Raw genomic sequence first — 222711 nt, 5'->3', positions numbered from 1 at the left:
CCCAGAGCACCTCGTAGCGGCCGCGGACGACGCTCGTGAAGCTGCCCATGAACCAGGTGCCGAGCAGCTGCAGCGCGTTGTTCGTCGCGGCGAGGTAGGTGGTGACGGCGCTCACGACGGCGCCGAGCATGATGCCGATGAGCGGCACCACGAGGGTCGAGCGGAGCGCGATGCGGCGGAGCACCGCGAGGAAGACGAGGGTGCCGGCGAAGGCCGCGAGGGAGGCGACGAGCATCTGCACGGGCAGCGGGGCGGTCGGCACGACGAGGAGGGTGACGAGCAGGCCGAGCGCGGCCCACTCGGTGGTGCCGGAGGTGGTGGCGTCGACGAACCGGTTCTGCGTGAGCATCTGCATCACGAGGCCGCTGACCGCCATCGCGCAGCCCGAGAGTACGAGCGCGATCGTGCGGGGGACGCGGGTGATCCAGAACATCTCGCCGCCGCCCTCCGCGCCGACGACGTCGTAGACGCCGACGAACAGGGAGGCGGCGAGCAGCGCGATCGCGAGCGCGATCGCGGCGGGCAGGGCGAGCACGCGGAGGCGCGCGCCGCGAACGGCGCGCGCCTCCGGCCGGGCGGCGGGGTCTGCCGCCCGAGCGTGTGACGTGTCGAGGCTCAGGATGCCGCCCCGAACGCCTTCGCGAGCTGCTCGTAGACCCCGGTGTAGGTCTGGATGTCCTCGCGGAGGTAGAACGCCGGGTCGACGTAGACGACCTGCCCGCTCTTCACGGCGGTCACGTTGGCGAGCGCCTCCGAGCCCTCGATGAGCTGCTTGGCGGGCACGTAGCCCTCGGCGTCGGTCATGGCGCCCTCGCGGTCGATCACGACGATCCAGTCGGGGTTCGCGGCCGCGATCGCCTCGACGCTGATGTCGTCGCCGTGCGAGGTGTCGTCGGCGGCCTGCTCGATGCCGGGCTTCAGCCCGAGCGCGGGGTAGAGCATGCCGAGGCCACGGCCGGTGACCGGGGCGATGTAGGAGATCTCGCCGCCCGAGGTCATCAGGCTGACGACCGTCGAACTGCCGTCGTATGCCTGCTTGGCGTCGGCGACGGACTGCTCGAAGTCGGCGACGATCTTCGCCGCCTCGTCCTCGCGGTCGAAGATCTGGCCGAGGATCTCGACCTGGCGCACGAGCTCGGCGGCGGGATCCTCGCCCTCGCGCGGCGCGATCTCGATGACGGCGGCGTCGGGGTTCTGGCTCACGATCTGGTCGTAGGACTCGGCGAAGCGGTAGCCGCCGATGACGAGGTCGGGCTGCGCCGCGACGATCGACTCGAGGTTCGGCTCGAAGTGGGCGCCCACGTCGAGCACCGCCTCGTCGCCGGTGTACTCGGGCCAGATGTCGGTGCCCATGACGCCCTTGGGCGCGGCGGCGAGCGGGATGTCCCAGGCCGAGAGGGTCTCGAAGACGTGGTTGTCGAGGGCGACGACGCGCTTCGGGTTCACCGGGACCTCGACCTCGCCGTGGTTGTCCTCGACCGTGACCGAGGTGGCGGCGGCGGTGCTCGGTTCGGCCTCGGCCGTGCCGCTCGCGCAGCCGGCGAGGAGGAGGCTCGCCGCGGCGAGCGCCCCGGCTGCGGCGAAGATCGACTGACGTCTGGGCATGCTGAAGTCCCCGTTCGTAGGAGTGTGCAAGGAATGCCGACCCCTCGTCGCGTCGACTAAGGTGAGGCTAACCTTAATCAGAAGCGAATTTCAAACCCCGGCGTGCGCCCCGCAGGGGACCGCTGTGCACCCCTCGCACACCACGGACTGCTGCCGGCACGAGGCATCCGGGCAGTTCGCCGTGCGCTTCGTCGCGACGCCGCAGCCCGCGCAGCGACCGATCACCTCGGCGTGATCGCTGAAGTCCACCGAACCGCGCCCGTCGAAGACGTAGAGCGACCCCTGCCACAGCCCGTCGTCGCCGAAGCGCTCGCCGTAGCGGACGATGCCGCCCTCGAGCTGGTACACCTCGCCGAAGCCGCGACTCGCCATGAGCCCCGACAGCACCTCGCAGCGGATGCCGCCCGTGCAGTAGGTGACGACCGGGCGGCCCTTCAGATGGTCGAAGTCGCCGCGGTCGAGCAGCTCGACGAAGTCCCGCGTGGTCTCCGTGTCCGGCACGACCGCCCCGCGGAAGCGGCCGATCTCTGCCTCGAGCGCGTTGCGGCCGTCGAAGAAGACCACCTCGTCGCCGCGCTCGGCGACGAGCTCGTGCAGCGCCTCCGGATCGAGCCGGGTCCCGCCGCCGACCACACCCGCCGCGTCGACGACGAGCTCGCCCGGGGCGCCGAAGGAGACGATCTCCTCGCGCACCCGCACACTGAGCTTCGGGAAGTCGAGGCTGCCGCCCGCCTCGTCGAGGCCGGTGCCCTCGCTCCACTTGAAATCGATGCCGCGGAACGGCGCGTACTCGCGGGTCTTGCGCACGTAGCGCTTCAGCGCGCCGAGCTCGCCGCCGAGCGTGCCGTTCAGCCCGTCGCCCGAGATCAGCAGCCGGCCGCGCAGCCCGAGCGACTCCGCGAGGTCGCGCTGCCAGAGGCGGATCGCCTCGGGGTCGGCGATGGGCGTGAACACGTAGTACAGCAGGATCTTGGCGACGGCCACCCCGAAATCCTACGTGGGGCCGCGACGTAGGCTGGGCGGAGGACCGGATGCCGGGTCCTCCGCGTGGATCGACGGATGGCCCGGCGAACGACGGAAGGACAGAGATGTTCGATTTCGACCCGTACGAGCAGCTGCAGAAGCTGCGGCCGATGGGCTCCTTCGCCCTGACGAGCGACGACCTCGCGCCGGGGCAGCCGCTCGCCGAGGCGCAGCGCGGGGCCGGCCGCGGCGGCGGGGACGTGTCGCCGCAGCTCAGCTGGTCGGGCTTCCCGGCCGAGACGAAGAGTTTCACCGTGACCTGCTTCGACGCCGACGCCCCGACGGGCTCCGGCTGGTGGCACTGGGCGGTCGCGAACATCCCCGCCTCGGTCACGAGCCTCGCCGCTGGGGCCGGGGCGCCCGACGCGCTCGCCACGGGCGCGCTGCCCGAGGGGGCGCTCGTGCTGCAGAACGAGAACCGCGAGCCGCGGTACCGGGGATCCGGGCCGCCCGCGGGCAGCGGCGTGCACCGCTACTTCTTCGCCGTGCACGCGCTCGACGTGGCGCACCTCGACCTCGACCCGGCCGTCACGACGCCCGCCGTGCTCGGCTTCAACTGCTTCTTCCACGGGCTGGCCCGAGGCCTGCTGATCGGCACCGACGTCAACCCCGCCGACGCGGGCTGATCGCGGCGGGCCGGTCGACTAGTGCTTCGCGCCGCTCAGCGCGAGCACGCCGCCGAGGCCGATCATCATGACACCGCCGGTGGAGGCGAGATGCTCCGCCCGCTTCGGCGAGCGGGCGAACCAGTCGCGGGCCGAGCCCGCCGCGAGCGCCCACACCGAGTCGCACGCGAGCGCGAGCACCACGAACACGACGCCGAGCGTCGCGAGCTGCAGCGGGATCGCGCCCGCGCCGAAGTCGACGAACTGCGGCAGCACCGCCACGAAGAACGCGATCGTCTTCGGGTTCGTCACCCCCACGAGGAACCCCTCGCCGAGCAGCCGCCACGGCGAACGCCGCGCCACCCGGCCGGCGATCGCCGCCGAGGCATCCCTCCGGTGCCGGATGGCCTGCACACCGAGGTAGGCGAGGTAGAGCGCGCCGACGATCTTCACGATCGTGAACAGCACGACCGACTGCGCCACGACGACGCCGACCCCGAGCGCGACGGCCGCGACGAGCGGGATCATGCCGAGCGCGTTGCCGACGACGCTCAGCAGCCCGCCGACCCGGCCGAGCGCGAGCGAGCGGCCGATGACGAACAGCACGCTCGGGCCGGGCACGACGATGAGCACGACCGAGGCGGCCACGAAGGCCCAGAGGTTGGCGGCGGGGACCATGCGAGGATGCTACTCCGCTAGCGTGGCGGTGTGAGCCCCCACATCTCCGCCACGGTCGCCGACGGCGTCGGCCATCTGACGCTCGACCGGCCCGAGGCCATCAACGCCCTCTCCTACGAGATGGTGCGCGAGCTCTCGGGCGTGCTCGAGGCGTGGCGGCGCGACACCGAGGTCGGCCTGGTCGTCCTCGACGGCGCGGGGGAGCGCGGCTTCTGCGCCGGCGGCGACATCCGCGAGCTCTACGGCTACGCGACGAGCGACGCGCACGAGGAGGCGCGCGCCTTCTTCCGCACGGAGTACCGGCTGGATGCTGCGATCGCCCGCTACCCGAAGCCGGTCGTCGCCATCATGGACGGCATCACGATGGGCGGCGGCATCGGCCTCGCCGGGCACGCCGCGATCCGCATCGTCACCGAGCGCTCCCGCATCGCGATGCCCGAGACCCGCATCGGCTTCACCCCCGACGTCGGCGGCAGCCTGCTGCTCGCGAAGGCGCCCGGCGAGCTCGGCGTGCACCTCGGCCTGAACGCCCGCACCATGGACGCCGCCGACGCCCTCTACGCCGGCTTCGCCGACGCGTACGTGCCCTCGGAACGCCTCTCCCACCTCGTGCAGGCGCTCGCCGAGCGCGCCGACCCCGGCAGCCCCGCCGAGATCGTCATGCTCTTCGACGAGACGCCGGAGCCCTCGAAGCTCGCGCTCGCGCGCGACTGGGTCGACGCGTGCTTCTCGGCGCCGACGGTCGCCGAGATCGTGCGCCGGCTGCGCGAGCACGGGCACGAGGATGCCGCGGCCGCCGCCGACGAGCTCGAGACCCTGTCGCCGACGGCGCTCGCCGTGACGCTCGCCTCGATCCGCCGGGCGCGCACGCTGCCCGCGCTCGAGGACGTGCTGGAGCAGGAGTTCCGCGCGGTCAGCTGGTTCCTCGACCAGCCCGATCTGCACGAGGGCATCCGCGCCCGGGTCATCGACAAGGACCGCTCCCCGCGCTGGAACCCGCCCGAGATCCGCGACGTGCCGCTCGACCTGCCGGGCCGCGTGCTGGAGACCCCGGTGCCGGGCGGCGGCGTCTTCGCCTAGCCGCCGGCCTGCTCCGATTCGGGGTGCGCCGCTGCGAGTCGCACGACGATCGGCGCGGCGCGCCCGGCGGCAGCGGCGCGCCGCGCGGTTCAGTGTGCAGCTCGCACCGCGCGAGCGGGCAGTCCGAACCGGGCGGCGGGATCAGGCGCGGGCGGCGCGCGCCTCGGTGAGGCAGGCCTCGAGCGCGACCCAGGAGAGCATCGCGCACTTCACCCGCATGACGTACTTCGAGACGCCGTGGAACGCGATCGCGTCCTCGAGCAGCTCCTCGTCGGGCTCCCCGGCGCCCTGCGAGCGCAGCATCGCCCGGAACGCGTCGATGCGCTCGCCCGCCTCCTCGAGGGTGCGGCCGGCCATGAGGTCGACGAGCGCCGACGCCGAGGCCATCGAGATGCTGCAGCCGTCGCCCTGCCAGGCGAGCTGCTCGATGCGCTCGCCCGCGTCGTCGAGGCGGATGCGCATGGTCAGCTCGTCGCCGCAGGTCGGGTTGTACTCGTGGTGCTCCGCCACCGCGTGCTCGAGCGGACCGTCGCCGTGCCTGGCCTTGGAGTGGTCGAGGATGATCTGCTGGTACAGCCCTTCGAGCCCGCTCACGCGACGACCCCCGTCTGCTCGCCGGCGCCCGCGACGCCGAAGAAGCGGCGCACCCCGCCGAGGGCGTCGACGAAGCGGTCGACCTCGTCCTCGGTCGTGTAGACGTGCGCGCTCGCCCGGGTCGTGGCGGTGACGCCGAGCGCCCGGTGCAACGGCTGCGCGCAGTGGTGCCCGACGCGCACGACGACGCCCGCCTCGTCGAGGTACTGGCCGACGTCGTGGGCGTGCACGTCGTCGACGACGACCGAGACGAGGCCCGCGCGCTCCTCGCCGGGCGGCGGGCCGATCAGCCGCACGCCGGGCAGGGCCGCGACCGCCTCGGCCATGCGGGCGGCGAGCGCGGACTCGTGCCGGGCGACCTCGGCCATGCCGAGCTCGTCGAGGTAGCGGGCGGCCTCGGCGAGGGCGACGACCTGGGACACCGGCTGGGTGCCCGCCTCGAAGCGGTGCGGCGCCGGCAGGAACTCGGCGTGCTCGAGCGTCACCCGCGTGATGGTCGAGCCGCCGGTGCGTGCCGGGGGCAGCGCGTCGAGCAGCTCTGCGCGGCCGTACAGGCCGCCGATGCCGTTCGGCCCGAGCATCTTGTGGCCGGAGAACGCGGCGAAGTCGACGCCGGACGCGGCGAGGTCGCTCGGCCGGTGCGGCACGGACTGGCAGGCGTCGAGCACGACGAGCGCCTCGGGCGATCGCTCGCGCACGAGGGCGACGAGCTCGGCGACCGGGGCGAGGAAGCCGGTGACGTTCGACACCTCGGCGAACGCGACGACGCGGGTGCGCGGCGAGAGCACGGCGGCGAGCTCGGCCGGGCCCCAGAGCCCGCGCGCGTCGACCCGGACGGGCCGCAGCACGGCGCCGGTGCGTGCGGCGAGCCGCTGCCAGGGGATGAGGTTGGCGTGGTGCTCGGCCTCGATGACGACGAGCTCGTCACCAGGGCGGAGGGCGAAGCGGGATGCCTCGGCGCCGCCGAGCCCGGCCGAGGCATCCGCCATTCCGAGTGCGACGATGTTCAGCGCGTCGGTGGCGTTCTCGGCCCAGACCAGCTCGCGCTCGCCGGCCCCGACGAAGCGGGCGACGGTGGCCCTGGCGTCCTCGAAGAGCGTGGTGGAACGGCCGACCGCGGCGCTCGCGCCGCGGTGCACCGGGGCGAGGTGGTGTTCGAGGTACTCGCGTTCGGCGTCGAGCACACGGGCGGGGCGTTGGGAGGTCGCGGCGGAGTCGAGGTACGCGGGGGCGTGCTCGCCGGCGTCGCGGAAGGCGGGGAAGTCGAGGCGGAGATCGGCGACGCGCCGGGCCCCGAGGGTGTCGCTGCTCATCCCTTCCATCGTCCCATGCTCAGCGTGGGTGGCACCCGGATGCATGTATACATTGCTGCCGGATATCGAGGTCTGCGCTCTGTGCTAGCGTCGTAATGTATACATCGAGCCGGAGGTGCGGATGCGGGCCAGCGAACGCGCGTACCAGCGGCTCCGCGAGGAGATCCTCGACGGCGAGCTCGCCCCCGGCGCCCCGCTCGGCGAGGTGGAGCAGGCCGCCCGGCTGGGCGTTTCGCGGACCCCCGTCCGCGAGGCGTTCGCCCGACTCGAGGCCGACGGCCTCGCCACCGCCGCCTCGGCGCGCGTGCTCGTCGTCGCCGAGCTCAGCCCCGAGAGCATCGCCGCGCTCTACGAACTGCGCGAGGCGCTCGAGGAGCGCGCGGCACGGCTCGCCGCCGAACGCCGCGACCCGGCCCCGTTCCGCGCCGTGCGCCGGCGCATCGTCGCCGCCACCGAGCGGCTCGACGGCGGCGACGACGGGCTCACCGAGTACTACGCCGCGATCGCCGAGCTCGACGAGGCCGTCGACCGCGCCGCCGGCAACCCGCTGCTCACGGCCGCGCTGCGCGGCGCCCGCCTGCACTCCGCGCGCGTGCGCCGGCTCGCCAGGCATCACCCCGAGCGGCTCCGCCGGGCCGCCGACGAGCACCTGCTCATCGTCGACGCGATCATCGACGGCGACGCCTCGCTCGCCGCGCACGCCACGCACGTCCACCTGCACCTGAGCCTTCGTCACGCCCTCGCCTCCATCGGCGGGCGGAGCGTAGCCTGACACCGACCGAACACCGAAGGGATCCCCCGATGCAGACCCACCACCTGCGCACGCACCGCAGCGACGAGGACCTGCCCCGCGAGGGCCAGCTCGCCTGGCAGCTCGCCGAGCTCGCCGCCGACCCCGTCGAACTCGACGCCGACGTCGTCGACATGGTGGTGAACCGGGTCATCGACAATGCGGCGGTCGCCGCGGCATCCCTCACCCGCCGGCCCGTGGTCTCGGCGCGCAGCCAGGCGTTCGCGCACCCCGTCTCGATCGGCGGCGAGGGCGCGACCGTGTTCGGCGCCGACCCGGCCCGCCGCACGAGCCCCGAGTGGGCCGCGTGGGCGAACGGCGTCGCCGTGCGCGAGCTCGACTACCACGACACCTTCCTCGCGGCCGAGTACTCCCACCCGGGCGACAACATCCCCCCGATCGTCGCCGTCGCGCAGCACCTCGCCGCCGCCCGCGGACTCACCGGGCGCGACGTCGTGCGCGGCATCGCGACCGGCTACGAGATCCAGATCGACCTCGCCAAGGCGATCAGCCTGCACAAGCACAAGATCGACCACGTCGCCCACCTCGGCCCGAGCGCCGCGGCCGGCATCGGCACCCTGCTCGGCCTCGACCGCGAGACCATCTTCCAGTCCATCGGCCAGGCGCTGCACACCACCACGGCGACCCGCCAGTCGCGCAAGGGCGAGATCTCCAGCTGGAAGGCGCACGCCCCCGCCTTCGCCGGCAAGATGGCGATCGAGGCCGTCGACCGGGCCATGCGCGGCGAGACGAGCCCCGTGCCGATCTACGAGGGCGAGGACGGCGTCATCGCCTGGCTCCTCGACGGGCCCGACGGCGCCTACGAGGTGCCCCTGCCCGAGCGCGGCGAGGCCAAGCGGGCCATCCTCGACTCCTACACGAAGGAGCACTCGGCCGAGTACCAGGCCCAGGCCTGGATCGACCTCGCCCGCCGGCTGCACGAGGCGTACCCGCTGATCCTCGACGACCCCGAGCGCATCGAGTCGATCGTGCTGCACACCTCGCACCACACGCACTACGTCATCGGCTCGGGGGCGAACGACCCGCAGAAGTACGACCCGGACGCCTCGCGCGAGACGCTCGACCACTCGATCCCCTACATCTTCGCGGTCGCGCTGCAGGACGGCGCCTGGCACCACGAGCACTCCTACTCCCCGGAGCGCGCCCACCGTCCCGAGACCGTCGCGCTGTGGCGCAAGATCTCGACGGTCGAGGATGCCGAGTGGACCCGCCGCTACCACTCGCTCGACATCGCCGAGAAGGCCTTCGGCGGCCGCGTCGTCATCACGCTCGCCGACGGCGGCGAGATCGTCGACGAGATCGCCGTCGCCGACGCGCATCCGCTCGGCGCCCGGCCGTTCGCCCGCGAGCAGTACGTGCAGAAGTTCCGGCTGCTCGCCGACGGCGTGCTCGAGCCGGGCGAGATCGAGCGCTTCCTCGAGCTCGCCCAGCGCCTGCCCGAGCTCTCGCCCGACGAGCTCGGCGGCCTCACCATCACCGCGGGCCCCGGCGTCCTGGCCGGCCTCGCGATCCCCACGGGACTGTTCTGACGGAGGTCAGCCGATGCTCTACGCCACCACCCCCGCCCATGTGAAGCGCCAGGCGTTCCGCGCCCGGCTCGCCACGGGCGAGCTGCTGCGCTTCCCCGGCGCGTTCAACCCCCTGTCGGCGCGGCTCATCGAGCAGCGCGGCTTCGAGGGCGTCTACATCTCGGGCGCCGTGCTCTCGGCCGATCTCGGCCTGCCCGACATCGGCCTCACGACGCTCAGCGAAGTCGCGGGGCGTGCGAAGCAGATCGCCCGGATGACGGAGCTGCCCGCCATCGTCGATGCGGACACGGGCTTCGGCGAGCCGATGAACGTGGCCCGCACCGTGCAGGAGATGGAGGACGCCGGCCTCGCCGGCCTGCACATCGAGGACCAGGTGAACCCCAAGCGCTGCGGGCACCTCGACGGCAAGCAGGTCGTCGACGAGCATACGGCGCTGCAGCGCATCCGCGCCGCCGTCGACGCCCGTCGCGACCCGAACTTCCTGATCATGGCGCGCACCGACATCGCCGCGGTCGAGGGGCCGCAGGCCGCGGTCGACCGCGCGAAGGCGCTCGTCGACGCGGGGGCCGACGCGATCTTCCCCGAGGCGATGCGCTCGCTCGCCGAGTTCGAGGCGGTGCGCAACGCGGTCGACGTGCCGCTGCTCGCGAATATGACCGAGTTCGGCAAGAGCGAGCTCTTCACCGTCGCGCAGCTGCGCGACGTGGGCATGAACCTCGTGATCTGGCCGGTGTCGCTGCTGCGCCTCGCGATGGGGGCCGCGATGCGCGGGCTCGACGAGCTCGAGGCGGCGGGCGCGCTCACCGGCAAGCTCGGCGAGATGCAGCACCGGGCCGAGCTCTACGAGCTCATCGACTACGAGGGCTACACCCGCTTCGACTCCGGCATCTTCGACTTCACCGTCGGCGACACCCCCGGCGGTCGCGCCGGCTGAACCAGCGGCCGGGCGACCCGCCCGGCCGTCGACCGCGCCGCACCACGGCGACCGATCCCAACGAAGGGCAGCACGAATGACCGAGCAGGAGATCTTCAAGGGACTGGCCGGGGTGCCGGTCGACTACACCGCCATCTCGAAGGTGAACCCCGAGTCGAACTCGCTGCTGTACCGCGGGTATCCCGTGCAGGAGCTCGCCGCGCAGTGCACCTTCGAGGAGGTGGCGTACCTGCTGTGGCACGGCGAGCTGCCGAGCGATGCCGAGCTCGCCGCGTTCGAGGAGTTCGAGCGCCGCCATCGCGGCCTCGACCACCAGACGAAGCGCATCGTCGACGAGCTGCCGCTCGAGGCGCACCCGATGGACGTCGTGCGCACGGCCGTCAGCGTGATCGGCGCGAGCGATCCCGAGACGCCCGTCGACACCCCCGAGGCGAACCTCGACAAGGCGATGCGGCTCTTCGCGAAGCTGCCCTCGATCGTCGCCTACGACCAGCGCCGCCGGCACGGGCTCGAGTTCGTGGAGCCGCGCGACGACCTCGGCTACTCGGCGAACTTCCTCTGGCAGACCTTCGGCGAGGCCCCCGAGCTCGCGGTCGTGAACGCCTTCGACGTGTCGATGATCCTCTACGCCGAGCACTCCTTCAACGCCTCGACGTTCACCGCCCGAGTGATCGCCTCGACCCTGAGCGATCTCTACTCCGCGGTCACCGGCGCCATCGGGGCGCTCAAGGGGCCGCTGCACGGCGGCGCGAACGAGGCCGTCATGCACGCCTTCGCGGAGATCGGCCCTGGCGAGGGCGGTGCCGAGCGCGCGGTCGCCTGGCTCGAGTCGGCGCTCGCCGAGAAGCGCAAGATCATGGGCTTCGGGCACCGCGTCTACAAGAACGGCGACTCCCGCGTGCCGACCATGCGCGACGCGATGGAGCGCATGGTCGAGCACTACGACCGCCCCGAGCTGCTCGAGGTCTACGTGGCGCTCGAGCAGGCGATGGGCGAACGCAAGAACATCAAGCCGAACCTGGACTACCCCGCCGGCCCGACGTACCACCTGATGGGCTTCGACACCCCGACCTTCACCCCGCTGTTCGTCGCGAGCCGCGTCGTCGGCTGGACGGCGCACGTCATGGAGCAGCTCGCCTCGAACGCGCTGATCCGCCCGCTGTCGGTCTACAACGGGGTCGACGAGCGGCACGTGCCCGCGAAGTAGGCGGGCTCGGGGCCGCACTGGCGGATCCGCACAAGCACCGGCCGAGGCATCCGCCGTCGGGCTGTGGCGACCCTCAACGGACCGCGCCATCCGCTCGATGCCGCCTACGCTCGGTGCTCATGCACATGCTCTTCCGGACGCTCCTCCACGTGCTGTTCCTGTCGCGGCGCCGGCCCGACCTCGGGCACTACGACGTGGCCCGCACGCGTTTCATCACGCTGCCGACCGATCTCGACATCAACCGGCACATGAACAACGGCGTCTACTTCTCGATCATGGATGTCGCGCGCTTCGACATGCTCGTGCGCAACGGCGTCTGGGGCATCATGCGCGAGCGCGGCTGGTACCCGGTGGTGGCGAGCGAGACCATCACCTTCCGCAAGTCGCTGCAGCTGTGGGAGCGGTTCACGATCGAGTCGCGCGTGCTCGGCTTCGACGACAAGGCGGTCTACGTCGAGCAGCGCTTCGTGAAGAAGGGCGCCGACGGCCGGCCGGAGATCTACGCGCAGGGGTTCATCCGCGGGCGCTTCCTGAAGAAGTCCGGCGGCACGGTGCCGATGGCCGAGGTCGTCGAGGCGTTCGGCGCCGGACCGGGAGACGGGCTGCCCGAGTGGATCGAGCGCTGGGGCCAGGATGTCGCGCTGCCGGCGACCCGCGCCGAGGCGCCGTCGGTCTGGAGCTGAGCCGGACCGCTGAGCCGGACCGCTCGCGCCGCACGGCTCACGCCGAGCGGGAGAGCCCCTCGAGCACGATGCCCAGCTTGTCGCCGAAGGTGCAGGCGAAGAGCTCGTCGACCCGCTCGTCCTGGTCGATGCGGACGGTGAGGTTCGACGCGATGAGCGTGTTGATGAGCATGCCCTGCGCCATGAAGCGCATCGCCTCGTCGGGGGTCATCACCTCGCGCATGCGGTCGTAGATGCGCAGGAAGCCGCGCCGGGCGACCGGCCCGATGTTCGGGTCGTGGCCGAGGATGAAGCCCTGCATGAGCGCGAGCAGCACCCCGCGGTCGGTCTCGACGAGACTCACGTAGGCCTCGCCGATGCGCGGGCCGACCGGTTTGTCGGATGCCTCGTCGGCGACCGCGCGGTCGAAGGCGGCGACGATGAGCTCGCAGGTGCGCTCGAGCACCTCGATGAAGAGCTGCTCCTTCGTGCCGAACATGCGCACGACGTAGGGCTGGCTGATGCCGGCCGCCTTCGCGACGCGGTCGGTCGTGGCGCCCGCGTAGCCGAGTTCGCCGAACACCCGAGTGGCCGCTTCGAGGATCTGCTCGCGGCGCTCGGTCGCCGGGATCCGGTCCGTCTTCGACACCATGCTTGACATGTTATCAGTCGATTACTACAGTCGCTCCCGTGAAGTAATCAGTCGATTACCACCATCACCGTCCACCGCCTCCCGAGGAGCCCCGAAATGTTCTCCACCGCCCGCCGGACCCCTGTCTGGCTCGCGATCGTCGCGGCATCCCTGCCGATGTTCATGGCGACGCTCGACAACCTCGTCATCACGAACGCGCTCCCCGCGATGGCCGTCGACCTCGGCGCCTCGATCGAGGAGCTGCAGTGGTTCGTGAACGCCTTCACCCTCTCCTTCGCGGCCTTCATCCTGGGCGCCGCGGCGCTCGGCGACCGCATCGGCCGGCGCACCGTCTTCCTCATCGCGCTCGCCGTGTTCACCGCCGCGAGCGCCCTCGTCGCCCTCAGCACCGAGCCGTGGATGGTGATCGCGAGCCGCGCCGTGCAGGGCGTCGGCGCCGCCGGCATCATGCCGCTCTCGCTCACTCTGCTCGCCGGCAGCGTGCCCGAGCGTCGCCGCCCGATGGCCATCGGCATCTGGGGCGGCGTCGCCGGTCTCGGCGTCGCACTCGGGCCGCTCGTCGGCGGCGCCGTCATCGAGGGCTGGAACTGGGAGGCGATCTTCTGGCTGAACGTGCCGGTCGGGGTCATCGCCATCCCGCTCGCCCTCGCCGCCCTGCCGAACGCGCTCGGCGCCCGGGTGCGCATCGATCTGCCCGGCATCCTGCTCGCCGGCCTCGGCGTGCTCGGCGTCGTGTTCGGGATCGTCCGCGGCAACGACGCGGGCTGGGGGAGCGCCGAGGTGCTCGGTTCGCTCGCCGCCGGCGCCGTGCTGCTCGCCGCCTTCATTGCCTGGGAGCTGCGGGCGCCCGCGCCGCTGCTGCCGCTGCGCCTGTTCCGCAACCGAGGGTTCACGGCCGCGAACCTCGTCGGCTTCTGGTTCAGCTTCGGCATGTTCGGCTCGGTGTTCGTGCTCATCCAGTTCCTGCAGGTCGTGCAGGGCGCGACCCCGCTCGAGGCGGGCGTGCAGACCATGCCGTGGACCCTCGCCCCCATGTTCATCGCGCCGATCGCCGGTGCGCTCGCGCCGCGGGTCGGCACCCGCACCCTCATCGTCGCCGGGCTCGCTCTGCAGGCCGCCGCGCTGGCCTGGCTCGCCCTGGAACTCGATCCCGACGTCGCGTACGGAGCCCTGATCGGGCCGTTCCTGATGGCCGGCGTCGGCATGTCGCTCGTCTTCGCGCCGATGTCGACGGCCGTGCTCGCCGGCATGCCGGAGGACGACCACGCCAAGGCCTCCGGCACGAACTCGACCCTCCGCGAGGTCGGGGTCGCGCTCGGCGTCGCCGTGCTCACCGCCGTGTTCACCGGCGCGGGCGGGGAGCTCACGCCGACCGGCTTCGTCGACGCCGCGGTGCCTGCGGTGCTCGTCGGCTCGGCCGGGCTCGTGCTCGCGCTCGTCGCGGCGTTCTTCCTGCCGCTCGGCCGGAGCGGCGGGCGGGACGCCTCGGCCGAGGCATCCGCGAGCGCGTCGTCGGATGACTCCGAGGGCGCCGAGCTCGCGGATGCGGTGCAGCGCTAGCTGCGGGCCTGCCTCGGCACGACGATCTCGCGGATGATGAGCAGGATGCCGGCCGAGATCGGGATCGCGACGAGTGCGCCGAGCAGGCCGAGCAGCGTGCCGCCCGCGAGCGCCGAGATCAGCACGATGGTGCCGGGCACCTGCACGGCCTTGCCCATCACCCTCGGCGTCAGGATGTACGCCTCGATCTGCATGTAGACGAGCATCGCGATGAGCACGATGAGCGCCGCGGTGGGCGAGACGAAGAGCGAGACGATCGTCATCAGGATCGTGGTGAGCACCGTACCGATGAGCGGGATGAGCGTCACGAAGAGGGCGACGACACCGATGACGAGGGCGTACTTCACACCGACGAGGCTCAGCAGGATCGTCGAGAACACCGCGTTGAAGAACGCGAGCACCACCATGCCGCTGAGGTACTTGCCGACCGACTGCATGATGCGCTCGCCGTAGCCCTCGACCTGCTCGCGGTGCGAGGCCTTCACCAGGGAGTAGCAGGCGCGCTTCGTCGCATCGAGGGTGGCGATGAAGTAGATCGAGAGCACGACGACGAAGAAGCCGGTCGACACGGCGTCGAGCACCGCCGCGCCGAAGGCGAGGGCGCCGCCGCCGATCGAGGCCCACACGTTCGGGTCGGAGAGGATGTCCTCGACGGACTGCACCACGGTCGCGAGCACGCCGTTCGTCGTCTCGTTCGCCTGCTCGTACCAGCCGGAGTCCTGCAGCTGCTGCACCTGCGCCGGCAGCGTCGTCACGAGCGAGGTGGCCTGGGAGATCAGCGGCGGGATCAGCACCCAGATGATGCCGACCACGACGAGCACGAACAGCAGGATGACGACGACGATCGCCGGGCCGCGCTTCAGGCCGTGCCGCTGGAACCAGCGGATCAACGGATCGAGGCCGAGCGCCACGAAGGAGGCGATGAAGACCGAGAGCAGCACGCTCTGCAGGTTCACGACGACGATCGCGAGGAGCACCGCGAGCAGCACGCCGAGCGTGACGATGAATCCCCAGCGCAGCGGGTGCTGCGAGAAGAAGGAGCCCCCCGGGCCGCCGGCGGCCGGCTCGCGCCGCCGCAATCGATCTGCCGCTCTCACGGCGTCAGTCTAGGGGCGGGCCGCGTCGGGCACGCGGAGATCTCGATAGTGCGCGGCGAATGCTGGGAAGTAGTCGCTCCACTCCGGCATCGCGAGCCCCTGCCTGGCGGCGATCATCCGGTCGAGGTAGTAGTCCCAGCCGGGGCCGATCTCGCCGACGTCGAGCTTGTCGTCGAGCCGCTGGGCGAAGCTCAGGGTCGTCATGCCGCCGGCCTCGCGCAGGTGGCAGTGCAGCCGCCACGCCTCGGGCTGGGTGTCGACGTCGAGGTGGAAGCGGTGCGGCGCCTCGCAGAGCAGGATGCTGACGTTCTGCCACGGGGCGTCCTCGCTCTCCGCGGTCATCCGGAAGCGGACGCCGCCGGTGGAGGGGCTGCCCGTGTACGTGCCGATCCAGGAGCGGAGGGCGGTCGGATTCGTGAGGCTGTACCAGACGTCCTCGATGGGGGCGCGGAACAGTCGGTCGAACTGCAGGTAGCGGCCGTCGGGCTTCAGCTCGTAGTGACCGGTGGGCTTGGCGCTCATCTCGACCCCCTCGTCGTCCGTTTCCCCAGGCTAACCCTCGGCGCTCGGAACCACTAGCATCGTGGCCATGAGTAGCAAGGGGTCGTCGGCCGCCAAGCGCGAAGCCGCCATGGACATCACCGAGGGCAAGTCCGGGCTGTGGGGGTGGCTCGCGGGTCTCGTCGTGCTCGCTCTCATCGCGGTGCCGCTGTCGGCCGCGTTCGCCTTCGCGACGCACCCGCACTCGCAGCAGCTCTTCGCCGGCCGCCTCGAGGAGGTCGGCACCGGCGCCTATCAGGCGTTCTGGTGGCTCGTGACGGTCTTCCTCGTCGCGCTGCCGATCCTCGTCGGCTACGCCATCGCGAAGCTCTCGGCCCGCTCGCTCGCCATCGTCGGCGCGATCGTCGCGCTCTTCGTCATCGCGATCCTGGTGCTCGGCCAGCTCTTCGTCTTCTGATCCCGATACTTACGCCTTGACTTATATAAGTTGAGGCGTAAGTATTGGAACATGCACGCGTTCGACGTCCTCGGCGATCCGGTCCGGCGACGCATCCTGGAACTCCTCGCCGAGGGCGAGGCGCCCGCCGGCGCGGTCTGCGAGATCGTGTCGGCGGAGTTCGGCATCACGCAGCCCGCAGTGTCGCAACACCTCCGGGTGCTGCGCGAGCAGGGCTTCGCCTCGGTGCGCGCCGACGGCCGGCGCCGGCTCTACGCGGTCGACGCCCGCGGCCTCCAACAGGCCAGCGACTGGCTCAGCCCGTTCGAGCGCTTCTGGCGAGGCCCGCTCGCCGCGCTCGGAACGGAGCTGAAGCGCGGCCAGCGGGCCCGGCGGCTCGACGCCGACGCCGTGCACGACCGGGCGGACGACCCGGCCGATCCGCCACGAGACGAGGAGTGACCATGGTCGACGTGAACGAGCAGATCGACGCCGTGACGCGCGAACTGCGCACGGAAGAACTCGACGGCGAGCCGTCGCGCAGCCAGCTCATCGCGCAGGAGTACCCCGCGGACCTCGCCGACGTGTGGGCCGCGGCGACCGAGCCGGAGCGCATCGCCCGCTGGTTCCTGCCGGTGACGGGTTCGCTCGAGCTCGGCGGGCGGTACCAGCTCGAGGGCAACGCCGGCGGCGAGGTGCTCGCCTGCTCGCCGCCCGCCGACGGGCGCGCGAGCTACCGCGTCACCTGGGAGTACGGCGGGGGGATGTCGTGGGTGACCGTGCGGCTCGCGGCGATCGACGCCGGGCGCACCCGCTTCGAGCTCGAGCACACCGCGCGCGTCGGCGACATCCCCGAGGAGATGTGGCAGACGTTCGGCCCGGGGGCGACCGGGGTCGGCTGGGACCAGGCGCTGCTCGGCCTCGCCCTGTACCTCGGCACGCAGGACGCGAGGATCGCCCCGGAGGACGCCATGGAATGGATGCTCTCGGAGGAGGGGCGCGCGTTCTCCCGCGCCGCCGCCGACGGGTGGGCCGCCGCGCATCGGGCGTCCGGCGCGGATGCCGAAACCGCGGCGCGGGCCGCCGACGCCACGTTCGGCTTCTACACGGGCGCGACGCCCGGCGCCTGAGCGGCGGCCGTGCGTCAGTCGCGAGACTCGAGCACGGCCATCGCCGCGTTCTGGCCGCCCACACCGCTGACCGCCCCGCCGCGCACGGCGCCGGAGCCGCAGAGCAGGATGCGCTCGTGCGCCGTCGCGACGCCCCATCGCTCGGCGGCCGTCGCGAGCGGGCGGCCGGGCTCCGCCCACGGCCACGACAGCGGCCCGTGGAAGATGTGCCCGCCGGGCATCGCGAGCGCCGCCTCCAGGTCGCGCGTCGTCTTCGTCTCGATGCAGGGGCGGCCCGCGGCATCCCTCGCGATCACCTCGGCGATCGGTTCGGCGAGCACCGAGTCGAGCGAGTCGAGCACGGCCTGCTGCAGCCGCTCGCGCAGCTCGTCGGCGCCGAAGCGCTCGCCGAGCCGATCGGCGGCGTGCAGCCCGAAGACGGTGAGCGTGTGCGCGCCGCTCGCGGCGAGCTCGGGCGAGAGGATCGTCGGGTCGCTCAGCGTGTGGCAGTAGATCTCGCAGGGCAGCGGATCGGGGATGGCTCCGCGGGCCGCCGCGCGGAACGCCCCCTCGAGCTGCGACTCGAGCTCGTTGATGTGGAAGGTGCCCGCGAAGGCCTGCTCGGGCACGACCTCCGGGTCGCGGAGCCGGGGCAGGCGGGTGAGCAGCAGGTTCACCTTCACCTGCGCGCCCTCCGGCGTGTCGAGGTGGCGGAGCCGCTCGAGCACGACCGGCGGCACGCCCGGCACGCGGTCCTCGGCGAACGGCGCCTGGACGCGCGGGGCGGATGCCTCGGCGCCGGCGTCCTGCGCGGACTCCTCGGGGGCGGGCGCGCCCACGGCCAGCAGCCGGTCGAGCACCGCCGGCGCCACGTTCGCGAGGATCGTGCCCGCCGCGACGACGTGCTCGCCCGAAGCATCCCGGTACCGCACCCCGCCGGCGGGACTCGCGCCGAGCACCTCGGCTCCCGTCAGCAGGGTCGCGCCCGAGGCGCGGGCGACCCGCTCCAGCTCGCCGGTGACGGCGCCCATGCCGCCGACGGGGACGTCCCAGTCGCCGGTGCCGCCGCCGATCACGTGGTACAGGAAGCAGCGGTTCGCGTCGAGCGCCGGATCGTCGAGCGAGGTGAAGGTGCCGATCAGGCCGTCGGTCGCGACGATCCCGCGCACGAGGTCGCTCGCGAAGCGGCTGTCGACGGTCTCGCCGAGGGGGCGCTCCACGACGTCCCGCCAGACTCGCTCGTCGCCGACGAGCGCGCGGGCCTCCTCGCGGGTCGGCAGCGGCTCGGTCAGGGTGGGGAAGAGCGCCGTCGCGAGCCCGGCGATGTCGGCGCCGAGCTCGCGCCAGGCGGCGACGTCGGCCTCGGCGCCGACCCGGGCGAAGGCGGCGGCGAGGGCCGTCCCGTCGGCGTCGCGGTCGACGAGCAGTCCGCGCGCGGGATTCGCCGGGTCGGGCGTGTAGGAGGAGAAGCGGCGGCGCACGAGCTCGAGCTCGAGGCCCAGCTCCTCGACGATGCGGGCGGGCAGCAGGCTCACGAGGTACGAGTACCGGGAGAGGCGGGCCTCGACGCCCTCGAACGCCTCGGCGGAGACCGCGGCGCCGCCGAGGTGGTCGTCGCGCTCGAGCAGCAGCACGTCGAGCCCGGCGCGGGCGAGATAGGCGGCGGCGGTCAGGCCGTTGTGGCCCCCGCCGAGGATGACGACGTCGTGCGCACGCATGGATCGAGCGTAGCCCGGGGCGGCGCGCGGCGGCGGCGGCCCGGATCCGGCCGCCGCCGCAGCACCGCGAAGGAGGTCAGCGGGCCCGACGCATCGCGCGCACGCCGACGACGAGGCCGATCGCGCAGGTGACGAGCGCCGCGATCGCGCCGCCGAGCACCGCCGGTGCGCCGAAGTCGCCCGCGAGGAGGGCCCGCTCCGCGCCGACGAGATAGCTGAGCGGGTTCACGGCGGCCGCGACCCGCATCCACTCGGGGCCGTCCTCGAGCGGCAGCAGCATGCCCGAGAGGATCATCAGCGGGAACAGCAGGGTCTGGTGCACCATCCAGAACATCCAGTCCCGGTTGCGGCAGCCGAGCGCGAGCGTGTAGCTCAGCGCGCCGAAGCCGATGCCGAAGACGGCGAGCACGACGAGGCCGAGGAGCAGCCCGGGCACGTTCACGCTGAAGCCGAACGGCACGGCGACGAGCACCACGATCGTGCCCTGCACCATGAGCGGCACGACCTCCTTCAGGGCGCGGCCGACGAGCAGCGCGTTCCGCGAGAGCGGGGCGACGAGGGTGCGCTCGTGCGAGCCGGTCTGCATCTCGAAGAGCAGGTTCGCCCCGGTCGAGGCGGTGCCGAACAGCGCCACCATGACCAGGATGCCCGGCACGAACCACTGCAGTGTGCCCGCGACGTCGCCGCCGGCCGCACCGACGAGCAGCGGGCCGAAGAGGCCCAGGAAGACGAGCGGCTGCACGAGCGAGAACAGCACGCTGAACGGGTCGCGCACGAGGGGGCGGGACTCGCGCACGAAGACCGCGGCGGTGTCGCGGGCGAAGCCGGTGCGGCGCGGGGCGGGGCGGGCGGCGAGCGAGGCGGGCGTCTGTGCGCCCGTGGCGGTGGACGGTGCGGGGTCGGCGATGGTGTTCATGGTCGTGCTCCTTCGATCGCGGTGGTGGTGGTGGCGGTGGGACGGATGCCGCTCACGCGGCGGCCTGCTCGGCCGCCTCGTCGCCCCCGGCCCGCGCGGACTCCTCGCGGAGGCTGCGACCGGTGAGGGCGAGGAAGACGTCGTCGAGGGTCGGCGGCCGGTGCGTCGCGGTGAGCAGGTCGAGCCCGGCCTCGGTGAGGTCCCGCACGTGCCGGGGGAGCGCTCGCGCACCGTCGGCCTCGGTCAGCACGAGGCGGGTCGGGTCGGCCGGGTCGAGCTCGCCGCCGAGGCGGGCGGCGGCGGCCGAGGCATCCGCCCGTCCCGCGAAGCCGAGCGTCACCCGATCGCCCGCGAGCGACTCCTTGAGCGCGGCGGCCGTGTCGTCGGCGATGACGCGGCCGTGGTCCATGACCATCACGCGCTCGGCGAGCTGGTCGGCCTCGTCGAGATAGTGCGTGGTCAGGAAGATCGTCGTCCCGGTCGTGCGGCGGAGCTCGACAATGTGCTCCCACAGGTTCGCCCGGCTGTGCGGGTCGAGCCCGGTCGAGGGCTCGTCGAGGAAGAGCAGCTCCGGGCGGTGGATGAGTCCGAGCGCGACGTCGAGCCGGCGCTTCTGCCCGCCGGAGAGCGACTGCACGCTGCGGTTGGCGAAGGCGCCGAGTTCGAGCGAGTCGAGCAGTTCGGCCGCGCGGGCGTGGGTCTCTCGCCGGCCGAGGCCGTAGAACGCGCCCTGGGCGTGCAGCTCGTCGCGGACGCGCTGGGTGTGCCCGCCCGAGCTGCCCTGACCGACGTAGCCGATGCGGCGGCGCACCCCGGCCGGGTCGCGTCGGATGTCGCAGCCGGCGACCGTCGCCTCGCCGCTCGTGGCGGGGAGGAGGGTCGTGAGCATGCGGAGGGTCGTGGACTTGCCGGCGCCGTTCGGCCCGAGGAACGCGACGAGCTCGCCGGCGGCGACGGAGAGGTCGACGGCGCGCACCGCCTCGACCGTCTGCCCCTTCGAGCGGAACGTCTTCGTCAAGCCGCGGGCGGTGATCATCTGGCCGGTTCCGGCATGCGTGTGCTTCGTCATATCCCGAGCTTCTCGAGGCATCCGGTCAGTTCCTGTCCGGTATCGGAGGAGAATCGGCGCATGGCCGCCACGACCTCGCGAACGCTCGAACTGCTCTCGCTGCTGCAGAGCCACCGGCACTGGACCGCGCACGAACTCGTCGACCGCCTCGGCGTCAGCGAGCGCACGCTGCGCCGCGACGTCGAACGGCTGCGCGAGCTCGGCTACGGCGTCGAGTCGCTCCGCGGCGTCGCCGGCGGGTATCGGCTGGAGGCGGGCACCGGCCTGCCGCCGCTGCTGCTCAGCGACGACGAGGGCGTCGCGATCGCGGTCGGCCTGCGCTCCCAGGCGACCGCCGGCCTCCGCGGCGCGGAGCACACCACGCTCAGCGCCCTCGCCAAGATCGAGCAGGTGCTGCCGCCGCCGCTCCGCCGCCGGATCGAGGCGCTGCAGTCGCACGCCGCCGCCGGCGCGCCGCCCCTCGGCGGGCGCGACGGGCGACCGGTGCCCGCCGTCGACCCGGAACTCCTGGGCCTGCTCGCGCTCGCCTGCCGCGACGCCGAGCGGCTGCGCTTCCGCTACACCGACGCGACCGGCGGCGAGTCGGCGCGGAGCGTCGAACCGTACCGCCTCGTGCCAATCGCCCGGCGCTGGTACCTGCTCGCCTGGGATCGGGACCGCGACGACTGGCGCACCTTCCGCGTCGACCGGGTCGACCACGTCTTCCAGACCCGCGTGCGCTTCGAGCCGCGGCCGATCGGCGACGAGGAGGCCCGGGAGCGGGTCGAGCGGGCGACCAGGTACCGGCGGAGCTCGGTCAGGGCGCGTGTGGTCGTCGCGATGCCGCTCGCCGAGCTCGCCGCGCACCTGGGGTGGTGGGGGCGCGAGCTCGAGGCGGTGGATGCCGGGCACTGCGCCTGGCCGATCGAGGCGGACTCGGTCGAGGGACTCGCGATGGGGCTGATGTGGCTGCCGCTCGGCGCCGAGTACCGCATCGAGGGCGAGGAGCTGCGGGCGTTCCTCGCGGTGCAGGCGGCACGGTTCGCCGACGCGGCGAGATAGCGCTTCCGTGGTTGCCCAGGCGCCGCGCACTGTGCCACCGTGGGATACCATCGCCGGGAAACGAGGTCCCATGTCACGCCGCACCGTCGCCCTGTTGAGCGCGCTCGCCGTCGTCGCCCTGCTCGCCGGCTGCGCGCCCGGGCTCTCGCCGCGGCCGCCGGTCGAGCGGGAGGCCCCGCGGCTGAACGAGGACCGGCCGAGCGAGGAGGTGCGCCGCTCGCTCGCCGCGCTCGACCCCTGCGCGCTGCTCGCCATCGATCCGGACGAGGCGGCACTCGCCGGCGTCACGGGCACGCCGAGCGGCGGGCTCTTCGACTGCGAGCTGCCGGGCATCGCCCGGGTCGAGCTGCTGGTCGACTTCGACGCCGACGCGAGGTTCTGGTCCGATCGTACGAGCGTCGGCGGATCGCCCGTCGGCGCGATCACCGCGTACCGGCAGCGCGACGCGGTCGAGGGATGCAGCGTGCTGCTCCCGGTCGACTTCGGCCACGCCATCCGCTTCCGCCAGCTTCGCGAGCCCGGCGACGACTGCACGCTCGCCGAGTCCTCCGCGAGCCGCGCCGCCGTCGCCCTGCGCAGCGACCCGCGCTCGCTCGCGAGAGCGGGGGAGGACGGCCTCCTCGCCTGCGATGCGCTCGCCGCCGTCGCGGGCACGCCCGCCGCCCCCGCGGGGGCGGAGCCCCGGCCGCTCGCCGGCCGCTTCGACTCGCTCGCGAGCTGCGGACTCTGGGATGCCTCGGATGCCTCGGATGCCTCGGATGCCGAGTCGCTCACCGGCCCGGCCGTCGGGTTCACCCTCGACACCTTCGTCCCGTTCGCGGAGTGGGCCAGGGCCGGCGCCCGAGCGGAGCTCGAGGTGGTGACGATCGCCGGCGTCCCCGCCCTCGTGCAGCCCGGCGGGCACGGCGGGTGCACGCTGTCCTGGGACGCGCGTCCGGCGAGCGATCCGCGGCAGGCCGGCCTCGTGCTGCGCGCCGACCTCGTCGTCGATCGCTGCGAGGACGCCGAGCGGCTGGCGACCGAGCTCGTGCCGCTGCTGGCGGTGCAGGAACCGGCCGAGCCCGGCCCCGAACGGCTGCTCTACGCGAAGGGCGACGAGCAGGACACCGCCGCATTCGGCGGCTGCGCCGACGCGCTCGACGCCGTCGCCCGGGAGTGCGCGCCGGTGCGCGAGGGCGTGACGGTGCCGAGCACTCCGACGGAGGTGCTCGCCCGCGGCGAGGCCGACCCTGACGCCCTCTGCGCGGCGGCGCAGGGCCCGGTGTCGACGGTGATGGGCCAGTTCCGCGCCCCGCTGGTCGCGCGTCAGGATACGGTCCGCGAGGACGCGCCGTTCGTCTGCGAGCTGGTCGAGCCGGGTCATTCGCTGGTGCTTCAGCTGCGCGCGTCGACCGATGCGCTGGCCGACCGCCCATCCGCCGCCCGCGGCGAGGCGGTCGAACTGGGCGGGCACCGCGCCGAGCTCGGCGAGATCGAAGGCGGGACGAGCGAGTACCGGCGCACGGCGCGCATCGCCCTCGGCTCGCCTGATGAAGCGGGGTATCTCGAGGTGAAGCTCGTCGTGCGACCCGAGCGCGAGGACGGGGCCGACGGTGAGGCCGATCGTGCGATGATCGCGCAGCTCGAGCCCCTCGCCGCAACGCTCGCGCGGAGCCTGCTCGGGCGCTAGGCGTGGGCCGGGTGCCCGGCGGCGCTCGGGGCGGCCGGGCGGGGTGCGAGCCCGTCGAAGAAGAGCTCGAGCGCGAGGTCGACCTGCGCCTCGATCTCGGCGCGGTCGGGCAGTGCGGCGTCGCCGAGCATCATGGCTCGGTTCAGCGGCTCGCCCATGACCATCCAGTTCAGCTGCGCGGCGGCGCGCTCGGGGTCGGCGGCGCGCAGCACCCCGGCGGACTGCAGTTCGCGGACGATGCCCGTGAGCGTCGCGATGGCGCGCTTGGGGCCGTGCTCGTAGAGGGCTTCGGCGAGCTCGGGGGAACGGGGCAGCTCACCGATGACGAGCCGTCGGAGCCCGACGATGTTCGGCGTCAGCACTGCGGCGAGCTGGCCGACGAGCAGCTCGCGGAGTGCCGAGCGCGGCTCGTCGTGCGGGTCGACGCGTGGCGGCGGCGAGAGCACCGTACGCCGCGTGCCGACCGTCTCGGCCGTCACGAGCTCCAGGAAGAGGGCGCGCTTGCTGCCGAAATGGCTGTAGAGGGTCTGCTTCGCGATGCCGCACTCGGCGGCGATCGAGTCCATCGTGACGGACTCGTAGCCGGTGGCGAGGAACTGTCGTTCGGCCGCGCGCAGGGCGGCCTCGCGCTTCTGCAGCGAGCTCGGACGCATCCGCGTCTCCTCCGATCGGATCGACTGGCGGTCGGCACGGCATCCGCCGGGCCTTGCAGACATCATACTCATGGGTCTATATTCTGGTGAGAATCAAGACTGAGCAGTCTAGAAATGGGGATGCCTCGATGGATACCATCACCACCGCGAGCGGCGACCGCGTCGCCTTCGACCGATACGGCGAGGCCGGCAGGCCCGCCGTGCTCTTCATCCAGGGCGCGGGCCCCACCCGCGCCGACGACCCCGTGACCGCCGAGACCGGGCGCCTGCTCGCCGAGCGCGGGCACCAGGCGATCGTGCACGACCGCGTCGGGCGCGGCGACTCCGCGGCATCCGGCCCGATCGCGCTGGAGCGCGAGCTCGAGGCGATCGCCGAGCTCGCCGAGGCCGCGGGCGCCCCCGTCGTGCTCGTCGGCCACTCCTCGGGGTGCGCCATCGCGCTCCGGGCTGCACCCCGGGTGCCCAGGCTCGCCGGTCTCGTGCTCTGGGAAGCGCCGGTCGGACAGTTCGAGAGCGGTGCGCCCGCGTGGTGGGCGGCGGTCGAGCGGGCCGTCGCCGACGACCGCCTCGAAGACGCCGTCGCCGCGTACATGGTCGGCATGCCGCCCGAGTGGCTGGAGGAGCTGCGCCGCTCGCCCGACTACCCGGAGCTCGTACTGAGCTGGATCCCCGACGGCGAGGCGCTCGCGTCGATCGAGGCCGACGGGCTCCCGGCGCACCTCGGCCGCGTCACCGCGCCCGTGCTCGCCGTGGTCGGCACCGAGACGTTCCCCGGCATGCTCGAGGCGGCCGACGAGCTCGCGGCCGCGGCGCCGGCCGGGGCGTCCGAGCGCGTCGCCGGGGCCTGGCACAGCTGGGAGCCCGAGGCGATGGCCGAGCGGCTCGCCCGCGTGCTCGACGCGCGGCGCTGAACCGGGCCGCGCCTCGCGGCTCAGCCGGCGTGGCGCGGCGCGGGCGCGGCGGCGCGAGCCGCCCGGGCGAGCGCTTCGCGGCACGCGACGACCGCCGGACGGGTCGCCGCCGCGTGCCGGGTCGCCGTGAACACCTCGCGCTGCGGGCGGCCGGGCAGCTCCGCGAGGCGGACGCTCGGCGGCTCGCCCGCCCAGACGAGATCGGGCAGCAGCCCCGCGGCGTGGCCGGCCCGGATGAGCCGGATGTGCGCGATGAGGTCCGCCGTCTCGAAGCGCACGTCGGGTTCGAAGCCGGCCTCGCGGCAGAGCTGCACCGCCCACTCGCGCGAGGCGGTGCCGGCCGGCTCCAGGACCCAGGGCAGGGATGCCGCGTCCGCCAGCGTCGCGACCTCGGGGGCGGCGCCGCCGGGCAGGGCGAGCCGGATGGGGTCGGCGACGAGCGCGACCCGGTCGAGCTCCGGGCGGTGCGCCCGGGTGTGCCCCGGGTACTGCTCGGCGACGACGAGGTCGAAGTCGCGGGCTGCGACCTCGAACAGCCCCGCCTCGGGCTCGCGCTCGGTGACCTCGACCCTCAGCCCGGGGTGCTCCGCCGCGAGGATCGTCAGCGCCTGCGGCACGACGGCGTGCGCGGCCGATTGGAACACCGCGACGCGCACCGTGCCGCCGACGGCGGTGAGGGAGCGGGCGACCTCGGCCTCCGCCTCCTCGAGCTGGTCGAGCACCGCGATCCCGTGCTGGACGAGCACGAGCGCTTGCGGGGTGAGCTGCACCCGGCGGCCCGCCTGCACGAGCAGCGGCACGCCGGCCTCGCGTTCGAGCAGGGCGAGCTGCTGCGAGACCGAGGACGGGCTGTAGGAGAGCGCCTCGGCGACGGCGGCGAGGGTGCCGCGGCGGCTCAGCTCCACGAGCAGGCGCAGGCGGCGCACGTCGAGCATCGCGGCATCCCTCCTTCTTCTCTCTCGACTTGCCCGACTTTCATGAAAGTCGGGCAAGTCGTGAACGCGAACTCAACCATTCGGAAATCATGAACAGTATCCATCGGAATCATTCGCTGTACCGAATGAACGCGCGGCCGCACACTTGAGTCGACGCCCGGCGTTTCCCCCGGCCCCGCTTCCAGTGAAGGACAGTACTGTCGTGACCATGACGAACCTCAGCGCAGCCACCGGCAGCCCGCGCACCGACGACGTCGTCTCCCTCGTTCGCCGCTGGCTCGCCGAGAGCGCGGAGCACCCCGTCGACCCCGCCGCCGAGCGGCTCGCGGGCGTGCTGAAGGACCCGAACGGCCTCGCTTTCACCGTCGGCTTCGTCGACGGCGTCATGCGCCCGGAGGACCTCGGCGTCGCCGGCCGCAACCTCGAGCAGGTCGCGAAGCTCACGCCGAAGTTCCTGCCCTGGTACCTGAAGGCGGCCATCCGGGTCGGCGGCGCCTTCGCCCCGATGCTGCCCTGGGTCGTCATCCCGATCGCCCGCCGCGTGCTCCGCGCCATGGTCGGCCACCTCGTGCTCGACGCCACCCCGGCGAAGCTCGGCCCCGCCATCGCGAAGCTCCGGGAGGGCGGCAACCGGCTCAACCTGAACCTCCTCGGCGAGGCCGTGCTCGGCGAGCAGGAGGCCGACCGCCGGCTCTCCGGCACCTACGAGTTCCTCGCCCGCGACGACGTCGACTACGTCTCGATCAAGGTGTCCTCCGTCGTCAGCCAGCTCTCCATGTGGTCCTTCGACGAGGCCGTCGCGAAGGTCGTCGACAAGCTCACCCCGCTCTACGAGCTCGCCGCCCAGCGCAGCGCCGGGGGCGCGCCGAAGTTCATCAACCTCGACATGGAGGAGTACCGCGACCTCGACCTCACCATCGCGGTCTTCACGGCGCTCCTCGACCAGCCGCAGCTGCAGCAGCTCGAGGCCGGCATCGTGCTGCAGACCTACCTGCCCGATGCGCTCCGCGCCATGCAGGAGCTGCAGGCCTGGGCGAAGACCCGGCGCGCCGATGGCGGCGCCCCGATCAAGGTGCGCGTCGTCAAGGGCGCGAACCTCGCCATGGAGCAGGTGGATGCCGCGATCCACGACTGGCCCGTCGCCACCTACTCGACGAAGCAGGACTCCGACACCAACTACAAGCGGGTGCTCGACTGGTCGATGACCCCCGAGCGGATCGACGCCGTCCGGCTCGGCGTCGCCGGGCACAACCTGTTCGACGTCGCGCACGCCTGGCTCACCGCCAAGGCCCGCGGCGTCGAGGCGGGGGTCGAGTTCGAGATGCTGCTCGGCATGGCGACCGGTCAGGCCGAGGCCGTCCGCGGCGATGTCGGCCAGCTGCTGCTCTACACGCCGGTCGTGAACCCCGCCGAGTTCGACGTCGCGATCGCGTATCTGATCCGCCGGCTCGAGGAGAACGCCAGCCAGGACAACTTCATGTCGGCCGTCTTCGAGCTCGCCGACGACCGCGGGCTGTTCGACCGCGAGCGCGCCCGCTACGAGCGCTCCCTCGCCGCGCTCGAGCCCGTCGTCGCAGCGGCGCCCGAACCCAACCGCACCCAGAACCGCCGCACCGAGTGGGAGGGCGGGGCGCTCGACGCCGCCTTCGCCCGCCTCGACGCCCCCGCGCCGGGCAGCGAGCACGCCGACGAGGGGCTCACCAACGTCGTGCTGGGGATCAGCCGGGGGTCGAGCGGCGGTGCTTCGGCGGGCTTCGCTTCGACGGGCTCAGCGAACCATTCGACGGGCTCAGCGAATCATTCGACGGGCTCAGCGGACCAGGCGGGCTCAGCGGGCCAGGGCCCGGGGCTGACGCCCGGCTTCCGCAACGAGCCCGACACCGACCCCGCGCTCGCCGCCAACCGCGAGTGGGGCCGGCGCATCCTCGAGCGGGTCCCCGACTCCGAGCTCGGCCTCGACACGATTCGCGCCGCGCGCGTCGACGACGCCGACGCGCTCACCGAGCTCATGGCGGGCGTCGCCGCGGCAGGCGAGGGGTGGGGCCGCAAGTCCGGCGCCGAGCGGGCCGCCGTGCTGCACCGGGCCGGCCTCGCGCTCGCCGCGAACCGCGACCGGCTCATCGAGGTCATGGCCGCCGAGGCGGGCAAGACCATCGCCGAGGCCGACCCCGAGATCAGCGAGGCGATCGACTTCGCCCACTACTACGCCGAGCGGGCCCGCGAGCTCGACCACGTGCAGGGCGCCGTCTTCGTGCCCTCGAAGCTCACCGTGGTCACCCCGCCGTGGAACTTCCCGGTCGCCATCCCCGCCGGCGGCGTGCTCGCCGCGCTCGCCGCGGGCTCCGGCGTCGTGATCAAGCCGGCGAGGCTCGCCCAGCGCTCCGGCGCGGTCATGGTCGAGGCGCTGTGGGAGGCCGGCATCCCGAAGGAGCTGCTCGCCCTCGTCGACGTCGGCGAGCGCGAGCTCGGCACGCAGCTCGTCTCGAGCCCGAACGTCGACCGGGTCATCCTGACCGGCGCGTACGAGACGGCCGAGCTCTTCCGCTCGTTCCGCGCCGACCTGCCGCTGCTCGCCGAGACGAGCGGCAAGAACGCGATCATCGTCACGCCCTCGGCCGACCTCGACCTGGCCGCGTCCGACGTCGTGAAGAGCGCCTTCGGTCACGCCGGGCAGAAGTGCTCGGCGGCCTCGCTCGTCATCCTCGTCGGCTCGGTCGCGAAGTCGGAGCGCTTCCGCCGTCAGCTCGTCGACGCCGCCCGCTCGATGCGGGTGGGCTACCCGGCCGATGCCCGCACGCAGATCGGGCCGATCATCGAGCCGGCGCAGGGCAAGCTGCTGCACGCCCTCACCCAGCTCGGCATCGGCGAGGAGTGGCTCGTCGAGCCGAAGCAGCTCGACGACAGCGGGAAGCTCTGGTCGCCGGGCATCAAGACGGGGGTGCAGCCGGGTTCGTACTTCCACCTCACGGAGTTCTTCGGCCCGGTGCTCGGCATCATGCACGCCAAGGACCTTGACGAGGCCATCCGCTTCCAGAACGCCGTCGACTACGGCCTCACCGCTGGACTGCATTCGCTCGACTCGGAGGAGCTCGCGAGCTGGTTCGACCAGGTCGAGGCCGGCAACCTCTACGTGAACCGAGGCATCACCGGCGCGATCGTGCAGCGCCAGCCCTTCGGCGGCTGGAAGCGGTCCGCCGTCGGCGCCGGCGCCAAGGCCGGCGGACCGAACTACCTGTTCGGGCTCGGCAGCTGGGAGGCCGAGCACGGCCGCCAGTCCTCGACGCTGCACCTGCGCGGCCTCGACAAGCGCATCACGGAGGTCATCGAGGCATCCCAGTCCGCCCTCGACTACGAGTCGTTTGACGTGCTGCGCCGCTCCGCGCTGAGCGACGCCGTCGCGTGGGCCGAGGAGTACGGCATCGCCCGCGACGCCTCGCAGCTCGGCGTCGAGCGGAACGTGTTCCGCTACCGACCGCTGCCCGTCACGGTGCGCATCTCCGACGACGCCGAGCTCGCCGAGGGCCTCCGGGTCATCATCGCCGGCCTGCTCTCGAAGTCGCGCTTCGAGGTGTCGACCGCGCTCGAGCTGCCGAAGGGCGTGCGCACCGTGCTCGCCGCCCGCGAGGTGCGGATCACCCGCGAGGACGACGCCGCCTGGCTCGCCCGCCTGGCGAAGCGCGGCGCGAAGGCGCTCGGCGCGAGCCGGGTGCGGCTCGTCGGCGGGGATGCCTCGGCGCTCGCGCAGGCGCTCGGCGGCGCCCCGGACGTCGCGGTGTGGGCGCATCCCGTGACGCCCTCGGGCCGGGTGGAACTGCTGCCGTTCCTGCACGAGCAGGCGATCTCGATCACGAACCACCGCTTCGGCAACCCGACGACCCTGTCCCAGGGCGTGATCTAGGCGCTGCCGCGCGAAAGGGTTGCCCGACTTCCATGAAAGTCGGGCAACCCTGAAGCAGGGGTCAGTCGCGGCCGCGGTTGCGGCGGCGGGTGTGCTTCGGCGCACGGCCGCCGACGAAGGAGCGGCCGGAGTCGACGACGAAACCCTGCCGCAGCGCCTCGCGGCCGACGAGCATACGGAACCCCATCTCGTCGCGGTTCGTGAGCGTGACCTCGGCGGTCACCGTGCGGCCGAGCAGCACGACGTCGAGCAGCACGACGATGCGTTCGGCGGTGTGGCCGGAGGAGCTGCGCACGAGACGCCGGTCGTGCACCGGCAGCTCGACCCGGACGTCGTCCTCGTCGGAGCCCTGCCAGGGGCGCACGCCGAAGCGCACCCAGGGCTCGCCGTCGCGCTCGAACTCCTCGAGATCGAAGGCGTGCAGCGCGGAGCTGCGGGCGCCGGTGTCGAGCTTCACCTTGATCCAGGCCACCCCGAGCCCGGGGAGGCTCGCCCATTCGCGCCATCCGGCGATGGTGCTTGAATGGGAACTCGAATTCACTCGTCCATCTTGGCAGGGCACCCAGCATGAAACTCGCGATCCTCTCGCGCGCGCCGCACGCGTATTCGACCCAGCGCCTCCGGGCCGCAGCCCAGCAGCGCGGTCATCAGGTGAAGGTCCTGAATACGCTGCGCTTCGCGATCGACCTCGCGGGGCCCGAGCCCGACCTGCAGTTCCGCGGCCGGCAGCTGAGCGACTACGACGCGATCCTGCCGCGCATCGGCAACTCGATCACGTACTTCGGCACCGCCGTGGTGCGCCAGTTCGAGCAGATGGACGTGTACACGCCGAACACCGCGAACGGCATCTCGAACGCCCGCGACAAGCTGCGCGCGAACCAGATCCTGTCCCGGCACAACATCGCGCTGCCGCCGACCGCCTTCGTGCGCAACCGCGCCGACGTGCGCCCGGCGATCGAGCGCGTCGGCGGGGCGCCCGTCGTCATCAAGCTGCTCGAGGGCACGCAGGGCATCGGCGTCATCCTCGCCCCGCAGGTGAAGGTCGCCGAGGCGATCATCGAGACGCTGCACTCGACGAAGCAGAACGTGCTCATCCAGAAGTTCATCGCCGAGAGCCGCGGCCGGGACATCCGCGCCCTCGTCGTCGGCGACCGCGTCGTCGCGGCCATGCGCCGCGTCGCGAACGGCGACGAGTTCCGCTCGAACGTGCATCGCGGCGGCACCGTCGAACCCGTCGAGCTCACTCCCGAGTACGAGCAGGCGGCGGTGCGCTCGGCGCAGATCATGGGGCTCAAGGTCGCCGGCGTCGACATGCTCGAGGGCGAGCACGGGCCGCTCGTCATGGAGGTCAACTCCTCGCCGGGCCTGCAGGGCATCGAAGCCGCGACGAACCTCGACGTCGCGGGCGCGATCATCGACTACATCGCGAACCAGGTGGCGTTCCCCGAGATCGACGTGCGCCAGCGGCTCACCGTGTCGACCGGCTACGGCGTCGCCGAGCTGCTCGTGCACACGAACGCCGACCTGGTCGGCAAGACGCTCGGCGAGTCCGGCCTCTGGGAGCGCGACATCACGGTGCTCACCCTGCACCGCGGTGCGAACGTCATCCCGAACCCGCGCAAGGGCGTGCTGCTCGAGTCGGGAGACCGGCTGCTCTGCTTCGGCAAGCTCGAGGAGATGCGCTCGATGATCCCGGAGCGCCGTCGCCGCCGCGCGAAGGTGCGGAAGCTCCCGAAGCAGGCGATGCCGACGAGCGAGTAGCCGCGCAGCGCGGCGGCGCCTGGGCGCTCCCGCGGCCTCGGATCGACTACCCTCGCCTGGTGCGCATCGCGATCGTCGGAGCCGTGCTCACCGCGCTCGGCCTCGTCGCGGTGGCGACCGGCGTGCTGCCGCTCGACGCCGTCGCCGCGCTCGCGGAGCGCTCCGCGCCGATCCTCGGCTTCGTCGTCGCGATGACGGTCGTCGCCGAGCTCGCGGCGGAGGCCGGGGTCTTCCGGGCGCTCGCCGAACGGCTGGCGCGGATGGCGGGTGGTCGGGCCATCCTGCTGTGGCTGCTCGTCGTGGTGCTGGCGACCGCCTCGACCGTCTTCCTCTCGCTCGACACGACGGCCGTGCTGCTCACGCCCGTCGTGGTGTCGCTCGCGGCGCACGTGCGGCTGCCGCCGATCCCGTTCGCCCTGACGACGGTGTGGCTCGCGAACACGGCCTCGCTGCTGCTGCCCGTCTCGAACCTGACGAACCTGCTCGCGGCCGAGCGGCTCGCGCTGCACCCGCTCGAGTTCGCGGCGCTCATGGCAGCGCCCGCGCTCGTCGCCGTGCTCGTGCCGGTCGTCATCGTGCTGCTGCTCCGGCGGCGGGAGCTCGCGGCCCGCTTCGCCCCCGACGAGCCCGCCCCGATCGAGGACCGCCCGCTGTTCTGGACCGCCGTCGGCGTGCTCGCCGCGCTCGTGCCGCTGCTCGTCTCGGGACTCCCGGTATGGCTGCCGGCGTGCGGGGCGGCGCTCGTGCTCGTCGCGGTCTACGCCGTGCGGCGGCGCCGGGTGCTGCGGCCGGGGCTCGTGCCATGGTCGCTGCTCGTGTTCGTGTGCGGGCTGTTCCTCGCGATGCAGGCGGCGCACGAGCTCGGCGCGACCGCCGTGCTGGGCGAGCTCGCGGGGACGGGGGAGGGGCCGCTCGAACTGCTGCGCCTCGCCGGGGCATCCGCCCTCTCGGCGAACGCGATCGACAACCTGCCCGCGTTCCTCGCGCTCGAGCCGTTCGCGGCGTCGCCGCTGCGCACCGCGGCCCTCCTGATCGGAGTGAACGCGGGCGCGATCGTCACGCCGTGGGCGTCGCTCGCGACGCTGCTCTGGCATCAGCGGCTCGTGGCGATGGGCGTCGAGATCTCGTGGTGGCGTTACGTCGCGCTCGGGCTGCTGGTCGCGCCGCTGACGGTCGCCGGGGCGACGCTCGCGCTGGCGCTCGCGGCGGGCTGAGCGCGGCCCGCGCCCGGCTCAGTCGTGCAGGGCGGCGTCCACGATCTCGCGCGCCGCGACGGCGTCGACGCCCACGCGGCGCGCGAGCGCGGCATACTCGGCCGCGGCGTGCTGCAACGCCCGCCGGGCGGGGTCGCCGTGCTCGGCGACGACGGTGCCGTTGCGACCCCGGGTCTCGATCACGCCGTCCGCTTCGAGCGCGCGGTAGGCCTTCGCCACGGTGTTCGCGGCGAGCCCCAGCTGCTCGGCGAGGGCGCGCACGGTCGGCAGCCGGTCGCCGGCGGCGAGCCGCCCGGACTGCACGGCCTCGACGACGGCGGCGCGCAGCTGCTCGAACGGCGCGGCGGCCGCGGACGGGTCGATCGTGAGCGACAGGGCGGCGCCGGGCTTCGACATCGGAGGCCCGCTCAGTCCCGCACCCGGTTCACGAGGCGCGAGAGCACGATCGCGCTGCGGGTGTGGTCGACGTTGGGGGCGATGCGCACTCGTTCGAGGGCGTCCTCGAGGGAGGCGATGTCGCGCGCGCGGATCTGCACGATCGCGTCGGCGGAGCCGGTCACGGTGCCGGCGTAGACGACCTCGGGCACCTCCTGAAGGATGCGCTTCAGCTCGTCGGGGGCGACGGTGCCGCGGCAGAACAGCTCGACGTAGGCCTCGGTGGACATGCCGTCGACGGTCGGGTCGACCTGGATCGTGAACGAGCGGATGACGCCCTCGGCGACGAGCTTGTCGACGCGACGCTTCACGGCGGAGGCGGAGAGGCCCACGGAGGAGCCGATGTCGCCGTAGCCGGCACGGGCGTTCTGCCGCAGAAGATCGAGGATCGCTCGGTCCAGGTTGTCCATGGAACGCGAGTGTACGCGGGACTCTTGCGCACCGTCGTGCGGTCGCGCGCGAATCCTGCGGGTCGTTGCGGAATCGTTCGCAAACGGGGTGCACCACCCCGGGGTTGCCCGACTTTCATGAACGTCGGGCAACCCTCATGCGACCGAACCGACGTGCCCGACGTTCATGAACGTCGGGCACGTCGGGAAGATGGGGGAGGTCAGGTGGGGGCGACCGTGGCGCGGCGGGCGCGGAGGCCGTCGAGGAGGGCGCGGATGCCGAGCTCGAACGCGGCGGCGGCGCTCGTCGACTCCTCGTACTCGGGGTCGAGCGCGGCGTGCACACGGGCGAGCTCGGCCGGCACCGAGGACTGGTCGAGCATGTCGCTCGGCGCCACGAGGTCGAGCGCGGAGCCGAGCACGTGCGCCTCGACGGTGCGCATCACGGCGACAGCGTCGTGCATCGGCCAGCCGGCCTCGATCAGGGCGCCGATCACCACGTCGTAGATCTCGAACGTCGAGACGTCCCGGATGGGGGTCGTCGCAAGGATGCGGATGAGGTTGGGGTGCGCCGCGAAGACCCGCAGGTAGGAGCGGGCCCACGCCTCGAGCGCGACGTCCCAGGGCTCGTCGGCGAAGGGGCTCGTGTCGATGCCCACCACGATGTGCGCGCGCACGAGCTCGATCAGCTCGTCGCGGCTGCCGACGTGGTTGTAGAGCGAGGAGACCTGCCGGTGCACGCGGGCCGCGAGGGAGCGCATGGTGAGCGCCTCGCTGCCCTGCTCGTCGACGATCGCGAGGGCGGCGACGACGAGCTGCTCGCGGTTGACGGTGGCCATCGCGGCATCCCCCCTTCCGTCAGCCCTGCCGAGAGTGTAGCCTCTCAACACCCACACGAACAGTGTTCGTATGAACGCTGTTCGTTCGAGTGAAAGCAACGGTGCATGACGGCGATCCACTTCTCCGGCGGAACGATCTGGCGCGGCGCGGGCGAGCCCACGGCGCACTCCCTGCTCGTCGAAGGCGGGGTGATCGTCGCGCTCGACGACGCGGCCGACGCCGCGGCCGAGAGCGCCGTCGAGCTCGAGCACGTCGAGCTCGACGGCGGATTTCTGATGCCCTCATTCGGCGACGGGCACGCCCATCCGCTCTTCGGCGGGCTCGAGGCGGAGGGCCCCGCCGTGCGCGGCCGCACCTCCGTCGACGACATCGTCGCCGCCGTCGGCGAGTACGCCGCGGCGCACCCCGACGAGGAGTGGATCTTCGGTGCCTCCTACGACCCGAGCCTCGTCGAGGAGGGCCTCTTCGACGCCCGCTGGCTCGACGCCGCGGTGCCCGACCGTCCGGTCGTGCTGCGCGCCTACGACTACCACACCGTGTGGGTGAACTCCCGGGCGCTCGAGCTCGCCGGCATCGACGCGTCGACGCCCGAGCCGGTGCTCGGCGAGATCTGCCGCCGCCCCGACGGCAGCCCGCTCGGCACCCTCCGCGAGTGGGGCGCCGTCGACCTCGTCTTCGACGCCGCCCCCGTGCGGCCGGCCGAGCAGCGCATGCGCGCGCTCGTGCGGGCCGGCGAGTACTACCTCGCGCGCGGGGTCACCTGGGTGCAGGATGCCTGGGTCGAACCCGGCGATGTCGACAGCTACCTCGAGGCGGCGGAGCGCGGCATCCTGCCCGTGCGCTTCAACCTCGCCCTGTACGCCGACCCGCGGCGGTTCCCCGCGCAGCTGCCGGCCATGCTCGACTCGCGCGAGCGGGTGCAGGCGCTCGGCTCGCCCATGCTCACCGCGCACACCGTGAAGTTCTTCGCCGACGGCGTCATCGAGTCCGAGACCGGGGCGCTGCTCGAGCCGTACTGCTCCGCGCTGCACAAGCACGGCATGTCGGTCTGGGAGGGCGACTCGCTCGCCGAGGCCGTGCGCGCGGTCGACGCCGCCGGCTTCCAGGTGCACATCCACGCCATCGGCGACGCCGCCGTGCGCCAGGCGCTCGACGCGATCGAGGGCGCCATCGCCGCGAACGGCCCGCGCGACCGCCGCCCCGTCATCGCCCACGCCCAGCTCGTCGACGACGCCGACCTCGACCGCTTCGCCGAGCTCGGCGTGATCGCGTGCATGCAGCCGCTGTGGGCGCAGCTCGACGGGCTGATGACCGTCCTCACCGTGCCCCGGCTCGGCCAGGAGCGCGCCGACCGCCAGTACCGCATGGCCTCGCTCGAGGCATCCGGCGCGGCGCTGTCCTTCGGCTCCGACTGGCCGGTGAGCTCCGGCGCCCCGCTCGACGGCCTCGCGATCGCCGTGTCTCGGCAGACCGCCGACGGGGTGCCCGCCGGCGGCTGGACTCCCGCCGAGATCCTCGACCCGGCGATCGCCTTCGACGCCTACTCGGCCTCCGTGGCCCACCAGGGCTTCGCCGACCGCGCCGCCGCCCCGTGGGGGCGCATCGATCCCGGCGCGAGCGCCGACTTCGTCGTGCTCGACGCCGACCCGCGGCAGCTCGCCCCCGCCGAGCTGCCCGCCCTCGCCATCCGCTCCACCTACCTCGCAGGAAGCCCCCGATACCGCGGCGCAGCGTAGCGCCGCCCACGAAAGGAAACCCGGCCATGTCCCAGGCTTCGCCCCACGATCCGCTGATCTCGGCGACCACCGCCACCGCGCAAGTCACGGAGGGCCGCTTCAAGCGCGTGCTCGGCGTGCCTTCGCTCGTGCTCTTCGGGCTCGTCTACATGGTGCCGCTCACCGTGTTCACGACCTACGGCATCGTCACGCAGGTCACCGGCGGCCGGGTGCCCGTCGCCTACCTGATCACGCTCGTCGCGATGGTCTTCACGGCGCGCTCCTACGCGAGAATGTCGGTCGCCTACCCGTATGCGGGATCGGCGTACGTGTACACGCAGCGGAGCTTCGGCGGCGCGGTCGGCTTCCTCTCCGGCTGGGCGCTGCTGCTCGATTACCTGTTCCTGCCGATGATCAACTACCTGGTGCTCGGCATCTACCTCTCGGCGTCGTTCCCCGGCATCCCCGCCTGGGTCTTCGTGGTCGCCGCGATCGCGCTCGTGACGATCCTGAACGTCGTCGGCATCGTCTCGGTGAACCGGGCGAACTTCGTCATCATCGCCGTGCAGACGATCTTCATCGTCGTGTTCGTCGCCCTCGGCTACTCGACCGCGGCCGGCAACGGCGTCGACCCGCTGCTGCCGTTCCAGGGCGACGGCACGGTCGACGGCTTCGGGGCGCTGTTCGCGGGCGCCGCCATCCTGTGCCTCTCCTTCCTCGGCTTCGACTCGGTGTCGACGCTCGCCGAGGAGGCGAAGGACTCGAAGCGCACCGTGCCCCGGGCGATCATGATCACGACGATCAGCGCGGGCCTCGTGTTCGTGCTGCTCTCCTACGTAGCCCAACTCGTGTTCCCCTCGAACGACTTCACTTCGGTGGACGCCGCGGGCGTCGACGTCGTCGGCGCCGCGGGCGGGCAGTGGCTGTCGACGCTGTTCATCGCGGGCTACGTCGCCGGAGCCACCGGATCGGCGCTGACCTCGCAGGCCTCGGTCGCGCGCATCCTCTTCGCCATGGGCCGTGACGGGGTGCTGCCGCGCCGGGTGTTCGGCCACCTGAACAAGCGATTCGGCACGCCGGTCGTCGCGATCCTCATCGTCTCGGCCGTCTCGCTGCTCGCGCTCGTGTTCGACCTGACGCTGCTCAGCGAGATGATCAGCTTCGGCGCGCTCATCGCGTTCTCGGTGGTGAACCTCTCGGTCGTGAAGCACTACTTCCTCGACGGCAAGCAGCGCACCGGCCTCGGCGTGCTGAACAACCTCGTGCTGCCGCTCATCGGCTTCGCGCTGACGGTCTGGCTGTGGACGAGCCTCTCGGGCCGCACCTTCATCATCGGCCTGTCGTGGCTCGCGCTCGGCGTCGTCATCCTCGCGATCGTGACCCGCGGCTTCCGCCGGCCGACGCCGATGCTCGACCTGAAGGAGTAGCCGCTTCGCCCCTCGGGGGTTGCCCGACGTTCATGAACGTCGGGCAATCCCGGAGGGGCGGGCGTGCACGCCCGGGCAGACCGTAGGCTGACGAGATGACCCTCGAATCCCGCGCACGCCTGGGCGTGCAGCTCCAGCCGCAGCACGCCGAGTACTCCGCCATCCGCGACGCCGTCCTGCGCGTCGAGGAGCTCGGCGCCGACGTCGTCTTCAACTGGGACCACTTCTACCCGCTCTCGGGCGACCCCGACGGGCTGCACTTCGAGGGCTGGAGCATGCTCGGCGCCTGGGCGGAGCAGACCGAGCGCATCGAGTTCGGCACGCTCGTGAACTGCAACTCGTACCGCAACGCCGACCTGCAGGCCGACATGGCGCGCACGCTCGACCACGTCTCGGCGAAGGGCGGCACGGGCCGCTTCATCTTCGGCACGGGCGCCGGATGGTTCGAGCGCGACTACGACGAGTACGGCTACGAGTTCGGCACCCCGGGCACCCGGCTCGCCGCGCTCGCCGAGGCGCTGCCGCGAATCCGCGCCCGCTGGGCGAAGCTGAACCCGGCGCCGACCCGCGACATCCCGGTGATGATCGGCGGCAAGGGCGAGCGCAAGACGCTGCGCATCGTCGCCGAGCACGCCGACATCTGGCACTCCTTCGTGCAGCCCGACGAGCTCGGCCACAAGCTCGACGTGCTGAAGCGCTGGGGAGACGAGGTCGGCCGCGACGTCTCGACGATCACCGTGTCGAACGAGCTCGACCGGAAGGGCCACGACGTCGAGCACGCCGACGCGCTCTACGATGCCGGCGTGCGCCTCTTCACCATCGGCGTCTCGGGGCCCGACTACGACCTCGCACCGGTGCGGCGCTGGCTCGAGTGGCGCGACGCCAAGAACGCCTGAGCCGGGGCGCTCGGCCCGCATGACGTCACTTTTCGTGGGTCGTGGCGGATTCGCACCCGCAGATACTGACGTCATGCGGGCAGGGGAGGTGAGGGCGGGCGCGCCGCGTCAGAGCAGCGGGATGCCGATCTGCACCGTGCCGTCGGCGAACCACGTCGCGCGCAGCGTGAGGAGCCCGTTCTCGACGGCCGGGTCGTTCGTGCCCATCTGCATGGTGAGCCCGTTCGGCGGGAATTCGCCGCCGCTCGTGCAGGTGGCTCCGCCGCCGCCCATCCGGTCCCAGATCACGGCGAGGCAGAGCTCCCGGCCGTCGGTGCTGCGCGCGCCGTAGGCGGCGACTCCGGTGTCGGCGGAGCCGTCGCTGCTGCCCGCGGCGGCGATCCGACGCAGGCTGTCGCGGTCGATGCCGGACTCCGCGTCGAAGATCGAGGGGCGGTCGTCGAAGTCCGCCGGGCGCTGGAGCATCGCCTCCGCCCCCGAGCCGGCGATCGGGATGCCGATCCCGGACTCGGCGATCGCCGCGCGGGAGAGTTGCCAGCCGGCGAGGCCGCCGAGCAGGAGCCCCAAGGCCGCGGCGGATGCCCCGACGAGCAGGGTGCGCGAGCGGTACCAGCGCCGGGGCACCGGGGCCGGGGCGGGCACGGAACCCGCGGGGGCGGCTGCCGGGTCCGTCGGGGCATCCGATGCCGGCGGGCCATCCGATGCCGTCGGGGCATCCGATGCCGTCGGGGCATCCGATCCCGCCGAGGCATCCGCCCCCGTGTCGCCGTGCCGGAGGGCGGCGAGCTCGCGCTCGGCCGCGGCGCGCTCCTCCTCGCTGGCGTCCGCGCCGTAGACGAGGCGCTCGAGGCGCGCGCGCCGCGAGCTCGCTGCGGATGGGTCGTCGGGCTGCGGCATGCGGACTCCGTTCTCCGGCGCGCGCCGGTGGCCTCAGCTTGCCGCATCCGACGGCGGGGCGCGCGGCGGCGCTACGCTCGGCACAACATCCGCGCTCGAGAAGGAGACGTCATGACCCCTGAGATCAACTACTGGGCCGTCATCCTCGCCACGCTGTCGAGCATGGTCGTCGGCTCGATCTGGTACACGCCCAAGGTCTTCGGCACTCGCTGGGCGAAGCTCGCGAAGGTCGACCTCGACGGGGCCGCCTCGAGCGCCGTCGGCGCGATCCTCGTGACCGTGCTCGTGAGCTTCATCACGGCGTGGGTGCTCGCGGGCGCGACGGCGATCGCGTGGCACTTCTACGGCGGCAACTTCCTGCTCGGCGCGCTGCTGACCGCGGGCGCGCTCTGGGCCGGCTTCACGGCCGCGCGCTTCATCACGCACGACGCCTTCGAGGGGCGGCCGTCCGCGCTCACCACGATGAACATCGCGCACGAGCTCGTGACGGTGCTCGTGATGGCGCTCATCATCGGCGTCTGGCCGCCCGCCGGCACGGTCTAGCCTCGGCGCCCGCCAGCAGACCGAGTTGCCCGACTTTCATGAAAGTCGGGCAACTCGGGTGTTGGGGCGGGCTGCTCAGCGCAGCTCGGAGCCGAACTCCAGGGCCTCGACGAGCGGGCGCACGGCGCGCTCGAACTCGCGGTCCACGAAGTAGTCCTTCAGCCGGTCCCGCTGCAGATCGTTGCCGATCGCGGCCATGATCATCGACTGGTCGAGGCTCAGGTACCGCTCCGCGACCGTGCCGCTGCCGACCGCGACCGCGTCGGAGAAGCCGCCGGGGCCGTAGGCGCCGAGCTCCTGCTCCAGCCCGGCGAGGTCGGCGAGCGCCTCGTCCTTCGCGTACGGCAGTGCGAGGAACACCGCGTGCGGCGTGACCACCCCGTCGCCGAAGTCCGGCGCGGGGTTCGTGGCCTCGCGGCATCCCTCGTAGCCGGCGTCCACATTGGTGCGCTCGACGTCGCTCGCGTAGCCGTCGGCGCTGATGCCGATCGCCTCGACGCCGTACTCGCGGTACTCGCCGAACGGGTCCGAGCTGGGCGAGAAGCCCCAGTAGCCGTAGCCGGCCTCGTCCATGCCGTGCTCGATCTGCGCGCGCACGGTCGCCTGGTGGTTCACCGCCCAGGAGTCCTCGCCCCACTCGGCCTCCGGGACGAACAGGTCGGGCATGAGCGCCTCGAACATGCTGCCGCCCCAGGCCGGCACGAGCTTCATGCCGCGGTACTCGTACACGCCCTCGTAGACGGGCACGCCGAGGTACTCGCGCCACTCGCCCGTCGGCTTCTGCTCCTGCCAGGCGTAGTCGCAGCCGCGCTCGGGCATCGTGCGGAACGTGCCGTAGTACGACTCCGCCGGGATCTGCCCGTTCGCGATGCCGAGGTACGTCGCGATGCGGGCCTCGCTCACGGTCGTGTCGTACCAGTGGCAGGTGTAGTACACGTCGGGGCCGTCGTCGCCGTAGTTGCCGGGCACCGAGCAGCCGGGCGGCGGCTCGACCCAGAAGCCGCCGCGGTTGATGCCCGCCTCGGGGGTGGCCTCGAGGTCGTGGAACCAGCCGAAGTCCATGCTCGCGTAGAGCGCGTCGGCCTGCTTCGCGAGGCGCGGCTCCGCGGAGGCGACGACGCGCAGGGCGGCGGCGAGCCAGCCGTTGTCGACGGTCGAGAGGAAGGGATGCACCGCGCTGCCGTCCGTCGGCCAGCTGGTGAGCTTCGAGCCGTCGGCGGGGGAGTACCAGTTGTAGTACATGCCGCTCGGCTCGTGCCGCTCCATGGCGGCGAGGGTGTCGAGCGTGCGGGCCATCCGCTCGCGCGCCTCTGTGCGGGAGACGAGCTTCAGGTCGCGGGCGACGACGGTGGACCAGAGCGAGCCGCCGATGTTCGTCGGGCTCGTGTACCCGCTCGGGGTGCTCAGCTCGCCGTCGATGTGGTCGGCGACGAGTCCGGTGCCGTCGTCGGTCATCGCCGTCATGGACGTCCAGGTGTCGGCGGCGTAGCGGAGCAGCGTGTCGCGTTCGCCGCCGCGGCCCCCGCCGGCGTTCGCGGCGGTGGCTGGTGCGAGCAGTGCGAGCGCGAGCACCCCGCCGAGCAGGGCGCGCAGTCTCGTTCGCATGGGAACTCCTTCGTTCGTGCGGATGGGACGACGGCAGCCTCTCGTTAAAACCGAACAAGTGCAAGGTATTTGAGACGGATGGCGCGGCCGGTGCGCCTCGCGCGGATCGAGTTGCACGATGGATGCCGCGGCGCGCCGGCGCTGGGCGGCGCGGCGCGGCGGTCGTCGTGCAATTCGTGGGCTCGGGCGGGCGGGCGGGCGGGGCCGGGGTCAGACGGTGGGCGGGGCGAGCAGATAGCCGCGCACGAACTCGTCGAAGAGGGCGGTCATGTCGACCGAGTCGTCGAGCAGCCACTGCTGCTGCAGGCCGTCCATGACGGCCGAGATGAGCCGGGCGGCGCTCGTGGGGTCGATGTCGGCGCGGATCAGCCCGTCGCGCTGCGCGTCGGCGAGCACCCGGCTCGAGGAGGCCTCCGACTCGGCGTAGCGGCGGGCGAACTCCTCGTGCGCGGGATGCTCGCTGTCGGTCGCCTCGGCCGAGATCACCGTGTAGAGCGAGGTGAGCCCGCGAGTGGTCTGGTTGTAGGCGACGACCTTGCGCACCTGCTCGAGCAGCGTCGACTCGGAGACGTCGCCCGCGGCCGCCTGCACGTGCGCGTCGCGCTGGCGGAGCACTTCGGTGAAGAGCTCCTCCTTGCCGGAGAAGTGGTGCATGAGGCCCGCGGGGGTGAGATTCACGCGCTTGGCGATCTCGCGGAGCGAGCCGCTGTGGTACCCGCTGCGGCCGAAGACGACGAGGGCGGCGTCGACGATCTCCTGCCGCTTGGCCTGCCCCTTCGCGTAGCTTCCGCGCGCGCCGCGCGGGCGTGCGGGGGAGCCGGGATGCCCCGGGGTCGCGCCTGCGGCGGGTGCGCGCTGCGTCTCGTCGTCGTGCATGGAGCGAATCTATCGCACCTTCACGCTAAAACCTATCGGATGTAAGGTTTTTGGGTTATGGTGGGCCGGTCGCGGCAGCACGCCCGACCGGATTCGGCGGAGCACACCCCCGTGCCGCGCGGACCACGACCGATGGAGGCCGAACGATGAATCGATGGAGATCACACCGGGTGGCGCGCCGCGCCCTGCTCGCGGGCGCCGTCATGGCGGTCGGCGCGACCGTGCTCGCCGGCTGCGGCCGCAGCGACGGCGCCGCCGACGGCAGCGACTCGAGCAAGGGCGCCATCGACGAGCAGCCCGCGAAGGGCGCCGTCGAGATCTGGGCGATGGGCAACGAGGGCGAGGTCCTCGGCGAGCTCGCCGCGAAGTTCGAGGAGGAGAACCCCGACGTCACGATCGACGTCACCGCCGTGCCCTGGGAGAGCGCGCACGACCGCATCGCCACCGCCATCGCCGGCGGCGAGACCCCCGACATCTCGATGCTCGGCACGACCTGGGTCGGCGAGTTCGCCGCGACCGGCGCCTTCGAGCCCACCCCCGAGGGCCTCGTCGACGAGGACAGCTTCTTCGACGGCTCCTGGGACACCACCGTCGTCGACGGCACCGCCTACGGCGTGCCCTGGTACGTCGACACCCGCGTGCTCTACTACCGCACCGACCTGGCCGAGGCCGCCGGCGTCGAGGCGCCCACCACGTGGGACGAGTACCACGCCTTCGCCAAGGCCCTGCAGGAGCAGGGCGCGGCCTCCGGCGTCTCGCTGCCGCCCGGCGGCTTCGACTCCTGGCAGTACGTCGCCCCGCTCGCCTGGCAGCAGGGCGGCGACATCCTCGCCGAGGACGGCGAGACCTTCACCCTCGACAGCCCCGAGTGGAAGGAGGCGTTCGAGTTCTACGCGAGCTTCTTCGAGGACGGCATCTCCGAGCCCGTCCGCCTCGAGGGCGGCGAGATCGAGCAGAAGTTCATCTCCGGTGAGGTCGGCTCCTTCTTCAGCGGCCCGTTCCACGTGAGCCTCCTGCTCGAACAGGGCGGCGACGCCTTCGCCGAGCAGTTCGCCGTCGCGATGGTGCCCGGCGCCGACAGCCGCACGAGCTTCACCGGCGGTGGCAACCTCGCCGTCTTCGACGACAGCGACAACCGGGATGCCGCGTGGAAGTTCGTGCGCTGGCTGAGCCAGCCCGAGACGCAGATCGCCTGGTACGACGTGTCCACCGACCTGCCGAGCGTCGAGGCCGCCTGGGACGACCCGACCTTCGCCGACGACCCCTACCTGAGCGTCTTCGGCGAGCAGCTCACCGACTCGAAGGCCCCGCCCGCGATCCCGACCTGGGCGCAGGTCTCCGCCGTCATCGACCAGGAGCTCGAGAAGGTCACTCGCGGCGAGACGAGCGTCGACGACGCGCTGACGTCGGTGCAGCAGCAGGCCGAGTCCATCGGCACGGGGCAGTGATCCGGTCGTGACCGCCCTGCCCACGCCGGCCCCGGCCCGCGCCCGTGCGGCGCGGCGCCGGAGCCGGCGCGCCACGCTCGTCGCCTGGGGCTTCGCCGCGCCGTTCGTCGTGCTCTTCCTCGTGTTCATGGCGGGCCCGATCGTGGCCTCGCTCGGGATGAGCTTCACCGACCTCACCACGCGCGACCTGCAGACCCCGTTCAACGTGAACCTCGTCGGCCTCGACAACTACCTGCGCCTCTTCGAGGACCCGCGCTTCGTGCGCTCGCTGCTGAACACCGGCATCTTCGTGCTCGTCGGGGTGCCCGTCACGATGGCGCTCGCGCTCGCCGTGGCACTCGCGCTGAACACCGGGATCGCGAAGTTCCGCACGGTGTTCCGCGTCGGGTACTACGCGCCGGTCGTCACGAGCATCGTCGCGATCGCGATCGTCTGGCGGTTCATCCTGCAGCCCGACGGCCTGCTGAACGCCTTCCTCGGCTGGTTCGGCATCGAGGGCCCGAACTGGCTGCAGTCGACGAGCTGGGCGCTGCCCTCGCTCATCATGATGGCGGTCTGGCGCAACATCGGCACGCTCATGGTGATCTTCCTCGCCGGCCTGCAGGGCGTGCCCAAGGAGCACCACGAGGCGGCCATGGTCGACGGCGCGAACGCCTGGCAGCGCTTCGGCTCGATCACGCTGCCCGCGCTGCGGCCGACCCTGCTGTTCGCCGCCGTCATCACCGGCATCGGCTTCCTGCAGTTCTTCGAGGAGCCCTTCGTGATGACCCGCGGCGGCCCGCTCGACTCGACGCTCTCGACCGCGATGTACACGTATCAGCAGTTCGGCTTCGGCAACTACTCCTACGCCTCGGCCGCGAGCTACGTGCTGTTCCTCGCGATCGTCGCGCTCTCGCTCATCCAGTTCCGCTTCCTCGGACGGAAGGACTGACATGACCCAGCTCACCGACCCGCCCGCCGCCGGCGCGGCGACCGGGGCCGCCGCGGCCGGCGCCGCGGCCGAGGCATCCGCCGTTCCGCCCGTCGGTGCCGCCGCGCCCCGCACGAGCGAGCGGCCGCCCCGGCGACGCCGCGGCCCGCGCCGCTGGTGGCTCTACCTCGTGCTCGCCGCCGGCCTCGTCGCGATGGTCATGCCGTTCGTCTGGATGATCCTCGGCTCGTTCAAGACGAACGCCGAGATCCGGCAGCACCCGACGAACTTCTGGCCGATCGACCCCACCCTCGACAACTACGCGCAGCTGTTCGGCCGCCTCGACTTCGCGAACTACTTCGCGAACAGCCTGATCGTCGCGTTCTTCGTGACCGCGGGCAACATCGTGTTCTCGTCGATGGTGGGCTATGCGCTCGCGAAGCTCGAGTTCCGCGGCAAGCGACTGCTCTTCGGCCTCGTGCTCGCCACCCTCATGGTGCCGGGCGTCGTGACCTTCGTGCCCCTGTTCGTGCTCACCGCGAACCTCGGCCTCGTGAACTCGTACCCGGGGCTCATCCTGCCGTTCCTGATCACCCCGCTCGGCGTGTTCCTGATGCGCCAGTTCATGCTCTCCCTGCCCGACGAGCTGATCGAGGCGGCGCGCATCGACGGGGCGAGCGAGTGGCGCATCTTCCTGCGGGTGATCATGCCGCTCTGCGGGCCCGCGGTCGCGACGCTCACGATCCTCACCTTCCTCGCCAGCTGGAACAACTTCCTCTGGCCGCTCGTCGTCGCCACGAGCGAGGACAAGTACACGCTGCCGGTGGCGCTCGCGCTCTACTCCGTCGGCCAGAACGCCGCGCAGTACGGCCTCATGATGGCCGGCGCCGTCGTGGTCGTCGTGCCCGTGCTCGCCGTCTTCGTGGTGCTGCAGCGCTACTTCGTGCAGGGCATCGCCCTCACCGGCATCAAGTGACCCCCGCCGTCCGATCCGACTCGACCGACTCAGGAGACCAGCACCGTATGACGAACCCCGCCTTCCCCGACGGCTTCCTCTGGGGCGCCGCGACCGCGGCCCACCAGGTGGAGGGCAACAACGTGAACTCGGACTGGTGGCAGCGCGAACACGGGCACCTGCCCGGCCCGCCCGTCGCCGAGCCCTCGGGCGACGCCGCCGACAGCTTCCACCGCTACCCGGAGGACATGGCGCTGCTCGCCGACGCCGGGCTGAACACGTATCGCTTCAGCATCGAGTGGGCCAGGATCGAGCCCGAGCGCGGCTTCGTCTCGCGGGCCATGCTCGACCACTACCGGCGCATGGTCGACACGGCCCGCTCGCTCGGGCTCGAGCCCTCGGTGACGCTGCACCACTTCACGAACCCGATCTGGTTCGCGCGCGAGGGCGGCTGGCTGACGGATGCCTCGGTCGAGCGCTTCGCCCGCTTCGTGGAGGCGGCGCTGCCGATCCTCGACGACGTCGCGCACGTCTGCACGATCAACGAGCCGAACATGGTGTCGGTGCTCGCCGACCCTGCCGTCGGCTTCCCCTCGATCGGACTGCCGCCGGGGGTGCCGGAGGTGACCGAGCGGCTCATCGCGGCGCACCGCCGTGCGGTCGAGCTCGTGCGCGGCGTCGGCGCGAAGGCCGGCTGGACGATCGCGACGCAGGCGTACCAGCCCGAGCCCGGGGCGGAGCAGGTGGCCGCCGACTACGGCCGCTCGCGCGAGGACGTGTTCCTCGACGCGGCCGCGGGGGACGACTGGGTCGGCGTGCAGGCGTACACCCGCACGAAGATCGGGCCGGAGGGGCCGCTGCCGATCGCCGAGGGCGCGGAGCGCACCCTCACGGGGTGGGAGTACTACCCGCCGGCGGTCGGCGACGGCATCCGCAACGCCTGGGCGCGCAGCGGCGTGCCCGTCTACGTGACGGAGAACGGCATCGCGACCGCCGACGACGCGCGCCGCATCGACTACACGCGGGGCGCCCTCGAGGCGGTCGCCGGATGCCTCGCCGACGGCGTCGACGTGCGTGGCTACCTGCACTGGTCGGCGCTCGACAACTACGAGTGGGGCAGCTTCGCGCCCACCTTCGGCCTGATCGGCTGGGACCGCGAGACCTTCGAGCGGCGCCCCAAGCCGAGCCTGGCCTGGCTCGGCGAGGTCGCCCGCACCGGCCGCCTCGCCTGACCCGACGCCCAGCATCGACCCCTCGACTTGCCCGACTTTCATGAAAGTCGGGCAAGTCGAGTTCCCTACCCCTCAGGGTTGCCCGACTTTCATGAAAGTCGGGCAAGTCGGAAACGGGGGCGGGAGTAGGGTGAGCGACATGCGGGACCAGCGAGCGACGAGCGAGCCCGACGCCCGGAACGACCACGGCTTCTTCGGGCAGCCGCGGGCGCTCGCGAACATCTTCGGCGTCGAGATGTGGGAGCGGTTCAGCTTCTACGGCATGCAGGGCATCCTGCTCATCTACCTCTACTACTCGGTCGCCGACGGCGGCCTCGGCCTGCCGGAGGCCTCCGCCGCGGGCATCGTCGGCGCCTACGGCGGCGGCGTCTACCTCTCGACGATCCTCGGCGCCTGGATCGCCGACCGCCTGCTCGGCAGCGAGCGGGTGCTGTTCTTCAGCGCCATCGTCATCATGGCGGGCCACCTCGCGCTCGCCCTGCTGCCGGGCTTCGTCGGCGTCGGCGTCGGACTGGTGCTCGTCGCCTTCGGCTCCGGCGGCCTGAAGGCGAACGCCACGAGCGTCGTCGGCACGCTCTACGCCCCCGACGACGTGCGCCGCGACGCCGGCTTCTCGCTCTTCTACCTCGGCATCAACCTCGGCGGTTTCCTCGGCCCGATCCTCACCGGGCTGCTGCAGTCGACCCTCGGCTTCCACTGGGGCTTCGGGCTCGCCGCGCTCGGCATGGCGATCGGGCTCGTGCAGTACTCCTTCGGCCGCAAGCGACTGCCGGCCGAGGCATCCGCCGTGCCGAACCCGCTTCCCCGCGGGCGCATCGGCCTCGTGATCGGCGTCGCCGTCGCGGGCGTCGTCGTCATCGTGGTGCTCGTCGTGACCGGGCTCATCACCGCTGAGAACCTCGTCGTCTGGGTGATCGGCACCACGATCGTCGCCGCGATCGCCTACTTCGCAGTCATCCTGTCGAGCCGGCGCATCACGGCGGTGGAGCGCAGCCGGGTCGTCGGCTTCATCCCGCTGTTCATCGCGAGCGTCGCGTTCTGGTCGCTGTACCAGCAGCAGTTCACCGTGCTCACGATCTACAGCGACAAGCAGCTGAACCGCGACCTCTTCGGCTGGGAGATGCCCGTGTCGTGGGTGCAGTCGATCAACCCGATCTTCATCATCATCCTCTCCGGCGTCTTCGCCGCGATCTGGACGAAGCTCGGCGCCCGCCAGCCGTCGACGCCCGTGAAGTTCGCGCTCGGCACGGCGATCATGGGCGTCGGGTTCCTGCTGTTCATCCCGTTCGCGGGCGGCGGCCCGAACTCGACCCCGCTGCTCGCGATCATCGGCATCCTGTTCGTGTTCACCGTCGCCGAGCTGCTGCTCTCGCCGGTCGGGCTGTCGGTCACGACGAAGCTCGCGCCCGAGGTGTTCCACACTCAGATGGTCGCGCTGTTCTTCCTCTCCGTCGCGCTCGGCACGGCGATCTCGGGCCGGCTCGCGGAGTTCTACTCCGCCGAGACCGAGGTGGGCTACTTCGGCGTGCTCGGCGGCATCGCGATCGTGCTGGGGCTCGCGCTCGCGGTCGGCAGCCGGGGCGTGCTGCGGCTCATGCGCGGCGTGCGCTGAGCGGGCATCGAGCGGTTACGATTCGAGGGATGCCCAGCCCGCTCGTGGTGATCCCCACGTACAACGAACGTGAGAACCTCGCCGCGATCGTCGGCCGGGTGCTCGCGGCGGAGCCCGCCGCCGCGGTGCTCGTCGTCGACGACGCCTCGCCCGACGGCACCGGGGCGCTCGCCGACGAGCTCGCCGCCGCCGACGAGCGGGTGCTCGTGCGGCACCGCGCCGGCAAGGAGGGCCTCGGCGCCGCGTATCTCGACGCCTTCGCCTGGGCGCTCGAGGCGGGATACGACCCGATCGTGCAGATGGATGCCGACGGCTCGCACCTGCCCGAGCAGCTCGACGGCCTGCTCGCGCCGCTCGCCGAGGGCGCCGACCTCGTGATCGGCTCGCGCTGGATCCCGGGCGGACGGATCGAGAACTGGCCCAGGTACCGCGAACTGCTCTCCCGCGGCGGCAGCGCCTACGCGCGCTGGGTGCTGCGGCTGCCGACCCGCGACGCGACGGCGGGGTACCGGGCGTTCCGGGCGGAGGGGCTCCGCCGCATGCGCCTCGACGAGGTGCACACCAAGGGCTACGGCTTCCAGGTCGACATGCTGTGGCACGCGCACGAGGCCGGGCTCGACGTCGTCGAGGTGCCCGTGACCTTCGTCGAGCGCGAGCTCGGGCGCTCGAAGATGAGCGTCGGGATCGTGCTCGAGGCGATGCTGCGGGTCACCGGCTGGGGTCTCGCCGCGCGCTTCCGCCGGCGCTGAGGGTCAGCGGAGTGGGCCGACGGAGGCGTAGGCGTCGGGCTGCACACGTGAGGGCACGTCCCACACCTTCGCCGCCGGGGCCGGGCCGTGCGCCGTCGGCCAGCCCGGGTCTCCCGTGCCGATGAAGGCGACGGCCGCCGTGTGCAGCTCGTCGGCCAGGGCCTGCGGCGGGTTCGGGCCCGCGAGCGGCTCCATCGCCGGGCCGTCGAGGCAGTCGAAGAAGAACGGCACGTCGAGGCAGTGCTCGGCGAAGCCGAAGGCGCCGGAGGGCCACGAGAAGCGGTACAGCCAGGTGCCGGCCGAGGCATCCGCGCCCGCCGAAGCCGAGGCGGCGCCGGCCTCGCGCGCCTCGACGACGCGCAGCGCGGCGGTGCGGAACATCCGGTCGCTGAGGAAGCGCCCGCCGATCCGCGCGGTCCCCTTCGCGGCGACGTCGGCGTTCGCCCGCAGGTAGGGCTTCAGCCGGTCCTTCGGCATGCCGAGCTTCTTCAGCAGCAGCGACTTCGGCACCCAGCGCAGCTTCTTCTCGGCCTCCGCGAAGGCCATCGTGAACTCGTCGTCGGTCGCGCCGAGCACGAGCGGGATGCCGCGGCCGACGCCCGCGGCCAGCGACTCCAGCGTCGGGCGCTCGATGAGCTCGCCGTCGATCGTCGGGCCGAGCGGCAGCCCCTCGTCGATGATCGAGCCGAGCGTGTCCGGCCCGAGCTCGGTCGCCTGCTTCTGCAGCTCGAGCACGCGCTCCTCGGGCAGACCGCCGAAGCCCGCCCGGGTCGGCTCGGCCCCGGCCTCGGCGGCGAGGGCCCGGCCGAAGGCCTCGCTCCGCGCCGGGGCGACGTCGGCGAGTGCCGCCGACAGGGCGTAGACGCCGTGGAACAGGTGCTGCGCCGCCGGCATGCCGAGCAGAGTGAGCACCGCGCCGCCGCCGGCCGATTGCCCGGCGATCGTCACCCGGCCGGGGTCGCCGCCGAACGCGGCGATGTTCCGCTGCACCCACTCGAGGGCGAGCAGCCAGTCGCGCACGCCGCGGTTCGACGGGGCGTCCGCGATCCAGCCGAAGCCGTCGAAGCCGAGCCGGTAGGAGATCGTGACGGTGACGACGCCGTCGCGGTTGAAGCTGCGGCCGTCGTACCAGGGGCTCGCGGGGGAGCCGGCGAAGTAGCCGCCGCCGTGGATCCACACGAGCACGGGCAGCCCGGACCCACCCGAGGCGGGTGCCGTCGGCGAGGGGGTGAAGACGTTCACGTTCAGGGTGGACTCGCCGGGCACGCTCGGCTCGGGGATGAGGGTCACGCCGGGGTCGCCGCGCTGCGCGGTCGGCGCGAACTCCAGGGCGTCGAGCGTGCCGGTCCACGGCGACTTCGGCACGGGCGCGGCGAAGCGCAGCTCGCCCACGGGCGGTTCGGCGAAGGGGATGCCGAGGAACGCCGCCGAACGCTCGGCGCCCCCGCCGCCGCTCGCGTCGCCCGCGCGGCGCACCGTCGGTCGCCACCGCCCGCGGACGCGCCCGGCGAGGGTGTCGACCTCGACGAACTCGGCGGGGCCGTCGGGCTCGCGTTCACCGCTCGATGCGGCGGCGGGGGCGGATGACTCGGTGCCGGGGGTGTGCGACATGCAGTGCTCCTAACGCACGCTCTTGATCGGGGCGGTGGCGATCGCGGCGATGATGACGAATACGATGCCGAAGACGAAGAGCATCGGGTAGCCCCCGAGCACGCCGATGATGGTGCCGGCGACCGCGGCGCTCATCGCCTGGGGGATGTTCGTCGCGATGTTCAGGATGCCGAGGTCCTTGCCGGCGGCTGCGCCGTCGCCGGGCAGCACCTCGCTCATGAGGGCCGCGTCGACCGACATGTAGAGGCCGAAGCCGATGCCGTTGATGACGGCCATCGCGATCATGCCGGTCATGTTCGGCATCAGCAGCGGCATCGTGAAGCCGGCGACCATGATCACCGAGGCGACGTAGATGAACACTTTGCGCCGGCCGATCCGGTCGCTCCACCAGCCGGAGAGCGCGATGGCGACGAGGGTCGGCACGAGCGAGACGAGGGTCAGGGTGACCGTGGCCCCGGCCGCCCCCTCGAGGGACATGCCGATGTAGTCGGTGAGGATGTACAGCTGGAACGCCGCGACCACGAAGTAGCCGAGCATCAGCAGGAAGCGTGCGGCGAACGCCCACGCGAAGTCGGGGTGCCGCCTCGGGCTCACCCAGAAGCCGCCGAGGAAGCGCTTCCAGCTCCAGGGCTCGATCGCGGCCTCCTTCGAGGACCAGTCGCGGTCGATGAGCACGTAGACGACGGTCACGACGATGATCGCGACGCCGAAGGCCGAGTAGCCGACCCCGAAGTTCGTCGCGAACTGCCCGGCGATCATGACGCCGATCGTCATGCCGAGCTGGGTGCCGATGCCGAACATCGCGCTCGCCGCGCCGCGCTTGTCGCGGGGGAAGCGGTCGGGCGTGATCGCCGAGAGCGGGCCCTGCAGCGCGTTCAGCGAGACCTGTATCAGCACCCAGAAGACCGTCACCCAGAGGATCGAGTCGAGCAGGCCGAGGCCGAACAGCAGGATGCCGCCGATGAGCGCGCCGCCGACCATCCACGGGGCGCGCCGGCCGAAGCGGGTGCGGGTGCGGTCGCTGATGGCGCCGACGATGGGCTGGGCGAAGAGGGTGAAGACGAAGGAGACGGTGGACACGATCGCGAGGTTCGCGACCTTGTTCGCCTCGTCGATCATGGCCACCTGGATCGGCAGCAGGATGGCGATGAGTCCGCCGTAGGTGGCGAACAGGGTGAGGGCGACGAGCAGGATGCCGGGAAGGGTCCGACGCGTCGGGGGCGGGCTCGCCGGGGGGTCGCCGGGGCCCGGCTCGGTCGAGGAGATCGCGCCCGTGGGGGCGAGTTCGGTGCTGGGATCCAGCGGGGGCTGCATGGACATGGGGCTCCTCATCGTCGAGTGGGCCGTGCGTGGGGTGGGGCGAGCGCAGGCTCGCGAGTGGCGGCGGCGCTCCGCGAATTCCGAGTGACATTCGGTATCTGAGGCACCAGTGTGGCGCGGACTCCCTAAAAATTCAAGTCTCGAACTATATCGATGTCGCCGGCCCGGCCCGGCCGGCCGGCCGGGCCGGCTACGGCACCCGCAGTTCGGCGATCGGTTCGCGGCGCGCGGCGGAGACGGCCGGGAGCACCGCGGCCAGCGTGGCGACGAGCACCGCGAGCGTGCCGACGCCGAGGAGGTAACGCGGCCCCGGCAGGGGGTCGCCGGCCGCAGCCAGGGCGCCGATCGCGAGCGCCGAGCCGGCCGTGGCGCCGACCCCGGCGACGATCGCCGTCTGGATGGTGACGAGAGCCACCACGAGGCGCTGCGAGGCGCCGAGCGCACGGCGTCGACCGAAGTCCTTTCGGCGGAGGGTGACCATGCCGTACTGCAGCACTCCCACGAGCACGGCGCTCACCCCGAGGATGCCGAGGGTGAGCGCCCGGCCGAATGCGCCGAGCTGCCCCTCGACGAGCCCGCGGAGCGCTGCGAGCGTCTCGCTGGTGCGCAGCTCGACCCGTGTCGGGTCCGCGACATCGAGCACCGAGCGGACGACGCCGGTGAGCGGTGCGACGAGCTCGGGCCGCGACGCGATGACGACGAGCGCGCCGACGGGGGCCGCACGTTCGGCGGGCGGCTGGGGCGCGACGACGAGAGGCTCGAGGAACGCGAGATGCTCGGGCGTCTCGATCCGGCCGCCCACGGCGTAGCCCCGACCATCGTCGAGCGCCAGCTCGCCCACGGCGCCGTCGATGCCGAGTCGGTCGAGCGCGGTCGCGGAGGCGAAGGCGACGGCCCCGTCGGCCGATGCACCGGCCGGGAGGCCGAGCTCTCGCCAGTCCTCGCTCCACGCCTGGCGCAGCGGCACCGGTGCGCCGCCCGCGAACGCGGCGTTGCGGGCGTCCTCGGCGAGGCTGAACGCGCCGGCCCATTCCACCCCGTCGACCCCGGTGAGGCGGTCGAGCACCGAGGTGTCGAGCCCCGCATCGGCCTCGGCCCGCACCACGATCGCGCGCGTGCCGGCGGAGTCGATCGATGCCACGACCTGCTGTTCCGCGGCCACGGTGCGGCCGGAGGTGAGGAGGACGGCCGCGCACATTCCGGCGACCACGACGAGACCGATCGCCGAGCCGACGGGCTGGGCGATGGTGGAGGCGAACGCCTCTCGGACGACGGCGAGAAGTGCGCGCGCCCCGCTCACAGCACGAGCTCCCGGTCGCAGCGGGCGACGAGCGCCGGATCGTGGGTGACGACGACGACGGCCGCACCGCGCTGGGCCTGTTCGTGCAGGGCTTCGAGGACGACCTCGGCCGAGGTCGGGTCGAGGTTGCCGGTCGGCTCGTCGGCGAGCAGGACGCGTGGATCGCCGAGCAGTGCGCGGCACAGGGCGATGCGTTGCGCCTGCCCGCCGGACACCTGACCGGGTCTCGCCTCGGCTCGGAGCGCGACGCCGAAGCGCTCCAGCAGCGCGTGCGCCCGCCGTGCCGACGTGCGGCGGTCGTCGCCGCGGTACAGCGCCGTTTCGAGCACGTTGTCGAGCACGGTGCGCGAACTGTCGAGCGCGGCATCCTGAAACACGAAACCGAAGGTGGCGGCCCGGCGGGCGGCGCGTTCGCGATCGGGCCTCGCGTGCATCGGCTCGCCGTCGAGCAGCACCTCGCCGGAGACGGGGCGCAGCATGAGACCGAGCAGGTAGAGCAGCGTCGATTTGCCACGCCCCGACGGCCCGGTGACCGCGGCCACCTCGCCGGCGTCGAATCCCGCCGACCATCCTTCGAGGAGCGGTCTGCCCGGTTCGTACCGGAACGACAGCCCGTCTGCGCGGAGCAGCGCCGGGCCCGGCCGCGTCATCGTCCCGCCGCCGGCTGCTGCGGTGCGCGGGGTTCGGTCGAGGCCGCTTCGCCAGGCGCGTCGGCGGGCACGCGCACGCGCAGGCCGGCCCGGACGCCGTCGACGACTGCCATGCCGCGGGCCGAGGCGAGGACCGTGACGGGGTGGCTTCGGCCTTCGCGGTCGATCACGGCGACCGCGCCGTCGGCCGACGAACGAAGGGCGGCCGCGGGCACGACGAGGCCGCTCGTCGGGGCTTGGGTGATGACGGTCGAGGAGAGGCGGGCGTCGCCGAGCACCGGGATCTTGGTGCACGCGTCGACGCAGATCGGCGTGCCGCCGGCGGCGCCGAGCCGAAGCCCGACCTGGTCATCGGCCTCGGCGGACGGCTCTTGCGCGACGATCACGGCAGACCACGCTCCACCGTCGGGTGCCTCGATCTCGACTGCCGTGCCGACCGGCATCGTCGCGGCCTGGGCCCGGCTGACGGGGATGGTGAACTCCGGCTGCCTCGGCAGCATCGACACGAGCTGTTCGCCGCCGGACAGGCTCGCTCCGGGCCGGACGAGCTCGTCGTCGAGCGTCACGCGACCGGGGAGCTCCGGGAGGAAGACGAGGTCGCCCGCTTGGACGACGCCGTCGGCGGGCAGCCCGAGCGAGTCCTGCCACGCCTTCACGGCGGCTTCGGTGCGGGGCCCGAAGCCGCCGTCGACGAGGCCGTCGTAGTGGCCCAGGTCGGTGAGCAGCTGCTGCAGCTGGCGCACGTCGGGCCCCTGGGCGTCACGCCCGATCGGACGGAAGGCGGGCACCGTGCCGACGGCCGCGACCACTGGCCGCAGTTCGACCGAGTACAGCACCGAGCCGGTGCGCACCTCGTCGCCGGCGGCGAGCTCGACGGAGGTGACCGTGCCGGCCGCGCGGTTGGTGCCCGCCGGAACCTGGCGCCAGGCCGCCATCGTGGTGAGGCGGACCGAGGAGCCCACCTCTCCGTCGACGACGTCGACGTAGGTGTAGGTGGAGGCGGTCACCTCGTCGGGCGGCGCGAACACGGAGGTCGCCGCCCAGCCCGCCCCGGCGCCCACTCCCAGCAGCACGGTCGCCGCGATGAGCCGAGGCGTTCGTCGGGGCGCGGTGCGTTCCGTCGCCGTCAGGACCTGCACGAGCATCGACCTCCTTGGCATCCCGGACGGGTCGAGCCTACTCGAAGCCGCCGACACGGATCCAGAAGAGTCCAGAGCGAATAGGCCTCATACCCCGTCCGCCGATGCTGGACGAGGCATCCCGTTCCGGAACTCAGCGCGCGAGCGCCGCCGGCTCCGCGAGCGCCTTCGCGAGCGCGGTGCGTTCCGCGCCGAGCAGCGCGGCGTCCCCGCCGAGTCGGCTGCCGCGCACCGGCGGCGGCACGAGGCGCCGGCCGTCGATGCCCGGCTGGATGGCTGCGAGCTCCGCCGCGATGTCCTCGGCGAGTCCGGCGAGGTAGCCGCCGAGCACGATGACCGCGGGGTCGATCGCCATGATCAGGATCTGCAGAGCCCGGGCGAGCTCGGCCCGGCCGCCGTGCCATCCGGCGACCGCACGCGGCTCGCCCGCCCGGATCCGGGCGACGAAGGTCTCGAGTGCGACCGTGAGGCCCGCCTCGCGGGCGAGCCCGTCGAGACCGGCCGCGGCGAGCAGGGCGTCTGGGCCGGCGACGGTGACGAGGCATCCGCGCTGGCCGCAGCCGCAGCGCGCTCCGTCGGGAACGACGGGGAGATGCCCGAGCGCCCCCGCCAGGTGGTGGCTGCCGTCGAGCGGGGTCTCGTCGACGACGATCGCGCCGCCGATGCCCGAGTCGCTCTTCAGATACAGCAGCTCGGACGGCCGCCCGGCGTCGAGGTGCTCGGCCACCGCGGCGACGGCGGTGTCGGCGAGCAGCTGCAGTCGACCCGCCCGGCCGAGCGCGTCGAGCTCGGGCGAGCGCTCGCGCAGGAGTGCGAGCAGGTCGACCACGCCCCAGTCGAGATCGGTGTCGGCGAGGACGACGGTCGGTTCTCCGCCGACGGGGGCCCAGACGACGACGGATGCCTCGGCGATCCGGCGGCCCCCGGCGCGGAGCTCGCCGAGCAGCTCCTCGACGACTGCGGCGGCGACGTCGGCCACCCGGGCGGGATCGCCCATCGGCCGGCCGTGCCGCCGCGCCCGGCGGGCGAGCCGGGTGCCGTTCAGGGCGGAGGCGACGGCGGTCGCGCGGTCAGCGTCCACGAGCAGGGTCAGGATCGCGAGGTGGTCGCCGCTGAGCTCGAGCATCGTGCGCGGTCGGCCCTTGCCGCTCGGGGCCACCGACGTCGTCTCGCGCACGAGTCCGTCGCCCTGCAGCCGGCGGACGAGTGCCGTCACGGACCCGCGGGCGAGCCCGGTCGCCTCGGCGAGCTCGCTGCGGCTCGCGCTGCCGAGGGCGGCGAGGCGTCCGGCGACGAGCGCCAGGTTGTGCCGGCCGACGTCGGCGCTCGCGAGCGATCCGGTCACGCGGCGGCCGGCGGCTTCAGCAGGGTCAGGAGGTACTCGATGTGCTCGGCCATGTCGATCGTGGGGTCCATCAGCCACTGCGTCTGGAGGCCGTCTGCGGCGGCGAGCATGAGGCTCGCGATCCGCTCGGCATCGAGGTCGGCCCGGATGGTGCCGTCCTGCTGCCCCTCGCGGATGCTCTCCACGGAGAGCTCGCGGAACAACCGGAAGCGCTCGGTGAAGAAGGGTCGCGCGGCGTGGTCGGCCTCGGTCGCCTCGGCCGAGAGGCGGGCGTAGAGCTGCACGAGTCCGGGGACGTCGGCGTTGTGCCGCATGACCTCGACGAAGCCGTCCATCATGCTGAGCCGCTCGTCGGCGTGCGCGGCGTCGAGGGTCTCCCGGTCGACCTCGTCGCGCTTGCGCAGGATCTCGGCGAAGAGCTCCTCCTTCGAGGCGAAGTAGTGCAGCAGGCCGGCCTGGCTCAGGCCGACGGCGTCGGCGAGCTCGCGCACCGAGGCGCGACCGTAGCCGTTGCGGGCGATGACCTCGAGCGCGGCGCTCAGGATCTCCTCCCGCTTGGCGATGCCCTTCGCGTACGAACCCCTGCGTGCCATACGTGCATGGTAGTGCTTGCGGACCAAAACCGAGTGCCGTATGGTTTTCGCACCGCCTCGACGATGAGGCCTCCCGGAAGGATTTGCCCCCCGATGACGATGTCGTCCGCCCCGCAGCCCGCAGCAGAATCCCGACCCGATGAACCCGAGACCCCGGAGTCGCTCGAAGCCACCGCCGCCTTCGTCGAAGACGCGGCCGGGAACGAGGATCCGCCCGCGCCGATCAAGGGCGTCGGTCGCCTGCTCGGCTGGATCATCCCCGCGAACCTCGGCATCTTCCTGATCTGGGGCGCGGTCCCCGGCATCCTTCTGCCGCGTCAGGTCGAGCTCGCATTCGGCGAGGCCGACAAGGTCGCGAACCTCGCGATCGTCGCGACCATCGGCGCGTTCTGCGCGATGATCGCGCAGCCCATCGCCGGGCAGATCTCCGACCGCACCCGCTCGCGCTTCGGCCGCCGCGCCCCGTGGATGTTCCTCGGCGCCCTCGCGGGCGGCCTGTCGCTCGTCGGCCTCGCCTTCGCGGACTCCCTCATCGGCGTCGTCATCGCCTGGACCCTCGTCCAGATCACCTACAACTTCGCGCAGGGCCCGCTCAGCGCGGTCATGCCCGACCGCGTGCCGCTGAAGCGCCGCGGCACCTTCGCGGCGCTCTCCGGCATCGGCCTCATGGTCGGCGCCCTCGGCGGTCAGATCGTCGGTTCGCTCTTCTTCGACAGCATCACGGCCGGCTACTTCACCTTCGCCGCCATCGCGATCGTGGTGCTCACGCTCTTCATCGTGTTCAACCCCGACTACTCCTCGAAGGAGCTGCCCGTCGAGCCGTTCAAGCTCGGCGACTTCCTGCGCACCTTCTGGGTGAACCCGATCAAGCACCCCGACTTCTTCTGGGCCTTCACCGGGCGGCTGCTGCTCTACACGGGCTACTTCGCCGTGACCGGCTACCAGCTCTATCTGCTCACCGACTACTTCGGCGTCGAGCGCCCGCAGGACGTCATCCCGGTGCTCGGCCTGATCAGCCTCGCCGGCATCCTCATCGCCACGATCGTCTCGGGGCCGCTCTCCGACAAGCTCGGCCGCCGCAAGATCTTCGTCTTCGCCTCCTCGGTCGTGACCGGGCTCGCCTTCCTGCTGCCGTGGGTGTGGCCCGACGTCACCGCCTGGATGATCATGACCTTCATCTCGGGTCTCGGCTTCGGCATGTTCCAGGCCGTCGACACCGCGCTCATGAGCGAGGTGCTGCCCTCGGCGAAGTCCTTCGCGAAGGACCTCGGCGTCGTGAACATCGCCGCCACCCTGCCGCAGACGCTCGCCCCCGGCGTCGCCGGCGCGATCGTGCTCGCCTTCGGCTTCGCGGGGCTGTTCCCGGTCGCGATCGTCCTCTCCGTGCTCGGCGCCTTCGCCGTCTGGCCGATCAAGGCCGTGCGATGACGGCGGATGCCTCGCGGCCCCGCCGCCCGCGGGCGCTGCTCGTCCTCGGGCTGTCGGGCCTCGCCGTGTTCGTCGCCTTCGCGTTCGCGGTGGCCGCGAACGTCGAGCAGCCCTTCACCCAGCCCTTCGACGACGCCTGGCGGGCGTTCGTCGGCCTCGCCCCCGGCACGGGCGGCGAGAGCTGGGCGCTGCCGATGTTCTTCCAGTACCTCGGCGAGCTGCCGGGCGCGGTGCTCACGATCCTGCTCATCCCGATCTGGCTCTTCGTCGTGCGGCGCTGGCGCTCGGCGCTGTTCTTCCTCGCGGCCGAGTTCGGCGGCACCCTCCTCGTGTCGCAGCTCGTGAAGAACCTCGTCGACCGGCCCCGCCCGGCCGACGACGTGGCCGCGAACCTCTTCGGACCGCTCTTCCAGGTCGACCACGGCTCGTTCCCCTCCGGCCACTCGGTGAGCGCCGGCATCCTGCTCGTCGGCGTCGCCGCCCTGCTGCCCGTCGCGAAGCGGCGCTGGTGGTGGCTCGTCGGCGGCCTGATCGCGGTCGGCATGGTCTGGCAGCGCACGCTCATCAACGCGCACTGGTTCTCGGACGCCGTCGTCGGCGTCATCGGCGGCGCCTCCGCGACGCTCGTGCTCTGGTGGGCCTTCGCGACGCTGCTGCAGCGCGACTACGGCAAGCCCCTCTTCCGCCGGACGACCCCGGCACCGCTCGACGCCCGGCCGGCGTCGCCCTACGAAGGAGCCTCGGTATGACCGACACCATCGACCAGGCCGCCGAGTTCACCGCGCGCGACGCGGCGGAGCTCGTGGCGGGACTCACGCTCGAGGAGAAGGCGTCGCTCACGAGCGGCGCGAGCTTCTGGAGCACGAAAGCGGTCGAGCGGGCCGGCATCCCGTCCATCGTGCTCACCGACGGGCCGCACGGCGTGCGCCTGCAGCGCGGCTCGAGCGACCATCTCGGCCTCGCCGACAGCGTGCCGGCGACCTGCTTCCCGCCGGCCGTCGCCCTCGGCTCCGCGTGGGACCCCGAGCTCGCCGAACGCGTCGGCCGCGCCCTCGGCGAGGAGGCCCGCGCCGAAGGGGTCGGCGTGCTGCTCGGTCCCGGCATCAACATCAAGCGCTCGCCGCTCTGCGGACGCAACTTCGAGTACCTCTCCGAGGATCCGATCGTCTCGGGCGTGCTCGGCGCGGCGCTCGTGCGCGGCCTGCAGTCGCAGGGCGTCGGCGCCTCGCTGAAGCACTTCGCGGCGAACAACCAGGAGTTCGACCGCATGCGCGCGTCGAGCGACGTCGACCCGCGTCCGCTGCGCGAGCTCTACCTGCGCGGCTTCCAGCGGGTCGTCGAGGATGCCCAGCCGTGGACCGTGATGTGCTCGTACAACCGCATCAACGGCGTGTTCGCGAGCGAGGACCCGTGGCTGCTCACGAAGGTGCTGCGCGAGGAGTGGGGCTTCGAGGGGCTCGTCGTCAGCGACTGGGGCGCCGTGAACGACCGGGTCGCGGGCCTGCCCGCCGGGCTCGACCTCGAGATGCCGTCCTCCGACGGCCGCACCGATGCGCAGCTCGTCGAGGCCGTGCGGGCCGGCCGGCTCGCCGAGTCGGCGCTCGATCTCGCGGCCGAGCGCGCCGTGCGGCTCGCGCAGCAGGCGGTCGCCGGGGCGGACGCGGATGCCTCGTACGACGTCGACGCCCACCACGCCCTCGCCCGCGAGGCTGCGTCCCGCGGGGTCGTGCTGCTGAAGAACGAGGGCGTGCTGCCGCTCGCGGCCGGCGCCCGGGTCGCCGTCGTCGGCGAGTTCGCCCGCACCCCCCGCTACCAGGGCGCCGGCTCCTCGCTGATCAACCCGACCCGGCTCGACACCGCGCTCGAGGAGATCGGCCGGCTCGCCGGCGCGGCACCCGTCTTCGCTCCGGGTTTCACGCTCGACGCGAAGGCCGCCGCCGACCCCGCGCTCCTCGCCGAGGCCGTCGCCGCGGCCGAGGGCGCCGACGTCGTGCTCACCTTCCTCGGCCTGCCGGCCGCGGCCGAGTCGGAGGGCTTCGACCGCGAGCACCTGCGTCTCCCCGAGGCGCAGCTCGAGCTGCTCGCGGCCGTGCGCGCCGCCAACCCGAACGTCGTCGTCGTGCTCGCGAACGGCGGCGTCGTCGAGCTGCCCTTCGCCGAGCAGGTCCCGGCCGTCGTCGAGGGCTGGCTCGGCGGACAGGCGGGCGGCGGCGGGGTCGCCGATGTGCTCTACGGGGTGGTGAACCCCTCGGGCCGGCTCGCCGAGACGATCCCGCTGCGGCTCGCGGACACCCCCGCCTATCTCGACTTCCCGGGCGAGTTCGGGCACGTCCGCTACGGCGAGGGACTCTTCGTCGGCTATCGCTGGTACGACGCGCGCGACGCGGCCGTCCACTTCCCCTTCGGGCACGGGCTCTCCTACACCTCCTTCGCGTACTCGGCGCTCGAGGTGTCGGCCGATGCGAACGGCATCGCCGCCCGCGTCACGGTGACGAACACGGGCGAGCGCGACGGCCGCGAGGTGGTGCAGCTCTACACCGGGCTCGCCGGCTCGGCCGTGCAGCGGGCGCCGCGCGAGCTCAAGGCCTTCGCCTCGGTCGAGCTCGCGGCCGGGGAGTCCCGGACGGTCGAGCTCGCGGTGCGGCGCGACGACCTCGCCTACTGGGACCTGCGCGTCGACCGCTGGGTCGTCGAGGGCGGCGAGTACCTGGTGTCGGTCGGCGCCTCGAGCCGCGACCTCCGGGTCGAGGCCGGCGTCGTCGTCGAGGGCGACGCCGTGCGGCTGCCGCTCACGATGGAGTCCTCGATCGGCGACCTGATGGGCGATCCGGTCGCCGGTCCGATCGTCGCGCAGGCGCTCGGAGGCCTCTTCGGCGGGGACGCATCGATGGCGGCCATGGCCGACGACGAGGGCATGGCGAAGATGATGGCCTCGTTCCCGATCGGCCGGCTCGTCGGCTTCCCGGGCATCCCGGTGACGCGCGAGCAGATCGAGCAGCTGCTGCACGCCGCGAACGCCGGGCGCTGATCCGGTCGCACGGCGGGCGGATGCCTCGGGCGCGGGCCGCCCGAGGCATCCGCCGTGCCGGGGGCGTCGCGGCCGCTCGCGGCGCGGAGACTGGCCCGCCGTCACCGAGTGGCGCTACCATCGGCGGGTCGGGGGGCGACACTCCCCGGACCATGTCCGCGACTCGGAGGAGCCCATCATGACCGACCCCAACACCCCGCAGGGCGAGCCGCAGCAGCCGGTCGAGCCCGCCGTCCCGGTCGAGCCCGCCGCCGCGCCCGCCGAGCCCGCGGCGCCCGCCGAGCCTGCCGCGCCGGCGTACGAAGCGCCCGCCGAGCCCGCGCCGCCCGCCGCTCCCGCGTACGAGGCGCCCGCCGCTCCGGCTGCCGAGCCGGCTGCTCCGGCCTACGCCGCACCGCCCGCACCGCCGGCCTACGGCGCCCCGCAGGCGCAGCCCGGCTACGGCGCGGCCCCGGGTCAGCCGGCCTACGCGCCCGCTCCGGCCGGCGACACCTTCCCGGGCAAGGGCCTCGGCATCGCCGGTCTCATCCTCGCGATCTTCATGCCGCTCATCGGCCTCATCCTGAGCATCGTGGCGAACTCGCAGTCGAAGAAGGCGGGCCACAAGAACGGCCCGGCGAAGGCCGGCATCATCGTCGGTTCGATCCTGCTGGCGCTCGGCATCATCGTGACGGTCATCGCCATCGTCATCGCCATCGCGGCCGCGGGCAGCCTCGGCGCCGCGTGCGCCGAGCTCGGCTCGGGCGTGTGGCAGCTCGACGACGGCACCGTCATCACCTGCAACTGATCGCGCGGCAGCGCTCGCACGCGGATGCCCCGGGGCCGATCGGCCCCGGGGCATCCGTCGTCTCCGGTGCGGAGCCCGCTCAGGGCACGACGACCGCGCGGCCCCGGAGCGTGCCCTCGTGCAGTCGGCGGTACGCCTCCGGCGCCTCGTCGAGCGAGAAGCGCTCCGTCTCGATCTTCACGAGGCCGGCCCGCGCGAGCTCGAAGACCTCGAACAGCTCTGCCCGCGAGCCCCAGTAGGGCGCCCGCACGGTCGAGTCGTAGGGGGCGGCGAGGAGGCCCGCCGGCACCGCGCCGGCGCCGACGCCGACGAGCACCTGGTCGCCCTCGACGGCGAGCATCGCGTGTCCGGCGTCGATGGTCGGCTGGATCGCGACGAAGTCGAAGACGGCCGCCGCGCCCGTGCCGCCCGTGAGCTCCTTCACGCGCTCGGCCGCTTCGGCGTCCGAGGGGAACACGTGGTGCGCGCCGACCTCCGTGGCCAGCCGCAGCTTGTCCTGGCTCACGTCGAGCGCCACCACCGTCGCCGGCGAGAGCGCGCGGAGCAGCTGGATCGCGACGTGGCCGAGACCGCCCGCGCCGATGACGACGGCGGTCGTGCCGGGCACGAGCTTCGGCAGCGACATCTTGATCGCGTGGTAGGGGGTGAGGCCCGCGTCGGTCAGCGCGACGTGCTCGACGGGGTCGAGATCGCCGAGCGGCAGCAGGAAGCGCGCGTCCGGCACCACGAGGTACTCGGCCATCGCGCCGGGCGCACCGAGCCCGGGCGGGCGGATGCCGAGCTCGGCGGCGCGCTCGCAGTAGTTCTCCTTGCCCTGCGCGCACTGCACGCAGCGGCCGCAGCCCTGCGGCCCGTAGACGGCGACGGCCTCGCCCACCTCGACGCCGGTGACGCCCTCGCCGAGCTTGTCGACGATGCCCGCGCCCTCGTGGCCGAGGGTGAGCGGCAGGCCGTAGATGTACTGCTCCTCGTTCAGCCCCATGATGAAGCTGTCCGAGTGGCAGGCGCCGGCGGCCGTGACCCGGATCCGCACCTCGCCCGGACCCGGCTCCGGCGTCTCGATCTCGACGATTTCGGGGGCGGCCCCGATCGTGCGGTATTGCAGCGCTTTCATGTGCACGGACTCCTCGGCTCGATTCCGGCCCGCCCAGCTGCGGGCTCACCGCCAGTCTGCTCCCCGATGCTGAACGCCAGTCGAGCAAGAATCGGGCAGGAATCGAGAAGCCCGGGGCATCCGCTCGCTCGTAGCGTGGCCGACATGGACACGAAGACGAACCCCATCACCGCCCCGGCGATCGACTCGATCGCCATCCAGGCCGACGACGTCGCCGCCGCCGAGCGCTTCCACGCCGAGGCTTTCGGCCTCGGCGACCGCCTGCGGGTGCAGCCGGCGGAAGCCGCGTCGAGCGGCTTCCGCGGCTTCACGCTCTCGCTCATCGCCGCGCAGCCCGGCGACGTCGACGCCCTCGTGCGCTCGGCGCTCGACGCCGGCGCCGTCGTCGTCAAGCCGCTCGCGAAGTCCCTCTGGGGCTACGGCGGCACGGTGCAGGCGCCCGACGGCACCATCTGGAAGGTCGCGACCTCGGCGAAGAAGGATTCCCGTCCCGCCGCGGCCGTCTTCGACCGGATGGTCCTGCTGCTCGGCGCCGAGGACGTCGCGGCGAGCAAGCGCTTCTACACCGAGCGCGGGGTCGCCGTCGGCAAGAGCTTCGGCAGCTACGTCGAGTTCGAGACGCCCGGCAGCCGGATCGGGCTCGGCCTGTACAAGCGGCGCGCGCTCGCGAAGGACGCCGGCGTGCCCGCCGAGGGCTCGGGCTCGCACCGGCTCGTCATCGCCGGCGCGCTCGGCCCGGTCGCCGACCCGGACGGCTTCGCGTGGGAGGCATCCGCCCGCTGACCCGGCTCGCCGCACCCCGCCCACCCACGCCGAGTTGCCCGACTTTCATGAAAGTCGGGCAACTCGGGGTGGGCGCGAGTTCAGTCGCGGGGGAGGAGCCCCGCGACGAGGGCGTCGACGACTTCGTCGGTCGAGGTGCCGGGGTCGATCGGGTTCGTGAGCCGGTCGAGGAGGAGCCCGTCGATCGCGTAGTGGAACAGCGCGATCTCGCGGGCGCCGCCTGGCAGGCCCGCGCCCGTGTTGAACGCCACGTCGGCCTCGAAGCCCGCGCGCTGCCAGGCGCCGAGCACCGCGGCGAGCTCCGGGCGCCGGCTCGACTCGAGGCGCAGCTCGAACAGCGCGAGGGTCACCTCCCGCTCGGCGGTCAGCCGGCGCACGATGTCGCGGAGATAGTCGGCGAAGAGCTCGGGGCTCGGCTCGGCCCCGGCGCGCGCCGCGAGGTCGGTCTCGCTCGGAGCCAGGCGCTCGCCGATGCGATCGACGAGGCCGGCGATGAGGGCCTCACGGCTGCGGAAGTAGTTCGAGGTGGTGCCGGCGGGCACGGAGGCCGCCTCGTCGACCGCCCGGTGCGTAAGTCCGCGGGAGCCTTCGCGGGCCAGGACTTCGAGCCCGGCATCCGCGAGCGCCCGTCGGCGCGCCTCGTTCTTCGCCATGCTCCGACCCTAGCGCAACCACAACATCTGTTGTAGTCTCCCAATCACTACACATGTTGTGAATGGAGCACGATGCGAGAACTCAGCTACTACGTCGCCGTCACCCTCGACGGGTTCATCGCGGGGCCGAACGGCGAGTACGACGCCTTCCCCGTCGAGGGTGACCACATGGAGGCCATCAACGAGCGGTTCGCCGACACCGTCCCGAGCGATGCGGCCGCGGCGCTCGGCCTCGCGCAGGACCGCAGCACCTTCGACACCGTGCTGATGGGATGGAACACCTACGCCGTCGGGCTGCCCTTCGGCGTCGACAGCCCCTACCGGCACCTCCGGCAGCTCGTGTTCAGCCGCGAGCACGAGGCGACGGGCGAGGGCGTCGAGACCGTGCGTCGCGACCCGGTCGAGCTCGTACGGGAGCTGAAGGCGCAGGACGGCTCGGGCCTCTGGTTGTGCGGCGGCGGCACGCTCGCGGCACAGCTCGCCGACGAGATCGACCGGCTGGTGCTGAAGCAGTACCCGCTGCTGTTCGGCGGCGGCATCCCGCTGTTCGGTCCGCGCCCCTACGCGCCCGCCGGCTTCACCGAGGTCTCGACCCGGGTCTTCGGCAACGGCGTCGTGTTCTCGGAGTACGTGCGAGCACGCTGAGCGAGGACGGCCCGGCCCGCGATCGGGCCGGGCCGTCTCATCGAACGACGGATCAGGGAATCGAGCGGCAGGTGCCGGCCGTCGTCCCCCACTTGAAGGCGCGCGCGGTGTTCGGGCCGTAGATCCCGTCGGCGGTCACCCCGAATTTCTTCTGCGCGCGGATCAGCGCGGCGCGCGTCGCCGGCCCGAAGACGCCATCGACCGCGAGTCCGGCGCTCACCGCGCAGGAGCTGTTCAGGCCGCCCTGCAGCGCCTTGACCGCGACGGAGTTCGCCCCGCTGTCGAGACGGCACAGCACATTGAAGTTGGCGTCCGCCGGTACGACGAAGTACGTGCCCGCCGACGGGTAGTAGATCACCTGCTTCGAGCAGTACCCGCCGTTGGCCGCCTGCGCCGGTGCTGGCGGCGCGGCCACCACCGAACCGGCGGCGAGGCCGAACGCGATGGCGAGCGCTGCCGCGATCCGATGCCAGCGGGCTCGGCCGGGCTCGGCGGACGCGCCTGTCGTGAACTTGCTGAACGTCATCGTTCCTCCCGAATCGACGCCCGATGGTGCGACGATCGCCCCCCAGCGTCACTTGGGGAGTTTCCAGCAGAGCAGAGAACGTTACCCGCCGGTGGCAGATTCGTGGAACCCCACCGACGATCGGGACGAGCGTGCGGCGCTCAGCCGGCCTTCGCGGCGGCGGAGGGCTTCTTGGCGGTCGGGGTCCTTCCCGCGGCGGGCCGCGGCGAGCGGACCGTCTTCGGCTTCGACGAGGCGGCCAGCTCCGCCGCGGCCTGCACCGGGCGGGCGATCGGCTGCAGGCGGGCGAGCTGCGTCACGTGCTGCGGGCCGAGCTCGTCGAGCGTCGACACCTCGAGCAGCTTCATCGTGCGCTCGATCTGCGTGCGCAGGATCGCGATCGTCTGGTCGACCCCGCGCCGCCCGCCGGCCATCAGGCCGTAGAGGTAGGCGCGGCCGATCAGCGTGAAGCGCGCGCCGAGCGCGATCGAGGCGACGATGTCGGCGCCCGACATGATGCCGGTGTCGACGTGCACCTCGAGGTCGCCGCCGACCTCGCGCGCGACGTCCGGCAGCAGGTGGAACGGGATCGGTGCACGGTCGAGCTGCCGCCCGCCGTGGTTGGAGAGCACGATGCCGTCGACGCCGAGCCCCGCGAGCTTCTTCGCGTCCTCGAGGTTCTGCACGCCCTTCACGACGATCTTTCCGGGCCACATCGCGCGGATGATCTCGAGGTCGTCGAAGGAGATGGTCGGATCCATGGCGGCGTCCAGCAGTTCGCCGACCGTGCCGCCGGTCGTCGAGAGCGAGGCGAACTCGAGCGGCGGGGTGGTGAGGAAGTTGATCCACCAGGCCGGGCGGGGGATCGCGTTCACGATCGTTCCGAGGGTGAGCTGCGGCGGGATCGAGAAGCCGTTGCGCTTATCGCGGAGCCGCGCCCCGGCGACCGGGGTGTCGACCGTGAAGAAGAGCGTGTCGAAGCCCGCGGCGGCAGCACGCCGGGTCAGCTCGTAGGAGATCTCGCGGTCCCGCATGACGTACAGCTGGAACCAGTTGCGCCCGCTCGGGTTCGCCGCCTTCACCCCCTCGATCGAGGTGGTGCCGAGCGTCGACAGGGTGAACGGGATGCCCGCGGCGCCCGCGGCCCCGGCGCCCGCGACCTCGCCCTCGGTCTGCATCAGCCGAGTGAAGCCGGTCGGCGCGATGCCGAACGGCAGTGCGCTCGGCCCGCCGAGCACCTCGCGGCTCGTGTCGACCACCGGCACGTTCCGCAGGATCGAGGGGTGGAACTCGACGTCCTGGAACGCCTGCCGCGCCCGGGCGAGCGAGAGCTCGTCCTCCGCGGCGCCCTCGGTGTAGTCGAAGGGGGCCTTCGGGGTGCGGCGCTGGGCGATGTCGCGGAGATCCCAGATCGTGAGGGCGCGTTCGAGCCGGCGATCGGTGGGGTTCATCGTCGGCGTCTTGAACTTCATGAGCTGGAAGAGCTCGCGCGGGTTCGGCAGCTGGCGTTGCACCATGTCGTGGTCCTATCGTGCGGGGGCGGAGATCGCCGCGTAGTACCCGGCGATGTGGTCGTGGATGCCTCGACGGGCCGCCGCGGCATCCCCGTCGGTGATCGAACGGAGCACGCCTCGGTGCTCGGTGCGCAGGCGCGCGGCCATGGCGGGCCAGTCGGCGATGCGCTGCATGCCGGCCACGACATAGCCCTCGATGCCGCTGCGCAGGCCCGCCATCGCCGCGAGGGTGACCTGGTTGCCGGCGGCCTCGGCGAGGGCGAGGTGGAACGCGGCGTCGAGCGCGAGGAACTCCTCGGGCGCGAGCGTCGGATCGTCCATGGCGTCGAGCAGGCGCGCGGCCGCGCCGAGCTCGGGGGCGGCGGAGGCCTCGTCGCCGGATGTCGTCGCGGCGGAGGCCTCGGCGAGACGCGCCGCGACGGCGCCCTCGAGCAGCAGGCGGGTGTCGACGAGGTCGGCGACGGGGAGCCCGCGCGCCGCGACCTGCAGGCGCATGAGCGTGCGCATGCCGCCGTCGGGGGTCGCGACGATCACCGCGCCGGCGCTCGGGCCGGAGCCGGACGCGGTGCGCACGAGGCCCATCGCCTCGAGCACCCGTAGCGCTTCGCGCACGCTCGAGCGGCCGACGCCGAGCTCGGCGGAGAGGGCGCGCTCGCCGGGGAGGCGGTCGCCGGGAGCGAGCTCGCCCGCGAGCAGGCGCGACTCGACGTGCTCGAGCACGTGCTGCCAGGCGCGGGTGTCGCTCACGGAACCTCCTGTGGTCAGACCACAGGCTAGCAGATGTGGTCAGACCACACGTGCGCCACTTCGTGCTCGTTGCGCCACCTCTGCTGGCGCAACGAGCACGAAGTGGCGCGGGCGCGTCGAAGGGTGCCCGCCGGGACGGCAGGCCGGGACTGGCGACGGAGCCCGCTCAGCCCTTCTTGGGGCGGATGCGCACGCGGCCCCGGCCCGACTCATCCAGCTCGACGACGCCGCCGCGCGACTTCAAGAACTCCGTGAACGAGGCGAAGCCGAGCCGGCGCTCCTGGAACGTCGGATCCATCCGCATCATCTGATTCTTCACGGCGCTGGAGCTCTGCCACTCCTCGTCGTTCTTCGAGCGCAGCAGCTCGATGGCCTTCAGCAGCAGCCGCCCGGGGTTGCGGGGGCTGCCGGATGCCTCGGCCGAGGGCTCGACCGGCGGCATGAACTGCAGCGTGCGCGCCGAGGGGCGCTCGGCGGGCGGGGCGGCCTCGGCATCCGCCTGGTCCTCGGCGCTCGGCTCCGCCGCGACGTCCTGCTGCTTGCTTCCGCCGCGCCGCCGCCGCGAGCCGGAACCGCCCGCCGCCGCGGGAGCGGCCTCGGGGGCCGCCTCCGCCGCGGCATCGGCCGCCGACGGCGCCGCCGCCTCGTCCTCGTCGTCGCCGACCGCGGCGTCGGTCGCGAGCAGCGCGTCGTAGTCCGCGTACTCGTCGCACGCCGCCGTGAGCGCGCGGCTCGTGCCGCCCGCGACGCCGATGCCGACGACGTAGCGGCCGAGCCGCTTCGCCTTCTGCGCGAGCGCCACGTAGTCGGAGTCGCCCGCGACGATCACGATGTGGGTGAGGTCGTCGAGGCGGAACATGTCCTCCACCGCGTCGACCGCGAGCCGGATGTCCGCCCCGTTCTTCGTCGAGGAGAGCGGGAAGAGCTGCACCAGGTCGACCGCCCGGTCGATGAGCTGTCCGCGGTAGCTCGCGTTCACATGCCCCGACCAGTCGGCGTAGGCGCGGGCGATCGCGATCGTGCCGAACGTGGCCGCGAAGTCGAGCACGGCGTCGACGTCGACGGTCGCCGCGCGCAGCCGCTCGGCCGTCTTCGTGCCCGCCGCGGGCGCCTTCGTGCGTGAGGTGTCGCGGCGGTACGAGCTGTCGCCGTGCAGCTGGTCGTACCTGGAGATCACGATGTTGTCGAAGTCGAAGTAGAGGGCCACGCGGGGTTCGCTGGATGCCGGCATGACGCGAGCCTACGCCGCGCGCCTGAACGGGGAATACCCGCATGAGGGTCGCCGTTGGCCCGAGGCATGACCGAACCCAGTGCCATCGCCGCCACCAGCCCCGCCCTCTCCCGCCTCGCCGAGACGCTCGGGGTGCGCCCGTTCCCGCTCGCGCTCGGCGGCAACGTCTTCGGCTGGACGGCTGACGAGGCCGGCTCCTTCGAGGTGCTCGACGCCTTCGTCGCGGGCGGCGGCACCCTGCTCGACACCGCCGACGGCTACTCGCACTGGGTCCCCGGGCACCGCGGCGGCGAGAGCGAGGCGATCATCGGCCGCTGGCTCGCCGGCCGCTCCGACCGCGACGAGCTCGCCATCGCGAGCAAGGTCAGCACGCACCCGGAGTTCGCCGGGCTCTCGGCCGCGAACATCCGGGCCGCGGCGGATGCCTCGCTGACGCGACTCGGCACCGATCGGATCGACCTCTACTACGCGCACTTCGACGACGAGTCCGTGCCGCTCGAGGAGACCGTCGGCGCCCTCTCCGCACTCGTGGACGCGGGCAAGGTGCGTGCCATCGCGATCTCGAACTACACGCCCGAGCGCATCGACGAGTGGTTCCGCGTGACCGCCGAGAACGGGTTCCACCGCGCCGTCGCGCTGCAGCCGCACTACAACCTCGTCGAGCGCGAGTTCGAGGGGGCGCTGCGCGAGCGCGCCGAGCGGGAGGGGCTCGCCGTGCTGCCGTACTTCTCGCTCGCGAAGGGCTTCCTCGCCGGCAAGTACCGCGATGCGGCCGACGTCGAGGCTCCCGGTGCGAGCGTCCGCGCAGGCGGTGCCGCCGAGTACCTCGACGCCCGCGGGCAGGCCGTGCTCTCCGCCCTCGACGAGATCGCCGCCGCGCACGGGGTCGAGGTCGCCACGGTGTCGCTCGCCTGGCTGCGCAGCCAGCCGACCGTCGCCGCGCCGATCGCGAGCGCCCGCACCACGGCGCAGCTGCCCGCCCTGCTCGCCTCCGCGGAGCTCGAGCTCACGCCGGCCGAACTCGCGGCGCTCGCCGAGGCATCCGCGCCCGCCGCCTGACCGCCCCCGCCCCCCGCACACAACTCAGGAGCCCCGCCCCGCTCGCCCCCATCCCCCGCACACAACTCAGGAACATCTGGCCGTTATGGCTGCCGAGGTGTTCGGCGCGCCCCGGAATCGCGCGGATTCCGCCGCGGGGTTCCTGAGTTGTGTGCGGGGGCGGAGTGGGCGTGCGGCGCCGGATTCCTGAGTTGTGCCGGGGGCGGAGCGGGCGTGCGGCGCCGGATTCCTGAGTCGTGCGCCGGGCAGGCCGGCTGCACGCCCGCAGCGCTAGGCTGCACGCAGGACCGGGGGAGGACCGCATGCGGCGACAGGCATCCATCGGCAGGACTGTGACGCTCGCCATCGCGCTCGGCACCCTCACCGCGCTGACCGGGTGCACCACGGCGCCGCCCTACGCGCCCCGCGCGGCGCTCGGCGAGATGCCGCCGCAGGACGCGGTCGAGCTCGCCGACGGCGCGTTCGACGCCGCCCTCGAACAGCTGCCCGAGGAGGTCGAACGCATCCTCGAGGAATCCGGCGTTCCGGGCGCCGCCGTCGCCGTCGTGCAGGGCGGCGAGCTGCACTTCGCGCAGGGCTTCGGCGTCCGAAAGCTCGGCGAGGACGCGGCGGTCGACGAGGAGACCGTGTTCCAGATCGCGTCGATGTCGAAGCCCATCGGGGCGACGGTCGTCGCCTCGCAGGTCTCCGCCGGCGTCGTGGACTGGTCGACGCCGGTCGCGCCGCTGCTCCCGGGCTTCGCGCTCGCCGACCCCTGGGTCACGGAGCACCTCACCGTCGCCGACCTGTATGCGCACCGCTCTGGCCTGCCGATGGCCGCCGGCGACGAGCTCGAAGACCTCGGCTACGACCGCGAGTACATCCTCGACCACCTGCGCTCCCAGCCGCTGCAGCCGTTCCGCATCAGCTACAACTACGCGAACTTCGGCATGACGACCGGCGCGCAGGCCGTGGCGAACGCCGCGGGGGTCGACTGGGCGACGCTGTCCGAGCGTGAGCTCTACGGCCCACTGCACATGGACTCGACGAGCTCGCGCTACGAGGACTTCCTCGCCCGGGACAACCGGGCGACGCTGCACGCGAAGACCGGCGACGGCGAGTTCGCGCCGCTCTACGAGCGCACGCCCGACGCCCAATCGCCGGCCGGCGGCGTCAGCTCCAACGTCGTCGACCTGGCGAAGTGGATGTCGCTCGTCCTCGACGACGGCAGCTTCGCGGGGGAGGAGCTGATCGCGCCATCCGCCCTCGCCCCGGCGATCGCCCCGGAGATCGCGACCGGCCTGCCGCCCGTGCCCGACGCGCGTGCCGGCTTCTACGGCTACGGCTTCAACGTGGGCACGCAGCCGAGCGGACGAGTGACGCTCGGGCATTCCGGCGCGTTCATCCTCGGCGCGGGCACCAACTTCCAGCTGGTGCCGGCGCTCGATCTCGGCGTCGTCGCGCTGACGAACGGCGCGCCCGTCGGCGCGGCGGAGGCGATCGTGTCGGAGTTCCTCGACCGCGTGCAGTACGGCGAGGCGACGCGCGACTGGCTCGAGGCGTACGGGGCGGCGCTCGGCCACTACTTCGAGCCGGCGGGGGATCTGGCGGGAGAGCGCCGACCCGCCGATCCCGCGCCCTCGCGCCCGCTCACCGACTACGCCGGCACCTGGCAGAACCCCTACTACGGCGAGGCCGTGGTCGCCGTGGACCAGGCGAGCGGCGGACTCGTGGTGCGGCTCGGCAACGGCGGCACGACCGTGCTCGAGCTCGAACCCTGGGACGGCGACGTCTTCGCCTTCGAACCGGACGGCGAGAACGCCCCGGCCGGGTCGCGGTCCTCGGCCGCGTTCGGCTTCGGCGGCGGCAGCGCGGATGCCTCGGAAGCGGATGCCTCGGACGGCTCTGCCGGCGCCACGATGACGCTCAACTTCTACGACACGAGCGGCCTCGGCACCTGGACCCGCTGAGCGGCCCGCGCACAACTCAGGAACCGCCCCGGCTCGCCCGCGCACAACTCAGGAACCGCCCCGGCTCGCCCGCGCACAACTCAGGAACCCGGGCGCACAATTCAGGAAACACTCGGCGCTCGCGGCCTTCGGGGAGCGCCCCTCTCCCGAGAATCCGGGCGTCCGAGCCGGCGGGCTCCGGGCCAGCGGTGAAGATTCCTGAGTTGTGGCGGGGTGTTCCTGAGTTGTGCGCGCGGGGTTCCTGAGTTGTGGTGGGGTGTTCCTGAGTTGTGCAGCGGATTCGGCCCAGGGGGTCGACGTGCGGCGTCCAGTGCGCGAGAGTGACCCCGTGACCGACTACGCGAACCCAGACCGGCCCGAGGAGCGACTGAGCACGGCCGAGCGGGAGGCCGCGGTCGACCGGCTCTCGGCGGCGCAGCTCGCCGGGCGCCTCACCCCCGACGAGTACGGCGAACGCTCGGCGGCGGCTCGGCGTGCCGTGACCCGGGCGGATCTCGTGCCGCTCTTCGCCGATCTGCCCGTGAGCGAGGCGGGTCCGGGGTCCGCGACCGCCGCGGCCGGCTACGGCGAACGGCCGTACGCGCAGCAGCGGGCCGCGCAGCAGCAGGCCGCGCAGCAGCCCGATGTCGGCTCGCGAGACTCGGCCGATCGGGACGGCTACGACGGCGGACGCGGCATCCGCCCGCTCGGCGGCGCCGTCGGCGCGACGATCATGGCCCTCGTGCCGTTCGCCGCGCTTGCGCTGTTCTTCCTGTCCGGCACCTACGGCAGCTACACCTGGTCGTGGATCTGGTTCCTGCTGATCCCGGTCGCGGGCATCATCATCTACGGCCCGGGCTCGACCCGCCGGCGCTGAGGCCGCCCGCCCGGCACGCACGCCGGCGCTGAGACGCGCGCCCGGGCTCAGCCGAGCGCGCGCCGCGACGCGGCCGCGACGACGGCGTTCTGCAACTCGTCGACCACGATGCCGAACTGCGCCGGGTCCGGCCGGTTCGTGAGCAGCACGACGCAGACGTCCTGCGACGGGGTGATCCAGAACTGCGTCCCCGCCCAGCCCGCGTGTCCGTACGTGTCGCGGCCGAGCAGACCCGGCGCGCGGACGAGCAGGTTCCAGGCGAAGCCCCACTCCTGCCCGCGATCCTCGGTGAACGGCTCGAGCTTGCGCAGCCCCTCGGTGAGCGGCCGGCGCATCGCCTCGACGGCGAGCGGGGAGACGACGCGGCCGTCGTTCCGAAGCAGTGCGGAGCCGAGCGCGAGCAGGTCGCTCGCGCGGGCGAAGGCACCGGCGCCCGGATGCCGCAGCGTCGAGAAGCGGTCCCAGTCGAGCCCGAACGCCGCGGCGTCGACGGGCGCGTGCCGCGTGGACTCGCGGTCGAAGGTGATTCCGTCGGCGCCTGCGCGGCCGACGAGTTCGAGCACGCGGCGCTCCCACGGCTCGCCGCTCGCGTGCTCGACGAGCGCGGCGATGCCCTCGAACGCGAGCGTCGAGTAGCGGGTTGCCGTGCCCGGGGCGAAGTCGGAGTCGGCGGCGAGCAGCGTGCGTCGCAGCTCCGGTTGGTCCATGGGTGACTCGATGATGCCGGAGCTGTGGCTCACGAGGTGGCGCAGCTGCACCTCCTCGGCGCGGCGGAATCCGGGCAGCGCGACCCCGAGCGTCGTCGTGGGCGCGAGCCGGCCCTGCTCGACGAGTTCGAGCGCGGCGAGACCGACGAGCGGCTTCGTGATGGAGAAGAGCGGGTAGTGGTCGTCGGGGGATGCCTCGCCGAACGCCTCGATCGCGATGATGCCCGAGGCGTCGGCGACGCCGAGCACCGCGGTGGGCAGGGCGCCGCTCGCCACGTGGCGACGGGTCCAGTCGAAGGCGTGATCGAAGGCGGGCATGCGGTCCTCTCGGTGCGGCGGTGCGGCGGTGCGGCGGTGCGGCGGCGTGGCGGTGCGGCGGCGGGCGGCGTGCGCGGGACGGATGCCGCGGCACGCTCAGCTGCGGAACACGATGTTGCGCGGCTCCTCGCCGGCGAGCATGCGCTCGATCTGCTCCCGCAGCAGCCGGGCCATCCGCGGCATCATCGCCGACGAGGCTCCGCCGACGTGCGGCGTGATCAGCACGTTCGGCAGTGCGAACAGGGGGTGCCCCTCGGGCAGCGGCTCCGGGTCGACGACGTCGAGCGCGAAGCGGAGCCGCCCGCTGCGGGCCTCGGCGAGCACCGCGTCGGTGTCGGCGACCTTGCCACGGGCGACGTTCACGACGAGTGCGCCGTCGGGCAGTGCGGCGAGGAAGTCGGCGTCGACGAGACCGGTCGTCGCCTCGGTGAGCGGCACGCCGACGACGACGATCTCGGCCGCGGGCAGCAGTTCGGCCAGCTCGTCGATGCCGTGGATGTGACCGCGCTCGTCGTCCCTGGCGCGGCTCGCGACGCGGGTGAGCTCGACCTCGAAGGGGGCGAGGCGGTCCTCGATGGCCCGGCCCACGCCGCCGACGCCGAGGAGCAGCACCCGCCGGTCGGCGAGGCTCGCCCGGCGCTCGGGCGCCCAGCGGCCCTCGTCGGCGGCGCGCACGAACTCGGGGATGCCGCGCTGCGCGGCGATCATCAGGCCGACGGCGAGCTCGGCCGTGGAGGGCTCGTGCACGCTCGCGGCGTTCGCGAGCACATGGCCGGCCGGCAGCACCTCGACGAGGTCGTCGTAGCCGATCGACTGCGACTGCACGAGGCGGCACTCGACGCCGGCGAGCGCGCCCACCTTGTCGGCTGCGTCCATGTAGGGCGGCACGACGAGGTCGAGCTGGGGCGCGGGCGGCGGCGAATCGAGCCCCCAGAGGAGCACCTCGGCTCCCTCGGGCACACCGCCCGGCGTGGCCTCGAGGGCCCGGAGCAGGGTCTCGCCGGGCACGGTCACCGTGAGTCGCGCGTCGCTCATGCCGCCATCCTTCCAGAGCCGCCGTGCACCCGCCGGGACGGGCGCGACGCGGGCGCCGCTGCTAGCTTGGGCGCATGGCCAGGTCCGATCGGGCAAGCGAGGAACGGGCGGATGCGCTGAAGGAACGCGTGTACGCGACCTTCACCGGGCTCGCCATCGTGCTGGTGCAGCACTCCAACGTCGCGCACATCGACGCGGCGCGTGCGACGATCACCCTCCTCGTCGGCATCGTCGCGATCACGGCGGCGGGCTTCGTGGCCGATGTGATCGCGCACCTCGCCGTGCACGAGGCGTTCCCGGACCGTGCCGAGATGGGGCGCATGCTGCGGGTGTCGGGCACCGCGCTCGCCTCGGCCGCGCTGCCGCTCGTGCTGCTCGCGCTCGCCTGGGTCGGGGTGCTCGAGCTCGGGCCCGCGCTGCGAATCTCGAGCATCGTGTACCTCGCGACGCTCGGCGTGATCGGCTACGCCGCCGTGCGGCGCACCCGGATCGCCTGGTGGAAGCAGCTCGTCGCCCTCGGCATCCTCGTCGCCCTCGGCGCGGGCGTCGTGCTGCTGCAGCAGCTCGCTCACGGCCACTGAGCCACCGGGCGATCCCACCCACCCACCCATCTCGAGGGGGTCGTTTTCCGGCACCGAGACGGTCGGACTGCGGTCCCGCGGTCGGAATGCGACCCTCTCGGGAGGGAGCCCGAGGAGCGGGGCGTCCGGGCGGCGGCCGCCGTCACAGTTGCGGAGCCTCCGGTCCGGCTGGCTATGGTGGACCCAGCCCGCACGCAACGGCGCGTCGCTCGGCGACCCCGCACCGGCCCCGGCCCTTGCGCTTCCCGTCCGCCAAGTCCCGAAGGAGTTCCGCGTGCCCGCGACCCCGAATCTGATCGACGACGTCTACGACGAGATCCTGTCCCGCAACCCCGGTGAGCCCGAGTTCCACCAGGCCGTCCGCGAGGTCTTCGGCTCGCTCGACCGCGTGCTCGAGCGGAACCCGCAGTACGTGCAGGCGTCGATCCTCGAGCGCATCTGCGAGCCCGAGCGGCAGATCATCTTCCGAGTGCCGTGGGTCGACGACGCGAACCGCGTGCGCATCAACCGCGGCTTCCGCGTGCAGTTCAACTCGGCGCTCGGCCCGTACAAGGGCGGCCTGCGCTTCCACCCGACCGTCGGCCTCGGCACGGTCAAGTTCCTCGGCTTCGAGCAGATCTTCAAGAACGCCCTCACCGGCATGCCGATCGGCGGCGGCAAGGGTGGCAGCGACTTCGACCCGAAGGGCAAGTCCGAGGGCGAGATTATGCGCTTCTGCCAGTCGTTCATGACCGAGCTGTCGCGCCACGTCGGTGAGTATCGCGACGTGCCGGCGGGCGACATCGGCGTCGGCGGCCGCGAGATCGGCTACCTGTTCGGCCAGTACAAGCGGATGACGAACCAGTACGAGTCCGGCGTGCTCACCGGCAAGGGCCTGACCTGGGGCGGCTCGCTCGTGCGCACCGAGGCGACGGGCTACGGCGCCGTGTACTTCACGCAGCACATGCTCGCGACCCGCAGCCGTTCCTTCGACGGCGCCCGCGCACTCGTCTCGGGTTCCGGCAACGTCGCGATCTACGCGATCGAGAAGGTCGTCGAGCTCGGCGGCGTCGTGGTCGGCGCATCCGACTCGTCCGGCGCCATCCACGACCCCGACGGCATCGACTTGGCCCTCCTCCGCGACGTGAAGGAGCGCCGTCGCGAGCGCATCGCCGTCTATGCGGAGGAGCGCGGCGGCCGCGCCCGCTTCCTGCCCGGGGCGTCCGTGTGGGACATCGAGAGCGACGAGCCGATCCACGTCGCCCTGCCCTGCGCGACCCAGAACGAGCTCAGCGAGGCGCAGGCGGCGAAGCTCGTCGCGAACGGGCTCGTCGCCGTCGCCGAGGGCGCGAACATGCCCGCGACGCCGGGTGCGGTGCGCGTGTTCCGAGAGGCCGGGGTGCTCTTCGGGCCGGGCAAGGCAGCCAACGCCGGCGGGGTCGCGACGAGCGCGCTCGAGATGCAGCAGAACGCCTCGCGCGACTCGTGGAGCTTCGAGCACACCGAGCAGCGGCTCGCCGAGATCATGGAAGCGATCCACGAGCGCACCGCGGCGACGGCCGAGGAGTACGGCGCCCCCGGCGACTACGTGGTCGGCGCGAACATCGCGGGCTTCACCCGGGTCGCCGACGCCATGCTCTCGCTCGGCGTCATCTAACCCCGGCCGGGCCGGCGCGGTCCGGGCCGGCCGGCTACCTGAGCCGGGCGGCCCTGGCCCGGCGGGTGCCGCCGAACAGACCCCGGCGCGGGCTCACGGCCGAGTCCGAGGCATCCGCGATGGGGCTCGCCTCGGTGGGAACCTGCAGCGCCTCCGCGGGGATGACCGGCACGGCCTCGGTGCGCACCGCAGGGATGGCGGAGGTCGGCACGACGGCGATCGCTGCGGTGGGCGGCTCCTCGAAGCGCACGGCGGCGGCCCAGCGGCGCTCGGGATGCCGCACCAGCCGCATGCCGCGCGACGCCACGAGCCAGCCGAGGCCGATGAGGGCCGCGACCCCCGCGGCGATCGCGGCGACGCCGAGCCCCCAACGCGGGCCCCAGCTGTTCGCCACGGCGCCGACGATCGGGGCGCCGATCGGCGTGCCGCCGGAGAGGATCGCGAAGTAGAGCGCCAGCACGCGCCCGCGCAGCACCGGCTCGGTCGTCGTCTGCACGTAGCCGTTCGCGGTCGTGAGCAGGGTCACCGCGGCGAAGCCGATGAGCACCGTCGAGGCGGCGAACCAGCCGAACTCCGGCATGACCGCCGAGAGCAGCGCGGCGACGCCGAAGCCGGCCGCCGCGACGATGATGATGCGCATGCGGGCGCGCTCGCGCCGGGCGGCGAGCAGGGCGCCCGCGAGCGAGCCGATCGCGAGGATCGAGTTCAGCAGGCCGTACTCGCCGGCGCCGCGGCCGAACTCGACCGCCATCGTCGAGGAGAAGATCGGGAAGTTCATGCCGAACGCGCCGACGAGGAACACGATCACGAAGACGACGACGAGGTCGGGGCGGCTCCACACGTAGCGGAAGCCCGCGATGAACGCGCCGCGCTCGCGCGGGGCCCGAGGCATCCGCTTGAGCTTGCGTCCGCGCAGCATCGCGAGTGCCGCGAGCACCGCGACGAAGCTGGCCGCGTTGATCACGAACACCCAGCCGGAGCCGACGATGACGATGAGCAGGCCCGCGACCGCCGGGCCGATGAGCCGGGCGGTGTTGAACGAGGCCGAGTTCAGGGCGACGGCGTTCGACATGTCGGAGCTCGCGACGAGGTCGGTGACGAAGGTCTGCCTGGCCGGGTTGTCGACGGCGTTCACGATGCCGAGGAGGCCGGCGAAGATGTAGAGGTGCCAGAGTTCGGCATGGCCGAAGATCAGCAGCATGCCGAGCGCGAGGCCGAGCAGCATCATCGAGGACTGCGTCACGACGAGGATCTTGCGGCGGTCGAAGCGGTCGGCGATGAGGCCGGTCACGGGCACGAGGAGGAGCTGTGGGGCGAACTGCAGCGCCATCGTGATGCCGACGGCGAGGGCGTCGTTGTCGCTGAGCTCGGTGAGGACGACCCAGTTCTGGGCGGTGGCCTGCATCCACGCGCCGATGTTCGACACGAGGGCCCCGATGAACCAGATGCGGTAGTTGACGTGGGCGAGGGAACGGAACATGGCACTCACTGGTCGATGAGCCTCCCGAGGATCGTGGTGGCGCGGGCGAGCGTCTCGCGCTCGTCGGGGGAGAGGGCGGCGTAGCGCTTCGCGATCCACGCGTCGCGCCGCTTGCGCGTCTCGAGCACGACGCGCGAGCCCGCCTCGGTCGCGGTGACGAGCACCTTGCGGCCGTCGTCGGGCGAGCTCGAGCGCACCGCGTAGCCGGCGTCGACGAGGCAGTTCACGGTGCGGTTCATCGACGGCGCGGTGACGCGTTCGAGCTCGGCGAGCCGGCCGATGGTGAGCGGCCCCTCGCTGTGGATCCAGCCGAGGGTGGAGAACTGCGAGCCGCTGATCTCGGTGTCGCTGCGCTCCTGACGGAGCCGCCGCGACAGTCGCATGATCGCGATGCGCAGCTCGGTGGACTGCTCGGCGAGGGTACGACGGCGGGATGCCTCGGGGCGGCGTGCGTCGGTCGAGGCGGTGCTGGTCGCGGCATCCGTCATGATCGTTAGTCTAACAAATTAGTGTGGCTAAGTAAATCGAGCGAGCCGCGCCGCGCCGTGCGCGGGCGGGGCCCGCCTGTCATGATGAGCGCATGGCGACCTTCACCGACTCGCACGGCGTCCGGATCCACTACGAGTCGTGGCGGGTGCCCGACGCCCACGCGGTGATCCAGCTCGCCCACGGCGTCGGCGAGCACATCGGCCGCTACGGCGAGCTCATCGCGGCGCTGAACGCGGCCGGCTACTCGGTGTGGGCCGACGATCACCGCGGCCACGGCAAGACGGGCTTCGAGCAGCACGGCGGCGACCTCACCCGGATGGGCAAGCTCGGGCCCGGCGGGCTCGTCGCGACGATCGCGGCGGTCGAGCAGTTCACCGAGGTGATCCGCGAGACCGAGGGCTACGAGCTGCCGCTCGTCTACCTCGGCCACTCCTGGGGCTCGCTCATGGGCCAGATCATCGTGAACCGGCACGCCGAGCGCTACGACGGCGTCGTGCTCACCGGCACCGCCTACCGCACGCTCCGGCACATGAACGGCGGCGACCTGAACAAGCGGCACGCGCACCTCGGCGCGACGACGGTCGAGTGGCTCTCCCGCGACCGCGCCGTCGCCGAGGCCTTCATGGCCGACCCGTACACGACCGACGTCTCACTGCAGAAGCTGTTCGGCCTGCTCGACGCTGCCCGCCTGCTCGGTCGCCCCGCGCGGAACCTGCCCAAGGAGCTGCCGCTGCTCATCATGGTCGGCGACGACGATCCGCTCGGCGGTGAGGAGAGCGCGCGCCGGCTCGCCGAGGCGTACGTGCGCCGATCGGGCCTCGTCGACGTGGAGCTCATCGTGTACGCGGGCGCGCGGCACGAGATCTTCAACGAGACGAACCGCGAGGAGGTGCGCGCCGACCTCGTCGCCTGGCTCGACGAGCGCTTCGCCGTCGACTGATCCGCGCGTCCCCTCCGCTCTCCTCGACTTGCCCGACTTTCATGAAAGTCGGGCAAGTCGCTCAGGTGGCGGCGCGGTCGGGCGGGACGTCGAAGCCGAGCAGGCGCATGCGGGGATGGTTCGGATGCCTCGCGCTCGACTCCATCGACCACGGGTAGACGATCGTCGTGACGTTGCAGTTGCCGAGCACCGGCAGCAGGTCGCGGTAGCCGTCGGGATCCATGCCCGCCAGCTCGCAGAACAGCAGCCGGATGAGCGTCGCGTGGGCGACGATCAGCACGCGCCCGTCCGGGAACTCCTGCACGAGCTCGTCGAGCGCGGGCATCGCCCGCGCGATTCCGGCGCGCCCCGACTCGCCGCCGGGGAACGGATTCGAGGCGGGGGCGCGGCAGAATGCCGCCCACTCGGCCGGGAACCGCTCGGCGAGCTCGTCGGGCGTGAGCCCCTCGGCGACGCCGAAGTCGACCTCGACGAACCGCGGCTCGATGCGCAGCTCGAGGCCGGTCGTCTCGACGGATGGCGCGGCTGAGCGGCGCGCACGGCTGAGCGGCGAGGCGACGATCGCGTCGAGCCTCGCGTCGACGGCCCAGGCGCCGAGGGCAGCGGCCTGGCCGAGCCCGTGCCGGGTGAGCGCGACGTCGGAGTTGCCCGCGTAGCGGTGCTCGGCGTGCCAGACGGTCTCGCCGTGGCGAGCCAGGAAGAACGTCGTCATGTCCACAGCGTACCCGCGGGGGTGGCGCGACGGCCGGGATGCGCGTATGTTTTGAACATGTTCGAAAATGAAGGGGTCGGCATCGAGCCCGAGGCCGCGGAGCCGAAGCGGCGGGCCGGGGCCAAGGCCGAGCGCACCCGCGCGCTCATCCGCGACACCGCGCTCGCCTCCTTCCGCGAGCGCGGCTACGACGACACCACCCTGCGCCTCATCGCGCAGGAGGCCGGGGTGTCGCTCGGCAACGCGTACTACTACTTCCCGACGAAGAACCACCTCGTGCAGGAGTTGTACGCCGAGGTGCAGCGCGAGCACCGGGCGGCCGCGACCGAGCTGCTCGCCGGCAGCGACGAGCTCGTCGATCGCCTCGGCATCGTCTACCGCACGGGGCTCGCCACGCTCGAGCCGTTCCACGCGTTCGCCCCGGGCTTCCTCACCGCCGCGATCTCGCCCCGCTCGCCGCTCAACCCGCTCGCCGAGGACTCGGCCGAGGCGCGAGAGCTCGCCGTCGGGCTCTTCCGCGACGCCGTCGCGGGTGCGCGCCACTCCCTGCCCGACGACCTCGCCCGTTCGCTGCCCGAGGTGTTCTGGCTCGCCTACCTGCTGCTCGCGCTCTTCTGGGCGTACGACCGCTCGCCCGGTCGCGAGCGCACCCTGCGCCTGCTCGACGGCGGCCTGCGCCTGCTCGGCCTCGCGCTGCCGCTCGCCCGGCTGCCGCTGCTGCGCCGCCCGCTGCGCGAACTGGTCGAACTGGTCGCGGCGGTGCGCGCATGAGCGCGCCGGAGCCGGGCGCCGGCCCGGCCGCCGAGTCGCTCGCCGAACGCTACGGCCGTGGCAGCCCGCGCACCGCGGAGCGGCCCATGGCCTTCACCTTCGGCGAGTTCGCGCGCGGCGCGGGCATGGCGTGGCTCGCCTTCCAGCTCGCGTTCCCCCTCGTCTACGCGCTCATCGTGTTCGTGGGCGGGGTCGTCGATCCGAGCTCGAGCGATCCGCTGTCGTCGTCGATCGGCTTCGGGTTCTACGCGGTGTTCGTCACCTTCCTCTACCAGACCCCGTGGACCCTCGGCGCACTCGTCTTCGGCGGCATCCTCGCCTGGCTGCTCGGGCTGGCGCTGCAACGGGTGCCGGCCTTCGGCTGGCACCTCGCGGCGTTCGCGGCGCTCGGCGCGCTGATCGGGGTCGTCGCGTCGTGGAGCGCGTTCGGCGCATTGGGCGGCGGCGCCTTCGTCGTGCAGCTCCCGGCGGTCGCGGTCTCGGCCGCCGCCGTCGCCTTCGGCTGGTGGTGGACGGCCAGGCGGGCGCTGCGCGCGGATGCCGCTGCGACCGTAGGCTTGGGGCATGCACGGTGAGTACAAGGTTCCGGGGGGCAAGCTCGTCGTCGTCGACTTCGATGTCGTCGACGGACTGATTCGCAATCCGCGGGTCGCCGGTGACTTCTTCCTCGAACCCGACGAGGCGCTCGGCGACCTCGACCGGGCGCTCGATGGTCTGCCCGCGGCATCCGATGCGAAGACGATCGCGAAGGCGGTCGCCGACGGCCTCCGTCCCGACGCGGTGCTGCTGGGCTTCTCGCCCGAGGCGGTCGCCGTGGTGGTGCGCCGCGCCCTCGCCGAGGCGCGCAGCTGGAGCGATTACGAGTGGGAGCTCGTGCACGACCCCGCCGTGCCGCCGCGCCTGCACCTCGCCCTCGACGAGGTGCTCGCGACCCGCGTCGGCGACGGCCGTCGCAAGCCGACCCTGCGCTTCTGGGAGTGGGACGAGTCCGCGGTCGTGATCGGCTCGTTCCAGTCGGTGAAGAACGAGGTCGACCCGGAGGGGGCCGCCAAGCACGGCTTCGAGGTCGTCCGGCGCATCTCGGGCGGCGGCGCGATGATGATGGAGAAGGGCAACGTCGTCACGTACTCGCTCTACGTGCCGGCCGAGCTCGTGCAGGGCATGAGCTTCGCCGACTCCTACGCCTTCCTCGACGACTGGGTGCTGCAGGGCCTGCGCTCGCTCGGCATCGAGGCCACGTACCAGCCGCTCAACGACATCGCGAGCCCGGCCGGCAAGATCGGCGGGGCCGCGCAGAAGCGGCTCGGCAACGGCGGCGTGCTGCACCACGTGACGATGTCCTACGACCTCGACAACGAGAAGATGCTCGAGGTGCTGCGCATCGGCCGCGAGAAGATCAGCGACAAAGGCATCGCCTCGGCGGCCAAGCGCGTCGACCCGCTGCGCTCGCAGACCGGACTCAGCCGCGCCGAGATCATCGAGCGGCTGAAGCAGACCTTCGTCTCGCTGTACGGCGCGCAGCCCGGCACGGTCGCGCCCGACGAGCTCGCCGAGGCCGAGGAGCTCGTTGCCTCGAAGTTCGCGACGCCGGAGTGGCTCAACCGGGTCCCGTAGGCCTCGGCTGTCCACAGGCGGGCGGATGGCGCGAGGAACGCTCAGCGTCGGACGCTACAATCGCCCGGATGGAGTGGTGGGCCTGGGCGCTGATCGCCGTCGCCGTGGTGGCGGTGGGCACGTTCCTGGTGCGCCGGGGGTGGATCGACCTCTCCGACAAGACGAAGCGCGGCAAGCCGTCGGGTCACGCGGTGCTCATGATCGGCGACGAGGTGTTCGCGCCGCGCAAGTACGAGGCGCAGCTCGAGGTCGAGAAGCAGAACCGGCTGCCCACGCCCGCGCCGACGCCCGACGGCGACAAGGGCATCGCCTTCGCCGACGAGCAGGGCGATCCCGCGGCCGAACCCGATCCCTCCGACCGTTTCCGCGGCAGCATCCGCCTCGACGTCTAGCGCCCTGGTTCGCTGAGCCTGGTCCGCTCGGGGAACCAGCGGCTCAGCGACCCGCCGGGCAGCCGAGGTCGGCGGCGACGGCGCGCATCGCGGCCTCGGCGGTCGCGACCGTCATGAGCGCGTTGCCGCCGACGATGTGCAGACCGTACGCGTCCTCCAGCGCGACGAAGGTCATCGCGAGCTGCTCGTCGTCGAGGCGCGGGGCGAAAGCGCCGCTCGCGCGGCCGGCGGCGAGGATGCCCCGGTACGTGCCGAGCTGCCGAAGGTAGAGCTTCTGCACGAGCTCGTCGTGCAGTGCCGAGTTGCCCGCGAGCACGTCGAATTCGTAGAGCAGGCTCATCAGGGCGTCGTCGGGGCCGCTCGGCAGGCCGCCCGAGATGGCCGCCGACAGCTGCTCGCGAGGGTCGTCGAGCGCCGCCACGGCGGCGTCGCGGGCGTCGCAGAAGCGCTCGATGCCGGCGGCGTGCGCCTCGACGAGCAGGGCGTCGAGGTCCTCGTAGTAGTAGAGGATGGCGCCCCGGGTGAGCCCGGCCTGCGCGGCGACGTCGGTCAGTGAGAGCGAGCGGAGCCCGTGCATGCGCCCGGCGGCATACGTCGCCTCGATGAGCGCTTCGCGGCGGGCGCGCTGATCTCGGGGTCGGGCCATGACCTTGACACTAGCCGACCGCTTTGTCAGACTCGGTGAATTCTTTGACTCCAACGTCAAAGAATCCGACCGACTCCGCCTGGGCTTCGACCCGGCCGCGGTTCCCCGACGAAGAGAGACCGCCCCATGACCACCCCCACCCCGGCGGGTCCGCCCGCCCTCGACACCGCCGCCACGACGACGCACGGCGCCCAGCTCTCGCGCTCCCTCGGCGTGGGCGGCAATGTGCTCATCACGCTCTCGGGCATCTCGCCGGCCTCGAGCGTCTTCATCCTGGGCGGCGCCGCCCTCGCCACCTACGGCACGGGCGTCTTCTGGGGCTTCCTCCTCGCGGGCGTCATCAGCCTGCTCGTCGCGTACTGCTACGCCGAGCTCGGCTCGAGGCATCCGATCGCCGGAGGCGACTACACCCTCGTGAACCGCGTGCTCGGCCCGGCCGCAGGCGCCGCCGTCTTCTTCATCAACCTGATCACGCTGCCGCTCATCGTCGCGATCTTCGGCATCGGCGTCGCCGACTACCTCGGCGTCGCGATCGCCGGGCTCGACCCGATGTGGACCGCCCTCATCGTGATCGCGCTCGCCACGGTCACCGCGTGCTTCAACATCCGCACGAACGCCTGGGTCACCGGCGCCTTCCTCTTCGTCGAGATGGCGGCCCTCGCCTTCCTCGCCCTGCTCGGCTTCATCCACATCGAGCGTCCCGTCACGGCCCTGCTCGACCCGCAGGCCCTCGACGCCGCCACCGGCGGGCTCGCCCCGCTCGGCATCGCCGGCCTCGTTCTCGCGGTGACGCAGGGCATCTTCTCGTACAACGGCTACGGCGGCGCCATCTACTTCGCCGAGGAGACCCGGAATGCCCGGCGCACCATCGCCCGCGCGGTGCTGTGGTCGGCGCTCATCACGGTCGTCGCCGAGATCGTCCCGCTCTCGGCGATCCTGCTCGGCACCGACTCGCTCGAGAAGTTGTTCGGCGCGGCGCTGCCCGTCGAGTCCTTCCTCACGGCGCGCGCCGGCGGGGCCGTCTCGATCGTCATCCTCGTCGCGATCGCCCTCGCGATCGTGAACGCGATCATCGCGATCGCGCTGCAGTCGGGCCGGCTGCTGTTCGCGGCCGCGCGCGACCAGGCCATGCCGGCCGCCATCGCCCGGCCGCTCGCGACGATCTCCCCGACGACGCGGATGCCGGTGCGCGCGACGATCGTCATGGGCCTCATCGCCCTCGCCGCCTGCTTCGTGCCCTTCGACATCCTGCTGAACGCGACCGGCTCGACCCTCGCCTTCAGCTACGGCTTCATCGCCATCGCGGCCCTCGTCGTCCGCCGCCGCCGTGCCGGCGAGACGGCGCCGAGCGGCGGCTTCCGCATGCCGCTGTGGCCCGCGCCGCCGGTCGTCGCCCTCATCGCGATCGCGACGATCTTCGTGGTCGGCATCCTCGATCCGGCGCAGTGGCTGAGCCTCGGCCTCGCGGCGGGCATCGTCGCCGCGGGCTTCGTCTACTACCTGCTCTACCTCCGCAGGAATCCGGGCGCCGCCCACCTGCTCGAGGCGGACGACGACGAACTGGAGCCCGTGAAGTGACCCTCGACACCCTGATCACCGGCGCCCGCGTGCGCACCTTCGACGCCGCGACGCCCTGGGCGGAGACGGTCGGCGTCGCCGACGGTCGCATCGCCTACGTCGGCTCGGCCGACGCGGCGCCCTCGGCGCGCCGCACCGTGCAGGCCGAGGGGCGGCTCGTGACCCCCGGCGTCATCGACAGCCACAACCACCTGCTGCTCGGCTTCGACGAGGACGCCGTCTCGCTCGAGGGCGCGCACACCCTCGACGAGGTGCGCCGCCGCATCGCGGACTTCGGGGCGCGCCGCCCCGAGCTGCCGTGGATCTGCGCCGAGAACGCCGTCTACGCCGTCGTGCAGGGCCGCCGCCCGAACGCCGCCGACCTCGCCGGACTCGACCCCGCCGGCCGCCCGATGTTCGTCACGACGTACGACCAGCACTCCGTCTGGCTGAACGACGCGGCCCTGCGCGTGCTCGGCATCGACGCCGGCGGCGAGATCGCCTGGGGCCGGCCGGAGCGCGACCCCGCGACGGGCGAGCCCACCGGTTGGGTCACCGACTTCTACACGAGCGCGATGACCGAGGCCGGCCTCGCCGAGCTGCAGCGCGACATCCCGATGTATTCGCCCGAGCGCCGCTACCGCAAGCTGCAGTCGAGCATGCGGATGGCGACGGCGCTCGGCATCACGACGGTCGTCGAGCCCCAGGTGCCGCTCGCCGAACTGCCCCTGTTCGAGCGCGCGCTCGCCGAGGGCGTGCTGAGCTCGCGGGTGATCGCGGCGCTGTTCCACCCGGTCGGGGCGGACGGCGCGTTCCGTGCGCGGCTCCGCCAGACGATCGACCGCGCGGCGGCCGAGGCGGATGCCGAGGGGCTGCTGCGCCTCGGCCCGATCAAGCTCTACGCCGACGACGTGATCGAGCCGCACACCGCGCTCATGCTCGAGGACTACGCGAACCGGCCCGGCCGGCGCGGCCGTCCGAGCTACGGCGGGAACGGCGGGCGCGAGCTCGTCGACCTCGTGACCGAGCTCGATCGGCTCGGACTGCAGACCCACACGCACGCGACGGGCGACGGCGGCATCCGCCTCGCACTCGACGCGATCGAGCAGGCGCAGCGGGTGAACGGCGCGAGCGATCGCCGGCACGGCGTCGTGCACGTCGAGTGCCTGCACCCCGACGACCTGCCCCGTTTCGCGGAACTCGGGGTGACGGCCGCGATGCAGCCCCGGCACTGCTCGCCCGACCTCGTCGCCGGCACCTGGATGGAGAACGTCGGCGAGGCCCGCTGGGACCGCGCGTGGCGGTTCCGCAGCCTCCTCGATTCGGGCGCGACGGTCGCGTTCTCGAGCGACTGGCAGGTGGGTGAGATGGACCCGCTCGTCGGCGTGTTCTCGGCGGCGACGCGCGCCGCGCTCGACGGGACGGATGCCTGGACCGCCGCCGAACGCGTCGGCCTCGATCGCTCGCTCGAGGCGTACACCGTGCACGGGGCGCGAGCCTGGCACCTCGAGGGCTCGCGCGGTCGGCTCGCCGTGGGCATGGACGCCGATCTCGTCGTGTGGTCGGGCGACCTCTATGCGCACGAGGAGGACCCGGCGGGACTCCTCGGCGAGCACGCCGAGGTCACGATGGTCGGCGGGCGCGTCGTGCACTCGCTCGGTGCGGTGGCCGAGCCCGTGGGGTCGGAGGCTGCGGCCGACCCGGCAGCCGGGCGCGAGCTCAGCGACGCGCACGCGCACGGGCACTGACGGCCGTGGCTCGCCGAGCTCAGCGAACCAGTCGACTCAGCGAACCACCGCGCTCAGCGGGCCAGGCCGAGCAGCGCCGCGGCCCAGGCGGCCGCGCGATCGAGCTCGCCGTCGCGGAGCGGCCCGGCCGTCGGCCCCACGCGGAACGACGCCGGCTCGCCGATCGTGCGGAAGCCGAGCCCGTCGAGCCGGCGCCGCACCCGGTGCGACGGCGCGCCCGCCGTGCCGGGGGCTTGGCGCACGTCGAACGTCGCCGCGAACGGCGCGGAATCGGCGCGCACCGCCGCGAGCTCGGCGAGCCACTCGCGGATCCCCGCGCGGCTCGCGGCCGAGGCATCCGCCCCCTGGGCCCGCGCCGCGCGGCGCGAGAGCCGGCTCGGCAGCGCGAAGCCGTGCGTCGGCGAGCCGACGATGACGAGCTCCGCGTCGCCGACGTCGGGGCGGGCGTCGGCGAGCTCCAGGCGCACCGCGCCGGTGGGCGTGAGCGCCCGCGCCATCGCGGCCGCCACCGCGGCGGTGTTGCCGAACATGGATTCGTAGACGACGAGCGTGCGCATCCTGGCCTCCCGCGGGCATCGTAGCGGCCGGGGGCCTCGGCCTGCTGGCAGACTGGAGCGCGTGGCCGCCGCCGAACCGAACCGCGTCATCCACGCCGACAACCTCGACGTGCTGCCGACGCTGCCCGACGGCCGCTTCACGATGATCTACCTCGACCCGCCGTTCAACACCGGCCGGCCGCAGGAGCGGCGCACGACGAGCCACGTGCGGATCGTCGAGCCCGACGAGGCGTCCGACGGCGCCGGCGCCGACTCGCGGCGCGCCCCCGCGACGGTCCGCGGCTTCGCCGGCAAGCGCTACGAGCGGGTGCGCGGCGACCTGCTGCGCTACGACGACCGCTTCGAGGACTACTGGGCGTTCCTCGAGCCGCGCCTCCTCGAGGCGTGGCGGCTGCTCGCCGACGACGGCACCCTCTACCTGCACCTCGACTACCGCGAGGCGCACTACGCGAAGGTGCTGCTCGACGCGCTCTTCGGGCGCGAGTGCTTCCTGAACGAGATCATCTGGGCCTACGACTACGGCGCCAAGACGAAGCGCCGCTGGCCGACGAAGCACGACACGATCCTCGTCTACGTGAAGGATCCGGACCGCTACTGGTTCGACTCCGCGGGCGTCGACCGCGAGCCGTACATGGCGCCCGGACTCGTCACCCCCGAGAAGGCCGCCGCCGGCAAGCTGCCCACCGACGTCTGGTGGCACACGATCGTCTCGCCGACCGGGCGCGAGAAGACCGGCTACCCGACCCAGAAGCCCGAGGGGGTGCTGCGCCGCATCGTGCAGGCCTCCACCCGCGAGGGCGACTGGGTGCTGGACTTCTTCGCCGGCTCCGGCACGACGGGCGCGGTCGCCGCCGCCCTCGGCCGGCGATTCGTGCTCGTCGACGAGCATCCCGACGCCGTCGCCGTGATGCGGGCCCGCCTCGGCGAGGTGCCCGGCACGGTGTTCGAGAGCAGTGCCACCGCGCCGGTCACGGCGCTCGATGCGAAGGAGCGCGCATGAAGTTCCGGATCTTCACCGAACCGCAGATGGGGGCGAGCTACGAGCAGCAGCTCGAGATGGCGCTCGCCGCGGAGCGGCTCGGCTTCGACGCCTTCTTCCGCAGCGATCACCTGCTCACGATGGGCGGCGACGGGATGCCGGGGCCGACCGACTCCTGGGTGACGCTCGGCGCGCTCGCGCGTGAGACGTCGACGATCCGGCTCGGCACGCTCGTCACGAGCGTCACCTTCCGGCATCCGGGGCTCACCGCGATCCAGGTCGCGCAGGTCGACGCGATGAGCGGCGGCCGGGTCGAGTTCGGGCTGGGCACGGGATGGTTCGCCGCCGAGCATTCGGCGTACGGCATCCCGTTCCCGGCGCAGCGCTTCGGCCTGCTCGAGGAGCAGCTCGAGATCACCGGGCTGTGGTCGACGCCCGTCGGCGGGCGCTTCTCCTTCGAGGGCGACCACTACACGCTGCAGGATTCCCCGGCGCTGCCGAAGCCCGTGCAGGAGCCGGTGCCGATCATCGTCGGCGGCACCGGCCCGAGCCGCACGCCGGCGCTCGCCGCGCGCTTCGCGCACGAGTACAACGTGCCGTTCAGCACGAACGCGGAGATCGCCGACGCCTTCGGACGCGTGCGCCGAGCGGCGGAGGAGTTCGGCCGCGACCCGGGCTCGCTCGTCTACTCGGCGGCCCTCACGACGACGGTGGGGGAGACGGATGCCGCCTACCGGCGCCGTGCCGCGGCCATCGACCACGATCCGGCGGAGCTCGCCCGGGAGGGCATCGGCGGCACCGTCGCCGAGGTGGTCGACCGGATCGGCGGGCTCGCGGAGCTCGGCGTCGAGACGCTCTACCTGCAAGTGCTCGACTTCGACGACCTCGAGGTGCTGGAGCTGCTCGCCGCCGAGGTCGTGCCCGCCTTCCGCTGAGCGCAGGGGGAGGCATCCCGCCCTGCGCCCGCCGCGCCCTCCCTCCTCCTTTCCGCATGAAGTCGGTATTTGCGGGTCCATCGGCGCGCCGACCCGCAAATACTGACGACACGGGTCGCGCGGGTGGGGCGGGGTCGGGTGCGCTCAGCCGGGGAACGGCGCGCGCGGCGGCGGGTGGCCCGCGGCCCTCTTGCGGCTCGGGGCCGCAGCAGTATCATGGTGCCACGCGATGCGTAATCGATTGCGCAACTTTTGCTGACGCATCCGTCCTTGCATCCCCCCTGCCTCGCCAGACGAAGGAGTACCCGTGAGACAGCACCGCACCCGGACCGCCGTCGCGCTCGCCGCCATCGGCGGCCTCGCGACCGCCCTGACCGCCTGCTCGGCGCCCCCGGCCGAGAGCGGCGACGCCGCCGCGACCACCGACTTCCTCGCCTGCATGGTCTCCGACTTCGGCGGCTTCGACGACCGCGGCTTCAACCAGGCCGTGCTCGCGGCGCTCGACACCGCCGAGGAGAAGTACGGCGTCGAGACGCTTCGCCTCGAGTCCACGACGGAGAACGACTACGCCCCGAACCTCGCCCAGTCCGTCGATCAGGGCTGCGATTTCACCGTCACGGTCGGCTTCTCGCTCGCCGAGGCGACGAAGGCCGCGGCCGAGCAGAATCCCGACTCGCGGTTCGCCATCATCGACGACTCCTCGATCGACCTGCCGAACGTCAAGCCGGTCGTCTTCGACACGGCGCAGGCCTCGTTCCTCGCGGGCTACCTCGCGGCGGGCTACTCGAAGACGGGCACGGTCGCGGTCTTCGGCGGCCAGCCGTTCCCGCCGGTGCTGCTGTTCATGGACGGCTTCTCCGACGGCGTCGACCGCTACAACGCCGACGCCGGCACCGACGTGAAGCTGCTCGGCTGGAACAAGGCGGCCCAGGACGGCACCTTCGCCGGCACCTTCACCGACATCGCCGCGGGCAAGACGCTGACCCAGACGTTCATCGACCAGGGCGCCGACGTCATCATGCCGGTCGCCGGCTCGCTCTACCTCGGCAGCGGCGAGGCGGCGCACGAGGCGCCGGGCGACGTCGTGCTCGTGGGTGTCGACAACGACGTGGTCGAGCTGTCGCCCGACCTCGCCGACGTCATGCTGACCTCGGTCATGAAGCAGATGGCCGATGCCGTCGTCGAGCTCATCGGGCAGGCCGTGGAGGACGAGTTCGACAACAGCCCGTTCATCGGCGAGCTGGCCAACGACGGGGTCGCGATCGCCCCGTTCCACGAGTTCGAGGGGTCGGTGAGCCCCGAGCTCGCCGCGGCCGTCGACGCCATCCGGGAGCAGATCATCTCGGGCGAGATCGTGGTCGAGTCGGTCAACGCGCCGTAGGCGCGGCGTAACCGGTTCAGCCGGAACAGCGGATGCCGCGGGGCTCGAGGCGCCCCGCGGCATCCGTGCGCCGGCGCGACCGCGCGCGTGGGGTGCCGTCGCTCAGCGCGCGGTCGAGCCGCCGACGAGCAGCGTCGGCGCGACGCGGCTGCTGCGCACCGGGGCCGTCGAGCCGGCGATGCGCGACAGCAGGAAGCCGATGGCGTCCGCCGCGACCGCCTCGATCGGCTGCACCACGGTCGTGAGCGTCGGCGCCAGCACCTGCGAGAGCTCGGTGCCGTCGAAGCCGGTCACGAGCAGATCGCGCGGCACCTCGACGCCGTGCTCGCGGAGCCGGCCGATGAGGCCGAGGGCGATGAGGTCGGAGGCGGCGATGACCGCGTCGGGCAGCTCGCGGCGGGCGACGAGCGCGTCGGCGGCCGCGGCGCCGGTGGCGAGGCTGAAGTCCCCTCGGAACGGCTCGCCCACGGCGACGGATTCGCGGTCGACGGTGCGGTCGAAGGCGTTCCAGCGCTCGACGCCGCTGGAGGTGACGTCGTCGGCGCCGACGTAGACGAGCGAGCGGGCGCCGCGCTCGTGCACGTGCTCGAGGGCGAGGCCGAGGCCGATCTCGTTGTCGACGCCCACGTAGTCGGCGAGCGAGACGCCCGCCGAGCGGTCGATCTGCACGAGCGGGATCTCGGCGCCCACGGCGCGCAGGGCGCCCGCCGAGCGCTGCCGGTGCGAGGGCACGATCACGATGCCGTCGACCTTGCGGTCGCCGAACACGGTGAGGCGGCGCGACTCCTCGGCGAGCTCGCCGTGCGAGTCGGCGAGCAGCAGCTCGAAGCCGGCGCGGTGCAGCTCGTGCTCGACGGCGTCGACGAGCTGGGCGAAGTAGGGGTTGCCGATGACCGGGACGATCATGCCGACGATGCGGGTGGATCCCTCGCGCAGCGCCCGCGCGATCGGGTCGACCCGGTAGCCGAGCTCGGCGGCGACGGCCCGGACCCGGGCGACGGTGTCGGCGGCCACGCGGTTCTTGCCGGAGAGCGCCCGCGAGGCGGTCGCGACGGACACGCCGGCGGCGTCGGCGACCTCCTGCAGGGTCACGGCGTGCGGCATCGACTGCTCCGGTCTTGCGCACCCGGGCGGGGCGCATCGCTCCCACTGTACGGGGTTCCCGGGGTCTCGCGGCGGAAGGGCTTGACAAAATCGGCGCCGCAGAGTGCAATCGATTACGCAAAGCTTGTGCAGCTTGGCGCGGATGCTGCGACGGCATCCCGCGCCCTGCACCCGAGACCACCGGAGCGGCCATGACCACCCCCATCATCCTTGACTGCGACCCCGGCCACGACGACGTGTTCGCCATCTGGCTCGCCGCGGGCGACCCCGCGATCGAGCTCCGGGCGATCACGACCGTCGGCGGCAACGGCCGACTCGAGCACACCACGCTGAACGCCCGCATCGCCTGCACCGTCGCCGGCATCGAAGGGGTGCCGATCGCGGCCGGCGCCGCCGGTCCGCTCGCGGGCGAGCTGCACCCGGCCGACTGGATCCACGGCGACAACGCCCTCGGCGGCCCCGTGCTGCCCGAGCCCACCGTGCCGCTCGACGAGCGCGACGCGATCACGCTCATGCGCGACGTGCTCGAGGCCTCCGCCGAGCCCGTCACGATCGTCGCGACCGGCCCCCTCACCAACGTCGCCGTGCTGCTGCGCGACCACGCCGAGCTCGCCCCGCGGATCTCCCGCATCGTCTGGATGGGCGGCTCGACGACCCGCGGCAACGTCACGCCCTACGCCGAGTTCAACGCCTGGACCGACCCCGAGGCGATCAAGATCACCCTCGACAGCGGCATCGACTTCACCATGGTCGGCCTGAACATCTCGCACCAGGCGCTCATCACCCGCGAGGTGCGCGACCGCCTCTCGGCCATCGGCACGCCGCTCTCGACCTTCGGCGTGGAGCTGCTCGAGTTCTTCTGCTCGACCTACGAGCGTGCCGAGCGGATGCCCGACGGCCCCCTGCACGACCCGATCACCGTCGCGCTGCTCGCCGACCCCGCGGTCGCGACCACGGTGCGCACCCGCATCGACGTCGAACTCGACGGCACCGAGACCCGCGGCGCGACGAGCACGGATCTCATCGACATCCTCGGCCGCGAGCACAACGCGACCGTCGCGCTCGACCTCGACGTCGACCGCTTCTGGGGGCTCATCGAGCGCTCGCTCCGCGCGCTCGGCTAAGACGGGGTCGGGCGGTACCCGAGCGGCCCGTCTCGACCGCTACGCCGAGTCGCGCAGCACGAGGCGGGTCGGCAGGATCGTCTGCCGCGGCACCGTCTCGTCGCCCTCGATCAGCCGGATGAGCAGCTCGGCCATCAGCCGGCCCTGCTCGGCCGAGGGTTGGGCGACCGTGGTCAGCGGCACCCCGGCGCGCAGCGCCGCCGGGCTGTCGTCGAAGCCGACGATCGCGATGTCCGCCGGCGCGGTGAGCCCGCGCTCGGCGAGCACGGCGAGGGCGCCCGTCGCCATCAGGTCGCTCGCCACGAACAGGGCGTCGACGCCGAGCGGGCGTCCGTCGCGGCCGTCGCCGACCCGGTCGAGCAGTCGCCGGGTCGCGGCGGCCGCGCCCTCGGCGGTGAAGTCGCCCGTCTCGACGAGGTCGGCGGGCAGGCCGGCCGCCCCGACCGCGCGGCGGAATCCCTCGAGCCGGTCGATACCGGCGGGCATGTCGAGCGGGCCAGAGATCGTGCCGATCCGGCGCCGGCCGATCTCGATCAGGCGTTCGGTGCCGCTCACGGCGGCCTCGACGTTGTCGACGTCGACGACGTACGCGTCGATGCCCGCCGGCGGGCGGCCGCCGTACACGAGGGGGACCGCGGCGTGCTCGAACAGCTCGTCGCCCGCGTGGTGCGAGATGACGATCGCCCCGTCGACGACGCCCGATTCGAGGTAGCCGCGGGTCTTGCGCTGCGGATCCGCCGAGGCCACGAGCAGGTTCAGCACGTACTCGCTGTCGTCGATGCGGTCCATGATGCCCTGCACGACCGCCGCGAAGTAGGGGTCGCCGAAGAAGACGGTGACGTCCTCCGGCACGATCAGCGCGATCGCGCTCGAGGAGCGGCGGGCCAGCGAACGGGCCGCCCGATTCGGCACGTAGCGGAGCTCGGCGACGGCCGCGTTCACGGCGGTGACGACCTCGGGGCTCACCTTCGGCGAACCGTTCACGACGCGGCTGACGGTCGCGCGCGACACCCCGGCACGTCGTGCGACCATCTCGAGGGTGGGCGCTCCGCCCGCGGCATCCTTCGCCATGCGGCAAGTCTAGGTCGCGCGCGCCCCCCGCTTCAGACGCCGAGTTGCCCGACTTTCATGAACGTCGGGCAAGCCGGAGCCTCAGACCGAGTTGCCCGACTTTCATGAAAGTCGGGCAACTCGAGATGGGGGCGGGGTCAGAGGGCGCGGTCGCGGATGACGCGCTGATACGTGCGCCCGCTCTGCTTCACCGTGCGCTCCTGCGTGCCGTAGTCGACGCGCACGATGCCGAAGCGCTTCTCGTAGCCCCAGGCCCACTCGAAGTTGTCGAGCAACGACCAGTAGAAGTAGCCGTGCACGGGCGTGCCCTCGTCGATCGCGTCGAGGATCGCGTCGAGGTGCAGCTCCAGGAACTCGGCGCGCTCCACGTCGGGCACTCCGCCGTCGGCCTCGACGACGTCGTCGTACGCGGCGCCGTTCTCGGTGACGTACAGGCGGATGCCTCGCTCGCCGGTGTACTCGCGGTGCACGCGGGTGAGCAGCTCGGTGAGGCCCGCCGGCTGCACCTCCCACTCCATCGCCGTGAGCGGCAGGCCCTGCGGGTGCCAGAAGACGCCGTCGCCGTTCGGGAACGGCGAGCGGGTCTCGCGGGCGGTGGGCGCCTGGGCGAGCAGCGGATGCTCCGCCGGCCGGTCGCTCAGGAGCTCGCCGTGGTAGTAGTTCACGCCGAGGGTGTCGATCGGGGCGCTGATGGTCCGGAGGTCGCCGTCCTGCACCGCCTCCTCGAGCACGTGCCCGAGCTCGATCTCGGCGAGGTCGGTGAGGAAGTCCGCGGGATACTCGCCGCGCAGGATCGGGTCGAGGAACACCCGGTTGAAGCCCGCGTCGATGCGGCGCGCGGCGTCCAGGTCGCCGGGGCGCTCGGGGTCGACGGGCTTCGCGACGGTCAGGTTCAGGGTGATGCCGAGGTCGAGCGAGGCATCCCGCTCCCGGAGCGCCTCGACGGCGAGGCCGTGGCCGAGCATGAGATGGTGCGCCGCGCGCAGTCCGTCCGCCTTCGAGAAGCGGCCCGGCGCGTGCGCGCCCGCCGTGTAGCTCAGGAAGGAGGAGCACCACGGCTCGTTCAGCGTCGTCCACACCTCGACGCGGTCGCCGAGCGCGTCGTGCACGCTGAGGGCGTAGTCGCGGAAGCGCGAGGCGGTGTCGCGGTTCGTCCAGCCGCCCTGCTCCTCGAGCGACTGCGGCAGGTCCCAGTGGTAGAGGGTGAGCCAGGGCTTGATGCCGGTGCCGAGCAGCTCGTCGACGAGCCGCGAGTAGAAGTCGATGCCCTCGGGGTTCACCGGGCCGCCGTCCGGGCGGACGCGCGACCACGAGGTCGAGAAGCGGTAGGTCTGCAGGCCGAGCTCGCGCATGAGCGCGACGTCCTCGGGCATGCGGTGGTAGTGGTCGCAGGCCACGTCGCCGGTGTCGCCGTTGACGACCGCGCCGGGCACGCGGCAGAAGGCATCCCAGATCGACGCCGTGCGCCCGCCCTCGAAGGCCGCGCCCTCGATCTGGAACGCCGCGGTCGCGGCGCCGAAGAGGAAGGAATCGGGGAAGGCGCGCCGCGGCTCGCCCGGGCGGGAGGCTTCCGTCGCATCGGTCATGGGCGTTCCTCCGGGAGGTCGGTGTCGTCGTCGTGCGGGCCCCTGTTCCCCGCGCTGCTGCGCTTCGGGCCTCGGCGCTGCGACTCTAGGCTGGCCGCTCCGCGCTGTCAAGAGAGCGCTCTCACGCTCGGATTCCCAGGGACTCCCATTCGGCCGGACGTACACTCGGAGGGTGTCTGAGAGCTCCCCCCGCCCAGTCGTCAGCGAGGCGGTGCACCGCCGCCGCATGATCGTCGCGCTCGCCCTCACCGCGGCGCTGATCGGGATCGCCGCGTTCGTCGTCGGCGCCGCCTCCGGGGCGCCCGCCGGTGCCTCGCCCAGCGGCGCGAAGGGCGCGGCGAGCGAGACCCCCACCCCTCGCCCGGCGCCGGAGACCGCGCCGCCGGCGCAGTCCGTGCCCGTCTTCGACATGACCGCGCACTCGATCGACGACCCCGACAGCATCTGGGTCGTCGTCGACAAGCTGCGCCCCCTCGACCCGCAGGACTACGAGCCCGCCGACCTCGTCGAAGTGCCCGTCGCGCACACCTGGGAGCCGCTCATGCGGCAGGAGGCCTCCGACGCCATCGTCGCGATGTTCGACGCCGCCTCGAGCGAAGCCGGCCTCGCGCTCGCCTCGAACAGCGCCTACCGCTCGTACTCCACGCAGGAGGAGATCTACGACGGCGACGACACGCTCACCGCACGGCCCGGGTACAGCGAGCACCAGACGGGCCTCGTCATGGACATCGGCGCTGAATCGGGCGACTGCTCGCTCGACGCATGCTTCGGCGACACCGACGAGGGCATCTGGCTGCGCGACAACGCGTACCGCTTCGGATTCATCCTGCGCTACCCCGCCGACAAGATGGAGGTGACCGGCTACGAGTACGAGCCGTGGCACTTCCGCTACGTCGGCGTCGACCTCTCGACCGAGATGCACGATCGCGGCATCACGACGCTCGAGGAGTTCTTCGGCCTCCCCGCCGCCCCCGAGTACCAGGAGTAGCCGGCCCGCCTGGCCCGGCGCGGGCATGGCCTGGCAGGGCATGGCCAGGCTCTGGCGGAGGAGATTCGCGCCGGGGGAGGGGCGGATGCCTCAGCGCATCCTCCCGGTGCGACGATCTCCTCCTGCGAGGGTGACGAAGGCGGATGCCGAGGTGACCGCGCTCTCACGGGCCTCCCAGGATTCGGGAAGAATCCTCACAAAAACGCATGATGGGGTGTCCAGGTTCCGTTTCCCCCAACCCGGACTCCTGATTCAGTGCCTGATATTTCCCCCGACACCCCTGCCCGCCGCCCGAAGCACCGCGCCGCCCCGAACAGCACCCGCGCTTCGACCAGCACCCGCACCTCGACCAGCACCCGCGCCCCGAGTGCCCGAGGCCTCCGCCGGGTCGCCGCCCTCTCCGGAGCCAGCGCGATCCTCGGCGTGACCGCCTTCGGCGCCGTCTCCGCCGCGGGCGCCGACGGCGCACCCGCCCCCGCCTCGCTCGCCGCCGAAGCCGCGCCGCTCGTCGCGACCGGTGACGAGCTCAGCGTGACCCCCGGCGGCTCGACCGTCTCGCAGGTCGAGCAGGCTCCCGTCGTCACGAGCGGCCTCTCCGTCGCGGCGGCGCCCTTCACCGGCGGCACCCAGGTCACGGTGCAGGGCGAGGCGCTCGACGAGGTCGCCGCGGTGCAGGTGGGCGGCGCCGCCGCGACGATCGTCTCCGCCGAGAAGGACCAGCTCACCTTCGCCGTCCCCGCGGTCGCCGAGACCGCGCTCGGCTCGGTCGCGGTCACCATGACCGAAGCCGACGGCACCGCGGTCGCCGCGGAGACCCCGGCCTCGCCCGCGACCGCCTCCTTCACGGCGGTGCACCCGCTCGTCGCCGCCGCCTCCCCGGTCGCCGTTCCGAGCGAGCTCAGCCTCACGTACACGAGCGACCCGGGCATCGACGCGCAGCTCGGCTACGTGCTCGCGTACTGGAGCGACTACAACACCGACGCCTACACGGTGATCTCGGGCAACGACTGCGCCAACTTCACGAGCCAGTCGCTCATCGCGCGCGGCTGGACGATGGACGGCGACTGGTACTCCGACGCCGCGACGGGCGCGATGTCGGCGAGCTGGTCGAGCTCGACGGCGATGCGCGACTGGCTGCTCGGCCGGCCCGACCTCGCGACTCCGCTCGACGACTCGCAGCGCGCGCAGGTCAAGGTGGGCGACATCGCCCAGTTCGACTGGGATGCCTCGGGCGACCGCGACCACACCGCGATCGTCACCCGGGTCGAGCACGGCGACGCCGGCACCCGCATCTGGGTCGGCGGGCACACCAAGGACGCCGACTACTGGGACGTCGACGAGGCGATCGCCGGCGGCGGCACCGTCAACTACTTCTCGGTGAAGTAGCCCCGCTACCCGCCGAGCGCCTCGCCGACGATGCGCTGGGCCTCCGCCTGCACGAGCCGCAGGTGCTCGGGCCCGCGGAACGATTCGGCGTACACCTTGTACACGTCCTCGGTGCCGCTCGGCCTGGCCGCGAACCACGCGTCCTCGCTCACGACCTTCACCCCGCCGATCGCGGCGTCGTTGCCCGGCGCCCGCGACAGCTTCGCGGTGATCGGCTCGCCCGCGAGCTCGCTCGCCGCGATCGCGTCGCCGTCGAGCCGGCCGAGGGCGGCCTTCTGCTCGGGGGTGGCCGCGGCATCCGTCCGCTCGTACGCGGGGTCGCCGAAGCGCTCGACCAGGCCGCGGTAGAGCTCGGACGGCGACTTCCCGGTGACGGCGCGGATCTCCGCGGCGAGCAGGCAGAGCAGGATGCCGTCCTTGTCGGTGGTCCAGACCGAGCCGTCGAATCGGAGGAAGGATGCCCCGGCGCTCTCCTCGCCGCCGAAGCCCACTGAGCCGTCGATGAGGCCGGGCACGAACCACTTGAAGCCGACCGGCACCTCCCAGAGCCGCCGGCCGAGCGACGCGGCGACCCGGTCGATCATCGAGCTCGAGACGAGCGTCTTGCCGATCGCGGCGTCCGCCCGCCACTCGGGCCGGTGCGCGAAGAGGTACTCGATCGCGACCGCGAGGTAGTGGTTGGGGTTCATCAGCCCGCCGTCGGGGGTGACGATGCCGTGCCGGTCGGCGTCGGCATCGTTGCCGGTCAGCAGGTCGAAGTCGCCGGCCTTCGCGACGACCGAGGCCATCGCGTTCGGGCTCGACGGGTCCATGCGGATCTTGCCGTCCCAGTCGAGCGTCATGAACGACCAGGCGGGGTCGACGAGCTCGTTCACGACGGTGAGGTCGAGCCCGTAGCGGTCGCGGATGGCCGCCCAGTAGTTGACCGAGGCGCCGCCGAGCGGGTCGGCGCCGATGCGGATGCCGGACTCGCGGATGGCGTCGAAGTCGATGATGCTCGCGAGGTCCTCGACGTAGGCGCTGCGGAAGTCGTACGTCTCGACCGCGCTCGGCTCGGCCTGGTTCACCTCGGCGAGGCCGCCCTCGATGAGCTCGTTCGCGCGGTTCGCGATCCAGCTCGTGGCGTCGCTGTCGGCCGGACCGCCGTGCGGCGGGTTGTACTTGAAGCCGCCGTCCTGCGGCGGGTTGTGCGAGGGCGTGATGACGATGCCGTCGGCCTCGCCCTCGGCGCGGCGGGCGGGGTCGGCGTTCCACGCGATGATCGCGCGGGACAGCGCCGGGGTCGGCACGTAGTCGTCGAACTCGTCGACGAGCACGCGAACCCGATTGCCGACGAGCACGTCGAGCGCGGTCGTCTGCGCGGGGGCCGAGAGGGCGTGCGTGTCGGCGCCGATGAAGAGGGGGCCGGTGATGCCCTGCGCCGTGCGGTACTCGACGATCGCCTGCGTGATCGCGAGGATGTGCGTCTCGTTGAAGCTCGACGTCAGGCTCGAGCCGCGATGGCCCGAGGTGCCGAACGCGACGCGCTGCGCCGGAACCGACACGTCGGGCGTCAGCTCGTAGTAGGCCCGGACCAGGGCGTCGACATCGATCAGATCGGCCTCGAGGGCCGGGGTTCCCGCTCGCTCGTGCATGCGCCCAGTCTTCCACTCGGCCCCGTCCCGCTGAGGGGGGTTGCCCGACTTTCATGAAAGTCGGGCAAGTCGGAGCCGCGCGTGCGGTCGGAGCGGGGCGATCAGAGGAGGGCGTGCAGAGCGGTGGCGACGCTGAAGATCGCGAGGCCGGCGAGCGCGCCGACGACGGTGCCGTTGATCCGGATGAACTGCAGGTCCCGCCCGACCTGCAGCTCGAGCTTCTCGGTCGTCTCCCGGGGGTCCCAGCGTTCGACGGTCTCCGTGATGACGCCGGCGATGTCCGAGCGGGAGTTCCGCACCACGTAGGCCGCGGCATCCGTCAGCCAGCCGTCGACCTTCGCCTGCAACCCCTCGTCGGCGGCGAGGCGAACGCCGAGCTCGACGAGGGCCCGGCTGAGGCCTCGCCGCAGCTCGCTCTCGGGATCCGCGAGCGCCGCCGTCAGCGAGCTCTTCACCGCCGCCCACGCCTCGCTCGCGAACTCGCGCACCCGCGGGCTGTCGAACAGCTCCGTCTTCAGCCGCTCGACCTTGCCGATCGTCGCCGGGTCGTGCTGCAGGCTCTCGGCGAGGTCGCCGAGGTAGCGGTCGATCGCGAGCCGCAGGGGATGCGCGTCGTCGGCGCGCACGGCCCGCACGAAGGCGAGCACTTCGCGGTAGGCGCGGTCGTCGACGAAGCGGTCGACGAGCTTCGGCACCCAGCGTGGCAGCCGGTCGCTGACCATGCTCCCGAACGCCTCCGGGTGCGCGTCGAGCCATCCCTCCGCCCGTGCGAGCAGCGCGTCGATCGCCGGACGCTGCTGGTCCGCCGCGACGAGCCGGGCGCCGACCCGGCCGATCGCGGGCGCCCACTCGGGCTCCAGCAGGTGGCGCCGGGCGAGCTGTTCGAGCAGCTGCTCGACGTCGTCGTCGCCGAGCAGCTCGAGCAGCGCGTGCGCCGCGACGGATGCCTCGGCGGCCAGCCGCTCGGCGTGCGCCGGTTCGCGCAGCCACTCGCCGGCGCGCCGGGCGGGCTCGACCGAGCGGAGCTTGCCGAGCACCACCTCGTCCGAGAGGAACTCGTGCTCGACGAAGGCGCCGAGGCTCGCGCCGATCTCGTCCTTGCGGGTCGGGATGATCGCCGTGTGCGGGATCGGCAGGCCGAGCGGCCGGCGGAACAGCGCCGTCACCGCGAACCAGTCGGCGATCGCGCCGACCATCGCCCCCTCGGCCGCGGCGCGCACGTATCCGAGCCAGGGCAGACGGTCCTGCAGGGCGAAGGACACGGCGAAGACGATCGCGGCGATGACGAGGAGCGCCGTCGCGATCGTCTTCATCCGGCGGAGCGCGGCGCGGCGCTCCGCGTCGCTCGGAACGACCCGTTGCATGCCTCGCAGTATTTCAGGAACATCTGCCGGTTATGGCCGGCGTGCCGTTCGTCCTCCCGCGGAGTGGCGCCGGAGCGGGTGGGGCGGTTCCTGAGTTGTCGGTGGCGGCGAGGCGGGATGGCGGGGAAGCGGGGAGGCGGGATGGCGGGGGAGGCAGGATGGCGGGGCGGTTCCTGAGTCGTCGACGGACGAAGGCGGGCCCCGGCGCTCGACTAGGCTCGCGGCATGACGGACGCGCCGGCCCCCACCCCCAGCTACTCCTACCTGGGCCCGGCCGGCACGTTCACCGAGGCCGCGCTGAAGCAGGTCCCCGAGGCGCGGGGCACGAACTGGCGGCCGGTCAACAACGTCGGCGAGGCGCTCGCCGACGTCGTCGCGGGCCGGTCGGTCGCCGCCATGATCGCGATCGAGAACTCGGTCGACGGCGGGGTCAGTGCCACCCAGGACGCCCTCGCCACCGTGCCCGGCCTCCGCATCATCGGCGAGTACCTCGTGCCGGTGAACTTCGTGCTCGTCGCCCGGCGCGGCACCGCGCTCGCCGAGGTGCGCGTCGTGAACGCCCACCCGGTCGCCTACGGCCAGTCGCGCGGATGGCTCGAGCGGCACCTGCCCGCGCACGGCCACATCCCGGCGACGAGCAACGTGCAGGCCGCCGCGAGCCTCTTCGAGGAGGGCGACCGCGCCGACGCGGCCGTCGCCCCGCCCGGCATCGTCGAACTCCTCGACGTCGACGTGCTCGCCCGCGACATCGGCGACAACCCCAACGCCGTCACCCGCTTCGTGCTCGTCGGCCGCTCGCGCGAACTGCCGGCGCCCACCGGGGCAGACAAGACGAGCGTCATCGTGGAGCTGCCCGACGACGAGCCCGGCGCGCTGCTCGCGATGCTCGAGCAGTTCTCGACCCGGGGCGTGAACCTCTCGCTCATCCAGTCCCGGCCCATCGGCGACGCCCTCGGCCGCTACCGCTTCGTGATCGACCTCGAGGGACACGTGCGCGACGAGCGGGTGGCCGACGCCCTGCTCGGTCTGCGGCGTTTTTCACCCAACGTGATCTTCCTAGGCTCCTACCCGCGGGCGGACCGGCGCGAGATCCAGTACCACTCGAAGTACGACGACGGCGTCTTCGTCGAGGCGCGCGACTGGCTGCGCGGCATCCTCTCCGGGGAGCCGGAGGGCTGAGGTGACCGAGCTCGATCCGCGGTTCGATGCGCGCTTCCAGCGCGGCTACGTCGCCGGGCCGGGCGACGGCGGAGGGGCGGATGCCTCGGCGGATGCACCTCGAGTTCCGGTGCCGGCTGCGGTAGAGCGGGCGGCGGTCGCTCCCACCGGCCGGATCCCCTCCGCGGAGCCGGAGGCGGAGCGAGACGCGTCCGCGGTCGGAACGGCCGTCGCCGAGCCGGACGCGGAGCTCGAGAGCGCCGAGGCCCGACGGACGTCGCGGAGCTGGCTCGCCGCCGCCTACGGATTCTGCGCGCTCCTCGTGCTGTTCGGGGCCTGGTGGCTGTGGGTCGGGGTCGCGGACGAGACGAACTTCCGCGGCCCCTTCTTCCAGAATCCCTGGAGCGAACTGCGATGGTGGCTCGCGCCGGCGCTGCTCGAGGTCGGCGCCGGCGGGGCGGTGCTGCTCGCCGTGGCGCTCGGCCTGTTGCGGGCGCATCGCGGAGTCCGGTTCCGGGTGAATCCCTTCGTGCTGGGGCTCGGGGCCGCCGTGCTGGTGGCGGCGGGCATGGTGATCTGGGCCGGCTCCGGCGCGACGTCCCAGCTCTCCGGTGACCCGGGCCTGTGGAGCGATGCTCAGCGCCTGGACGCCGCCCTCGCCCAGCTGCGGCCGTATCTCGCGACGCCGGCCGCGCGGGCCGGTGCGCTCGCCGTGCTCGGCATCCTCGTCATCGGTGCCGCGTCCGCGATCGCGAGACGCGCCGAGTCCGCCGAGCCGTCCGCCGCCCCCGCCTCAGCGCGGGACGCGGATGGTGAGCGCGGCGGGGTCGACCCGGAAGTGCGCTGAGACGATCTCGCCGAACTCGTCGCCGTCGATCTCGAACTCCTGCGGCTCGCCGTCGATGTCGATCTCGACCGATCGGCCGCGCGAGTAGGCGACGGCGCGGTGCCGGTCGCCGCCGGTGAGGTCCATGAGCTGGCGGCCGAAGGCGCTCTTGCGCAGCACCCGGTTCTCCCAGGCGACGGTTCGCCACACGAACAGCCAGCCGAAGAGGTTCCGCGGCTGCAGGCGCACGACGTCGAGCCGGCCGTCGTCGATCTCGGCGTCGGGGACGAGCTCGATGTTGCCGGGCAGGTAGCCGAGGTTCGCGACGAGGATGCTCGACACCCTGGAGCGGTGGTGGCGACCGGCATCCATCCGGAACGCGATGCGGAACGGCTGGGACGCCGGCAGCGAGCGCAGCCCCGCGTCGACGTAGGCGAGCCAGCCGACGCGCTTCTTCAACTCGGGGTTGGTGTTCGAGATCATGGCCGCGTCGATGCCGATGCCGGCCATGACGAGCGAGGTGTGCGACTCCTGGGCGCCGCTCGGGCGCACCACGTCGGCGACGAGCACGTCGACGGTGCGGTCGGCGCCGGAGAAGGCGAGCACCACCGCGTCGTCGGGATCGTTGACCGGCACGTCGATGTTGCGCGCGAACAGGTTGCCGGTGCCGAGCGGCACGATGCCCATCGGCACGCCGCTGCCACTGAGGCCCGCCGCGACCGAACGGACGGTGCCGTCGCCCCCGGCGGCGATCACGAGGTCGACGCCCGCTTCGAGGGCCTCGAGGGCCATGCCCTTGCCGGGGTCGTCCTCGAGGGTGTCGATCCAGAGCGAGGGCGCGAAGCCCTGCCGCTCCTCGGCGCGCTCGACGGCGGCGCGCAGCGCATCGATGCCCTGCTTGGTCGGGTTGCTGATCACGGCGGCGCGCGGGCGCGCAGCCTGATCGTCGGTCGCCGGGCCGCCGGCGGTCGTTTCGCTCGCCACACGCCAACGGTACGGCATCGCCGGGGGCGGATCCGGGAGCCCGGCTCCGGCTCTTCGGCGGGGCGGGCCCGTGCGGGCGGTCCCGGCTAGACTTGCCGGGTGATCGATCCCGTGCTGCTCCGCGAAAACCCCGAGCTGGTCAAGCGTTCGCAGGAGCTGCGCGGGGAGTCTCCCGAGCTGGTCGACGAGGCCGTCGCCGCCGACGCCGCGCGCCGCACCGCCATCACCGCGTTCGAGACGCTCCGTGCCGAGCAGAACGCCTTCGGCAAGCAGGTCGCGAAGGCCCCGAAGGAGCAGAAGGCCGAGCTCGTCGCGCAGGCGCAGCGCCTCGCGCAGGCCGTGAAAGACGCGAACCACGCCGCGAACGAGGCCGACGCCGCCTTCCAGGCCGTCGTGCAGCGCATCGGCAACGTCGTGCTCGACGGCGTGCCCGCCGGCGGCGAAGACGACTACGTGGTGCTGCGCGAGGTCGGGCAGGTGCCGGCCTTCGAGTTCGAGCCGCGCGACCACCTCGAGCTCGGCGAGCTGCTCGACGCGATCGACATGGCCCGCGGGGCGAAGGTGTCCGGGGCGCGCTTCGACTACCTGAAGGGTGTCGGCGCCCGCCTCGAGCTGGGCCTCATGAACATGGGGCTCGACCGGGCCATCCAGGCCGGATTCGTGCCGCTCATCACGCCCACGCTCGTGAAGCCCGAGATCATGCAGGGCACCGGCTTCCTCGGCGCGCACGCCGACGAGATCTACTACCTGCCCGACGACGAGCTCTATCTGACGGGCACGAGCGAGGTCGCCCTCGCCGGCTACCACCAGGGCGAGATCCTCGACGTCTCCGAGGGCCCCATCCGCTACGCCGGCTGGTCGACGTGCTACCGCCGCGAGGCCGGTTCGCACGGCAAGGACACCCGCGGCATCATCCGGGTGCACCAGTTCAACAAGCTCGAGATGTTCAGTTACATCGACCCCGCCGACGCCGAGGCCGAGCACGAGCGCCTGCTCGGCTGGCAGGAGGGCATGCTGCAAGACCTCGGCCTCGCCTACCGGGTGATCGACACCGCGGCCGGCGACCTCGGTTCCAGCGCGGCCCGCAAGTACGACGTCGAGGCCTGGGTGCCGACGCAGGGCGCGTACCGCGAGCTCACCTCCACCTCGAACTGCACGACCTTCCAGGCGCGTCGCCTCGACATCCGCCACCGCACCGAGAGCGGCAAGACGGCGCCCGTCGCGACCCTCAACGGCACGCTCGCGACGACCCGCTGGATCGTCGCGATCCTCGAGACGCACCAGCAGGCCGACGGCTCGGTCGTGGTGCCCGAGGCGCTGCGCGGCTACCTCGGCGGCCTCGAGGTGCTGGAGCCGGTGCGGCGATGAGCGACCGTCGCGAGCCCCGGGTGCGCACCATCGTCGAGCAGACGGCGGATGCCTCGTCGGGCTCGCGCCCGTCGTCGCAGCCGCTCGCCCACGAGCACCGCTGGTTCGTCGCCCTCGACGTCGACGGCACCGTCATGCACGAAGACGAGTCGATCGACCACGCCGTCGCCGAGGCGGTCACCGCCGCCGTCGCGCGCGGCCACCACGTGACGCTCGCGACCGGCCGCTCCTGGTCGACGACGGGGCCGGTGCTGCGCTCGCTCGGCCTCGAGCCCGAGTACGTCGTCTGCGCGAACGGCGCGGTCACCATGCGTCGCGACGAGGCCGCCGAAGACGGCTACCGCCGCGAGTTCGTCGAGGTCTTCGACCCCACCGCGGTGCTCGAGCGCATCCGCGCGGTGCTGCCGGCCGGCGAGTTCATGATCGAGCTCGGCGACGGCTACCGCCTGTACACGGCGGGCATGACCGAGTGGAACCTCGATCGCGCGCGCGAGGTGCCGTTCGACGAGCTGTTCGGGCAGCAGGCCACGCGCGTCGTCGTGCGCAGTCGTCAGCACGGCCTCGAGGAGTTCTTCGAGATCGTCGACCGCATGGGGCTGCACCACGTGAGCTACGCCATCGGCTGGACCGCCTGGCTCGACATCGCCCCCGACGGGGTCAACAAGGCGACCGCGCTCGAGCGCGTGCGCGGCTGGATCGACCACCCCCTCGACCGGGTGCTCGCCGTCGGCGACGGCCGCAACGACATCGAGATGTTCCGCTGGGCGGGCTCCGCGGGACGGGCCGTCGCGATGGGCCAGGCGCCCGACGAGGTGCGCGAGGTCGCGGGCGAGGTCACCGGGGCGATCCACGAGGCGGGCCTCGCGGCCGTGCTGCACTCGCTGCCCTGAGCCGAGCGCGCCGACGCCGCCGACTCGCGGCCCTGAACGCCGGGTGATGGCCGAGGCATCCCGCTATTCTGTCGCTGCGACGGCCATCGACCTGGCCGGTCCGGGGGAGCGCAGGCCATGGCGGCACGGCACGGCAGACAGCGGCGCCCGAGCGCGTGGCGCGCGCTCGGGAAGGGGCTCGCCGCGAGCGTCGCGGTGCTGCTCGTCTCGACGCTCGGCATCGCCGCGTACGCCGTCGCCGACCTCTACGACGACATCCAGGAGCCGCCGACCTTCACGCTCGAAAGCGAGGAAGTGCTCGCCGAGATCCCCGACATCGGGGTGATGGACGGCGGGCTCACCTTCTTCCTCGCCGGGATCGACAAGCGGCCGGCCGACGGCTCCTTCGGCGATCCCGAGGAGGACTCGGCGGTGCTGAACGACGTGAACCTGCTCGTGCACATCGCGCAGGACCATTCGCACGTCGAGGTGGTGAGCTTCCCGCGGGACCTGCTCGTGAGCGTGCCCGAGTGCGCCGACCCGAACGGGGCGGCGGGCGAGACGCTCTCGTCGATGTCGAGCGTGAAGATCAACACGGTCTTCCAGCACGGCGGCCTCGGCTGCGTGGCGGAGACGGTCGAGGAGCTCGTCGGCATCCCGATCCCGCTGGCCGGCGTCGTGGAGTTCGCCGGGGTGGCGGCGATCAGCGAGGCCATCGGCGGCGTCGAGGTCTGCCTCGTCGACCCGATCGACGACCCGTGGTCGGGACTGAACCTCAGCGCGGGCACGCACTCGATCTCGGGGCTGACCGCGCTCGCGTTCCTGCGCACTCGGCACGCCGTGGGCGACGGCTCCGACCTCGGTCGCATCTCGAGCCAGCAGGCGTTCATGGCCTCGCTCATGCGCAAGGTGCAGGCCGAGGGCGTGCTCGACGATCCGATCCGGATGTACTCGATCGCGAAGGCCGCGCTCGCGAACATGCAGCTCTCGAGCTACCTGCAGGACCCCGCGACCCTGATCTCGATCGCCAGGACGGTGCAGGACCTCGACCTCTCGAAGATCGTGTTCGTGCAGTACCCGACGCGGTACACCGAGGATCTCTCGGCGGTCGTGCCGTCGGATTCCGCCGAGGCGATCAACGCGGCGCTGCAGGCCGACGCGCCGATCGAGCTCTCGGCGACCGCGACCGACCACGCGAGCTACGGCACCGCGCCGGAGACGCCGGCACCGGAGAACACGGCGGGCGATGCGCCGCCGGACGGTGCGCCGACGGACGGTGCGCCGACGGACGGTGCGCCGGCGGTCGACGCGAGCGGTGCGCCCGCGACGGATGCGCCGATGGATCCGCCGCCCCTGCCGGACGACGTGACCGGGCAGGCCGGCGACGAGGTGCGCTGCTCGACCGCGAACACGGGCTGATCAGGGGATCCGAGCTTGCCTCAGCACCTTCTCAGGCCCGAATGGCAGGCTCTGGGGGACGTGGTTCGGTAGAATCGGGGCCTGTCCGTCGCGGGCGTATCGGGGTGCAGACCACGAGGCGTGCGCCGGCGGGCATGGAGGGCTGTCCGAGCGGCCGATGGAGCTGGTCTTGAAAACCAGTGGGCAGCAATGCCTCGTGGGTTCGAATCCCACGCCCTCCGCGTCGATCCCCCAAGCCAGGCAGACGGAAGGAACGCGATTTGCCTCACGACGTGCAGCCCACTTCGCGGCGCTCCGCCAAGACGCCGTCGCTCGCGCGCCACGGGCGGCTCCGCCGCAGCGCGGCGTGGAAGACGATCCTGAAGGGTGTCGCGGCGGTCGCCGCCGTCACCCTCGTCTCCGGCGGTGCGGTCGCGGCCTACGCCGCCTGGGACCTCGCCTCCTCGGCGCAGCCGACGGTCACCCTCGACAGCGAGAAGGTGCTCGAGGGCGTGCCCGACGTGGGCGCGATCGAGGGCGGAGTGAACCTCCTCGTCATAGGCAGCGACAGCCGGCAGGGGCAGGGCGACGGCTTCGGCGATCCCGACGAGGAAACCGCCGTGCTGAACGACGTGACCATGCTCATGCACATCGCCGAGGACCACTCGCACGTCGAGGTCGTGAGCTTCCCGCGCGACATGTACGTCCCCGTGCCCGGCACCTGCACTGACCCCGAGAACCCCGACGAGGAGCTCTCGGCACTCTCGAGCGTGAAGCTGAACAGCGTGCTCGCCTACGGCGGCATGGACTGCGTCGTGAAGACCGTCGAGGAGCTCACGGGCGTCACGATCCCGTTCGCCGGCATCGTGCAGTTCATGGGCGTCGCGGGGCTGTCCGAGGCGATCGGCGGCGTCGAGGTGTGCGTGGCCGAGCCGATCGAGGATCCGTACACCGACACGTACCTCACCGCCGGGATGCACGAGCTCTCCGGGCTCGCTGCCTTGCAGTTCCTCCGCGTGCGCCATGGCGTCGGCGATGGTTCCGACCTCGGCCGCATCTCCAACCAGCAGGTGTTCCTCTCCGCACTGGCCCGGCAGCTGCAGTCCGACGGCACCCTCGGCGACCCGGTCAAGCTCTACAGCATCGCCAAGGTCGCGCTCGCGAACATGCAGCTGTCGTCGAGCCTCACCGACCCGACGCGCATGATCTCCATCGCGAAGGCGATGAAGGACGTCGACCTGTCGAAGATCGCGTTCATCCAGTACCCGACCGGCTACATGGACGACGGCGTCGTCCCCGCCGAGTCGGCCGAGCTCGTGAACCAGGCACTGCAGAACGACGAGCCGATCACGTTCGACCCGAACGCCGACCAGACGGACTTCGCCTCGGCCGCCGACCCGACCGCGCCGCCCGCGTCGCCGAGCGCCGAGGTCGCCGCCGAGGGCGACACGGGGGAGGCTCCGGCCGAGGATGCCTCGAGCGACGCCCCGGTCGAGTCGACCCCGCCGCCCGGCTCGCTGCCGAGCGACGTCACCGGGCAGACGGCCGCCGAGGTGCGCTGCTCCGCCGGTCGCACGCTCGCCGACCAGTAGGGCCGGCGCTCGAATCGTGATTCGTCCGGCCATCGGGTTATGATGGCAGTCGCGTGCGCGCAAGCGCTCGCGAGGAGACGTCGCATAGTCCGGTCGAGTGCACCACCCTGCTAAGGTGGAGTCCCCGTAAGGGGACCGCGGGTTCAAATCCCGCCGTCTCCGCCACTCGGCGTGATCTGGAATCTCAGTCTGAACAGACTGATTTCTCGCCAGGCACAGAAAAGCCCCCGCAGTTTGTGGGGGCTTTCGCCGTTGCCGGCGTGAACCATTTCCGGCTGCACTCGGAGAGATGGGGAGCGCGCATCTTCTCGACTCCGTAGGCCTCGCGGAGGTCCTCGCCTTCGACGAAGGTGAACAGGGCGCGAAGGTTCGCGGCGACGACGAGGAACGTTGCGAGGAACTCGGCCCTCCGCGGCCAACCGGGTCGACATCGTCCTAGCCGAGGAAGCGAGTGCTCGACCTCCGCCCCGGAGACGAGCTCGATGAGCTGACGCGGCCATCGCGTACGTCGAAGAGCCCGAGGAGCAGCAGGACGAGGCCGAGCTCCACGGCACCGAGGCCGAAGTACACCAGCTGGAGCGGGCTGAAGGGGATGACCATCATCTGCACGAAGATCCAGATGAGTGTCATGTAGCCCGCGACAGCGGCGACGATGAGCGCCGTGCCCGCTCGGCGGAGCAGCGCGACGAATGCGACGAGGTGGACGCCGCCGAGACCGAGCGCGAGGATGAGTCCGGGGACGAGGTAGCTGCCGAACGGTGACCCGGCGAGGTACTCCTCGGGCGGGCTCAGGGCTGTGGTCAACTCGTCGGACAGCGCTCCGACGACGAGGGCGAACCCGCCAGCGGCCGCAGTGATGCCGATGAAGGCTTGCACCCAGAGAAGCACCAGACGGCTCATTCGGCGATCTTCCATGGCCAAAGCCTGCGTCTGCGCGCCCCACGGCGGAGGGACCTTGGTCCTACGCGCCGCCGGGCGGTTCGTCGCCTGCCTGGGCGGCGAGGGCGCGAAGTTCTTTCAGGACCTCGAGCTGGGCGCGATTGATCGCCATGAGCTCCTCGATCTCCGTCTTCGCGGCGAGGTTCGTTTCGAAGTCGTGCTGGGCGAGCGCGGCGGCGACCGCATCCTGCCGCTTGGCTGCGATGAGCAGGATTGCGCCCTGCAGTCCGGCGAGCATGCTGAGGAAGAGGTTCAGCAGGATGAACGGGTAGGGGTCCCAGGCTGCCGCGGTGGCGTTCAGGATCGCCCAGATCGCCATGAAGACGATGAAGACGGCGACGAACAGCCAGCTGCCCATTCCGTTGCGGAGCACGTCTGCGGCCCGCTGCCCCGGAGAGAGGCCTGCACGGGTGGAATCGTGCCAGTTCGTCAGCGGTCGGTGCGGCCGCGCCTCTCGGAGTGTCGTGTCATCCATGCGTGCATCCAAGCACCGTCTCCGGCAGGCGGTGAGGCTTTCGGCACCCGGATGTGACTTTCGGCCCGGCCCTCGCTTCGGTCCGGGAGGATGCTGGCTCCATGTTCAAGCGAATCGTGGTCGGATGGAACGGAACGGACGCGTCGGAGCGGGCGCTCGAGTGGGCCCTGCAGCGCGGCAACGAGGTGCCGATCATCGTCGTTCACGTCGTCGAGCGTTCCGCCTCGGGGTTTGACGAGGAGCGGGTTGAAGCTGTGCTGGACCGCCAGACGCCGGCCCGCCGCTGGGATGTCGAGACGCGGATCACCGAGGGCGACCCGGAGGAGGTGTTCGCCGCTGAGCTTCGACCCGACACGCTCCTCGTGCTCGGTACCCCAGCGCACCAACGCGGATCGCGGTGGAGCCTGGGGGCCCGGTTGGCGGGCCGTCACGGTGGGGGAACCGTGGCGGTCATCCCATCGGCCCCGCGCGACGACGTCGGCCTGCCCGTCGTCGCCGGGGTCGATGGCTCACTCGCCTCGCTCCGCGCGGTCGACGTCGCGGTCGGCGAGGCACTGCATCGGCACGTCGAAGTGGAGATCTTCCACGCGTGGCGCCCCCCGTCGACGTGGGCGCCGGTCTTCGGTGAGGTGAGCGCGGACCTGGAGGTGTTCGAGTCGATGCACCGCCGTACCCTCGATGACGCGCTCGCTCGGACACGGCACTCGGCGGCGAAAGTCACCGGGTACCTGCGTCGGGCGGACGCATTCCAGCTGCTCGCCGAGGCCGGGGACGAGGCGTCGCTCCTCGTCGTCGCCAGCCACGGGTACGGACCGCTTCGGCGCTTCTTCCTCGGCTCGGTGAGCGTGATGCTGTTGATGGATCCGCCGTGCCCGGTGCTCGTCGTCACCGAGGAGCGAGCGGACGAGCCGGAGCCGGAGTCGAAACGATGAGTGCGCACATATCCGACCCTGAGATCCACGCATCGGTTCAGGACGAGCTCGAATGGACACCGGAGGTCGACGCGGCCGGAATCGGCGTCTCTGTCGAGGATGGCGTCGTCACCCTGTCCGGGGAGACCGATTCGCTGTGGGAGCAGGCCGCCGCTGCAAAGGCGGCACTCCGTGTCCGAGGGGTCCGCACGGTCGTGAATGCCCTCGAGGTGCACCCGCCTGACAGCTGGACCTTCTCGGAGACCGACCTCGCCAAGGCTGTCGACCATGCCCTCCTGGCGGCGGCCAACCTTCCGGACTCCGTGCGAGCTGAGCTGAGACAGGGCGAAGTTCGCCTGCTCGGGACCGTTGGGTGGGACTACGAGCGCCGCGCTGCGGAACGCGCGGTGGAGCACATCCGCGGTGTTCGCCGAGTCACGAACCTGCTCACGCTCGAGCCGCGACCCACCGCCGCGAATACTGCCGACCGCATCCGTTCAGCCTTCGACCGCGACGCTCGGCTCAGTCGCGCCGACATCCGCGTCAGCGTGAACGGTCGCACGGTCTCGCTGGGCGGGACGGTGCGCACGTGGGGGGACCGGATCCATGCTGAGAACATCGCCTGGCGAGCACCGTACGTCGCTGCAGTCGACAACCTCCTGACAGTCCACGACGGACGCGCCCGTCGGTCAGCGTGAAGGTCGAGCGCCCGGTGGACTGTACTTTCGGGATGGGCGCGCCACGGTCGCCCTAGATTGGCAGTGCCCTGCATGCGGGCAGGGCAGCGGACTCACCTACCCCAGCCGCAGCTCGTTTTGAGCACGGGGACTAACCCGGAAGCACCACCACGACCGGAATGGGCGAACGCAGCAGGACCTCGTGGCTCACCGATCCCAAGAGGAAGCGCTCGACCGCTGATCCACTGTGGCTGCCGACGACGATTGCGCGGGCGGTGTCGACCGCTTCGAGCAGTTCGTCGGCGGGCCTCCCGTGCACGAGCCGCGCGTGCGGCTCGGCGCCGGACGCCGTCCCGGAGTCCATCGCCGCGGCGAGGGTATCGCGATGCATCTGCTCGAACTCGGCGAACTCACTGGCGTACTCCGCCAGATCCGACTCCCAGAATGCGGGTGCAGCCCACGCGTGCAGCAGGGTGAGGCGGAGCTGCAGCGCCGTGGCGAGATCTGCTCCGACCCGGATGGCCTCACGGCCCAGAACAGAGCCGTCGACGCCGACGACGACGCCGAGATCGTCCGCCCCGCCCTCGCCGCTCGGTACGACGGCGACCGCGCCGGCGGAGTGGGATCCGGCCAGCCGCACGCCCGCTGACCAGCGACCGCCGCGGTCGGCGTCCCGACCGACCACGACGAGCGTGCCTCGACGGAGGAAGGTGCGCAGCACGTCGACCACGGGACCGGTCTCGGTCGAGGTGACGACGTGAAGGCCAGGGTTCGCCGCACGGATCCGCTCGCCTTCGTCGATGAGCGTGACCCGGTCTCCGGCTCGTTTCGACGTGGCGCTCAAGTAGTCGCTGCCGGTCTCCCGGTCTCGTTCGACATGGACCAGGACGAGGTGCCCGTCTCCGGCGATGCGGGCGGCCCAGTCCGCAGCATGCTGCGCGGCGGGCGACCCGTCGATTCCGACCACGATTCGTTCGAACATGATGATTCCCTTTCGTTCCGCGTGTGCCTTCTGCTCGCTCGGGCGACGATGTCGCCCGGCCCAGTCAGGTGGCTGCCCGTCCGAGCGCCCCGCCCCACGCCCTCGCGCGGTCCAGTTCGTCGACCAGGAGCTCGCCGTCGTCCAGCGTGACGAGGAAGCACTCCCCTTCGAGGAGGGGCGGCACGTCGAAGTGCCGCATTCGACGTTCGATGGCCGCCGCACCGTTCCCGGCGAGGATCCGGGGCATGTCGACGCGCGTGGCGAATGCGGCCCAGGCCTTCGGCGCGCGCCGCAGCGCGTCGAGCCATTCACGGAGACCGGGGTCCTGCAGGCGGTGCTCCAGCGTGAGGTGGCGATCCGGGTCTGCAGCCCAGTCGGCGGCTTCGGCCCGTGAGCGGGGGCTGGGCAGGGAGTGGGCGTGGGTCGGGGCGCCCAGGACGATGAGATCGGCGTCGAGTGCATCGTCGCCGGCGGTTTCGATCGACTGAGTCGATGCCTCACCGAAGCTCTCAAGAGCGGAGGCGATCTGGTCCGCGATGCGGCGGGTATGCCCGAACATCGACTCGTACAGCACCAATGACTTCATGTTTCGGCGCTCCTCTCCGGTTCCGTCGTTCTCTCGGGGGATTCCGTGGTGGGGAGGGCGGGAAACGGTACGACGAGGACCGGTCCGCGAAGGTTGAGCAGAAGCTCCGAGGTCACCCGGCCGAGGGGTCGAAACCCGTGCGCGCCAGGGTGCGTCGGACGTCCGACTACGGTCAGCACGGACTGGCCGGACATGATCGCGAGCGCTTCGCCGGCGGCCGCGCTCGACCGTTGCTCGGTGACTCCCGCAGCCGGAGCGAGGGTCTCCGCGAGGGCTCGCGCCCGGCTGATGGCGTGAGCGCCGGCGAGTACCGAGCTGGTGGAGGACTGCACGAGGACGAGCGGCTCACCGGAGCGGTTCGCCTCGTCGACCGCGGCCCGGACGGCCGCGTCTTCGCCGGCTTCGCCGCCGATGCCGACAGCGACCCCATGCCGGCGCCCCCCGGATGAAACGGGGACGACCGCCACCGGGACCGGAGACATCGCTGCGAGCTGGAGCCCGCGGGCGCCGAGCGCCAAACCGTGGAAGACACCGACCTTGTGGGTGCCGATGACGACGAGCTCGTGATCGCGCGCCTCGGCGGCGAGCGTGAGCATCGGAGGCCCGACGGAGATCTGCGCGGTCACCGGACTCGAGCCGGCGCCCTCGCGCGCCAGCTCGAGTTCGTGCTGGACCAGGACTTCCGCGTTCCGGCGGAGTTCAGCACGGGCGCTCGCGCCGACCGCGCCCCACTCGTCGTCGACGACATAGCGGAGGGTGATCCCCGTCCTCGCAGCGCGGGCGCGGGCGACCCCCCAGTCGAGTGCGGCTCGGCTCGCAATCGAGCCGTCGATACCGATCAGCACGCTCATCCCGATGCGCCCTTCCGTTGGTCCGATGCAGTCTGCGTGCTCGTAGCGTCCTCCTTCTTGTGCGCGTGAGGAGGGCCATTGGTCCCGTGGACCGTGGGCCCGGCGGGCGCCGCGGTGGTAGCCTGCGGCTGTCACCTCGGAGGAGTCATGTCGGATCGGCCGCCTTTGCCGTTCGCCGACCAGCCTCGGTCGGAGCTGGATCGCGCCATGCGCGAGCTGATGGAGCGCGCCGACGCGATGATTCACACCCAGGGGCGCCTGCAGGCTCTACTGCGCGCGACGCAAGCGATGGTCGAGCACGTCGAGCTCCCCGTCGTGCTCGAGCGGATCGCGCAGGCCGCGGTCGAGCTGGTCGATGCCGAGTTCGGCGCGCTGGGAGTGATCGCGGCGGACGGGAACGGCCTGGAAGCCTTCATCCATGTCGGCATGTCGGACTCCGACGCGGTCGCCATCGGACATCTCCCAGAAGGCCGCGGCGTCCTCGGTGCGCTCATCGACGACCCCAACCCGATCCGCTTGCGCCACATCTCCGACCACCCGCGCTCGGTCGGCTTTCCCCGCAACCATCCTCGGATGGACGCGTTCCTCGGTGTGCCGATCCGGGTGCGCAACGAGGTGTTCGGCAACCTCTACCTCTCCAACCCCCGGCGGGGCGAATTCATCGCGGAGGACGAACAGCTCGTCACCGCGCTGGCTGCGACCGCCGGCTTCGTGATCGCGAACGCCCGGCTGCTCGAGGAGACGCAGCTCAGGCAGCGATGGATGGCATCGTCCGCACAGATCACCGCGGCACTGCTCGATTCGGTCGAAGGCTCGCCGCTGGGCATGCTCGCCGAGGAACTCGTCTCCCGCACGACCGTCGACCGCGTGTGCGTCGCCGTCCCCGGCGATGACGGGGAGATGGTGCGGATCGCCGAAGCGAGAGGTTCCGGTGCTGCGGATCTCACCGGGGCGATGCTCGACGCGTCCGCGACCGAGGCGTACGCGGCGCTCGCGTCGGGCACCATCCGCGCTCGCACCGGCCTCAGCCACGACCCTCGACCCGACGCCCTCGCGATCCGCGACGAAGCACTCGGAACCGGCGCGGTCATGTTCCTGCCCCTGACCACCGACGGCACTGCCTGGGGCGTACTCGCAGTCGCGCGTGAGCCTGGCCGCCCGCCGTTCAGCAGTGCCGAGACGGAGATCGCCGCCGACCTTGCGGGACGAGTGGCCCTCGCCCTCGAACTCGCTCGGGCCCGTGAACAGCACCAGCACGCCCTGCTCGTGCAGGATCGAGCGCGGATCGCCCGCGACCTCCACGACCACGTCATCCAACAGCTCTTCGGAACCGGGCTCGAGCTTCAAGCGGTCGCAGAATCCGTGGACGACGCCCACCTCTCCGAACGGATCAGGAAATCGGTCGCGACGCTCGACGATGCCATTCTCCAGATCCGCACCAGCGTCTTCGCGATGACCCCACGGCCCGAACGGGACGAGTCGCTTCGTCACCGAATCCTCGACATCGCTGCAGAGTGCTCCACCGGCCTGGCGCGCCCTGTTTCCGTCAGTTTCGAGGGGCCGGTGGACCTCACGGTCCACGGGCAGCTCGCCGCCGACGTCGCGGCCGCTGCCAGGGAGCTGGTCATGAACGCTGTCAAGCACGCTGAGGCGAACGTCATCCGCGTCACCGTGACCAGCACCGACGCCGAGGTGCGGATCACCGTCAGCGACGACGGCGCGGGCATGACTGGCGCGCGCCGGGGGAACGGCATCACGAACCTCGCAGCCCGAGCGGCCGCGAGAGGCGGAACCTTCGACATCGACTCCGAGCCGGGGCGGACCGAGGCGAGCTGGGTCGTACCGCTGGAGGGGATCGCAGAATGACCAGGGTGTTCCTCGTCGACGACCATGAGATCGTCCGACGCGGCGTCGCTCAGCTTCTTGAACGGGAGCATGACCTCGAGATCGTCGGCGAAGCTCCGAACGCCGAGCGGGCGCTCGCCCGGATCGCCGCGCTCGCCCCGGATGTCGCGGTCCTCGACGTCCGCCTCCCGGACGATGACGGCATCTCGCTCTGCCGCGAGATCCGATCCCGGTACCCGGACGTGCGCTGCCTCATGCTCACCGCGTACGACGACGACGACGCGGCCACCGCCGCGGTCATGGCCGGCGCGTCCGGCTATGTGCTGAAGAGCATCGCGGGCACCGGGCTGGTGGACGCGGTGCGGGCGGCCGCCTCCGGGAGATCGCTGCTTCCGCCCGCCGTCTCCGCGCGTCTGCGGCCGGAGAGCGAAGCGGCCGATCACGAGGACCCCCGCTTCGGCTCGCTCAATCTCCGCGAACGCCAAGTCCTCGTCCTCGTCGCCGAAGGGCTCACCAACCGCCAGATCGGCGAACGGCTCTCTCTCGCGGAGAAGACGGTGAAGAACTACGTGTCGGGCCTCCTCCGCAAACTCGGCTTCGAGCGTCGCACGCAAGCTGCCGTGTACCAGCTCGAACGCCGCGACACCGAGCGTTGATGCGACGGATCACAGCTCCACACGTTCACCCTGCTCCGGCACCCGTGCCCTCCAGCCGAGCTCGCGGGTGATCCGAACCCGCAACCGATCCGCCGCAGCCGGTTCGCCGTGAGTCACGAACACCTGCTCTGGCGCCGCCGGGGCTGCCCGCATCCACGAGAGGAGCTCGTCCGCGTCCGCGTGCGCGGACATGGTGTCGATGTTCACGACCTCGGCACGGATCGGGACGTCCTCACCGAAGATCCGGAGTGAGCGTGCGCCGCCCAGGAGCGCGGCCCCTCGGGTGCCGCCGGCCTGGAATCCGGTGAGGATCACCGCGTTGCGAGGATCGGGGCCGTAGGCGGCGAGATGGTGCAGGATCCGTCCCCCGGTGAGCATCCCGCTGGCGGAGACGATGATCATCGGACCGCCGCGGAGGTTCAACAGCTTGGACTCGTCGACATCGTGAACCGGGGTCGCGAGCGCGTACATGCGCTCGATCTCGGCGGGGGTGATCCGGTGCTCGTCCCGATGCCGCTGGTAGATGGCGGTCACGTTGATCGCCATCGGGCTGTTCAGGTACACGGGGACCTCCGGGAGCCTTCCCTGCTCCCGCAGACGGGACAGGTGCAGGAGGATCGTCTCGGTGCGCCCGACGGCGAACGCGGGGATCAGGACGACTCCCGCGCGTTTCACGACCCGGTCGATCACGGTGGCCAGGAGCGGTTCGGGGTCGACGTCGGCGTGCGCGCGGTCGCCGTACGTCGATTCGGTGATGAGCGTCGTCGCTCCTTCGAACGGTCGCGGGGGAAGCATGAGCGGGTCGTCGGGGCGCCCGAGATCGCCGGTGAAGTGCGCGGTGCGACCCGCGGAGGTGATTCGCACCGATGCGGCGCCGAGGATGTGCCCGGCTGGGACGAGCCGCGCCGTCAGCTCGGGTCCGAGCGGAACCTCCTCGTCGAACCCGACCGGCCGGAGCCGGTCGAGGGAGCGGCGCGCGTCATCAACGGTGTAGAGGGGGGTCGGGTGCGGATGCTTGGACCAGCGCCCGCGGGCGGCATGGCGGGCTTCTTCCTCGAGCAGGTACCCGCTGTCGGGCAGCATGACCGCGGCGAGCTCCGATGTTCCTGCGGTCGTGTAGACGGGGCCGGTGAATCCGTCGCGGACGAGCGCTGGGAGGTACCCGGAGTGGTCGAGGTGCGCGTGGCTGAGCACGATGGCGTCAATCGACTCGGGCGGCACCGGGAACGGTGCCCGGTTCCGGTTCCGGAGCACCTTGTACCCCTGGAAGAGGCCGCAGTCGACGAGGATCCGCGCCGCTCCGGTGTCGATCAGGTAGCGCGAGCCGGTGACCGTGTCCGCGGCACCGAGGAATCGTAGTTGCGCGTTCATGGCCGCTCCGTTCGTGCCTGGTGGTGTCTTGCTCAGTGGCGGATGACGAGTGAGCCGGACCTTCGCCCGTCGCGGAGGTCGGTGATCGCTCGGTCGGTGTGGTGGAACGGATACGGCGTCACGGTCGCGCCGAGCTGCAGCGTCCGCGCGAGGCGCAAGAACCTCTGTCGCTCGCCTCCCACGCCGTCGACGTCGTCCGACCATCCGGATCAGATGGCGGCCCAGCCTCCGTCGACGGGGAGGATCGCGCCAGATACGTCCGCTGCGTCATCACTCAGCAGCCAAGTGATGGCAGCGGCGAGTGCCTCTGGGCGGGCGACCGGGGGGAGCGTGGTTTGCATGATCGGTCCGATGCGCTCCTGCGCCCACTGGGAGCGGAACGGCGCTTCGATGTTCGTCGCGACCGGTCCCGGTGCCACCGCGTTGCAGCGGACCCCCTTCGGCGTGTAGAAGAACGCGGTGCTGAGGGTGAACCCGTTCACTCCATGCTTGGACACCGTGTACGGGGTGCCCGCAGCCGACCCGCGAAGGCCGGCCTCCGAGCCGACGTTCACGATGGCTCCTCGTCCGCGAGCGAGCATGCTGGGCAACGCGGCGCGGGTGAGCTTCATCATTGCGGTGAGGTTGACCGCGATGACGCGGTCCCAGGTCTCGTCGGTGATCTCCGCGGTGGGTTCGAAGCCGTCCATGATGCCCGCGATGTTCGCCACTGCATCGATCTGGTCTCCGGCGGCGGCCATGACGCGGTCGATGGTGAGCTGGTCGGCGAGGTCGCCGTCGACGGTGATCAGCTGGTCGCCCAGCTCCTCCTCCAGATGCCGGAGTCGTTCTCGGGAGAGGTCGACCGCCACGACCCGGGCGCCTTCGGAGGCGAGTTGGAGCGCTGTTGCGTGACCGATGCCGGATCCGGCGCCGGTGACGATGACGGTGCGAGCGGTGAAGCGGGGTTCCGACATGGTCGTTGCCTTTCAGCTTTCCTGAACGGGTTCGGTGTTCGAGTGGACGATGAGGACGGGGCAGCGGGCGTGTTCGGCGCAGGTCGCGCTGACGGATCCGATGAGGAGTCCGACGAAGCCGCCGTGGCCGCGACTGCCCAGCACGAGCATCTCCGCGTCGCGGCTCACCTCGATCAGCGTCCGCGCCGGCGGACCCCCAAGCGTTGTTCGGCGGAGCCCGGCTGGCGGTGCGCCGTCGAACGCCTGCTGGATGGAGGTCTCGAGGATGACGCCGGCATCCGTCTCCGGCGACCACCCCTCGACGAGCAGCGCACCGGCGACCGGCGGCACGGTCCAGGTAGTGATGGCCTCGAGCGGCGCCCCGAAGGCTGTCGCAAGACGGGCGCCGTAGCGCAGGGCGTCGATGGATGACTCGGAGCCATCGACGCCGACGATGATTCGTCGCTGTTCCATGGGGCCACTCTCGAGGAGTCTCGACGCGCGGACTGGGACGAAAGTCACATCGAGCTGGGGCGTCCTTTCGCAACAGACCCGGGAGAACCGCGCTCATCGTCGACGACGGCCTCGCAACCGAGACCGAGCCGACCGGCTTCTCACCACACGTCAGGTTCCGCGCGCGGATCCAATGCCGGCAGGAAGGACGAATGCGCGACCCTGAACATCCTTCGGAGTGATCCGTACCCAGCGGTCCTTCCGCCCAGGCGCCCAGGTGACGACACCGAGCCCTTCCGCCTCGGTGATCTCGCGCTCCCGCTCGACACGGTCCGCACGGCCCTTGATGACGATGCTGAACGCCTCGTCGCCATCGATCCCATCCACCTGGAACAGCACGTTCTGGTTCACGGTCAATGCAAGAAGCTTCGTGCCCGGTGCCGTTCGAAACACAATGCTGTACCGGTCGACACCGTGGTTGACGGGGAACAGGTCCATCTCGCCGCCGGCGTACGTGCCGACCCGACCGTACGGCGCCGCTCCGACGCGCTCCCAGCACTCGGCCGACGGCATCTCCCGCACCGGCGGGCGCTCGCTCGGATCGGTCATGATCGGCTCCTCAGAGAATCGAACCAACGGACTCTGTCTACCGCCGGTGCGTCGTCTCGTCAACCAATCCCACGGACTTCACAACCCGCGACACCGCCCCGGTTGCTGCCAGAATCCGACACGACTCCAACCCACTCCTTCGATCGCCGGGCGGGGGTCGCTGCGCCGGCCCGTGGGTCGGCGCGGCGCGATTCAGCGGGCGAGCCAGACCGTGGTGTCGGCGGGCAGGATGCCGCGGGCCACATCGCCCGAGGCGAGCAGGGGTTGCGTGGCCGCGGTGGTGGTGTGCTCGTCGGGTAGTACGTCTGCGAGTGCGAGCGTGGTGTCGCCGGTGTTCGCGACGACGAGCAGCGCGCCGTTGGTGAAGGCCACGACGTCGGGGGTGTCGGGCGTTTCGACCCAGTCGAGGGTGCCGTTCGCGAGGGTGTGCTCGCGGCGCAGCGCCAGCGCCGACCGGTACATCGACAGGGTCGAGCCGGGCGCGTCGTGTTGGCGGTCGCGGGCGTAGTCGGCCCACTCGGCGGGTTGGGGGAGCCAGGAGGCCTGGGTCGGGCCGAATCCGTGGGAGGGGGCGGCGGCTTCCCAGGGGATCGGGACGCGGCAGCCGTCGCGGCCGTAGCGTTCGCCGTTCGTGCGGAACCAGGTCGGGTCCTGCCTGGCGTCGTCGGGGAGGTCGATGACCTCGGGGAGGCCGAGTTCTTCGCCCTGGTAGAGGTAGGCGGAGCCGGGGAGGGCGAGCATGAGCGCGGTCGCGGCGCGGGCGCGGCGCAGGCCGGTGGCGGGGTCGCCGATGCCGGGGGTGCGGGGGCCGACGCCGTGGCCCTGGAGGTTGCCGACGGTGAGGGCGAGACGGGTGGGGTGGCGTACGACGTCGTGGTTCGAGAGGACCCAGGTGGAGGGGGCGCCGACGGCGCCGAACGCGGCGAGGGACTCGTCGACGACGCGGCGGAGGGCGGCGGCCCGCCAGGGGGTCTCGAGGTAGGCGAAGTTGAAGGACTGGTGCATCTCGTCGGGGCGCACCCACTGGGCGACGCGGGCGAGCGGGTCGACCCAGGCTTCGGCGGCGAGGATGCGTTCGCCGGGGTAGCCGTCGAGCAGGGCGCGCCAGTCGCGGTAGATCTCGTGCACCCCCTCTTGCGCCCAGAATGGCGGCGCGTCGCCGGGTTCGGAGGAGATCTCGGGTTCGAGGGGGACGCCGGGCTCGGCGCTCGGCACGGGGCGTTCGGCGTCGGGTGCGTCGTCGGCGAGGCCGCCGGCGCCGCCCATGCTGCCGCCGGCGGCGGGCGGGGTCCAGTCGGGCAGGCCGTCGGCCTTGACGAGGCCGTGGGCGACGTCGACGCGGAAGCCGTCGACGCCGCGGTCGAGCCAGAACCGCAGGATGTCGCGGAACTCCTCGCGGACCTCGTCGTTCGTCCAGTCGAAGTCGGGCTGGGAGGAGTCGAAGAGGTGCAGGTACCACTGGCCCGGCTGCCCGTCGGCTTCGGTCACGCGGGTCCAGGCGGGGCCGCCGAAGACCGAGTCCCAGTTGTTGGGCGGCAGCTCACCGGCCTGACCGCGGCCGTCGCGGAACAGGTAGCGGGCGCGTTCGGCGCTGCCCGGCCCCGCGGCGAGAGCGGCCTGGAACCATTCGTGCTCGTTCGAGGAGTGGTTCGGCACGAGGTCGACGATGACGCGGATGCCTCGCGCGTGCGCCTCGGCGAGCATCGCGTCGAAGTCGGCGAGGGTGCCGAAGAGGGGGTCGACGTCGCGGTAGTCGGCGACGTCGTAGCCGGCGTCGTGCTGCGGCGAGGTGTAGAACGGCGAGAGCCAGATCGCGTCGACGCCGAGCTCGGCGAGCGCCCCGAGACGGGCCGTGATGCCCGCCAGATCGCCCATGCCGTCACCGTTCGCATCGGCGAAACTGCGCGGGTAGATCTGGTAGATCACGGCCGTCCGCCACCACTCGTTTCGAGCGCCACGAGCGAGCTCGAAGTGATTCTTACGGCGGATGGCCATTGTCAGCTCCCTTGGTGCAGTGGACGAACATCACGCAGGATCCCACAGGACACATCAATTGCAAAATCTTTCAAATGATGAAATGAGTTTGCTAAGGTCGCCGCAACATCACTCGTCTCTGCAGGGAGCCAGCGTCACCTCATGAATCGCTACTACGACCGACCGCATCACGATGGTTCGTCTCTCTACACGTCGACCCTCGGGCGGGGCGTCGGCGCGACACAGTTCGTTCGCGTGCGAGTTCCGCAAGGATTCGGTGTTCCGCGCTCAATGTTCGTTCGTGTGGTCTGTGACGCGGAACCGTGCTTCTTCCCGCTCCTGCCGGGTGCGGCTTCCCCCGACTGGGACACCGCGGCCGAATGGTGGGAAGGCAACTTCGCGCTCCCGAACCCGATCACCAAGTACAGGTTCCTCATCAACCTCGAGGACGGGAGCACGCGCTGGTTGTCCGCGGACGGTCTGGAGTCGCTTGAGCCTCGAGACAGCAGCGACTTCCGAACGACGTCGTTTCTGCCGCCGCCGTCGTGGGCGCACCAGCAGGTGATGTACCAGATCTTCCCGGACCGCTTCGCGAGGAGTTCAGGCGCATCCCGTGACATTCCGGACTGGGCCGAGCCAGCGGAGTGGCAGGACGCGCCGGTCGCGGAGGGGCCCTCGACCTCCCGCCAGTTCTTCGGCGGAGACCTCGACGGCATCACCGAGCGGCTGGATCACCTGGAGCGACTCGGGGTGACCCTCCTCTACTTGACACCGTTCTTCCCGGCGCAATCGAACCATCGGTACGACGCTTCCAGTTTCGACCGGGTGGACCCGCTCCTCGGCGGCGACGAAGCGCTCGTCCGTCTGGTCGAAGCGGCGCACGCGCGCGGGATGCGGGTGATCGGTGACCTCACGACGAACCACACGGGCGACGGGCACGAGTGGTTCCGAGCTGCGTTCGGCAAACCCAGCGCCGAGGAAGCGGACTTCTACTACTGGAACGACACCGACCACACCGACTATGTCGGTTGGTACAACCTGCCCAGCCTTCCGAAGCTCAACTGGGACTCGCGGGAACTGCGTCGGCGGTTCATCGAGGGGGACGATTGCGTGGTTGCGAAGTGGCTCCTCCCGCCGTTCAACCTCGACGGTTGGAGAGTCGATGTCGCCAACATGAGCGGCCGACTCGGAACCGACGACTTCAATCGGACGATTCAGCAGACGGTGCGAGCGACGATGGACCGAGTCGCCCCTGGTCGGGTGCTTTTCGCAGAGTCGACCAACGACGCCACCGCCGACTTCGACGGCGAAGGGTGGCATGCTCCTATGAGCTACCCGTCCTTCACTCGCCCGGTTTGGAACTGGCTTCGACGCCCGACGGTCAATCGGCGGGACTTCGGCATCCCCTACGAATCCGCTCCCGCATACTCTGCAGCAGATGTCGTCGAGAGCTACCGACGATTCACTGCGCCGTATCCCTGGTCGGTGAAGCTCCTCGCGATGAACGCCATCGACACCCACGACACCGCTCGGTTCGCGGAGGCGGCTGACGACGAGCGCCAACTCGTCGCTGCTGGACTCTCGTACACGCTGCCGGGTACCCCGGTCGTCTTCGCGGGTGACGAGTTCGGACTGCGTGGACCCAATGGGGAGGGATCGCGGACGCCCCTGCCGTGGGAAGCGCACCCCCGGCTGCTCGCTGCATACAACGAGCTTGGTCGCCTTCGGCGAGCGTCGGTCGCCCTGCAGACCGGCGGCCTGCGCTGGCTCTACGCCGACAGCGAATGCCTGGCCTTCGTACGGGAAAGCGATGAGGGCGCCGAACTCGTGATGGCATTCAGATCGTCCAGCGAACTCGCGCTGCCGCTCAACGTCGCTGCCGCGCTCGAGGACGCTCCTGCGCTGAGGTTCGGGAGCATCGCCTTCCGACGGGAAGGTGCGCAGCTGCTCTGGGAGGCGGACGGACCGGCCTTCGGGGTGTGGACGGTTCGCTCGCTGATCACGGCACACGCGTCCGCTCCCGAGCGGGTCAACGCCAATGCGTGACCTCGCTGAGTTCGACGCGCTCAGCGACCGCCTCGCGGGCGGCTTCGCAGGGGTACCTGGTGCACACGGACTCGTCTTCCTCGGGTCGGCCGCCGCGGGACACCGTCGAGACCGATGGTCCGACCACGACTTCCTCGCGCTCGTGGAAGAGAAGTACGCCGAGTCGGCCCGTGCGAACCTCGATTGGCTCCCCGATCCGGAACGTGTGCTGTGCGTCGCCCGCGAAGGTGAGCTCGGCTTCTCGGCGCTCTACGACGACGGCCATGTCCTCGAGTTCGCCGTTGGAACGACCAAGGAGCTCGCAGCAGCACCACTGGATGAGGCGAAGCTGATGTTCGGAGATACGCGGATGCGGGACTTCGTCGACGCGGGGCAGGACCGTGTCGCTGCAGTCCCTGCGATCGACCCGGCGAACGAAGTCGCCCTTGCCTACATCAAACTCCTCATCGGATACGGTCGAGCTTGTCGGGGCGAGCGCATCGCCGCCGGGCGTTTCGTGCGGGGCTGGGCCGTCGACCATCTGCTTCGGGCAGTCCGTGCACGGGTCCTTCCGCATGGGGCAGCGCGCGCGGACCCATTGGATGCTTCCCGTCGCTTCGACTCCGCATACCCGCACATCGCTGCGCAACTCGACTACGCGCTCGCGCAGCCAATCGAGCAAGCGGCACGCGATGTCGCGATGCTCGCGCGCGTTGTCCTCGAGCGCGGATGGGACGGGTTTCCTACGAGGACGGCCGAGCTCGTCCAATCACTGCTCGGGAGCGGCGGAGCGGGCCCGAGCTGACGGGCCCCCGGACGGCCTGGCCGCACGGGAGAGCAGGCTGCGCTGCCGATTACTCCAGCGGTTCCCGCAATCGACGACAAGACAGAAGCGATTGCCCTCGGGATCCGCGAGGACAGCGAAGCCGCCGTCCCCCTCTGAAACGGGCTTCCGGAGAACCGATCCGCCGAGTTCGACGGCACGTTGCACCATGCCTTCGAGGTCGTCGACGACGACATCGAGGTGCAAGTTGCTTCGCGGGTACCGTCGCTCACTCGGAGCACGCCGAAATGCGAGGAAGACCGGCGCCTCTGCCACTATGGCCCACTCCGACCCGTCGACCGCCCACGTCGCGTCGAGCAAGCTGCCCCAGAACTCGGCGAGCTTGCGCGGATCCTCGCAATTCGTGACGACCTCTTGAATGCTTCCGAGCATCAGGGCTGCACCGCCCGGATGGGCGTCGTGTCCGAGACGAGCCGAAGCGCCGGCAACCCCCGTCGACGGATGATCAGCTCCGCGACGATCAGGTTCGGAATCCAGCCGAGGAACGGGACGACCGAGTAGGCGTTGCTGAACGCGCTGTCGAACTCGAACCCGCCGAACGGTACTTGGGCGAAGATCAGGAGGCCCATCCAGACGCGAAGCGTGACGGCGGAGTACGTCAGCGCGAAGTTCCGAATCATCCAGGCTTGGTGGCTCGGAACCTCCCGTCGGCGGATCGCTCGGTATGCTGCCGAAGCCGTTCCGAGCCAGAGTGCTGCCATCATTCCGAACCCAAACAGACCGGACAGCCCCGCCGGGCTGAACGGTGCGATCACGAGCGCGGAGACCCCGGCCACTGCGACGCCGACAAGGATGAGCCTGCCGATCCACCGGTGCAGTCGAGGAGTGCGTGCCCGAAGCGCGCCGACGAATTGCACCGGCGAAAGCAGGAGGACGATCCCGCCCGAGATCACGTGCGCGTAGAACGCGACGACCACCGGGAGGGGCTGGCTGAGGTAGTCCTCCGCGAGACCCACATGATCGGCGGCAAGATCTGCAAGGGATGCGGTGACGTACGGAGTGACGGCGTATCCCACAATGGCGAGCGACGACAGCACCACCCAGATCCACGCCGCTCCAGACCCCAAGGAGGACTTCGAAGGACGCGAACTATTGACGCTACTATCACTTTCTGCAATGAGTTTCATTCGCACATCGTGGCTCATCCCATCGAACTCGCCAAGGGGTGGGCTGAGAATCGGTACTTCTGTAGGAGTTCGCCTGCGGCGGCGGCGGCGCCTGCAAGGTCGAAAGCGAACGCGGCGCCGACTGCGGGAGGTAGGCATATGGATGCGGACTGGGCTGTGCGGCATGCCCACATCGTGGGGGCGGCGGGATGAGCATCCGGGTACTCATCTCCGACGGTCAGGAACTGATGCGGCTCGGCTTCGCGCTCATGCTCGAAAGCCAGCCGGGCTTCGAAGTCGTAGCGCTCGCGCAGGACCGATCGCAGGCAATCGAACTCTCGCGGCACCATCGCCCCGACGTGGTCCTCGTCGATCTGGATGGGTCATACCTCGAGGGCATCGCCGCGATCCGAGGCATCGTCGCGAGAGAGCCCGCGCCGAGCGTGATCGCGGTGACGAGTTTCGACTGCGACGACGCCGCGTTCGACGCGCTCGAAGCCGGCGCGGCCGGCTATCTGATGAAGGATGCGAGCGCAGGCGACCTCCTCTCCGCGGTCCGGGATGCGTCGGGCGGGGGAGTGGCCCTTCCCCTCTGGGTGACCAGTGAACTCGTACGGCGGTATCGTCGCCTGGCTCAGGCACCCGAGACCGCCGCGGAATGCAAGCTGCTGACCCGACGTGAGCACGAGGTTCTGACGTGTCTCTTGGAGGGGCTCACGAACGCGGAGATCGGAGCTCGGCTTTGGCTGTCCGAGTCCACCGTGAAGACGCACGTCGGGGCTGTCTTGCGAAAGCTGGGTGTTCGTGACCGCGTCGGAGCGGTCTTGTACGCCGCGAGATACGGTCTCCTCCTGGGCAATTGAGTGCGAGCGGTGGCGTTGCGTGAATCGTGGCCTACGAGAGATCATGCAGATCATGAAACTCCATTCAGCGACGACGCAGAAGCCCGGCCGATCCGTCAGTGAGCGGGATATCGAGGCGACGCTTCGCTCACTCGGCATCGGTGACGGTTCGGTGCTGCTCGTCCACGCGTCGTTGTCCGCCTTCGGGGACGTCATCGGCGGCGAGCAAGCGGTCATCGATGCTCTTCAAGCAGCGATTGGCCCATCCGGCACGCTCGTAATGCCATCGCAGAGCTGGCAGCTTTGCGACCCCGAGTACTTGGCGCCGGATGCGATGGCGTTTGAGGAGTGCGCCCGCGTTCGAGAGAACCTCCCGGTCTTCGACGTGGCGCGAACTCCGACACGGTCGATGGGCGCAGTTGCTGAGCTGTTCCGAACTCTGCCTGGCGCTCGGCGTAGCAGGCATCCTCACCGCTCGTTTGCGGCGCTCGGACCGGAGGCGGCGGTCGTCACCGCCGAGCAGAATCTCGATTCGCCGTTCGACGACGCGTCGCCTCTTGCGCGACTCTACGATCTCGACGCTGTGGTCCTGCTCCTCGGCGTCGGGTTCGACAAGGCGACCGCGCTCCATCTCGCAGAGTGGCGCTCGAAGGCACAGCTCCCCAGGGTTCCCAACGGCGCGCCCATGCTCGTGGGCGGCGAGCGGCGCTGGGTCTCCTGGGAAGAAGCGCTGGCCGAGTCGGAGGACTTCGAGGTGATCGGTGATGCCTTCCGGTCGAGGGGCGCGACACGATCTGCGACGGTGGGGCGGGCGGGCTGCGAGGCGATGAACCTCAGGGAACTCGTGGACTTCGGGGCGAGTTGGATGAATTCCAACCGCAAGCACTGAAAGGGCTTGCAAGTTTCGCAAGAGTCTGCCAATCTGCTCTCACCCGCAACGACGCTGCTCCCCTTCTCCGTGGGAGGTGCTCGCGAGTGCGGGCCCTGACAATCACGCAGAAAGGCAGCACCAATGAAGGTGAATCGATCAGCCGCGACCGCGATCTTCGCGGGCAGCGCGATTCTGGCTTTGGCCTTGACGGGATGCTCAGCAGGCGGGGGAGGCGGGCAGTCATCGACGTCGGCCACGCTCACCGTCTGGGTCGACGCGAACCGTGTCGAAGAGATGCAGGACATCGCTGCGAAGTTCGAGGACGACAAGGGCATCAAGGTCGAGCTCGTGCAGAAGGAGTACGGCGATGTGATGCGCAACGACTTCATCCAGCAAGTGCCGGCAGGGGAAGGTCCGGACGTCATGGTCGGCGGCAACGACTGGCTCGGCCAGCTCGTCCAGAACGGTGTCGTCGCTCCGCTCGAGCTCGGGGACACCGCCGCGAACTTCTCCGACGTCGCCATCGGCGCCATGACCTACGACGAGGTCACCTACGGGCTGCCGGTCTCCCTGGAGAACATCGCGCTTCTGCGGAACACGGCGCTCGCCTCGTCCACCCCGGCCACGTGGGACGAGCTGATCGCTGCCGGGCAAGCCGTCGTCGCGAGCGGTGCCGCCCAGTACCCGGTGCTCGTGCCCTCGGACCCGGTGGACTCGGACCCGTACCACTTGTATCCCCTCCAGACCTCCTACGGTGCGCCCCTCTTCGCGTTCGACGCGGACAGCGGGTACGACACCTCCGAGCTGTTGGTCGGTAGCGAGGGCGGGAACGCGTTCGCGGCCAAGCTCGTCGAGTGGGGCGCGGCCGGAATCATCAACACCAGCATCACCGGTGACATCGCACGTGACGAGTTCGCGGCTGGCAAGGCGCCCTTCATGCTCTCCGGTCCGTGGAACCTTCCCGCGTTCCAGGAAGGCGGCATCGACTACGCCATCGAAGCCATCCCGCAGGCGGGCCCGGACGCACCGACTCCCTTCGTGGGCGTGCAGGGCTTCTTCGTCAGCTCGCAGAGCAAGAACGCCATCGCGGCCAACGAGTTCGTCGTGAACTACCTCGGCAGCGAAGAGGCGCAGCTCGCGCTCTACGAAGCCGGCGGCCGTCCGCCGGCGCTGAACTCCGCGTTCGAGATCGCCTCCGCCGAGAACCCCGATGTGGGCGCGTTCGGTGAGGTCGGCCGGACGGGCGTGCCGATGCCCTCGATCCCCGAGATGGGGGCGGTCTGGGACAACCTCGGCGCCACTCAGTCTGCGCTGCTGAATGGAACGGCCGGCGACCCGACGGAAGCATGGCAGGCGATGACCGAACGGCTCCGCGAAGTCGTCGGCGGATAACAGACCGGGCCGAGGCGGAGCCCCAACCGCCTCGGCCCTTCCAGCCGTCCAACCGCATTCAGGAGCACGTGTGACCACCACCGAACTGCAATCGTCTTCCGGCACCGACAGAAGCCGGAAACGTCAACGTCCCATCGCTCGCGCCGCTGCTGGCGCACCCTCCACCTGGGTGGTGCTGATCAAGATCATCAGCCTCGGCGTGCTCGACGCGGTGGTCATCTACGCGGCATTCATCCTCGCGTTGAACGAGGACTGGGTGCTCGCGGCTGTCGCGCTGGTGGCCGCAACCCTGATCAACTGGATCTACATCCGAAGGGGGAGCCTCCCCGCCAAGTACCTGATCCCGGGAACCGTGTTCCTGTTGATCTTCCAGATGTACGCCATCGTCTACAGCGGGTACGTCGCCTTCACGAACTACGGCGACGGGCACATCGGCTCGAAAGAAGCCGCCGTCGAGGCGCTCATCAACAAATCGCTCACTCGGGTCCCCGATTCCCCCGCCTATCCGATGGTCGTCGTCGAACAGTTCGGGCAGCTCTCCTTCCTGGTGACCGACCCCGACGGTGAGGCGCTCATCGGTGGCGAGGACCGGCCGCTTCAACCAGCGGATGCGGATCTCGAAGGCGACCGTGCCGTCGCCGTCGAGGGCTACACCACGCTGGACTTCGCCGGCGTGCTCGCTGAACAAGAGCAATTGGCTGCGATGAGCGTGCCACTCACCGACGACCCGAACGACGGGGCGCTGCGGACTCCTGACGGGTCCCAAGCGTTCGTCTACTCGGCGAAGATGCAGTACGACGAAACCGCCGACGCGTTCATCGACACCGCCACCGGCAAGATCTACGAGGACACCGGGGACGGCGCCTTCGTCGCGGCCGACGGAACTCAGCTCATGCCCGGCTGGAAGATCGATGTGGGCTTCGAGAACTTCGTTCGAGCGTTCACCGAAGAGTCCATTCGAGGACCACTGATCGCAGTGGTCCTCTGGACCTTCGTCTTCGCCGGATTCACCGTCGCAGCGACCTTCGCCGTCGGTGTGTTCCTCGCGCTCATCCTGAACGATTGGCGGCTGCGATTCCGCAGGACGTTCCGTGTCCTCGTCATCCTGCCGTATGCGTTCCCCGTCTTCCTCTCCGCACTCATCTGGAGCGGGATGCTCAACCCGCAGTTCGGCTTCATCAACCAAGTACTCTTCGGTGGAGCGCAGATCCCATGGCTGACCGATCCGATCCTGGCGAAGTTCAGCATCCTCATGGTGAGCCTCTGGCTCGGCTATCCATACATGTTCCTGGTCGCTACCGGGGCGCTCCAGTCCATCCCGGAAGAGCTCGTCGAAGCCGCCAAGGTCGACGGGGCCGGACCATGGGCGGTGTTCCGGAGGATCAAGCTCCCCCTGCTCATGGTCTCGATGGCGCCGCTGCTGATCGCGTCCTTCGCGTTCAACTTCAACAACTTCAATCTGATCTACATGCTGACGAGAGGCGGCCCGCAGGACATCACCACCGACATGAACGTCGGCGCGACCGACATTCTCATCACGCTGGTCTACAAGGTCGCGTTCGGTGAGACCGGGGGACGCGACTTCGGCCTCGCGAGCGCGTTCTCGATCATCATCTTCGTTCTTGTCGCGGTCATCTCGGTGATCAGCTTCCGCCGCACCAAAACGCTCGAGGAGCTCAACTGATGTCTGTCGACACGTATCCGGCCACGTTGCATACGCCTGAAGTGAACCCCCGCGGGGAGAAGAGCGGGCGTGTTCCGAAGGGGCCCTCCCAGCGCCGCAGGACCGCCCGGACGCTCGCCGCGAAGTACATCGTGGTCATCCTGACCTCCGTCATCGCGGTGTTCCCGATCCTCTACATCGTCTCCGCATCCCTGAACCCGAACGGAAGCCTGGCCGGCTCGTCCGGCCTCTTCACGAAGTTCAGCCTGGAGAACTACATCAATCTCTTCAGCAACCCGGCTCAACCGTTCGCAGCATGGTTCATGAACACCCTGCTCATCGGACTGGTGACGGCGGCCGGCACAGTCCTCCTCGGAGGGCTCGCCGCGTACGCCTTCTCGCGCATGCGGTTCTCCGGACGCCGGCTCGGGCTGATCACGATCCTCCTCGTGCAGATGTTCCCGCAACTGCTCGCGGTGGTCGCGATCTTCCTTCTGATGAAGGGCATCGGCGACATCTTCCCGGCACTCGGGCTGAATACCCATATCGGGCTGATCATGGTCTACCTGGGCGGCGCGCTCGGCGTGAACACCTATCTCATGTACGGGTTCTTCAACACCGTCCCCGTGTCAATCGACGAAGCGGCGAAGCTCGACGGTGCCGGGCACAGCCGAATCTTCTTCACGATCATCCTCCGGCTCTCGGCTCCCGTTCTCGCCGTGGTCGGCCTGCTCTCGTTCATCGCGACGATCAACGAATTCGTCATCGCGAGCGTGCTCCTGACCGCGCCGGAGAAGAAGACCCTCGCCGTCGGCCTCTACCAGTTCATCGCCCAGGAGACCTCTGCGAACTGGCCCGTCTTCGCAGCCGGCGCTGTGCTCGCGGCGCTCCCCGTGGTCGTCCTCTTCTTCGTGCTCCAGAAGTACATCGTGAGCGGTCTCACCGCCGGATCCGTGAAGTAGCCGGGGTGGAGTTCGCCGATGCTAGCCTTACCCGCATGGGTGCGACTCTCGCGGATATTGCAGCGCACGCGGGGGTCAGCGAAGCCACAGTCAGCCGCGTACTCAATGACAAGCCGGGAGTCGCCCAACACAAGCGACAGGCAGTCCTCACCGCTCTGGATCTACTGGGTTACGAACGTCCGGCGCGTCTGCGACGACGCACCGGCCGCCCGGTGGGTCTGCTCCTCCCCGAGCTGATGAACCCAGTTTTTCCAGCATTCGCTCAAGCTCTCGGGCCCAACTTCGCACGTCGAGGGTTCACTCCGCTGATCGGCTCCCAGAGCGAAGGCGGACTCGACGAGGACGAGTACATCGATATGTTCGTCGAAGCGGGTGCGGCGGGGATCGTCTTCTTCTCGGGCCGGCACTCGGATTCGCGGTTCCCGATGGACCGGTACACCCAGCTGCTTGAGCTCGGCTTGCCCTTGGCGTTCGTGAACGGATACCGCGCAGACATCGACGCGCCCTTCTTCTCCATCGATGAGCACAGCGCGATGGAGCTCGCCGTGCGCCACCTCACTGCCATGGGTCACCGGCGAATCGGACTCGCGGTCGGGCAGGAGTCCTTCGTGGCCGCGCAGCGGAAGTCCGAAGGATTTCACAGCGCGATGAAGAAGCATGCCGGTGATGAAGCGCGCGCCGTCATCGAGCCGTCGCTCTACACCGACGATGGTGGAATCAGCGCTGGGCGGGCGCTGATCGCTGCTGGCTGCACCGCAGTGGTCTGCGCGAATGACCTCATCGCGGTGGGGGTGATGGCCGAAGCCCGCAGGCAGGGGCTCGAGATCCCTCAAGATCTCTCGGTCGTAGGATTCGATGACTCGGTGATCGCGAGGAACGCCTGGCCGCCACTGACCACCGTCCGCCAACCGGTCACCGCGATGGGGGTTGCCATCGCTGACGCGTTCGTCGGAGAAATGAACGGGGTCCGCGCATCGAGAACCGAGTATCTGTTCCAGCCGGAGCTTGTGGTTCGTGAGTCCACGGGACCCGCGTACGGAACACGCCGACACAACGGGTGAGCGCCTGTCTGCGAGCGCGCTTTCAACGCGCGGTCGTGATGACCGCGGAGTGGGTGGCATGCATACTCCTTAGCGGTCAGTCTGGTGGGACCGCGCGCGCCATGACGCCGACATTGCTTCGAGCCGCGTCCGGAACTCAGCTGCACTCAGGGTGCCTCGGGGGAGGGAACGGGGCGGTGCTGGTCGCATCGATGCTCCTGCTCGGCGGTGCGCTGATGCTCGTGGGCCGCCGCCGGAGGGGCGCCGCGAGGTAGCGGTCCCTGGTTCCCCGAGTTCGTCGAGGGGCACCGCTTCGACGGGCTCCGCGGGCCAGGCGCCGGACCGCGGCGGCGTCAGGCCCCGCGTTCGACGAGCCGGCGCTGCAGCTCCTTGACCTCGTCGACGAGCTCGGGCGCCGGGCCGGTGACGGGGATGCCCGGGGCGACGGCGTTGATCGGCAGCGCGGCGACCGGCCCGGGCGCGAGGCCCCACTCCGTGCGCCACTGCGCGAGCTGCGCGGATGCGGTGGCGTAGACGATCCGTCCGAGTCCGACCCATGCGTGCGCGGCGGAGCACATCGGGCAGTGCTCGCCCGAGGTGTACACGACCGCGCGGCGACGCTCCTCGGGGGTCAGGTGCTCGGCCGCCCAGCGTGCGATCTCGAACTCGGGATGGCGGGTCTCGTCGCCGCCGGCGACCCGGTTGCGGTCCTCGTATCTGACGGCCCCCGAGGCATCCACCAGCAGCGAGCCGAACGGTTCGTCGCCCGCGTCCAATCCTGCTCGCGCGAGCTCGACGCAGCGGCGCAGGAACGCGACGTCCCGCGGGTCGGTGGCGGGTGCGATCTCGGGGACGCCGTTCATCGCGCCGCTCCGCTGGCTGCCGTCTTCGCGCCGATCGTTCGATGTGCGTTCACGATGAACCCCCTCGCTCGACGCCAGGGTACTCGCTCGCCGGCCGCGACTTCGCGCGCATTCGCACGTCCCGGGCCGACGGGCGGTAACGTCGGCAGCGGACTCGCTCCGAACCCGCCCACCCCACTCGAACGAAGGAGATCGGATGACCGCCGCCACCGCCGCACCCGAGCCGTCCGTGAAGCGCGTCCCGCTCGGCAGCTCGGGACTCGAGGTCCCGAACCTCCTGCTCGGCGCCATGCGTATCGAGGACCTCGACGACGCCGCGATCCGCGAGCTCGTCGACACCGCGCGTGCCGCGGGCATCACGTACATCGACCACGCCGACATCTACGGCCGCGAACTGCACGGGTGCGAACGCCGGTTCGCCGAGGCGCTCCGGCTCGGCCCCGCCGAGCGCGACGAGCTCACCATCCAGACGAAGTGCGGCATCGTCAAGGGCGAGAGCGCGTTCGACTTCTCCTACGAGCACATCGTCGACTCGGTCGAGGGGTCGCTCGAAGCGCTCCGCACCGACCGCATCGACGTGCTCCTGCTGCACCGGCCCGACGCCCTGGTCGAGCCCGACGAGGTCGCGCGGGCGTTCGACGAACTGCACGCGGCGGGCAAGGTGCGCGCCTTCGGCGTCTCGAACCACACGCCGGGCCAGATCGAGCTCCTCCGCCGCTCCCTGAACCAGCCCATCGTGGTGAACCAGATCCAGCTCTCGCTCGCGCACTCCTCCGTGATCGCGCAGGGCATCGCCGCGAACATGTCCGACGAGCAGTCCGTCGTGCGCGACGGCGGGGGCATCGTCGACTACGCGCGTCTGCACGGCATCACCCTGCAGGCGTGGGCGCCCTTCCAGGGCCCGGCGGGCGTGTTCCTCGGCTCCGATCAGCACGCCGAGCTGAACGCCGCCATCGATCGGATCGCGGGTCGCTACGGCGTCGAGCCGATCGCGGTCGCGACCGCGTGGCTGACCCGGCATCCCGCCGGCATCCAGGTGGTCCTCGGCACGACGAAGCCGGCTCGGCTGGCCGCCGCGGCGGAGGGCTCCGACCTCCGGCTCAGCCGCATCGAGTGGTACGAGCTGTTCCGCGCGGCCGGGCACATCGTGCCCTGACCGCGCGGAGCGGCTCGCCCGGTCAGACGGACACGGCTTCGCGCCGCGCCTCCTCGATCTGCGCCGCGACCTTCGCACGCTGCGCCCGGCCCCAGGTCTCGCGGGCGGTCAGGATGCCGGCGAGCCCGATCACCGCGGCGAGGATGTAGAGCATCGCCGCTCCGGGCCATCCGAACACGCCGGTCAGCAGCGTCGCGAGGAGCGGGGCGAAGCCGCCGAGCGACGCCGCGACCTGGTAGCCGATCGACGCGCCCGAGGTGCGCCTGGTCGTGCCGAACTGCTCGGAGAGCAGCGAGCCCTGCACGCCCGTGAGCGTGGCGTGGATGAAGGCGATGCCGAACACGAAGACGGCGAAGATGAGCGCCGGCACCCCGTCGTTCGTGAGCCAGTACATCGGGAACGCGAACAGGATCGCGGTGACGCACGCGGCGATGTACAGCGGCCGGCGGCCGAAGCGGTCGCTGAGCGAGCCGGCGAGGAAGGTGGTGCCGATGGCGACGACGCTCGCGACGGTGATCGCGGCGAGCGCGACCGAGCGGGTGTCGGGATGGTTCGTGGTGAGGTAGTTGAGCAGGAACGTCGCCGTCAGGTAGTAGGCGAACGACTCCACGATGCGCAGCGCGATGACGCGCAGGATGCCCCGCCAGTCCTTGCGGAGCGTCGCGAGGAACGGGTTCTTCTCGATCTTCCCGGTCTCCTTCGCGGCCTCGAACTCCGGCGACTCCGACAGTCGCGCGCGCACGATCAGGCCCGCGACGACGAGGACGAGGCTCAGCAGGAACGGCACCCGCCAGGCCCAGTCGCCGGGGAGGTTCGCGCAGACGAGGAACATGAGGCTCGCGAGCGCGATGCCGAGCGGGTTGCCGGACTGGGGGATCGCGGCGAACATTCCCCGCCGGTTCCACGGCGCGTGCTCGTAGGCCATGGTGACGGCGCCGCCCCACTCCGCGCCGAAGGCGAGGCCCTGGATCATGCGGATGACCACGAGGAGGATCGGGGCGAGGATGCCGACGGTCGCGTAGGTCGGCAGCACGCCGATCACGAAGGTCGCGCCGCCCATGACGAGCATGGCCCCGACCAGCACGGGCTTGCGGCCGAAGCGGTCGCCGAGGTATCCGCCGATCGCGCCGCCGATGGGGCGCATCAGGAAGCCGACGGCGAGGGTCGCGAACGCGAGGAGCGTGCCGACGACGGGATCCTCGTTCGGGAAGAACACGGGGCCGAAGTACAGGGCGGCCGCGGTGCCGTAGGCGATGAAGTCGTAGTTCTCGACGCTCGTGCCGACGGCGGCGGCGATCGCGGTCTTCACCCGGTCGGGCGAGCCCAGGGGGCTCGGGGCGGTGCTGGTCGTGCTGGTCATACCCAATCTCCTTCGATTGCGCGGTGGTGGGGTCAGGGGGTGGTGTCGTTCAGGTACTCGGCGAGCGTGCGCTGCTCGAGCAGCTGGAGCTTCCGCACCCGGCGCCGGGTGTCCTCGTCGTCGTCGAACGTCGCCGTGAGGAAGGCGTCGAGGATGTCGCGGATGAGCGCGCGCGGCGCGAGCCACGCGCCCATCGCGATCAGGTTCGCGTCGTCGTGCTCCACGGCCTGGTGAGCGGAGTACGGTTCGTGCGTCAGCGCGCAGCGGATGCCGTCGATCTTGTTCGCCGCCATGATCGCGCCGGCGCCGCTGCCGCAGACGAGCACCCCGCGCTCGGCCGCGCCGGACAGCACGGCGTGCGCGGTGCGGGCGGTGATGTCGGGGAAGTCGACCGGGGTCTCGTCGAAGGTGCCGACGTCCACGATCTCGTGGCCGAGGGCCGTCAGCTGCTCCTTCACGAATCCGGTCAGCGGGAACCCCGCGTGGTCGGCGCCCACCGCAACTCTCATTCGGCATCTCCTTCTTCCATCGCGGATGTGAACGTTTACATGGAAACGTTTACATGACTGCAGAGAGTTAACCTCCGCGGGCTCCCGCTGTCAAGTCGCGCGGGATCAGCCGCGCGGGATGAGCCGGGTCGGCAGGGTCACCGATCGGGGGCTGCCGCCGTCGATCAGCTCGAGCAGCAGGCGCATCGCGACCGCGCCCATGTGCGCGGCGTCCTGCTCGATCACCGAGAGCGGCGGGTCCACCAGGCGCATCCAGTCCTGGTCGTCGAACGAGACCAGCTCGACCGCCGCACCGCGGCCGCGGATCGCCTCGAACGCCCCGGAGCTCATCAGCGCGTTCGAGGACAGCACCGCCGTCGGTGCCGGACTCAGGTCGAGCAGCCGTTCGGCCGCGTCCGCGCCGCCGCCGCGCCGGCCGTCCGCGAGCTGCACGAGCTCCGGCGCGGGATCCAGCCCGAGTTCGTCGCGGATCGACTCGAACGCCGAGACCCGCGCCCGCCCCGTCGAGACGGAGACCGGTCCGGCGATCAGGCCGATGCGCCGGTGCCCGCGATCCCGCAGGTGCATGATCGCCTGCTCGATCCCCTGACGCACGTCGAACGTCACGACGGGGGCGTCGACGCCGTCGAGCGTGCGGTTCAGCAGCACCACCGGGATCCCGGCCTCGACGAGCGACCGGGCGCCCTCGGCGCTGCCGCCCTGCGGCGACATCAGCACGCCGTCCACGCGCTGCGCGCGGAACGCGCGCAGGTACCTGGCCTCGATCGCGGAGTCCTCGTCCGCGTTCGCGAGCATCGTCACCCGTCCCGCCGCGAGCGCCTCCTGCTCCGCCCCGTGCGCCGCGTCGGCGAAGAAGGGGTTCCGCACGTCGGAGATCGAGAGGCCGATCACCCCCGTGCGAGCCAGCCGGAGCGACTGCGCCCGCGCGTTGGGCGTGTAGCCGAGCTGCAGGGCGGCCTCCCGCACGCGCTCGCGCGACTCCGGCGAGGTGGCGGGGTTGCCGCTCAGCACCCGCGACACCGTCCCGATCGAGACGCCCGCGAGCCGCGCGACATCATGAATCGTGCTCATCCAGGTCCCCGCTCGGAAACGTTTCCACGTGCGCCGTCACGGTACCACGCGGTGCCTGCTCAGGCGGGTTCCGGCGTACGGTCGAGCTCCTCGGCGTCGGCGGTGCCGAGCCTGGTTCCCCGAGCTCGTCGAGGGGCAGAGGTGGTTCCCCGAGCTCGTCGAGGGGGCGCTTCGACAGGCGCAGCGAACCAGGCGGGCTCAGCGAGCCAGCCGCTTCGACGGGCTCAGCCGGCCGCCAGCTCCGCGAGAAACGTCGTGACGGCGGCGCGGTACTCGGGCTCCGCATCCTTGATGCCGAGCAGGTGCCCCGTGGGCAGCTCGGCGACGCGCGCGTGCGGGTAGCGTGCGCTGAGTGCGCGCACCTGCGCCGGGTCGAGCACCTCGTCATCCGTTCCGACGAGGAACAGCATCGGGGTGGTCCCCGAGGCGGAGGCGCTCGCGTCGGGCGGCCACACCGCGCCGAGCATCGAGACCGCCGTCGCGGCGAACGCGGCGACCGCGGACGGATGGCGCAGGGCCGATCGGGCGAGGGCGGGCAACTGCGCGCCGCCGTCGCCGACGAAGCGCCTGAGCATGGGGTCGAGCTCCAAGCCCGGGCCGCTGTCGCAGAGGATCGCGTGGATCGGGCTCGCCCGGGTGCGAAGGGCGTACAGCGTCGGGAACGTCGAGAAGGAGAATCCCCACACGACGAGGGGGCCGGCGTCCGGCCACCGCTCCGTCGCCGCCGCGACGCAGGCCGCGATGTCCCGACTGAAGCGATCGGCGAGCTCGCGCCGCGCGCGGTCCGAGCCGGACCGGCCGTGGTTGCGGTGGTCGAAGAGGAGCACGTGGTACCCGAGCCGGTGCAGCAGCTCCGCCTGACGCAGGCTCGCCGACTTGGTGAGCCCGATGCCGTGCCCGACGATCGCGGTGCCGGCACCGCGGCCGGGGATGAACCAGACGTGCAGCTCGATCCCGTCGGCGGTGCGGACGGTGCCCGTCTCGGCCTCGAGACCGAAGTCTGCCGGGCGCCGATGATGGGGCCGCCGGGGCGGACGGAAGAGTCTCGCGGCGAGCCTACGTCCGAGCGGCGGGCCGAGCCGGTCGCCGATCACGCGGCGCCTCCGTCGCCGGCTGGGCGTTCGACCGTGCCGGTCTCTGTGCCCATGTCCGCGGCCAGCACCGCGGCCGAGGCGGCGAGCACCGATCGAGTGAGCCAGGCCGGCTGCGCGGATTCGCGGATGATGAGCCGTGCGGCCGAGTACGGCAGGTCGATCAGGGCGAATCGGGCGCGCCCGAGCGCGGCGGCATCGACTCGCTCGAACTGCGCGGCCGCGAAGCTGCGCACCGCCCGCGCGACGTCGTCGTTCAGGGTGCGGAGCTCATCGCCGAGCTCGTCAGGCCAGAGCGCGATGAGGTCCTCTCGCCGATACCGGGTGAGCAGCCTCGCCTCGGTCGGGTGCTCAGTGCTCCAGTCGAGGGTGTGGCGCACGGCGCGCTCGGCGGCGACCTGCGGATCGGGGGAGCCGAGGGCGTCGAGGAAGCCGCGCTGGAACCGCTGTACGGTGCGCACCCACAGCGTCGCGAGGATGAGGTCCCGCGAGGGGAACCGGTGGTAGATGGAGCCCGACGGCGCGCCCAGGCGCTTCGCGATCGCGACGGCGGTGGCCGCGTGGGCGCCGTCGTCGGCGATCAGTTCGAGCGCGGCATCCAGGATGTCCTGCTCCGAGTACTTCGCTGCTCGACCCATGTCAGCGGACCGCCTCTCCGATCGATGCGTCCCGTTCCGCGAGCCGGCGGAGCTCGTGCAGCTGCTTGCGCATCATCACGAGATCGCCCCAGGCGAGAGCGGTGTTGCGCGCGGCGGCGCCGGGTCCCGAGGCCGGCATCCGCAGGATGGCGCCGAGCTGCCGCACGTCGTCGGGGAGCCGGTCGACGCGGTACTCCACGACGAGCGCACCGAACAGGCGGGACGGCGCGCCGGGCCGCATGCCGAGGGTCAGCGAGCGGTCCGCCTCGAATACGAGGAGCGTGAAGATGGTCATGAACCGTTGGCCCACGGCGAGACGGGTCATGGTCGGATCGGCGCGCTGCGGGCTGCGCCGGCCGAAGTTGTCGAGCCAGTCGTAGCTGTACGGCGCACGGCGCAGCTGGCACAGCCAGAGGAACAGCGACTGCGGACTCGCGGTGGTGCGAACGGCGCGGGTCGCGACGACGTGCGGGCCGGGCAGCGGGACGCGGCCGCTCGGCTCATCGGTGAGCGGCGGGCCCCAGCGCCAGGGGCGTTGCGGGCGGGCGAGCGTCGGCATGGTCACATATTAGAGAGGTATCTCTATTAAGTCGAGGGGTGCCTGGTTCCCCGAGCCTGTCGAGGGGTGCGGCGCTTCGACGAGCTCAGCGAACCAGGCGAGCTCAGCGAACCAGACGGGCTCAGCGAGCCAAGTCGAGCCGGAATCCCGGGAGGGGTTCGAGCTCGGGCCTCTCTGCGGCGAGCGCCCCCTCCCGCTCGCGCAGCGCGGCGAGTGCCGCGTGCAGGCCGACGCCGAGGCGGTGCAGCGAGTTGAGACCGCGCGACTCCCAGATCACGAGTTCGTCGTGCGCGTCCCTCGAGCCGAGCTCCCAGAGCAGCGCGTCGCCGTTCTCGCTCCAGGCGAAGACCTGCAGTCGTTCGGCGAGCGGCCAGTCGCCGTCGGGCTCGACCATCCAGTCGAACTCCTCGGTCCGCCCGTCGGCGTAGGCGGCGCGGAACCGCTCCGTGAGCCGAGCCGTACGTCCGGGCCAGCCGTCCGCGTAGCCGGCCAGCACCGGCGGGTAGACGAGCCACAGCCCGTAGAGCCGACCCCACCCCGCGGCTCGCACGAATGCACGGTAGGAGGGAGGGAACGGTCCGCCGTCCGGCAGCACGGTCTGCTCCAGGGCGTCGAGGTCGAGGTGGTCGAGCGTCGGCGCGGCGGGCGGGGTGAACGGCGTCATCGTCCTCCTTCGCGGCTCGCGGCTCGCGGCTCGCATCAGCGACACCCTAGTACGGGCTGACGCCGGAGCGGCGTGCGCTCAGGCGGCGAGCACGCGGTGCCGGTCGGGTGCGTCGACCGGGGTGAAGGCGGCGGCATCCACTCGCAGCTCGTCGACGGGGCTCACCGCCGACTCGGACGCGGCGTTGCGGCGCGCCTCGCGGAGCACGTCGGCGCGCGAGGTGTGCCACGTCGGCGCCGAGCGGCGTGCGATCCAGACGGCCTCGAAGCCGCCGCGCTGCCCGCGCTCGACGTAGGCGACGAGTCGCTGCACCTGTCCCACCGGGTACCGCGAGTCGCAAAGCCGCCAGCTGCCCGGCGCGAGCGGCTCCCAGATCAGTGTCTGCTCCATGTCGATTGACCTCCCGAAGGCATCATTCCGTTGGAAAGGCCCACGCATGGGGCCCTTGACACGGGCGGGATTTCAGCTCAGTCGGCTACGCTGGCCACACCGGTCGCTCTATCCCTTCCGGCAGACGGAGTGACCGTGGACCCGGCCCAACTCGCCCTCGACCCCGATGAGCTCCGAAGGCTCGACGAATGCGCGAAGGAGCCGATCCGAACGCCCGGCTCGATCCAGGCGCACGGCACCCTGCTGGGCATCGATCGCACCGGCCTCATCGCGGTGGCGAGCGAGAACGCGAGCGGCTGGCTGGGGCATCTGGTGGCCGAGCTCGGCAACACCGAGCTCGAGTACGCGGTGCGCAGCGGTCAGGCGATCGACCCGGTGCGGATCACCTGGCAGGGCGAGGCGTGCGACGCGATCGTGCACCACCGCGACGCGATCACGATCGTCGAGATCGAGCCCCTGCCGGACAGCGGCGAATACGCCCGCACCGCGGTCGTCGGGGCGATCATGCGCACCTCGCAGGCGAGCTCCGAGGAGGAGCTGCGTGCGGGGGTGGTCGCCGAGATCCGTGAGATCACCGGCTTCGACCGCGTCATGATGTACCACTTCCACGACGACGGCCACGGCGAGGTGGTCGCGGAGGCGCGCGCACCGGAGCTGCCGCCGTACCTGGGCCTGCACTTCCCCTCCTCCGACATCCCGCCGCAGGCGCGCGCCCTCTACATCTCGAAGATCGGGCGCACGATCGCGAGCACCGAGGCCCCCGGCATCCCGCTCGTCGCGCTCGCCGACGACCCGCGGGCGATCGATCTGTCGGATGCCGAGCTGCGCACGGTCTCGCCGTACCACCTGCAGTACATGCGGAACATGGGCCAGGCCTCGAGCTTCTCGCTCTCGATCGTCGAGAGCGGCCGGCTCGTGGGCATGATCACCTGCGCCGATCGGGGCGAACGGCGTCTGCCCGTGCTGCTCCGGCGGGCGCTCGAGGTGCTGGCGGGACAGATCGCGCTGCAGCTCGCCTCGATGCGGCAGATCAGCCGCCTCCAGCACATGGTCGACGTGCGCGCGCGGCGGGCGGAGCTGCTCGCCCCGCTCTACGCGTCCGACGACATCCACGCCGCGCTGCTCGGCGGCGCCGCGACCGTGCTCGATCTCGTGCCGGCCGACGGCGTGCTGGTACGGATCTCGGGCACCTCACGGATGGCGGGCGAGACGCCCGCGCTCGGACCGATCCTGCAGGTGCTCGAGCGAGTGGGCAGCACGCCCTTCGTCTCCGAGTGCCTGCTGACCGAGCGGCCCGACCTCGCCGAGCTCATCCCCGGCGTCGCCGGCCTCCTCATCGTGCCGCTCGCGGAGTCGGGCGATGTGCTCGTGTTCTTCCGCGGCGAGCTCACGCGCGAGATCTCCTGGCTCGGCGACCCCGGCGGCACGAACCGGCCCGACGAGCTGTCGCCGCGCACCTCGTTCGCCGCGTGGAAGCGCACAGTGCGGGACCGCAGCGCGCCCTGGGGCACGGTCGTCGACGAGGCCGCGGAGCTCGGCCACGAGCTGGAGGTCGCCCTGCAGCGCCGGGCCGAGGCCCAGCTCGCGGAGCTCGCGATGCGCGACGCGCTCACCGGGCTGTACAACCGGCGCTACCTGGTGGAGCGTCTGGCCACCAGGGGTCCGGTCGGCGAGGCCGGCAAGGCGATGCTCTTCGTCGACCTCGACGACTTCAAGAGCGTGAACGACGCGCACGGGCACGATGCCGGCGACGCGGTGATCCTCGAGGTCGCGAACCGCCTCACCGAGTCCTCGCGCGAGCAGGACGTCGTGGTGCGCCTGGGCGGCGACGAGTTTGTCGTGCTGCTCGACGGGGTCATCGGCGAGGATGTCGAGGCGATCGCCGATCGGCTGGTGCAGTCGATCGCCGTGCCCATCGTGACCAGCCGCGCGGTGCTCTCGGTGACGGCGTCGTGCGGCGTCGTCGTGGCCGAACCGGGCTCGCCCAGGGTCGGGCTGCTCGAGGCGGCGGACGCAGCGATGTACCGAGCCAAGCACGCCGGACGGAACCGCGTCTCGCTCTGAGCGGGACGCGCCGTCAGTCGGCGCGCACCGTCAGGCCTTCGGCTCCGGCGTGAGCCGCATGCCGGCCGCCCCGTTCGCGGAGTCGATGAGCTCCTCGAGCCAGACCCGGTTGATCTCACCGGGCGGGCCGTCGAACTCGAAGCGGAGCGTCGAGGACGGGTTGATCCACACCTGCTGGCGCGCGCCGCCGTCGCCGTCGATCGAGAGCGCGAAGGCCTCTTTGCGGCGGAGCTTGGCGAGCACGACGAACTCGAGGTGCGCGAGGGTGCGATCGGGGATCGCGAACGAGGCCGGCGGCGAGCCGTAGTGCAGATTTCCCATTGTCCCGATCCTATGCGGAAGCGAGCCGAGGTAGCCTGAATCGGTGACCCTTGTGCACCGACTGACCGTAGACGGCCGAGACTACTTCCTGCCCGACCCCGTGACCGAGCTGAAGCAGCAGGTCCTCGAGGCGATCAAGGCGGGCGGTGGGTACGTCAACATCCCGCCGCTGCGAGGCGGCCCCGGCATCGACATCCTCTTCTCGCCGGGCATGCCCGTGACCTGGTCGCAGATCGACGTCGGCGGCGACCTGTCCGATCGCGACGACGACAAGCCCGCCGGGGCGTCCGGCGACGAGATCGTCCTCTAGTCGCGTCGGGGGCGGCTAGGCGACGCTGAGCAGCCGCTCCGCCTCGGCCGCGGGCAGCGCGGGGGAGTAGTAGAAGCCCTGCCCGCGATCGCAGCCCCACCGCCGGGCGCGGTCGAGGTCCTCCGCGGTCTCGATGCCCTCCGCGACCACCACGGCGCCGCGCTCGTGCGCGACCTCCACCGCCGCACGCGCGAGCGCGTCCGCCTCCGGGGCGTGGTCGCGCATGAGCGAGCGGTCGATCTTGACCTCGGTGAGCGGCATGCGCCGGAGCGCCTCGATCGAGGTGAAGCCGGCGCCGAAGTCGTCGACGGACACGCCGATCCCGCCGTCGATGAGCATCTGCAGGGCCTCGAGCTCCTCGCAGCTCTCGGTGAGGGCGGGGGTCTCGGTGATCTCGGCGGTCACGGTGCCCGCCGGCAGCGCGAGTTCTCGCACGAACTCGAGCACCGTCGCGGCGAAGTCCGGGCGGAGCTGCGTCGGGGAGACGTTGACCGCGAGCCCGACGTGTCGGCCGTGGCGGTGCCACTCGGCGACACGGCGCCCGGCCTGTTCGAGCATCGCGCGGCTGAGATCGCCGATGAGGCCCGTGCGCTCGGCGACCGGGATGAAGCGGTCGGGCAGCACCAGGCCGCGAACGGGGTGCAGCCAGCGGCACAACGCCTCGACCACCACGGGTTGACCGGTCGCGAGTTCGTACTCGGGTTGGAAGAAAGCGACCAGCTCTCCCCGCCCGACGGCGCGGCGGAGTTCTTCGGCCGACCCGTCGGCGATGGGATGCGATGCGCGGCGCTCCATCCCACAAGAATCGTCCTGTCAACCCCCTTGCGCAAGGATCGCTCGTTCACAGCTTGGGGGTGTACCGTACCGCCTCGCGGCTTCCGCGCCCGCCGGCCGCGCGCCCAGCGGGCCGATGCCGGCGAGCGGTCGTCCGCCGGGTATCCTTCCTCTGATGGGCACGCTCACCTACGACTCCAAGCTGGTCGTCTCGTTCGACGATCGGGTGCTCGCGCACCTGCAGGCGGCGATCTGGGCGAAGCTGCGACGCGGCGAACCGTTCGCCTTCACCTGGACCGAGTCCGCCTCGGCCAGCGGCTTCGGTCGCACCTCGGTCTGGCTGTCGCCGGCGATCCCCGTCGCCTTCGAGTACTTCGGGGGCCGCGCCCCGCGCCTCAACCCCGCCTGGGTGCAGGCGATGAACCGCTCGGCCAACTCCGCCGGCGGCCTCACGATCGTGCCGGAGCCGCTCGAGGCCGGGCGCGAGCCCACGGGCTGACCCGCGAGCCCACGGGCTGGCCGCCGAGGCATCCGCCCGATCGCGTTCGAGCAGCGCGATCCGGCTAGTGCTCCGCCGTGCCCGGGCTGCTCGGCTCGGGCACGAGGCTGAGGCCGGCGGGCGAGTTCGCCGCCCGCGTCAGCTCGCGCAGCCAGACCGGGTTCAGCCGCGGCTCCCGCGCGTCGAAGAACTCGAAGACGATGGGGATGTCGGGGCCGAGCCAGATCGAATTGCGACCGCTGCCCTGCTCGGCGGGCACTTCCCAGGAGAACGCGAACGACTCGCCGCGTCGCAGCTTGGCCAGGATGACGCTGCGCAGATGGGCGAGCGACCGGTCCTCGATCTCGACGGTCCGGATGAAGCGATAGGTCAGGATGCCCACCGCACCAGCATGCCATCCCCGCGGTCACTCGGCCGCCACCCGGGCCGCGGGATCGGCGCCCGCGGCGTCGCCGCCCGGCTCGGGGAGCTCGCGCACCCGGGGAAGCCGGGAGCGCAGCACGTAGAGCAGCTGCGCGGCGAACAGCACCGCGCACCCCGCGACGCACCAGTCGATGCCGGTCGTGGCGGCGAGCGCGGCGCCGAGGCCGGCGCCGATCGGACGGGCGCCGTAGGTGGCGACGACGAGCACGCTGGAGACCCGGCCGATCATCCGGGTCGGTGTGACCGCCTGCCGCAGCGCGGTGGTGCCGATCGCCCAGAGCACCGGGCCGAGCCCGAAGAGGAAGTAGGAGAGCACGGCGAGGGGCGGAAGGGGGAACCAGAGCGTCGCCGCGATGAGCAGCGCGGCAGCGAAGCCGCCCAGCGGCCCGAACAGCGCCATCCGGCCCAGCGGGACGCGCGTCGACAGCCAGCCCGCGCTCAGTGCGCCGAGCACCATGCCGACGCCGAACGCGCCGAGTGCCACCCCGATGAGTTCCGGCGTCATGCCGAGACGCTCGAGCGCGTAGACGACGAAGACGGACTGCAGCAGGAACCAGCCGACGTTGAACAGGAGCGAGGTGACGATCATCGCCCGCAGCAGCGGCTCGGTGAAGACGAAGCGCAGGCCCTCGCCGACCTCACGCCAGGGGTGGCTGCGCGGCGCGACGTCACCGCGCGGCACTCGCGTCGTCGCGAGGAGGGCGAGCGCCGCCCCGCAGGCGATCGTCGCGGCGACGAACGCGGTCGTGGCTCCTCCGGCGGCCACGGCCGCGCCGCCGAGCACGGGCCCCGAGATGAACGCCGCGCTCCGGCCGAGCTCGAGCCAGCGGTTCGCCGGGACGAGCTGCTCGCGCGCCACGAGCCGAGGCACGGAGGCGGGGACGGCGACGCTCAGGCCCATCGTGCCGACGGCGCCGACGAAGCCGAGTGCGAGCAGGGCCGGGAAGGTCAGCGACTCGAGGAGGAGCAGTACGACGACGGCCGCGAGCGTCGCCGTCCGCAGGGCCTCGGAGCCGAGCAGCACGCGCCGCGGGGCGGCCCGGTCCACGAGCAGCCCGAACGGCACCGCGAGCAGGAGGAACGGCAGCGTCTGCGCCACCTGCAGCAGCGCGGTCTCCGCCGCGCCCACGCCGAGCGCGAGCACGGCGAGCAGCGGTGCAGCCACGAGCACGAGCTGTTCGGCGAGCTGGGTGAGGACGCTCGCCCAGGACAGTCGACTGAAGCCGGAGGGGAGCGGGACGCGTTGGCGGGTGAGCTGCATGCCCCCACCCCACCACCCTGGGCGGCGCTGCTCCGGCGGAAATCGGACGGGGCGTGGGGCCCGCCTCGGCGGGGCCGGGCGCCGGTTCCGACCGGATCGTGCGGGCGGCGTCCGTCGCGATCTCGACCGCATCGTGCGGGCGGCGCGGAGCCGGTCAGCCCTCCTGGACGCCGTCGACGATGCGGATCTCTCGGCTCGCCGCGTCGCCGAGGACGCGGAGCGCCGCCTGGTAGTCGTCCGAGCGGTAGGCCCGGACCGCGGACTCGAGGTCGGGGAACTCGATCACGGTCGTGCGCAGGGCGGCTTCGCCCTCGAGCACCGCGAGCGGCTCTCCGCGGGCGAGGAAGCGGCCCCCGGCCGCGAGCATGGCGGGCCCGGCGAGCTCGGCGTAGTCGCGCAGCCGCCGCTCGTCGCGGATGCTCGTGAAGGTGTTGACCCAGTAGACCGGCATACGCCGATGCTCCACCTGGACTGCGGGCGCCGTCCGGCGGCGGTGACCGGATCGTGCCGCGCCGGCCGCGCCCCGGGCCGACCGATTCCGCCCGGTCGGCCCCGAGGCGGCGTCAGATGCGTCGTGGGCCGGGGCCGTCGGCGCTCAGGGCGTCGTCGGGGTTCAGCAGCCGGCAGGCCTTCAGCGAGAGGCATCCGCAGCCGATGCAGCCGGTGAGCTCGCGCTGCAGGTGCTCGAGCTGCGTGCGCCGGGCGTCGAGCTCCGCGCGCCAGATCTTGGCGAGCCGTCGCCAGTCCTGCTGCGACGGCGCGTGGTCGAGCGGGAGCCCGGCGAACAGCTCCTGCACGTCGCCGAGCGGGATGCCGAGCCGCTTCGCCACGACGATCAGGGAGATGCGCCGGAGCATGTGCCGCGGGTAGCGGCGCTGATTGCCGGCGGTGCGGGTCGAGGCGATGAGCCCGAGCTGCTCGTAGAAGTGCAGCGCCGAGGCGGGCACGCCGGTGCGTCGGGAGACCTCGCCGATCGCGAGCAGGTCGTCGGGTTCCAGGGACATGGCACCTCCTTGACCTCAAGTTTACTCGAGGTATTACCGTGGCCCGCGGCGTCGCATCGGCGCTCGGATGCCGCGGCATCCGCCCCTCGACACGAAGGACGGACCATGACCGAGATCGACCAGGACTCGACCGCCACCGGGACGTGGCGCGAACTCCTCGGCAGCCGGTACGCACCGATCGCCGCCGTCCTCGCCGGCGGCGTGCTGCTCGAGGCGAGCAACGTCTACCTCACCACCAGCCTGCTGCCGACGATCGTCGCCGAGATCGGCGGGGCCGAGTTCTACGCGTGGACGATGACGGTGTTCCTGCTCGCCTCGGTCGTCAGCTCCATGCTCGTGAGCCGCGTGCTCACCCGGCGCGGAGCGGTGCAGGCCTACCTGCTCGCGCTGGGCCTGTTCGCGGCCGGCTCGCTCCTCTGCGCCGCGAGCCCGTCGATGCTCGTGCTGCTGCTCGGCCGCGCGGTGCAAGGCCTCGGCGGCGGCCTGCTCGCCGGACTCGGCTACGCGCTCATCCAGCGCGCCCTGCCCGAACGGCTCTGGGCCCGGGCCGCCGCACTCGTCTCGGCCATGTGGGGCGTCGGCAACATCGTCGGCCCCGTCGTCGGCGGGGGCTTCGCGCAGATCGACGCGTGGCGCTGGGCCTTCGCCCTGCTCGCCATCGTCTCGGCCCTGATCGCCCTCGTCGTGCTCCGCTGGATGCCCCGCACGGCGACCTCGCCGTCGAGCGACGCCCTGCCGTGGGCCTCGCTCCTCCTGCTCGCGGGCGCCGTCGGCGCGGTCGGCGTCGCCAGCATCCTGCCCGCCGGCGTCTGGACCGCGGTCGTGCTGCTCGCAGGTGCGGCGCTCGCCGTGGGCTTCGTCGCCCACGAGCGGCGCACCGGCAACGGCATCCTGCCCAGGGTGACGTTCGCACGGAGCTCCTCGCTGCGCTGGGTCTACCTCACTGTCGCGGTGCTCGCCTTCGGCATCGGCACCGAGGCGTTCATCCCGCTGTTCGGCCAGGAGGTCGGCGGCCTCATCCCCTTCACCGCCGGGCTGCTCGGCGCGGCGCTCTCGCTCGGCTGGTCGCTGACCCAGGTGGTCACCGCGAACGCCACCACGGCGACCGCACGCCGGGCGCTCATCCTCGTCGGCCCCCTCGTGCTCGCCGCCGGTCTCGCGGCGTACGGCCTGCTGCAGCACGACGAGCCCTCGCTGGCGGTGATCGTGCTCTGGTTCGTCACCCTGTTCGTCGCGGGGGCGGGCATCGGGCTCGGCTTCCCGCACCTCACCGTCGCGGCGCTCGGCAGCACGAGCGGCGAGGAGGAGGGGGCGAAGGCCGCCGCGGCCGTCAACACGGTGCTGCTCATCGCGAGCGCGTTCGCGGCCGCGCTCGCCGGGGTGCTCGTGAACCTGGCCGCGCCCGATCTCGTGCGCGCGGCGCAGCTGCTCATGCTCGTCTTCGCGGCCGTCAGCGTGCTCGGCATGCTGGCCGCCCGAGGGGCCGGGCGGGGCATCGGCCGCGGCGCGGCGGGGGAATGAGCACCCCTCGACCAGCTCGTGGAACCACGAACCGGTTCGCTGAGCTGGTCGAAGCGCCTGGTGCGCTGGTGACCGGATCGTACCGAGTCGTGGCCGGTTCGGCCCTCGTCGGAGGCGCCCGCGGAGCGCAGGATGGTTCCATGACCGCTCGTTCCGACACCGCCCTGCTCGTCATCGATGTGCAGGAATCGTTCCGCCAGCGCGCCGACGACTGGGCGGCGACGGCCAACCCCCGGGCCGTGCCGAACGTCGTCCGGCTCGTCGAGCGGGCCCGCGAAGCCGGTGACCTGATCGTGTGGGTCACCCACGCGGAGCCCGGCACCGGTCACGTGTTCGACCCGGCGCTGGGCTTCGTGCGGGTGATGGACGAGCTGCAGCCGGGCGCCGACGAGCCGCGGGTGACGAAGACCTCGATCAACGCGTTCACGTCGACGAATCTGCAGCAGCAGCTGACGGTCGCCGGCATCCGCCGACTCGTCGTCTGCGGCATCCGCGCCGAGCAGTGCTGCGAGACGACCGCCCGCGTCGCGAGCGACCTCGGCTACGAGGTCCAGTTCGTCATCGACGCCACGACGACCTCCCCGATCCGCGCGGGCGAGGGGTACCAGGAGATCTCCGGCGAGCAGCTGATGGCGCGCACGGCGTCGATCCTCGGCGGCCGCGGCTTCGCGGAGATCGTGACGACCGAGCAGCTCGCGGGGGTGGCGGTCCCGGCGTGACCCGCGTCGTCTTCCTGCTCGCGCCCGGCGTGATCCTGCTGGATCTCGCCGGGCCGGCGCAGGTGTTCGCGACGGCCGCCTCGGCCGGCGCGGACTACCGCCTCGACTATGTCGCCGAGACCGCGAGGATCCCCTCCGGGCACGGGCTGATGCTCGAGGCCGCCGTCGAGCGACCCGAGCTCGACCCGGCGGACCTCCTCGTCGTCCCCGGCTGGCGCGCCCCGCTCGAACCGGGCAGCGGCGCCTTCGCCGAGGCGACCCTGCGCTGGATCCGCGGGCACCATGAGCGCGGCGGCACCGTGGTGAGCGTGTGCTCGGGTGCCTTCGCCCTCGGCCGCGCCGGGCTGCTCGAGGGCCGGCGCTGCACGACGCACCACGACATCCAGCACGAGCTGCAGCGCCGGAACCCGGGCGCCCGGGTCATCCACGACGTCCTCTACGTCGACGACGACCGCGTGCTCAGCTCGGCCGGGATCGCGAGCGGGATCGACCTCGCCCTCTTCCTGCTGGCGCAGCGCCACGGGCCCGCTCTCGCCGCCCGGGTCGCGCGGGAGATGGTCGTCTACGCGCGCCGCAACGGCGACGCGGCGCAGCTCAGCGCACTGCTGCGGCACCGCTCGCACGTCGACGAGCTCGTGCACCGCGTGCAGGACCTCATCGACCGGTCCTTCGACCAGCCGCTGCCGCTCGCCGAGCTCGCGGAGGGCGTGCACGCGAGCCCGCGCACCGTGACGCGCGCGTTCTCCGCGGCCACCGGTCTCACCCCGCTGCGGTACCAGCAGCTGCTGCGCCGAGAGCGGGCCGAGCATCTGATGGCGCAGGGATACACCGCGGACGCGGCCGCGCGGGAGGTCGGCTTCGAAGACGCGCGGATGCTGCGGCGGATGCGGGCCGCGGGCCAGCCGGTGGCGGTGGCCTCGGCGGGATGACCTCGGGCCTGCCGGGCGACGTTGTGACCAGGAGTGCTAATCTGGTCACAACGTCGGAAACGGAGCCGCAGCCATGCCACGACCACTCGTCCCGCACCGCCGCGAGCGCATCCTCGACGCCGCAGAGCAGCTCGTGCTCGACCGTGGATTCGATGCGATGAGCGTCGCCTCGGTCGCCGAACGCGCCGGCATCGCCAAGGGCGCCGTCTATCGCGAGTTCGCGAGCAAGCACGAGCTCCGCGAGGCGCTGCTCGGCCGGGGCGCCGAGCGCATGCGGGCCAGGGTCGAGCAGGAGCTCGGCGAGCAGCCCCTGCTCAGCGAGGGCTACCGCGCGACGATCCGGGCCCTGCTCGGCGACCCGCTGATGACCGCCGCGTACCTCGACGACGAAGGGGTGCTCGGCACCCACGCCGACGCGGTGAGCGACGATCGCTTCCGGGTGCACTTCGAGGGCACCGCCGAGTGGATCCGCCAGCTCCAGAAGCGGGGCGCGTTCAGCTCGGCGGTCGACGCCGAGCAGCTCGCCCTCGCCCTCTCGTGCGCGACGATCGGTCTGCTCTCGGCGGCGAAACGGCTCGGTCCGCTGAGCCCGGCGCAGCTCGGCGGAGCGATCTCCGTGCTCGCGACGATGGTGGCCGGATTCGAGCGGGCGGGCGCGCCGGCGCCCGGCGCGTGACGTGGAGGGGGCCGGCATGTACGCGAGCGTGACGAACGGACGAAGCGATCGGACGGTGCTCCTCCTGCACGGCGGCGGCGTGGGCGGGTGGATGTGGCGACCCGCGATCGCCGAGCTCCGCTCCGAGCCCACGCTGATCGTGCCGGACCTGCCCGGCCACGACCGCAGCTCGGCGACGCCCTACGTCTCGCACGCGCAGACGGTGCGCGAGCTGGCCGAGCTGATCGAGCGGCATGCCGACGGGCCCGTCGCGGTGGTGGGCTTCTCGCTGGGGGCGCAGCTCGCGGCGCTCCTCGCCGCCGAGCGGCCCGAGCTCGTCGATCGCGTCGCCGTGGTCAGCGCGCAGGCCGAGCCGACCCCGGCGCCCGGCTTCATCCTCGGACTGCTCGGCGTGACCGCACCGCTCGCGCGACGGCGCTGGTTCGCGACACTGCAGGCGCGGGAGCTGTTCGTCCCGGCGTCCCTGCTCGACGACTACCTGCGCACCTCGGCGGGCGTCTCGCGCGCGACGCTCCTCGCGGCCGTCGGTGAGAACCTCCGCTTCACGGTGCCACCCGGCTGGGCGGCCTTCCCCGGTCGCGCCCTCATACTGGCCGGTGCGAAGGAGCGCGCGGTCATGCGTCGTTCCGCCCGCCGCCTGGCCGAGGCCCTGCCGGGCAGCGAGCTGGAGATCGTGGAGAGCTGCGGCCACGGCATCCCGCTCCAGCGGCCCGACTGGTTCGCGCGGCGGCTGGAGCGCTGGCTGGCCGAGGGCTAGCGAGCGCTCCGGGAGTCACAGCCCGCCGTCGATGCGGAGCACCTGGCCGGTGAGGTACTCGGACCCGGGCTCCAGCAGGAAGCGCACGAGCGGCGCCACGTCGGCCGGCGTGCCCACCCGGCCGAGGGCGTTCCGCACGTTCGCGTTGGCCTCGGGACGCTCCGCCATGCGGCGGAGCAGGCGGCCCGTCGCGATCGGGCCGGGCGCGATGCAGTTGACCCGGATGCCCTCGGACCCCAGGTCCTTCGCCAGATAGCGCGAGTAGTGGGCCACGGCCGCCTTCGCGACCCCGTAGTGGGCGTAGCCGCCGTGCTCCGTCGGCTCCACCCCGTTGAGCGAGGACATGGTCACGATCGCGCCGCCGGGCGTCGCGCGGAGCAGCCCGAGATGCGCCTGCACGGTGCGGACGGTGCCCAGAAGGTTGCGCTCCAGCATCTCGCCGAGATCGGCGACCGAGACCTCCGACGCCCGGTTGCCGTCGAGCTCGCCGGATCCGCCGCCGGCGTTGCAGACGAGGCCGTCGAGCGAGCCCCACCGGGCCCGGAGCTCGGCGGCGACCGAGTCGAGCGCGGCCGCGTCGGTCACGCTCGCCTCGAAGCCGACCGCGTCCGCCCCGAGTTCGCGCAGTGCGTCGACCACGGGGGCTGTGAACGGCTCCTCGGGGAACTCGCGGTACCCGTCGAGGTCGAGGTCCAGCACCGCGACGTCCCAGCCGGCACCGGCGAGGTGCTCGGCGAAGGCACGGCCGAGCCCCCGGGCACCGCCCGTGACGAGGACGCGCCGCCGTTCGCCGGTCATGCGACCGGAACGGGTGCGCCGAGGCGTTCCGACGCGAGTGAGCGGATCGTCTCGCCGAGCAGTTCGAGGGCCCGTGCCGCCTCCTCGGCCGTGATCGTCATCGGCGGGGTGACCCGCAGCACGTTCCCGTAGAGGCCGCCGCGACCGATCAGGAGGCCGAGCTCCCGGGCCCGCTGCACCGCCGCGACCGCGAGCGCCGGCGCGGGCTCGGTCGTGCCCGGTTCGACGAGCTCGACGCCGATCATCAGGCCGGCACCGCGGACCTCCCCGACGAGTCCCTGCGAGTCGGCCGCGATGGCACGGAGCCCGTGCTGCAGGACCTCGCCCATGCGGTCCGCCTGCTCGATCAGGCCGCGCTCCTCGATGTAGTCGAGGGTCGCGTTGGCCGCCGCCATGACCACCGGGTTGCCGCCCGCCGTCGAGATGCTGTTCGCCGGCAGGCTGTTCATGATCTCCGCCTCGGCGACGACGGCGCCGATCGGCAGCCCGTTCGCGATGCCCTTCGCGAGGGTCAGCAGCTGCGGCACGACGCCGTGCGCATGGATGCCGAACGGCCCGCGCCCCGTGCGGCCCCACGCCGTCTGCACCTCGTCGGAGATGAGCGGGATGCCGTACTCGTCGAGCACCGCCTTCGTGCGCTGGAAGAAGCCGGGCGGCGGTTCGGCGAAGCCGCCGGCGCCCTGCACGGGCTCGACGAGCATCGCCGCGACGCGGCCGCTCGTGCTCGTCTCGATGATGGTGCGCATCTCCTCGATGCAGGCGTCGACGAAGCGGGCGTCGTCGAGGTCGCGGAACGGGCTGCGGTACCGGTAGCCGCTGTGCAGGTAGCTCACCTGCAGCGGGCTGAAGCCGGTCGCGGACCAGGCGCGGATGCCGGTCGTCGCGACCGTGCCGAAGCTGCGGCCGTGGTAGCTGCCGCGCAGCGCGAGCACCTGGTTGCTCGACGCGTGCGCCGTCGCGACCAGGAGGGCGGCCTCGACCGCCTCGGTCCCCGAGTTCACGAAGAACACGCGAGGGTCGGCCATCCGGCTCGCAGCGGCCAGCCGCTCGGCGAGCCGCACCTGGCCGCTCAGCAGGTACAGCGTCGAGGAGTGCAGGATGCGCGAGGACTGGCGGCGGATCGCCTCGGTGATCTCGGGGACATCGTGCCCGACCATGGTCGCGAGCAGCCCGCCGAAGCAGTCCAGGTACTCCCGGCCGTCGCTGCCGAGCACCGTGCGGCCGCGGCCCGAGACGAGCTCCAGCGGCTCGTCGTAGTACAGGGACATCCAGTCGGGCATCACGGCGCGGTGGCGCTCGAGGAGCGTGGGCCCCTCGGCTGCGGGCGGGCTGGGCTGCGCGTTCGTCATGCGCCCACGGTAGGGCCGAGGGTGTCGGCGGACGGGGCCGAAGCGGCGATATTTCAGATAATCGAAAAGCTTGTTCGGAATATCGATGAGGTCCGGGAGCGCCCCCATGATGATCCAGACCAGAGAGGGAAGCCAGCATGACAGCAGAGGAGTCGCGCGGTCTCGATGAGGAGATCGCGGCGCACGGCGAGGCCATCGCCGCGCTCCTCGCCGACGCCGTCCGGCGGCCGAGCGTGACCGGTGCCGAGCGCGCCGTCGCGGACTTCTTCGCCGACTGGATGCGCGCGCACGGCTGGGACGTCGAGCTCCAGCCCCTCGCCGGCACCGGGCTCGCCGCGGGCGAAGAGCGTGTCGCCGACCGGGCGAACGTGATCGGTTACCCGCTCGGCCGCCCGCAGCCCGGTCAGCGGACGATCGTCTTCAACGGCCACCTCGACGTCGTCCCCGAGGGGGATCACGCCGCCTGGGCGCATCCGCCCTTCGGCGGCGTCCGCGAGGGCGGGCGCGTGCACGGACGCGGGACGGTCGACATGAAGGGCGGCATCGCCGCCGCCCTGATCGCGCTCGAGGTGCTCCGCGAACGCGCCGAGCCGCTCCGCCATGTCCCCGTCGTCCACCTCGTGATCGGGGAGGAACGCACCGGGGTCGGCACCCGGCTCGTGCTCTCCCTCGCCGAACCGCCCGACGCGGCCGTCGTGCTCGAGCCGACGGGCAACGCCCTCGTCACCGCGTGCACGGGGCTCCAGTTCTTCCGCGTCGAGGCGGCGGGCGTCGCCGCGCACTCCTCGGCGCCCTGGCTCGGCGTCGACGCGCTCGCGCGACTGCTCGTGCTCCGGGACGCGCTGATCGCCACCGCGGCCGCGCGCTCCGGCGGGTTCGCCCACCCCCGCTTCGCCGACGTGCCCACCGGCATCCCGTTCAACATCGGCCTCCTCGAGGCCGGCGAGTACCAGGCATCCGTGCCGGAGCGCGCCCGCATGACCGGACGGATCGGGCTGAAGCCCGGCGAAGACCCCGAGCGCGCCCGAGCGGAGTTCTCGGCCGCGCTCGCCTCGGCCGTCCGCGACGACCCGCACGAGCTCGGGCATCCGCACCGGATCGAGTGGCTCGGGGCGCCGTATCCGGGCTGGGAGACCTCCGAATCGGGCGAGCTCGCGCGGGCCTTCGTGCGTGCACTGGAGTTCGTCGACGGCGCAGCCGAGCTCCGCGGATTCACGGCGGGCAACGACGCCGGCCAGTACGCCGCGCTCGGCGTGCCCACCCTCGTGTTCGGCCCGGGGGACACCTCGCTCGCGCACACCGCGAACGAGTCCGTGGCCGAGACGGAGCTGCTGCGCGCGGCCCGCACGATCGCTCAGGCCCTGCGGGTGCTGCCGTGACCGCCGCGAAGCCGGAGATCCTGACGACGCTCAGCCGGGGCATGGCCGTCTTCGAGCACCTCGTGAACGCCGGGCCCGCCACCGCGAAGCAGCTCGCCGCCGAACGCGGGCTCTCGCTCGGCGTCTGCTACCACGTGCTGCGCACGCTCGAGGCGGACGGCTACGTCATCCGCGGCGAGGGCGGTCGCTATGAGCTCGGCCCGCACGGCTTCGCCCTCGGGCGGGCCCTGCAACGGCACTCGGAGATCGCCCCGGAGCTCTCGGTCATCCTCACCCGGCTGTTCAACGCGACGGGCGAGACCGCCTTCATCGCGGAGTGGACCGGCGGCGCGGTGCTGCTGCGGCACTTCCTCACGAGCACCCACACGCTCAGCGTCGGCGGGCTCGAGGTCGGCTACACGGGCGACATGCACGCCAGGGCGTCCTGCAAGTCGATCCTCGCCCACCTCCCCGTCGAGCAGGTGGAGACGCTGTTCGCCGGGGTGACGCTGACCCGGCTCACGCCGCGCACCGTGACCGACCTCGACGGCCTCCTCATGGAGCTGGCGCGGGTGCGCAGCCAGGGCTACGCCGTCGACGAGGAGGAGTTCGCCGAGGGCATGCGCTGCGTCTCGGCGCCGTACTTCGCGCCCGACGGCGCCCCGGCGGGGTCGTTCACGGTGTCCGCCCCCGCTGAGCGATTCACCCGCACGCGGCCGCAGCTCGTCGCCGCGGTCGGGGAAGCCGCCAGCCTGGCGAGCTCCTTGCTCGCCTCCGGGCGCCTGCGCGCGCCCGCCGCAGTCCACGAGGCCGCCCGTGCGGCCGGAGACCGGAAGGAGACCGCATGAGCCAGGACACGCTGCTCGCCTCGCTCGAGGTGATGCACCGCATCCGCGAGACCGAGGAGACGATCAGCCGCCTGCGGCTGAGCGAGGACATCGTCGGCTCGGTGCACCTCTGCAACGGCCAGGAGGCGATCTACACGGGCGCGGTCCGCGCGCTCGACCTCGGCCGCGACGCCGTGTTCCCGACCTACCGGGGGCACGGCTGGGCGATCGCCTGCGGCGTCCCGCCGGAGGCCGTGCTCGCCGAGCTGCTCGGCCGGGCCAGCGGCATCAGCGGCGGCCGAGGCGGCTCCGCCTACTTCACGGCTCCCGGCTACGGGATGTACGGCGAGAACTCGATCGTCGGCGCGGGCGCGCCGATCGCGTGCGGGGCGGCGCTCGCCGGCCGCTTCGACGGGAGCGGCCGGGTCGCCCTGGCATCCTTCGGCGAGGGCGCGATGAACCAGGGCGCCGTGCACGAGGCCATGAACTTCGCCGCGGCGATGACGCTGCCGGTGATCTTCCTCGTCGAGAACAACACGTACTCCGAGCTCACCCCGACGCGCGACGTAGTGCGCAACGACCAGTTCTTCCGCCGCGCCTCCGCGTACGGCATGGCCGGCGTGCGCTTCGACGGGAACGACCCGGACGCGGTCCGGGACGCCGTCGCCGACGCCGTCGAGCGGTGCAGGAACGGCGCCGGTCCGGTGCTGCTCGAGGCGATGACCCAACGCATCGTCGGCCACTACATCGGCGACGTCCAGCACTACCGGCCGGCGGGCGAGCTCGACGCCGCCATCGCGGCCGAGCCCATCGCGAGAGCCGAGCGGATGGCCCGAGCGGCCGGCGTCGGCGACACGGAGCTGGCGGCACTGCGCCAGCGCGTGGTCGACGAGGTCGATCGCGCCGCCCAGGCCGCGCTCTCCGCCCCGCTCGCAGACCCCGCCACCGTCGAGGAGCACGTCTATGCCTGAGATCATCGAGAAGACCCTGTCCTACGCGGAGAGCGTGAACGCGGCACTCTCGCGGGCGCTCGAGGAGCGCCCCGAGACGCTGCTCTTCGGCGAGGACGTGGCGATCCCCGGCGGCGTGTTCGGCGTCACCAAGGGCCTGCGCCGCAAGTTCGGCGAGCGGGTGTTCGACACCCCGATCTCCGAATCGGCGATCCTCGGCGGCGCGGTCGGCTCCGCGATGTTCGGCCGGCGGCCGATCGTCGAGATCATGTGGGCCGACTTCGCCCTCGTCGCGTTCGACCAGATCGTGAACCAGGCGGCCAACGTGCGGTACGTCTCGCGGGGCGCGCTCGCCGCTCCGCTGACGGTGCGCACCCAGCAGGGCAACGCCCCGGGCGCCTGCGCCCAGCACTCGCAGTCGCTGGAGGCGCTGTTCGCCCACATCCCCGGGATCCGCGTCTGCATGCCGACCACGAACCAGGACGCCTACGACCTGCTGCTCAGCGCCATCTGGAGCGACGACCCGACGATCGTGATCGAGAACCGCACGCTCTACCACGGCGCCAAGCAACCGGTGCGGATCGGCGGTCCGGTGCAGGCGGTCGGCGGCGTCGGCCTGCGCCGCTCGGGGTCGGACCTCACCGTCGTCACCTGGGGCGCGATGCAGCACCGGGTGCTCGCCGCGGCCGAGCGCGCCGCGGCCGAGGGCATCGACGCCGAGGTGATCGACGCCCGGTGGATCCGCCCGCTCGATCTCGACAGCATCCTCGCGAGCGTGCAGCGGACGGGCCGGCTGCTCGTGGTGCACGAGGCGCACACGACCGGCGGGGTGGGCGCCGAAGTGGTCTCCCGCGTCGTGGAGAGCGGCGTCCAGCTCACCTCGCCGCCGGTGCGGATCGGCGCGCTGGAGACGCGGATCCCGGCGGCGGTGCAGCTGGCCGCCCGAGTGCTGCCGGGCGACGAGGACATCCTCGGGGCCATCCGCCGAGTCGCGCACGACGTGCCGGCCGGCCGGGTCGAAGCCATGCCGGCGGGTGCGCGATGAGCGCCGCCGCGGCGGTCGCCATGCCGGTCTTCGCCCCGCTCTTCACGCCAGGCACCGAGCGCGTCGAGGTGCGCTGGCTGACCGTGGAGGCGCCGATCGACGCCGCCGTCGCCGCCCGGTTCCTGCCCGCCGGGCTGGGCGTGCCGGACTCGCCGACCGTGGCGCTCTGGGTCGCCCAGTTCATCGGCGCGGAGTTCGCCTCGTCCGACGGCGTGGAGCGTCGCCCGGACTACCTGCAGGGCGGCGTCTCGCTGCGCTGCGCCGGATACGGCGGCGGCGCCGACGGCGCCTACGCGGTCGAGACGTTCGTCGAAGGCCTGAACCACGGCATCCTCGGCCGCGAGCTGTTCGGGCTGCCCAAGAAGCAGGCTCGCGCGGTGCGGCTCGACGAGCACGACGACCGGATCGCCTTCGCGATCGTCTCCGCCCTCGGCGAGGAACTCGTCGCGGGGGAGGTGGCGCTCGGGCTCGACTCGCAGGACGTCCCCGCCCCCGACTGGTTCGCCCGGCACTGCACGGTCAAGGCGATCCCGAGCGCGGAGGGCACGGGCTACGACCTCTGCAAGCTCGTCGAGATCCCCTGGAGCCTCGCCGCCCTCAGCCCCGCCCGCACGGGCGCCGCCGACTTCGCCTGGGGCGCGAGCGAGGCCGACCCCCTGCACGTCTTCGCCCCGACCGGGCCCGCGACGGCCGCCTACGGCCGCGCCGTGCTCGACATCGGCTACGGCCGGTACCTCGCCGACGTGGACCCGCCCGTGCCGCTCGGCCGCCCGAGCTGGACCCCGGTGCCGCCGCACGCGCAGCACCTGCCGTAACGCCACCGCAGCACCACCCGGCATCCACCGCCCCGATCCGCCCGCGTCACCCGATTCATCCCCCGCGTCACCCGATCCATCCCCCGCGTCACCGAACGGCAAAGGAGCTCACGATGACTGTCACGCACCCCCGCAACACCCGCGAGAAGGGCCTGCAGCCGTCGCAGATGCGCGCGATCGTCGCCGCCTGCATCGGCAACTTCCTCGAGTGGTACGAATTCGTCTTGTACGGCTACTTCGCCGCCGTCTTCGCGGCGCTCTTCTTCCCCCAGGAGGATCCGGCCGTCGCGCTGCTCACGACCTTCCTCGTCTTCGGCATCAGCTTCATCATCCGCCCGCTCGGCGGGGTGCTGTTCGGCCTCGTCGGCGACCGGCTCGGCCGCAAGGCCGCGCTGTCGGCGATCATCCTGATGATCTCGATCGCGACCGCGCTCATGGGCCTCGTGCCGCCGTACGCGAGCATCGGCGTCCTCGCCCCGATCCTGATCTTCCTGCTGCGCCTGGTGCAGGGGCTCTCGGCCGGCGGCGAGTGGATGGGCGCGGTGACGTACATCATCGAGACCGCGCCCGCGGGCAAGCGCGCCTGGTACGGCAGCTTCCAGACCATCACGATCGTGCTCGGCATGTTCGTGGCGGCGCTCACCTCCCTCTTCATCACCACCTCGATGAGCCCGGAAGCCGTGCTCGAGTGGGGCTGGCGCATCCCGTTCCTGGTCGCGCTCCCGCTCGGCCTGATCGGGCTGTACATGCGCCTCCGGCTCGCCGACCCCGCGGAGTTCACCGAGGCGAAGGCCGAGGCCGAGGCATCCGACGGCCGCCGGGCGGGGCGCTCGCCGCTGACCCGCGTGCTGCGCGAGAACTGGCGTTCGGTGCTGCTCGTCGCGGGACTCGTCGCCTCGCCCACCATGTGCACCTACGTGCTGCTCGTCTGGGGGCCGACGTTCTTCGCGGGCCAGCTCGGCTTCGCCGACACCGAGGCGCGCAACATCGGCCTCGTCTCGATGCTCGTGCTCGTCGTGCTGGTGCTCGCCTTCGCCAAGGCGTGCGACCGGTTCGGCCGGCGTCCGTTCATCCGCTGGGGCGCCGCGCTCGTGATCGTCACCACCCCGATCGGCTTCCTGCTGCTGCACACGCAGCAGCTCGGCCTCGCGATCCTCGGCATCGGACTCATCCTCGTCGGCGACGCGATGATGCTCGCGGCCCAGCCGGCGCTCTTCGCCGAGCTCTTCCCGACCGCGCAGCGGTACAGCGGACTCGCGGTCGGCTACAACCTCGGCGTGGTGCTCTTCGGCGGCCTCGGCCCGCTCGTCGCGCAGGCCCTCGTCACGGCGACCGGCTCGAGCTGGTCGCCCTCCTGGTACCTCGTGGGCGGTGCGGTCATCAGCCTGATCGCCGCCCTGTTCACTCCGGAGACCAAGCACGCCGAGCTGCGCACCGGCGCGATCCCCGCGGCGGGCGCATGACGGGCGCGGATGCCGGCATGCAGGCGCTCGTGCACGGCGGGGCGCCGGGGCTCGACGGTCTGCGCGTCGCGTGGATGCCGGCTCCGACGCCTGCGGCGGGGCAGGTGCTGCTCGCCGTCGAGTACGCGGGCCTGAACCGGCACGAGCTCTTCACCGCGGAACGGCGCGACGGCTCGGAGCCGGCGCGGATCCTCGGCGCCGACGCGGTCGGCCGGGTGGTGGGCCTCGGGCCCGCCGCCCGGCCGGGGCGCGGAGGCGACGGGCCGGCGCTCGGCGACCGGGTGCTGCTCGACCCCACCCTGAACTGGCCGGAGCGCGCCCGGGTGCCGGAGCACCCGGATCTGCTCGGCGGCCGCGCACCCGGGACCTTCGCGGAGTTCGTCGCCGTGCCGGCGGGGAACGCCCATGCCGTCCCGGCGCACCTCTCGGGTCCCGAGGCCGGTGCTCTCGGGCTCGCCGCGGTCACCGCGTACCGGGCGCTCTTCACCGTCGGCGAACTGACCGCGGGGGAGCACCTGCTCATCCCCGGCATCGGCAGCGGGGTGGGCCTCCTCGCGCTGGACCTCGCGCTCGCCGCGGGGGCCCGCGTCACCGTGACCAGCCGCTCGGCCGAGAAGCGCGCCTTCGCGCTCGACCGCGGTGCCGCCGCCGCCGTGCCGAGCGACGAACTCGGCGGGGTCCGCCTGCCACTGGTCGACCTCGTCGTCGACACGGTCGGCGCCGCGAGCGTGCCGGCGGCGCTCGGCACGTTGCGCCCCGGCGGGCGGGTCGTGACCCTCGGCGCGACGACGGGCGCGGAGATCCGGATCTCGCTGCGCGAGCTGTTCTTCCGTCAGCTGAGCCTGCGGGGCACCTCCGTGGGCAGCGCGGAGGAGTTCCGTGACGCGCTCGCCTTCGTGCGCGAGCATGGGATCCGGCCCGTCGTCGACGCGGTGCACCCGCTCGACGAGGCCCCGGCCGCGATGCGCGCGAGCGCCGACGGACGGACGCTCGGCAAGACCGTGTTCCGAATGCCCGGAACGCTCGACGAAGGAGGGGAACGGCCATGATCGTTTCCGGAGGGAACCCCGACGCGCTCGCCGCGCCGATCGGGCCGTTCCGGCACTACACGGTCGTGCCGGACGACCACCGCCTGGTGTATCTCTCGGGGCAGGTGGGGCAGGACCGCGACGGCGTGCTCGCCGCCGGTGGCTGCGCCGCGCAGACGGCACAGGTCTTCCGCAATCTCGAACTCCTGCTCGACGAGCTCGGCGCGACGCCCGCCCACATCGTGAAGCTCTTCACGATCGTCGCGGGCGAGGGGAGCTTCCGGGAGTTCGCGGGGGTCCGCACCGAGGTCTTCGGCCGTTGGTACCCGGACGGCGCGTACCCCGCGCACTCGGCGTTCGTGGCGGCCGAGCTCGCCGCCCCCGAGCTGCTCGTCGAGATCGAGGCCGTGGTCGCGGTCCCGCGATGACGCCGGAGGAGTTCCGCGCGAGCTTCCCGGCGCTGGAGCGCTGGGCCTGGCTCGACACCCCCGGCTCCGCCCCGGCGGCGGCGCCGGTCGCGGCCGCGCTCCGGCGCGCCGTCGACGGGCAGCTGTCCGGGGATTTCGACTGGAACGACTGGGACGCGGCCGCCGATCGCGCCAGGGTGCGGTTCGCGGGCTGGTGCGGCGTGCCGCGCGAGTCGGTCGCGACCCTCGGCTCGCTGGCCGAGGCCGCCGCAACCGTCGCCCGGTTCCGACCCGCGGGCGTCGCGCTGCTCGCCGCCGACGAGTTCCAGAGCCTGCTGCTGCCCTTCATCGCCGAGGCGGACCGCGACCCCCGCCGGCCGGTCGAGCTGGTGCCGGTCGAGGCGGGCGGGAGTCGCAGCGATGCGCTGCTCGAGCGGATCCGGTCGGGCGTCTCGCTCGTCGCGGTGTCCGAGACGACCACGCTCGACGGGGAACGGATCGACCTCGCGGCGCTGCGGGAGCGCGCGAGCGAGGTCGGTGCCGAACTGTTCGTGAACGCCACGCAGAGCCTCGGCGTGCTCCGTTCGCCGATCCCGGCGGCGCCCGACTACCTCGCGGTGCACGGCTACAAGTGGATGCTCGCGCCGCGCGGCGCGGCGTGGCTCGTGGCGGCTCCGCAGGCGGCGGCGCAGCTGCACGCCATCGCGCCGGGCTGGAAGACGGCCGAGGGCGCCGAGGGGCTGTTCGGCGGTCGGCCGCAGCTCGGCGGCGGGCTCGCGCGGTGCGACACCTCGCAGGCGTGGCTCTCCTGGATCGGGGCGGAGGCGGCGCTCGGCCTCCTCGCCCGGCTCGATCCGGCTGCGATCGAGGAGCGCGCGCTCGAACTCGCCGAGCTCTTCGAACGCGAGGCCGTCGAGCTCGGCGCGGTCCCCGTGCGGGCCGGCACCGGTTCGCACATCCGGGTCGTGCGGGTCGCGCGCCCCGAGCGGCTCGCCGCCCGCCTCGCCGAAACGGACGTGCGCGCGCGCGTGACGGGCGATCGCCTCCGCATCGGCGTGCACGGCTTCAACGACGTCCGCGACATCGAACGGGTGCTGGCCGCCATCCGGGCCGCCTGACGGCGCCGCGAGGCCGAGCGCTCTCCTCCGCCCTCGTCGCACAACTCAGGAACATCTGGCGGTTATGCCGGTCGTGGATCCGGCGAGCCCCGTGATTCCGGGGCTCACCGAGAGGCGTTCCTGAGTTGTGTGAGGTGAGGGAGGGTGAGGCAAGGTGAGGCGGGCGGCACTCAGGCGCGCTCGTCGTCCGAGCGATCGAGCACGGCGAGGATCGACGTTCCGGGGCGGAGCCGCCACGGGTTCGACGGGAACCAGTCCGTGGCCGTCGCGGCCCACGCCGCCTGACGAGCGCCATCCGCGGCGAGCTGATGACTGGCTACAAGGTCGATGTGCGCCAGCCTGCTACCACTGCGGCGGTGGATGTCGGAGCAGGTACTTCTCCTCCTCGCGCTGAGCCCGCCGTCGGCGGCCCGAGCTAGGCTCGGCGCATGTCAGACGCGCACGACGCCGGCAGTGGCACCACCGCGGTGCTGGGTCCTCGCACGTCGGGAGCGATATGGATCGCCATCGTCGGCGTCCTCGGCGCGCTCGTGATGTGCTACCTCCTTGCGCTTTGTGCGTTGAGCTTCGATGAAGTCCTCACGTTCAGCGGACCAAGCGGTGATGCTCAGCGATCTGCCCAGCTCGAGGAGGCTCAGGGCGGGGTCAGGCTTGCGATCGCGGCCTGCATCTTCGTGTGGCTGATGGTTACTGGCGTGTGCATTGCGATCGCTGTCGGCACCGGCTTCCGGGTTCTCCGGGTCGGCCTCATTGTCGGCGGTGGCCTGATCCTCCTGTCTGCGGCAGCCTTCGGGCTCTTCATGATGACGATCTGAGCACTCAGGCGCGCTCGACCGGGAGCCACAGCTCGCACGTCGCCGTGGCGAAGTCGTCCGAGCGGTCGAGCACGGCGACGATCGACGGCCCGGGGCGGAGCCGCCACGGGTTCGACGGGAACCAGTCCGTCGCCGTTGCGGCCCACGCCGCCTGCAGCGCGGCCGGGTACTCGCCGGCGACGCGGAACACCGCCCACTCGCCGGCCGGGACCTCGATCGTGTCGAGGTCGTCGGGCGCTGCGGCGGTGTCCGCGAGCGCGACGCCGTGCAGATACGTGAGCGGTGCGCCCTCGCGGGCGTCCGGGTCGACGTCGGCGCTCACCTGGAGCAGCCCTCGCGGCTCGGTGTCGCCGAGCCGCTTCAGCCGGGCGTGCTCGCTCGGGTCGATCGCGGCGATGTGGGCCTGGATGTGCGGGTTGACCCCCTCATGGATGAGCGGCACGCGGGCGGCATGGCCGGCGAGCGTGAACGCGGGGCGGTCGGTGATTCGGGTGTCCATCTGGGCGCTCCCTTCGACGGTCAGGCGGAACCTGAGCTGTGGTTGTGTGCGAAGGGGGCCGCCGCCGCGGCGCACCTCGGCCGGGGACGCGCCGTGCACCGCGCGGAACGCCCGGCCGAACGCCTCCGTCGAGCCGTAGCCGTACCGCACCGCGATCCCGAGCAGCTCACCGTCGCCGAGCACGTCGGCCGCGGCGAGCGTCATCCGGCGCCGCCGGACGTACTCCGACAGCGGCATCCCCGCCAGCGACGAGAACATCCGACGCAGGTGGTACTCGGTGGTGCCCGCCTGCCGCGCGAGCGCGGTCAGCTCGGTCGGCCCGTCGAGCGTCTGCTCGACGAGTTCGACCACGCGGTTGAGCGTCGCGATCACGGCTCCTCCTTCGCCCTCCAGCCTGCTCGTCGCCATGGATCGGGACCCGACTTCCGCGGTCCGGTTCGATCGGGCGACCGCCCTCGGCGCGCTGCGCCGGTCAGTGGGAGGTCGCCTGCCCGGCTTCCCACTCGCGCCGCAGCAGGCCGTAAACCCACGAGTCGGAGACGACGCCGTTGACGATGCAGTCCTCGCGCAGGGTGCCCTCCCGGCGGAACCCCAGCTTCTCCAGCACCCGCGCTGAGGCGAGGTTGCGCGTGTCGGTCTCGGATTGGACCCGGTTCAGATCCAGCACATCGAACGCCCAGGCGAGGACGCCGCCCGCGGCCTCGGTGGCGTAGCCCTGGCTCCACGCCCGCTCGGCGAGGCAGTAGCCGAGCGAGGCGCTGCGGAAGTCCGGGTCCCAACTGTTGAACGTGCACCAGCCGAGGAATGCTCCGGAGTCGGCGTGCTCGATCACGACGCGCGCGCCGCTGCCGTCCTCCGCCGCCTTCCGGCATCGTTCGAGGAACGGCCCGACGGCCGACCGGTCGGTCCAGGGCGGGGAATCCCAGTACCGCAACACGTCCGCGTCGCTCATCAGTGCGAACAGCTCGGCTCCGTCAGCCTCCGAGAACGGGCGCAGTCGCAACCGCGCGGTCGCGAGGGTCGGTGTTGGAAGGGCCATCCGAGTATCGTGGCACGGCCAGTGCGGAGGCCGCCGCCGGTAGAGTCCTCGCGTGACGGTCGAAGCAGTGAGTGCGGCGTACGGCGCGAGGTCGGCGGAGTACCTCGACGCCTTCGGCGGCATCGACGCGGCGGCCGAAGCCGACCGCCGGGCCCTGCTCGCCTGGGCGGGCGGCGTCACCGGTCCGGCGCTCGACGTCGGCTGCGGCCCGGGCCAGTGGACCGCCTTCCTCGCCGAGCACGGGCTCGACATCGAGGGCGTCGACCCGACGCCGGAGTTCGTCGCCGCCGCCCGGCTGCGGCACCCGGCCGAGCGGTTCCGTCTCGGACGGGCCGAGATGCTCGGCGTCGACGACGGGAGCCTCGGCGGCATCCTGGCCTGGTTCTCCCTGATCCACACCCACCCCGACGCCATCGACGTCGCGTTCGAGGAGTTCGCGCGAGCGCTCGCGCCGGGCGGTTCGCTCGCGCTGGGGTTCTTCGAGGGCCCCGAACTCGAGGCGTTCCCGCATGCCGTGACAACGGCCTACTTCTGGCCGCTCGCCCTCCTCGCGGCGCGGGTCGAGGACGCGGGGTTCACCGTCACCGGGGCGCAGGCCAGGACCGACCCCGGCGTGCGCCGGCAAGGACTCATCCTCGCCCGTCGCACCGGAGTGCGCTAGCGACCGCAGCTGATCCGGCATCGCCAGCACGTCGACGCCGGGGTCGGCGCCGACCGCGTCAGCCCACGGGCGCCGCCGTGAGTCCCGCGCGCTGCTGCGCCGCGTACTGCCCGCCCCATTGGGTCAACGCCTCGACGAGCGGGCCGGCGCTCTCGCCGAGCTCGCTCAGCCGGTACTCGACCTTCGGCGGCACCTGCTGGTACACGGTGCGGACGACGAGGCCGTCCTGTTCCAGTTCGCGCAGCTGGCGCGTCAGCACGCGCGCAGTGGGATTGTCGAGCAGCCGGCCGAGCTCGCCGAAGCGGAGCACGCCGTGCCGAGCCAGCAGGCTCAGGATGCTCGGCTTCCACGCGCCGCCCAGCACGGCGATCGAGACCTCCGCGTCGCAGGAGTCGGTCCACTCGCGGATGACGCGTTCGGTCTTCTCTCGCATCGACTGCACCTCCGGTCGGGAACGGGATGACTCCTCGCGCCCATAGTATCCAAACCGTCACTACCTGACGAGAATGTCCGTACTTGTCCCTTCGTACCGTACTCCACAGAATGGTCGAGTGACCCTCTCCCCGGCCCGTTCCGACTCCCGTTCCTCGATCCGCCGCTGGGCCGCGATGGTGCCGATGCTGCTCGGCATCCTGATCGGTTCGCTCGCGATCAGCAGTGCCGCGACGGCGCTGCCCGCGATCCGCGCCGAGCTCTCGCTCGGCGACACCGAGGCGCTCTGGCTCGTCGACAGCTACTCGCTCGCGATGGCGGCGACGCTCATCATCGCGGCGAGGATCGGCGACGCGTTCGGCCGCAAGCGGATCATCCTCATCGGACTGGCGGGCTTCGCCATCCTGAACCTGGCCGGCGGCCTCGCCACCGGTGGCGCGATGCTCATCGGGGCGCGAGCGCTGCTCGGCATCGCGGAGGCCTTCGTGATCGCGGGCGTGGTCGCCACGATCGGCGCCCGCTACGCCGGGCGGGATCGCGTGGTCGCCTACGGGCTCTGGACCGCGACCTTCGGTGTGGGCAACGCGCTCGGGCCGGTGCTCGGCGGCGCGCTCGCCGAGGGGCCGGGCTGGCGGTGGCTCTTCCTCGGCAGCGTGCCGCTCGCGATCATCGCCATCGTGCTCGCGGCCTGGCTGGTGCCCGACTCGCGAAGCAGCGTCCGGCCGGGCTGGGATGTGCCGAGCATCCTCGCCTCGATGCTCGCGCTCGGCGGTCTGGTGCTCGCGCTGCACGAAGCGGTCGCCGCCCCGATCGTCGCGATCGTCGCCGGTGCGGTGGCCGTTGCGAGCCTCGTCTTCTTCATCGTGCGGCAGCGGCGGCTGCGCGAGCCGCTCATCGACGTGCGGCTGTTCGGCCTCGCGGGGTTCTCGCCGGCGATCACCCGCATCCTCGTGAGCGCGGGCGCCTCCGCGGCAGCGGTGCTGCTCGTCAGCCTGCAACTTCAGGACACCCGGGGCGCGAGCGCCGCGGAGGCCGGGCTCGCCCTGCTGCCGCAGGCCGCCGCGATCGCAGCGGGCGGGGTCGTCACGCCGCTGCTGCTCCGCTGGCTCCCGGCGAACACCCTCACGGTGCTCGCCCTGCTCGTGCAGGCGGCCGGCCTCGGCTGGCTCGCGAGCGACCCGGGGTTCATCGCGGCTCCGCTCGTGCTCGTGGGCCTCGGCTTCGGCATCGCCGGGACGCTCGCGGCGACCGCCCTCTTCGAGGCGACCACCGAGGATCAGGCGGGGCAGGTCGGGGCGATCCAGGAGATCGGCTTCGCCCTCGGTTCGGGGCTCGGCATCGCCGTGTTCGGCACGATCGCCGCCGCGCTCGCGACGGGCGGATTCGCCATCGCGGTGCTTGTCGCGGCGATCGTGGTGGGCGCCGTGGCGGTGCTGCCGGAGCTGCGCCGCCGGCGGTGAACCGGCCGGACCGACCACGTCCGGAAGGTTTTCACAAAGAGATGGATGTTTTTCCCGGCGAATTCTGTCGGGTGGTTGACGGAAAAAATCGGCCCGCTTAGCGTTCAACGCATGCCATTGCCCAGCGGAGTGCACACGCTCGTCAGACGCACGCACGAGGACCGCGTGCTGCAGCTGCTGCGCCAGCACGGCGGGATGACCCGCGGCGAGCTCGCGAAGCACATCGGGCTGTCCCGCACGACGCTCTCGGAGATCTCCGGCAACCTCATCTCGCGCGGCGTCGTGTCGGTCACGATCGACGACTCGCCGCGGGTCGGCCGCGGCCGCCCGGCCGAGATCCTGACGCTCGACCCGGCCGCGGGGCAGTACCTCGGGGTGGACTTCTCGCACCGCCGCGTCCGCGTCGCCGTGATGAACGCCGCGCACGAGCTCATCGCCTCCGACGTCGCGCCGTACGAGGAGCCGGCCGACTGGGGCACCCGCGTCGAGCTCGCCCTCGGGCTCATCGAGCGACTGGCGGAGGCGCCCGAGCTGCACTACGAGGGCATCCAGGGCGTCGCGATCGGCTTCCCCGGTCCGTTCTCGCCGCGGCTGCCGCGGCGGCGGGCCGAGCCGGTCGCCGAGGCCCGCCGGGTCGGCGCCGAACTCGTCCGCACCGCCTTCGAGCGTCGCTTCGGCGTCCCGGTGCTCGTCGACAACAACACCCGTCTCGCGGCCCTCGGCGAGGCGGCGTGGGAGCCGAGCACCGAGACGGAGCATCTGCTGTACGTGCGCCTCTCCGCCGGCATCGGCGGCGGGCTCGTGATCGGCGGTCGACTCGTCACGGGCGCCGCCGGGTTCGCCGGGGAGTTCGGGCACATGAGCGTCGCCGGCAGCAGCGTCGACTGCCGGTGCGGCAAGCGCGGATGCCTCGAGACCATCGCCTCGATCGACGCGATCCTTCGGCGCTGCGCCGAGGCGGGCGCCGGCGTCACCACCCTCGCCGGGCTCGACGCCGCCGCGGCGAAAGGCGACCCGATCGTCATCGCCGTGCTCCGCGAGGCGGGGGAGGCGGTCGGGCAGGTGCTCGGCTCGCTCGCCGTCGCCACGAACCCCGCCGACATCGTCATCGGCGGCGAGGTGGCGCACGTGTCCGAGGTCGTCGTCGAGCAGATCGCCGCGACCGTCGCCTACGAGCTCGTCCCGGTGGGCGGCTCGACCCCGCGCATCCGACGCGCCGTGCTCGGCGACGAGGGCGGGGCCATCGGCGGCATCATCGCCCTGCTGCGCAGCTCGCCGCTGCTCGCCGGCTACGCCACCCTGACCGCCGACGACGCGTCGGCCGAGACCCGATTGCGAAGGAGCAACGCCTAGTGTCCGCTTTCCCCCGAGGAGGACTCCGATGGCCTCGATGACCGAGACCGTGACCGCTCGCGACGAGCCGGGCACCGCCACGTCGGCGAGCGCGCTCGCCGACCGCACGACTGAGAAGCCCCGCCGCACGCGCCGCGCGCGGCAGGACTCCGCGAAGCGCGCCCGCACCCTGCTGCTGAGCACGATCAGCATCGCCGCCGGCATCGGCGTGTGGTGGCTGCTGTCGTCGATCGGCTTCAAACTGCCCTCGCCCGCCGACGTGGTCGTGCGCGGCTGGGAGCTCACCGTCGACGGCACCCTCGGGGCCGATCTCGTCGCGAGCCTCACCCGCGTGCTCGTCGGCTTCGCCCTCGGCACGATCGTCGCCATCCCCGTCGGCTTCCTGATGGGCTGGTACGCCTGGGCGCGCGGACTCATCGAGCCGTGGATCCAGTTCTTCCGGACCATCCCGCCGCTCGCGATCATCCCGCTCGCGATCGTGCTGCTCGGCATCGGCGAGGAGCCGAAGATCCTCGTGATCTTCCTCGCGGCGTTCTTCGCCTGCGTCATCTCGACGTTCCAGGGCGTCGTGAACGTCGACCGGACCCTCATCAATGCCGCCCGGGTGCTGGGCACCAAGGACGCCGGCATCTTCGTGCGGGTCGTCGTGCCGGCATCCGTGCCGTTCATCCTCGTCGGCATGCGCGTGGGCCTCGGCGCCGCCTGGGCGACGCTCGTCGCAGCGGAACTCATCGCCGCCCAGCAGGGCCTCGGCTACCGGATGCAGCAGGCCCAGCTCTACTACGACCTCCCGACGATCTTCGTCGGACTCATCGTCATCGGCGTGCTCGGCCTGGTCATGGACCGGCTGCTGCTGCTCGCCGAGAAGAAGCTCACCGGATGGCAGGAACGCCGATGACCCCGAACACCCCCACTCCCGGCAGCCCGCGCATCTCGGTGCGCAACGTCACCCGCACCTTCGACCTCAAGGGCGAGGGGTTCGTCGCCCTCGACGACGTCTCGCTCGATGTCGCCGACAACGAGTTCATCACCGTCGTCGGGCCGTCCGGCTGCGGCAAGTCCACCCTGATGAACATCCTCGCCGGGCTCGATACCCCGACGAGTGGCGAGGCCCTCGTCGACGGCCGCCCCGTCACCGGGCCGGGCCCCGACCGCGGCGTCATCTTCCAGCAGTACGCCCTCTTCCCCTGGCTCACCGTGCGCAAGAACGTCGAGTTCGGGCTGAAGACCGCCGGCCTCAGCGCGAAGGAACGGCGCGAGAAGGCCGAGCACTTCATCGAGATGGTCGGCCTCGGCGAGTTCGCCGACGCGCTGCCGAAGATGCTCTCCGGCGGCATGAAGCAGCGCTGCGCGATCGCGAGGGCCTACGCCGTCGATCCCAGCATCCTGCTCATGGACGAGCCGTTCGGCGCCCTGGACGCCCTCACCCGCGTGACGCTGCAGGAGCAACTGCTCGACACCTGGAGCCGCGAGAAGCGCACCGTCATGTTCATCACGCACGACGTCGACGAGGCCGTGTTCCTCGCCAACCGCGTCGTCGTGATGGCGGCGCGTCCGGGCCGGATCTACGACGTCATCGACGTCGAGCTGCCGGGCCCGCGCACCGAGGACCTGCGCCTCAGCCCCGAGTTCACCGAGCTCCGCAACCGGGTGTGGAGCGCCGTGTACCACCAGACCCCGGGCCGGCGCGTCGACGCCACCCACCGATCCGTTGCACCGCACCCCACCGCCGTCGCCTGACGGCCAGACCAGAGGAACCCCCATGCAGATCAGGACCACGCGCGGCATCGTCGCCGCCGTCGCCACGGCGGCCGCCGCCGCCCTCGCCCTCGCCGGCTGCGCGAGCACCGGCTCGGAGGCGCCCGCCGCGGGCGGCGACGCCGCAGCCGACTTCCCGAAGATCCGCTTCGGCTACATCGCCGACTTCAACGGCGGCAGCCTCCTCGCGATCGCCGAGGAGCAGGGCCTCTGGGAGAAGCAGGGACTCGAGGTCGAGACCCCCGTCTTCACCAACGGCCCGCTGCAGATCCAGGCGCTCGGCACGAACGACCTCGACTTCGGCTACATCGGGCCGGGCGCCATGTGGCTGCCCGCTTCAGGGCAGGCGGAGATCGCCGCGATCAACGGGCTCGGCAACGCCGACCGGGTGATCGCGCAGCCCGGAATCGACTCGATCGAAGACCTCAAGGGCAAGAAGGTCGCCGTGCCCGAGGGCACCTCGGGCGACATGATCCTGACGATGGCGCTGAAGTCGGCCGGCCTCACGATCGACGACGTCGAGAAGGTCGCCATGGACCCGGCGACCGTGGTCTCGGCGTTCTCCTCGAAGCAGGTCGACGCCGCGGGCATCTGGTACCCGCTCATCGGCACGATCGAGCAGCAGGTGCCCGACCTCGAGATCCTCGCCGAGAACGAGGACTTCGCCGAAGAGATCGCCTTCCCCAGCGCGTTCGTGGTGAGCCCCGCCTTCGCGGAGGAGCACCCGGACGCCACCGAGGCCGTGCTCGCAGTGCTCCGCGAGGCGATGGACTACCGCGTCGAGCACCTCGACGAGACCGTCGAACTCACGGCCGCGAAGCTCAAGGCCGACCCGAAGGGCTTCGCCGCGGATGCCGCGAACGCGAAGTACCTCTCGGCTACCGAGCTCGACGAGCTCACCGAGGACGGCACGGTCGCCTCGTGGCTCACCGGCCTGAACGAGTACTTCGTCACGGCGGGCAAGCTCGACGAGCCGACCGACGCCTCCACCTACTATCTCGGCGAGCAGTTCGTCGCTGCGGGGAAGTGACGTGACCGGGCGCAACATCCTCTTCCTGATGACCGACCAGCACCGGGTCGACAGCCTCGGTGCCTACGGGAACAGCGCGGCGGAGACGCCGGCGCTCGACGCCCTCGCGGCGAGCGGCACCCGGTTCGACCGCTGGTTCACGCCCACCGCGATCTGCACGCCGGCGCGCGCGAGTCTGCTCACCGGGCAGGCGCCGTTCCGCCACAAGCTGCTCGCGAACCACGAGCGCAACGTGGGCTACATCGAGGATCTCCCGGACGGGCAGTTCGCGTTCTCGTCCGCGCTGCGCGAGGAGGGCTACAACTGCGGCCTGCTCGGCAAGTGGCACGCCGGAACGAAGCGCACCGCGGCCGACTTCGGCTTCGACGGGCCGCACTTCGACGGCTGGCACAACGCGATCGACCACGAGGACTACCTCGCGTACCTCGAGGAGCGGGGGCTGCCGTCGTACGAGATCAGCGACCGCATCCGCGGGGTGCTGCCGAACGGCGGGCCGGGCAACCTGCTCGCAGCCCGCCTGCACCAGCCTGTCGAGGCGACCTTCGAGTACTACCTCGCGACGCGCACGATCGAGATGCTCGAACGCTACGCCGACGACTACCGCTCGGGACGGCGGCCGTTCTTCCTCGCGCTGCACTTCTTCGGCCCCCACCTGCCGTACATCGTGCCGAGCGAATACTTCGACCGCTTCGACCCCGAGCAGATCGAACTGCCCGTCTCGATGCTCGAGACGTTCGCGGGCAAGCCGCCGGTGCAGCGCAACTACAGCGCGCACTGGGCGTTCGACTCGCTGACGGTCGAGCAGAGCCGCAAGCTCATCGCCGTGTCCTGGGGGTACATCACCCTCATCGACGAGCAGATCGCCCGGGTCATGGCGGCACTGGAGCGGCTCGACCTCGTCGACGACACGGCGGTGTTCTTCACCTGCGACCACGGCGAGTTCACCGGGTCGCACCGACTCCACGACAAGGGGCCGGCCATGTACGAGGACATCTACCGCACGCCGGGCATCGTCCGGATCCCCGGCGCGCCCGCCGGGCAGGTGCGCGACGAGTTCGTCAGCCTGCTCGACTGCACCGCGACGATCCTCGAGCTCGCCGGCGTGGACCCGACGCCGGCCACCGACTCCCGCAGCCTCGTGCCGCTCGTCGCAGGCGAATCCCCAGAGTGGCCGGACGACATCGTCTGCGAGTTCCACGGCCACCAGTTCCCGTACCCGCAGCGCATGCTGCGGAACGAACGCTACAAGCTCGTCGTCAACCCCGAATCGGTGAACGAGCTCTACGACCTCGAACTCGACCCCGACGAACTGCAGAACGTCTACGAACTGCCGGAGTACGGGTCGATTCGCCAGCGCATGCTGGAGCGGCTCTACCGCCTGCTCCAGGAGCGGGGCGACAACTTCTCGCACTGGATGACCGCGATGTACTCGGTCGGCGGGGTCGACTACGACCCCTCCTTCGGCGGCTTCGACGACGCGGCGTACACCCCCGAGCGCACGCTCGTGCACGAATGAGGACGATGAGCACCGAGCATCCCCGACGGCCGAACGTCGTCATCATCCTGACCGATGACCACGCCGCGCACGCGATCGGCGCGTACGGCTCCGTCGTGAACCGCACCCCGCGGATCGATGAGATCGCCGAGGCCGGCGTCCGGCTCGACAACTGCTTCTGCACGAACGCGCTGTGCACGCCGAGCCGGGCCACGATCCTCACCGGGACGTACAGCCATGTGAACGGCGTCACCACGCTGGAGACCCCGATCGACGCCTCGCAGCCGACCTTCGTCTCGCAGCTCAAGGCGGCCGGCTACCGCACGGCGATCGTCGGCAAGTGGCACATGGGGGAGGGGCCCGGGCACGACCCGGAGGGCTTCGACTACTGGGCGGTGCTGCGCGATCAGGGCGAGTACTTCGATCCGCAGATCCGCACGGCGCAGGGTGTCGAGATCGTCGAGGGGTATGCGACCGACGTCATCACCGATCTCTCGCTCGACTGGCTGGACTCGCTCGAGGGCGACGAGCCGTGGTGCCTGCTCGTGCACCACAAGGCGCCGCACCGCCCGTGGGAGCCGGACGAGCGGCACCGCGGCATGTACCGCGACCCGATCCCGGTGCCGGCGACCTTCGGCGACGACTACGCCACCCGGGGCTCGGCGGCGCACCGAGCGGCGATGCGGATCGCCGATCATCTGACGCTCGCAGACCTCAAGGAGTCGCCGCCCGACGGACTCGACTACGAGCAGGCCGCGCTGTGGAAGTACCAGCGCTATATGGAGGACTACCTCGCCTGCGTGGCCTCCGTCGACGACAACGTCGGGCGGGTCATCGACTGGTTGCGCGCGCACGAGGCGTTCGACGACACGCTGCTGATGTACACCTCGGATCAGGGCTTCTTCCTCGGCGACCACGGCTGGTTCGACAAGCGCTTCATGTACGACGAGTCGTTGCGGATGCCGCTGCTCGTGAGCTGCCCGTCGCGCATCCCGGCCCGCTCCGAGCCGCTCGAGCAGATCGTCACCAACGTCGACTTCGCGCAGACCGTGCTCGAGGCCGCCGGGGTCGCCCCGCACCCGCGGATGCAGGGACTCAGCATCTGGCCGCAGCTCACGAACGAGCCGGATGCCCCGACCAGGCCCGCGATGTACTACCGGTACTTCGAGAACGACGATGTGAACCATCACGCCTTCGCGCACTACGGCATCCGCACGGAGCGCTACAAGCTCATCTACTTCTACAACGACGGGATGGGGCTGCCGGGCAGCTCGCCGCACGTCTACCCGCCGGAGTGGGAGCTGTACGATCTGGAGCTCGACCCCGAGGAGCTGCGCAACGTCGTCCGCGAGCCGGCGTATCGCGGCATCCGCGAGGCGCTCGAGGTGCAGCTGTGGGAGCTGCAGGCGGAGCTGCTCGATGCACCGCACCACTCGCAGCCCGTGCCCGACCGCCTGCACACCGCCGCCGCCGGCTGAGAGCGCTTCCAGCCATGCGGGCGCGCGTCGCCCGTTCGGGGGTGTTGGCTGGATGCCGCGTGGGAGTATGCTGACGCGCACTGCGGTGGTTGAGGCGCGTCAACCGTTCGAGCGGCGTGCCTGCGCACCGCGGTGGGGGGTCGACCCGGGCGAGATCGGGGGGATGCTTGCCCGGGCCGGCCGTGCCACCGGAGCGGCAGGGAAAACGCCGGCATCCGATGCCCTCCGGGATGGGAACCACCCCGGAGGTAGGGGGATCTTGGCAGAGAGCGGCCCGGGCCGCAAATCGACGAACGCGGTCCGCTTCGGGCGTGGTTCGCTGAGCCGCGTTGGTTCCCTGAGCGTGTCGAAGCGGTGCGGTGTTCCCGTCGACACGTTCAGGGAACCAGGGCGGCAGCGACCCGCTCGCGCAGCACGGGCAGCAGTTCGGCGGCGAACCAGGGGTTCCGTTGCTGCCAGGCCGTGTTGCGGGGGCTCGGATGCACGAGCGGAACGATCTCAGGCCCGAACTCGGCGAAGTCGCGCACCGTCTGAGTGAGGGTGGCGCCGCTCCGCCTGCCGAGGTAGTGACGCTGCGCGTAGCCGCCGATGAGCAGGGTCAGCCGGAGCTCGGGCATCGTGCGGAGGATGCGCGGATGCCACGTCTCGGCGAAGCCGCGCCGGGGCGGCAGGTCGCCGTTCCGTCCGCGGCCCGGGTAGAAGAAGTCCATCGAGAGGAACGCGAACGACCCGGGTGCGCGGAAGGTGCGCTCGTCGACCCCGAGCCACTCGCGGAGCCGCGCGCCGCTCGCGTCGCTCCAGGGGAGTGCGTTGTCCTGCGCCTGCCGACCGGGAGACTGCCCGACGACGAGGATGCGCGAGCGGGGGTCCGCGGTGAAGACCGGTTGCGCCCCCGCGTCCACGAACGCCCGGTTCGCCGGGTCCGCGACGATCGCCGCGCGGATCGACGCGATCGTCTCGGAGCTCATGCGAACGATGATCCCACCTGGATCGCCGAGCCGGCCGCACTGCTTCGCTGAGCTCGTCGAAGCGGGGCGGGCGGGTTCCCTTCGACGGGCTCGGGGAACGAGGGGTTCCCTTCGACAGGCTCAGGGGTCCAGGCGGGCGCGCAGCGCCTCGGCGGCGGCGCGCGCCTCGCTCGCCGCGCGGGCCGCCCGGACCCGCGTCCGCTCGAGGGGCGGCACCGCCTGCTCGGCCCGGGCCAGTTCGCCCTCGGCGTCGCTGAGCCGGCGTTCGAGTTCGCGGCGTTCGGCGAGCAGGGCGTCCCGCTGCGCAGCGGCGGCTCCGGCGGCGGCGCTCGCCGCGTCGACGAGCTCGGATGCCTCGGCCTCGGCGGCCTCGGCGGCATCCGCCCGCTCCTCGGCCTCGGCGAGCTCGCGCTCGGCGCGCGCCCTGGCCTCCCGCTGTTTGCGCGTCCGCCGCTCGGCGAGCTCATCGGGAGGATTCGCCCGACGCCCCGCGGGCGCGGGGGCGGCTCCAGCGGCGAGCCCACCGGCGACGGCGCCGTCGAGCTCGACCTCGGTGCCGACGGCTTCGAGCGCACGCACGAGCAGCCCCGTGCGCACGGCGTCGGCGGCCGAGGCATCCGTCATCGCCGCCTGCAGGGTCTCGGCGACCTCGTCCAGCACCGGTTGGCGCACGGGCGCGCCGAGGTCCTCGGCGAGCGTGCCCGCGTCGCGGGCGAGCGCGGCGACCACCGTGCGCCGCTGCCGGGCGAGGGCGGTGAGGGAGGCCGCGTCGAGCTCGGCCTGGGCGGCGCGCAGCTCGTCGCCGAGCTGAAGGAGTTGCTCGAGCTCGTCCCGCCGGTGCCTGGCGAGCTGGTTCACGAGCCAGGCGGCCGGCGCCGGCCGGCGCAGTTCGGCGACGGCGGCGGCGAGCGCCGGGTCGCTCGGCTTCAGCTCCTTCGCGCGGGCGTTGCGGGCCGCGACGAACTCCGTGGGGAGCGTCCCGTAGAGCTCCCCGGCGATCTCGGCCAGTGCGCGGTCGTCGGCCATGCCTTCATCCTGCCCCGCCCCGTCCCCGACTTGCCCGACTTTCATGAAAGTCGGGCAAGTCGAAAAAAATTAGGTATTCGGTGTTGCTAAGTACCGGTACTCAGTGTTACTTTCTAGTGGTACTCAGCAACACTGAATAGCAAGCACGGAACTGAACGAAGAGAAGGGAGCATCCCGATGGGCAAGCAGATGACCGAGATGCTCAAGGGCACGCTCGAGGGCATCGTCCTCGCGATCATCGCGGTGCAGCCGGCGCACGGCTACGACATCACCGCGCGGCTCCGCGAGCGCGGCTTCACCGACATCGCCGAGGGCACCATCTACGCGCTGCTCGTCCGAGTCGAGCAGCGCGGCCTCGTCGACGTCGAGAAGGTGCCCTCCGAGAAGGGCCCGCCCCGCAAGGTGTTCACCCTGAACGCCAAGGGGCACGACGAACTCGAAGAGTTCTGGAGGACGTGGAGCTTCCTCGCAGAACGTATCGAACAGCTCCACGAAGGAGAGAAGTGACCATGGCTGCCAAGTGGATCGAAGCCCTGACCGGCTCGCTCGAGCAGAAGAAGCAGTACCGCCAGACGAAGGCGCGCCTCGAGGCGCTGCCCGAGCCGTACCGCACCGCCGCGAACGCCTGCCACCGGTACTTCATGTACTACGGCGGCATCACCGACGGCGACACGCTCGTGCAGATGTTCGTCGACCTCGCCGACCTCTGGGAGCGTGCGGCCGTCGACGGCACCCCCGTCGCCGACATCGTGGGCGACGACCCCGTCGAGTTCGCCGAGGCGTTCGCCCAGGCGTACGGCGGCGCGCAGTGGATCGACAAGGAGCGCGCGCGCCTCGTCAAGGACATCGAGCAGGCGAAGCGAGGTGATCGGAAATGAGTGACCCCGCCATCCGGGTGCGCGGCATCGAGAAGTCCTTCAAGGACGTGCACGTGCTGCGCGGGGTCGACTTCGACGTCGAGCGGGGCAGCATCTTCGCCCTGCTCGGCTCGAACGGGGCCGGCAAGACGACGCTCGTGCGCATCCTCTCGACGCTGTTGAAGGCCGATGCGGGCGCCGCGACCGTGCAGGGCCACGACGTGGGCAGCGCGCCGGGCGAGGTGCGCGAGTCGATCAGCCTCACCGGGCAGTTCGCCGCGGTCGACGAGGTGCTGAGCGGGCGGGAGAACCTCGTGCTCGTGGCGAAGCTGCGGCACGTGAAGCATCCCGCCGCCGTCGCCGAGGAGCTGCTCGCGCGGTTCTCCCTGACCGAGGCGGGCGACCGCCGCGCGGCGACGTACTCCGGCGGCATGCGCCGCCGGCTCGACATCGCGATGAGCCTCATCGGCGAGCCGAAGATCATCTTCCTCGACGAGCCCACGACCGGGCTCGACCCGCAGGCCCGCATCGACGTCTGGCGCACCGTGAAGCAGCTCGCCGAGGGCGGCACCACCGTGCTGCTCACCACGCAGTACCTCGACGAGGCCGAGCAGCTCGCCGATCGCATCGCGATCCTGCACCGCGGCACCATCATCCAGAACGGCACCCTGGCCGAGCTCAAGCAGCTCCTCCCGCCGGCCGAGATCGAGTACGTCGAGAAGCAGCCCTCCCTCGAGGACGTCTTCCTGGCGCTCGTCGGCGACACGGGCGAAGCCGACGCGGCGGAGAACGCCGACGCGGCGGCGGATGCCTCGACCGGAAAGGAAGCACGATGACCACCCACGCCATCGCCGACACCGGCGTGCTCACCGGGCGCTCGCTGCGCCACATCCTCCGAAGCCCCGACACGATCATCACGACCGCGGTCACCCCGATCGCGCTCATGCTGCTGTTCGTGTACGTGCTCGGCGGGGCGATCAACACGGGCTCCGACGAGTCGTACATCAACTACCTGTTGCCGGGCATCCTGCTCATCACGATCGCTTCGGGCGTCGCGTACACCTCGTACCGGCTGTTCCTCGATCTGCAGGGCGGCATCTTCGACCGCTTCCAGTCGATGCCGATCGCCCGCTCGAGCGTGCTCTGGGCGCACGTGCTCACCTCGGTCGTTGCGAACCTCGTGTCCGTCGCGATCGTCGTCGGCGTCGCCCTGATCATGGGGTTCCGCACGGGGGCGTCGGTCGGGGCGTGGCTCGGCGTCGCCGGCATCCTGGTGCTGTTCATCCTCGCGCTGACCTGGCTCGCCGTGGTCGCGGGACTCTCGGCGAAGTCGGTCGACGGGGCGAGCGCGTTCAGCTACCCGCTGATCTTCCTGCCGTTCATCAGCTCGGCCTTCGTGCCGACCGACTCGATGCCGGCGCCGGTGGCCTGGTTCGCCGAGAACCAGCCGGTCACCTCGATCGTGAACACGATCCGCGCGCTGTTCGCGGGGCAGCCCGTGGGCGGCGAGATCTGGATCGCCCTGGCCTGGCTCGTCGGCATCCTCGCCGTCGCCTACGGCTTCGCGATCGCGATCTACCGGAAGAAGCTCAGCTGAGCCGCCCCAACGCGGTGTTGCCCGACTTTCATGAAAGTCGGGCAACTCGGCGTTGGGTCGGCGGGTGCGCGGTCGGCCTGCGCGGGCGGTGGGCCGGCGGCGGATGCCTCAGCGGCGCGTGAGCGCGGCCGGCTCCGCCCAGCGCAGCACCCGGAGCGCGCGCAGCGTGTTCCACCGGCTCGGCTGCCCCTCCGGCGCCTCGACGACGTAGCCGCGCAAGGTCGGCCGCTGCGGTCCCGCCGGCCAGCGGCCGTCGGGCAGGCGCTGGGCGAGCAGCAGCTCGAGCGCCGGGGCGAGCCGCTCGTCGGGCGCCCCGCCGTTCAGCCGGAAGTGCTCGAGCGCGCGCAGCACGTCGTAGAACCAGTACATGGGGAACGCGAACGTCGCGTACTGCGGGTTCGCGAGCTCGCCGGTGCTCCGGCGGCGGAAGAGGTTGCGCTCGAGCAGGTACTCCTCGCCCGTGCGCACGGCGTCGGTGATCGAGGCATCCGTCGTCCGTGTCGCCCGCTGGTACGCGCGCAGCCCCTCGAGCGCGCAGAGCGTGCTGTCGAAGGAGGAGCGCACGGACTCCTCGACGGGGTCGCAATTCCAGCCGCCGTCGCTCAGGCGCTGGCCGAGCAGGCGGTCGACCAGGCGATCGGATGCCTCGTCGAGCACTCCGAAGTACGCGGCGTACGCGAGCACGCCGCCGTTGACGCACTCCTCGACCTCGCCGGCGAAGAAGGGGCGACCGCCGTCCTCCTGGGGCCAACGCACCCCCTCGCGCACGCGCTCGATCGCGGCCCGCACCTCGGGCGCCTCGGGATCGACGCCGAAGCGGAGCAGCAGGTGCAGCGTCCACATCACGCTGTCGCGTTCGCGCTGCGGCCCGTACGTGAAGCCGCCCCAATAGCCGCGGTCGTCCTGCAGCTCGAGGATGCGCGCGGCAATGCCCTCGCGTGTCGCCAGCGCCCGCTCGGCGGCGACGAGATCGGGCGGCGAGTCGAGCAGATCGCGCTGCACCTGCCAGCGGATCGCCGGGTCGGCGTGCAACAGCCAGTCGATGACGTCCTCGTCCATGCGGGCGATGATGCCACCGACCGCCGACGTCCGCACCCGTCATCCGATTCCCTCTTGCCCCGCACCCCCGACTCCGACAGGGTCGGAGGCGGGGGGATCGCCGCCCGGCGCCCCCGGAGGGGGAATCATGGCGCAGAAGGATCCGAGCGAGGCCATCGTCGCCCAGCAGCGGGAGCTCGCCGCGCGACTGCCGTTCGCGGACACCGCAGACTTCGACGCGGTGGAACGCGGCTTCCTCGGCACGCTCGACGACCCGGTCATCCGCAACGCGGCCGGCGCGGTGGTCTGGGACGCCTCGAGCTACGACTTCCTCGAGGGAGACGCCCCCGACACGGTGAACCCGAGTCTGTGGCGGCAGAGCCGGCTCGTGGCGAGGCACGGGCTCTTCGAGGTCGTCCCCGGCCTCTACCAGGCCCGCGGCCTCGACCTCTCGGTGATGTCCTTCGTCGAGGGCGACACCGGCGTCATCGTCGTCGACCCGCTCATCTCCACCGAGACCGCCGCCGCCGCCATGGCCCTCTACCGGGCGCACCGCGGCGACCGGCCCATCACCGCGGTCATCTTCACCCACTCGCACATCGACCACTTCGGCGGCGTGCAGGGCATCGTCGACCAGGCCCAGGTCGACGCCGGCGAGGTGCAGATCGTCGCCCCGGAGGGTCTCGTCGGCCACGCCGTCGCCGAGAACGTCTACGCCGGCCCGGCGATGGCCCGCCGCGCGGGGTACATGTACGGCGCGGCGCTGCCCAGGGGCCCGCGCGGCGCCGTCGGTGCGGGGCTCGGTCAGACCACCTCGACGGGCGACGCGACGATCATCGCGCCGACGCTCGACATCACGACGACCGGCGAGCGGCACACGATCGACGGGGTGGAGATCGAGTTCCAGATGGCGCCCGGCACCGAGGCGCCGAGCGAGATGCACTTCTACCTCCCGCAGTACCGGGCGCTGTGCATGGCGGAGAACGCGACGCACACGCTGCACAACCTGCTGACGCTGCGCGGGGCGCTCGTGCGCGACCCGCACATCTGGTCGCGCTACCTCACCGAGGCGATCGAGCGGTACGGGTCCCGCTCGGACGTCGTCTTCGCCTCGCACCACTGGCCGACGTGGGGCAGCGACCGCATCGTCGAGTTCCTCGGCCTGCAGCGCGACCTCTACGGCTACCTGCACGACCAGACCCTGCGGATGCTGAACCAGGGCATGCAGGGCGCGGAGATCGCCGAGGCCATCCAGCTGCCCCCGGCGCTCGAGAACGCCTGGCACACGCGCGGGTACTACGGTTCGGTCAGCCACAACGTGAAGGCCGTCTACCAGCGCTACATGGGCTGGTTCGACGGCAACCCCGCCAGGCTCTGGCCGCACCCGCCGAAGGCGCAGGCCGAGCGCTACGTCGCCGCGATCGGCGGCATCGACCGGGTGCTCGAGCTCGCACGGACGGCGTTCGACGAGGGCGACTTCCGCTGGGCGGCGACGCTCTGCGACCACGCCGTGTTCGCGGAGCCGGGCGATGAGCGGGCGAAGGCGCTCTACGCCGACACGCTCGAGCAGCTCGGCTACGGCGCCGAGAACGGCCCCTGGCGCAACTTCTTCCTCTCCGGCGCGACGGAGCTGCGCGAGGGCAATTTCGGCACGCCGACGACGACGAACGCGCCCGCGATCCTGGCGCAGCTGACGCCCGAGCAGCTCTTCGACGCGGTGGCGATCACCGTCGACGGACCGAAGGCCTGGGATCTCGACCTCGCCTTCGACCTCGTCCTCACCGACCTGGAGCGGAGCTTCCGCCTGACGCTGCGCAACGGCGTGTTCGTCTACGTCGAGCGTCCGCCGGCCGACGACGGTGCGCTGCGGCTCGCGCTCACGAAGCCGCGCCTGATCGCCCTGGCGGGCGGCGACCTCGACTCGCCCGGCATCGACGCCGTCGGCGACACCGCGGTCCTCGGCCAGCTCCTCGGCGTCCTGTCGAAGGGCGACTCGGCGTTCGAGATCGTGCTGCCCTAGGCGCGCGTGCGGCCGGCCCCGTGTCCTGCCTGGTGCGGTGAGCCCTGGCTCATCCCCATCGGATGCGCGGCGAGGCGCCGGTCGACGCCTCGCCGCGCATCCGAGCTACTTCCGCGCGGACTGTTCCCTGCGTCGGTGGCGCGCGTTGAGCATCGCGGTGCCGCCGACCATCAGGAGCAGAACTGCTGGGAGGACGAACGCTGCGACGCGCGTACCGGTTTCTGCGAGGTCGTTGTTGGGCGTCTCGGCGTGATGGTTGGCCGGAGGCGTTGGCGGCGGGGGAGTGGTGCTGGTCGGGTTCTCGAGCGCGACCTCGACCATCGTGTTGCCCTCGATGGTGAGATCGGCCCCAGCGTCCGAGCGGATGACGCCGGCCCCGCTGAATCGTGCGCCGAGGTACACGACCCCGTCGATCGGGCTGGGTACCTCTTCCGTCAGCGTGACGACCGTGCCCGCGGGGATGCCGTCGATGCGCTTGGTCGTGCCGTTCTGCAGGCTGAGCGTGCCGACGGTGGGGGTGCCGTCGACCTCGTAGGCGTAGCCGACGCGGTACTCGATGCTCGCCGGAATCAGCGGTGCTCCGTCGCCGGTGACGTGCTTCGTGATCGCAAAGCCGCCGAGTTCGGCCGCTGCGGTGTTCGCGACCTCGATCGCAACCTCGACGTCGCCCGGGATCTCGACCGTGCGGGGTGTCCCGTCGAGGACGTAGCCGCTCGGAGCGGTGATCTCGATCAGCCGGTAGGAGCCCGGGGCGAGGTCCGTCGCGGTCGCGTTGCCTGATGCGTCTGTGGTCAAGGTAGCGACCGTGGCTCCAGCAGTGTCGTGGAGTTCGAACACGGCGCCGGCCAGGGACTTGGTGGCATCGGCGGCATCCTGTTTGTGGACGCGGAGCGAGCCCGTCGTGCTCGGTGCGATCCTCGCAGTGGCGCTGGAGCGCTTGTCGCCGACCTGGATCAGACCTTGGCAGGCGGGGTCGCCCGAGGAGAGGGCTGCGTCGCCGCTCGGGAGGTAGGCGATGCTGATCCCCAGGGTGGCGGTGGTGTCGGCAGTCTGACCTTCGAGGCAGACGCTCGCGGTGTTCATCGTCGCGGGGTTCGGGAAGGAGAGGAAGCGCCCGTCGATGATGGCGCCGCTCGTGTCGTCCGCGCAGAGCGCGGCGGTCTGGCCGGCGGGAACGTCGAGGTTGACCTGATCGGTCGAGATCGTGATCGTGAATGGGATCGGCTGGCCGATGGCGACGGGGGCGCTCGGGCCGGTGATCTCGATGGCCGGCTGCTGCATCGCGGTGTCGACGGACACGGCGGCCCAGTTGTTGTTCATGGGGCTTGCTGCGTCGCCGTCCGCTGCGAGTCGCTTCCAGGCCGGCGAGAGGACGCGGTCGCCGCCGTCCTCCGTGTACACGTTCGTCGGCGTCTTGGTGCGGGAGAGGTCGATGGGGCAGTGGTCCCAAGTGGTCTTCGCGCCCCCGGTCGTTGGCACGTACGCTCCGTTGTACGGTTCGAATCCGGGGGTCGCGCCGTCCGGGATCTGATTCGCGACGCACCAGATCGCCCAGGCCAGCGACTGCCGATCCGCGGAACCGCCGGTGCCGGCGTGGGTTGCGAGCCAGTTGATCTGGGCGTAGCGCTCCGCACTCAGGGGGGTGGTGTCGTTCGTGAATGCCGGAGTCACTGCGCCCGTCTGCGAGTTCACGGGAACGCTCGAGACCCGCTGGTACACCGACGTGCTGCAGACCTTGAGGTTGTGATTCAGGCAGTACGACCACTCCGGGGAGGTGATCGTCTCGCCGGACTTCACTCCGGTGCATTGCGGTGCACCGATCAGCGAGCCGTCGATCGGTCGACCGGTCCACGTCGAGGTCGCGGCGTCGTAGAAGTTGAGCTGGTCCGGTTCGGAGCCGTGCAGCGTGATCACGGCGCCTTCGGGAACAGACGCCAGCCAGCTCGGGTCCACGTACACGGTCGGGGAGGCGCCGTCGCCGAGTTCGCAGCCGGTGACCTCGACGAGGTCCGCGGCTGGTGGTGCCGCGGTGGCGGAGGACGCCACCCCGATCGCGGGGATCAGCGCGGCGACGAGTGCGGCGATGGAGAGGGCCCATCGTGGGCGTCCCCGCGCCGCGGGCGGGCGGGGAAGGCCGGAGGAAGAGTATCGGGGCATGGCTGGGCAGCTCCTCAGAGTACGGATCGGTCCCTCCAACAGACCAGTTCCGGCTCGCAGGCTCGCCCTCAGCGAGGTGCTCTCAGTGGGCAGAGAGCCCGATCTCCGCTGGCCGGAAGGGGAGTTAAGTGCTCTTCGGTCTTGTATCCGCGGCTACGGAAGGGAACGTCGCCGCCACTTAACCTGCGGGATCCCGCCGGTTGTGGCGGGTGGGGGCGGTTAGCGTGACCAGTCGGTGGCGCCGGGAGCATCCTGCACCCGCCGACCGGAAGGATCCGCATGAATGCTCACGATGAGAATCGAGGCCTGGCCGGTTGTGGCGGTGGCCCCATTGGGCGGGTGAGCGATGAGTCGAGCTTCTGCGCGTAGTGCGGGGACCAAAGTGCTGTCGCCGAGGCGGACGCGTCGCCTCGCCGCATCACTTTCGCTCCTGGCCATCGTGCTCTGCGTCGGCGGCGTTTGGTGGCTCAACGGGGGGCCGAACTGGTACGGCGTGCTGGCGGTGGCCATCGTGGCCGTCAAAACGCTGCTGAACTGGGGCGGACGAGATGCGGCCTCCGTGTCCGGCCGGGAGCGTTCGGCGACGGACGACCTCGACCTGACCGTCGCCGTTCCGTGCTACAACGAAGATCCGGAGCTGCTGGCGCGCACGCTCGAGTCGTTGCTGCGGCAGACGCGGGCCCCGCAGTCGGTGACGGTGATCGATGACGGTTCCGTGGACCGTCGCGCGGTCGAGACGGCGCACGCATGGGAGGCCGAGTTCCGCAGGGCGGGCGTTCGGTTCGCGGTCATCGTCTTCCCGGAGAACCGTGGGAAGCGGCATGCGCTCGTCGCAGCGCTCGACGCCCACCCGGAGGCCGACGTGCTGCTCGGGGTGGATTCGGACAGCCTCCTACGGTCGGATGCGATCGCGGAGGGCCTCGCCGGCCTCGCCGATCCACGGGTGATGGTCAGTACGGGGATGGTGCTGCCTTCCAACCCCGATACGAACCTCCTGACCCGCATGCAAGACGTGAGGTACGCATCCGCGTTCCTCTTCGACCGTGCTGCGTTCTCGTCGATCGGCGCGGTGTTGTGCGCGTGCGGAACGATCGCCTTCTACCGGACGAGCATGATGCGCAAGTACCAGGCGGACTTCCTCGACCAGCGCTTCCTTGGCCGGCCCGCCACGCTGGGCGACGACCGGCGGATGACGAACTACGCACTGCTGGAGGGACGATCAGTGCTCCGTGCCCGTGCGATCGCGTTCACGACTGTGCCGGAGCGCGTCGGGCATTTCGCCCGCCAACAGGTCCGGTGGCATCGCTCGTACTTCCGCGAGTCGTTCTGGGCGTTGCTCCACCAGCCGATTCGCCGTCCAGCGTTCTGGCTCACACTCGTCGATCTGGGAGTGTGGTTCCTGTTCGCCACGGTCCTGATCGCGGCCATCGTGAGCCACGCGGCCACAGCGGCACCCGCCGTGCTCGCGTTCTATCTCGCGTACATGGTGCTGCTGGGCTACGCACGAGCCGTGCGCTACTTCGAAGTCGCGTCGCTCCGGCCGCGTCGCAGCGACGTGGTCCTGGCGTTCCTTCTCACCCCGATGTACACCGTTCTGCACCTGGTGTTCCTGTTCTGGCTGCGCCCGTATGCGCTCCTCACGCTGGGATACAGCGGTTGGGGGACGCGCAAGTCCGTCGAGGTCCGGGCTGGGGAGCAAGCCACCGGCGCCTCAGGCGAACCGGCACGCAATCAGAAGGAGGCGACCGCGTGAGCACGACACTGTCTCGGCCCCGAGCGACCTTGAAACGCCGAAGAGACTCGCGCAGAGAAGCCGTGCTGCAGGTCGGCATCGTCGGCACCGGCTACGTCGGACTGCCGCTCGGCATCGCTCTTGCTCAGGCGGGGCATCGCATACGAGGTTTCGACACCGATCAGGACCAGCGCGCGTCCGCCGCGGAGCATGCCGCCGCCGCCGGGCTCACCGTCGAGGAATTCGTCGCCGTTCCTGAGCCGGCAGGGCTCGCCGGGTGTGACGTGTTCATCATCACCGTGCCGACTCCGACGCAGCTCGGACGCCCCGACCTCCGGCATGTCGAGGCCGCCTGCGCGAGCGTCGCCACCGCAATGGCACCAGGCGCACTCGTCATCCTGGAAAGCACGGTCAGCCCGGGGACGACGCGAAACGTGTGCTTGCCGATCCTCGAGCAAGCCTCTGGGCTGCTCGGCGGTCCCGACTTCCGACTCGCCTACTCGCCGGAACGAATCAATCCGGGCGACCCAGACCATCGCATCGGATCCGTCCCCAAGGTCGTCGCCGGCCTCGACGGGGCCTCCCTCGAAGCCGCCGCCGCGCTGTACGGCGGAGTCACCGACGTGCATCGGGCGCCGAGCATCGAAGTCGCCGAGCTCGCGAAACTCGTGGAGAACACGCAACGCGATGTCAACGTCGCGTTCGTGAACGAGGTCTCGAACCTCGCCAACGCCCTGGGGCTGCAGACGAGCGAGGTCCTCGAGGTCGCAGCGACGAAGTGGAACTTCCTTCCCTTCCGGCCGGGCGTGGTCGGCGGGCACTGTATCGCCGAAGACCCCCACTACCTCCTCGCTGCCGGGGAAGCTAGCGGAGTGGCGATGCCCACCGTCTCCGCCGCGCGCGCGACGAATGCCGACCGCGCGGACCGAATCGCCGACGCGCTCGCCTCGGCCCAGCCGGACCCGGCAGACGGAACCGTCGTCATCTACGGCGCCTCCTACAAGGCGAACGTCCTGGACTGCAGGAACTCCGCCGCAGACCAACTCGAACGCGCCCTCGCCCGTCGGGGGTATCGAACGACGGTCGTCGATCCACTTGTGGAAGGCGACCTCGCGTTCGAACGACATCACGCCGCGCTCATCGCGAACCCCGCCGGTCTCGTGGTCGCCGCAATCGTCCACGACCGATTCGCCGAGCTCGCGAACGCGCACGTTCGCCAGATGGTCCGACGCGACGGCACCGTGGTCGACTTGACCGGCGCGCTCGATCCCGCCGGGTTCCCCCGCTACATCCGTTTCGACTAGCGAACCCGCGACACTTCGGGCCCGAAAGGAACACGACATGTATGAGGAATCACTCGCAGCCACCGGGGTCGGCACGATCGTCGTCGGTGCGGCCGTCGTCGACGTTTGGTGGGTCGCTGCAGCCGCCATCGGCATCGGCGCACTCGCACTGGTCACGAGCCGCGCAGTACGGGCCGCCCGAGCGCGAGCGACTCGAGAAGAGTAAGGGGCGCGGCTTTCGCGCCTCTGCGGGAGGCTCGTGAAGTCACGACCACGTCGTCGCCCGGTACCGGATGAATCCTCAGCTACTGAGGTGCTCGCGACCCGCTACCTAGCCGATCCGTGGCCGGTACCTACCCGTGCTGCACCGACACGCAAGGCTCCGCCTCCGACGCCGCGCTCGTCGGCTTCTGGCGGATCTGCCGCGGTCCCGCGGGAGACAGTGTGTGTGGCGCAGTGCGCCTTACCCGATTGCCCATTACCCGAATTGCGATGAATCATGTCTCGAACCCGATCCATCTGGGCTGCCACCGCAACCGCGCTGCTCGCCCTCGTCCTCGGGCTGCTGAACCCAGCAGCAGCCTTCGCCGGTAACGACGGCATGCTGAACACCGCGCTCACCGCGAAGAACGCCGCCGTGTACTCCGGCGACGCGCTCGTGTACGAGGCGCAGCTCAGCTGCTCGGACCCGGCGGAGTGCACCGACGTCACCCTGCACTTCTCAAAACCGGTCGCCGTCAAGGCCGGCGCGAAGGGCACCGTCACCAAGCCGTACCCGCCCGGGGTCAGCTCAGTCACCGCGAACGACGATGGCACGGTCGACGTCGCCTACTCCGCCACGGCCGCCGGCCTCGTGTCGCAGCTGACGATTTCCTGGCCGACCGAGAACCTGACGACGCCGCCGGGCGATCAGACGACGACGATGACCGTCATCCAGCCGGGGCAACCGGACGTCACACGCGAGGCGACGATCGCGCTGCTCGCCGGCAGTGAGCTCGGCCTGAAGAAGTCGGGCGCGTCGACGACGCTGCCCGATCAGGCGTACACGTACACCTTGAACGCCGGGCTCTCCTACCTCGATCCGGTCAACCACCACGGCGGCCTGACGTTCACGAACGTGGTGCTGGTCGATCCACTCCCCGCTGACGCGGTGTTCGTGAGCGCGTCGATGGGTGGTGTCTACGACGCTGCCAGCCACACCGTGACGTGGCAGATCGGAAAGCTCGGCGCCGGGACGGAAGTGCTCGTCACGGTCACCTACCCCGCACCCGCCGACGGCGGCGAGTCCGAGTATGTGAACACCGCGACGCTGACCGGCGTGCAGATCGGCGCCGATAAGCCGACGAGCGTCGACTCGAGCTCCCCGGTGACGGTGCGCGCGGACGCGCCGGACTACCGCGTCACCGCCTCCAAGAGCGGCACCCCGCTGATCGCCGACGGCGTGCAGCACTTCGAGATCGTGCTCACCAACCGCAGCAACGCGGCCGCCGACATCCGGGTCACCGACCCGATCCCCGACGGTCTCGTCGTGACCTCCGTCGACCGCGGCTACTACGGGGCCTCGCCCGGCAGCACGATCGAGTTCGGCTACGTCGACGGCAGCACCAGCGGTCCGCTCGACTTCGATGTGCCGACCGTGCCCGTTCCGGCCGGCGCGCCGCGCGTCGCGACCGTCACCGTGGTCTTCCACCAGTTGCCGGTGAACCGCACCGCGAGCGTCTACGTGTACACCGTGGCGGACTGGGAGGCGATCGGCGACGGCACGAGCCTGACCAACTGCGCCACGATCGAGACCATCGAGACCGGCGACGCGCAGCAGCAGTGCGCGCGGGTCGAGGTGTCGCCGGTGCCGGTGCCCTCGCCGGGAATCGGCAAGGCCGCCGACCAGACTCCGGTCGGTCCGGGCGGCACCATGACCTGGACACTGGCGATCACCAACTCGGACAACAACCCGACCCCGCTCATGCCGGTGGTCTACGACAACATCCCGAACCAGCTCGAGTACGTACCCGGCTCCCTTCGACTCGCGCCCGGTTCCGGCGACTACTGCCTGCCGGCCTCCGACTTCCGCGAGGAGCTCCTCGCGGGCTGGAACGCCGATCATGGACTGCAGTACGACGACCGACGCGCAGTGACCGTGCGGTGGACCTACACGGGCACCACCGGGCTCGTGATCCCGAAATGGCGGGCAGGGTGCGAGTACGAGTACGACACCCTCGTGAAGCCCGGCACCCCGAGCGGCTCGTACACCGGGAACAGCAGCTCCGGCAGCTTCCGCGGGAATGACGCGACGATCTTCGATCGCGACCGTAGGATCCCCGCCTCGATGTACGGATACCTGAACGACCTCTACGACGAGGACGGCGACGGCGACACGACTGAGCAGGCTCCGCGAGTGGCAGCCGACTTCTCGGTCGCGGATTCGGCGGCGGCGTGGATCGAGAAGCACGTCACCGGCGATCAGGACGGCGGCCACTGGTTCGACTCCGCCGAGAAGAAGGGCAAGCAGGCCGAGGTCGGCACCTCGGTGCCCGGCGGCACGGTCTCGTACCAAGTGCGACTCGGCAACCTCGGCAACCGCGACCTCACGAAGCTCGTGGCCTACGACCTGCTGCCGCTCCCCGGCAACCACGGCGTCACGAACGGCCGCTATGCCCAGGACCCGCCGGGGAACGGAAACGAGTGGACGCCCACGATGACGGGCCCCATCCCGAACCCTGTACCCGGCTCGCTCACCATCACGTACTCCACGAAGGCGGACCCGTGCCGTCCCGAGATGGACAACTCCGACGAGCACTCGGCGTCGTTCTTCTGCGACGGACAGCAGGATGCCTCGTGGCGGACCTCCGAACAGGTCGGCGACTGGTCGCAGATCCGGGCCGTCCGCTTCGACTTCGGTGACCACGTCTTCGCGGGAGGCGAATTCGTCGACCTGGAGTGGACGATGGCCGCGCCGACCGCACGTGCGGACGGCTCGCCGATCCACGGCGGCGAGCGCACCTGGAACCGGATCGCCCTCGACTCGGTCCAGGCGGCCGATGGCACGCCCCTGCTGGCCGCCGAGGCACCGTGGGTGGTCGACCGGATGGCCGTCCCGGCGGCGCCGACGGCACCCGCGATCTCGATCGAGAAGTGGTCGACCGAGGATGGCTTCCCACTGGGCGACTTCGACGATGCCCCGGGCAAGACGGTGCCGGCGAAGACGGCGACCGCGATCACGATGACCGTCACGAACACGGGCGCCGAAGCGCTGCGCGACGTGACCGTGGCCGATGAGACGCTCGACGGGCCCGCCATGACCGGACTGAGCTGCGACTTCTCGCCGCTCGGCGGCCCGGCGAGCGGCACCGAATGGGCCGGCCCGTTCGAGGTCGGCGCGAGCGTCGATTGCACCGGCGAGGTGCCGGGGCTGGATGGCGGAGCCGCCCACGCCGACCGTGCGAGCGTCACGGGGGTCGGAGTCGTCTCGGGCACCCTGGTGCGCGACGCCGACGACTGGCACGCCAGGGCCTCGAAGCGAGAGGCGCCTCCAGCTCCGTTCGACGGCCCCGACGCGCTCGCGCACACCGGCATCGTGCTCGGAGCGGTGGGCCTCGCGGCCGGACTGCTCCTGCTCGGGCTGCTGCTCGCTCGTCGTCGCCGCGCCCGCGCCTGACGGCGTCCGCGGTCCGTCCGGCCGGCCCGCTTCGCAGCGGGGTCGGCCGGACGCGTGCCCGGTACCACCATCCGCCCCCACCTTCAGGAGGACCATTCCGTGAGCACGATCGATCCGCGAGTACGTGCGGCACAACGCGCAGAACGTCAGCGAGGCAGCCTCGGCAGACTCGTGACCGCGCTCGCGATGAGTCTCGTGGCCGTCGTCGGCGGAGCGAGCTTCGGCTTCGGGCTGCTCTGCGCCCTCGACACGTTCCGGGTGATGAGCATGAACGGCATCTTCGACTCCTGGGAGTCGCCGATCGCCGATCAGTGGCCCATCTTCCTGCTCCCGGGGATCTTCGGCGGCGTTCTCGTCGGCGCGATCGGCCGGAAGGCCGCGGCGGCGTACGGCGGTCGACTGGGTGCGACGCTCCTCGTCATCCCATTCACGCTGATCGGCGTCCTCGCGGTGGCTACCGCGGCACCGCAGCTCATGACGCCGCCGTCGCAACTGGGGACCAAGCTCGACCCTGCGTTCAATCACCCGGAGCCCTGGCAGCTCGACGCCTGGGTGGCCTACTGGGCCCCCTTCGCAGCGCCGGGTGTCGTCGGCGTCGCCCTGCTCGTCGTGCTCGTCGTGCGGGTGCGGTCCATGAGGAAGGCCGCATTCGCGGCGCGGCTCGTGGAGCAGGGGCGCCGGGTCGAGGGCACCGTGACGGAGGTCGGCGGAGGGTCGACCGAGGTGAACGGGCAGCTGCTCATCACGTTCACGGTGCGGTTCGTCGACCATCACGGGACCACCCGCTTCGTGACGAAGCGCAAGCCCGTCCCGCTCGCTCAGCTCCCGAGCGTCGGGCAACGCGCAGTGGTCTTCTTCGAGCCGGAGCACGTGGGTGACGAGGGCCGCATCGCCGTCGGGTTCGGCTCCGACACCGACCTCGACGACGCGCTGAGTCTGCACGCGGCGGCCGGGCCGGCTCGCTGACCTCACTCGGGAGCGTTCGCGGCCGACTCCATCATTTGTCCAACATTTGGCTCAATCGGGCGTAGGGTGGTGCAGTGCCCGGAATCTCCCACAACACCCCGCTCTCCGCACAACTGGCCGACGAGCTCCGCCGCCGCATCGCCGAGGGCGAGTACGCCGTCGGCGCGCTCCTGCCGACCGAGGCCGAGCTGGCCGCCGAGTTCGAGGTGAGCCGCAACAGCCTGCGCGAGGCGATCCGCTCGCTCGTGCACGCCGGGCTCCTCGGCGCCCGCGCCGGCTACGGCACCTTCGTCGTCGCCGCGAGCGACGTCGCCCCGGCGCTCGCCAGGCGCCTCGACCACGACCGAGCCGAGGACGTCGCCGAGGTGCGGCTCCTGCTCGAGCGCGAGGGCGCGCGCCTCGCCGCCCTGCGCGCGGGCGAGCCGGAGCACCGGGCCATCCTCGACGCGCTCGCCGCCCGCACCGCCGCCGAGACCGCGCCGGAGTACGCGGCCGCCGACGTGCGCTTCCACCGCGCGGTTCAGGATGCCTCGGGCAACGCCCTGCTCGCCGAGCTCTACCGCGGCGTCGGCGGCAACGAGCAGGCCCTCGCGCCGCTCTCGGGCCCCGAGGTCGACCTCGCCGCCCAGCGCGCCGCGTTCGGGCACGTCGACGACGCGCACGCCGAGCTCGCCGAGGCGATCGTCGCCGGCGATGCGGAGGCGGCGACCGAGGCCGCGGAACGGATGGTCCGCCTCGCGCACCAGCAAACCGGGTTCCCCGGGGCCGGCACCGGGGCCGCCGCGAGCGCCGCCGAGGCCGCCCGATGAGCCGCCGGGGAGCCGCCCGTGCCCTCAGCCCCGCGCTCGTGCTCGCGGGGCTGCTGCTCGTCGCGGCGAACCTCCGCGCCGGCATCACCACAGTCGGCCCCGTCCTCGGCGAGCTGCAGCAGGACCTCGGGCTGGCCTCGCTCGAGGCATCCGTGCTCACCAGCCTGCCGCTCGTCGCCTTCGCGATCGTGTCGCCGATCGCGCCGGCGGTCGCGAGCCGGATCGGCCTCGAACGCTCCCTCGGCATCGCCCTCGCCGCCCTCGCCGTCGGCCTCGTCGTGCGCTCCCTGCCCGGCCTGCCGCTGCTCTGGCTCGGCACCGCCCTGCTCGGCGTCGCGATCGCCGTGCTGAACGTCGTGCTTCCCGCCGTCGTGAAGCGCGACTTCCCGAAGCGCATCGGCCAGGTCACCGGCGCCTACTCGGCCGTGCAGGCGGCCTTCGCCGCGCTCGCCGCCGGCGTCGCCGTGCCCGTCGCCGGCGCGTCGGCGCTCGGCTGGCGGCTGCCGCTCGGCATGTGGGCCGGCCTCGCACTCATCGCGTTGGCCGTCATGCTGCCCCAGTTCCGGCGCACCACGCACCTCTCCGCGCAGGACCTCGCCGACGCCGAGCACCCCGACCTCTCGGGGCTGCGCTCGCCGTGGCGCTCGGCGATCGGCTGGCAGGTCACCGCGTTCATGGGGCTGCAGTCGCTCGGCTTCTACGTGCTGATCACCTGGCTGCCCTCGATCGAGGCCTCGGCCGGGATCGATCGGGCCGCCGCGGGCCTGCACCAGCTGCTGCTGAACGGCGCGGGCATCGCGGGCAGCCTCGCGGCATCCGCGCTCATCCCGAGGCTCCGCGACCAGCGCTGGCTCGCCGCGGGCAGCTCGGCGCTCTTCCTCGGCTCGGTGCTCGGGGTGCTGCTCGCGCCGCAGCTCTCCGCCGGGTGGGCGATCCTCGCGGGCATCGCGGGGGGATCGAACATCGTGATCGCGCTGAGCTCGTTCGGCCTGCGCACCAGCCATCACGCGCAGGCGGCCTCGCTCTCCGGCATGGCGCAGTCGGTCGGGTACACGCTCGCGGCGATCGGGCCGATCGCGGTCGGCCTCATGCACGACGTCACCGGTTCGTGGACGCCGCCGCTGCTCGTGCTCGCCGGCCTCGTGTGCCTCACCGTCGTCTTCGGCTTCCTGGCCGGGCGGGACCGCGTGCTCCGCTGAGCCGCGGCCCCGCCCCACCCCGCCCGCCCCACCACCCCGCCCTCTCTTTCCCGCCCGCCCCTTCCTGCCCCCCTTTCCCGCCCCGCCGTCCCCGCCCGAGGGGTCACTTTCCCGACACCCGCTTCGTGCTGGCGCGGTGCTCCTGACGGAAAGCGACCCCGTCGGCGAGGTGGGAGCCGAAGGGGTGCCGGGGCGGGCCGGGGGCGGGCCGACCGGATGGCAAGACGGCAGTATTTGCGGGTTGGGAGGGCCGCGCACCCGCAAATGCTGCCGTCTTGCCCTTGGGCGGCGGGCAGAGGAGGGCAGGGCAGGGCCGGGGCGGCGGCGTGGGAGAGGGCGTGGGAGAAGGCGGGGCGGGGCGGCGGGCGGACCTTGAGTTCGGCTCGCGATTCGCCCTAGGCTGCGAGCGGGCGAGGCGACGGCGGCGAAGGCGCCGCCGGATCCGGGGGGATGCGGTCGGCTCCGTCTGCCGCAACGGCGCGGCACCGCAGAGTCGAGGTCGACATGTCGGGCAGGCGCACATCGGTCATCGGGGAGGCGCTGCCGACGGCACGCACCCTGCCATTCCCGCCGAAATCCTCCGGCAGCGCCGCCGGGCGCACACTGCAGGAGTCCACCTACTCGCCGAGACCGCCCGTGCGGCATCTCCCGGCCGACGCGCCGAACGTGCTCGTCATCCTCATCGACGATGCCGGCCCGGCCCTGCCGAAGCCGCTCGGCGGCCTCGTCGAGACGCCGACGCTCGCCCGCATCCGGGAGGGAGGCATCGGCTTCAACCGCTTCCACACCACCGCGATGTGCTCGCCCACTCGCGCGTCCCTGCTGACGGGACGCAACCACCACCGCGTCGGCAACGGCCAGATCGCCGAGCTCGCGAACGACTGGGACGGCTACTCGGGGCACATCCCGAAGTCGAGCGCGACGATGGCCGAGGTGCTGCGTCAGTACGGCTACTCGACCGCGGCGTGGGGCAAGTGGCACAACACGCCCGCCGAGGAGACGACGGCGGCCGGCCCCTTCGACCGCTGGCCCACCGGCTACGGTTTCGAGTACTTCTACGGCTTCCTCGCCGGCGAGGCATCCCAGTACGAACCCAACCTGGTGCGGAACACGACGACCGTGCTGCCGCCGCGCTCGCCCGAGGACGGCTACCACCTGAGCGAGGACCTCGCCGACGACGCGATGCGCTGGCTGCGCGACCACAAGGCCAACGCGCCCGACCAGCCGTTCTACCTCTACTGGGCGACCGGCGCGATCCACGGACCGCACCACGTCATGAAGGAGTGGGCCGACAAGTACGCCGGCGTCTTCGACGACGGCTGGGACGCCTACCGCGAGGAGGCCTTCGCCGGGGCGAAGGCGGCGGGCTGGATCCCCGACGACGCCGAGCTCACCCCGCGGCCCGACAGCCTGCAGGGCTGGGACGAGATCCCCGAGCACCAGAAGCCCTTCCAGCGCCGGCTGATGGAGGTCGCCGCCGGCTTCGGCGAGCACGCCGACGTGCAGGCCGGCCGGCTCATCGACGAGCTCGAACGGCTCGGCTACCTCGACGACACGATCATCGTCTACATCTGGGGCGACAACGGCTCCTCGGGGGAGGGGCAGAACGGCACGATCAGCGAGCTGCTCGCGCAGAACATGATCCCGACGACCATCGACCAGCACCTCGCCGCGCTCGAGGAACTCGGCGGCCTCGACGCGCTCGGCACCCCGGCGACCGACAACCAGTACCACGCGGCGTGGGCGTGGGCGGGCTCGACGCCCTACCAGGGCATGAAGCTCATGGCCTCGCACCTGGGCGGCACCCGGAACCCCATGTTCATGCAGTGGCCGGGCCGGATCGCGGCGGATGCCTCGCCGCGCACGCAGTTCCACCACGTCATCGACCTCGTGCCGACGATCTACGAGATCATCGGCATCCAGCCGCCGGAGACGGTGAACGGCATCCCGCAGATCCCCATCGACGGCACGAGCTTCGCCTACGCGATCGACGACGCCGCGGCCGAGGGGCGGCACCGGGTGCAGTACTTCGAGATCATGGGGAGCCGGTCGATCTACGCCGACGGCTGGCTCGCCTCGGCGACCGGGCCGCGGCTGCCCTGGGTGCCCGGCGCCCCTCCCGGCATCGCGACCTGGACCCCCGACGCCGACCCGTGGGAGCTCTACCACCTCGACGAGGACTGGAGCCAGGCGCGCGACCTCGCCGCCGAGCACCCCGAGAAGCTCGCGCAGCTGAAGGAGCTCTTCGCGATCGAGGCGGCGCGCAACGAGGTGCTGCCCGTCGGCGGCGGACTCTGGGTGCCCGTCTACCACCCCGAGTACCGGCTCGGACCGGCCTACACGGAGTGGGAGCTCTCGGGCGACACGGTGCGGATCCCCGAGTTCTGCGCGCCCGCGCTCGGGAACACGCCGAACCTCGTCACCATCCGGGCCACGCTGCCCGAGGGTGCGAACGGGGTGCTCTACAAGCTCGGCGGGGCCGGCGGCGGCCTCACCGCGTACCTGCTCGACGGCGTGCTGCACTACGAGTACAACCTGTTCCTCGTGCAGCGGACGATCATCGCGGCGGACGCGCCGCTCCCCGCGGGCGAGACGACGATCGAGATCGAGACGGCGTACGTCGAGCGGCGACCGGGCGGGCCGCTCTCGATCGTGCTGCGGGTCGACGGTGCGGAGGCGGCGAGCGGCACCGTGCCCGTGAGCGCGCCGCTGCTGTTCTCGGCGAACGACTGTCTCGACATCGGGCGCGCGTACGGCGGCGCGGTGTCGCGGGCCTACGCCGAGCGGATGCCGTTCGCCCTCGACGGCACGATCGACGCCGTGCACATCGCGTATCGCTGAGCCGCCCGGCCCGGCCCGGCCCGGACCGGCCCCTCGCTCCGGCAAGACGTCACTTTCCGTGGGTGCGCGAGCTCGCGCACCCGCACAAAGTGACGTCTTGCCGGGGGTTGGGTGGTTCCGGTGCGGGGCCGGGGATGGCGCGGGCCGGCCGGGCCGGCCCGCCCGGGTTCCCGAGCCGGGTGGGCCGGATGGCGCGACGTCAGTATTTGCGGGTCGGGGGCCCCGCGCACCCGCAGATACTGCCGGCTTGCCGCAGAGGCCGGGCCCGCGGGCGGCCGACTCAGGCGAAGACGCGGTTGCCGCGGAAGCGGCCCTCGGGGTCGAGGCGGCGGCGCACCGCGTCGGCGCGTTCGACGTCGGCCAGATCGTAGGCGCCGAGGTAGCTCGGCTCGCCCTCGAGGAACGTCGCGAAGGTGCGCTCGGTGACCCGATCGCCGAGCGCCGCGGCGATCGCGGCGAACCCCGCCTGCACCGCGGGCTCGATGCCCGGCACCGCGACCGCGCGGGCGCTCACGACGTGCGAGTGCGGCACGGCGCCGGCGATCGCCGGGCGCTCGGGCGCCTCGGCGAGGGCCCCGCCGAGCCCGCGGAACTCGATCATCATGATCGCCTGCGCCGCCGGCGACTGCCAGGTCTCGAGGAGCGCGTCGAGACCGGCGTCGTCGAGGTCGGCGAAGCGGCCCCAGCCGTAGCCCGCGCTGGGCTCGGTCGGCTCGTCGGCCACGATCGCGAGCTGCTCGATGCCGATCGGGGCGATCGTGTCGAGCTGCACGGCCCCGGCGGCCCGCACCGGGGCGAGCACCGACTCGAGCACGTCCGCGCCGTTGGTCGAGACGGCCTGCACCGTGACGATCGTGCGGCCGCGCAACTCGGCGGGCACCGCCTCGACGTCGGGCAGCCGCATCGCTCCGGCGTGCAGTGCGACCTCGCGCGGGGCAGCGGCCTGTGCGGCGAGCGCCGCCTGCAGCACCCGCGCGAGGTCGGCTCCGTCGAAGGCGAGCCGGCCGCCGACGAGCTCCCGCGCGGGGTACAACTCGAGCTCGACCGCGGTGACCACGCCGAATGCGCCACCTGCGCCGCGCAACGCCCAGAGCAGCTCGGGGTCGTCGGCGTCGCGCACCCAGCGGTGCTCGCCGTCGGCGGTCAGCAGTTCGACGGCGACGAGCGAGGCGGAGCCCTGCCCGTGCTCGCGGCTGAACCAGGAGTGCCCGCCCGCGAGGAGGAACGGCACGGTGTGCACGACGCGGTTGGACCCCGAGAGGGCGACGAGCCCGGTACCGGCGAGCGCCTCGAGCAGACGACCCCAGCCGACGCCGGCACCAACCCGGGCGACCCGGCGCTCGGCGTCGACCTCGACGGTGTCGAAGTGCGCGGTGCGCACGAGCACGGCCCCCTCGAGCGAGCCGGAGGCGCCGTGCCCGCCGGGCTGCACGGCAAGCTGGAGGCGGTCGGCGCGCGCCGCGTCGAGGAGGGCGCGGAGCTCGTCGACGTCGCGCGGGTTCGCCACGGCGGCGGGGCGCTGGTCGACCGCCCGGTTCCACGGCGCACGCGCCTCGTCGTACGCGGGGTCGCCGGGGAGGACGAGCCGCTCGCCGAAGCGTGCGGCGAGGGCGGTGAGTGCCGTCGAGGTCATAGCGCGACGGTAGCGGGGCCCGCCGACATGCGCCATCCCCGTGCCGGGATCCGCGCGCCGCGCTTCCGCGCCCGCCATCCGCTCCGCTAGCTTCTGAATTGACCTCGACCCGTCGCGCTGCCGGCGCGAGACGCTCGGGGACTTGCCGAGAGGACGCGCCGTGACCGACGCCCCGCTCGCCCGAGATTCCGCAGCAGCGCCCGCCGCCCCCGAGCGCGGCTGGCGCGCCTTCTGGAACCGGGGCGGCTGGTGGAAGGCCCTCATCGTCGTCGTGGTCTACCTCGGCGTCTACCAGCTGCTGCCGATCCTGCTGCTGCCGCTCACCCGGCCGATGATGGACGAGAACATGTTCGCGACGCCGGGCAGCGTGTTCGCCGGGCTCGCCCTGCCGGTCATCCTCGGCTCGATCGTGCTGCTCGCGTTCGCCTGGTCGCTCGGCTGGCTGCCGCGGCCGCTGTTCGGCCGTCAGCCCGTGCGCGGCCGCTGGTGGATGTGGTTCGCGCCGGTGCTCGTGCTCATCCCGATCGCGCTGCGGCTGTTCGGCATCGACTACGGCGCGTACACCGGGGGCGTCATCGTGATGACCTTCGTCGCCGGGCTCTTCATCGGCCTCTCCGAGGAGCTCGTGACGCGCGGCCTCGTCGTGACGCTCATGCGCAAGGCGGGGCACGGCGAGTGGGCCGTCGCCGCGGTGTCGGCGCTGTTCTTCGCGCTCATGCACTCGGTCAACGCGCTCACCGGGCAGGCGATCACGACGGTCGGCTTCACACTCCTGTACACCTTCGCCTTCGGCATCCTGATGTACCTCGTCATGCGCGTGACGGGCAGCATCGTCTGGGCGATGGTGCTGCACGGCCTCACCGATCCGACCACCTTCCTCGCGACGGGCGGCGTCGACAAGACCGGCGGCGCGGCCGCCGAGAGCCCGCTGCTCGCGCTCGCCGGCCCGGCGACGATCCTGCTGATCGTGGGGGCGCTCCTGTTGCTGATCTTCATCCGCGGCCGCGCGACCCCGCTCGCCGCGACGGTCGCGGGCGCGGCGGCCGCGGCGCCGCGGGGCTGAGCGCTCAGGGGAGACGGTCGAGGAGCTCGCGCTTGCGGGCCTCGGGGGCGAAGGACGCCTCGACGGAGTTCCGTGCGAGTCGAGCGAGGTCGTCCTCGCCGAGCCCGAACGCTCCACGCACGGCCGCGACGTTGTCGTCGAGGTAGCCGCCGAAGTACGCCGGGTCGTCGGAGTTCACGGTCACGAGGAGGCCGGCGTCGAGGAGCGCCCGGAACGGCAGCTCCTCGATCCGGTCGACGACGCGCAGCCGCACGTTCGAGAGCGGGCAGACGGTGAGCGAGATGCGCTCGCGGACGAGTCGCGCGACGAGCTCGGCGTCGTCGAGCACGCGGATGCCGTGGTCGATGCGCTCCGCGCCGAGCACGTCGAGCGCCTGCCGCACGTAGTCGGCCGGGCCCTCCTCGCCGGCGTGCGCGACGCGGTGCAGGCCGGCCTCGGCGGCGCGGTCGAAGACGCCGGCGAAGCGGTGCGGCGGGAAGCCGAGCTCGGCCGAGTCGAGCCCGATCCCGAGCAGCGGCGCGCCGGTCTCGGCGGCGGCGTCGAGCACGGCGTCGAGCATGCGCTCGGCGTCGTCGACCGGGCGGTCGCGCAGCACGCAGGCGATGATCCCGGCGGAGATCCCGTGGCGGTCGCCGGCCGCCTCGATCGCGCGCTGCAGCCCGGCGAGCACGGTGCGCTCGGCGACGCCGCGCTCGGTGTGCGCCTGCGGGTCGACGAAGAGCTCGACGTGCGCGACGCCCGCGCGGTGGGCTCTGGCGAAGTACGCCTCGGCGAGGACCTCGAAGTCGCGCTCGCTGCGAAGCACGCCCATGTTCTCGTAGTAGAGCTCGAGGAAGTCCGGCAGGTCCGCGAAGTCGTAGCGGGCGGCGAGCTCCTCCGGCCCCGCGTCCCGGAGGGTGCGGCCCTGCTCGGCGGCGAGGGCGAAGATCGTCTCGGGCTCGAGCGTGCCCTCGATGTGCAGGTGCAGCTCGCAGAAAGGGAGTCCGGAGGTCATCAGGCGACCAGGGTATCGGTGACCAGGTCGAGGAAGCGCGCGTAGTCGAAGTCGCTCGCGACCGTGATGAGCGGGAGCGCCGTCCACTGGTGGTGCGCCCGCCGGTCGACCACCGTCATCCCGCGGGTGAGCCGGCCCTCGGTGGCGACGTCGCAGCGCAGCTGGACGACGGTCGCGAGCGAGGGGGCGATGACGGTCGCGACGGCCGCGCTGTCGATGAGCGAGCAGTACGACTGGTAGCCGCGGCCGTTCACGAAGTCGACGACGCGAACGGCGAGCTCGGCCTCGGGCCGGTCGCTGGCGCGCAGGCGGTCGAGGTCGCCCGGACGGAAGTTGATCTCGGGGTGGGTGGCGACGTCGAGCCCGATCGCGACGAGTTCGAAGCCGGCGCGGAAGACGGCGCTCGCCGCCTCGGGGTCGACGAAGACGTTCCATTCGCTGACCGGGTTGTCGCCGGTCGCCTGCGTCCACGCGTACGGGGTCTCGCCGAAGGAGCCGCCGATGATGACGAGCCGGGCGATCTTGGCCGGCAGCTCGGGGTCGAGCTCGAGCGCCGCGGCGAGGTTCGTCAGCGGGCCGAGCGCGCAGATGGTGAGCTCGCCGGGGTGCGCCGCCGCGGTGTCGACGATGAGCCGGGCCGCGGAGCGGGGGTCGAGCCGGCGTGCCGAGGCGGGGAGGTGCGATTCGGCGAGGCCGTCGCTGCCGTGCGAGAAGGGGTCGGCGGGGTAGTCGCCGGCGGAGGGCACGAGCGGGCCCTGGGCGACGGGGAGTTCGGGGGCGCCGAGCAGGTCGAGCACCCGGAGGGCGTTGTCCGCGGTGCGGTCCGAAGGCAGGTTGCCGGTGACCGCGGTGAGGGCGACGACGTCGAGCGCCTCGTGCTTGAACGCGAGAGCGATGGCGAGCGCGTCGTCCATGCCGGGGTCCGTGTCGATCAGGACCTTCTTCATCGAATGCTCCTCTCCGGCGCCGGCTCCATCGACGGGCGAGACGGCGGTGGCCTTCGCTGGTCGAACCGGCTACGGTGGTTATGGGTATTGTGAACATAACAATATAACCAGGATGGCGCGAGCGGAAGCCGCGCCCGGAGGATGCAATGCAGCAGATCGCGATCCTGTCGCACATCGTCGTCGACGAGGTGCACCAGCCCGGGCGGCCGCCGCACACCGAGGTCGGCGGCGCCGGGGCGTACGCCGCCGTCGGGGCGAGCCTCGTCGCGCCGGCGGCCGGTCGCAGCCTGCTCGTCTCGGGCACCGGCTCGGCCGACCTCGCGGTACTGCGCGCCTGGTGCGCGGAGCGGGGGATCGTCGACGGCCTCTTCGTCGTCGGTGAGCACGGCCCGCGCACCCGCATCGACTACGCCGCCGACGGCGAGCGGGTCGAGACGCCGCAGTTCGGGCTCGAGCACTTCGACGCGCACACCCCGCTGCCGGAGCACGTCCTCGTACCGCCGGAGGCGCTCGACGGCGCCTACCTCTTCCACGACGACGAGGAGCCCTACTGGGCGGCGATCGCGCGGTACCGCGCCCGCGCTGCGGCAGTACCGCTGCTCTGGGAGCTCTCGGCCGCGTGCACCAGGCCGGATCGGCTCAGCGTCGTGCGGCAGCGGGCCGAGCTCGTCGACGCCGTCTCGATCAACCGCACCGAGGCGGTCGAGCTCTTCGGAGTCGACGCGCTCGCGGAGGCCGTCGAAGAGCTCCGCACCCTCGCCCCGCTCGTGCTGCTCCGGCTCGGCGAGGACGGCTCCCTCGTCATCCAGGGCGACACCGTCGTCCGCGTGCCGGCCGTGCGCGTCGCCGCGGTCGATCCGACCGGCGGCGGCAACAGCTACACCGGCGCCTTCCTCGGGGCGTGGGCGGCGAGCGGTGACCCGGTCGACGCCGCCCGGCTCGCCTCCGCCGCCGCGGCCGTCGTGGTCGCCACCGAGGGCGCTCCGCCCGTCGGCGACGCCGAGCGGGAGCGCGTGCGCCGCTCGGCCGCCGCGCTCGTCGCGCGCGAGCTCGACTGACTCCACCCTCCATCCGCTCACCACTCCAGGAAAGGCCCTGCCCGATGACGAACTGGGATCCCTCCGCCCTCTATGACGAGTACCGCTTCGCGGGCAATCTGCCGAAGCGCGGACTGCTCGTCGAGGGGCGCCCCGCACTCTCGCAGCTCGACCCCGACAAGGTGGCGCGCTACGTGCTGCTGATGGTGCGCGACCCGCTGTGCGCCTACGACGACGACCCGGCGACCCAGCTGGCCGCCCGGCTCGAGGACGCCGAGCTGATCGGCCGCTCCGGCATGTTCACCACCTGGAGCGGCACGCACCGCGGCGTGCCGGTGACGCTCGTCTCGGGCGGCAGCGGCTCGCCGGAGGCCGAGCTGATCCTGCACGAGCTGCTCGAGTTCACGGCCGCCGACACCTTCATCCGGGTTGGCGGCTCCGGCGGCATCCACCCCTCGGTCGCCCCCGGCGACCTCGTCGTCTCCTCGGGCGTCGTGCGCGACGAGGGGATGACGCAGGCGTACATCCCCGCCTCGTACCCGGCGGTCGCCTCCTACGAGGTCGTGGTCGCGATGTCGCGCGCGGCCGAGGCGCTCGGGCTGCCGTACCACGTGGGCGTCACGCGTTCGAGCGACAGCGACTTCTGCGGCGTCGGCCGCCCCTCGGTGGGCGGCTACTTCCAGCCATGGCACCTCGACATCCTCGAGACCTGGGCGCGGGCCGGGGTGCTGAACGGCGACCGGGAGTCTGCGGCGATCGTCACGCTTCCCGCGCTGTTCGGCAAGCGCGGCGGCTCCGTCTGCTCCGTCGCCGACAACGTCATCGCCGACCGGCCCTTCGTGGCGGGGGCGGGCCACGCGGCGGCCTCGGAGCTCGCGCTCGCCGGCCTCGTCGAGCTCGCGGCGATGGATGCCGAGGCCGCCGCCCGCGGCGGGCGCCGCTGGCTCGGCCGTTGACGAAGGGCGTTGACGAAGGGCGTTGACGAAGGGCGTTGACGAAGGGCGTTGACGAAGGGCGTTGACGCATTGGTATAAAGGTTATAGAGTCAATACCACCTGACCAATGGTGCGCAGTGGAGCGCACCACCCGAACGGGAGGATCCCCCAATGACGAGGAAGACGCTCGTGGCAGCGGCCGGTATGGCCGTCGTCGCCGCCCTCGCGCTGGCGGGCTGCTCCGGCGATGCAGCCGGCGGCCGCCAGAAGCTCGAACTGTGGTTCTGGGGTGCCCCGCCCCAGCAGCAGCAGGTCATGAAGGACGTGCTGGTCGAGGGCTTCAACGCCTCGCAGGACGAGTACGAACTGCAGGTCACCTTCAACAACGCCGTCGACAAGAACGTGCAGGTAGCCCTCACGGCGAACAAGGGGCCCGACATCGTCTACGGCTCGGGTCCGGCGTTCGCCGCGGCCTACGCCCAGCAGGGCAAGCTCGCTGACATGACGCCGTACGCCGAGAAGTACGGCTGGCAGGACCGCATCCTCGAGCCGATCTACGACTCGGGCACCGTCGACGGCAAGCTCTACTCGCTGCCGAACTCGATCGAGGACATCGGCGTGTTCTACAACACCAAGGTGCTCGACAGCCTCGGCGTCGACGTACCGACGACGTACGACGAGTTCGTCGACGTGCTGGACGCCGCGGACGCGGCCGGGCTGTACCCCTCGGTCACCGGCAACCAGGGCTGGAAGCCGGTCAACCAGAACTACATCTCGCTGTTTCTGTCCCAAGTCGCCGGCGGCAAGACCGTGTACCAGGCGCTCCAGGGCGAGGTGCCCTGGACCGACCCGCGCATCGCGGACGCGGTGACGGCCTCGGCCGAGTTCTACCAGGACGGCTACCTCGGCGGCGACGACTACGCGACGTTGAACTTCGACCAGTCGATGCAGCTGCTGAGCGCCGAGAAGTCGCCGTTCTTCATCGGGCCGAGCCTGGCGTTCCAGTTCGCCTCGAACTACTTCAACGACGAGGCGGGCAACACCGAGGACCTCGGCTTCATGCCGTTCCCGACGATCAACCCGGAGCTGCCGTCGCCGTACTTCACCCTCGGCACGACCGCCTCGCTCTCGATCAACGCCGCCTCGAAGAACCCCGACGGCGCGGCCGAGGTCATCGACTACATGATGTCCGAGGACTTCACCAAGGAGATGAACCGCGACTGGCCGGGCTACTGGGCGGTGCCGCTGAAGGACTTCCCGCTCGACCCCGCCGACTACGACGGGCTCTCCAAGCCCTTCGTCGAGGCGATGCGGCAGACCATCGACGGCGTGAACGCCGGCAACTACGGCTTCTTCGCGGGCACGTTCTTCCCGCCCGCGACGGCCACGCTGTTCACCGACGTCGACGGCGTCTGGCTCGGGACCCAGACGACCGAGCAGTTCCTCGACCAGGTCGAGAGCACCTTCACCGGCGAGCTCGACAAGGGCCTCGTGCCGCCGCTCCCCGAGCCGGCGAACTGATCCACCGACGGAAGGGTGCGCCGCACGGCGACGCGCGGCGCACCCGCCCCCAGGAGCGAACGACATGACTGCGAACCTCGCGCCCCCAGCGGTCGCGGCCCGCCCGGCCCGGCCCCCGGCCGCCCGCACCCGCAACGCCCACCTCCGCAAGCGCACGGCGATCAACTACGCCCTCGTCGCGCCCGCCCTCGTGCTCTCGATCGTCGTCGTCGTCATCCCGGGCATCCTGACCCTGCTCTTCGCCTTCACCGACTGGAGCGGGATCGGCTTCGACTTCGCGTTCGTCGGCGTCGACAACTTCCGCGAGATCCTCGCCGACCCGGTGTTCGCCACCTCGCTGACGAACAACATCACCTGGCTCGTGCTCTTCCTCACGCTGCCGGCGATCGTGGGCCTGCTCACCGCAGCGCTCCTCCTCCGCCGCAAGCGCATGCGCACCTTCTACCAGGTGATCTTCCTCATGCCCTACGTGCTCGCGCCGGTCGTGAACGCGCTCATCTGGCAGACGATCATCTACAACCCGAACGGCGGTGTGTTCGGCGCGCTCGGCATCCCCTCGCCGACCGCCTCGATGCAGACCTCGCTGTACGCCGCCGCCGCAGTCGACATGTGGCACTACTGGGGCTTCCTGACGGTCGTCTACCTCGGTGCCATGCGGCAGACTCCGATGGACCAGGTCGAGGCGGCCGTCGTCGACGGAGCGAGCGGCTGGGGCGTGTTCCGGCACGTGTACCTGCCGAGCATCCGGCCGACGCTCATGCTCATGGGCGTCATGACCGTGATCTTCTCCTTCCTCGCCTTCGACTACGTCTTCCTCCTCACGCAGGGCGGACCGGCGCACTCGAGCGAGGTGATGGGCACCTACGCCTACGCGTTCGCGTTCTCCTCGTTCGAGTTCGGCAAGGCCGCGGCGGTCGGCATCATCATGAGCTTCTTCGGGCTCATCGCCTCCGTGGTCTACACGAGGCTCAGCAGGGCGGAGCTCATGCGATGACCAGATCGTTGAAGCAGCTGACCGGGCACCTCGTGCTCGCGGTCTTCGGGGTGATCGCGCTGGTCCCGCTGCTGCTCGTGCTCATCAACAGCTTCAAGACGAACGCGGAGGTGCTGGAGAGCCCGTTCGGGCTGCCCGCCCACGTCGGCTTCGAGAACTTCTTCACCGCGTGGACCTACGGCGGCTTCGGCCCCGGCTTCCTGAACAGCGTGCTGCTGACGGGCACCACCGTGCTCGTCGTGCTGATCTGCTCGAGCCTCGCCGGCTACGTGCTCGCCGGGCAGAAGGTGCGGCGCTGGCCGGCCATCATGGTCTACTTCACGATGGCGATGACGGTGCCGATCCAGCTGTTCATCTTCCCGCTCTATTCCGTCGTGGCCTCGCTCGACCTCACCGACAGCCCGGTCGTCGTCGGCGTCATCCTCGCGGCGGTGAACATGCCCTTCGCGACGTTCATGATGCGCACCTTCTTCCTGAACGTGCCGGCCGAGCTCGAAGAGGCCGCGCTGATGGACGGCGTCAGCACCTTCCAGCTCGTCACCCGGGTGCTGCTGCCGCTCGTGCGGCCCGGCCTCATCACGGTCGGCGTGATCGTCGGGCTGAACGCCTGGAACGAGTTCCTCATCTCCTCGACGTTCCTGCAGAACCCGTCGGCGCAGACGCTCACGCTCGGCTTCCTCACGATGAACGGCACCTTCTCGACCGACATCGGCACGATGATGGCCGGCGCGCTGATCCTCATCGTCCCCGTGCTCGCGGTGTTCATCGCCCTGCAGCGCTACGTCGTCGACGGCATGGCGGCCGGGGCGGTGAAGGGCTGAGATGGGCGTGGAACTGGATCGCGACTACGAGGCCCGGGTGTACGCCGGCGTGCTCGGCAAGCTCATCGGCGTCTACCTCGGCCGACCGGTCGAGGGCTGGCCGTACCCGGACATCGCCGAGCGCTTCGGCCTCGTCGAACGCTACGTGAACGAGGAGCTCGGTCTGCCGCTCATCGTCGCGGACGACGACATCTCGGGCACCTTCGCCTTCGGGCGGGCGATGGAGGACGCGGGCGGCGCCGAGCCGAGCGCGGCCGACGTCGGCGACGGCTGGCTGAACGCCATCGTCGAGGACCGCACCATCCTCTGGTGGGGCGGCTACGGCCGCTCCACCGAGCACACCGCGTACCTGAACCTCGTGCGCGGCCTGCGCGCGCCCGAGAGCGGCTCCATCGCCCGCAACGGCCGCACCCTCGCCGAGCAGATCGGCGCGCAGATCTTCTCCGACGCGTTCGCGATGGCGGCCCCGGGCGATCCCGGCCTGGCCGTGCGGATGACCCGTGCCGCCGCGAGCGTCAGCCACGACGGCGTCGCGCTCGACTGCGCGGCGTTCTTCGCGGCGATGCGCGCGGCCGCGTTCGAGATGCGGGAGCTCGACGAGCTCGTCGAGCTCGGTCGCGGCCACGTCGCCGATCCGCGGCTCCTCGGCGTCATCGACGACGTGCTCGAGCACGTCCGGCCCGGCGACGACTGGCGTGCGGCCCGCGACTGGGTCGACCGCGTGCACGGCTACGCGGTGCATCCCGGCCCGTGCCACTCGCTCGCGAACACGGCGATGTCGCTCGCGGCGCTCCGGCTCGGCGGCGACGACTTCCGGCGGGTGGTGGCGATCGCCTCCTCGGTCGGCTTCGACACGGACAGCAACGCCGGGACGGTGGGATGCCTCACCGGCATCCGCCTCGGCCTCGCCGCCTTCGACGGCGCGGCCGATCTGCGGGCGCCGGTCGCGGATCGCGCGCTCGTCGTGAGCGCCGACGGCGGGGAGTGCGTGACGGATGCCGCGCGCGAAACCCGGCGCATCGCCGACGCCGCCCGCGCACTGCAGACCGGACCCGGCGCCCCGGCGCCCGCCCGGCGGCCGCGCTTCGACTTCGAGCTGCCCGGCGCGGTGCACGGCTTCGAGTCGTGCCCCTATCTGGGCGCCGGCACCCGGGTGCGCCACGTCGCGGCCGCGGAGGGCGCGATCAGGGTCGGCGCGGAGGCGGGAGCGACGGCGGTCGCCTCGACGCCCGTGTTCCTCGACCCCCGCGACGCGATCGGCAACTTCTCCACGCTCGCGAGCCCGACGCTCTACCCCGGCCACCTCGTCACGGCGCGCGTCGGCGCGCGCGAGCCCGGCGAGGGCGGCCGCCCGCACGACGGCAGCGCGACGCTCGTCCGGCTCGGCGTGCTCTTCGCCGACGGCGACGACGCGGTGCACGCCGAGCACGGGCCGTGGCAGCGGCTCGAGCCGGGCGCGACCGAGCTGAGCTGGCGCGTCCCCGCTCACGGCAACGCGATGCCGTTCCGCCTCCTCGTCTCGGCGCGGCGCGACGACGGGGCCGCCCCCGAGCTGCTCGTCCGCGAGGTCGACTGGGCCGGTGCACCGGAGGGCTTCGCCCAGTCCGGGCTGCTGCTGAGCTCGATCTGGGACACGAAGCCCGCCGGGCTCGCGCCCTGGGTCAGCTCGGCCAAGAACTTCGAGGCCGACTTCGCGAGCACCTTCTCGGTGTCGCATCCCGGCGCGTTCGGCGTCGTCACCACCGGCACCCGGGAGTGGCGCGACTACGCGATCGAGTCGACCCTGCGCTTCTCGCTGCACGACGCGGCCGGCCTCGTGCTCCGCGCGCGGGGGCACCGCCGCTTCACCGCCGTCGTGTTCACGGGCGGCCTGCTGCGCGCCATCGAGCAGCACGACGGCGAGCGATCCGTGCTCGCCGAGCACCCCTTCGCCGTCGAGACGGACCGGCCCTATCTCGTGCGGGCCGAATGCGCCGGCGATCGGCTCCGCGTCGAGGTCGACGGCGTCGCCGTGCTCGACACCCGAACCACCCGGACCGCCGGAGGCGGCGCCGGGTTCCTCATCGAGACCGGAACGATGAGCGCCGACGGCTTCCGCGTCGGCGAGCTCTCCGGCTGAACCACCACCACGAAAGGCACCGCTATGACCACCACCTGGACCAGCTTCCCCGTCAACACGAAGCCGGCCGAGGGGTACCCGAACCCCGTCAACTACGTCGACGTCACCGCGCAACTGCGCGAGGCGGCGTCGCAGGCGTCGGGCGACGGGCTGCTGCACGTCTTCCTGCCGCACACCACCTGCACCTTCATCTTCAACTCGGGCGTCGACGGCACGACCCTGCAGGACATCCGGCTCTTCATCGAGGAGCAGATCCCGGTCGACCGGCCCTTCGTGCACCTGCACGACGGCCCCCAGGACGCCGCCGCCCACGTGCGCTGCGTGTTCGGCGTGCAGTCCCTGCAGCTGCCCATCATCGGCGGTGAGCTCGGCATCGGCCACAGCCAGGGCGTCTACCTGCTCGAGCTCGACGGCCCCCGCGACCGCACGGTGCAGTACGCGGTGCAGTCGTTCTGATGGCCGTCGTCGTCGGCGTACGCGCCGGGCTCACCGTCGACCACCAGGTGGTCGCGGGCGAGGGGGCGCGGTTCGACCGGCTCGGCGGGCCCGGGCTGTTCGCCGCGCTCGGCGCCCGGCTCGTCGCCGGCACCGCGGTCGAGCTCTGCGCCAACCTCCCGGCCGACGAGCCGCGGTTCCGCCGGCTCTTCGACGAGCTCGGCGTCGGACTCGGGGCCTCGACCGCGGTAGTCGAGGTGCCGCGGCTGTGGATCCTGAACTCGGCCGAAGGCCGTCGCATCGTGCCGACCCGCCCGCCCGGCGGTGTCGAGCTCGAGAGCGGCGAGCCCGCGGAGGAGGATCGGCCGCTGCCGCCGGCCACGGCGCTCGGCCCGGTCGACGGGCTGCTCGACAGCTCGCCGGAGACCGCGGCGGGGCTGGCCCCCGGCGTCCTCGTGGGCGTCGACCCGCACCAGCTGCTGCTCGGCGAGTCCGGGCTCGACTACCTCGAACGGGTGTCGCCGCCCGGCGCGGTGATCCTGCCGAGCCGCGTACAGCTCCGCCTCATCGACCCGGACCCGCGCGCCGCGGCCCGGCGGATCCGCGACGAGCTCGGCCGCGCGGTCGTCGCCCGCCTCGACGCGGAGGGCATGCTCGTGCTCGACGCCGAGGGCGGCCCCGGCACGGCCGTGCGCGACGAGGCGGTGCGCGTCGTCGAGACCACGGGGGCCGGGGATGCCTCGGCCGCGGCCATCGTGGCCGCGCTCGCCGCCGGCCGCGACCTCGTGACGGCCGCCGCCTTCGGCGCGAGCGTCGCCCGGCTCGCGCTCGCCGACTGGGGCCACGACGCGCTCCTCGCCGAGCCGCTCACCGACCCATTCACTCAGATCACGATCGAACAGGACCACTGACATGACCCTCACCGCTCACTTCGACCGCGTCGCCGACGCCCTCCGCGCCGTCGAGGCTGTGCGCCCCGCCATCGGCGCCGCCCCCGAGGCCGCGCTCTTCGTCGGCTCGGGCGACTCGCTCTCCTCGGCACTGCTCGCGACCGCGTTCGGGCACCAGTCCGCCTCCTCGGGCGATCTGACCTGGACGGGCCGGGTTCCCGCCGGGGTGCGCACCGTCGTCGGCATCTCGCACTCGGGCACCTCGGGGGCGACCGTTCGGGCGCTGCGCCTCGCGACCGAGGCGGGCCTGCGGACGATCGCGGTCACCTCGAACCCCGACTCGCCCCTCGCCGAGGCCGCCGACGAGGTCCAGCTCGTGCCGTCGCTCGGGCTCGAGGAGACGGTGCCCTGCGCCGGGCACCTCATGCTCGGGCTCGGCGTCGCCGCGGTCTGCGGCGTCGACACCGCCGGCGCGACCGCCGAGCTCGCGGCGCTCGTCGACGCGCAGCGCGCCGCAGTCGCCGAGGCGCTGGACGCGGCCCCCGCCGCGGTCCCGAGCGGGATCTCGGTGCTCTCGCTGCCGGAGCTCCGCGGCGCCGCCGACTTCTGGGTGCTGAAGCTCATCGAGGCGACCGGACTCGTCGCACGCACGGTCCCGCTCGAGGAGAGCGGGCACGTCGACTACTTCATCGGGCCGCAGGCGAACCTCTCCCTCCAGCTCGTCGGAGCCGACGGGGCGGAGCGCTTCGCCCGGCTCGCGACCGCACTCGAGAGCACGGGGCAGACCCCGCTCGCGGTCCGGCTCGCGGGGCCGGACGCGCGCGACGACCGGGCCGGGGTGCTCTTCGAGCTCGCCGGGGCCGTCGCCGGCACCGTGTTCGCCGAGGCCGCGGCCGCCCGCTGGGGGCGTCCGCCGTTCCGGGGCGGCGCGGTGAACATGGACGCGAGCCACATCAAGCTCGACGGGCATCCGGTCACCGCGTGAGCCTGGATCCCCGGGCGAGCGCGCCTATGGTACTAACCTTATGATGACCTGCACGGGGAGATCGGGGGAGGCATGACGGTGGGACCAACCATCCACCCGCTGGAGTCGATGGCGGTGCCCGTCGACCGACGCTCGCCCCTGCCGGCGTGGGCGCAGGTCGAACGCGACCTGCGCTCCGCCATCGATCAGGGCCTCGCCGTGGGCGACCGGCTCCCGACCGAGAACGAGATCGCGCAGATCTACGGGGTGAGCCGGATCACCGTGCGGCAGGCGCTCTCCGCGCTCGCCGACGAGGGCTACGTCGAGCGCCGGCAGGGCACCGGCACCTTCGTCGCGGATCGGCCGAGAGTGGTCCAGCACGACTTCGGGCTCACGCAGCCCTGGCGGGACCGCTTCCGGGCGGCGGGCGACGACGCGCAGTCCCTGCTCGTCGACGTCGAGTCGCCCGAGGCGGAGCCCTACGAGCTGTCGCGCGAGCTCAGCGCGGACGAGCGCCGGCTGCCGCGACTGCACCTGAAGCGGGTGCACACGGTGAACGGCGACCCCATCGGCCTCACCGACTCCTGGCTCGCGGGCAGAGGCGCGGAGGCGCTGGCCGGGCGGGACCTCTTCGACGTCTCCGTCTCGAAGACGCTGCAGGCCGCGGGCCTCGTCGTCGACCATCAGGACCACTTCCTCGAGGTGCGCTCGGTGAGCTCCGCGGAATCCGCGCTGCTCGCCGCGGGCGTCGACGCGAAGGTCTTCGTCGACTGGGCCGTCGGACGCTCGGGCGGCGAACTCGTCGAGACCTCGCGCACGGTCTGGCTCGGCACCCGGGTGCGGTTCCACTACGCGACCGACGCGGAGGGGTTGCGCCAGGGCGCACCGCGCGCCTGACGCCGCCACGGCGCCCTCCCGGCCAACCCGAGTTGCCCGACTTTCATCAAAGTCGGGCAACTCCGGGTCGGGTGCGGCGGCTGGGGCGACCCGCCGCCCAGGCGACGCCGCTCGGTACGCTCGGAGCATGAGCGGCGCCGGAGGCATCCCCGAGCTCGACCGGGTCATGGCGGGCCTGCGCGCTCAGCTCGAACGTTCCGCGCGCTTCGAGGGCACGATCGACCTCGCCGCTTCGCTGCGCACCTCGCTGCGCCTCGTGCAGCTGCTGCAGCCGCGGCTCGGCGAGCTGCGGCTCGCGGCCGGGCTGCCCGAGGTCCGACCGCCGTTCGCCCGCTGGCGGGCGCGCCGCGGCGCGGGCGCCGCCGCCGGGCAGCCGGTGCCGAGCGACCGCGTCTTCACGTTCTGGAACCGGCCGATCGCCGAGGCGCCGCCGCTCGTGCAGGCCTGCGTCGCCCAGCTGCACCGCACCTACCCACACGCCCGGGTGCTCGACGGGGCATCCGCGCGCGAGCTCGTCGAGATCCCCGAGCGGATCGCGACGCTGCTCGAGGACGCCCGCCCGGCCCACTTCTCGGACTACGTGCGCACCAGGGTGCTCGCCGAGCACGGCGGCGTCTGGGCGGACGCCACGGCCTGGGTCGACCGGCCGCTCGATCCCGAGCTGCACCGCCTGCTCCGCGCCGGCGTGGTGTTCCCGCGCTGGGCGAAACGGCAGATCGCGAACTGGTTCATCGCGGCGCAGCCGGGCGCTCCGGTCCTCGTGCTGCAGCGGCTCGCGCTCGACGCCTGGTGGGAGACGACGGACGAGCTGCCCGACTACTTCCTCTACCACCGGATCTTCGAGGTGATCCAGGCGCTCGTCCCGGAGGCCCGGGGCCAGTGGGACGCCGTGCCGGCGCTCTCGGCGACCTCCGCGCACCTGCTGCAGCTCGAGATGATGCAGCCCTGGCGCGGCTCGACCGTGCGCCGCATCCTCGACGCCGCCCCGCTGCAGAAGCTCAGCTACAAGTACGACGCGGTGCCGCCCGGCTCGGTGCTGGAGCGGCTGCTCGCGGGCGACGGCCTCGGCGACTGACGGCGACCCGCGTCGGCGGGGTCGCGTATCGTGCTTGCATGGCACTCACGATCCGATCGGCCGCGCCGAGCGACCACCCGCGCCTGCTCGAGCTGTGGCGCGCGAGCGTCGAGGCGACCCATCACTTCCTCGCGCCGGCCGACGTCGACTGGTACGAGGAGGTCGTCGCGGGCTACCTGCCGCAGCTCGGCGACCTGCGCGTCGCGGTCGTCGACGGCGGCGACGCCGAGGGCGAGGTCGTCGGGTTCATCTCTCACGACGACGGCGAGATCCAGATGCTCTTCGTCGACCCGACCAGGCACGGTCAGGGCATCGGCACCCGGCTGCTCGAAGACGTCGGCGACGACGGGGGCGAGCTGCGGGTCGACGTCAACGAGCAGAACCCCGTGGCGCGCGGCTTCTACGTCGCGCGCGGCTTCGTCGAGGTCGGCCGCTCCGAGCTCGACGGCGAGGGCCGCCCGTTCCCGCTGCTGCACCTGCGCCGCGAGGCGAGGGCCGCCGCGTGATCGTCGCGGGGCTCGTGCTCGCCGGCCTCGGCGCGCTGATCCACGTCTACATCTGGGTGCTCGAGTCGCTCATCTGGACGGGCCCGCGCGCCCGCGCCACCTTCGGCATCCGCAGTGACGAGGAGGCGCAGCTCACGCGCGCGCTCGCGTTCAATCAGGGCTTCTACAACCTGTTCCTCGCGCTCGCCGTGGTCGCGGGCATCGTCGCGTTCGCAGCCGGGGCGACCGCCGTGGGCGCCACGCTCGTCTTCGCGGGCGCGGGCATGATGGTCGCCGCGGGCCTCGTGCTCCTGCTGTCGAGCCCGTCGAAGGCGCGCGCCGCGCTCATCCAGCTCGGGCCGCCGCTGCTCGGCGTCGTCGCGCTCTGGATCGGCCTCGCGACCGCCTGACGCCCCGTCGCGCCGCGCGCGCCGGCACCCGGACTGGGGCTGGCGAGCCGGTGTCCCCGGTGCGGCGTAGACTCCCGTGGTCACAACAGAACAGGGGAGGTTGCACACAATGCAACGATTCATGACGACGACGGCACTCGTGTTCGCGGGTGCCCTGCTGCTCTCGGGCTGCGCCACGTCCGGTTCGGGCGACGCCGCTTCGACGTCCGCGAAGGACGGCTGCGACACCATCCGCAGCGAGGTCCGCAACGTGTCGAACGGTGCGCAGAACACGCTCGCGACCGCGACCGACGGCGCGGCGACGAAGACCTACCTCGAGGGTCTCGAGGACCGGGTCGACGCGCTCGACGAGCAGGCCGGCGACGACACCAAGGTGGAAGACGCGCTCGAGGGGCTGAAGACCGCCCTCGGCGACGCCGCGGACTACGCCGCGACCATCCCGGCCGACGGCACGCAGGACGCCGAGGCGCTCGCCGCCCAGCAGTCGGCCATCCAGACCGCTGCGAACGAGGTCAGCACGGCCTGCGCCGCCTGACGACCAGTCACGCACGCACGAGCGCGCGGCATCCCTCCCCGGGTGCCGCGCGCTCCGTCGTTTCCGGGCCCGGCCGGCCCAGTGGTCCGGGTCAGCGGTCCGCCGAGGCGTCGCGCGCCCGCGCGCCCGCCGGCGGTGCCGTCGAGGCGCGGACGCGGAGCGTCATCGGCAGGGTGTGCGGGGTCGGGGTGCCGCCCGTCGCGACGTGGATGAGCTCGTCGACGGCCTGCCGTGCGAGCATCTGAGTCGGCTGGGCGACGGAGGTGAGCTGGGGGCTCGTCCAGTCGCCGAAGGCGATGCCGTCGCAGCCGATGATCGAGAGCTCGTCGGGGACGCCGATCCTCGCTTGGCGGGCCGCTTCGAGCACCCCGATGGCAGCGATGTCGCTCGCGCAGAAGACGGCGGTGGGCGCGGGCTCGACCGAGCTCACGTGGGCGAAGAAGTTGGTGCCGAAGTCGGCGGTGTAGCTGCCGCGCAGCACCAGTCGGTCGTCGACCTCGAGCGAATGGTCGGCCATGGCCGCCCGGAATCCCGCCTCCCGCTGCTCGGCCGTCTCGAGGCCGCGCGGGCCGCCGACGTGCGCGATGATGCGATGCCCCAGGCCGGCGAGGTGCGCGGTCGCCTGGTAGGCGCCGCCGAAGCTGTCCGCCGTGACCTGGGAGATGCGCGTCCCGTCGGCGATGACGTACTCGTCGAGGAGCACGACCGGCAGCTCTTCGCCGACCCGTCCGGTGAAGGCCTCGTTTGTTCCGTGCATTCCGAGGTAGACGATGCCGCCAAGGTTCTGCACCTGCGCGAGGCGCTCGACGCTGTTGCGTTCGCGCAACGCGGAGGATCCGGTCAGGGCGGTGAAGACCTCGATGCCGTCCTCGGCTGCGGCATCCACGACCGCGTCGGCGAGGGCGGAGAAGTACGGATTCGCGAGCGACGGCACGACGAGGCCGATCGTGGTGACCGCGCGCGACCGGTCGGCGGCGGGGCGCCCGTCGTCCGCGAGGGCCTGGTCGATCCGCCGTGCGGTCGCGGGGGAGACCTTGAGCTCGCCGCGCACGTACCGCGACACCGTGGAGGTGGAGACTCCCGCGCTCCGCGCGACTCGACTGAGCGACATCCGGCGGCCCCCTCATCTCCGTGTTGACTCCGTGCGCGATCCATCCTAGATTGATGCGCATGTTGCGCAACAGTGCGCAACGAGCAAGCATGGAGGCGACGATGGTGAGGGTTCTGCTCGCAGGCGAGTCGTGGGTGAGCGCGACGATCGATCACAAGGGCTACGACCCCTTCGCGCACACCCGGGTGCAGATCGGCTGCGCCCGGCTGTTGACCGCACTCGAGGCCGAGGGTCTCGACGTCGTCCACCTCCGTTCGCACGACGTCGCCGAACGGTTCCCGCAGACGCGCGACGAACTCTCGGGCTTCGACGTCGTGCTGCTCTCCGACATCGGCGCGAACTCGTTGCTGCTGCACCCCGACACCTTCTCGCTCGGCCGGCCCACGCCGAACCGGCTCACGCTCCTCCGCGACTGGGTGCACGACGGGGGCGGGCTGATGATGGCCGGCGGCTACCTGAGCTTCCAGGGCTTCGAAGGCAAGGCGAACTACCACCGCACCGCGGTGGAGCACGTGCTGCCCGTCGACCTCTCCCCGTACGACGACCGCGTCGAGACGCCGGAGGGGCTCCGCGGCGACGTGGTCCGGACCCATGCCATCACCGACGGGCTCGACCGGCGGTGGCCGATCCTGCTCGGGTACCAGCGCGCGGTCGCGAAGCCGGATGCCACCGTGCTCGCCGAGATCGATGGCGACCCGCTGCTCGCGATCCGCGAGGTCGGCGCAGGTCGCACGCTGGCGTTCATGTCGGACGTCTCGCCGCACTGGGCTCCGGAGGAGTTCATGTCCTGGCCCGGCTACGGACCATTGTTCGCCAGCGCGCTCCGCTGGCTGGCGGGAGAGCCGGTGGAATCCGCGGCGGGTCCGCGAGACTGACGAAAGAAGGATGATGATGACAATGACGTCTGCACTCCGGGCCCAGTCGGCCCGATCGGCATCGGTCGCGCTGTTCACCTTGGCGACGGTCTTCGCCGGCATGCTCGGGCCGCTCCAGGCGCTCGTCAACGGGCGGCTCGGCGCGACCCTGAACGACGGCCATGCCGCTGCCCTGATCTCCTTCGGCACGGGCCTCGCGCTCATGCTCGTGGTCGTGCTCGCCCGCGGACGGACACGTCGCGCGTTCTTCGCGCTCCCGGGCCAGCTCCGCCGCGGCGAGCTGCCGAGATGGAACTTCTTCGCCGGGCTCTGCGGCGCGGTGATCGTGCTCTCGGAGGGGGTGACGGTCGGCTTCCTCGGCGTCGCCGTGTTCCAGACCTCGCTCATCTCCGGTCTCGTCATCTCGGGCGTGCTCTGCGACCGTCTCGGCATCGGCGTCCCCGTGAAGCAGGCGATCACGATCCAGCGGGGCCTCGGGGCGTTCCTCGCCGTCGGGGCGACCCTGCTCGTCGTCTCACCGAGCTGGTCGGCGCCGCACATGATCGCGCTCGCGATCATGCCCTTCGTCGGGGGCCTGCTCGCCGGGTGGCAGCCCGCGGGCAACTCGGAGATCGGCCGGCTGTCCGGCTCGATGCTCGTGTCCATCACCTGGAACTTCCTCGTCGGCTTCGTCGCGCTCGGCGCCGTCTACCTGGTCCGGATGGGTGCGACGGGCGCGCATTTCAGCCTTCCCAGCACCTGGTGGATGTACCTGGGCGGGCCGCTCGGTCTCCTCTCGATCGCGTTGATGGCGCTCTTCGTGCGCCGGCTCGGCCTGCTCCTGCTCGGCCTCGCCTCGACGGCGGGCCAGCTCGTCGGATCGATCCTGATCGAGCTGGCCGTGCCCTCGCACGGCGGCAGCCTCCACCTCGTGACCGTGATCGGGGCGCTCGTGGCCCTCGCGGCCGCCGCCGTCGCCATGATCCCCGCCCGCAGCGCGGCACCAGCTCGAGCGGCGGACACCGGTGACTGAGGTGCGCCCCGCCGTCGTGCAGACCGTGCTCGGGCCGGTCGCCGCGGCCGATCTGGGAGTGGTGCTGCCCCACGAGCACCTCTTCAACGATCTCACCCCGGTGCTCGCCCCAGCCGCCTACCGGGCGACGAGGGCGCTCGTCGGGCAGCGGGTGGCGCCGCGCTGGCAGTCCTTGCTGCGACAGGACCCGTACTGCTGCGCCGACAACCTGGGGCCGAAGCCGGTCGAGGAGGTCGTCGCGGAGGTGGCGGCGTTCCAGGCGCACGGCGGACGCACGATCGTCGATGCCACGGGCAGCCCGGCCATCGGCCGCGACCCCGAAGGGCTGGCCGAGCTCGCGCGGACGACCGGGGTGCACGTCGTGATGGGGACCGGCCCGTACCTGGAGAAGCTCGAGGGCGTCCGCATCACGGCCCGGACCGTCGAGCAGCAGGCGCTCGAGATGGTCGACGAACTGAGCCGCGGCGTTCGCGGCATCCGTGCCGGCGTCATCGGGGAGATCGGGGTGTCGCCCGGATTCACCCCGGCCGAACGCGCCGCGTTGCGCGCGGCCGGCATCGCGCAGACCGAGCGGCCCGAGGTCGGCATGAACATCCACCTGCCCGGGTGGCAGCGTCGCGGGCATGAGGTGCTCGATCTCCTGGTCGACGAGCTCGGCGTCGACGCCGGCCGGATCGCTCTCGCGCACAGCGATCCGTCGGCGCCGGACGTCGCCTACCAGACCTCCCTCCTCGATCGCGGGGCGATCCTGGAGTTCGACATGATCGGGCTGGACATCGCGTTCCCCGGCGAGGGCGCTTCACCGGCGCCGCACGAGACGGCGGATCGGATCGCCGCGCTCGTGGCCGCGGGCTATGCCGGGCAGGTGACCTTGTCCCAGGATCTCTTCCTGAAGCAGATGTGGAGAGCGAACGGCGGCAACGGGCTGAGCTTCGTCCACTCCGTCTTCGTCGAGCTGTTGCGCGAGCGGGGGGTCGGGGCCGACGCGATCGAGCAGATGACGGTCGCGGCGCCGGCGCGGTGGCTCGCCGGAAGCCCGACCCCGTCGGACTGACGCGCGCTCAGCGCGCGGCGGCTCGCTCGGCGGAGGCGATGATGACGTCCATGCCGAGCTGGAACAGCTCGCGGTCCTCCAGCTCGATGAGGCGCGTGCCGTACTCGGCGACGCGCGGGTGGCTGCGGGCGTCGGCGAGGATCGGCGCGTCGAACCACGGGCTCGTGCCGTCGTCGTTGGCCCCGCGTTCGCTGCGGCTGCGCGCGATGCCGGCCGCGGTCGAGAGCACATGCGAGGCGAGCAGGGCGTAGTGGCGCACGAGCTCCTCCTCGGCGAGGCCCGCGCGGGCGAAGGCGTCGAGCATGAGCTCGATCGCGTCGAGCTCGCCGCGGCCGTGCGTCGTGAGCACCACCGCTTCGGCGGCGACGGCCGGGTGGGCGCAGAAGAGCTCGAGCGTCGCGTCGCCGAGCTGACGGATGCGTCCGCGCCAGTCGTCGAGCGGCGCGTGCACGGCCGCGACGGAGCGCGCGTTGAGCTCGTCGAGCAGCGCCTGCATGAGCGCCTCCTTGTTGCGGAAGTGCCGGTAGATCGCCGTCGGATCGGCGCCGAGCCGAGCGCCGAGCTCCCGCACCGAGAGCGTGGTCGCCCGCGTCTCCGCGGCGAGCTCCAGACCGGCGGCCACGATCGAGTCGTGGTCGAGCCTGGCCTTGCTGCGCGCGCTCGCGCCAGCCGTGGTCTCGGTGGCTGTCGTCATGGCGCTCCTTCGCTCCGCGTCGCCTCCATGCTGCCACGCCGGGGCGGTGCGGCGGCTCGGGAAGCGTAGCAAGTCCCGCAGCAATGCTGTCAACAGTGTTGACAGCAGTGTTGCGAGCTGAGTACGCTCGCCTCGTCCATTCGATGAGGAAGCGAGGCGACGTGACTGCCGACGTCCTGTTCACCGGCGGGTCCGTGTTCACCGGAACCGGATCCCCGCTCCGAGGTCACACGGTCGCCGTCACCGGCGGCCGCATCACCGCCGTCGTCGCCGACGCCGAGGTCGGCGCCCTCCGCGGTCCGGGCACCCGCATCGTCGAGCTCGAGGGCGCGCTGCTCGCCCCCGGCTTCCAGGACGCGCACATCCACCCCGTCGGCGGCGGCATCGAGCTGCTGCAGTGCGAACTCAGCTCCGCGGCC

Annotated in this window: 215 protein-coding genes, 2 tRNA genes and 1 pseudogene (2 of these 218 running past the window's edge); 129 read left to right on the top strand and 89 right to left on the bottom strand. The window is 71.9% G+C overall.

What is annotated here, in order from left to right:
- The 3 genes from MTP13_RS03725 to trhO all read right to left on the bottom strand — a co-directional run.
- Positions 1–535 carry the 5' portion of an ABC transporter permease gene (locus MTP13_RS03725; RefSeq protein ID WP_243569735.1) on the bottom strand. The gene continues 404 nt to the left of window position 1, outside the view, so 535 of the gene's 939 nt are visible here — the first part of the coding sequence; its start codon is at positions 533–535; its stop codon lies beyond the left edge, outside the window.
- Positions 536–615: 80 nt separating this feature from the next.
- Entirely contained in the window at positions 616–1605 is a 990-nt protein-coding gene (locus tag MTP13_RS03720) for a siderophore ABC transporter substrate-binding protein (RefSeq protein WP_243569733.1), read from the bottom strand.
- 90 nt (positions 1606–1695) lie between these two features.
- The gene (gene trhO / locus MTP13_RS03715; RefSeq protein WP_243569731.1) at positions 1696–2589 is read right to left on the bottom strand and encodes an oxygen-dependent tRNA uridine(34) hydroxylase TrhO; all 894 of its coding nucleotides are present in this window, start codon (positions 2587–2589) and stop codon (positions 1696–1698) included.
- 104 nt (positions 2590–2693) lie between these two features.
- On the opposite strand from trhO, the gene MTP13_RS03710 reads away from it, so the two are divergent.
- The gene (locus tag MTP13_RS03710) at positions 2694–3254 is read left to right on the top strand and encodes a YbhB/YbcL family Raf kinase inhibitor-like protein (protein ID WP_243569729.1); all 561 of its coding nucleotides are present in this window, start codon (positions 2694–2696) and stop codon (positions 3252–3254) included.
- A gap of 18 nt (positions 3255–3272) precedes the next feature.
- On the opposite strand, the gene MTP13_RS03705 is transcribed toward MTP13_RS03710, so the two are convergent.
- Complete coding sequence (locus MTP13_RS03705) at positions 3273–3911, bottom strand: LysE family translocator (RefSeq protein ID WP_243569727.1); 639 nt, start codon at positions 3909–3911, stop codon at positions 3273–3275.
- 30 nt (positions 3912–3941) lie between these two features.
- Between MTP13_RS03705 and MTP13_RS03700 the strand changes: the two genes are divergently transcribed.
- On the top strand, positions 3942–4991 hold the full coding sequence (locus MTP13_RS03700; protein ID WP_243569726.1) for an enoyl-CoA hydratase/isomerase family protein: 1050 nt from the start codon (positions 3942–3944) through the stop codon (positions 4989–4991).
- A 141-nt stretch (positions 4992–5132) separates the two neighbouring features.
- Here the strand turns inward: MTP13_RS03700 and sufU are convergent, their stop codons facing one another.
- On the bottom strand, positions 5133–5585 hold the full coding sequence (sufU, locus tag MTP13_RS03695) for a Fe-S cluster assembly sulfur transfer protein SufU (RefSeq protein WP_243569724.1): 453 nt from the start codon (positions 5583–5585) through the stop codon (positions 5133–5135).
- A complete protein-coding gene (locus tag MTP13_RS03690; RefSeq protein WP_243569722.1) occupies positions 5582–6898 on the bottom strand; it encodes an aminotransferase class V-fold PLP-dependent enzyme in 1317 nt (438 codons plus the stop codon). Before MTP13_RS03690 ends, sufU begins: the two co-directional genes overlap by 4 nt.
- Positions 6899–7019: 121 nt before the next feature.
- Between MTP13_RS03690 and MTP13_RS03685 the strand changes: the two genes are divergently transcribed.
- The 5 genes from MTP13_RS03685 (at position 7020) to MTP13_RS03665 (ending at position 12062) form a co-directional block, all read left to right on the top strand.
- Positions 7020–7670, top strand: coding sequence for a GntR family transcriptional regulator (locus tag MTP13_RS03685; protein WP_243569721.1), 651 nt, complete (start codon positions 7020–7022; stop codon positions 7668–7670).
- 29 nt (positions 7671–7699) lie between these two features.
- Complete coding sequence (locus MTP13_RS03680; RefSeq protein ID WP_243569720.1) at positions 7700–9238, top strand: MmgE/PrpD family protein; 1539 nt, start codon at positions 7700–7702, stop codon at positions 9236–9238.
- Between the two features lie 13 nt (positions 9239–9251).
- Positions 9252–10172 carry a methylisocitrate lyase gene (gene prpB, locus MTP13_RS03675; protein WP_243569719.1) on the top strand — a complete coding sequence of 307 codons (921 nt, stop codon included), beginning with the start codon at positions 9252–9254 and terminating at the stop codon, positions 10170–10172.
- A gap of 76 nt (positions 10173–10248) precedes the next feature.
- Positions 10249–11379, top strand: coding sequence for a bifunctional 2-methylcitrate synthase/citrate synthase (locus MTP13_RS03670; RefSeq protein WP_243569717.1), 1131 nt, complete (start codon positions 10249–10251; stop codon positions 11377–11379).
- Positions 11380–11498: 119 nt separating this feature from the next.
- A complete protein-coding gene (locus tag MTP13_RS03665; protein WP_189085228.1) occupies positions 11499–12062 on the top strand; it encodes an acyl-CoA thioesterase in 564 nt (187 codons plus the stop codon).
- A 37-nt stretch (positions 12063–12099) separates the two neighbouring features.
- Here MTP13_RS03665 and MTP13_RS03660 read toward each other — a convergent pair whose 3' ends face one another.
- Positions 12100–12693 (bottom strand): TetR/AcrR family transcriptional regulator, encoded by a 594-nt coding sequence (locus MTP13_RS03660; protein ID WP_243569715.1) that lies wholly within the window; start codon positions 12691–12693, stop codon positions 12100–12102.
- A gap of 96 nt (positions 12694–12789) precedes the next feature.
- Between MTP13_RS03660 and MTP13_RS03655 the strand changes: the two genes are divergently transcribed.
- Positions 12790–14253, top strand: coding sequence for a DHA2 family efflux MFS transporter permease subunit (locus MTP13_RS03655; RefSeq protein WP_243569714.1), 1464 nt, complete (start codon positions 12790–12792; stop codon positions 14251–14253).
- Here MTP13_RS03655 and MTP13_RS03650 read toward each other — a convergent pair.
- Positions 14250–15350 (bottom strand): AI-2E family transporter, encoded by a 1101-nt coding sequence (locus MTP13_RS03650; RefSeq protein ID WP_243569713.1) that lies wholly within the window; start codon positions 15348–15350, stop codon positions 14250–14252. The two genes, MTP13_RS03655 and MTP13_RS03650, sit on opposite strands and share 4 nt — an antisense overlap.
- A gap of 9 nt (positions 15351–15359) precedes the next feature.
- Complete coding sequence (locus MTP13_RS03645; RefSeq protein ID WP_243569712.1) at positions 15360–15872, bottom strand: SRPBCC domain-containing protein; 513 nt, start codon at positions 15870–15872, stop codon at positions 15360–15362.
- Positions 15873–15939: 67 nt separating this feature from the next.
- Between MTP13_RS03645 and MTP13_RS03640 the strand changes: the two genes are divergently transcribed.
- From MTP13_RS03640 to MTP13_RS03630, 3 genes are read left to right on the top strand one after another with little or no spacing between them, the layout of a single operon-like run.
- Entirely contained in the window at positions 15940–16308 is a 369-nt protein-coding gene (locus MTP13_RS03640) for a hypothetical protein (protein ID WP_243569711.1), read from the top strand.
- Positions 16309–16359: 51 nt separating this feature from the next.
- On the top strand, positions 16360–16749 hold the full coding sequence (locus tag MTP13_RS03635; RefSeq protein ID WP_243569710.1) for an ArsR/SmtB family transcription factor: 390 nt from the start codon (positions 16360–16362) through the stop codon (positions 16747–16749).
- A gap of 2 nt (positions 16750–16751) precedes the next feature.
- Complete coding sequence (locus MTP13_RS03630) at positions 16752–17417, top strand: SRPBCC domain-containing protein (RefSeq protein WP_243569709.1); 666 nt, start codon at positions 16752–16754, stop codon at positions 17415–17417.
- Between the two features lie 14 nt (positions 17418–17431).
- On the opposite strand, the gene MTP13_RS03625 is transcribed toward MTP13_RS03630, so the two are convergent.
- From MTP13_RS03625 to MTP13_RS03615, 3 genes are all read right to left on the bottom strand, one after another.
- Complete coding sequence (locus MTP13_RS03625) at positions 17432–19114, bottom strand: phytoene desaturase family protein (RefSeq protein ID WP_243569707.1); 1683 nt, start codon at positions 19112–19114, stop codon at positions 17432–17434.
- Between the two features lie 76 nt (positions 19115–19190).
- Positions 19191–20030: an ABC transporter permease gene (locus MTP13_RS03620; protein ID WP_243569705.1), complete on the bottom strand. Its 840-nt coding sequence runs from the start codon at positions 20028–20030 to the stop codon at positions 19191–19193.
- A 52-nt stretch (positions 20031–20082) separates the two neighbouring features.
- Positions 20083–21099 carry an ATP-binding cassette domain-containing protein gene (locus tag MTP13_RS03615; RefSeq protein ID WP_243569704.1) on the bottom strand — a complete coding sequence of 339 codons (1017 nt, stop codon included), beginning with the start codon at positions 21097–21099 and terminating at the stop codon, positions 20083–20085.
- 60 nt (positions 21100–21159) lie between these two features.
- Between MTP13_RS03615 and MTP13_RS03610 the strand changes: the two genes are divergently transcribed.
- Together MTP13_RS03610 and MTP13_RS03605 are read left to right on the top strand one after the other, a co-directional pair.
- A complete protein-coding gene (locus MTP13_RS03610) occupies positions 21160–22140 on the top strand; it encodes a helix-turn-helix transcriptional regulator (RefSeq protein ID WP_243569703.1) in 981 nt (326 codons plus the stop codon).
- Positions 22141–22210: 70 nt separating this feature from the next.
- A complete protein-coding gene (locus MTP13_RS03605; RefSeq protein ID WP_243569702.1) occupies positions 22211–23809 on the top strand; it encodes a hypothetical protein in 1599 nt (532 codons plus the stop codon).
- Here the strand turns inward: MTP13_RS03605 and MTP13_RS03600 are convergent.
- Positions 23806–24462 (bottom strand): TetR/AcrR family transcriptional regulator, encoded by a 657-nt coding sequence (locus MTP13_RS03600; protein ID WP_243569701.1) that lies wholly within the window; start codon positions 24460–24462, stop codon positions 23806–23808. The two genes, MTP13_RS03605 and MTP13_RS03600, sit on opposite strands and share 4 nt — an antisense overlap.
- A 128-nt stretch (positions 24463–24590) precedes the next feature.
- Between MTP13_RS03600 and MTP13_RS03595 the strand changes: the two genes are divergently transcribed.
- Positions 24591–25373, top strand: a complete 783-nt coding sequence (locus MTP13_RS03595; protein WP_243569700.1) for an alpha/beta fold hydrolase — start codon at positions 24591–24593, stop codon at positions 25371–25373.
- Positions 25374–25393: 20 nt separating this feature from the next.
- On the opposite strand, the gene MTP13_RS03590 is transcribed toward MTP13_RS03595, so the two are convergent.
- Complete coding sequence (locus tag MTP13_RS03590; RefSeq protein ID WP_243569698.1) at positions 25394–26308, bottom strand: LysR substrate-binding domain-containing protein; 915 nt, start codon at positions 26306–26308, stop codon at positions 25394–25396.
- Between the two features lie 208 nt (positions 26309–26516).
- Between MTP13_RS03590 and MTP13_RS03585 the strand changes: the two genes are divergently transcribed.
- Positions 26517–30206 (top strand): proline dehydrogenase family protein, encoded by a 3690-nt coding sequence (locus tag MTP13_RS03585; protein ID WP_243570913.1) that lies wholly within the window; start codon positions 26517–26519, stop codon positions 30204–30206.
- Positions 30207–30267: 61 nt separating this feature from the next.
- Here MTP13_RS03585 and MTP13_RS03580 read toward each other — a convergent pair whose 3' ends face one another.
- The gene (locus MTP13_RS03580) at positions 30268–30747 is read right to left on the bottom strand and encodes an ATP-dependent zinc protease family protein (RefSeq protein WP_279399759.1); all 480 of its coding nucleotides are present in this window, start codon (positions 30745–30747) and stop codon (positions 30268–30270) included.
- Positions 30748–30773: 26 nt separating this feature from the next.
- Here MTP13_RS03580 and MTP13_RS03575 point away from each other — a divergent pair, with 26 nt between their 5' ends.
- Both MTP13_RS03575 and MTP13_RS03570 read left to right on the top strand, forming a co-directional pair.
- Positions 30774–31967: a RimK family alpha-L-glutamate ligase gene (locus tag MTP13_RS03575; protein ID WP_243569696.1), complete on the top strand. Its 1194-nt coding sequence runs from the start codon at positions 30774–30776 to the stop codon at positions 31965–31967.
- Between the two features lie 59 nt (positions 31968–32026).
- Positions 32027–33181 (top strand): SLC13 family permease, encoded by a 1155-nt coding sequence (locus MTP13_RS03570; RefSeq protein ID WP_243569695.1) that lies wholly within the window; start codon positions 32027–32029, stop codon positions 33179–33181.
- Between the two features lie 18 nt (positions 33182–33199).
- Here the strand turns inward: MTP13_RS03570 and MTP13_RS03565 are convergent, their stop codons facing one another.
- From MTP13_RS03565 to MTP13_RS03555, 3 genes are all read right to left on the bottom strand, one after another.
- On the bottom strand, positions 33200–33577 hold the full coding sequence (locus tag MTP13_RS03565; RefSeq protein ID WP_243569693.1) for a GntR family transcriptional regulator: 378 nt from the start codon (positions 33575–33577) through the stop codon (positions 33200–33202).
- 11 nt (positions 33578–33588) lie between these two features.
- Entirely contained in the window at positions 33589–34026 is a 438-nt protein-coding gene (locus tag MTP13_RS03560) for an Lrp/AsnC family transcriptional regulator (protein ID WP_243569691.1), read from the bottom strand.
- A gap of 200 nt (positions 34027–34226) precedes the next feature.
- Complete coding sequence (locus MTP13_RS03555; RefSeq protein WP_243569689.1) at positions 34227–34844, bottom strand: TetR/AcrR family transcriptional regulator C-terminal domain-containing protein; 618 nt, start codon at positions 34842–34844, stop codon at positions 34227–34229.
- Positions 34845–34949: 105 nt separating this feature from the next.
- On the opposite strand from MTP13_RS03555, the gene MTP13_RS03550 reads away from it, so the two are divergent.
- The 3 genes from MTP13_RS03550 to MTP13_RS03540 all read left to right on the top strand — a co-directional run bounded on the left by MTP13_RS03550 (position 34950) and on the right by MTP13_RS03540 (position 38883).
- The gene (locus MTP13_RS03550) at positions 34950–36581 is read left to right on the top strand and encodes an amidohydrolase (RefSeq protein WP_243569687.1); all 1632 of its coding nucleotides are present in this window, start codon (positions 34950–34952) and stop codon (positions 36579–36581) included.
- Positions 36582–36607: 26 nt separating this feature from the next.
- Positions 36608–37987 carry an APC family permease gene (locus MTP13_RS03545; protein ID WP_243569686.1) on the top strand — a complete coding sequence of 460 codons (1380 nt, stop codon included), beginning with the start codon at positions 36608–36610 and terminating at the stop codon, positions 37985–37987.
- A 95-nt stretch (positions 37988–38082) separates the two neighbouring features.
- A complete protein-coding gene (locus tag MTP13_RS03540) occupies positions 38083–38883 on the top strand; it encodes an LLM class F420-dependent oxidoreductase (RefSeq protein WP_243569685.1) in 801 nt (266 codons plus the stop codon).
- Positions 38884–38991: 108 nt separating this feature from the next.
- Here MTP13_RS03540 and MTP13_RS03535 read toward each other — a convergent pair whose 3' ends face one another.
- The gene (locus tag MTP13_RS03535) at positions 38992–39780 is read right to left on the bottom strand and encodes a hypothetical protein (protein ID WP_243569684.1); all 789 of its coding nucleotides are present in this window, start codon (positions 39778–39780) and stop codon (positions 38992–38994) included.
- 111 nt (positions 39781–39891) lie between these two features.
- Between MTP13_RS03535 and MTP13_RS03530 the strand changes: the two genes are divergently transcribed.
- Positions 39892–40323, top strand: coding sequence for a DUF1761 domain-containing protein (locus MTP13_RS03530; RefSeq protein ID WP_243569683.1), 432 nt, complete (start codon positions 39892–39894; stop codon positions 40321–40323).
- Positions 40324–40398: 75 nt separating this feature from the next.
- Here the strand turns inward: MTP13_RS03530 and MTP13_RS03525 are convergent, their stop codons facing one another.
- Positions 40399–41928 (bottom strand): glucoamylase family protein, encoded by a 1530-nt coding sequence (locus MTP13_RS03525; RefSeq protein WP_243569681.1) that lies wholly within the window; start codon positions 41926–41928, stop codon positions 40399–40401.
- Positions 41929–42138: 210 nt separating this feature from the next.
- Entirely contained in the window at positions 42139–42804 is a 666-nt protein-coding gene (locus MTP13_RS03520) for a TetR/AcrR family transcriptional regulator (protein WP_243569680.1), read from the bottom strand.
- Positions 42805–42974: 170 nt separating this feature from the next.
- On the opposite strand from MTP13_RS03520, the gene MTP13_RS03515 reads away from it, so the two are divergent.
- From MTP13_RS03515 to MTP13_RS03490, 6 genes are all read left to right on the top strand, one after another.
- The gene (locus tag MTP13_RS03515; RefSeq protein ID WP_243569679.1) at positions 42975–44252 is read left to right on the top strand and encodes a sugar ABC transporter substrate-binding protein; all 1278 of its coding nucleotides are present in this window, start codon (positions 42975–42977) and stop codon (positions 44250–44252) included.
- Positions 44253–44259: 7 nt separating this feature from the next.
- Entirely contained in the window at positions 44260–45183 is a 924-nt protein-coding gene (locus tag MTP13_RS03510) for a carbohydrate ABC transporter permease (RefSeq protein WP_229781666.1), read from the top strand.
- A gap of 1 nt (position 45184) precedes the next feature.
- On the top strand, positions 45185–46138 hold the full coding sequence (locus tag MTP13_RS03505; RefSeq protein ID WP_243569678.1) for a carbohydrate ABC transporter permease: 954 nt from the start codon (positions 45185–45187) through the stop codon (positions 46136–46138).
- A 47-nt stretch (positions 46139–46185) separates the two neighbouring features.
- A complete protein-coding gene (locus MTP13_RS03500) occupies positions 46186–47349 on the top strand; it encodes a glycoside hydrolase family 1 protein (protein ID WP_243569676.1) in 1164 nt (387 codons plus the stop codon).
- Positions 47350–47488: 139 nt separating this feature from the next.
- Complete coding sequence (locus MTP13_RS03495; RefSeq protein WP_243569675.1) at positions 47489–48961, top strand: peptide MFS transporter; 1473 nt, start codon at positions 47489–47491, stop codon at positions 48959–48961.
- Between the two features lie 29 nt (positions 48962–48990).
- Positions 48991–49710, top strand: coding sequence for a polyprenol monophosphomannose synthase (locus MTP13_RS03490; protein ID WP_243569674.1), 720 nt, complete (start codon positions 48991–48993; stop codon positions 49708–49710).
- A gap of 3 nt (positions 49711–49713) precedes the next feature.
- Here MTP13_RS03490 and MTP13_RS03485 read toward each other — a convergent pair whose 3' ends face one another.
- The 7 genes from MTP13_RS03485 to MTP13_RS03455 all read right to left on the bottom strand — a co-directional run bounded on the left by MTP13_RS03485 (position 49714) and on the right by MTP13_RS03455 (position 57668).
- The gene (locus tag MTP13_RS03485) at positions 49714–51321 is read right to left on the bottom strand and encodes a carboxylesterase/lipase family protein (protein WP_243569673.1); all 1608 of its coding nucleotides are present in this window, start codon (positions 51319–51321) and stop codon (positions 49714–49716) included.
- A 9-nt stretch (positions 51322–51330) separates the two neighbouring features.
- The gene (locus MTP13_RS03480) at positions 51331–52641 is read right to left on the bottom strand and encodes an MFS transporter (RefSeq protein WP_243569671.1); all 1311 of its coding nucleotides are present in this window, start codon (positions 52639–52641) and stop codon (positions 51331–51333) included.
- Between the two features lie 190 nt (positions 52642–52831).
- Entirely contained in the window at positions 52832–53941 is a 1110-nt protein-coding gene (locus MTP13_RS03475; protein WP_243569670.1) for an ABC transporter permease, read from the bottom strand.
- Entirely contained in the window at positions 53938–54591 is a 654-nt protein-coding gene (locus MTP13_RS03470; RefSeq protein WP_243569669.1) for an ABC transporter ATP-binding protein, read from the bottom strand. The genes MTP13_RS03475 and MTP13_RS03470 overlap by 4 nt, the downstream gene beginning before the upstream one ends.
- The gene (locus tag MTP13_RS03465; protein WP_243569668.1) at positions 54588–55736 is read right to left on the bottom strand and encodes a peptidoglycan-binding domain-containing protein; all 1149 of its coding nucleotides are present in this window, start codon (positions 55734–55736) and stop codon (positions 54588–54590) included. The genes MTP13_RS03470 and MTP13_RS03465 overlap by 4 nt, the downstream gene beginning before the upstream one ends.
- Positions 55737–55863: 127 nt before the next feature.
- Positions 55864–57075: an ROK family transcriptional regulator gene (locus tag MTP13_RS03460; protein ID WP_243569667.1), complete on the bottom strand. Its 1212-nt coding sequence runs from the start codon at positions 57073–57075 to the stop codon at positions 55864–55866.
- Positions 57072–57668, bottom strand: a complete 597-nt coding sequence (locus MTP13_RS03455) for a TetR/AcrR family transcriptional regulator (RefSeq protein WP_243569665.1) — start codon at positions 57666–57668, stop codon at positions 57072–57074. The genes MTP13_RS03460 and MTP13_RS03455 overlap by 4 nt, the downstream gene beginning before the upstream one ends.
- Before the next feature lie 93 nt (positions 57669–57761).
- Between MTP13_RS03455 and MTP13_RS03450 the strand changes: the two genes are divergently transcribed.
- The 4 genes from MTP13_RS03450 (at position 57762) to MTP13_RS03435 (ending at position 62911) form a co-directional block, all read left to right on the top strand.
- Positions 57762–59096: an MFS transporter gene (locus MTP13_RS03450; RefSeq protein WP_243569664.1), complete on the top strand. Its 1335-nt coding sequence runs from the start codon at positions 57762–57764 to the stop codon at positions 59094–59096.
- Positions 59093–59845 (top strand): phosphatase PAP2 family protein, encoded by a 753-nt coding sequence (locus MTP13_RS03445; protein WP_243569663.1) that lies wholly within the window; start codon positions 59093–59095, stop codon positions 59843–59845. Before MTP13_RS03450 ends, MTP13_RS03445 begins: the two co-directional genes overlap by 4 nt.
- Positions 59842–62124, top strand: coding sequence for a glycoside hydrolase family 3 C-terminal domain-containing protein (locus MTP13_RS03440; protein WP_243569662.1), 2283 nt, complete (start codon positions 59842–59844; stop codon positions 62122–62124). The genes MTP13_RS03445 and MTP13_RS03440 overlap by 4 nt, the downstream gene beginning before the upstream one ends.
- Positions 62125–62302: 178 nt before the next feature.
- Positions 62303–62911 carry a DUF4190 domain-containing protein gene (locus MTP13_RS03435; protein WP_243569660.1) on the top strand — a complete coding sequence of 203 codons (609 nt, stop codon included), beginning with the start codon at positions 62303–62305 and terminating at the stop codon, positions 62909–62911.
- A 79-nt stretch (positions 62912–62990) separates the two neighbouring features.
- Here the strand turns inward: MTP13_RS03435 and MTP13_RS03430 are convergent, their stop codons facing one another.
- Positions 62991–64025, bottom strand: coding sequence for an NAD(P)-dependent alcohol dehydrogenase (locus MTP13_RS03430; RefSeq protein ID WP_243569659.1), 1035 nt, complete (start codon positions 64023–64025; stop codon positions 62991–62993).
- A 144-nt stretch (positions 64026–64169) separates the two neighbouring features.
- Here MTP13_RS03430 and MTP13_RS03425 point away from each other — a divergent pair, with 144 nt between their 5' ends.
- On the top strand, positions 64170–64808 hold the full coding sequence (locus tag MTP13_RS03425) for a VOC family protein (RefSeq protein ID WP_243569658.1): 639 nt from the start codon (positions 64170–64172) through the stop codon (positions 64806–64808).
- An 80-nt stretch (positions 64809–64888) separates the two neighbouring features.
- On the opposite strand, the gene MTP13_RS03420 is transcribed toward MTP13_RS03425, so the two are convergent.
- A complete protein-coding gene (locus MTP13_RS03420) occupies positions 64889–65461 on the bottom strand; it encodes a TetR/AcrR family transcriptional regulator (RefSeq protein ID WP_243569657.1) in 573 nt (190 codons plus the stop codon).
- A 72-nt stretch (positions 65462–65533) separates the two neighbouring features.
- Here MTP13_RS03420 and MTP13_RS03415 point away from each other — a divergent pair, with 72 nt between their 5' ends.
- The gene (locus MTP13_RS03415) at positions 65534–66106 is read left to right on the top strand and encodes a dihydrofolate reductase family protein (protein WP_243569656.1); all 573 of its coding nucleotides are present in this window, start codon (positions 65534–65536) and stop codon (positions 66104–66106) included.
- 52 nt (positions 66107–66158) lie between these two features.
- Here the strand turns inward: MTP13_RS03415 and MTP13_RS03410 are convergent, their stop codons facing one another.
- From MTP13_RS03410 to MTP13_RS03395, 4 genes are all read right to left on the bottom strand, one after another.
- A complete protein-coding gene (locus tag MTP13_RS03410) occupies positions 66159–66632 on the bottom strand; it encodes a peptidoglycan-binding domain-containing protein (RefSeq protein WP_243569655.1) in 474 nt (157 codons plus the stop codon).
- Positions 66633–66772: 140 nt separating this feature from the next.
- Positions 66773–68128, bottom strand: coding sequence for an alpha-hydroxy acid oxidase (locus MTP13_RS03405; protein WP_243569654.1), 1356 nt, complete (start codon positions 68126–68128; stop codon positions 66773–66775).
- Positions 68129–68137: 9 nt separating this feature from the next.
- Positions 68138–68872 (bottom strand): FadR/GntR family transcriptional regulator, encoded by a 735-nt coding sequence (locus tag MTP13_RS03400; protein ID WP_243569653.1) that lies wholly within the window; start codon positions 68870–68872, stop codon positions 68138–68140.
- Positions 68873–69038: 166 nt separating this feature from the next.
- Complete coding sequence (locus tag MTP13_RS03395; protein WP_243569652.1) at positions 69039–70103, bottom strand: NYN domain-containing protein; 1065 nt, start codon at positions 70101–70103, stop codon at positions 69039–69041.
- 66 nt (positions 70104–70169) lie between these two features.
- Between MTP13_RS03395 and MTP13_RS03390 the strand changes: the two genes are divergently transcribed.
- From MTP13_RS03390 to MTP13_RS03380, 3 genes are all read left to right on the top strand, one after another.
- Positions 70170–71162, top strand: a complete 993-nt coding sequence (locus tag MTP13_RS03390; RefSeq protein WP_243569650.1) for an aldo/keto reductase — start codon at positions 70170–70172, stop codon at positions 71160–71162.
- A gap of 332 nt (positions 71163–71494) precedes the next feature.
- Complete coding sequence (locus MTP13_RS03385; protein ID WP_243569649.1) at positions 71495–73111, top strand: serine hydrolase; 1617 nt, start codon at positions 71495–71497, stop codon at positions 73109–73111.
- A 328-nt stretch (positions 73112–73439) separates the two neighbouring features.
- A complete protein-coding gene (locus MTP13_RS03380; RefSeq protein ID WP_243569647.1) occupies positions 73440–73967 on the top strand; it encodes a DUF1707 SHOCT-like domain-containing protein in 528 nt (175 codons plus the stop codon).
- Positions 73968–74014: 47 nt separating this feature from the next.
- Here MTP13_RS03380 and MTP13_RS03375 read toward each other — a convergent pair whose 3' ends face one another.
- Both MTP13_RS03375 and MTP13_RS03370 read right to left on the bottom strand, forming a co-directional pair.
- The gene (locus MTP13_RS03375) at positions 74015–74992 is read right to left on the bottom strand and encodes a serine hydrolase domain-containing protein (RefSeq protein WP_243569646.1); all 978 of its coding nucleotides are present in this window, start codon (positions 74990–74992) and stop codon (positions 74015–74017) included.
- 96 nt (positions 74993–75088) lie between these two features.
- Positions 75089–76027 (bottom strand): 2-hydroxyacid dehydrogenase, encoded by a 939-nt coding sequence (locus tag MTP13_RS03370; RefSeq protein WP_243569645.1) that lies wholly within the window; start codon positions 76025–76027, stop codon positions 75089–75091.
- Between the two features lie 74 nt (positions 76028–76101).
- Between MTP13_RS03370 and MTP13_RS03365 the strand changes: the two genes are divergently transcribed.
- Both MTP13_RS03365 and gdhA read left to right on the top strand, forming a co-directional pair.
- Positions 76102–76608, top strand: coding sequence for a hypothetical protein (locus tag MTP13_RS03365; RefSeq protein WP_243569644.1), 507 nt, complete (start codon positions 76102–76104; stop codon positions 76606–76608).
- Positions 76609–76882: 274 nt separating this feature from the next.
- Entirely contained in the window at positions 76883–78244 is a 1362-nt protein-coding gene (gene gdhA / locus MTP13_RS03360; protein ID WP_189085284.1) for an NADP-specific glutamate dehydrogenase, read from the top strand.
- A 34-nt stretch (positions 78245–78278) separates the two neighbouring features.
- Here the strand turns inward: gdhA and MTP13_RS03355 are convergent, their stop codons facing one another.
- Both MTP13_RS03355 and MTP13_RS03350 read right to left on the bottom strand, forming a co-directional pair.
- Positions 78279–79724, bottom strand: a complete 1446-nt coding sequence (locus tag MTP13_RS03355; RefSeq protein ID WP_243569642.1) for an MFS transporter — start codon at positions 79722–79724, stop codon at positions 78279–78281.
- Between the two features lie 5 nt (positions 79725–79729).
- Positions 79730–80212, bottom strand: a complete 483-nt coding sequence (locus MTP13_RS03350) for a MarR family winged helix-turn-helix transcriptional regulator (RefSeq protein WP_189085286.1) — start codon at positions 80210–80212, stop codon at positions 79730–79732.
- Positions 80213–80304: 92 nt separating this feature from the next.
- Between MTP13_RS03350 and MTP13_RS03345 the strand changes: the two genes are divergently transcribed.
- Positions 80305–81153: an alpha/beta hydrolase gene (locus MTP13_RS03345; RefSeq protein ID WP_243569640.1), complete on the top strand. Its 849-nt coding sequence runs from the start codon at positions 80305–80307 to the stop codon at positions 81151–81153.
- 61 nt (positions 81154–81214) lie between these two features.
- Here the strand turns inward: MTP13_RS03345 and MTP13_RS03340 are convergent, their stop codons facing one another.
- On the bottom strand, positions 81215–81865 hold the full coding sequence (locus tag MTP13_RS03340; RefSeq protein WP_243569639.1) for a histidine phosphatase family protein: 651 nt from the start codon (positions 81863–81865) through the stop codon (positions 81215–81217).
- 57 nt (positions 81866–81922) lie between these two features.
- On the opposite strand from MTP13_RS03340, the gene MTP13_RS03335 reads away from it, so the two are divergent.
- From MTP13_RS03335 to MTP13_RS03320, 4 genes are all read left to right on the top strand, one after another.
- Complete coding sequence (locus tag MTP13_RS03335; RefSeq protein ID WP_243569638.1) at positions 81923–82636, top strand: TetR/AcrR family transcriptional regulator; 714 nt, start codon at positions 81923–81925, stop codon at positions 82634–82636.
- Complete coding sequence (locus MTP13_RS03330) at positions 82633–83211, top strand: hypothetical protein (protein WP_243569637.1); 579 nt, start codon at positions 82633–82635, stop codon at positions 83209–83211. The genes MTP13_RS03335 and MTP13_RS03330 overlap by 4 nt, the downstream gene beginning before the upstream one ends.
- Positions 83201–84250: a lipoate-protein ligase LplAB gene (lplAB, locus tag MTP13_RS03325; RefSeq protein WP_243569636.1), complete on the top strand. Its 1050-nt coding sequence runs from the start codon at positions 83201–83203 to the stop codon at positions 84248–84250. The genes MTP13_RS03330 and lplAB overlap by 11 nt, the downstream gene beginning before the upstream one ends.
- 68 nt (positions 84251–84318) lie before the next feature.
- Positions 84319–84642 (top strand): hypothetical protein, encoded by a 324-nt coding sequence (locus MTP13_RS03320; RefSeq protein ID WP_243569635.1) that lies wholly within the window; start codon positions 84319–84321, stop codon positions 84640–84642.
- A gap of 43 nt (positions 84643–84685) precedes the next feature.
- On the opposite strand, the gene MTP13_RS03315 is transcribed toward MTP13_RS03320, so the two are convergent.
- On the bottom strand, positions 84686–85288 hold the full coding sequence (locus tag MTP13_RS03315; RefSeq protein ID WP_243569634.1) for a TetR/AcrR family transcriptional regulator: 603 nt from the start codon (positions 85286–85288) through the stop codon (positions 84686–84688).
- 126 nt (positions 85289–85414) lie between these two features.
- Between MTP13_RS03315 and MTP13_RS03310 the strand changes: the two genes are divergently transcribed.
- On the top strand, positions 85415–86866 hold the full coding sequence (locus tag MTP13_RS03310; RefSeq protein WP_243569633.1) for an APC family permease: 1452 nt from the start codon (positions 85415–85417) through the stop codon (positions 86864–86866).
- Positions 86863–88593 (top strand): amidohydrolase, encoded by a 1731-nt coding sequence (locus MTP13_RS03305; protein ID WP_243569632.1) that lies wholly within the window; start codon positions 86863–86865, stop codon positions 88591–88593. Before MTP13_RS03310 ends, MTP13_RS03305 begins: the two co-directional genes overlap by 4 nt.
- Positions 88594–88646: 53 nt before the next feature.
- Here MTP13_RS03305 and MTP13_RS03300 read toward each other — a convergent pair whose 3' ends face one another.
- Entirely contained in the window at positions 88647–89150 is a 504-nt protein-coding gene (locus MTP13_RS03300) for a flavodoxin/nitric oxide synthase (protein WP_243569631.1), read from the bottom strand.
- A gap of 61 nt (positions 89151–89211) precedes the next feature.
- On the opposite strand from MTP13_RS03300, the gene MTP13_RS03295 reads away from it, so the two are divergent.
- The 3 genes from MTP13_RS03295 (at position 89212) to MTP13_RS03285 (ending at position 92445) form a co-directional block, all read left to right on the top strand.
- Positions 89212–90150 (top strand): DNA-methyltransferase, encoded by a 939-nt coding sequence (locus MTP13_RS03295; RefSeq protein ID WP_243569630.1) that lies wholly within the window; start codon positions 89212–89214, stop codon positions 90148–90150.
- Positions 90147–91064 carry an LLM class F420-dependent oxidoreductase gene (locus MTP13_RS03290; RefSeq protein ID WP_243569629.1) on the top strand — a complete coding sequence of 306 codons (918 nt, stop codon included), beginning with the start codon at positions 90147–90149 and terminating at the stop codon, positions 91062–91064. Before MTP13_RS03295 ends, MTP13_RS03290 begins: the two co-directional genes overlap by 4 nt.
- A 307-nt stretch (positions 91065–91371) precedes the next feature.
- Positions 91372–92445: a BMP family lipoprotein gene (locus MTP13_RS03285; protein WP_243569628.1), complete on the top strand. Its 1074-nt coding sequence runs from the start codon at positions 91372–91374 to the stop codon at positions 92443–92445.
- A 102-nt stretch (positions 92446–92547) separates the two neighbouring features.
- Here the strand turns inward: MTP13_RS03285 and MTP13_RS03280 are convergent, their stop codons facing one another.
- Positions 92548–93549 carry a LacI family DNA-binding transcriptional regulator gene (locus tag MTP13_RS03280; protein WP_243569627.1) on the bottom strand — a complete coding sequence of 334 codons (1002 nt, stop codon included), beginning with the start codon at positions 93547–93549 and terminating at the stop codon, positions 92548–92550.
- Positions 93550–93740: 191 nt separating this feature from the next.
- On the opposite strand from MTP13_RS03280, the gene MTP13_RS03275 reads away from it, so the two are divergent.
- Positions 93741–94673, top strand: coding sequence for a nucleoside hydrolase (locus tag MTP13_RS03275; protein ID WP_243569626.1), 933 nt, complete (start codon positions 93741–93743; stop codon positions 94671–94673).
- A 39-nt stretch (positions 94674–94712) separates the two neighbouring features.
- Here MTP13_RS03275 and MTP13_RS03270 read toward each other — a convergent pair whose 3' ends face one another.
- Together MTP13_RS03270 and MTP13_RS03265 are read right to left on the bottom strand one after the other, a co-directional pair.
- On the bottom strand, positions 94713–95744 hold the full coding sequence (locus tag MTP13_RS03270) for a LacI family DNA-binding transcriptional regulator (RefSeq protein ID WP_243569625.1): 1032 nt from the start codon (positions 95742–95744) through the stop codon (positions 94713–94715).
- A gap of 137 nt (positions 95745–95881) precedes the next feature.
- Positions 95882–97330, bottom strand: coding sequence for a GH1 family beta-glucosidase (locus tag MTP13_RS03265; protein ID WP_243569624.1), 1449 nt, complete (start codon positions 97328–97330; stop codon positions 95882–95884).
- 172 nt (positions 97331–97502) lie between these two features.
- On the opposite strand from MTP13_RS03265, the gene MTP13_RS03260 reads away from it, so the two are divergent.
- Complete coding sequence (locus MTP13_RS03260; RefSeq protein ID WP_243569623.1) at positions 97503–98318, top strand: M15 family metallopeptidase; 816 nt, start codon at positions 97503–97505, stop codon at positions 98316–98318.
- A 255-nt stretch (positions 98319–98573) separates the two neighbouring features.
- A complete protein-coding gene (locus MTP13_RS03255; protein ID WP_243569622.1) occupies positions 98574–99704 on the top strand; it encodes an amidase domain-containing protein in 1131 nt (376 codons plus the stop codon).
- A 5-nt stretch (positions 99705–99709) separates the two neighbouring features.
- On the opposite strand, the gene pgm is transcribed toward MTP13_RS03255, so the two are convergent.
- Positions 99710–101338: a phosphoglucomutase (alpha-D-glucose-1,6-bisphosphate-dependent) gene (gene pgm / locus MTP13_RS03250; protein ID WP_243569621.1), complete on the bottom strand. Its 1629-nt coding sequence runs from the start codon at positions 101336–101338 to the stop codon at positions 99710–99712.
- A gap of 101 nt (positions 101339–101439) precedes the next feature.
- Positions 101440–102702 (bottom strand): DUF445 domain-containing protein, encoded by a 1263-nt coding sequence (locus MTP13_RS03245; protein ID WP_243569620.1) that lies wholly within the window; start codon positions 102700–102702, stop codon positions 101440–101442.
- Positions 102703–102927: 225 nt separating this feature from the next.
- Between MTP13_RS03245 and pheA the strand changes: the two genes are divergently transcribed.
- Together pheA and MTP13_RS03235 are read left to right on the top strand one after the other, a co-directional pair.
- Positions 102928–103881, top strand: a complete 954-nt coding sequence (gene pheA / locus MTP13_RS03240) for a prephenate dehydratase (protein WP_243569619.1) — start codon at positions 102928–102930, stop codon at positions 103879–103881.
- A gap of 1 nt (position 103882) precedes the next feature.
- Positions 103883–104707 carry a hypothetical protein gene (locus tag MTP13_RS03235; protein WP_243569618.1) on the top strand — a complete coding sequence of 275 codons (825 nt, stop codon included), beginning with the start codon at positions 103883–103885 and terminating at the stop codon, positions 104705–104707.
- Here MTP13_RS03235 and MTP13_RS03230 read toward each other — a convergent pair.
- Complete coding sequence (locus MTP13_RS03230) at positions 104654–105670, bottom strand: diacylglycerol/lipid kinase family protein (RefSeq protein ID WP_243569617.1); 1017 nt, start codon at positions 105668–105670, stop codon at positions 104654–104656. The two genes, MTP13_RS03235 and MTP13_RS03230, sit on opposite strands and share 54 nt — an antisense overlap.
- A gap of 99 nt (positions 105671–105769) precedes the next feature.
- On the opposite strand from MTP13_RS03230, the gene serS reads away from it, so the two are divergent.
- The 6 genes from serS to MTP13_RS03200 all read left to right on the top strand — a co-directional run bounded on the left by serS (position 105770) and on the right by MTP13_RS03200 (position 111062).
- Positions 105770–107038, top strand: a complete 1269-nt coding sequence (gene serS / locus MTP13_RS03225) for a serine--tRNA ligase (protein ID WP_243569616.1) — start codon at positions 105770–105772, stop codon at positions 107036–107038.
- Positions 107035–107928 carry an HAD family hydrolase gene (locus MTP13_RS03220; protein ID WP_243569615.1) on the top strand — a complete coding sequence of 298 codons (894 nt, stop codon included), beginning with the start codon at positions 107035–107037 and terminating at the stop codon, positions 107926–107928. Before serS ends, MTP13_RS03220 begins: the two co-directional genes overlap by 4 nt.
- Before the next feature lie 117 nt (positions 107929–108045).
- Positions 108046–109326 (top strand): LCP family protein, encoded by a 1281-nt coding sequence (locus tag MTP13_RS03215; RefSeq protein ID WP_243569614.1) that lies wholly within the window; start codon positions 108046–108048, stop codon positions 109324–109326.
- A gap of 136 nt (positions 109327–109462) precedes the next feature.
- Positions 109463–109547, top strand: a tRNA-Ser gene (locus MTP13_RS03210).
- A 51-nt stretch (positions 109548–109598) separates the two neighbouring features.
- Positions 109599–110897, top strand: a complete 1299-nt coding sequence (locus MTP13_RS03205; protein ID WP_243569613.1) for an LCP family protein — start codon at positions 109599–109601, stop codon at positions 110895–110897.
- 73 nt (positions 110898–110970) lie between these two features.
- Positions 110971–111062 (top strand) — tRNA-Ser (locus MTP13_RS03200).
- A gap of 270 nt (positions 111063–111332) precedes the next feature.
- Here the strand turns inward: MTP13_RS03200 and MTP13_RS03195 are convergent.
- Both MTP13_RS03195 and MTP13_RS03190 read right to left on the bottom strand, forming a co-directional pair.
- Positions 111333–111797 (bottom strand): hypothetical protein, encoded by a 465-nt coding sequence (locus MTP13_RS03195; protein ID WP_243569612.1) that lies wholly within the window; start codon positions 111795–111797, stop codon positions 111333–111335.
- 61 nt (positions 111798–111858) lie between these two features.
- Positions 111859–112311, bottom strand: a complete 453-nt coding sequence (locus MTP13_RS03190; RefSeq protein WP_341681011.1) for a DUF1003 domain-containing protein — start codon at positions 112309–112311, stop codon at positions 111859–111861.
- 101 nt (positions 112312–112412) lie between these two features.
- Here MTP13_RS03190 and MTP13_RS03185 point away from each other — a divergent pair, with 101 nt between their 5' ends.
- Both MTP13_RS03185 and MTP13_RS03180 read left to right on the top strand, forming a co-directional pair.
- On the top strand, positions 112413–113243 hold the full coding sequence (locus tag MTP13_RS03185) for a universal stress protein (RefSeq protein ID WP_243569611.1): 831 nt from the start codon (positions 112413–112415) through the stop codon (positions 113241–113243).
- Complete coding sequence (locus MTP13_RS03180) at positions 113240–113920, top strand: BON domain-containing protein (protein WP_243569610.1); 681 nt, start codon at positions 113240–113242, stop codon at positions 113918–113920. The genes MTP13_RS03185 and MTP13_RS03180 overlap by 4 nt, the downstream gene beginning before the upstream one ends.
- 130 nt (positions 113921–114050) lie before the next feature.
- On the opposite strand, the gene MTP13_RS03175 is transcribed toward MTP13_RS03180, so the two are convergent.
- The 3 genes from MTP13_RS03175 to MTP13_RS03165 form a co-directional block, all read right to left on the bottom strand.
- The gene (locus tag MTP13_RS03175) at positions 114051–114881 is read right to left on the bottom strand and encodes a universal stress protein (RefSeq protein ID WP_243569609.1); all 831 of its coding nucleotides are present in this window, start codon (positions 114879–114881) and stop codon (positions 114051–114053) included.
- A 64-nt stretch (positions 114882–114945) separates the two neighbouring features.
- Positions 114946–115467, bottom strand: a complete 522-nt coding sequence (locus MTP13_RS03170) for a flavodoxin family protein (RefSeq protein ID WP_243569608.1) — start codon at positions 115465–115467, stop codon at positions 114946–114948.
- Positions 115464–116318: a universal stress protein gene (locus MTP13_RS03165; RefSeq protein ID WP_243569607.1), complete on the bottom strand. Its 855-nt coding sequence runs from the start codon at positions 116316–116318 to the stop codon at positions 115464–115466. The genes MTP13_RS03170 and MTP13_RS03165 overlap by 4 nt, the downstream gene beginning before the upstream one ends.
- Positions 116319–116525: 207 nt before the next feature.
- On the opposite strand from MTP13_RS03165, the gene MTP13_RS03160 reads away from it, so the two are divergent.
- Both MTP13_RS03160 and MTP13_RS03155 read left to right on the top strand, forming a co-directional pair.
- Positions 116526–118184: a GAF domain-containing sensor histidine kinase gene (locus tag MTP13_RS03160; protein WP_243569606.1), complete on the top strand. Its 1659-nt coding sequence runs from the start codon at positions 116526–116528 to the stop codon at positions 118182–118184.
- The gene (locus MTP13_RS03155; protein ID WP_243569605.1) at positions 118181–118819 is read left to right on the top strand and encodes a response regulator; all 639 of its coding nucleotides are present in this window, start codon (positions 118181–118183) and stop codon (positions 118817–118819) included. Before MTP13_RS03160 ends, MTP13_RS03155 begins: the two co-directional genes overlap by 4 nt.
- Positions 118820–118828: 9 nt before the next feature.
- Here MTP13_RS03155 and MTP13_RS03150 read toward each other — a convergent pair whose 3' ends face one another.
- The 5 genes from MTP13_RS03150 to MTP13_RS03130 all read right to left on the bottom strand — a co-directional run bounded on the left by MTP13_RS03150 (position 118829) and on the right by MTP13_RS03130 (position 124182).
- On the bottom strand, positions 118829–120190 hold the full coding sequence (locus MTP13_RS03150; protein WP_243569604.1) for an MBL fold metallo-hydrolase RNA specificity domain-containing protein: 1362 nt from the start codon (positions 120188–120190) through the stop codon (positions 118829–118831).
- A gap of 209 nt (positions 120191–120399) precedes the next feature.
- Positions 120400–121146 carry an SDR family NAD(P)-dependent oxidoreductase gene (locus MTP13_RS03145; RefSeq protein ID WP_243569603.1) on the bottom strand — a complete coding sequence of 249 codons (747 nt, stop codon included), beginning with the start codon at positions 121144–121146 and terminating at the stop codon, positions 120400–120402.
- A 12-nt stretch (positions 121147–121158) separates the two neighbouring features.
- Positions 121159–121599, bottom strand: a complete 441-nt coding sequence (locus MTP13_RS03140) for a universal stress protein (protein WP_243569602.1) — start codon at positions 121597–121599, stop codon at positions 121159–121161.
- Positions 121600–121749: 150 nt separating this feature from the next.
- On the bottom strand, positions 121750–122187 hold the full coding sequence (locus MTP13_RS03135; RefSeq protein WP_243569601.1) for a pyridoxamine 5'-phosphate oxidase family protein: 438 nt from the start codon (positions 122185–122187) through the stop codon (positions 121750–121752).
- A gap of 192 nt (positions 122188–122379) precedes the next feature.
- Entirely contained in the window at positions 122380–124182 is a 1803-nt protein-coding gene (locus MTP13_RS03130; RefSeq protein ID WP_243569600.1) for a glycoside hydrolase family 13 protein, read from the bottom strand.
- Between the two features lie 141 nt (positions 124183–124323).
- Between MTP13_RS03130 and MTP13_RS03125 the strand changes: the two genes are divergently transcribed.
- Positions 124324–126207 carry a glycoside hydrolase family 13 protein gene (locus MTP13_RS03125; RefSeq protein ID WP_243569599.1) on the top strand — a complete coding sequence of 628 codons (1884 nt, stop codon included), beginning with the start codon at positions 124324–124326 and terminating at the stop codon, positions 126205–126207.
- Entirely contained in the window at positions 126200–126991 is a 792-nt protein-coding gene (locus MTP13_RS03120; protein ID WP_243569598.1) for a hypothetical protein, read from the top strand. The genes MTP13_RS03125 and MTP13_RS03120 overlap by 8 nt, the downstream gene beginning before the upstream one ends.
- On the opposite strand, the gene MTP13_RS18270 is transcribed toward MTP13_RS03120, so the two are convergent.
- Positions 126956–127402, bottom strand: a complete 447-nt coding sequence (locus MTP13_RS18270; protein WP_424221859.1) for a VOC family protein — start codon at positions 127400–127402, stop codon at positions 126956–126958. The two genes, MTP13_RS03120 and MTP13_RS18270, sit on opposite strands and share 36 nt — an antisense overlap.
- Positions 127402–128067: a DUF2306 domain-containing protein gene (locus MTP13_RS03115; protein ID WP_243569597.1), complete on the bottom strand. Its 666-nt coding sequence runs from the start codon at positions 128065–128067 to the stop codon at positions 127402–127404. Before MTP13_RS03115 ends, MTP13_RS18270 begins: the two co-directional genes overlap by 1 nt.
- Before the next feature lie 278 nt (positions 128068–128345).
- Between MTP13_RS03115 and MTP13_RS03110 the strand changes: the two genes are divergently transcribed.
- From MTP13_RS03110 to MTP13_RS03085, 6 genes are all read left to right on the top strand, one after another.
- Positions 128346–128999, top strand: coding sequence for a response regulator (locus MTP13_RS03110; RefSeq protein WP_243569596.1), 654 nt, complete (start codon positions 128346–128348; stop codon positions 128997–128999).
- Between the two features lie 43 nt (positions 129000–129042).
- Positions 129043–129867 (top strand): AAC(3) family N-acetyltransferase, encoded by an 825-nt coding sequence (locus MTP13_RS03105; RefSeq protein WP_243569595.1) that lies wholly within the window; start codon positions 129043–129045, stop codon positions 129865–129867.
- Positions 129868–129990: 123 nt separating this feature from the next.
- Complete coding sequence (locus MTP13_RS03100) at positions 129991–131241, top strand: sugar ABC transporter substrate-binding protein (protein WP_243569594.1); 1251 nt, start codon at positions 129991–129993, stop codon at positions 131239–131241.
- A 70-nt stretch (positions 131242–131311) separates the two neighbouring features.
- Positions 131312–132925, top strand: coding sequence for an ABC transporter permease subunit (locus MTP13_RS03095; protein WP_243569593.1), 1614 nt, complete (start codon positions 131312–131314; stop codon positions 132923–132925).
- Positions 132925–133866 carry a sugar ABC transporter permease gene (locus MTP13_RS03090; RefSeq protein ID WP_243569592.1) on the top strand — a complete coding sequence of 314 codons (942 nt, stop codon included), beginning with the start codon at positions 132925–132927 and terminating at the stop codon, positions 133864–133866. Before MTP13_RS03095 ends, MTP13_RS03090 begins: the two co-directional genes overlap by 1 nt.
- Before the next feature lie 35 nt (positions 133867–133901).
- A complete protein-coding gene (locus MTP13_RS03085) occupies positions 133902–134927 on the top strand; it encodes a LacI family DNA-binding transcriptional regulator (protein WP_243569591.1) in 1026 nt (341 codons plus the stop codon).
- A 332-nt stretch (positions 134928–135259) separates the two neighbouring features.
- Here the strand turns inward: MTP13_RS03085 and MTP13_RS03080 are convergent, their stop codons facing one another.
- Positions 135260–135769 carry a nucleoside deaminase gene (locus tag MTP13_RS03080; protein WP_243569590.1) on the bottom strand — a complete coding sequence of 170 codons (510 nt, stop codon included), beginning with the start codon at positions 135767–135769 and terminating at the stop codon, positions 135260–135262.
- Between the two features lie 196 nt (positions 135770–135965).
- Here MTP13_RS03080 and MTP13_RS03075 point away from each other — a divergent pair, with 196 nt between their 5' ends.
- On the top strand, positions 135966–136925 hold the full coding sequence (locus tag MTP13_RS03075) for an aldo/keto reductase (RefSeq protein WP_243569589.1): 960 nt from the start codon (positions 135966–135968) through the stop codon (positions 136923–136925).
- 22 nt (positions 136926–136947) lie between these two features.
- Here MTP13_RS03075 and MTP13_RS03070 read toward each other — a convergent pair whose 3' ends face one another.
- The 8 genes from MTP13_RS03070 to MTP13_RS03035 form a co-directional block, all read right to left on the bottom strand.
- On the bottom strand, positions 136948–138285 hold the full coding sequence (locus tag MTP13_RS03070) for an MFS transporter (protein WP_243569588.1): 1338 nt from the start codon (positions 138283–138285) through the stop codon (positions 136948–136950).
- Positions 138286–138317: 32 nt separating this feature from the next.
- Positions 138318–138794, bottom strand: coding sequence for an RpiB/LacA/LacB family sugar-phosphate isomerase (locus tag MTP13_RS03065; RefSeq protein WP_243569587.1), 477 nt, complete (start codon positions 138792–138794; stop codon positions 138318–138320).
- A gap of 105 nt (positions 138795–138899) precedes the next feature.
- Positions 138900–139865 carry a LacI family DNA-binding transcriptional regulator gene (locus MTP13_RS03060; protein WP_243569586.1) on the bottom strand — a complete coding sequence of 322 codons (966 nt, stop codon included), beginning with the start codon at positions 139863–139865 and terminating at the stop codon, positions 138900–138902.
- Positions 139866–140089: 224 nt separating this feature from the next.
- A complete protein-coding gene (locus MTP13_RS03055) occupies positions 140090–140959 on the bottom strand; it encodes an alpha/beta hydrolase (protein WP_243569585.1) in 870 nt (289 codons plus the stop codon).
- Positions 140956–141594 carry a TetR/AcrR family transcriptional regulator gene (locus MTP13_RS03050; protein WP_243569584.1) on the bottom strand — a complete coding sequence of 213 codons (639 nt, stop codon included), beginning with the start codon at positions 141592–141594 and terminating at the stop codon, positions 140956–140958. Before MTP13_RS03050 ends, MTP13_RS03055 begins: the two co-directional genes overlap by 4 nt.
- Before the next feature lies 1 nt (position 141595).
- Positions 141596–142153, bottom strand: coding sequence for a hypothetical protein (locus tag MTP13_RS03045; protein WP_243569583.1), 558 nt, complete (start codon positions 142151–142153; stop codon positions 141596–141598).
- A gap of 121 nt (positions 142154–142274) precedes the next feature.
- Entirely contained in the window at positions 142275–142817 is a 543-nt protein-coding gene (locus tag MTP13_RS03040) for a hypothetical protein (RefSeq protein WP_243569582.1), read from the bottom strand.
- Between the two features lie 78 nt (positions 142818–142895).
- Complete coding sequence (locus MTP13_RS03035) at positions 142896–143207, bottom strand: hypothetical protein (protein ID WP_243569581.1); 312 nt, start codon at positions 143205–143207, stop codon at positions 142896–142898.
- Positions 143208–143342: 135 nt separating this feature from the next.
- Between MTP13_RS03035 and MTP13_RS03030 the strand changes: the two genes are divergently transcribed.
- Positions 143343–145271 carry a bifunctional diguanylate cyclase/phosphodiesterase gene (locus MTP13_RS03030; RefSeq protein ID WP_243569580.1) on the top strand — a complete coding sequence of 643 codons (1929 nt, stop codon included), beginning with the start codon at positions 143343–143345 and terminating at the stop codon, positions 145269–145271.
- 30 nt (positions 145272–145301) lie between these two features.
- Here MTP13_RS03030 and MTP13_RS03025 read toward each other — a convergent pair whose 3' ends face one another.
- Positions 145302–145592: a DUF7882 family protein gene (locus tag MTP13_RS03025; protein WP_243569579.1), complete on the bottom strand. Its 291-nt coding sequence runs from the start codon at positions 145590–145592 to the stop codon at positions 145302–145304.
- A 43-nt stretch (positions 145593–145635) separates the two neighbouring features.
- On the opposite strand from MTP13_RS03025, the gene MTP13_RS03020 reads away from it, so the two are divergent.
- On the top strand, positions 145636–145902 hold the full coding sequence (locus MTP13_RS03020; protein WP_243569578.1) for a hypothetical protein: 267 nt from the start codon (positions 145636–145638) through the stop codon (positions 145900–145902).
- A 15-nt stretch (positions 145903–145917) separates the two neighbouring features.
- Here the strand turns inward: MTP13_RS03020 and MTP13_RS03015 are convergent, their stop codons facing one another.
- Entirely contained in the window at positions 145918–146697 is a 780-nt protein-coding gene (locus tag MTP13_RS03015; protein WP_243569577.1) for an EAL domain-containing protein, read from the bottom strand.
- Between the two features lie 154 nt (positions 146698–146851).
- Between MTP13_RS03015 and MTP13_RS03010 the strand changes: the two genes are divergently transcribed.
- On the top strand, positions 146852–147175 hold the full coding sequence (locus MTP13_RS03010) for a DUF7882 family protein (protein ID WP_189085372.1): 324 nt from the start codon (positions 146852–146854) through the stop codon (positions 147173–147175).
- Between the two features lie 64 nt (positions 147176–147239).
- On the opposite strand, the gene MTP13_RS03005 is transcribed toward MTP13_RS03010, so the two are convergent.
- The 4 genes from MTP13_RS03005 to soxR form a co-directional block, all read right to left on the bottom strand.
- Positions 147240–147557, bottom strand: a complete 318-nt coding sequence (locus tag MTP13_RS03005; RefSeq protein WP_243569576.1) for a DUF7882 family protein — start codon at positions 147555–147557, stop codon at positions 147240–147242.
- Between the two features lie 24 nt (positions 147558–147581).
- Positions 147582–148859 carry an MFS transporter gene (locus tag MTP13_RS03000; protein ID WP_243569575.1) on the bottom strand — a complete coding sequence of 426 codons (1278 nt, stop codon included), beginning with the start codon at positions 148857–148859 and terminating at the stop codon, positions 147582–147584.
- A 154-nt stretch (positions 148860–149013) separates the two neighbouring features.
- Positions 149014–149310, bottom strand: coding sequence for a DUF1330 domain-containing protein (locus MTP13_RS02995; protein ID WP_243569574.1), 297 nt, complete (start codon positions 149308–149310; stop codon positions 149014–149016).
- A gap of 112 nt (positions 149311–149422) precedes the next feature.
- Positions 149423–149863, bottom strand: coding sequence for a redox-sensitive transcriptional activator SoxR (soxR, locus tag MTP13_RS02990; protein WP_243569573.1), 441 nt, complete (start codon positions 149861–149863; stop codon positions 149423–149425).
- Positions 149864–149968: 105 nt separating this feature from the next.
- Between soxR and MTP13_RS02985 the strand changes: the two genes are divergently transcribed.
- The 5 genes from MTP13_RS02985 (at position 149969) to MTP13_RS02965 (ending at position 154465) form a co-directional block, all read left to right on the top strand.
- On the top strand, positions 149969–151384 hold the full coding sequence (locus MTP13_RS02985) for an MFS transporter (RefSeq protein WP_243569572.1): 1416 nt from the start codon (positions 149969–149971) through the stop codon (positions 151382–151384).
- Positions 151385–151524: 140 nt separating this feature from the next.
- Entirely contained in the window at positions 151525–152103 is a 579-nt protein-coding gene (locus MTP13_RS02980; RefSeq protein WP_243569571.1) for a cysteine hydrolase family protein, read from the top strand.
- Positions 152100–153032: a GlxA family transcriptional regulator gene (locus tag MTP13_RS02975; RefSeq protein ID WP_243569570.1), complete on the top strand. Its 933-nt coding sequence runs from the start codon at positions 152100–152102 to the stop codon at positions 153030–153032. The genes MTP13_RS02980 and MTP13_RS02975 overlap by 4 nt, the downstream gene beginning before the upstream one ends.
- A gap of 73 nt (positions 153033–153105) precedes the next feature.
- A complete protein-coding gene (locus MTP13_RS02970) occupies positions 153106–153708 on the top strand; it encodes a TetR/AcrR family transcriptional regulator (protein ID WP_243569569.1) in 603 nt (200 codons plus the stop codon).
- A 16-nt stretch (positions 153709–153724) separates the two neighbouring features.
- Entirely contained in the window at positions 153725–154465 is a 741-nt protein-coding gene (locus MTP13_RS02965) for an alpha/beta fold hydrolase (protein ID WP_243569568.1), read from the top strand.
- 15 nt (positions 154466–154480) lie between these two features.
- On the opposite strand, the gene MTP13_RS02960 is transcribed toward MTP13_RS02965, so the two are convergent.
- Complete coding sequence (locus MTP13_RS02960; protein WP_243569567.1) at positions 154481–155263, bottom strand: SDR family NAD(P)-dependent oxidoreductase; 783 nt, start codon at positions 155261–155263, stop codon at positions 154481–154483.
- Positions 155260–156612 (bottom strand): aspartate aminotransferase family protein, encoded by a 1353-nt coding sequence (locus MTP13_RS02955; RefSeq protein WP_243569566.1) that lies wholly within the window; start codon positions 156610–156612, stop codon positions 155260–155262. The genes MTP13_RS02960 and MTP13_RS02955 overlap by 4 nt, the downstream gene beginning before the upstream one ends.
- A gap of 137 nt (positions 156613–156749) precedes the next feature.
- On the opposite strand from MTP13_RS02955, the gene MTP13_RS02950 reads away from it, so the two are divergent.
- The 9 genes from MTP13_RS02950 to MTP13_RS02910 all read left to right on the top strand — a co-directional run bounded on the left by MTP13_RS02950 (position 156750) and on the right by MTP13_RS02910 (position 165623).
- Positions 156750–157991: a M20 family metallopeptidase gene (locus MTP13_RS02950; RefSeq protein ID WP_243569565.1), complete on the top strand. Its 1242-nt coding sequence runs from the start codon at positions 156750–156752 to the stop codon at positions 157989–157991.
- Positions 157988–158818, top strand: a complete 831-nt coding sequence (locus tag MTP13_RS02945; protein ID WP_243569564.1) for an IclR family transcriptional regulator — start codon at positions 157988–157990, stop codon at positions 158816–158818. Before MTP13_RS02950 ends, MTP13_RS02945 begins: the two co-directional genes overlap by 4 nt.
- Positions 158815–159768, top strand: a complete 954-nt coding sequence (locus MTP13_RS02940) for a thiamine pyrophosphate-dependent dehydrogenase E1 component subunit alpha (RefSeq protein ID WP_243569563.1) — start codon at positions 158815–158817, stop codon at positions 159766–159768. Before MTP13_RS02945 ends, MTP13_RS02940 begins: the two co-directional genes overlap by 4 nt.
- On the top strand, positions 159761–160792 hold the full coding sequence (locus tag MTP13_RS02935) for an alpha-ketoacid dehydrogenase subunit beta (RefSeq protein ID WP_243569562.1): 1032 nt from the start codon (positions 159761–159763) through the stop codon (positions 160790–160792). Before MTP13_RS02940 ends, MTP13_RS02935 begins: the two co-directional genes overlap by 8 nt.
- Positions 160789–161607: an acetoacetate decarboxylase family protein gene (locus MTP13_RS02930; RefSeq protein ID WP_243569561.1), complete on the top strand. Its 819-nt coding sequence runs from the start codon at positions 160789–160791 to the stop codon at positions 161605–161607. The genes MTP13_RS02935 and MTP13_RS02930 overlap by 4 nt, the downstream gene beginning before the upstream one ends.
- 113 nt (positions 161608–161720) lie before the next feature.
- Positions 161721–163070 carry an MFS transporter gene (locus MTP13_RS02925; protein WP_243569560.1) on the top strand — a complete coding sequence of 450 codons (1350 nt, stop codon included), beginning with the start codon at positions 161721–161723 and terminating at the stop codon, positions 163068–163070.
- Positions 163067–164119 (top strand): quinone oxidoreductase family protein, encoded by a 1053-nt coding sequence (locus tag MTP13_RS02920; RefSeq protein ID WP_243569559.1) that lies wholly within the window; start codon positions 163067–163069, stop codon positions 164117–164119. The genes MTP13_RS02925 and MTP13_RS02920 overlap by 4 nt, the downstream gene beginning before the upstream one ends.
- A complete protein-coding gene (locus MTP13_RS02915) occupies positions 164116–164526 on the top strand; it encodes a RidA family protein (RefSeq protein ID WP_243569558.1) in 411 nt (136 codons plus the stop codon). Before MTP13_RS02920 ends, MTP13_RS02915 begins: the two co-directional genes overlap by 4 nt.
- A complete protein-coding gene (locus MTP13_RS02910; protein ID WP_243569557.1) occupies positions 164523–165623 on the top strand; it encodes an aminotransferase class V-fold PLP-dependent enzyme in 1101 nt (366 codons plus the stop codon). Before MTP13_RS02915 ends, MTP13_RS02910 begins: the two co-directional genes overlap by 4 nt.
- Before the next feature lie 170 nt (positions 165624–165793).
- Here MTP13_RS02910 and MTP13_RS02905 read toward each other — a convergent pair.
- Positions 165794–165913, bottom strand: a pseudogene (locus tag MTP13_RS02905) (AraC family transcriptional regulator); the annotation flags it as partial.
- A gap of 138 nt (positions 165914–166051) precedes the next feature.
- On the opposite strand from MTP13_RS02905, the gene MTP13_RS02900 reads away from it, so the two are divergent.
- The gene (locus tag MTP13_RS02900) at positions 166052–166438 is read left to right on the top strand and encodes a hypothetical protein (RefSeq protein ID WP_243569556.1); all 387 of its coding nucleotides are present in this window, start codon (positions 166052–166054) and stop codon (positions 166436–166438) included.
- A 4-nt stretch (positions 166439–166442) separates the two neighbouring features.
- On the opposite strand, the gene MTP13_RS02895 is transcribed toward MTP13_RS02900, so the two are convergent.
- Both MTP13_RS02895 and MTP13_RS02890 read right to left on the bottom strand, forming a co-directional pair.
- Positions 166443–167309: an AraC family transcriptional regulator gene (locus tag MTP13_RS02895; RefSeq protein ID WP_243569555.1), complete on the bottom strand. Its 867-nt coding sequence runs from the start codon at positions 167307–167309 to the stop codon at positions 166443–166445.
- Positions 167310–167409: 100 nt separating this feature from the next.
- Positions 167410–167976 carry a GNAT family N-acetyltransferase gene (locus MTP13_RS02890; protein ID WP_243569554.1) on the bottom strand — a complete coding sequence of 189 codons (567 nt, stop codon included), beginning with the start codon at positions 167974–167976 and terminating at the stop codon, positions 167410–167412.
- Between the two features lie 52 nt (positions 167977–168028).
- Here MTP13_RS02890 and MTP13_RS02885 point away from each other — a divergent pair, with 52 nt between their 5' ends.
- On the top strand, positions 168029–168637 hold the full coding sequence (locus MTP13_RS02885) for a class I SAM-dependent methyltransferase (RefSeq protein WP_243569553.1): 609 nt from the start codon (positions 168029–168031) through the stop codon (positions 168635–168637).
- Positions 168638–168695: 58 nt separating this feature from the next.
- On the opposite strand, the gene MTP13_RS02880 is transcribed toward MTP13_RS02885, so the two are convergent.
- Entirely contained in the window at positions 168696–169070 is a 375-nt protein-coding gene (locus MTP13_RS02880; RefSeq protein ID WP_243569552.1) for a winged helix-turn-helix transcriptional regulator, read from the bottom strand.
- 118 nt (positions 169071–169188) lie between these two features.
- Here MTP13_RS02880 and MTP13_RS02875 point away from each other — a divergent pair, with 118 nt between their 5' ends.
- The 7 genes from MTP13_RS02875 to MTP13_RS02845 all read left to right on the top strand — a co-directional run bounded on the left by MTP13_RS02875 (position 169189) and on the right by MTP13_RS02845 (position 177643).
- Positions 169189–170529: an MFS transporter gene (locus MTP13_RS02875; RefSeq protein WP_243569551.1), complete on the top strand. Its 1341-nt coding sequence runs from the start codon at positions 169189–169191 to the stop codon at positions 170527–170529.
- Positions 170530–170640: 111 nt separating this feature from the next.
- Positions 170641–171882: an ROK family transcriptional regulator gene (locus tag MTP13_RS02870; RefSeq protein WP_243569550.1), complete on the top strand. Its 1242-nt coding sequence runs from the start codon at positions 170641–170643 to the stop codon at positions 171880–171882.
- Between the two features lie 28 nt (positions 171883–171910).
- A complete protein-coding gene (locus MTP13_RS02865) occupies positions 171911–172780 on the top strand; it encodes an ABC transporter permease (RefSeq protein ID WP_243569549.1) in 870 nt (289 codons plus the stop codon).
- Positions 172777–173622, top strand: coding sequence for an ABC transporter ATP-binding protein (locus tag MTP13_RS02860; RefSeq protein WP_243569548.1), 846 nt, complete (start codon positions 172777–172779; stop codon positions 173620–173622). The genes MTP13_RS02865 and MTP13_RS02860 overlap by 4 nt, the downstream gene beginning before the upstream one ends.
- 22 nt (positions 173623–173644) lie before the next feature.
- Entirely contained in the window at positions 173645–174670 is a 1026-nt protein-coding gene (locus tag MTP13_RS02855) for an aliphatic sulfonate ABC transporter substrate-binding protein (RefSeq protein ID WP_243569547.1), read from the top strand.
- 1 nt (position 174671) lies between these two features.
- Complete coding sequence (locus MTP13_RS02850) at positions 174672–176186, top strand: sulfatase family protein (RefSeq protein WP_243569546.1); 1515 nt, start codon at positions 174672–174674, stop codon at positions 176184–176186.
- Between the two features lie 5 nt (positions 176187–176191).
- Entirely contained in the window at positions 176192–177643 is a 1452-nt protein-coding gene (locus tag MTP13_RS02845) for a sulfatase family protein (RefSeq protein ID WP_243569545.1), read from the top strand.
- 377 nt (positions 177644–178020) lie between these two features.
- Here the strand turns inward: MTP13_RS02845 and MTP13_RS02840 are convergent, their stop codons facing one another.
- Entirely contained in the window at positions 178021–178611 is a 591-nt protein-coding gene (locus MTP13_RS02840; RefSeq protein WP_243569544.1) for a uracil-DNA glycosylase family protein, read from the bottom strand.
- A 120-nt stretch (positions 178612–178731) separates the two neighbouring features.
- Complete coding sequence (locus MTP13_RS02835) at positions 178732–179637, bottom strand: transposase (protein WP_243569543.1); 906 nt, start codon at positions 179635–179637, stop codon at positions 178732–178734.
- 177 nt (positions 179638–179814) lie between these two features.
- Between MTP13_RS02835 and MTP13_RS02830 the strand changes: the two genes are divergently transcribed.
- The 4 genes from MTP13_RS02830 to MTP13_RS02815 are packed head-to-tail and all read left to right on the top strand — an operon-like array spanning position 179815 to position 182091.
- Positions 179815–180144: a PadR family transcriptional regulator gene (locus MTP13_RS02830; protein WP_243569542.1), complete on the top strand. Its 330-nt coding sequence runs from the start codon at positions 179815–179817 to the stop codon at positions 180142–180144.
- Between the two features lie 2 nt (positions 180145–180146).
- Positions 180147–180515 (top strand): DUF1048 domain-containing protein, encoded by a 369-nt coding sequence (locus tag MTP13_RS02825; RefSeq protein ID WP_243569541.1) that lies wholly within the window; start codon positions 180147–180149, stop codon positions 180513–180515.
- The gene (locus MTP13_RS02820; protein ID WP_243569540.1) at positions 180512–181330 is read left to right on the top strand and encodes an ABC transporter ATP-binding protein; all 819 of its coding nucleotides are present in this window, start codon (positions 180512–180514) and stop codon (positions 181328–181330) included. Before MTP13_RS02825 ends, MTP13_RS02820 begins: the two co-directional genes overlap by 4 nt.
- Positions 181327–182091, top strand: coding sequence for an ABC transporter permease (locus MTP13_RS02815; RefSeq protein ID WP_243569539.1), 765 nt, complete (start codon positions 181327–181329; stop codon positions 182089–182091). Before MTP13_RS02820 ends, MTP13_RS02815 begins: the two co-directional genes overlap by 4 nt.
- 108 nt (positions 182092–182199) lie before the next feature.
- Here MTP13_RS02815 and MTP13_RS02810 read toward each other — a convergent pair whose 3' ends face one another.
- A complete protein-coding gene (locus tag MTP13_RS02810; protein ID WP_243569538.1) occupies positions 182200–183150 on the bottom strand; it encodes a hypothetical protein in 951 nt (316 codons plus the stop codon).
- A gap of 127 nt (positions 183151–183277) precedes the next feature.
- Here MTP13_RS02810 and MTP13_RS02805 point away from each other — a divergent pair, with 127 nt between their 5' ends.
- The gene (locus tag MTP13_RS02805; protein ID WP_243569537.1) at positions 183278–185149 is read left to right on the top strand and encodes an alkyl/aryl-sulfatase; all 1872 of its coding nucleotides are present in this window, start codon (positions 183278–183280) and stop codon (positions 185147–185149) included.
- 105 nt (positions 185150–185254) lie between these two features.
- On the opposite strand, the gene MTP13_RS02800 is transcribed toward MTP13_RS02805, so the two are convergent.
- On the bottom strand, positions 185255–187306 hold the full coding sequence (locus MTP13_RS02800; protein WP_243569536.1) for a SpaA isopeptide-forming pilin-related protein: 2052 nt from the start codon (positions 187304–187306) through the stop codon (positions 185255–185257).
- A 382-nt stretch (positions 187307–187688) separates the two neighbouring features.
- On the opposite strand from MTP13_RS02800, the gene MTP13_RS02795 reads away from it, so the two are divergent.
- From MTP13_RS02795 to MTP13_RS02765, 7 genes are all read left to right on the top strand, one after another.
- Positions 187689–189059: a glycosyltransferase family 2 protein gene (locus tag MTP13_RS02795; protein WP_243569535.1), complete on the top strand. Its 1371-nt coding sequence runs from the start codon at positions 187689–187691 to the stop codon at positions 189057–189059.
- Between the two features lie 62 nt (positions 189060–189121).
- Positions 189122–190342: a nucleotide sugar dehydrogenase gene (locus MTP13_RS02790; protein ID WP_243569534.1), complete on the top strand. Its 1221-nt coding sequence runs from the start codon at positions 189122–189124 to the stop codon at positions 190340–190342.
- Positions 190343–190820: 478 nt separating this feature from the next.
- Positions 190821–193976 (top strand): DUF11 domain-containing protein, encoded by a 3156-nt coding sequence (locus MTP13_RS02785; RefSeq protein WP_243569533.1) that lies wholly within the window; start codon positions 190821–190823, stop codon positions 193974–193976.
- Between the two features lie 171 nt (positions 193977–194147).
- Positions 194148–194942: a hypothetical protein gene (locus MTP13_RS02780; RefSeq protein WP_243569532.1), complete on the top strand. Its 795-nt coding sequence runs from the start codon at positions 194148–194150 to the stop codon at positions 194940–194942.
- A gap of 74 nt (positions 194943–195016) precedes the next feature.
- Complete coding sequence (locus MTP13_RS02775; RefSeq protein ID WP_243569531.1) at positions 195017–195751, top strand: FadR/GntR family transcriptional regulator; 735 nt, start codon at positions 195017–195019, stop codon at positions 195749–195751.
- Positions 195748–196950 carry a CynX/NimT family MFS transporter gene (locus tag MTP13_RS02770; protein WP_243569530.1) on the top strand — a complete coding sequence of 401 codons (1203 nt, stop codon included), beginning with the start codon at positions 195748–195750 and terminating at the stop codon, positions 196948–196950. Before MTP13_RS02775 ends, MTP13_RS02770 begins: the two co-directional genes overlap by 4 nt.
- Positions 196951–197586: 636 nt before the next feature.
- A complete protein-coding gene (locus tag MTP13_RS02765; RefSeq protein WP_243569529.1) occupies positions 197587–199791 on the top strand; it encodes an arylsulfatase in 2205 nt (734 codons plus the stop codon).
- Between the two features lie 280 nt (positions 199792–200071).
- Here MTP13_RS02765 and MTP13_RS02760 read toward each other — a convergent pair whose 3' ends face one another.
- Positions 200072–201424 (bottom strand): FAD-binding oxidoreductase, encoded by a 1353-nt coding sequence (locus MTP13_RS02760; protein WP_243569528.1) that lies wholly within the window; start codon positions 201422–201424, stop codon positions 200072–200074.
- A gap of 160 nt (positions 201425–201584) precedes the next feature.
- On the opposite strand from MTP13_RS02760, the gene MTP13_RS02755 reads away from it, so the two are divergent.
- Positions 201585–202487 carry a CPBP family intramembrane glutamic endopeptidase gene (locus MTP13_RS02755; RefSeq protein ID WP_243569527.1) on the top strand — a complete coding sequence of 301 codons (903 nt, stop codon included), beginning with the start codon at positions 201585–201587 and terminating at the stop codon, positions 202485–202487.
- Between the two features lie 4 nt (positions 202488–202491).
- On the opposite strand, the gene add is transcribed toward MTP13_RS02755, so the two are convergent.
- Entirely contained in the window at positions 202492–203481 is a 990-nt protein-coding gene (gene add / locus MTP13_RS02750) for an adenosine deaminase (RefSeq protein ID WP_243569526.1), read from the bottom strand.
- The gene (locus MTP13_RS02745) at positions 203481–204428 is read right to left on the bottom strand and encodes a nucleoside hydrolase (protein WP_243569525.1); all 948 of its coding nucleotides are present in this window, start codon (positions 204426–204428) and stop codon (positions 203481–203483) included. Before MTP13_RS02745 ends, add begins: the two co-directional genes overlap by 1 nt.
- Positions 204429–204574: 146 nt before the next feature.
- Here MTP13_RS02745 and MTP13_RS02740 point away from each other — a divergent pair, with 146 nt between their 5' ends.
- The 14 genes from MTP13_RS02740 to MTP13_RS02675 all read left to right on the top strand — a co-directional run bounded on the left by MTP13_RS02740 (position 204575) and on the right by MTP13_RS02675 (position 217546).
- Positions 204575–205486: a PfkB family carbohydrate kinase gene (locus tag MTP13_RS02740; protein ID WP_243569524.1), complete on the top strand. Its 912-nt coding sequence runs from the start codon at positions 204575–204577 to the stop codon at positions 205484–205486.
- A gap of 44 nt (positions 205487–205530) precedes the next feature.
- Positions 205531–206421 (top strand): nucleoside phosphorylase, encoded by an 891-nt coding sequence (locus MTP13_RS02735; protein WP_243569523.1) that lies wholly within the window; start codon positions 205531–205533, stop codon positions 206419–206421.
- Between the two features lie 150 nt (positions 206422–206571).
- A complete protein-coding gene (locus MTP13_RS02730; protein ID WP_230765778.1) occupies positions 206572–207921 on the top strand; it encodes an ABC transporter substrate-binding protein in 1350 nt (449 codons plus the stop codon).
- Between the two features lie 64 nt (positions 207922–207985).
- A complete protein-coding gene (locus MTP13_RS02725; protein ID WP_243569522.1) occupies positions 207986–208915 on the top strand; it encodes a carbohydrate ABC transporter permease in 930 nt (309 codons plus the stop codon).
- Positions 208912–209736 (top strand): carbohydrate ABC transporter permease, encoded by an 825-nt coding sequence (locus MTP13_RS02720; protein ID WP_243569521.1) that lies wholly within the window; start codon positions 208912–208914, stop codon positions 209734–209736. The genes MTP13_RS02725 and MTP13_RS02720 overlap by 4 nt, the downstream gene beginning before the upstream one ends.
- Position 209737: 1 nt before the next feature.
- Entirely contained in the window at positions 209738–211855 is a 2118-nt protein-coding gene (locus tag MTP13_RS02715; protein WP_243569520.1) for an ADP-ribosylglycohydrolase family protein, read from the top strand.
- A 24-nt stretch (positions 211856–211879) separates the two neighbouring features.
- Positions 211880–212311, top strand: coding sequence for a secondary thiamine-phosphate synthase enzyme YjbQ (locus tag MTP13_RS02710; RefSeq protein ID WP_243569519.1), 432 nt, complete (start codon positions 211880–211882; stop codon positions 212309–212311).
- Positions 212311–213201: a PfkB family carbohydrate kinase gene (locus MTP13_RS02705; protein WP_243569518.1), complete on the top strand. Its 891-nt coding sequence runs from the start codon at positions 212311–212313 to the stop codon at positions 213199–213201. The genes MTP13_RS02710 and MTP13_RS02705 overlap by 1 nt, the downstream gene beginning before the upstream one ends.
- 1 nt (position 213202) lies before the next feature.
- Positions 213203–214165, top strand: coding sequence for an SIS domain-containing protein (locus MTP13_RS02700; protein WP_243569517.1), 963 nt, complete (start codon positions 213203–213205; stop codon positions 214163–214165).
- Between the two features lie 72 nt (positions 214166–214237).
- Positions 214238–215041, top strand: coding sequence for a GntR family transcriptional regulator (locus tag MTP13_RS02695; protein WP_243569516.1), 804 nt, complete (start codon positions 214238–214240; stop codon positions 215039–215041).
- 127 nt (positions 215042–215168) lie between these two features.
- On the top strand, positions 215169–216116 hold the full coding sequence (locus MTP13_RS02690) for a capsular polysaccharide synthesis protein (RefSeq protein WP_243569515.1): 948 nt from the start codon (positions 215169–215171) through the stop codon (positions 216114–216116).
- A gap of 38 nt (positions 216117–216154) precedes the next feature.
- On the top strand, positions 216155–216622 hold the full coding sequence (locus MTP13_RS02685) for a GNAT family N-acetyltransferase (protein ID WP_243569514.1): 468 nt from the start codon (positions 216155–216157) through the stop codon (positions 216620–216622).
- Positions 216619–217011, top strand: coding sequence for a DUF1304 domain-containing protein (locus tag MTP13_RS02680; protein ID WP_243569513.1), 393 nt, complete (start codon positions 216619–216621; stop codon positions 217009–217011). The genes MTP13_RS02685 and MTP13_RS02680 overlap by 4 nt, the downstream gene beginning before the upstream one ends.
- Before the next feature lie 121 nt (positions 217012–217132).
- Complete coding sequence (locus MTP13_RS02675) at positions 217133–217546, top strand: hypothetical protein (RefSeq protein ID WP_243569512.1); 414 nt, start codon at positions 217133–217135, stop codon at positions 217544–217546.
- Positions 217547–217637: 91 nt separating this feature from the next.
- On the opposite strand, the gene MTP13_RS02670 is transcribed toward MTP13_RS02675, so the two are convergent.
- Positions 217638–218657: a LacI family DNA-binding transcriptional regulator gene (locus MTP13_RS02670; RefSeq protein ID WP_243569511.1), complete on the bottom strand. Its 1020-nt coding sequence runs from the start codon at positions 218655–218657 to the stop codon at positions 217638–217640.
- 101 nt (positions 218658–218758) lie between these two features.
- Here MTP13_RS02670 and MTP13_RS02665 point away from each other — a divergent pair, with 101 nt between their 5' ends.
- From MTP13_RS02665 to MTP13_RS02655, 3 genes are read left to right on the top strand one after another with little or no spacing between them, the layout of a single operon-like run.
- Entirely contained in the window at positions 218759–219532 is a 774-nt protein-coding gene (locus MTP13_RS02665; protein ID WP_243569510.1) for a glutamine amidotransferase, read from the top strand.
- Positions 219533–219554: 22 nt separating this feature from the next.
- The gene (locus tag MTP13_RS02660; protein WP_243569509.1) at positions 219555–220544 is read left to right on the top strand and encodes a DMT family transporter; all 990 of its coding nucleotides are present in this window, start codon (positions 219555–219557) and stop codon (positions 220542–220544) included.
- Complete coding sequence (locus MTP13_RS02655) at positions 220537–221598, top strand: phosphotriesterase family protein (RefSeq protein ID WP_243569508.1); 1062 nt, start codon at positions 220537–220539, stop codon at positions 221596–221598. Before MTP13_RS02660 ends, MTP13_RS02655 begins: the two co-directional genes overlap by 8 nt.
- Positions 221599–221605: 7 nt before the next feature.
- Here the strand turns inward: MTP13_RS02655 and MTP13_RS02650 are convergent, their stop codons facing one another.
- Positions 221606–222292 (bottom strand): TetR/AcrR family transcriptional regulator, encoded by a 687-nt coding sequence (locus MTP13_RS02650; protein ID WP_243569507.1) that lies wholly within the window; start codon positions 222290–222292, stop codon positions 221606–221608.
- Between the two features lie 161 nt (positions 222293–222453).
- Between MTP13_RS02650 and MTP13_RS02645 the strand changes: the two genes are divergently transcribed.
- Positions 222454–222711: the 5' portion of an amidohydrolase gene (locus tag MTP13_RS02645; RefSeq protein WP_243569506.1), read on the top strand. 1404 nt of this gene lie beyond the right edge of the window; only the first 258 of its 1662 coding nucleotides appear in the window; its start codon is at positions 222454–222456; the stop codon falls past the right edge of the window.

Origin of the sequence: Agromyces soli, assembly GCF_022811605.1 — a bacterium.
Taxonomy (GTDB): Bacteria; Actinomycetota; Actinomycetes; order Actinomycetales; family Microbacteriaceae; genus Agromyces; species Agromyces soli.
The sequence above is the reverse complement of the archived record's forward strand: the minus strand, read 5'-3'. Positions and strand labels throughout refer to the sequence as shown.

What these genes read in the sequence shown, in the direction of transcription:
- MTP13_RS03465 (WP_243569668.1), bottom strand. Translation starts at nt 55,736, where the DNA reads ATGCTCGTGCAGGTCCTGACGGCGACGGAACGCACCGCGCCCCGACGA.
- MTP13_RS03525 (WP_243569681.1), bottom strand. Translation starts at nt 41,928, where the DNA reads ATGCGAACGAGACTGCGCGCCCTGCTCGGCGGGGTGCTCGCGCTCGCA.
- MTP13_RS03320 (WP_243569635.1), top strand. Translation starts at nt 84,319, where the DNA reads ATGGAGTGGTGGGCCTGGGCGCTGATCGCCGTCGCCGTGGTGGCGGTG.
- MTP13_RS03315 (WP_243569634.1), bottom strand. Translation starts at nt 85,288, where the DNA reads ATGGCCCGACCCCGAGATCAGCGCGCCCGCCGCGAAGCGCTCATCGAG.
- MTP13_RS03150 (WP_243569604.1), bottom strand. Translation starts at nt 120,190, where the DNA reads ATGAACGCGCAACTACGATTCCTCGGTGCCGCGGACACGGTCACCGGC.
- MTP13_RS03645 (WP_243569712.1), bottom strand. Translation starts at nt 15,872, where the DNA reads ATGAGCGCCAAGCCCACCGGTCACTACGAGCTGAAGCCCGACGGCCGC.
- MTP13_RS03025 (WP_243569579.1), bottom strand. Translation starts at nt 145,592, where the DNA reads ATGGGAAATCTGCACTACGGCTCGCCGCCGGCCTCGTTCGCGATCCCC.
- MTP13_RS02955 (WP_243569566.1), bottom strand. Translation starts at nt 156,612, where the DNA reads ATGACGAACGCGCAGCCCAGCCCGCCCGCAGCCGAGGGGCCCACGCTC.
- add (WP_243569526.1), bottom strand. Translation starts at nt 203,481, where the DNA reads ATGACCTCCGGACTCCCTTTCTGCGAGCTGCACCTGCACATCGAGGGC.
- MTP13_RS03090 (WP_243569592.1), top strand. Translation starts at nt 132,925, where the DNA reads ATGTCTGTCGACACGTATCCGGCCACGTTGCATACGCCTGAAGTGAAC.
- MTP13_RS03425 (WP_243569658.1), top strand. Translation starts at nt 64,170, where the DNA reads ATGGACACGAAGACGAACCCCATCACCGCCCCGGCGATCGACTCGATC.
- MTP13_RS03520 (WP_243569680.1), bottom strand. Translation starts at nt 42,804, where the DNA reads ATGCACGACGACGAGACGCAGCGCGCACCCGCCGCAGGCGCGACCCCG.
- MTP13_RS03125 (WP_243569599.1), top strand. Translation starts at nt 124,324, where the DNA reads ATGAATCGCTACTACGACCGACCGCATCACGATGGTTCGTCTCTCTAC.
- MTP13_RS03590 (WP_243569698.1), bottom strand. Translation starts at nt 26,308, where the DNA reads ATGCTCGACGTGCGCCGCCTGCGCCTGCTCGTGGAGCTGAGCCGCCGC.
- MTP13_RS03710 (WP_243569729.1), top strand. Translation starts at nt 2,694, where the DNA reads ATGTTCGATTTCGACCCGTACGAGCAGCTGCAGAAGCTGCGGCCGATG.
- MTP13_RS03455 (WP_243569665.1), bottom strand. Translation starts at nt 57,668, where the DNA reads ATGGCACGCAGGGGTTCGTACGCGAAGGGCATCGCCAAGCGGGAGGAG.
- MTP13_RS02700 (WP_243569517.1), top strand. Translation starts at nt 213,203, where the DNA reads ATGACCCTCACCGCTCACTTCGACCGCGTCGCCGACGCCCTCCGCGCC.
- MTP13_RS03405 (WP_243569654.1), bottom strand. Translation starts at nt 68,128, where the DNA reads ATGGTGCAACGCCAGCTGCCGAACCCGCGCGAGCTCTTCCAGCTCATG.
- MTP13_RS03415 (WP_243569656.1), top strand. Translation starts at nt 65,534, where the DNA reads ATGCGAGAACTCAGCTACTACGTCGCCGTCACCCTCGACGGGTTCATC.
- MTP13_RS03395 (WP_243569652.1), bottom strand. Translation starts at nt 70,103, where the DNA reads ATGCCGGCATCCAGCGAACCCCGCGTGGCCCTCTACTTCGACTTCGAC.
- soxR (WP_243569573.1), bottom strand. Translation starts at nt 149,863, where the DNA reads ATGTCCCTGGAACCCGACGACCTGCTCGCGATCGGCGAGGTCTCCCGA.
- MTP13_RS02725 (WP_243569522.1), top strand. Translation starts at nt 207,986, where the DNA reads ATGACTGCGAACCTCGCGCCCCCAGCGGTCGCGGCCCGCCCGGCCCGG.
- MTP13_RS03720 (WP_243569733.1), bottom strand. Translation starts at nt 1,605, where the DNA reads ATGCCCAGACGTCAGTCGATCTTCGCCGCAGCCGGGGCGCTCGCCGCG.
- MTP13_RS03180 (WP_243569610.1), top strand. Translation starts at nt 113,240, where the DNA reads ATGAGTGCGCACATATCCGACCCTGAGATCCACGCATCGGTTCAGGAC.
- MTP13_RS03495 (WP_243569675.1), top strand. Translation starts at nt 47,489, where the DNA reads ATGCGGGACCAGCGAGCGACGAGCGAGCCCGACGCCCGGAACGACCAC.
- MTP13_RS03435 (WP_243569660.1), top strand. Translation starts at nt 62,303, where the DNA reads ATGACCGACCCCAACACCCCGCAGGGCGAGCCGCAGCAGCCGGTCGAG.
- MTP13_RS03310 (WP_243569633.1), top strand. Translation starts at nt 85,415, where the DNA reads ATGACCACCCCCACCCCGGCGGGTCCGCCCGCCCTCGACACCGCCGCC.
- MTP13_RS03330 (WP_243569637.1), top strand. Translation starts at nt 82,633, where the DNA reads ATGAGCGCGCCGGAGCCGGGCGCCGGCCCGGCCGCCGAGTCGCTCGCC.
- MTP13_RS03370 (WP_243569645.1), bottom strand. Translation starts at nt 76,027, where the DNA reads ATGAGCGACGCGCGACTCACGGTGACCGTGCCCGGCGAGACCCTGCTC.
- MTP13_RS03575 (WP_243569696.1), top strand. Translation starts at nt 30,774, where the DNA reads ATGAAACTCGCGATCCTCTCGCGCGCGCCGCACGCGTATTCGACCCAG.
- MTP13_RS03685 (WP_243569721.1), top strand. Translation starts at nt 7,020, where the DNA reads ATGCGGGCCAGCGAACGCGCGTACCAGCGGCTCCGCGAGGAGATCCTC.
- MTP13_RS02820 (WP_243569540.1), top strand. Translation starts at nt 180,512, where the DNA reads ATGAGTGACCCCGCCATCCGGGTGCGCGGCATCGAGAAGTCCTTCAAG.
- MTP13_RS03215 (WP_243569614.1), top strand. Translation starts at nt 108,046, where the DNA reads ATGGCGGCACGGCACGGCAGACAGCGGCGCCCGAGCGCGTGGCGCGCG.
- MTP13_RS03550 (WP_243569687.1), top strand. Translation starts at nt 34,950, where the DNA reads ATGACGGCGATCCACTTCTCCGGCGGAACGATCTGGCGCGGCGCGGGC.
- MTP13_RS02760 (WP_243569528.1), bottom strand. Translation starts at nt 201,424, where the DNA reads ATGACCTCGACGGCACTCACCGCCCTCGCCGCACGCTTCGGCGAGCGG.
- MTP13_RS03585 (WP_243570913.1), top strand. Translation starts at nt 26,517, where the DNA reads ATGACGAACCTCAGCGCAGCCACCGGCAGCCCGCGCACCGACGACGTC.
- MTP13_RS03605 (WP_243569702.1), top strand. Translation starts at nt 22,211, where the DNA reads ATGTCACGCCGCACCGTCGCCCTGTTGAGCGCGCTCGCCGTCGTCGCC.
- MTP13_RS03035 (WP_243569581.1), bottom strand. Translation starts at nt 143,207, where the DNA reads ATGGAGCAGACACTGATCTGGGAGCCGCTCGCGCCGGGCAGCTGGCGG.
- MTP13_RS02995 (WP_243569574.1), bottom strand. Translation starts at nt 149,310, where the DNA reads ATGCCGGTCTACTGGGTCAACACCTTCACGAGCATCCGCGACGAGCGG.
- pgm (WP_243569621.1), bottom strand. Translation starts at nt 101,338, where the DNA reads ATGCACGAGCGAGCGGGAACCCCGGCCCTCGAGGCCGATCTGATCGAT.
- MTP13_RS03595 (WP_243569700.1), top strand. Translation starts at nt 24,591, where the DNA reads ATGGATACCATCACCACCGCGAGCGGCGACCGCGTCGCCTTCGACCGA.
- MTP13_RS03050 (WP_243569584.1), bottom strand. Translation starts at nt 141,594, where the DNA reads ATGGGTCGAGCAGCGAAGTACTCGGAGCAGGACATCCTGGATGCCGCG.
- MTP13_RS03110 (WP_243569596.1), top strand. Translation starts at nt 128,346, where the DNA reads ATGAGCATCCGGGTACTCATCTCCGACGGTCAGGAACTGATGCGGCTC.
- MTP13_RS02880 (WP_243569552.1), bottom strand. Translation starts at nt 169,070, where the DNA reads ATGCGAGAGAAGACCGAACGCGTCATCCGCGAGTGGACCGACTCCTGC.
- MTP13_RS03040 (WP_243569582.1), bottom strand. Translation starts at nt 142,817, where the DNA reads ATGACGCCGTTCACCCCGCCCGCCGCGCCGACGCTCGACCACCTCGAC.
- MTP13_RS03365 (WP_243569644.1), top strand. Translation starts at nt 76,102, where the DNA reads ATGGCCAGGTCCGATCGGGCAAGCGAGGAACGGGCGGATGCGCTGAAG.
- MTP13_RS02845 (WP_243569545.1), top strand. Translation starts at nt 176,192, where the DNA reads ATGAGCACCGAGCATCCCCGACGGCCGAACGTCGTCATCATCCTGACC.
- MTP13_RS03290 (WP_243569629.1), top strand. Translation starts at nt 90,147, where the DNA reads ATGAAGTTCCGGATCTTCACCGAACCGCAGATGGGGGCGAGCTACGAG.
- MTP13_RS03445 (WP_243569663.1), top strand. Translation starts at nt 59,093, where the DNA reads ATGACGGCGGATGCCTCGCGGCCCCGCCGCCCGCGGGCGCTGCTCGTC.
- MTP13_RS03265 (WP_243569624.1), bottom strand. Translation starts at nt 97,330, where the DNA reads ATGACCGATGCGACGGAAGCCTCCCGCCCGGGCGAGCCGCGGCGCGCC.
- MTP13_RS03270 (WP_243569625.1), bottom strand. Translation starts at nt 95,744, where the DNA reads ATGGCGAAGGATGCCGCGGGCGGAGCGCCCACCCTCGAGATGGTCGCA.
- MTP13_RS03560 (WP_243569691.1), bottom strand. Translation starts at nt 34,026, where the DNA reads ATGGACAACCTGGACCGAGCGATCCTCGATCTTCTGCGGCAGAACGCC.
- MTP13_RS03635 (WP_243569710.1), top strand. Translation starts at nt 16,360, where the DNA reads ATGCACGCGTTCGACGTCCTCGGCGATCCGGTCCGGCGACGCATCCTG.
- MTP13_RS02745 (WP_243569525.1), bottom strand. Translation starts at nt 204,428, where the DNA reads ATGAAGAAGGTCCTGATCGACACGGACCCCGGCATGGACGACGCGCTC.
- MTP13_RS02910 (WP_243569557.1), top strand. Translation starts at nt 164,523, where the DNA reads ATGACGCCGGAGGAGTTCCGCGCGAGCTTCCCGGCGCTGGAGCGCTGG.
- MTP13_RS02735 (WP_243569523.1), top strand. Translation starts at nt 205,531, where the DNA reads ATGACGAACTGGGATCCCTCCGCCCTCTATGACGAGTACCGCTTCGCG.
- MTP13_RS02650 (WP_243569507.1), bottom strand. Translation starts at nt 222,292, where the DNA reads ATGACGACAGCCACCGAGACCACGGCTGGCGCGAGCGCGCGCAGCAAG.
- MTP13_RS03680 (WP_243569720.1), top strand. Translation starts at nt 7,700, where the DNA reads ATGCAGACCCACCACCTGCGCACGCACCGCAGCGACGAGGACCTGCCC.
- MTP13_RS03065 (WP_243569587.1), bottom strand. Translation starts at nt 138,794, where the DNA reads ATGAGAGTTGCGGTGGGCGCCGACCACGCGGGGTTCCCGCTGACCGGA.
- MTP13_RS02985 (WP_243569572.1), top strand. Translation starts at nt 149,969, where the DNA reads ATGACCGAGATCGACCAGGACTCGACCGCCACCGGGACGTGGCGCGAA.
- MTP13_RS03345 (WP_243569640.1), top strand. Translation starts at nt 80,305, where the DNA reads ATGGCGACCTTCACCGACTCGCACGGCGTCCGGATCCACTACGAGTCG.
- MTP13_RS02670 (WP_243569511.1), bottom strand. Translation starts at nt 218,657, where the DNA reads ATGTCGCTCAGTCGAGTCGCGCGGAGCGCGGGAGTCTCCACCTCCACG.
- MTP13_RS03185 (WP_243569611.1), top strand. Translation starts at nt 112,413, where the DNA reads ATGTTCAAGCGAATCGTGGTCGGATGGAACGGAACGGACGCGTCGGAG.
- MTP13_RS02870 (WP_243569550.1), top strand. Translation starts at nt 170,641, where the DNA reads ATGCCATTGCCCAGCGGAGTGCACACGCTCGTCAGACGCACGCACGAG.
- MTP13_RS03470 (WP_243569669.1), bottom strand. Translation starts at nt 54,591, where the DNA reads ATGACGCGGCCGGGCCCGGCGCTGCTCCGCGCAGACGGGCTGTCGTTC.
- MTP13_RS03080 (WP_243569590.1), bottom strand. Translation starts at nt 135,769, where the DNA reads ATGAACGGCGTCCCCGAGATCGCACCCGCCACCGACCCGCGGGACGTC.
- MTP13_RS03335 (WP_243569638.1), top strand. Translation starts at nt 81,923, where the DNA reads ATGTTCGAAAATGAAGGGGTCGGCATCGAGCCCGAGGCCGCGGAGCCG.
- MTP13_RS03280 (WP_243569627.1), bottom strand. Translation starts at nt 93,549, where the DNA reads ATGCCGCACGCCGTGACCCTGCAGGAGGTCGCCGACGCCGCCGGCGTG.
- MTP13_RS02915 (WP_243569558.1), top strand. Translation starts at nt 164,116, where the DNA reads ATGATCGTTTCCGGAGGGAACCCCGACGCGCTCGCCGCGCCGATCGGG.
- MTP13_RS03555 (WP_243569689.1), bottom strand. Translation starts at nt 34,844, where the DNA reads ATGGCCACCGTCAACCGCGAGCAGCTCGTCGTCGCCGCCCTCGCGATC.
- MTP13_RS03340 (WP_243569639.1), bottom strand. Translation starts at nt 81,865, where the DNA reads ATGACGACGTTCTTCCTGGCTCGCCACGGCGAGACCGTCTGGCACGCC.
- MTP13_RS02715 (WP_243569520.1), top strand. Translation starts at nt 209,738, where the DNA reads ATGGGCGTGGAACTGGATCGCGACTACGAGGCCCGGGTGTACGCCGGC.
- MTP13_RS03170 (WP_243569608.1), bottom strand. Translation starts at nt 115,467, where the DNA reads ATGAAGTCATTGGTGCTGTACGAGTCGATGTTCGGGCATACCCGCCGC.
- MTP13_RS03610 (WP_243569703.1), top strand. Translation starts at nt 21,160, where the DNA reads ATGGCCGCCACGACCTCGCGAACGCTCGAACTGCTCTCGCTGCTGCAG.
- MTP13_RS02730 (WP_230765778.1), top strand. Translation starts at nt 206,572, where the DNA reads ATGACGAGGAAGACGCTCGTGGCAGCGGCCGGTATGGCCGTCGTCGCC.
- MTP13_RS02705 (WP_243569518.1), top strand. Translation starts at nt 212,311, where the DNA reads ATGGCCGTCGTCGTCGGCGTACGCGCCGGGCTCACCGTCGACCACCAG.
- MTP13_RS03355 (WP_243569642.1), bottom strand. Translation starts at nt 79,724, where the DNA reads ATGTTCCGTTCCCTCGCCCACGTCAACTACCGCATCTGGTTCATCGGG.
- MTP13_RS03430 (WP_243569659.1), bottom strand. Translation starts at nt 64,025, where the DNA reads ATGAAAGCGCTGCAATACCGCACGATCGGGGCCGCCCCCGAAATCGTC.
- MTP13_RS03120 (WP_243569598.1), top strand. Translation starts at nt 126,200, where the DNA reads ATGCGTGACCTCGCTGAGTTCGACGCGCTCAGCGACCGCCTCGCGGGC.
- pheA (WP_243569619.1), top strand. Translation starts at nt 102,928, where the DNA reads ATGACGGACGCGCCGGCCCCCACCCCCAGCTACTCCTACCTGGGCCCG.
- MTP13_RS02785 (WP_243569533.1), top strand. Translation starts at nt 190,821, where the DNA reads ATGTCTCGAACCCGATCCATCTGGGCTGCCACCGCAACCGCGCTGCTC.
- MTP13_RS03565 (WP_243569693.1), bottom strand. Translation starts at nt 33,577, where the DNA reads ATGTCGAAGCCCGGCGCCGCCCTGTCGCTCACGATCGACCCGTCCGCG.
- MTP13_RS03625 (WP_243569707.1), bottom strand. Translation starts at nt 19,114, where the DNA reads ATGCGTGCGCACGACGTCGTCATCCTCGGCGGGGGCCACAACGGCCTG.
- MTP13_RS03165 (WP_243569607.1), bottom strand. Translation starts at nt 116,318, where the DNA reads ATGAGCGTGCTGATCGGTATCGACGGCTCGATTGCGAGCCGAGCCGCA.
- MTP13_RS03670 (WP_243569717.1), top strand. Translation starts at nt 10,249, where the DNA reads ATGACCGAGCAGGAGATCTTCAAGGGACTGGCCGGGGTGCCGGTCGAC.
- MTP13_RS02890 (WP_243569554.1), bottom strand. Translation starts at nt 167,976, where the DNA reads ATGGCCCTTCCAACACCGACCCTCGCGACCGCGCGGTTGCGACTGCGC.
- MTP13_RS03010 (WP_189085372.1), top strand. Translation starts at nt 146,852, where the DNA reads ATGGGCACGCTCACCTACGACTCCAAGCTGGTCGTCTCGTTCGACGAT.
- MTP13_RS02720 (WP_243569521.1), top strand. Translation starts at nt 208,912, where the DNA reads ATGACCAGATCGTTGAAGCAGCTGACCGGGCACCTCGTGCTCGCGGTC.
- MTP13_RS03160 (WP_243569606.1), top strand. Translation starts at nt 116,526, where the DNA reads ATGCGCGAGCTGATGGAGCGCGCCGACGCGATGATTCACACCCAGGGG.
- MTP13_RS02690 (WP_243569515.1), top strand. Translation starts at nt 215,169, where the DNA reads ATGAGCGGCGCCGGAGGCATCCCCGAGCTCGACCGGGTCATGGCGGGC.
- MTP13_RS03485 (WP_243569673.1), bottom strand. Translation starts at nt 51,321, where the DNA reads ATGTCGCACACCCCCGGCACCGAGTCATCCGCCCCCGCCGCCGCATCG.
- MTP13_RS03350 (WP_189085286.1), bottom strand. Translation starts at nt 80,212, where the DNA reads ATGACGGATGCCGCGACCAGCACCGCCTCGACCGACGCACGCCGCCCC.
- MTP13_RS03145 (WP_243569603.1), bottom strand. Translation starts at nt 121,146, where the DNA reads ATGTCGGAACCCCGCTTCACCGCTCGCACCGTCATCGTCACCGGCGCC.
- MTP13_RS03535 (WP_243569684.1), bottom strand. Translation starts at nt 39,780, where the DNA reads ATGCCGCAGCCCGACGACCCATCCGCAGCGAGCTCGCGGCGCGCGCGC.
- MTP13_RS02860 (WP_243569548.1), top strand. Translation starts at nt 172,777, where the DNA reads ATGACCCCGAACACCCCCACTCCCGGCAGCCCGCGCATCTCGGTGCGC.
- MTP13_RS02665 (WP_243569510.1), top strand. Translation starts at nt 218,759, where the DNA reads ATGGTGAGGGTTCTGCTCGCAGGCGAGTCGTGGGTGAGCGCGACGATC.
- MTP13_RS02800 (WP_243569536.1), bottom strand. Translation starts at nt 187,306, where the DNA reads ATGCCCCGATACTCTTCCTCCGGCCTTCCCCGCCCGCCCGCGGCGCGG.
- MTP13_RS02900 (WP_243569556.1), top strand. Translation starts at nt 166,052, where the DNA reads ATGTCAGACGCGCACGACGCCGGCAGTGGCACCACCGCGGTGCTGGGT.
- MTP13_RS03140 (WP_243569602.1), bottom strand. Translation starts at nt 121,599, where the DNA reads ATGGAACAGCGACGAATCATCGTCGGCGTCGATGGCTCCGAGTCATCC.
- MTP13_RS02740 (WP_243569524.1), top strand. Translation starts at nt 204,575, where the DNA reads ATGCAGCAGATCGCGATCCTGTCGCACATCGTCGTCGACGAGGTGCAC.
- MTP13_RS02965 (WP_243569568.1), top strand. Translation starts at nt 153,725, where the DNA reads ATGTACGCGAGCGTGACGAACGGACGAAGCGATCGGACGGTGCTCCTC.
- MTP13_RS03045 (WP_243569583.1), bottom strand. Translation starts at nt 142,153, where the DNA reads ATGCCGACGCTCGCCCGCCCGCAACGCCCCTGGCGCTGGGGCCCGCCG.
- MTP13_RS02920 (WP_243569559.1), top strand. Translation starts at nt 163,067, where the DNA reads ATGACGGGCGCGGATGCCGGCATGCAGGCGCTCGTGCACGGCGGGGCG.
- MTP13_RS03490 (WP_243569674.1), top strand. Translation starts at nt 48,991, where the DNA reads ATGCCCAGCCCGCTCGTGGTGATCCCCACGTACAACGAACGTGAGAAC.
- MTP13_RS02710 (WP_243569519.1), top strand. Translation starts at nt 211,880, where the DNA reads ATGACCACCACCTGGACCAGCTTCCCCGTCAACACGAAGCCGGCCGAG.
- MTP13_RS03440 (WP_243569662.1), top strand. Translation starts at nt 59,842, where the DNA reads ATGACCGACACCATCGACCAGGCCGCCGAGTTCACCGCGCGCGACGCG.
- MTP13_RS03105 (WP_243569595.1), top strand. Translation starts at nt 129,043, where the DNA reads ATGCAGATCATGAAACTCCATTCAGCGACGACGCAGAAGCCCGGCCGA.
- MTP13_RS02865 (WP_243569549.1), top strand. Translation starts at nt 171,911, where the DNA reads ATGGCCTCGATGACCGAGACCGTGACCGCTCGCGACGAGCCGGGCACC.
- MTP13_RS03530 (WP_243569683.1), top strand. Translation starts at nt 39,892, where the DNA reads ATGACCCCTGAGATCAACTACTGGGCCGTCATCCTCGCCACGCTGTCG.
- MTP13_RS02660 (WP_243569509.1), top strand. Translation starts at nt 219,555, where the DNA reads ATGACGTCTGCACTCCGGGCCCAGTCGGCCCGATCGGCATCGGTCGCG.
- MTP13_RS03000 (WP_243569575.1), bottom strand. Translation starts at nt 148,859, where the DNA reads ATGCAGCTCACCCGCCAACGCGTCCCGCTCCCCTCCGGCTTCAGTCGA.
- MTP13_RS03190 (WP_341681011.1), bottom strand. Translation starts at nt 112,311, where the DNA reads ATGGATGACACGACACTCCGAGAGGCGCGGCCGCACCGACCGCTGACG.
- MTP13_RS02695 (WP_243569516.1), top strand. Translation starts at nt 214,238, where the DNA reads ATGACGGTGGGACCAACCATCCACCCGCTGGAGTCGATGGCGGTGCCC.
- MTP13_RS02840 (WP_243569544.1), bottom strand. Translation starts at nt 178,611, where the DNA reads ATGAGCTCCGAGACGATCGCGTCGATCCGCGCGGCGATCGTCGCGGAC.
- MTP13_RS03540 (WP_243569685.1), top strand. Translation starts at nt 38,083, where the DNA reads ATGACCCTCGAATCCCGCGCACGCCTGGGCGTGCAGCTCCAGCCGCAG.
- MTP13_RS03655 (WP_243569714.1), top strand. Translation starts at nt 12,790, where the DNA reads ATGTTCTCCACCGCCCGCCGGACCCCTGTCTGGCTCGCGATCGTCGCG.
- MTP13_RS02960 (WP_243569567.1), bottom strand. Translation starts at nt 155,263, where the DNA reads ATGACCGGCGAACGGCGGCGCGTCCTCGTCACGGGCGGTGCCCGGGGG.
- MTP13_RS02825 (WP_243569541.1), top strand. Translation starts at nt 180,147, where the DNA reads ATGGCTGCCAAGTGGATCGAAGCCCTGACCGGCTCGCTCGAGCAGAAG.
- MTP13_RS03245 (WP_243569620.1), bottom strand. Translation starts at nt 102,702, where the DNA reads ATGCAACGGGTCGTTCCGAGCGACGCGGAGCGCCGCGCCGCGCTCCGC.
- MTP13_RS03420 (WP_243569657.1), bottom strand. Translation starts at nt 65,461, where the DNA reads ATGGCGAAGAACGAGGCGCGCCGACGGGCGCTCGCGGATGCCGGGCTC.
- MTP13_RS03015 (WP_243569577.1), bottom strand. Translation starts at nt 146,697, where the DNA reads ATGGAGCGCCGCGCATCGCATCCCATCGCCGACGGGTCGGCCGAAGAA.
- MTP13_RS03640 (WP_243569711.1), top strand. Translation starts at nt 15,940, where the DNA reads ATGAGTAGCAAGGGGTCGTCGGCCGCCAAGCGCGAAGCCGCCATGGAC.
- MTP13_RS02810 (WP_243569538.1), bottom strand. Translation starts at nt 183,150, where the DNA reads ATGGACGAGGACGTCATCGACTGGCTGTTGCACGCCGACCCGGCGATC.
- MTP13_RS02675 (WP_243569512.1), top strand. Translation starts at nt 217,133, where the DNA reads ATGACGACGACGGCACTCGTGTTCGCGGGTGCCCTGCTGCTCTCGGGC.
- MTP13_RS03705 (WP_243569727.1), bottom strand. Translation starts at nt 3,911, where the DNA reads ATGGTCCCCGCCGCCAACCTCTGGGCCTTCGTGGCCGCCTCGGTCGTG.
- MTP13_RS03410 (WP_243569655.1), bottom strand. Translation starts at nt 66,632, where the DNA reads ATGACGTTCAGCAAGTTCACGACAGGCGCGTCCGCCGAGCCCGGCCGA.
- MTP13_RS03085 (WP_243569591.1), top strand. Translation starts at nt 133,902, where the DNA reads ATGGGTGCGACTCTCGCGGATATTGCAGCGCACGCGGGGGTCAGCGAA.
- MTP13_RS02970 (WP_243569569.1), top strand. Translation starts at nt 153,106, where the DNA reads ATGCCACGACCACTCGTCCCGCACCGCCGCGAGCGCATCCTCGACGCC.
- MTP13_RS02815 (WP_243569539.1), top strand. Translation starts at nt 181,327, where the DNA reads ATGACCACCCACGCCATCGCCGACACCGGCGTGCTCACCGGGCGCTCG.
- MTP13_RS03690 (WP_243569722.1), bottom strand. Translation starts at nt 6,898, where the DNA reads ATGAGCAGCGACACCCTCGGGGCCCGGCGCGTCGCCGATCTCCGCCTC.
- MTP13_RS02925 (WP_243569560.1), top strand. Translation starts at nt 161,721, where the DNA reads ATGACTGTCACGCACCCCCGCAACACCCGCGAGAAGGGCCTGCAGCCG.
- MTP13_RS03390 (WP_243569650.1), top strand. Translation starts at nt 70,170, where the DNA reads ATGACCGAACCCAGTGCCATCGCCGCCACCAGCCCCGCCCTCTCCCGC.
- MTP13_RS03075 (WP_243569589.1), top strand. Translation starts at nt 135,966, where the DNA reads ATGACCGCCGCCACCGCCGCACCCGAGCCGTCCGTGAAGCGCGTCCCG.
- MTP13_RS03615 (WP_243569704.1), bottom strand. Translation starts at nt 21,099, where the DNA reads ATGACGAAGCACACGCATGCCGGAACCGGCCAGATGATCACCGCCCGC.
- MTP13_RS02950 (WP_243569565.1), top strand. Translation starts at nt 156,750, where the DNA reads ATGACAGCAGAGGAGTCGCGCGGTCTCGATGAGGAGATCGCGGCGCAC.
- MTP13_RS03660 (WP_243569715.1), bottom strand. Translation starts at nt 12,693, where the DNA reads ATGGTGTCGAAGACGGACCGGATCCCGGCGACCGAGCGCCGCGAGCAG.
- MTP13_RS03130 (WP_243569600.1), bottom strand. Translation starts at nt 124,182, where the DNA reads ATGGCCATCCGCCGTAAGAATCACTTCGAGCTCGCTCGTGGCGCTCGA.
- MTP13_RS03450 (WP_243569664.1), top strand. Translation starts at nt 57,762, where the DNA reads ATGACGATGTCGTCCGCCCCGCAGCCCGCAGCAGAATCCCGACCCGAT.
- MTP13_RS03665 (WP_189085228.1), top strand. Translation starts at nt 11,499, where the DNA reads ATGCACATGCTCTTCCGGACGCTCCTCCACGTGCTGTTCCTGTCGCGG.
- MTP13_RS03505 (WP_243569678.1), top strand. Translation starts at nt 45,185, where the DNA reads ATGACCCAGCTCACCGACCCGCCCGCCGCCGGCGCGGCGACCGGGGCC.
- MTP13_RS03600 (WP_243569701.1), bottom strand. Translation starts at nt 24,462, where the DNA reads ATGCGTCCGAGCTCGCTGCAGAAGCGCGAGGCCGCCCTGCGCGCGGCC.
- MTP13_RS03630 (WP_243569709.1), top strand. Translation starts at nt 16,752, where the DNA reads ATGGTCGACGTGAACGAGCAGATCGACGCCGTGACGCGCGAACTGCGC.
- MTP13_RS02855 (WP_243569547.1), top strand. Translation starts at nt 173,645, where the DNA reads ATGCAGATCAGGACCACGCGCGGCATCGTCGCCGCCGTCGCCACGGCG.
- MTP13_RS03175 (WP_243569609.1), bottom strand. Translation starts at nt 114,881, where the DNA reads ATGTTCGAACGAATCGTGGTCGGAATCGACGGGTCGCCCGCCGCGCAG.
- prpB (WP_243569719.1), top strand. Translation starts at nt 9,252, where the DNA reads ATGCTCTACGCCACCACCCCCGCCCATGTGAAGCGCCAGGCGTTCCGC.
- lplAB (WP_243569636.1), top strand. Translation starts at nt 83,201, where the DNA reads ATGCACGGTGAGTACAAGGTTCCGGGGGGCAAGCTCGTCGTCGTCGAC.
- MTP13_RS02770 (WP_243569530.1), top strand. Translation starts at nt 195,748, where the DNA reads ATGAGCCGCCGGGGAGCCGCCCGTGCCCTCAGCCCCGCGCTCGTGCTC.
- MTP13_RS02940 (WP_243569563.1), top strand. Translation starts at nt 158,815, where the DNA reads ATGAGCCAGGACACGCTGCTCGCCTCGCTCGAGGTGATGCACCGCATC.
- MTP13_RS03155 (WP_243569605.1), top strand. Translation starts at nt 118,181, where the DNA reads ATGACCAGGGTGTTCCTCGTCGACGACCATGAGATCGTCCGACGCGGC.
- MTP13_RS03060 (WP_243569586.1), bottom strand. Translation starts at nt 139,865, where the DNA reads ATGAGCACGATTCATGATGTCGCGCGGCTCGCGGGCGTCTCGATCGGG.
- MTP13_RS03195 (WP_243569612.1), bottom strand. Translation starts at nt 111,797, where the DNA reads ATGAGCCGTCTGGTGCTTCTCTGGGTGCAAGCCTTCATCGGCATCACT.
- MTP13_RS02935 (WP_243569562.1), top strand. Translation starts at nt 159,761, where the DNA reads ATGCCTGAGATCATCGAGAAGACCCTGTCCTACGCGGAGAGCGTGAAC.
- MTP13_RS18270 (WP_424221859.1), bottom strand. Translation starts at nt 127,402, where the DNA reads ATGCTCGGAAGCATTCAAGAGGTCGTCACGAATTGCGAGGATCCGCGC.
- MTP13_RS03300 (WP_243569631.1), bottom strand. Translation starts at nt 89,150, where the DNA reads ATGCGCACGCTCGTCGTCTACGAATCCATGTTCGGCAACACCGCCGCG.
- MTP13_RS03275 (WP_243569626.1), top strand. Translation starts at nt 93,741, where the DNA reads ATGACCACCCCCATCATCCTTGACTGCGACCCCGGCCACGACGACGTG.
- MTP13_RS03220 (WP_243569615.1), top strand. Translation starts at nt 107,035, where the DNA reads ATGAGCGACCGTCGCGAGCCCCGGGTGCGCACCATCGTCGAGCAGACG.
- MTP13_RS02930 (WP_243569561.1), top strand. Translation starts at nt 160,789, where the DNA reads ATGAGCGCCGCCGCGGCGGTCGCCATGCCGGTCTTCGCCCCGCTCTTC.
- MTP13_RS03545 (WP_243569686.1), top strand. Translation starts at nt 36,608, where the DNA reads ATGTCCCAGGCTTCGCCCCACGATCCGCTGATCTCGGCGACCACCGCC.
- MTP13_RS02685 (WP_243569514.1), top strand. Translation starts at nt 216,155, where the DNA reads ATGGCACTCACGATCCGATCGGCCGCGCCGAGCGACCACCCGCGCCTG.
- MTP13_RS03480 (WP_243569671.1), bottom strand. Translation starts at nt 52,641, where the DNA reads ATGTCCATGCAGCCCCCGCTGGATCCCAGCACCGAACTCGCCCCCACG.
- MTP13_RS03100 (WP_243569594.1), top strand. Translation starts at nt 129,991, where the DNA reads ATGAAGGTGAATCGATCAGCCGCGACCGCGATCTTCGCGGGCAGCGCG.
- MTP13_RS02830 (WP_243569542.1), top strand. Translation starts at nt 179,815, where the DNA reads ATGGGCAAGCAGATGACCGAGATGCTCAAGGGCACGCTCGAGGGCATC.
- MTP13_RS02835 (WP_243569543.1), bottom strand. Translation starts at nt 179,637, where the DNA reads ATGGCCGACGACCGCGCACTGGCCGAGATCGCCGGGGAGCTCTACGGG.
- MTP13_RS03070 (WP_243569588.1), bottom strand. Translation starts at nt 138,285, where the DNA reads ATGACCAGCACGACCAGCACCGCCCCGAGCCCCCTGGGCTCGCCCGAC.
- MTP13_RS03375 (WP_243569646.1), bottom strand. Translation starts at nt 74,992, where the DNA reads ATGCCCGCCTTCGATCACGCCTTCGACTGGACCCGTCGCCACGTGGCG.
- MTP13_RS03620 (WP_243569705.1), bottom strand. Translation starts at nt 20,030, where the DNA reads ATGAACACCATCGCCGACCCCGCACCGTCCACCGCCACGGGCGCACAG.
- MTP13_RS02980 (WP_243569571.1), top strand. Translation starts at nt 151,525, where the DNA reads ATGACCGCTCGTTCCGACACCGCCCTGCTCGTCATCGATGTGCAGGAA.
- MTP13_RS03500 (WP_243569676.1), top strand. Translation starts at nt 46,186, where the DNA reads ATGACGAACCCCGCCTTCCCCGACGGCTTCCTCTGGGGCGCCGCGACC.
- MTP13_RS03135 (WP_243569601.1), bottom strand. Translation starts at nt 122,187, where the DNA reads ATGACCGATCCGAGCGAGCGCCCGCCGGTGCGGGAGATGCCGTCGGCC.
- MTP13_RS02805 (WP_243569537.1), top strand. Translation starts at nt 183,278, where the DNA reads ATGGCGCAGAAGGATCCGAGCGAGGCCATCGTCGCCCAGCAGCGGGAG.